The sequence below is a fragment of the Psychromonas ingrahamii 37 genome, from assembly GCF_000015285.1.
Classification (GTDB): Bacteria; Pseudomonadota; Gammaproteobacteria; order Enterobacterales; family Psychromonadaceae; genus Psychromonas; species Psychromonas ingrahamii.
In genome coordinates this window covers 3,114,260-3,344,945 of sequence record NC_008709.1, presented here as the reverse complement: position 1 = coordinate 3,344,945, position 230,686 = coordinate 3,114,260, and the positions used below count along the sequence as shown (strand labels likewise).

The 230,686-nt window shown below is 38.4% G+C and carries 185 protein-coding genes, 7 tRNA genes and 5 pseudogenes (2 of these 197 cut by a window edge); 113 read left to right on the top strand and 84 right to left on the bottom strand.

Annotated elements, in window-relative coordinates; all coding sequences use genetic code 11:
• On the top strand, positions 1-818 hold the 3' portion of the coding sequence (gcvT, locus tag PING_RS14070; protein ID WP_011770991.1) for a glycine cleavage system aminomethyltransferase GcvT. The gene continues 313 nt to the left of window position 1, outside the view; only the last 818 of its 1,131 coding nucleotides appear in the window; its start codon lies off the left edge, out of view; the stop codon is at positions 816-818.
• Positions 819-1,316: 498 nt separating this feature from the next.
• Here gcvT and ptsG read toward each other — a convergent pair whose 3' ends face one another.
• From ptsG to PING_RS14055, 3 genes are all read right to left on the bottom strand, one after another.
• Positions 1,317-2,723 (bottom strand): PTS glucose transporter subunit IIBC, encoded by a 1,407-nt coding sequence (gene ptsG / locus PING_RS14065; protein ID WP_011770990.1) that lies wholly within the window; start codon positions 2,721-2,723, stop codon positions 1,317-1,319.
• A gap of 318 nt (positions 2,724-3,041) precedes the next feature.
• Positions 3,042-4,430, bottom strand: a complete 1,389-nt coding sequence (gene dbpA / locus PING_RS14060; RefSeq protein ID WP_011770989.1) for an ATP-dependent RNA helicase DbpA — start codon at positions 4,428-4,430, stop codon at positions 3,042-3,044.
• A gap of 86 nt (positions 4,431-4,516) precedes the next feature.
• The gene (locus PING_RS14055) at positions 4,517-6,175 is read right to left on the bottom strand and encodes a trypsin-like serine protease (protein WP_011770988.1); all 1,659 of its coding nucleotides are present in this window, start codon (positions 6,173-6,175) and stop codon (positions 4,517-4,519) included.
• A gap of 922 nt (positions 6,176-7,097) precedes the next feature.
• Between PING_RS14055 and PING_RS21635 the strand changes: the two genes are divergently transcribed.
• Entirely contained in the window at positions 7,098-7,223 is a 126-nt protein-coding gene (locus PING_RS21635) for a hypothetical protein (RefSeq protein WP_269571515.1), read from the top strand.
• On the opposite strand, the gene PING_RS14050 is transcribed toward PING_RS21635, so the two are convergent.
• The 5 genes from PING_RS14050 to PING_RS14030 form a co-directional block, all read right to left on the bottom strand.
• Positions 7,206-8,006 carry a 4'-phosphopantetheinyl transferase family protein gene (locus PING_RS14050; RefSeq protein ID WP_011770987.1) on the bottom strand — a complete coding sequence of 267 codons (801 nt, stop codon included), beginning with the start codon at positions 8,004-8,006 and terminating at the stop codon, positions 7,206-7,208. The two genes, PING_RS21635 and PING_RS14050, sit on opposite strands and share 18 nt — an antisense overlap.
• 94 nt (positions 8,007-8,100) lie before the next feature.
• Positions 8,101-8,403, bottom strand: a complete 303-nt coding sequence (locus PING_RS14045) for a DUF496 family protein (RefSeq protein WP_011770986.1) — start codon at positions 8,401-8,403, stop codon at positions 8,101-8,103.
• Positions 8,404-8,560: 157 nt separating this feature from the next.
• Positions 8,561-9,220, bottom strand: coding sequence for a DsbA family oxidoreductase (locus tag PING_RS14040; RefSeq protein WP_011770985.1), 660 nt, complete (start codon positions 9,218-9,220; stop codon positions 8,561-8,563).
• A gap of 123 nt (positions 9,221-9,343) precedes the next feature.
• Complete coding sequence (locus tag PING_RS14035; RefSeq protein ID WP_011770984.1) at positions 9,344-9,871, bottom strand: RNA methyltransferase; 528 nt, start codon at positions 9,869-9,871, stop codon at positions 9,344-9,346.
• 245 nt (positions 9,872-10,116) lie between these two features.
• On the bottom strand, positions 10,117-10,476 hold the full coding sequence (locus PING_RS14030; RefSeq protein ID WP_041766519.1) for a DUF2750 domain-containing protein: 360 nt from the start codon (positions 10,474-10,476) through the stop codon (positions 10,117-10,119).
• A 501-nt stretch (positions 10,477-10,977) separates the two neighbouring features.
• Here PING_RS14030 and coxB point away from each other — a divergent pair.
• From coxB to PING_RS13975, 11 genes are all read left to right on the top strand, one after another.
• Positions 10,978-12,549 (top strand): cytochrome c oxidase subunit II, encoded by a 1,572-nt coding sequence (coxB, locus tag PING_RS14025; protein WP_011770982.1) that lies wholly within the window; start codon positions 10,978-10,980, stop codon positions 12,547-12,549.
• Positions 12,549-14,153: a cytochrome c oxidase subunit I gene (ctaD, locus tag PING_RS14020; protein ID WP_011770981.1), complete on the top strand. Its 1,605-nt coding sequence runs from the start codon at positions 12,549-12,551 to the stop codon at positions 14,151-14,153. Before coxB ends, ctaD begins: the two co-directional genes overlap by 1 nt.
• A 10-nt stretch (positions 14,154-14,163) precedes the next feature.
• Entirely contained in the window at positions 14,164-14,682 is a 519-nt protein-coding gene (locus PING_RS14015; protein ID WP_011770980.1) for a cytochrome c oxidase assembly protein, read from the top strand.
• A 17-nt stretch (positions 14,683-14,699) separates the two neighbouring features.
• Positions 14,700-15,587, top strand: coding sequence for a cytochrome c oxidase subunit 3 (locus tag PING_RS14010; RefSeq protein ID WP_011770979.1), 888 nt, complete (start codon positions 14,700-14,702; stop codon positions 15,585-15,587).
• On the top strand, positions 15,588-16,337 hold the full coding sequence (locus PING_RS14005) for an SURF1 family protein (protein ID WP_011770978.1): 750 nt from the start codon (positions 15,588-15,590) through the stop codon (positions 16,335-16,337).
• Positions 16,338-16,357: 20 nt separating this feature from the next.
• The gene (locus tag PING_RS14000; protein WP_011770977.1) at positions 16,358-16,858 is read left to right on the top strand and encodes a hypothetical protein; all 501 of its coding nucleotides are present in this window, start codon (positions 16,358-16,360) and stop codon (positions 16,856-16,858) included.
• Positions 16,859-16,955: 97 nt separating this feature from the next.
• The gene (locus tag PING_RS13995) at positions 16,956-18,083 is read left to right on the top strand and encodes a COX15/CtaA family protein (RefSeq protein ID WP_011770976.1); all 1,128 of its coding nucleotides are present in this window, start codon (positions 16,956-16,958) and stop codon (positions 18,081-18,083) included.
• An 11-nt stretch (positions 18,084-18,094) separates the two neighbouring features.
• A complete protein-coding gene (gene cyoE, locus PING_RS13990; RefSeq protein ID WP_011770975.1) occupies positions 18,095-19,030 on the top strand; it encodes a heme o synthase in 936 nt (311 codons plus the stop codon).
• 98 nt (positions 19,031-19,128) lie between these two features.
• Positions 19,129-20,493 carry an MATE family efflux transporter gene (locus tag PING_RS13985; RefSeq protein ID WP_011770974.1) on the top strand — a complete coding sequence of 455 codons (1,365 nt, stop codon included), beginning with the start codon at positions 19,129-19,131 and terminating at the stop codon, positions 20,491-20,493.
• A 346-nt stretch (positions 20,494-20,839) separates the two neighbouring features.
• Positions 20,840-21,217 carry an AAA family ATPase gene (locus PING_RS13980; protein ID WP_041766517.1) on the top strand — a complete coding sequence of 126 codons (378 nt, stop codon included), beginning with the start codon at positions 20,840-20,842 and terminating at the stop codon, positions 21,215-21,217.
• Between the two features lie 99 nt (positions 21,218-21,316).
• On the top strand, positions 21,317-22,555 hold the full coding sequence (locus tag PING_RS13975; RefSeq protein ID WP_011770972.1) for a metallophosphoesterase family protein: 1,239 nt from the start codon (positions 21,317-21,319) through the stop codon (positions 22,553-22,555).
• 273 nt (positions 22,556-22,828) lie between these two features.
• Here PING_RS13975 and PING_RS13970 read toward each other — a convergent pair whose 3' ends face one another.
• From PING_RS13970 to PING_RS13955, 4 genes are all read right to left on the bottom strand, one after another.
• A complete protein-coding gene (locus PING_RS13970; protein WP_011770971.1) occupies positions 22,829-24,352 on the bottom strand; it encodes a SpoVR family protein in 1,524 nt (507 codons plus the stop codon).
• Positions 24,349-25,623: a YeaH/YhbH family protein gene (locus PING_RS13965; protein WP_011770970.1), complete on the bottom strand. Its 1,275-nt coding sequence runs from the start codon at positions 25,621-25,623 to the stop codon at positions 24,349-24,351. Before PING_RS13965 ends, PING_RS13970 begins: the two co-directional genes overlap by 4 nt.
• Before the next feature lie 90 nt (positions 25,624-25,713).
• Entirely contained in the window at positions 25,714-27,636 is a 1,923-nt protein-coding gene (locus PING_RS13960; RefSeq protein ID WP_011770969.1) for a PrkA family serine protein kinase, read from the bottom strand.
• A 373-nt stretch (positions 27,637-28,009) separates the two neighbouring features.
• Entirely contained in the window at positions 28,010-28,603 is a 594-nt protein-coding gene (locus PING_RS13955; protein WP_011770968.1) for an HAD family hydrolase, read from the bottom strand.
• 448 nt (positions 28,604-29,051) lie between these two features.
• Here PING_RS13955 and PING_RS13950 point away from each other — a divergent pair, with 448 nt between their 5' ends.
• Both PING_RS13950 and PING_RS13945 read left to right on the top strand, forming a co-directional pair.
• Positions 29,052-31,436 (top strand): diguanylate cyclase, encoded by a 2,385-nt coding sequence (locus PING_RS13950; protein ID WP_011770967.1) that lies wholly within the window; start codon positions 29,052-29,054, stop codon positions 31,434-31,436.
• 82 nt (positions 31,437-31,518) lie between these two features.
• The gene (locus PING_RS13945) at positions 31,519-32,088 is read left to right on the top strand and encodes an HPF/RaiA family ribosome-associated protein (RefSeq protein WP_011770966.1); all 570 of its coding nucleotides are present in this window, start codon (positions 31,519-31,521) and stop codon (positions 32,086-32,088) included.
• 522 nt (positions 32,089-32,610) lie between these two features.
• On the opposite strand, the gene PING_RS20155 is transcribed toward PING_RS13945, so the two are convergent.
• The 3 genes from PING_RS20155 to PING_RS13925 form a co-directional block, all read right to left on the bottom strand.
• Positions 32,611-33,643 (bottom strand): IS630 family transposase gene (locus PING_RS20155; protein ID WP_232279367.1). Its coding sequence is split into 2 segments (ribosomal slippage): positions 32,611-33,181 and positions 33,180-33,643, totalling 1,035 coding nucleotides; the frame shifts between segments, so codons are not numbered across the junction.
• A gap of 511 nt (positions 33,644-34,154) precedes the next feature.
• Positions 34,155-34,367 (bottom strand): cold-shock protein, encoded by a 213-nt coding sequence (locus PING_RS13930; RefSeq protein WP_011770965.1) that lies wholly within the window; start codon positions 34,365-34,367, stop codon positions 34,155-34,157.
• 771 nt (positions 34,368-35,138) lie between these two features.
• Entirely contained in the window at positions 35,139-36,062 is a 924-nt protein-coding gene (locus PING_RS13925; RefSeq protein WP_011770964.1) for a histone deacetylase family protein, read from the bottom strand.
• Positions 36,063-36,539: 477 nt separating this feature from the next.
• Here PING_RS13925 and PING_RS13920 point away from each other — a divergent pair, with 477 nt between their 5' ends.
• On the top strand, positions 36,540-37,451 hold the full coding sequence (locus PING_RS13920; protein ID WP_011770963.1) for an AEC family transporter: 912 nt from the start codon (positions 36,540-36,542) through the stop codon (positions 37,449-37,451).
• A gap of 463 nt (positions 37,452-37,914) precedes the next feature.
• On the opposite strand, the gene ushA is transcribed toward PING_RS13920, so the two are convergent.
• On the bottom strand, positions 37,915-39,648 hold the full coding sequence (ushA, locus tag PING_RS13915) for a bifunctional UDP-sugar hydrolase/5'-nucleotidase UshA (protein ID WP_011770962.1): 1,734 nt from the start codon (positions 39,646-39,648) through the stop codon (positions 37,915-37,917).
• Between the two features lie 353 nt (positions 39,649-40,001).
• Between ushA and PING_RS13910 the strand changes: the two genes are divergently transcribed.
• From PING_RS13910 to PING_RS13860, 12 genes are all read left to right on the top strand, one after another.
• Complete coding sequence (locus PING_RS13910) at positions 40,002-43,034, top strand: ExeM/NucH family extracellular endonuclease (RefSeq protein WP_011770961.1); 3,033 nt, start codon at positions 40,002-40,004, stop codon at positions 43,032-43,034.
• A gap of 789 nt (positions 43,035-43,823) precedes the next feature.
• On the top strand, positions 43,824-44,078 hold the full coding sequence (locus PING_RS13905) for a hypothetical protein (RefSeq protein WP_041766514.1): 255 nt from the start codon (positions 43,824-43,826) through the stop codon (positions 44,076-44,078).
• 115 nt (positions 44,079-44,193) lie between these two features.
• Complete coding sequence (locus PING_RS21630; protein WP_269571512.1) at positions 44,194-44,325, top strand: hypothetical protein; 132 nt, start codon at positions 44,194-44,196, stop codon at positions 44,323-44,325.
• Between the two features lie 335 nt (positions 44,326-44,660).
• Complete coding sequence (locus PING_RS13900) at positions 44,661-47,078, top strand: Hsp70 family protein (protein WP_011770960.1); 2,418 nt, start codon at positions 44,661-44,663, stop codon at positions 47,076-47,078.
• A gap of 1 nt (position 47,079) precedes the next feature.
• Positions 47,080-48,228 carry a 3'-5' exonuclease gene (locus PING_RS13895; protein ID WP_011770959.1) on the top strand — a complete coding sequence of 383 codons (1,149 nt, stop codon included), beginning with the start codon at positions 47,080-47,082 and terminating at the stop codon, positions 48,226-48,228.
• 10 nt (positions 48,229-48,238) lie between these two features.
• Entirely contained in the window at positions 48,239-50,062 is a 1,824-nt protein-coding gene (locus PING_RS13890; RefSeq protein ID WP_011770958.1) for a peptidase, read from the top strand.
• 124 nt (positions 50,063-50,186) lie between these two features.
• Positions 50,187-50,435 (top strand): hypothetical protein, encoded by a 249-nt coding sequence (locus PING_RS13885; RefSeq protein ID WP_011770957.1) that lies wholly within the window; start codon positions 50,187-50,189, stop codon positions 50,433-50,435.
• Entirely contained in the window at positions 50,432-51,400 is a 969-nt protein-coding gene (locus tag PING_RS19600; RefSeq protein WP_011770956.1) for a hypothetical protein, read from the top strand. Before PING_RS13885 ends, PING_RS19600 begins: the two co-directional genes overlap by 4 nt.
• A gap of 6 nt (positions 51,401-51,406) precedes the next feature.
• Entirely contained in the window at positions 51,407-52,360 is a 954-nt protein-coding gene (locus PING_RS13875; protein WP_011770955.1) for a hypothetical protein, read from the top strand.
• Positions 52,361-53,053: 693 nt separating this feature from the next.
• Positions 53,054-53,821 carry a nuclease-related domain-containing protein gene (locus PING_RS13870; protein ID WP_011770954.1) on the top strand — a complete coding sequence of 256 codons (768 nt, stop codon included), beginning with the start codon at positions 53,054-53,056 and terminating at the stop codon, positions 53,819-53,821.
• A 248-nt stretch (positions 53,822-54,069) separates the two neighbouring features.
• A complete protein-coding gene (locus PING_RS13865; RefSeq protein ID WP_011770953.1) occupies positions 54,070-54,474 on the top strand; it encodes a (deoxy)nucleoside triphosphate pyrophosphohydrolase in 405 nt (134 codons plus the stop codon).
• 6 nt (positions 54,475-54,480) lie between these two features.
• Positions 54,481-57,930 carry a DUF3427 domain-containing protein gene (locus PING_RS13860; RefSeq protein WP_011770952.1) on the top strand — a complete coding sequence of 1,150 codons (3,450 nt, stop codon included), beginning with the start codon at positions 54,481-54,483 and terminating at the stop codon, positions 57,928-57,930.
• A gap of 439 nt (positions 57,931-58,369) precedes the next feature.
• Here PING_RS13860 and PING_RS13855 read toward each other — a convergent pair whose 3' ends face one another.
• Complete coding sequence (locus tag PING_RS13855) at positions 58,370-59,269, bottom strand: fructose bisphosphate aldolase (RefSeq protein WP_011770951.1); 900 nt, start codon at positions 59,267-59,269, stop codon at positions 58,370-58,372.
• A gap of 549 nt (positions 59,270-59,818) precedes the next feature.
• Between PING_RS13855 and PING_RS13850 the strand changes: the two genes are divergently transcribed.
• A complete protein-coding gene (locus PING_RS13850) occupies positions 59,819-60,088 on the top strand; it encodes a hypothetical protein (RefSeq protein ID WP_011770950.1) in 270 nt (89 codons plus the stop codon).
• A gap of 183 nt (positions 60,089-60,271) precedes the next feature.
• On the opposite strand, the gene PING_RS13845 is transcribed toward PING_RS13850, so the two are convergent.
• Positions 60,272-60,499 carry an alternative ribosome-rescue factor A gene (locus PING_RS13845; RefSeq protein ID WP_011770949.1) on the bottom strand — a complete coding sequence of 76 codons (228 nt, stop codon included), beginning with the start codon at positions 60,497-60,499 and terminating at the stop codon, positions 60,272-60,274.
• 451 nt (positions 60,500-60,950) lie between these two features.
• Between PING_RS13845 and PING_RS13840 the strand changes: the two genes are divergently transcribed.
• The 3 genes from PING_RS13840 to PING_RS13835 all read left to right on the top strand — a co-directional run bounded on the left by PING_RS13840 (position 60,951) and on the right by PING_RS13835 (position 63,184).
• Positions 60,951-61,370 carry a hypothetical protein gene (locus tag PING_RS13840; RefSeq protein ID WP_011770948.1) on the top strand — a complete coding sequence of 140 codons (420 nt, stop codon included), beginning with the start codon at positions 60,951-60,953 and terminating at the stop codon, positions 61,368-61,370.
• 153 nt (positions 61,371-61,523) lie between these two features.
• Positions 61,524-61,619, top strand: coding sequence for a hypothetical protein (locus tag PING_RS21900; RefSeq protein ID WP_408635128.1), 96 nt, complete (start codon positions 61,524-61,526; stop codon positions 61,617-61,619).
• Between the two features lie 218 nt (positions 61,620-61,837).
• Positions 61,838-63,184, top strand: coding sequence for a DUF2254 domain-containing protein (locus PING_RS13835; protein WP_011770947.1), 1,347 nt, complete (start codon positions 61,838-61,840; stop codon positions 63,182-63,184).
• A gap of 131 nt (positions 63,185-63,315) precedes the next feature.
• Here PING_RS13835 and PING_RS13830 read toward each other — a convergent pair whose 3' ends face one another.
• The gene (locus tag PING_RS13830) at positions 63,316-63,801 is read right to left on the bottom strand and encodes a GNAT family N-acetyltransferase (protein WP_011770946.1); all 486 of its coding nucleotides are present in this window, start codon (positions 63,799-63,801) and stop codon (positions 63,316-63,318) included.
• 199 nt (positions 63,802-64,000) lie between these two features.
• Complete coding sequence (nhaD, locus tag PING_RS13825; RefSeq protein WP_011770945.1) at positions 64,001-65,353, bottom strand: sodium:proton antiporter NhaD; 1,353 nt, start codon at positions 65,351-65,353, stop codon at positions 64,001-64,003.
• 687 nt (positions 65,354-66,040) lie between these two features.
• Here nhaD and PING_RS21625 point away from each other — a divergent pair.
• Positions 66,041-66,172, top strand: coding sequence for a hypothetical protein (locus tag PING_RS21625; protein WP_269571510.1), 132 nt, complete (start codon positions 66,041-66,043; stop codon positions 66,170-66,172).
• Between the two features lie 161 nt (positions 66,173-66,333).
• Here PING_RS21625 and PING_RS13815 read toward each other — a convergent pair whose 3' ends face one another.
• Complete coding sequence (locus PING_RS13815; protein ID WP_011770944.1) at positions 66,334-66,969, bottom strand: SDR family oxidoreductase; 636 nt, start codon at positions 66,967-66,969, stop codon at positions 66,334-66,336.
• Between the two features lie 309 nt (positions 66,970-67,278).
• Complete coding sequence (locus tag PING_RS13810; protein ID WP_011770943.1) at positions 67,279-67,767, bottom strand: nuclear transport factor 2 family protein; 489 nt, start codon at positions 67,765-67,767, stop codon at positions 67,279-67,281.
• Positions 67,768-68,092: 325 nt separating this feature from the next.
• On the opposite strand from PING_RS13810, the gene PING_RS13805 reads away from it, so the two are divergent.
• Both PING_RS13805 and PING_RS13800 read left to right on the top strand, forming a co-directional pair.
• Positions 68,093-69,091, top strand: coding sequence for an amidoligase family protein (locus tag PING_RS13805; protein WP_011770942.1), 999 nt, complete (start codon positions 68,093-68,095; stop codon positions 69,089-69,091).
• Positions 69,073-69,762 carry a gamma-glutamyl-gamma-aminobutyrate hydrolase family protein gene (locus tag PING_RS13800; RefSeq protein WP_011770941.1) on the top strand — a complete coding sequence of 230 codons (690 nt, stop codon included), beginning with the start codon at positions 69,073-69,075 and terminating at the stop codon, positions 69,760-69,762. Before PING_RS13805 ends, PING_RS13800 begins: the two co-directional genes overlap by 19 nt.
• Before the next feature lie 32 nt (positions 69,763-69,794).
• On the opposite strand, the gene PING_RS13795 is transcribed toward PING_RS13800, so the two are convergent.
• Together PING_RS13795 and PING_RS13790 are read right to left on the bottom strand one after the other, a co-directional pair.
• Positions 69,795-72,494: a cation-translocating P-type ATPase gene (locus PING_RS13795; RefSeq protein ID WP_011770940.1), complete on the bottom strand. Its 2,700-nt coding sequence runs from the start codon at positions 72,492-72,494 to the stop codon at positions 69,795-69,797.
• Positions 72,495-72,887: 393 nt separating this feature from the next.
• Positions 72,888-73,769 (bottom strand): LysR family transcriptional regulator, encoded by an 882-nt coding sequence (locus tag PING_RS13790; RefSeq protein ID WP_011770939.1) that lies wholly within the window; start codon positions 73,767-73,769, stop codon positions 72,888-72,890.
• A gap of 181 nt (positions 73,770-73,950) precedes the next feature.
• On the opposite strand from PING_RS13790, the gene PING_RS13785 reads away from it, so the two are divergent.
• From PING_RS13785 to tnpA, 4 genes and pseudogenes are all read left to right on the top strand, one after another.
• Complete coding sequence (locus PING_RS13785) at positions 73,951-74,931, top strand: aldo/keto reductase (RefSeq protein ID WP_011770938.1); 981 nt, start codon at positions 73,951-73,953, stop codon at positions 74,929-74,931.
• Positions 74,932-75,063: 132 nt separating this feature from the next.
• Positions 75,064-75,999, top strand: a complete 936-nt coding sequence (locus PING_RS13780; RefSeq protein WP_011770937.1) for an aldo/keto reductase — start codon at positions 75,064-75,066, stop codon at positions 75,997-75,999.
• Between the two features lie 17 nt (positions 76,000-76,016).
• The gene (locus tag PING_RS13775) at positions 76,017-77,000 is read left to right on the top strand and encodes a Gfo/Idh/MocA family protein (RefSeq protein WP_011770936.1); all 984 of its coding nucleotides are present in this window, start codon (positions 76,017-76,019) and stop codon (positions 76,998-77,000) included.
• Positions 77,001-77,293: 293 nt separating this feature from the next.
• Positions 77,294-77,636: pseudogene (gene tnpA, locus PING_RS20145) on the top strand (IS200/IS605 family transposase).
• A 36-nt stretch (positions 77,637-77,672) separates the two neighbouring features.
• On the opposite strand, the pseudogene PING_RS22000 reads toward tnpA, so the two are convergent.
• Positions 77,673-78,259 (bottom strand): annotated as a pseudogene (locus PING_RS22000) (transposase); the annotation flags it as partial.
• A 182-nt stretch (positions 78,260-78,441) separates the two neighbouring features.
• Here PING_RS22000 and PING_RS21895 point away from each other — a divergent pair.
• Genes PING_RS21895 through PING_RS20675 form a run of 8 tightly spaced genes read left to right on the top strand, consistent with a single transcriptional unit; the run spans position 78,442 to position 85,839 of the window.
• The gene (locus PING_RS21895; protein ID WP_011770934.1) at positions 78,442-78,918 is read left to right on the top strand and encodes a lasso peptide biosynthesis B2 protein; all 477 of its coding nucleotides are present in this window, start codon (positions 78,442-78,444) and stop codon (positions 78,916-78,918) included.
• Position 78,919: 1 nt separating this feature from the next.
• Positions 78,920-80,614 (top strand): ABC transporter ATP-binding protein, encoded by a 1,695-nt coding sequence (locus PING_RS13755; protein ID WP_011770933.1) that lies wholly within the window; start codon positions 78,920-78,922, stop codon positions 80,612-80,614.
• Between the two features lie 14 nt (positions 80,615-80,628).
• Positions 80,629-81,519: a hypothetical protein gene (locus PING_RS13750; RefSeq protein ID WP_011770932.1), complete on the top strand. Its 891-nt coding sequence runs from the start codon at positions 80,629-80,631 to the stop codon at positions 81,517-81,519.
• A 35-nt stretch (positions 81,520-81,554) separates the two neighbouring features.
• Positions 81,555-81,842, top strand: coding sequence for a PqqD family peptide modification chaperone (locus PING_RS13745; protein ID WP_011770931.1), 288 nt, complete (start codon positions 81,555-81,557; stop codon positions 81,840-81,842).
• Positions 81,843-81,859: 17 nt separating this feature from the next.
• On the top strand, positions 81,860-82,759 hold the full coding sequence (locus tag PING_RS13740; RefSeq protein ID WP_011770930.1) for a 2OG-Fe(II) oxygenase: 900 nt from the start codon (positions 81,860-81,862) through the stop codon (positions 82,757-82,759).
• 9 nt (positions 82,760-82,768) lie between these two features.
• Entirely contained in the window at positions 82,769-83,728 is a 960-nt protein-coding gene (locus tag PING_RS13735; protein ID WP_011770929.1) for a sulfotransferase family protein, read from the top strand.
• Positions 83,729-85,648: an asparagine synthase-related protein gene (locus PING_RS13730; RefSeq protein WP_011770928.1), complete on the top strand. Its 1,920-nt coding sequence runs from the start codon at positions 83,729-83,731 to the stop codon at positions 85,646-85,648.
• Positions 85,649-85,674: 26 nt separating this feature from the next.
• Complete coding sequence (locus PING_RS20675) at positions 85,675-85,839, top strand: hypothetical protein (RefSeq protein ID WP_157035376.1); 165 nt, start codon at positions 85,675-85,677, stop codon at positions 85,837-85,839.
• 310 nt (positions 85,840-86,149) lie between these two features.
• Here PING_RS20675 and PING_RS13725 read toward each other — a convergent pair whose 3' ends face one another.
• From PING_RS13725 to PING_RS20670, 6 genes are all read right to left on the bottom strand, one after another.
• Positions 86,150-87,010, bottom strand: coding sequence for a sugar-transfer associated ATP-grasp domain-containing protein (locus tag PING_RS13725; RefSeq protein WP_011770927.1), 861 nt, complete (start codon positions 87,008-87,010; stop codon positions 86,150-86,152).
• A 168-nt stretch (positions 87,011-87,178) separates the two neighbouring features.
• Positions 87,179-88,012 carry a hypothetical protein gene (locus PING_RS13720; protein WP_198134696.1) on the bottom strand — a complete coding sequence of 278 codons (834 nt, stop codon included), beginning with the start codon at positions 88,010-88,012 and terminating at the stop codon, positions 87,179-87,181.
• A 51-nt stretch (positions 88,013-88,063) separates the two neighbouring features.
• The gene (locus PING_RS13715) at positions 88,064-89,206 is read right to left on the bottom strand and encodes a nucleotidyltransferase domain-containing protein (protein WP_011770925.1); all 1,143 of its coding nucleotides are present in this window, start codon (positions 89,204-89,206) and stop codon (positions 88,064-88,066) included.
• Between the two features lie 492 nt (positions 89,207-89,698).
• Positions 89,699-89,932 (bottom strand): hypothetical protein, encoded by a 234-nt coding sequence (locus PING_RS13710; RefSeq protein WP_041766506.1) that lies wholly within the window; start codon positions 89,930-89,932, stop codon positions 89,699-89,701.
• A gap of 331 nt (positions 89,933-90,263) precedes the next feature.
• Positions 90,264-91,235 carry an IS30 family transposase gene (locus PING_RS13705; protein ID WP_041766505.1) on the bottom strand — a complete coding sequence of 324 codons (972 nt, stop codon included), beginning with the start codon at positions 91,233-91,235 and terminating at the stop codon, positions 90,264-90,266.
• 70 nt (positions 91,236-91,305) lie between these two features.
• Entirely contained in the window at positions 91,306-91,497 is a 192-nt protein-coding gene (locus PING_RS20670) for a hypothetical protein (RefSeq protein WP_157035375.1), read from the bottom strand.
• Between the two features lie 369 nt (positions 91,498-91,866).
• Here PING_RS20670 and amt point away from each other — a divergent pair, with 369 nt between their 5' ends.
• Both amt and PING_RS13695 read left to right on the top strand, forming a co-directional pair.
• A complete protein-coding gene (amt, locus tag PING_RS13700) occupies positions 91,867-94,917 on the top strand; it encodes an ammonium transporter (protein WP_011770923.1) in 3,051 nt (1,016 codons plus the stop codon).
• 121 nt (positions 94,918-95,038) lie between these two features.
• Positions 95,039-96,208 (top strand): YbfB/YjiJ family MFS transporter, encoded by a 1,170-nt coding sequence (locus PING_RS13695; RefSeq protein ID WP_011770922.1) that lies wholly within the window; start codon positions 95,039-95,041, stop codon positions 96,206-96,208.
• A gap of 106 nt (positions 96,209-96,314) precedes the next feature.
• On the opposite strand, the gene PING_RS13690 is transcribed toward PING_RS13695, so the two are convergent.
• The 4 genes from PING_RS13690 to PING_RS13675 form a co-directional block, all read right to left on the bottom strand.
• The gene (locus tag PING_RS13690) at positions 96,315-96,767 is read right to left on the bottom strand and encodes a GNAT family N-acetyltransferase (protein WP_011770921.1); all 453 of its coding nucleotides are present in this window, start codon (positions 96,765-96,767) and stop codon (positions 96,315-96,317) included.
• 451 nt (positions 96,768-97,218) lie between these two features.
• Positions 97,219-98,115: an EamA family transporter gene (locus PING_RS13685; RefSeq protein ID WP_011770920.1), complete on the bottom strand. Its 897-nt coding sequence runs from the start codon at positions 98,113-98,115 to the stop codon at positions 97,219-97,221.
• Between the two features lie 196 nt (positions 98,116-98,311).
• Entirely contained in the window at positions 98,312-98,662 is a 351-nt protein-coding gene (locus tag PING_RS13680) for a RidA family protein (RefSeq protein ID WP_011770919.1), read from the bottom strand.
• 288 nt (positions 98,663-98,950) lie between these two features.
• Positions 98,951-100,660, bottom strand: a complete 1,710-nt coding sequence (locus PING_RS13675) for a GNAT family N-acyltransferase (RefSeq protein ID WP_011770918.1) — start codon at positions 100,658-100,660, stop codon at positions 98,951-98,953.
• A 197-nt stretch (positions 100,661-100,857) separates the two neighbouring features.
• On the opposite strand from PING_RS13675, the gene PING_RS13670 reads away from it, so the two are divergent.
• The 8 genes from PING_RS13670 to PING_RS13635 all read left to right on the top strand — a co-directional run bounded on the left by PING_RS13670 (position 100,858) and on the right by PING_RS13635 (position 108,859).
• Positions 100,858-101,340 carry a transcription elongation factor gene (locus tag PING_RS13670; protein ID WP_011770917.1) on the top strand — a complete coding sequence of 161 codons (483 nt, stop codon included), beginning with the start codon at positions 100,858-100,860 and terminating at the stop codon, positions 101,338-101,340.
• Positions 101,341-101,670: 330 nt separating this feature from the next.
• On the top strand, positions 101,671-102,036 hold the full coding sequence (locus PING_RS20135) for a PhoD-like phosphatase N-terminal domain-containing protein (RefSeq protein ID WP_041766504.1): 366 nt from the start codon (positions 101,671-101,673) through the stop codon (positions 102,034-102,036).
• A 64-nt stretch (positions 102,037-102,100) separates the two neighbouring features.
• Positions 102,101-103,264: an alkaline phosphatase D family protein gene (locus tag PING_RS13660; RefSeq protein ID WP_269571636.1), complete on the top strand. Its 1,164-nt coding sequence runs from the start codon at positions 102,101-102,103 to the stop codon at positions 103,262-103,264.
• Positions 103,265-103,882: 618 nt separating this feature from the next.
• Positions 103,883-104,554: a PEP-CTERM sorting domain-containing protein gene (locus PING_RS13655; protein ID WP_011770916.1), complete on the top strand. Its 672-nt coding sequence runs from the start codon at positions 103,883-103,885 to the stop codon at positions 104,552-104,554.
• A gap of 68 nt (positions 104,555-104,622) precedes the next feature.
• Positions 104,623-105,210 (top strand): phage tail protein, encoded by a 588-nt coding sequence (locus tag PING_RS13650; RefSeq protein WP_011770915.1) that lies wholly within the window; start codon positions 104,623-104,625, stop codon positions 105,208-105,210.
• Between the two features lie 13 nt (positions 105,211-105,223).
• Positions 105,224-105,823, top strand: coding sequence for a phage tail protein (locus tag PING_RS13645; protein WP_011770914.1), 600 nt, complete (start codon positions 105,224-105,226; stop codon positions 105,821-105,823).
• 915 nt (positions 105,824-106,738) lie between these two features.
• Positions 106,739-107,329, top strand: coding sequence for an AAA family ATPase (locus PING_RS13640; protein ID WP_011770913.1), 591 nt, complete (start codon positions 106,739-106,741; stop codon positions 107,327-107,329).
• 351 nt (positions 107,330-107,680) lie between these two features.
• Complete coding sequence (locus PING_RS13635) at positions 107,681-108,859, top strand: hypothetical protein (protein ID WP_011770912.1); 1,179 nt, start codon at positions 107,681-107,683, stop codon at positions 108,857-108,859.
• 193 nt (positions 108,860-109,052) lie between these two features.
• Here the strand turns inward: PING_RS13635 and PING_RS13630 are convergent, their stop codons facing one another.
• Complete coding sequence (locus tag PING_RS13630) at positions 109,053-109,805, bottom strand: class I SAM-dependent DNA methyltransferase (RefSeq protein ID WP_011770911.1); 753 nt, start codon at positions 109,803-109,805, stop codon at positions 109,053-109,055.
• A gap of 327 nt (positions 109,806-110,132) precedes the next feature.
• Between PING_RS13630 and PING_RS21460 the strand changes: the two are divergent.
• From PING_RS21460 to PING_RS13595, 7 genes and pseudogenes are all read left to right on the top strand, one after another.
• Positions 110,133-110,729: pseudogene (locus PING_RS21460) on the top strand (DJ-1 family glyoxalase III).
• Between the two features lie 583 nt (positions 110,730-111,312).
• Positions 111,313-112,191, top strand: coding sequence for a glutamate 5-kinase (gene proB, locus PING_RS13620; RefSeq protein WP_011770910.1), 879 nt, complete (start codon positions 111,313-111,315; stop codon positions 112,189-112,191).
• A gap of 663 nt (positions 112,192-112,854) precedes the next feature.
• The gene (locus tag PING_RS13615) at positions 112,855-113,874 is read left to right on the top strand and encodes a pirin family protein (RefSeq protein ID WP_011770909.1); all 1,020 of its coding nucleotides are present in this window, start codon (positions 112,855-112,857) and stop codon (positions 113,872-113,874) included.
• 613 nt (positions 113,875-114,487) lie between these two features.
• Entirely contained in the window at positions 114,488-114,679 is a 192-nt protein-coding gene (locus tag PING_RS13610; RefSeq protein WP_041766502.1) for a hypothetical protein, read from the top strand.
• Positions 114,680-115,245: 566 nt separating this feature from the next.
• Positions 115,246-115,680: a thioredoxin TrxC gene (trxC, locus tag PING_RS13605; RefSeq protein ID WP_011770908.1), complete on the top strand. Its 435-nt coding sequence runs from the start codon at positions 115,246-115,248 to the stop codon at positions 115,678-115,680.
• Positions 115,681-116,166: 486 nt separating this feature from the next.
• Positions 116,167-116,928 (top strand): nucleotidyltransferase family protein, encoded by a 762-nt coding sequence (locus PING_RS13600; protein WP_011770907.1) that lies wholly within the window; start codon positions 116,167-116,169, stop codon positions 116,926-116,928.
• A 121-nt stretch (positions 116,929-117,049) separates the two neighbouring features.
• A complete protein-coding gene (locus PING_RS13595) occupies positions 117,050-117,328 on the top strand; it encodes a DUF4389 domain-containing protein (protein ID WP_011770906.1) in 279 nt (92 codons plus the stop codon).
• A 151-nt stretch (positions 117,329-117,479) separates the two neighbouring features.
• Here PING_RS13595 and PING_RS13590 read toward each other — a convergent pair.
• The 3 genes from PING_RS13590 to PING_RS13580 form a co-directional block, all read right to left on the bottom strand.
• A tRNA-Leu gene (locus PING_RS13590) sits at positions 117,480-117,566 on the bottom strand.
• Positions 117,567-117,719: 153 nt separating this feature from the next.
• The gene (gene radA / locus PING_RS13585) at positions 117,720-119,132 is read right to left on the bottom strand and encodes a DNA repair protein RadA (protein ID WP_011770905.1); all 1,413 of its coding nucleotides are present in this window, start codon (positions 119,130-119,132) and stop codon (positions 117,720-117,722) included.
• A 133-nt stretch (positions 119,133-119,265) separates the two neighbouring features.
• Positions 119,266-119,928, bottom strand: coding sequence for a regulatory protein RecX (locus tag PING_RS13580; protein WP_011770904.1), 663 nt, complete (start codon positions 119,926-119,928; stop codon positions 119,266-119,268).
• A 268-nt stretch (positions 119,929-120,196) separates the two neighbouring features.
• Here PING_RS13580 and PING_RS13575 point away from each other — a divergent pair, with 268 nt between their 5' ends.
• Together PING_RS13575 and PING_RS13570 are read left to right on the top strand one after the other, a co-directional pair.
• Complete coding sequence (locus PING_RS13575) at positions 120,197-120,856, top strand: 7-cyano-7-deazaguanine/7-aminomethyl-7-deazaguanine transporter (RefSeq protein WP_011770903.1); 660 nt, start codon at positions 120,197-120,199, stop codon at positions 120,854-120,856.
• Positions 120,857-121,123: 267 nt separating this feature from the next.
• On the top strand, positions 121,124-122,716 hold the full coding sequence (locus PING_RS13570) for an alkaline phosphatase (RefSeq protein ID WP_011770902.1): 1,593 nt from the start codon (positions 121,124-121,126) through the stop codon (positions 122,714-122,716).
• Positions 122,717-122,833: 117 nt separating this feature from the next.
• On the opposite strand, the gene PING_RS13565 is transcribed toward PING_RS13570, so the two are convergent.
• Positions 122,834-124,432, bottom strand: a complete 1,599-nt coding sequence (locus PING_RS13565; protein WP_011770901.1) for a cation:proton antiporter domain-containing protein — start codon at positions 124,430-124,432, stop codon at positions 122,834-122,836.
• Between the two features lie 447 nt (positions 124,433-124,879).
• Here PING_RS13565 and PING_RS21455 point away from each other — a divergent pair.
• A pseudogene (locus PING_RS21455) lies at positions 124,880-125,227 on the top strand (MYG1 family protein).
• Positions 125,228-125,932: 705 nt separating this feature from the next.
• Here the strand turns inward: PING_RS21455 and PING_RS13550 are convergent.
• A complete protein-coding gene (locus PING_RS13550) occupies positions 125,933-126,631 on the bottom strand; it encodes a metal-dependent hydrolase (RefSeq protein ID WP_011770900.1) in 699 nt (232 codons plus the stop codon).
• A 996-nt stretch (positions 126,632-127,627) separates the two neighbouring features.
• Between PING_RS13550 and PING_RS13545 the strand changes: the two genes are divergently transcribed.
• A complete protein-coding gene (locus PING_RS13545; protein ID WP_011770899.1) occupies positions 127,628-127,873 on the top strand; it encodes an Lpp/OprI family alanine-zipper lipoprotein in 246 nt (81 codons plus the stop codon).
• A gap of 46 nt (positions 127,874-127,919) precedes the next feature.
• Here PING_RS13545 and PING_RS13540 read toward each other — a convergent pair whose 3' ends face one another.
• Complete coding sequence (locus PING_RS13540) at positions 127,920-128,792, bottom strand: L,D-transpeptidase family protein (RefSeq protein ID WP_157035373.1); 873 nt, start codon at positions 128,790-128,792, stop codon at positions 127,920-127,922.
• A gap of 771 nt (positions 128,793-129,563) precedes the next feature.
• Here PING_RS13540 and PING_RS13535 point away from each other — a divergent pair.
• From PING_RS13535 to PING_RS13505, 6 genes are all read left to right on the top strand, one after another.
• Complete coding sequence (locus PING_RS13535) at positions 129,564-130,415, top strand: DnaJ C-terminal domain-containing protein (protein ID WP_011770897.1); 852 nt, start codon at positions 129,564-129,566, stop codon at positions 130,413-130,415.
• Between the two features lie 447 nt (positions 130,416-130,862).
• Complete coding sequence (amrB, locus tag PING_RS13530) at positions 130,863-131,645, top strand: AmmeMemoRadiSam system protein B (RefSeq protein WP_041766500.1); 783 nt, start codon at positions 130,863-130,865, stop codon at positions 131,643-131,645.
• Positions 131,623-132,219, top strand: a complete 597-nt coding sequence (amrA, locus tag PING_RS13525; RefSeq protein WP_011770895.1) for an AmmeMemoRadiSam system protein A — start codon at positions 131,623-131,625, stop codon at positions 132,217-132,219. The genes amrB and amrA overlap by 23 nt, the downstream gene beginning before the upstream one ends.
• Positions 132,220-132,623: 404 nt before the next feature.
• A complete protein-coding gene (locus tag PING_RS13515; RefSeq protein WP_011770894.1) occupies positions 132,624-134,078 on the top strand; it encodes an MDR family MFS transporter in 1,455 nt (484 codons plus the stop codon).
• A gap of 182 nt (positions 134,079-134,260) precedes the next feature.
• Positions 134,261-135,571: a citrate synthase gene (locus PING_RS13510; RefSeq protein ID WP_011770893.1), complete on the top strand. Its 1,311-nt coding sequence runs from the start codon at positions 134,261-134,263 to the stop codon at positions 135,569-135,571.
• Between the two features lie 161 nt (positions 135,572-135,732).
• Positions 135,733-137,508, top strand: coding sequence for an ABCB family ABC transporter ATP-binding protein/permease (locus PING_RS13505; protein WP_011770892.1), 1,776 nt, complete (start codon positions 135,733-135,735; stop codon positions 137,506-137,508).
• A gap of 79 nt (positions 137,509-137,587) precedes the next feature.
• Here the strand turns inward: PING_RS13505 and rplQ are convergent, their stop codons facing one another.
• The 9 genes from rplQ to nfsA all read right to left on the bottom strand — a co-directional run bounded on the left by rplQ (position 137,588) and on the right by nfsA (position 142,973).
• On the bottom strand, positions 137,588-137,968 hold the full coding sequence (gene rplQ / locus PING_RS13500) for a 50S ribosomal protein L17 (RefSeq protein ID WP_011770891.1): 381 nt from the start codon (positions 137,966-137,968) through the stop codon (positions 137,588-137,590).
• Between the two features lie 37 nt (positions 137,969-138,005).
• On the bottom strand, positions 138,006-138,992 hold the full coding sequence (locus PING_RS13495; protein ID WP_011770890.1) for a DNA-directed RNA polymerase subunit alpha: 987 nt from the start codon (positions 138,990-138,992) through the stop codon (positions 138,006-138,008).
• A 25-nt stretch (positions 138,993-139,017) separates the two neighbouring features.
• The gene (gene rpsD / locus PING_RS13490) at positions 139,018-139,638 is read right to left on the bottom strand and encodes a 30S ribosomal protein S4 (RefSeq protein ID WP_011770889.1); all 621 of its coding nucleotides are present in this window, start codon (positions 139,636-139,638) and stop codon (positions 139,018-139,020) included.
• Between the two features lie 33 nt (positions 139,639-139,671).
• The gene (gene rpsK / locus PING_RS13485) at positions 139,672-140,061 is read right to left on the bottom strand and encodes a 30S ribosomal protein S11 (protein WP_011770888.1); all 390 of its coding nucleotides are present in this window, start codon (positions 140,059-140,061) and stop codon (positions 139,672-139,674) included.
• An 11-nt stretch (positions 140,062-140,072) separates the two neighbouring features.
• Complete coding sequence (rpsM, locus tag PING_RS13480) at positions 140,073-140,429, bottom strand: 30S ribosomal protein S13 (protein WP_011770887.1); 357 nt, start codon at positions 140,427-140,429, stop codon at positions 140,073-140,075.
• Positions 140,430-140,552: 123 nt separating this feature from the next.
• Positions 140,553-140,666, bottom strand: a complete 114-nt coding sequence (gene rpmJ / locus PING_RS13475) for a 50S ribosomal protein L36 (protein ID WP_011770886.1) — start codon at positions 140,664-140,666, stop codon at positions 140,553-140,555.
• Positions 140,667-141,042: 376 nt separating this feature from the next.
• Positions 141,043-141,297, bottom strand: coding sequence for a DUF2960 domain-containing protein (locus PING_RS13470; protein ID WP_011770885.1), 255 nt, complete (start codon positions 141,295-141,297; stop codon positions 141,043-141,045).
• 34 nt (positions 141,298-141,331) lie between these two features.
• Positions 141,332-141,997 (bottom strand): alpha/beta hydrolase, encoded by a 666-nt coding sequence (locus tag PING_RS13465; RefSeq protein WP_011770884.1) that lies wholly within the window; start codon positions 141,995-141,997, stop codon positions 141,332-141,334.
• Between the two features lie 214 nt (positions 141,998-142,211).
• Positions 142,212-142,973, bottom strand: a complete 762-nt coding sequence (gene nfsA / locus PING_RS13460; protein WP_011770883.1) for an oxygen-insensitive NADPH nitroreductase — start codon at positions 142,971-142,973, stop codon at positions 142,212-142,214.
• A gap of 406 nt (positions 142,974-143,379) precedes the next feature.
• Between nfsA and PING_RS13455 the strand changes: the two genes are divergently transcribed.
• From PING_RS13455 to PING_RS13425, 7 genes are all read left to right on the top strand, one after another.
• Positions 143,380-145,158: an AMP-dependent synthetase/ligase gene (locus PING_RS13455; protein WP_011770882.1), complete on the top strand. Its 1,779-nt coding sequence runs from the start codon at positions 143,380-143,382 to the stop codon at positions 145,156-145,158.
• A 58-nt stretch (positions 145,159-145,216) separates the two neighbouring features.
• A complete protein-coding gene (locus tag PING_RS13450; RefSeq protein ID WP_041766498.1) occupies positions 145,217-146,506 on the top strand; it encodes a thiolase family protein in 1,290 nt (429 codons plus the stop codon).
• Entirely contained in the window at positions 146,506-148,680 is a 2,175-nt protein-coding gene (locus PING_RS13445) for a 3-hydroxyacyl-CoA dehydrogenase NAD-binding domain-containing protein (RefSeq protein WP_011770880.1), read from the top strand. The genes PING_RS13450 and PING_RS13445 overlap by 1 nt, the downstream gene beginning before the upstream one ends.
• 43 nt (positions 148,681-148,723) lie before the next feature.
• Positions 148,724-150,628: an acyl-CoA dehydrogenase family protein gene (locus tag PING_RS13440; protein ID WP_232279366.1), complete on the top strand. Its 1,905-nt coding sequence runs from the start codon at positions 148,724-148,726 to the stop codon at positions 150,626-150,628.
• Between the two features lie 480 nt (positions 150,629-151,108).
• A complete protein-coding gene (locus PING_RS13435) occupies positions 151,109-151,924 on the top strand; it encodes an HAD-IIB family hydrolase (RefSeq protein ID WP_011770878.1) in 816 nt (271 codons plus the stop codon).
• Between the two features lie 22 nt (positions 151,925-151,946).
• Complete coding sequence (locus PING_RS13430) at positions 151,947-153,173, top strand: glycosyltransferase family protein (RefSeq protein ID WP_011770877.1); 1,227 nt, start codon at positions 151,947-151,949, stop codon at positions 153,171-153,173.
• 16 nt (positions 153,174-153,189) lie between these two features.
• Entirely contained in the window at positions 153,190-154,965 is a 1,776-nt protein-coding gene (locus PING_RS13425; protein ID WP_011770876.1) for a sugar phosphorylase, read from the top strand.
• Between the two features lie 74 nt (positions 154,966-155,039).
• On the opposite strand, the gene PING_RS13420 is transcribed toward PING_RS13425, so the two are convergent.
• Positions 155,040-156,011 (bottom strand): IS30 family transposase, encoded by a 972-nt coding sequence (locus tag PING_RS13420; protein WP_041766180.1) that lies wholly within the window; start codon positions 156,009-156,011, stop codon positions 155,040-155,042.
• Positions 156,012-156,195: 184 nt separating this feature from the next.
• On the opposite strand from PING_RS13420, the gene PING_RS20130 reads away from it, so the two are divergent.
• The gene (locus tag PING_RS20130; protein ID WP_083761772.1) at positions 156,196-156,531 is read left to right on the top strand and encodes a protein-L-isoaspartate O-methyltransferase family protein; all 336 of its coding nucleotides are present in this window, start codon (positions 156,196-156,198) and stop codon (positions 156,529-156,531) included.
• Here the strand turns inward: PING_RS20130 and PING_RS13415 are convergent.
• Positions 156,478-157,089 (bottom strand): MarC family protein, encoded by a 612-nt coding sequence (locus PING_RS13415; protein ID WP_011770875.1) that lies wholly within the window; start codon positions 157,087-157,089, stop codon positions 156,478-156,480. The two genes, PING_RS20130 and PING_RS13415, sit on opposite strands and share 54 nt — an antisense overlap.
• Before the next feature lie 258 nt (positions 157,090-157,347).
• Between PING_RS13415 and PING_RS13410 the strand changes: the two genes are divergently transcribed.
• Positions 157,348-158,436 (top strand): branched-chain amino acid aminotransferase, encoded by a 1,089-nt coding sequence (locus PING_RS13410; protein ID WP_011770874.1) that lies wholly within the window; start codon positions 157,348-157,350, stop codon positions 158,434-158,436.
• Positions 158,437-158,531: 95 nt separating this feature from the next.
• On the opposite strand, the gene PING_RS13405 is transcribed toward PING_RS13410, so the two are convergent.
• Positions 158,532-160,436 carry a TRAP transporter permease gene (locus PING_RS13405; RefSeq protein ID WP_011770873.1) on the bottom strand — a complete coding sequence of 635 codons (1,905 nt, stop codon included), beginning with the start codon at positions 160,434-160,436 and terminating at the stop codon, positions 158,532-158,534.
• Between the two features lie 22 nt (positions 160,437-160,458).
• Entirely contained in the window at positions 160,459-161,391 is a 933-nt protein-coding gene (locus tag PING_RS13400) for a TAXI family TRAP transporter solute-binding subunit (RefSeq protein ID WP_011770872.1), read from the bottom strand.
• A gap of 757 nt (positions 161,392-162,148) precedes the next feature.
• Here PING_RS13400 and PING_RS13395 point away from each other — a divergent pair.
• Together PING_RS13395 and ovoA are read left to right on the top strand one after the other, a co-directional pair.
• On the top strand, positions 162,149-163,309 hold the full coding sequence (locus tag PING_RS13395; protein WP_011770871.1) for a hypothetical protein: 1,161 nt from the start codon (positions 162,149-162,151) through the stop codon (positions 163,307-163,309).
• Between the two features lie 18 nt (positions 163,310-163,327).
• Complete coding sequence (gene ovoA / locus PING_RS13390) at positions 163,328-165,439, top strand: 5-histidylcysteine sulfoxide synthase (RefSeq protein WP_011770870.1); 2,112 nt, start codon at positions 163,328-163,330, stop codon at positions 165,437-165,439.
• A gap of 223 nt (positions 165,440-165,662) precedes the next feature.
• Here ovoA and pstB read toward each other — a convergent pair whose 3' ends face one another.
• The 5 genes from pstB to PING_RS13365 form a co-directional block, all read right to left on the bottom strand.
• On the bottom strand, positions 165,663-166,412 hold the full coding sequence (pstB, locus tag PING_RS13385) for a phosphate ABC transporter ATP-binding protein PstB (RefSeq protein ID WP_011770869.1): 750 nt from the start codon (positions 166,410-166,412) through the stop codon (positions 165,663-165,665).
• A 12-nt stretch (positions 166,413-166,424) separates the two neighbouring features.
• The gene (gene pstA, locus PING_RS13380) at positions 166,425-167,270 is read right to left on the bottom strand and encodes a phosphate ABC transporter permease PstA (RefSeq protein WP_011770868.1); all 846 of its coding nucleotides are present in this window, start codon (positions 167,268-167,270) and stop codon (positions 166,425-166,427) included.
• Positions 167,270-168,175, bottom strand: coding sequence for a phosphate ABC transporter permease subunit PstC (gene pstC / locus PING_RS13375; protein ID WP_011770867.1), 906 nt, complete (start codon positions 168,173-168,175; stop codon positions 167,270-167,272). Before pstC ends, pstA begins: the two co-directional genes overlap by 1 nt.
• A gap of 75 nt (positions 168,176-168,250) precedes the next feature.
• Positions 168,251-169,078, bottom strand: a complete 828-nt coding sequence (locus PING_RS13370) for a phosphate ABC transporter substrate-binding protein (RefSeq protein WP_041766497.1) — start codon at positions 169,076-169,078, stop codon at positions 168,251-168,253.
• A gap of 127 nt (positions 169,079-169,205) precedes the next feature.
• Entirely contained in the window at positions 169,206-170,018 is an 813-nt protein-coding gene (locus PING_RS13365) for a phosphate ABC transporter substrate-binding protein (protein ID WP_011770865.1), read from the bottom strand.
• A gap of 615 nt (positions 170,019-170,633) precedes the next feature.
• Here PING_RS13365 and PING_RS13360 point away from each other — a divergent pair.
• Positions 170,634-170,710: transfer RNA gene (locus tag PING_RS13360), tRNA-Pro, on the top strand.
• 573 nt (positions 170,711-171,283) lie between these two features.
• On the opposite strand, the gene PING_RS13355 is transcribed toward PING_RS13360, so the two are convergent.
• Positions 171,284-172,681 (bottom strand): MBL fold metallo-hydrolase RNA specificity domain-containing protein, encoded by a 1,398-nt coding sequence (locus tag PING_RS13355; protein WP_011770864.1) that lies wholly within the window; start codon positions 172,679-172,681, stop codon positions 171,284-171,286.
• Positions 172,682-173,546: 865 nt separating this feature from the next.
• Here PING_RS13355 and PING_RS13350 point away from each other — a divergent pair.
• The 5 genes from PING_RS13350 to PING_RS13330 all read left to right on the top strand — a co-directional run bounded on the left by PING_RS13350 (position 173,547) and on the right by PING_RS13330 (position 179,732).
• Positions 173,547-173,623: transfer RNA gene (locus tag PING_RS13350), tRNA-Pro, on the top strand.
• Positions 173,624-174,187: 564 nt separating this feature from the next.
• Positions 174,188-174,264, top strand: a tRNA-Arg gene (locus PING_RS13345).
• A 152-nt stretch (positions 174,265-174,416) separates the two neighbouring features.
• A complete protein-coding gene (locus PING_RS13340) occupies positions 174,417-175,829 on the top strand; it encodes a tyrosine-type recombinase/integrase (RefSeq protein ID WP_011770863.1) in 1,413 nt (470 codons plus the stop codon).
• On the top strand, positions 175,819-179,118 hold the full coding sequence (locus PING_RS13335) for a hypothetical protein (protein ID WP_011770862.1): 3,300 nt from the start codon (positions 175,819-175,821) through the stop codon (positions 179,116-179,118). The genes PING_RS13340 and PING_RS13335 overlap by 11 nt, the downstream gene beginning before the upstream one ends.
• An 11-nt stretch (positions 179,119-179,129) precedes the next feature.
• Complete coding sequence (locus tag PING_RS13330; protein ID WP_011770861.1) at positions 179,130-179,732, top strand: hypothetical protein; 603 nt, start codon at positions 179,130-179,132, stop codon at positions 179,730-179,732.
• 122 nt (positions 179,733-179,854) lie between these two features.
• Here the strand turns inward: PING_RS13330 and PING_RS21450 are convergent.
• The 4 genes and pseudogenes from PING_RS21450 to PING_RS13315 form a co-directional block, all read right to left on the bottom strand.
• Positions 179,855-180,336, bottom strand: a pseudogene (locus PING_RS21450) (IS66 family transposase); the annotation flags it as partial.
• 60 nt (positions 180,337-180,396) lie between these two features.
• Positions 180,397-180,810: a DUF5334 family protein gene (locus PING_RS13320; protein ID WP_011770860.1), complete on the bottom strand. Its 414-nt coding sequence runs from the start codon at positions 180,808-180,810 to the stop codon at positions 180,397-180,399.
• A gap of 312 nt (positions 180,811-181,122) precedes the next feature.
• The gene (locus PING_RS20660) at positions 181,123-181,251 is read right to left on the bottom strand and encodes a YHYH domain-containing protein (RefSeq protein WP_157035372.1); all 129 of its coding nucleotides are present in this window, start codon (positions 181,249-181,251) and stop codon (positions 181,123-181,125) included.
• An 873-nt stretch (positions 181,252-182,124) separates the two neighbouring features.
• A complete protein-coding gene (locus PING_RS13315) occupies positions 182,125-182,895 on the bottom strand; it encodes an endonuclease (protein ID WP_011770859.1) in 771 nt (256 codons plus the stop codon).
• Positions 182,896-183,279: 384 nt separating this feature from the next.
• Here PING_RS13315 and PING_RS13310 point away from each other — a divergent pair, with 384 nt between their 5' ends.
• From PING_RS13310 to PING_RS13275, 8 genes are all read left to right on the top strand, one after another.
• A complete protein-coding gene (locus tag PING_RS13310) occupies positions 183,280-184,248 on the top strand; it encodes a viperin family antiviral radical SAM protein (protein ID WP_011770858.1) in 969 nt (322 codons plus the stop codon).
• Between the two features lie 5 nt (positions 184,249-184,253).
• Complete coding sequence (locus PING_RS20655; protein WP_157035371.1) at positions 184,254-184,412, top strand: hypothetical protein; 159 nt, start codon at positions 184,254-184,256, stop codon at positions 184,410-184,412.
• Between the two features lie 604 nt (positions 184,413-185,016).
• Entirely contained in the window at positions 185,017-185,280 is a 264-nt protein-coding gene (locus tag PING_RS13300) for a hypothetical protein (protein ID WP_011770856.1), read from the top strand.
• Between the two features lie 421 nt (positions 185,281-185,701).
• Positions 185,702-186,142 carry a PH domain-containing protein gene (locus tag PING_RS13295; RefSeq protein ID WP_011770855.1) on the top strand — a complete coding sequence of 147 codons (441 nt, stop codon included), beginning with the start codon at positions 185,702-185,704 and terminating at the stop codon, positions 186,140-186,142.
• A gap of 275 nt (positions 186,143-186,417) precedes the next feature.
• Complete coding sequence (locus PING_RS13290; protein ID WP_011770854.1) at positions 186,418-186,993, top strand: TerD family protein; 576 nt, start codon at positions 186,418-186,420, stop codon at positions 186,991-186,993.
• An 86-nt stretch (positions 186,994-187,079) separates the two neighbouring features.
• Positions 187,080-187,325, top strand: a complete 246-nt coding sequence (locus PING_RS13285; protein ID WP_011770853.1) for a TerD family protein — start codon at positions 187,080-187,082, stop codon at positions 187,323-187,325.
• Positions 187,326-187,366: 41 nt separating this feature from the next.
• Positions 187,367-188,527, top strand: coding sequence for a DUF4236 domain-containing protein (locus PING_RS13280; protein ID WP_011770852.1), 1,161 nt, complete (start codon positions 187,367-187,369; stop codon positions 188,525-188,527).
• Between the two features lie 619 nt (positions 188,528-189,146).
• Positions 189,147-190,343, top strand: a complete 1,197-nt coding sequence (locus tag PING_RS13275; protein WP_011770851.1) for a TerD family protein — start codon at positions 189,147-189,149, stop codon at positions 190,341-190,343.
• 375 nt (positions 190,344-190,718) lie between these two features.
• On the opposite strand, the gene PING_RS13270 is transcribed toward PING_RS13275, so the two are convergent.
• The 3 genes from PING_RS13270 to PING_RS13255 form a co-directional block, all read right to left on the bottom strand.
• Positions 190,719-191,921, bottom strand: a complete 1,203-nt coding sequence (locus PING_RS13270) for a hypothetical protein (RefSeq protein ID WP_011770850.1) — start codon at positions 191,919-191,921, stop codon at positions 190,719-190,721.
• Between the two features lie 48 nt (positions 191,922-191,969).
• Complete coding sequence (locus PING_RS13265; RefSeq protein WP_041766494.1) at positions 191,970-192,296, bottom strand: hypothetical protein; 327 nt, start codon at positions 192,294-192,296, stop codon at positions 191,970-191,972.
• A gap of 748 nt (positions 192,297-193,044) precedes the next feature.
• Complete coding sequence (locus tag PING_RS13255) at positions 193,045-194,769, bottom strand: alpha/beta hydrolase family protein (RefSeq protein WP_011770849.1); 1,725 nt, start codon at positions 194,767-194,769, stop codon at positions 193,045-193,047.
• 667 nt (positions 194,770-195,436) lie between these two features.
• Here PING_RS13255 and PING_RS21060 point away from each other — a divergent pair.
• Positions 195,437-195,604, top strand: coding sequence for a hypothetical protein (locus PING_RS21060; RefSeq protein ID WP_198134693.1), 168 nt, complete (start codon positions 195,437-195,439; stop codon positions 195,602-195,604).
• Positions 195,605-195,703: 99 nt separating this feature from the next.
• On the opposite strand, the gene PING_RS13250 is transcribed toward PING_RS21060, so the two are convergent.
• Complete coding sequence (locus PING_RS13250; protein WP_011770848.1) at positions 195,704-196,300, bottom strand: tyrosine-type recombinase/integrase; 597 nt, start codon at positions 196,298-196,300, stop codon at positions 195,704-195,706.
• Between the two features lie 292 nt (positions 196,301-196,592).
• On the opposite strand from PING_RS13250, the gene PING_RS13245 reads away from it, so the two are divergent.
• Positions 196,593-197,321 (top strand): HNH endonuclease family protein, encoded by a 729-nt coding sequence (locus PING_RS13245; RefSeq protein ID WP_011770847.1) that lies wholly within the window; start codon positions 196,593-196,595, stop codon positions 197,319-197,321.
• Positions 197,322-197,381: 60 nt separating this feature from the next.
• Positions 197,382-197,912: a thermonuclease family protein gene (locus PING_RS13240; RefSeq protein ID WP_232279365.1), complete on the top strand. Its 531-nt coding sequence runs from the start codon at positions 197,382-197,384 to the stop codon at positions 197,910-197,912.
• Positions 197,913-198,313: 401 nt separating this feature from the next.
• Here PING_RS13240 and PING_RS13235 read toward each other — a convergent pair whose 3' ends face one another.
• From PING_RS13235 to PING_RS13210, 5 genes are all read right to left on the bottom strand, one after another.
• Positions 198,314-199,405 (bottom strand): hypothetical protein, encoded by a 1,092-nt coding sequence (locus PING_RS13235; RefSeq protein ID WP_041766492.1) that lies wholly within the window; start codon positions 199,403-199,405, stop codon positions 198,314-198,316.
• Positions 199,406-199,499: 94 nt separating this feature from the next.
• Positions 199,500-200,279: a hypothetical protein gene (locus PING_RS13230; RefSeq protein ID WP_011770844.1), complete on the bottom strand. Its 780-nt coding sequence runs from the start codon at positions 200,277-200,279 to the stop codon at positions 199,500-199,502.
• Positions 200,280-201,054: 775 nt separating this feature from the next.
• The gene (locus PING_RS19590) at positions 201,055-204,378 is read right to left on the bottom strand and encodes a PKD domain-containing protein (protein WP_011770843.1); all 3,324 of its coding nucleotides are present in this window, start codon (positions 204,376-204,378) and stop codon (positions 201,055-201,057) included.
• 1,203 nt (positions 204,379-205,581) lie between these two features.
• Positions 205,582-206,739 carry a UvrD-helicase domain-containing protein gene (locus PING_RS13215; protein WP_011770842.1) on the bottom strand — a complete coding sequence of 386 codons (1,158 nt, stop codon included), beginning with the start codon at positions 206,737-206,739 and terminating at the stop codon, positions 205,582-205,584.
• The gene (locus tag PING_RS13210; protein ID WP_011770841.1) at positions 206,732-208,357 is read right to left on the bottom strand and encodes an ATP-dependent nuclease; all 1,626 of its coding nucleotides are present in this window, start codon (positions 208,355-208,357) and stop codon (positions 206,732-206,734) included. Before PING_RS13210 ends, PING_RS13215 begins: the two co-directional genes overlap by 8 nt.
• Before the next feature lie 213 nt (positions 208,358-208,570).
• Here PING_RS13210 and PING_RS13205 point away from each other — a divergent pair, with 213 nt between their 5' ends.
• From PING_RS13205 to PING_RS13200, 3 genes are all read left to right on the top strand, one after another.
• Positions 208,571-209,614 carry a hypothetical protein gene (locus tag PING_RS13205; protein ID WP_157035370.1) on the top strand — a complete coding sequence of 348 codons (1,044 nt, stop codon included), beginning with the start codon at positions 208,571-208,573 and terminating at the stop codon, positions 209,612-209,614.
• 693 nt (positions 209,615-210,307) lie between these two features.
• The gene (locus tag PING_RS21890; RefSeq protein WP_408635127.1) at positions 210,308-210,424 is read left to right on the top strand and encodes a helix-turn-helix domain-containing protein; all 117 of its coding nucleotides are present in this window, start codon (positions 210,308-210,310) and stop codon (positions 210,422-210,424) included.
• A 729-nt stretch (positions 210,425-211,153) separates the two neighbouring features.
• A complete protein-coding gene (locus tag PING_RS13200; RefSeq protein WP_011770839.1) occupies positions 211,154-212,377 on the top strand; it encodes a hypothetical protein in 1,224 nt (407 codons plus the stop codon).
• 797 nt (positions 212,378-213,174) lie between these two features.
• Here the strand turns inward: PING_RS13200 and PING_RS13195 are convergent.
• Together PING_RS13195 and PING_RS13190 are read right to left on the bottom strand one after the other, a co-directional pair.
• Complete coding sequence (locus tag PING_RS13195) at positions 213,175-213,492, bottom strand: hypothetical protein (protein ID WP_041766490.1); 318 nt, start codon at positions 213,490-213,492, stop codon at positions 213,175-213,177.
• Complete coding sequence (locus PING_RS13190) at positions 213,485-213,886, bottom strand: hypothetical protein (protein ID WP_049752987.1); 402 nt, start codon at positions 213,884-213,886, stop codon at positions 213,485-213,487. Before PING_RS13190 ends, PING_RS13195 begins: the two co-directional genes overlap by 8 nt.
• 817 nt (positions 213,887-214,703) lie before the next feature.
• On the opposite strand from PING_RS13190, the gene PING_RS13185 reads away from it, so the two are divergent.
• Positions 214,704-215,645 carry a hypothetical protein gene (locus tag PING_RS13185; protein WP_011768828.1) on the top strand — a complete coding sequence of 314 codons (942 nt, stop codon included), beginning with the start codon at positions 214,704-214,706 and terminating at the stop codon, positions 215,643-215,645.
• A gap of 81 nt (positions 215,646-215,726) precedes the next feature.
• Here PING_RS13185 and PING_RS13180 read toward each other — a convergent pair whose 3' ends face one another.
• On the bottom strand, positions 215,727-216,239 hold the full coding sequence (locus PING_RS13180) for a hypothetical protein (RefSeq protein WP_011768827.1): 513 nt from the start codon (positions 216,237-216,239) through the stop codon (positions 215,727-215,729).
• Positions 216,240-217,132: 893 nt separating this feature from the next.
• Between PING_RS13180 and PING_RS13175 the strand changes: the two genes are divergently transcribed.
• On the top strand, positions 217,133-217,387 hold the full coding sequence (locus tag PING_RS13175; protein ID WP_011770837.1) for a hypothetical protein: 255 nt from the start codon (positions 217,133-217,135) through the stop codon (positions 217,385-217,387).
• A gap of 106 nt (positions 217,388-217,493) precedes the next feature.
• Here the strand turns inward: PING_RS13175 and PING_RS21885 are convergent, their stop codons facing one another.
• The 3 genes from PING_RS21885 to PING_RS13165 form a co-directional block, all read right to left on the bottom strand.
• Positions 217,494-217,598 carry a DUF4113 domain-containing protein gene (locus PING_RS21885; RefSeq protein WP_083761768.1) on the bottom strand — a complete coding sequence of 35 codons (105 nt, stop codon included), beginning with the start codon at positions 217,596-217,598 and terminating at the stop codon, positions 217,494-217,496.
• Between the two features lie 89 nt (positions 217,599-217,687).
• Positions 217,688-219,085 carry a DEAD/DEAH box helicase gene (locus PING_RS13170; RefSeq protein ID WP_011770836.1) on the bottom strand — a complete coding sequence of 466 codons (1,398 nt, stop codon included), beginning with the start codon at positions 219,083-219,085 and terminating at the stop codon, positions 217,688-217,690.
• On the bottom strand, positions 219,079-219,648 hold the full coding sequence (locus tag PING_RS13165) for a hypothetical protein (RefSeq protein ID WP_011770835.1): 570 nt from the start codon (positions 219,646-219,648) through the stop codon (positions 219,079-219,081). The genes PING_RS13170 and PING_RS13165 overlap by 7 nt, the downstream gene beginning before the upstream one ends.
• Before the next feature lie 156 nt (positions 219,649-219,804).
• On the opposite strand from PING_RS13165, the gene PING_RS13160 reads away from it, so the two are divergent.
• Positions 219,805-220,068: a helix-turn-helix domain-containing protein gene (locus tag PING_RS13160; RefSeq protein ID WP_011770834.1), complete on the top strand. Its 264-nt coding sequence runs from the start codon at positions 219,805-219,807 to the stop codon at positions 220,066-220,068.
• A 229-nt stretch (positions 220,069-220,297) separates the two neighbouring features.
• Here the strand turns inward: PING_RS13160 and PING_RS13155 are convergent, their stop codons facing one another.
• Positions 220,298-221,260 carry a coiled-coil domain-containing protein gene (locus tag PING_RS13155; RefSeq protein WP_041766488.1) on the bottom strand — a complete coding sequence of 321 codons (963 nt, stop codon included), beginning with the start codon at positions 221,258-221,260 and terminating at the stop codon, positions 220,298-220,300.
• A gap of 1,188 nt (positions 221,261-222,448) precedes the next feature.
• On the opposite strand from PING_RS13155, the gene PING_RS13145 reads away from it, so the two are divergent.
• The 3 genes from PING_RS13145 to PING_RS13135 all read left to right on the top strand — a co-directional run bounded on the left by PING_RS13145 (position 222,449) and on the right by PING_RS13135 (position 222,876).
• Positions 222,449-222,524, top strand: a tRNA-His gene (locus tag PING_RS13145).
• A 30-nt stretch (positions 222,525-222,554) separates the two neighbouring features.
• Positions 222,555-222,639, top strand: a tRNA-Leu gene (locus PING_RS13140).
• Between the two features lie 160 nt (positions 222,640-222,799).
• A tRNA-Pro gene (locus tag PING_RS13135) sits at positions 222,800-222,876 on the top strand.
• A 460-nt stretch (positions 222,877-223,336) separates the two neighbouring features.
• Here the strand turns inward: PING_RS13135 and PING_RS13130 are convergent.
• Together PING_RS13130 and PING_RS13125 are read right to left on the bottom strand one after the other, a co-directional pair.
• Positions 223,337-224,575 (bottom strand): GGDEF domain-containing protein, encoded by a 1,239-nt coding sequence (locus PING_RS13130; RefSeq protein WP_011770831.1) that lies wholly within the window; start codon positions 224,573-224,575, stop codon positions 223,337-223,339.
• The gene (locus PING_RS13125; protein ID WP_011770830.1) at positions 224,572-227,592 is read right to left on the bottom strand and encodes a chemotaxis protein CheB; all 3,021 of its coding nucleotides are present in this window, start codon (positions 227,590-227,592) and stop codon (positions 224,572-224,574) included. The genes PING_RS13130 and PING_RS13125 overlap by 4 nt, the downstream gene beginning before the upstream one ends.
• 511 nt (positions 227,593-228,103) lie before the next feature.
• Here PING_RS13125 and PING_RS13120 point away from each other — a divergent pair.
• On the top strand, positions 228,104-228,388 hold the full coding sequence (locus tag PING_RS13120; RefSeq protein WP_011770829.1) for a hypothetical protein: 285 nt from the start codon (positions 228,104-228,106) through the stop codon (positions 228,386-228,388).
• 108 nt (positions 228,389-228,496) lie between these two features.
• On the opposite strand, the gene PING_RS13115 is transcribed toward PING_RS13120, so the two are convergent.
• Positions 228,497-229,705 (bottom strand): sugar efflux transporter, encoded by a 1,209-nt coding sequence (locus PING_RS13115; RefSeq protein WP_011770828.1) that lies wholly within the window; start codon positions 229,703-229,705, stop codon positions 228,497-228,499.
• 659 nt (positions 229,706-230,364) lie between these two features.
• Between PING_RS13115 and PING_RS13110 the strand changes: the two genes are divergently transcribed.
• A protein-coding gene (locus tag PING_RS13110) for a helix-turn-helix transcriptional regulator (protein WP_011770827.1) crosses the window boundary here: on the top strand, positions 230,365-230,686 show its beginning. 533 nt of this gene lie beyond the right edge of the window; only the first 322 of its 855 coding nucleotides appear in the window; the start codon lies at positions 230,365-230,367; its stop codon lies off the right edge, out of view.

The window sequence follows — 230,686 nt, the reverse complement described above, 5'->3', positions numbered from 1 at the left end:
ATTTAATGGTGGGTAACCTTGGCGATTTTTTATTGGTTGTGGTCAATGCGGCGTGTAAACAACAAGATATTGCGCATCTGCGGGCTAATCTTCCCAGTGATGTCAGGTTAGAAGTGATCGAAGATCGTGCTTTACTGGCATTACAAGGTCCGCAAGCGGTAGAGGTTCTGGCGAAGATTAATCCGGCGGTCAACAATATGCGCTTTATGGATGCTATGAAAATACAGCTGGCGGGTGTCGAATGTTATGTTAGCCGCTCCGGTTATACGGGTGAAGACGGCTTTGAAATTTCTGTCCCTGCCGCACAAGCTGAGGCTCTGGCACGTGAACTGCTGGCTTTTGCTGAAGTTGAGTGGATTGGTCTTGGCGCACGAGACTCATTACGTCTGGAAGCGGGTTTATGTTTATATGGCCATGATCTTGATGAAACCACAACACCGGTCGAAGCAAGTTTATTATGGGGTATTAGCAAAGCTCGTCGTGCAGAGGGTAGTCGTCCAGGTGGTTTTCCGGGTGCTGACATTATTCTTGAACAGATCAAAAGCAAAAATATTACCCGTAAGCGTGTCGGTTTATTGGGCACATCAAAAGCGCCGGTGCGTGAAGGTTGTGAATTGTTTGATGCGGCTGATAATAAAATTGGTATTGTTACCAGCGGTACCTTCGGCCCTTCAAAAGGGATGCCTGTTGCAATGGCCTATGTTGATGTGAATTGCAGCCAAATCGGGTCGGAAGTCTTTGCTGAAGTGCGTGCTAAAAAACTGCCCATGACAGTAGTAAAAATGCCTTTTGTTGAAGCGAATTACTTTAGAGGTTAAAGCTTCCGTGGTTAAAAATTTACGCGGTTAAAAAACAGTCTTTAAAAAAGGAGCGTATTACGCTTCTTTTTTTTATTAGCCGCTGCCACATTACCCCCCTCTAAGTCTTGCGATCTAAATAAGAGATAGTTTTTTAAGCGGGTTGCAAAGTATCAAAACAGCCAATTCAGTCGCACACAACGCCTGCTCATCCCCCGCGACCATCAGCTTTTGATAGCTAATATTATTGATTAATTGCATTATTTTTTACGTTTTTCTATAGGAGAGCGATGGGAGATTTATTAAATTATAAATTTAATGGAATGGGTCTAATCTGGTTGTATCTGCGATAAGTAAAATAAGGCTTGTTGGGATAGGTGATGTAGCGATAAGGTTTTAAAAGGAAACATTAACAAAGGGTTAGAGTAATAAGTCGAAGCTTAACAAATAAACAGTGTTATAAATTGTTAAGCTTCTACTTTAAAGCGCGGGCAGGTGAAACAGCTGCCCGACAACTTACTATTTAGACATGTAATTTTCCATATCTGTTTTTAAGTTATCAGATTTAGTACCGAAGATAGCTTGAACTCCGTTACCTGATACGACCACACCGGCAGCACCTAATCTCTTAAGTTCAGCTTTATCTACTAGTGATATATCTTTAACACTGATACGTAAACGTGTAATACAAGCATCCAAGCTATCAATATTCACTTTACCACCGAATGCCGCAACAAGAAGAATAGACATTTCAGTGCTATCAAGTGCAAGTTCTTGCTCAAGTTCTTCATCTTCACGGCCAGGTGTTTTAAGGTCCAACTTCGCAATAAGAACACGGAATACAGTGTAGTAGATTGCTGCGTAAATAAGGCCTATTGCTGGGAACCACAGGAATTTTTGTGAATTAGCAGAGAGTACCAAGAAATCAATCAGACCATGTGAGAATGAAGTACCGTGTACCATACCTAACATATTAGTAACAACAAATGCAGAACCCGCTAATAGCGCATGGATTGCATATAAAACTGGCGCTACGAATAGGAATGCAAATTCGATTGGTTCAGTAATACCGGTTAAGAATGAAGTTAACGCAGCAGAAACCATGATACCCATGACTTTAGCGCGGTTTTCAGGCTTAGCTGAATGTGCAATCGCGATAGCAGCAGCAGGTAGACCGTACATTTTAAACATGTAACCACCCGCTAATTGACCAAAACCATTACCTGCAGCACGCGTTGCATCATTGGCAGACAGGTAACATGTTAATACACCGTTTAGTTGCTCACCGGCATTGTTTACACAACTACCTGCTTCAAAGAAGAAGGGTACATTCCAGATATGGTGAAGACCAAAGGGGATTAATGAACGTTCAACAACACCGTAAATACCAAATGCGAGTGTCGGATTTTGTTCTGCAGCCCAATGTGAGAAAGCAGCAATACCATTACCAACGGGAGGCCAAACAACAGAAAGAATTGCACCTATAATGATAGCAACAAAACCAGTCATAATAGGGACGGCACGTTTACCGGCAAAGAAACCTAAGTAATCAGGTAACTTAATATTGTAGAAGCGGTTGAACATGGCAGCAGCAATACCACCGGCGACGATACCACCCAGTACACCTGTATTTGCGCCAGGAGCAAGTACTTCAATTGTTTTCATCATGATCACATAACCAACAACAGCAGCAAGACCCGCTACACCATCATTTTTTGTAAATCCTAATGCAACACCAATTGCAAAAATAAGTGCCATATTACCAAATACTGCACCGCCAGCCTGTTCCATCAGTTGCGAAATAACATCAGGTAATATCGAGAACTTTGCAGCACCCACACCGAGTAAAATACCCGCTATAGGCAGTACAGAGACAGGAAGCATTAATGACTTCCCTACTTTTTGTAAATTTCCGAAAATGTTCATACACAATTCTCCTAGAGGTTAAATTTGACTTAAAATAAACAATAAGCCTAAAAGATTTCAATTCTATTTAGGCGGAGTATATAGAAGATGTTAGTGATGATTCTGATACCTAGATCACACTTTTTTTTAAGTTACAATTGCTTACACAAGCAGAAAGATTGTTACATTCTGTTACGGGATTTTTATTGAATAAGGAGGATAATAGGATTAAGAAGTGTTGGACGAGAAGTTGTGCGTTTTTTGGGAGGCGTATTTGCACAAGGAAAAGAAAAAAAGTTCAGATAGGTGACCATCTGAACCATAAAAATTATTTTAATACTAACCGCGAACAACCATTACACGAAAGGTACGGCCTTTAAGTTTGCCTTCGCTTAATTTTTTAAAGGCAACTTTAATAACGTCGCGCTGTACTGCAATATATGACCAGTTATCCGATACGTGGATTTTGCCCACTTGATCGCCGCTAATACCATTTTCTCCGGTTAATGCGCCAACGATATCACCCGGTCTGATTTTTTGACGTTTACCACCATCAATTCGAATCGTTATCATGTTTGATTGCTGAGGTTCTTTATCAAGTAAATTTAAAAGAGGCAGTTGTTCTGGTGAAATAGAACGATCTAAATAGTCCTCCAATACAGAGACTTTGTGATGCTCTTTATCACTGTAAAAAGAGAATGCTAAGCCTTTGTTTCCTGCCCGCCCTGTACGGCCAATACGATGAACATGCAGTTCTTGATCATGTGCGATATGATAATTAAAAACAGCACTGAGATTATCAATATCCAAACCACGCGCTGCCACATCGGTTGCAACAAGAATAGAGGCACTTTTATTGGCAAAACGGATTAATGCCTGGTCGCGATCTTTTTGCTCTAAATCACCGTGCAGGGCAAGCGCGCTAAACCCCCGGTTTGCAAGTTCATCAGCCACTTCCTGTACTTCTTTTTTAGTATTGCAGAAAACCACCGATGATTCTGGTTGATACTTTTGCAATAATAAGCGCAGGGCTATCATACGATCCTGGCTATTCTCTACTTTATAAAAATGCTGGGCAATAACTGAGTCATCATGTTTAGATTCTGCTTTAACCATGATCGGATCAGTCATAATTCGTTTGGCGATATTATTAATTTTTTCCGGGAAAGTGGCACTAAATAATAATGTTTGGCGCTTTTTAGGGGCTTGATCTATGATTGCATCGATCGATGCTTGAAAGCCCATATCTAACATGCGGTCGGCTTCATCCAAGACTAATACTTCTAAATCATCCAAACGCAGTGTACCTTTGCGCAGATGATCTTCGATACGTCCCGGTGTACCAACAATAATATGTGCACCATGCTCCAGTGATCCGATTTGTGGTCCAAAGGGCACTCCGCCACATAAGGTTAATACTTTAATATTATGAATGGTGCGGGCAAGCCTGCGTAGCTCTTTACCAACCTGATCGGCAAGTTCGCGTGTCGGGCATAAAATTAAACTTTGGATACGAAAACGCTTAACACTCAGTTTTTCTAACAAACCTAAACCAAACGCGGCTGTTTTGCCGGAGCCGGTTTTACCCTGTGCGATAACATCTTTACCTGCGAGTACATGCGGTAAACTTTGCGCTTGAATGGGGGTCATTACGTGATAGCCTAAAGACTCTAGGTTATGTAAAAGATCGGTATGTAATGGTAGTGTTGAGAAAGGGGATTGGCTCAATGTTTAGATCCTATAGAATGTCTGTTTTGTAAGTTTAAAAGTGACGCACCATAACATTTTGTTAACCGCTTAACAAAGTATCTGCGCTAATATTCTCTGAATTTGTAAAAGTGGCGACCAAACAGGAGGGGTAATAATAAAAAACTTAACCAGCCCATTGCACCCCCACCTGAGTTACTCATTGTCACTTCGTTTCGCTCTGCCCATAGATCAAACTCATCCTTAGTCATCTCCTCAAAAGTCACATTAGCGACATAAGCTCGATCGGCTAAGGTTGAGACAGTTGTCTTTTTTTCGTAACGCCAGATAACCTCATTCACCTTTTTATTCAAATAAACATTATATGTATTAAAGTATTCAGCGCCGTCGATCATGCTATAAATCACGCCATTAACTGTGAGAAATAATTTATTGAATCCGCTTTCAGATTGAGTTGCCCAGTCAAAGCTCAATTTTCCTGAGCCTGTCACTTGCGCCTTTAATAAGCTTTTTTCATTATTTGCAATATCACCAGATTGTAAAGTATTATCAGCCGGAGTTAATTGCCAGGGGGCATAACCGCCGGTAAACCAGGCAATATTTTCTATTTGAAAAGCCGCTGCCGTTGCTATTCCGGTCGCATCTCTAAGCGGCAAACCAAGTAAAGATAATTGCAGGGCTGTTGAATCTCGTCGCTCACTGTTGATGGTGATGCTCTTGTGACTTATATTTGTATTCGACGGGCTGTAGGTGATGATTAAACCGCAGCTCTTATTAGTTTCAATAAAAGCGCAATCTGAAGCATTGTAGGAGAAATAATTACTCCCCTCTGCAGTAAAAATTAAGCTTGCGTTATACTCGGAATTATTTTCTATAATGATGGTTTCTGAATGGCTTTCACCAATAAAAGTATTATTGAATTCAAAATCAGGAGGTAAATAAATTCTTCGGCTGATGCTGTTTACCCATTCGCTGTATAAGGCTAATCGTGTATAAACGCCGGGATGGCCGGGAGTTGCACAACCAAATCCCCAGCTAACAATGCCAATCTGTTTCCAGCCATTTTCCTGAATCACTAATGGGCCACCACTATCACCCTGGCAGCTGTCTTTTCCACCCTCAGGTAAACCTGCACAAATCATTTCTGCCGTATAAGTACTGCCTAATGTTTTGGTGCACATTGCATCAGTCATTAGCGGAATTTCGACATCATGCAAAATATTAGGAAAATTATAGGTGATCGGTCCATAAGAGCTGTAGGGGATCGTTGACCCCCAACCGAGTACCGTCACATATTCGGTTGCAGCAAGGGCTTTTTTTGTCACTTCATTGTCTGCGGGAGAAATGAAGATTGGATTATTAACACTTGAGGCCAATTTTAACAGTGCAATATCATTAACGCTTGTTGAGCTGTTGTAATCCGGGTGGATGTAGATCTGCTGAATCCTTCTCGCAGGCGTAACCATGGCTGAGCTTAAGTCATATTCACCAACAGTTGCAGTGAGTTGCGATGCCAATTTCAGGTTCCCACTTTTAAATAAGCAGTGAGCCGCAGTTAATACCCACCGATCGCCTATTAATGATCCGCCACAAAAATGATTTTGGGTGACATTATTTTTTAGGCTAACTACCCAGAGCCAGTCGTTAACTTGACTTTCCTGGCCGCCAACAATACGAAAAGAAATTTCACGGGCAGATGCTGAAGAATAATGAACGCATATAACCAGTAAGAATACTCTCAATAAATTTATTACGAAGTACTTCATAAATAAACCTTCATTAATGGCCCTGTTTCAGATGTTCATTTTTAAGTATAGACACTAATCATTCGGAACATAACTTCACTTTTAACGGGCATAAATGGATATAAAATAAGCGTGTTAGAGCTTAATAATATAAATTTTATTAAATACAACAGGGGATTTTATCCAATCGCAGCTGCCATTATTAATGCCAGCTGAGTAAAGCTAGCCGGTCAAAAAGTGGGACGTTTAAAACCGCTTTATTAGGAAGTGGCTTATTAATATTATTGCCTTATGTACATAAAGCAATGCACTGCTGTTGAACTAGATAGACTAAACAGTTGTACCAATTCTGATTATAACAAAAGAAGTTAAATTGTGATCTGATTAAAAGGTGGAAATGTCCATTTAAATGAATAGTTGAAGGATTTATATTTTTTTGCAATATGATTATTTAATTATTTAATTATTTAATTATTTCTTTTGCTATTAATAGATGTAGTCGAGTGTGAAATATTTTTATCAGTGATCTAGAGAGAGTGCAAATACTCTGTTCAAGAGATTGAATCAATATGGGAAGTTAATTAACATAATAAGTGTATGTTATCGGTAGGGTCCATTCTATGCACAGCAAACAGGCAATCGGTGTGCGGTCTACGAGCATGGGCAGTTAATTAATGGAATGGGTATATATTATCAGTAGGGTGCATTTTATGCACCGCAAGCAGGCAATCTGTGTGCGGTCTACGAGCATGGGCAGTTAATTAATGGAATGGGTATATATTATCAGTAGGGTGCATTTTATGCACCGCAAGCAGGCAATTGGTGTGTGGCCTACGAGCATGGAAAGTTAATTAATGTAATGGGTATATATTATCGGTAGGGTGCATTTATGCACCGCAAGCAGGAAATCGGTGTGCGGTCTACGAGCATGGGAAGTTAATTAATGGAATGGGTATATATTATCGGTAGTGTGCATTTTATACCGCAAGCAGCGGCAATAGGTGCGCACCCTACGAGCTGCTCAATGCAGGAGGGAGAGAATATAATCTGGTTAATAGCAGCTGAGTAAATCTAGCCCGTCAAAAAGTTGGACGTTTAAAACCGCTTTATTAGGCAGTGGCTTATTAATATTATTTGCCTTTACACATAAAGCAATACAGTGCTGTTGATCAGGATAAACTAAATAGCTGACCCAATCCTGGCTATCCTGCTCGGAGCAGGATAGAGAGAAGTTGAGCTGGATATTATCGTTAAATTGATCTTTTTTTGCCTTGCCTATTGTAAAGTTAAATGATTCCAGGCCTTGACTGATGCCCATTCCAGTGGCTTTTACAAATGCTTCTTTTAGTGTCCAATACTCAAAAAAACGCCGCCTTTGTTGTGCGGGGGGAAGTGCCATTAATGCGTCAAATTCTATTGCCGAAAAGTAACGTTGTGCAATTGCTTTAATACTGATTTTTCGGGATAAACTTTCGATATCGCAGCCAATATTTTTGTCCAGACAGACCGCACAAATGATCAAATCATCATTGTGGCTAAGGTTAAAAGAGAGCGGAAGAGGGGGGCTGTCTATCTCGGGTTTTCCATGAGCACCAATATTAAATAACCATTTTTGAGCGGGTACGTCAGCATATTGCGATAAAACGGTTCGGGCAAAGGCTCTTGTGATGAGGGCGGTGTGTTTGGCTTTTGCCAGACGGTAACGCTGTGTTTTTTCAATTTCAGTCTGGCTGAGTAAGCTTTTTAAGGCATTAAGCAGTTTGCTGTCGCTTACTTTAGCGGGCTCAATTAACCAGACATGCAGATCATTATTATTGAGTGTTAATTTTGAAGCAGTATGGTGGACAAACACGATTCACCCGATAATTCAGAAAAAAGACAACTATCAACAAAACAATAAAAAGGGATAGCTCAGCTATCCCTTTTTATTCATTTAACTCAAATAATTATTTAGCTATTTCTTTAAGTTTAAATGAACTGATTTTTTTATTCATTTCACGACGTTCTTTTGAAAGCTCTGCACCTTTAATAATGTGCTCATCAACACGATCTTCATAATCGTCGCGCATATTTTCAATAATGCATTTTATATCTTCAGGTGACATATTAGGTTTAATATATTCTAATAAATTAGAAAGCAGATCTACACGTTTAGTGTTATCGCGAACTTTTTTCTCATTATCAAGGATTTCACGTTTGAGTTTGTTCTTACGGCGAGTATTTCTTACCAATTCAAGCAAATTATCCATTATTTTACCTTTTCTTTAAATATTAAAAATTGAAATTGTTAAGTCAGCTCAGATCATTATACCGATTGTGGTTAAAAACGGGATAGTTATTTTTAATAACATGCTGCAAGAGATTCACCATAGCCTTTTTTTTAATATGGGTAACTGGCAGAGGGTATTATTGAGTCTGTTCTTTAATAATCGTTTCAATAACATCTTGTAATGTTTGTGGTTCTTGCGCGCCAGAAAGTAAATACTGTTTATTAAAAATAAACGCAGGTACTGCTCGCACATCATTTTCAGCCCAAAAAAACTGATCGTCTCTGACCGCTTGTGCGTAACGCTGAGTCTCTAATATCTCTTTAGCTGCATTACGATCCAAGCCAACTTTTTCTGCAACATCAAGCAGTAATAATAGCTCACTTGGATTTTGCTGTTGAGTGAAGTAAAGATCGAATAATGCCAATTTTAAAGCAGTTTGTTTATTATATGATTTAGCCCAGTGTAATAATTGATGAGCAAGAAAGGAATTAAAAATGCGTGAATTGTCGTTAAAACGAAATTCAAAGCCTAGTGCTTTTCCTGTTTCAATAATCTGCTGGCGACTTTTAATACTCTGCTCTTTAGTTGAGCCATATTTGTCCCGTAAATGCTCTCCTAAGTGTTCACCTTCAAAGGGCATGTCGGGATTTAATTCAAAGGGTTGCCATATTATTTCAAATTCAGCAGCCTCTCTCATTTTCGACATGGCATGCTCAAGTTTTTTATAACCGATAATACACCAGGGGCACATTATGTCCGAGACGATGTCAATGCGAACAGTTGGAAGTTCAGGCATATAATTCTCTTTGTTCTAATAGGTTGATGACTATATTTTAGCACTAATTAGATTGTTGTTTTACAACAGTCTTCGGGCTGTTTGCTTATATAAAAATGCTGGTCCAGAATTTCAATATTTTTATCAAATAGATTTCACTTTCACTCTATTATTATTGTCTCTGCTTTTTTTAATTAATTCATTATCGGTAATATGTTTTGTCGATTTTGCCAGGCGATCATAAAGTACAACATTAACCGTCGCTGCGAGATTCAGACAGCCAATAGTAGGGATATAAACAACCGCATCAGCCTGGTTTACTACCGACTGTTTAATGGTGCCGTCTTCAGGGCCAAAAATATATAATGCTTTTTCAGGATGTATAAAATTAGGCAGGGGCGTTGCTCCCTCAATCAGGTCAACACAAACCACTTTAATATCATTATTCGAATAATTTTCAGATAAATTATTAAGTAAATCTGGTTCGTTCCTTAAAGGGATCGTCGCGCTGATATTTTTGGTATCTGTCTTAAGTTTCATTGTGAGAGCATAACGATTGCCGGTATATAGAACGCCATCAACCGCATAACATCCGGCCGCGCGCATCACAGCACCCACATTTGTCGGGCTTTTAGGGTTAATTAAAGCAATTAAAACTTTATTTTTTGCCATCTAATTTCTCGTACAAATAATAACTGGCATCCAAAGCATAATCCAATAGCACTTTAAAAAGTGCTTAGCCCAAGCAGCAGGACTATTCTTCATTAAGGGGCTGCAGGGTAAGATTTTATTAAAAACGTCTTATTGGCAAGGGACGATTGACCAACCTGTACAATGCCGCTTTTTGAAGCGCTTCGAGCATACTATTATATTATTATTTTATAAAATGATTATTCATTCGATATTTAAACTGGGATTTATAATGTTTCAATACCGGCTAATGCCTCGGTAAATTCCGATAAATCTATTTCTAAATCATTGTCCTGGCCAAGCCAGTTAACACCAACAACGATGTTATCCGCAAGCAGATCTTCAACCCAAAACTCCAGCCAATCAGCTACTGAAATGGCTGCCGGCACATAATCTTGCCATTCTTCAGTACAATGCGGTAAAGCCAGTTCAGCACTTGACCATAACGGCATTACTTCTGTCTGTTCATAATAAAGGGAGTCAACGACAACCCAATCCTCACTTTCTTTATCCTGCAGTGCCCATAATATTTGAGTTGGTTTAACGTTAGCAATAAATGCCATTAACGCTTGATTATTGTCAGCCATGATTTTTCTCATATAAATTTATTTAAAGGCAACAGTATACTATTATATGAGTGAATTAAAAGCATGGGACAGTACATTTACTGTGACGTATTAATTAAAAACAAGTTGTTAAATAAATGTAAAAACTCCATGTGTTATAACGTTTTTTTTAAAACAAAAAACAAGTTTTGATATAAAAAAAAGTACAAGGATCTAAGTATGAGGATCTTTTTATGGACTATGTTAACTAAAGCTTGCAATCATGGTAAATGTCATATATTCATTGTAAGGCTATTTATAAATAAAAAATTAAAATTAAAATATAAGAACAATAACTCTAACTAAATTAAGCGGTTATTTGAATGTGATAACAGATAAAAGAGCAATGACTGGAGCTGATGCCGATTGTTCAGAATATAAGATCGGCTGAATATTTAGCTGTTTTTATAGTACTTTTTATCTAAATGTGTACCAGAGATTACTATCATTTATCATTACGTTCCGCCTAAAAGGAAATGTTGCATGATTGTTACACGAGTTGCTTTTTTATCCACTTTGCTTATTCCTCAATTAAGTTTTGCAAACAGCGCTTTTAATATGCGGGGGGGTGTTACTGATATCAGTGAAGATGTCTATCAATTGCATATGACTATTTTTCTTATCTGTTGTGCGATTGCCGTCGTCGTCTTTGGTATTATGTTCTGGTCTATTTTTCATCATCGTAAATCCAAAGGTTTTAAACCCGCCCAATTCCATGAAAGTACTAAAATTGAAGTGTTATGGACAGCTATTCCATTTGTTATCCTGATAGCCATGGCAGTCCCTGCCACCAAGACCCTGATTGCGATGGAGGATAACAGTAAAGCAGATATTACTATTAAGGTAACAGGCTCACAATGGAAGTGGCATTATCAATACCTTAGTTATAATAATGAAATCCTCGATATAGATTTTTATTCGGTTACTTCTACCCCGCAGGCACAAATAAACAATCAGGAAGAAAAAACATCCACCTATCTCCTTGAAGTTGATAACCCTTTGGTTGTCCCAATCAATAAAAAAGTACGTTTTGTAATAACCTCCGACGATGTTATTCACTCCTGGTGGGTCCCCGATTTTGCAATAAAACAAGATGCGGTTCCTGGCTTTATTAATGAAGCTTGGGCACGTGTTAACGAGGTTGGTATCTATCGTGGTCAATGTGCCGAGTTATGCGGCAAAAACCACGGTTTTATGCCGATCGTTGTTGATGCGATGGCAGAAAATGATTTTGATAACTGGTTGGCCCAGGCAAAAATAGCGAAACAAAAAGAAGCGCAGGAAGCCCTGGCGTCACAGTCTACCAGCTTCTCTAAAACGGATCTTATGACCCAGGGTGAACAAGTCTATGTGGGGCATTGTTCTGTTTGCCATCAGCCAACGGGGACCGGATTGCCGGGGGTTTTCCCCGCATTAAAAGGCAGTGCGATAGCAACGGGTGATTTAAATGCGCATATTAATATTGTCTTAAATGGCAAGTCAGGCACGGCGATGCAGTCTTTTTCAAAGCAGTTATCACTTAAAGAATTAGCCGCTGTTATCACCTATGAACGTAATGCCTGGGACAATAATACGGGAGATTTGGTGCAGCCGATTCAAATTAGTAATGCCATGAATCCACAGGAAAGCGATGCAGCGCAGGCAGCAATAAAAAACGTTGAAGCCAAGGAGGCTATTGATGAAGCTGTTCCGGTTGCAGCAGATAAAACCATGCAGGAGCTACCCTTGTCCAAGTTAACAAAAGAGCAGCTTATGACCTCCGGTGAACAGGATTATTTGACTTTCTGTGCTGCTTGCCATCAACCAACTGGTCTGGGTATTCCAGGTGCCTTTCCGGCATTAAAAGGTAGCCCACTGGTCAAAGGGGCTGTCTCTGAACACCTAAATATTGTATTAAAAGGAAAAGCAGGCACCGCAATGCAACCTTTCGCAGAACAACTAAGCGCTGAACAGTTAGCGGCTATTATCACCTATGAGCGTAATGCCTGGGGTAATGATACGGGTGACCTGGTGCAACCCAACGATATTGAGCAGGCAATTAAGGGAGAACGGTAATGACAGGTGCAGCCGATAACACTCAAGACTCTTATCCTCAAACTACCGAGCATAATGAACATCACGCGCCGACAGGCTTTAAACGCTGGTTCTTTAGTACCAACCATAAAGATATTGGTACGCTCTATTTAGGTTTTTCATTACTTATGTTCTTAATTGGTGGTGCCATGGCGATGCTGATTAGGGCTGAATTATTTCAACCCGGTCTGCAGCTTATGGAGCCCCATTTTTATAACCAAATGGTCACGGTTCATGGTTTGATTATGGTCTTTGGTGCAGTTATGCCAGCTTTTGTCGGTCTGGCCAATTGGATGATTCCGTTGATGATCGGTGCGCCTGATATGGCGTTACCGCGCATGAATAACTGGAGCTTTTGGATTTTGCCCTTTGCTTTTGCCATGTTGTTAGGGTCGTTATTTATGGAAGGCGGTGGTCCAGCCTTTGGATGGACTTTTTATGCTCCATTATCAACAACTTATAGCAATGACAATACGGCCATGTTTGTTTTTGCCGTACATATAATGGGGATTAGTTCAATAATGGGGGCGATTAACGTTATTGTCACAATTGTGAATTTACGCGCCCCCGGTATGACCTGGATGAAGACGCCAATGTTCGTTTGGACATGGCTTATTACTGCTTTTTTATTAATTGCGGTGATGCCCGTATTGGCCGGTGCCGTGACTATGGTATTAACCGATAAATACTTTGGCACTGACTTCTTTAATGCCATGGGCGGTGGGGATCCGGTGATGTTCCAGCATATATTCTGGTTCTTTGGTCACCCTGAAGTTTATATTATGATCTTGCCCGCATTCGGTATTATTTCTACCATAGTACCGACCTTCTCACGTAAAAAGCTCTTTGGTTACCATTCGATGGTCTATGCCACGGGTTCAATCGCAATATTATCTTTTGTGGTCTGGATGCATCATATGTTTACTACCGGTATGCCGTTAGCTGCCGAATTATTTTTTATGTATAGCACTATGCTTATCTCGGTGCCCACCGGGGTGAAAATCTTTAACTGGGTGGCTACTATGTGGCGAGGTGCGATCTCCTTTGAAGTGCCGATGTTATTTGCGATTGCCTTTATTGTTTTGTTTACCATAGGCGGATTTTCCGGCCTGATGTTAGCCATTACCCCAGCCGATTTCCAGTACCATGATACCTACTTTGTAGTGGCACATTTTCATTATGTCTTAGTGACCGGTGCCGTCTTTTCAATTATGGCAGGCGTTTATTACTGGCTGCCGAAATGGTCCGGCCACATGTTTGATATCAGGCTTGCAAAAACACATTTTTGGTTATCATTAATCAGCGTAAATATCCTTTTTTTCCCGATGCATTTTGTTGGATTAGCGGGGATGCCCCGTCGTATTCCTGATTATGCGCTGCAGTTTGCTGATTTCAACGCCATTATCAGTATCGGTGGTTTTGCCTTTGGTTTATCCCAATTATTATTTGTCTGGGTGGTTTTAAAATGTGTTAGAGGGGGAGAAAAAGTACCGGCAAACGTCTGGCAAGCCGCAGAAGGTTTAGAATGGGATGTGCCTTCTCCCGCGCCGCATCATACCTTTGTCACTCCACCCGTGATTAAATAATGCTTAGTCAATGAGTAAACATACTAAGTTATTTAAGAAATTGGTTTTAGCAAGCGTAGGCATGTTCGCTTTTGCCTTTGCGTTAGTCCCGCTATATGACGTTTTTTGTGATATCACCGGCCTTAACGGTAAACCCTCATTAGAGCGGGCAAAAGTGAGTGATGAGGTTGATCTTAACCGACAAGTTGATGTCGGTTTTTTAACCGATGTTGCACAGGGGGCTCCCTTTAAAGTGACCGTTGATCAAGCGCTTGTAACAGTTAAACCTGGTGAAATGAATCAAGTTATATTCAGCGCTCATAACCTCAGTAATGAAAGTCGGACAATGCAGGCCGTGCCATCGGTTAGCCCCGGCCTTGCGGCGCAATATATGCATAAAGTTGAATGTTTTTGCTTTACCCAACAAATATTGCAACCGGGTGAGAAAGTCTCTCTTACCCTGCTGTTTTATATAGATACCGAAATAACACCGGATATAAAAGAATTAACCTTGTCTTACACCGTGTATGACATCGTTACTGCTAAATAAGTTTAAGGGGTTAATAGATGAAATCTGCAGCTGCGACTAGTTATGATAAGTACTATGTACCAACGCAAAGCCACTGGCCAATAGTCGGCGCTGTTGCCCTGTTTTGTATTGCATCGGGTGCAGGTTTAACCGTGATGCAAATCGGAAAACAGGGGGCATCGGGATCCTATCTATTGATGCTCGGATTTGCTGTGCTGTTCTTTATGCTTTTTGGCTGGATTAAAAATGTCATTCATGAATCTATGTCTGGGCTTTACTCTGTGCAGATGGATCTTTCATTTCGCCAGTCGATGTGGTGGTTTATTTTTTCTGAAGTGATGTTTTTTCTGGTTTTTTTCGGGGTGTTATTTTATGCGCGTATGTTTTCTGTTCCCTGGTTAGGTGGTGAGGGTAACAATGCGATGACTAATGAGCTGTTATGGCCGGAATTTCAATCTATCTGGCCATTAACAAAAACCCCTTCAGGGGAGACGACTCAGGCAATGGGTTGGTTTGGCCTGCCCTTGTTAAATACTTTTATCCTATTAACCTCTTCTGTCACTGTGCATTTTGCGCATCACGCTTTACTCGCAGGAAAACGTACGCAATTAAAAGCGTTAATGATCATTAGCGTATTACTGGGGGGAAGTTTTTTATACTTTCAAGTGACAGAATATATCCATGCATACCATGAGTTAGGGTTAACCCTTACATCCGGTATTTACGGGAATATCTTTTATATGTTGACCGGTTTTCATGGCATGCACGTGACCTTAGGGACGATATTATTGTTGATTGTTACGCTGCGAATATTTAAGGGGCATTTTAGTAAAACGAATCATTTTGCTTTTGAGGCCGCTGTCTGGTATTGGCATTTTGTCGATATCGTATGGCTGTGTTTATTCTTTTTTGTCTATGTGCTTTAAGTGTTGAAACTGCCGGTTATTTCATCTTCGATCGTAGTAATTGTAGTGGTGGTATGCATCGGATTAGCCAATTGGCAATGGCAGAGGGCAGATCAGAAACAACAGAGATTAGATAACATTGATAGGATGCAGCAAAAAGGGTTATTGAGTTGGTCCGGTTTAACTCTATTATCTGAAACGCTGGATAAAACTGGATTACGCCTGCAATTGCAGGGTAGGGTGGAAAGTAGACAATACTGGTTATTGGATAATCGCACCCTAAATGGGCGCCCGGGATACGACGTTCTTGCCACCTTTTATCCAACGGGCAGTACGTCAGGTTTATTAGTTAACTTTGGCTGGGTAGCGCAAGGACTCAGTCGTAACAAACTACCTCAGGTTCAATTACCCGAACAACAAATAAGTATCACTGCGCAGTTAAAACAGGGTGATTTAGCCGGGTTTTATTTGCCCGGGGCAGAGCTTGCCGGCAGGGGATGGCCGAAACTAATTCAATTTATTGATATACCCCAACAAGCACAGCAAAGTCAGACGCAACTTGTCGATTTTATGGCTTATGCAGTTGATAAGGACAGTTTTGCGCAACCTCACTATCAGCCCGTTATTATGCCGCCCGAAAAACACCTGGCTTATGCTTTGCAATGGTTACTGATCGCTTTATCTGCCGTGGTGGTGTTTGTTTTTGCAATGCGCAATCAGTACCAGCAAGACAAGTTTTCGGATACTGAAAAAAAAGAGCCAAGCAATTAATTCTAATATTTGGAAAATTAATGAATAATAAAAAATTAATGTCTTTATTTGTGATCAGTTTTATTCTGCCCTTAGCATTGGCGCTGCTGGCCTTAAAATTGGACTGGTTCCCAGGCAACACGGTTAATAATGGCAAATTTTTAACCCCTGAAGTTAAGTTAAGCGAGTGGGCTAGTATTGATCCTAAACCTTGGTCTATTGGTTTAGTTGCCGGACAAAACTGTACTGAAATCTGTTTAGGGCATCGGGATGAACTAAAAAATTTATATGTCGCATTAGGAAAAAACCAAAGTAAAGTCGACCTGGTGCTATTAGGTGAAAAAAGTCCGGCTGCTGAGGGGTTTAAAAATTACGCAGTGACCAATGATAATCTTAAACCTGATGTTTTATATTTAATCGATCATATGGGGCTTATTGTGTTTTATTACCCTCTTGTCTCTGATCTGCACAGTAATCAATTAACCGGTAAAGGTTTAATCAAAGATCTTAAAAAATTACTAAATTATGCCCGCAGCGCTTAGCCCAAAGCTCGAAGTTCAAAGGCTCGTAACTCGAAGCTCGAAGGCTCGAAGCTCGAAGCCTGCAGCCCCTTTTAACAATTGATAAGGTTAGATGAAAATGCAAAAAACAGGTGTAAATATCATCAATAATCGCTATAAAACATTAGTCCTATTGAGTTGTCTATTATCTGTTTTAGTGGTCGGTTTAGGCGCTTATACGCGCTTAAGCGATGCCGGTTTAGGTTGCCCGGATTGGCCCGGGTGTTATGGCTCTTTAACTGTACCGGCAGAGTTAGATGCAAGCGCTACAGCAAAACACAGTCAACCGGGCACTATGGATTTAGTCTTTGAATCCGCAAAAGCCTGGAAAGAGATGATTCACCGATACTTTGCCGGAACGCTCGGTTTAATGCTTTTGGCTATTTTATTATGGCCACTGTTTAACAATCTAAAAGTCTTAAGACATCAATCATCAATCAATAAAAAAAAGCACTCGCCGAATGTTTTAATGCCGTTTAAATTACCTGCACTGCTGGTTTTATTGGTGCTATTTCAGGCCTTCCTAGGCATGTTAACCGTGACTATGCAGCTCCAGCCTCTGATTGTAATGGGGCATCTGCTCGGTGGTTTTGCCATCTTGAGTTTATCAACTCTATTCTACCTGCGCCTTATCAGTAACCCCTCAGACACTAATGATTTCGCTGTTCAGCACGCTTATCTATGGTGTCTAAGTGCATTGTTTGTCCTGCTGATACAAATCGCTTTGGGAGGGTGGTTGGCGGCTAATTATGCTGCGCCCTATTGTGCTGGTTTGCCATTATGCAGTGGCGGATGGAACGCAGGTGACTGGCAGCAAAATTTTTCAATTTTAGACATTTTCCAGTTACCTGCGACGTCCAATAACTATGAATATGGGGTGTTATCGCCGCAGGCGCGCATGTCTATCCATTTAGCACACCGATTCTGGGCAATTATCACTGCCATTACTATTTTGGTTGTGGCAATAAAAGTTTATTGGTTAAGCCAATCTAATAAAGTGAAAAACAGTGCGCTGCTTGTGATCTTGATGGTTATCTGCCAGGTTTCATTGGGTGTTTTTTTAGTTTATTGGGCTTTTCCGATAAGCATCGCATTGGCTCATAATTTAATGGCGGCAATGTTACTGCTGAGTTTAATAAGATTAACCTATTACGTGAAATTATTAGCATTGCCGCATAAGTCGATTGCCGGTTTTAATACTTTTTAAGGAGAAAAATAATGGCGAATAGTATCACTCACAATACAGCAACGGTCAGCGCCTCATTAAATGAGGACTCCTTAACTGAGAGTCGCTTGCCTACAATAAATGACTACTTAGAGTTGTGCAAAATCAAAGTGGTGGCGTTACTGGTCTTAACCGCATTGGTTGGATTAGCGCTGGCGCCCGATATGGGGCGAGGTTATTTCGTGCAGCTGTTAAGTTTGTTCGGAATCGGTTTATTATCGAGCAGTGCCGCTGTGATTAATCATATCGTAGACAGCAAAATTGACGCAAAAATGGTGCGCACAAAAAACCGACCGTTAGTGAGAAAAGCCGTGTCTCGCAGGCAAGCCTTGATCTTTTCAGCTGTAATAGGGACATTAGGTTTTAGCTTGCTGGTCTTTGCCGCAAATTGGTTAACGGCGCAAATGACGCTGTTTGCGCTGGTGGGTTATGCATTTGTCTACACGATGTTTTTAAAACGAGCGACACCACAAAATATTGTGATCGGCGGATTAGCGGGTGCGATGCCTCCTCTTCTGGGTTGGATTTCTGAAACCGGACAATTAGCCGCACAGCCGTGGATCTTAGTGATGATCATATTCACCTGGACGCCTCCCCATTTTTGGGCGCTGGCGATTCACCGTAAAGCCGATTATGCAAAAGCTAAAATACCCATGTTGCCGGTCACGCACGGCACTGATTTCACCAAAACCTGTATATTGTTATATAGCTTATTATTGACCGTGGTGTGTTTTTTACCTTTCTTAATCCATATGTCGGGTTATTTGTATTTATTCGTCGCCATGCTGATCAATATTATTTTTATCTATAAAGCCGTCGCATTAAAATTATCGGAAACATCCTATGGTGCGTTGAATCTTTTTAAATATTCGATTCTCCATTTAACTCTGTTATTCATAGCCTTATTTGCAGATAAATTTCTGATGTAATAATAAACCGACCTTTGCGCGTTTTTTCCCCGATCCCTGCTTGATAATGCTATTATCTCCGGCTTGTCATTATTATTTTAAGCAGCTTGAAGGTCAATATGAACAGAACGGAAATAATCGCCCTCGGAAGAGATATTTTTAAGCAAACTTGGCCAATGGTTTTTGGTATTTTGTCTTTAATGAGTTTTCAACTCGCAGACAGTGCTTTTATAAGTCAACTTGGTGTTTTGCCATTAGCTGTACAGGGTTTTACCATGCCATTACAGATGCTGTTTATTGGCCTGCAGGTGGGATTAGGTATTGCGACAACGGCGGTTATTTCAAGAATGTTAGGCCAAAAAAAAGAAAATAGAGCCAGACAGATTGGCGGATTAGTCCTTATAATGGGCGCCGTTGGGGTCTTTGTCATCGCACTTCTTATGTGGTTTATGCGCCAGCAAATATTAACCCTGTTGGGTGCCTCGGCGGAAGTGAATCCCTATATAAATGAATACTGGCCTGTCTGGTTATGCAGTGCATGGTTAGGTGCCATGCTGTATTTTACTTATAGTATTTGCCGCTCTCATGGTAACAATTTTTTCCCAGGTATATTAATGATGGCAACCAGTATTATTAATATTGCCCTGGATCCTATTTTTATCTTTTATTTTGATTTAGGTTTGCAGGGGGCAGCGATCGCAAGTATCTGTTCATTCAGTATTGGCCTGTTTATTATTCTCCCCAAATTAGTGAGCAACAACTGGATCTCCTTTGATTGGGCTTCTCTGCCTGTCTGGACGTCAATTAAAGAGGTTAACGCAATAATGACGCCCGCTATGATGGGGCAATTATTACCGCCGCTTGCATCGGTTTTTGTGACTAAAATAGTGGCCGTTTTTGGGGTTGCTGCGGTTGCCGGATGGGCAATGGCATCGCGCATTGAGTTTTTTACTTTAGTTGTTGTGCTGGCGTTAACCATGTCACTGCCACCTATGGTTGGGCGATTATATGGCGCCAAAGATTGCACAACAATTATTAGCTTAGTCAAAATAGTGGTTCTCTTCAGTCTTCTTTTGCAGGCGGTATTAGCCGCTATTCTGTTTGTTTTTGCCGCGCCTTTGGCTGCATTTTTCAGCGCAGACAGTCAAGTTCAAAGCGTTATTTATCAGTATTTGCTTCTGGTTCCCATTAGTTTAGGTTCATTGGGCATCTGCATGTTAATGGTTTCTGTCTGTAATTCATTGGAAATGCCGATGCGCGCATTACTTATTTCAGCCTTACGTCTGTTCCTTTGCTACTTGCCTTTAGTCTGGATAGCCAGCCAGTTGTGGTTGTTAGAAGGGGTTATTATTGGTGCCATGCTCGGCAATACTCTGGCCGGTTTAATGGCCTGGAGCCTTTATTATAATGCTATTAAAAAGATCAAACCCGCTGTTCCGAAAATAGAACCTGTTTTGGAGTCTAGCCTCGACTTTAAAACCTAATCGCTATATACCCGTGATACTTCAAGATGCAAAGTCAGCAAGGAAAATTGTGCTGAGATGCTAGGCATAAAATTGAAGTACAATTATTCTACATAGCGATTTTATAACAACGCAGATTGGCACAATTTACCTTGCCCTACGGGGCGCAAGGTCGAAAACCAGCGCTGCGTTGCACCCATCGAAAAGGGAATAACCATTTAAGATGTAAATGCTTGCATTTACATCTACCGCTAGAGGATTAACGCAGTTAATCGCTCGAAAAGTCATGTTGCGTCTTGCTCTGATCGAAGATCTTGCACCTGACAAAGCATTTTGACGTAACATGTGTATAACAGGGGGAGATAATTTGAACAGACCTAAGCTCACCTTGATTCGCGGGTTGCCGGGCAGTGGTAAATCGACCTTAGCAAAAACATTAAATGCCGTTCATTTAGAAGCGGATATGTATTTTATAAACAAACAGGGTGAATACCAATTTGATTCTCGGCGATTAAAAGAAGCGCATTTATGGTGTCAAAATCAATGTGAATATTATTTAAATAGAGGTGAGAATGTGGTCATCGCGAACACTTTTGTGCAGCATTGGGAAATAGCACCTTACCGTAAGCTGGCTAAATTATTTAATGCCATATTAACCATTAAAGTCTGTACCGGTAACTATCAGAACAGTCATGATGTTGATCTGTTATCCATCAATAAAATGAAGAAAAACTGGCAGCGCTAATCAATTGTCAACATTATCATCAAAATCAGCCACTCAATTGATACATTTAAACTAAGCTTTCAATTACACACTATAAACTTAGCGTTATTGGATTCTAATATGTTAAATGATGTTCATATAAAGTGGCTGTATTTCATCGGTGATATTCACGCCCAATATAAAAAACTGCTTAGGCTGCTTGATCTTCTGTCTTTTGATCTCGATAATCTTGAATCGAATGTTGGTAATACCCAGCTGGTATTCATGGGTAATCTTATTGATAACGCACCTGGTTTGGAGGGGGACCCGTTAGGTTTACTCCAGCTGGTAGAGTCTCTTGTTGCTCAAAATCATGCCTGCTGTTTACTGGGTGAAAATGAGTTTAATGCAATAGGTTGGGCCACCCAATTAAGGCAGGGTGAGTGGGCAATAACACACTCAGCCAGTAATTTTATGCAGCATCAACGCTTTTTAGAGATGTTAGGTGAAGGTTCAGATCAACACTTATACTGGATAAATTGGTTTAAAAAACGGCCACTTTTTATCGATTTTGAATCTGTGTCTGCGATCCACGCCTGTTGGGATGATCCTGCCCTTAACGCCATTGAACCCTACCTGAATAATGATAATAGTTTAAAAGAAGAGCATTGGGGAAATGCATTTGATCCAAACCATGAATTATTTGCATTATGTGCAACCTTATTAAAGGGCGCTGAATACCCCCCGAAGGGAGAATCACTTGTTGATATTACGGGCATTATACCTGAGTGGTGGCGGGCTTATGAGCAGCAGGGACATGTTAAACCCGTTGTCGTGGGACATTACAGCTTATCGGGACTACCTGAAGTGCAATCAAAAAATGTTATATGTGTAGATTATAACGCTGCGAAAGCTGATAACCCTTTGGTTTCCTATAAAGTATCCCTGTCAGCAAGTGAACCGCCATACGAATTTGTTAATGAAAATAATTTTAGATATGTTGGGCAACCTGACTTGGAGGACTTAACTGATCAGGGATTAATGTCTCTGTTAGACCGGCAGAAAAAGCAATTTGAAACCTTGCAGGATCAAAATCACAGTGAAAAAGAGGTTCTTTTTATCGCCTTGTTAAGTCAAATCTTATGCAAAGATTGGAATCCGCTTGCTCTGACTGATTTAAATGCATGTCGCGATGCCTATTCTGATTACGAAGAAGGTGCTTTCCTTTTTGCAAAATACGCTGACGTGGGGTTATTAGGTGGATACCTGTACTTATGCCAAAGTATTGGGATCGGATTAGAGATAAACAATGGCAAACAAAAATGTGCCCGTGTTGCTTGGAAATTAATCAATAAAGCAAAAGAGTCTGGTATCAAATAACATACTGATAAATAAGGGATTTCAGACTTAAATATAAACATTCATTTTCTGATTTTTTGTAACAAGCTTAAAATACTACCACCGATAGCACCGCTACACAGAAAAAGACGAGTGTCTTCAGCACAGGGCCTGAAGGCTGGAAAGCTCGCAGCTTGAAGGCTCGAAGTAGGGTGCGCTCCGCACACCGATTTCTGCTGCTTGCGGTGCATGGAATGCACCCTACTGATAACAATTGAGCTCGAAACTCGAAGCATAAACTGATAACCACAAGCATCACCTTGCTTTAGCCGGGTGAGCTTCAGCAACACCGACAGGCGGACAGTGATAGCTTTTAGTCACCTCTTTATTTTCTATTGAATGTAAATGGATATCAAACCCCCATAAACGATGAATATGCTTTAACACCTCTGTCGTTGAATCTGCCAATGGTTTACGGTCATACTGGTTGTGGTTCAGGGTTAGTGAGCGGTCACCTTCAAGATCAACACTGTAAACTTGTATATCAGGCTCCTGATCACCCAAATTATAGAGACCCGCAAGTGATTCCCGAATACGGTGATAGCCATCATCATCATGAATTGCGCTGACTTCAATGTAGGGGTTTTTGTCATCATCAACAATACAAAACAGTTTTAAATCACGGATTACTTTGGGTGATAAATACTGCAGAATAAAACTTTCATCCTTAAAATTTCGCATTGCTTGATCCAAACTTTTTTTCCAGTCACTGCCGGCAAGATCGGGAAACCATCGTTTATCTTCATCACTGGGATGTTCACAGATACGGCGGATATCTGTCATCATACTAAAGCCAAGGGTATAAGGATTAATCCCATTATAATATTGGCTATCAAAAGGAGGCTGATAAATGACGCTGGTATGTGATTGTAAAAATTCCAATATAAAACCTTCAGTCACCAATCCCCGATTGTACATTTCATTGACTAGCGTGTAGTGCCAAAAACACGCCCAACCTTCATTCATGACTTGCGTTTGACGTTGCGGGTGAAAATATTGAGATATTTTTCGCACTATACGCACCACTTCTCTCTGCCATGATTTTAATAAAGGCGCATTTTTTTCGATAAAATAAAGTAAGTTTTCTTCTGGCTCTTCGGGAAAGTGCTTGCTGCTTTTGATATTTTTTGTTTTTCCCTGGGGTATGGTTCGCCATAAATCATTGACCAGATTTTGCCGGTTCTCTTCCCGCTTTTGCTGACGATTATGCTCCTTTTCAGCCGATATCGGGTGAGGGCGTTTATAACGATCAACGCCATAATTCATAATCGCGTGGCAAGAATCAATAATACTTTCTACTGCACTAATACCATGCTTTTCTTCACATTTAGTAATGTATTTTTTAGCAAAAAGAAGATAGTCGATAATAGAGTCTGCATCTGTCCAAGTTTTAAATAAATAATTACCTTTGAAAAAAGAGTTGTGTCCGTAACAGGCATGGGCAATCACCAGTGCCTGCATGGTCATGGTATTTTCTTCCATCAGGTAGGCAATACAAGGATTTGAATTAATGACTATTTCATAAGCCAGCCCCATATGTCCGCGTTGGTATGAACGTTCTGTACTGATGAACTGCTTCCCGTAGGACCAATGGTGGTAACCTAAGGGCATCCCTGTTGAAGCGTAGGCATCCATCATTTGTTCAGAGCTGATAACCTCAATTTGATTCGGGTAAGTATCCAGACCAAACTCAGCTGCTATTTTACCTATTTCACTGTCATAGGCTTCAATCAGTTCGAAGGTCCATTCGGATGTGGTCGAAATCGGTTTCTGTTTCATATTACCTGCTTGTGAAATATTTCGCGAAATACAGTATAGATTTCAGCCGCATCAACCACCTGTTCCATGGCAAAGGTATCAGGAAAATTAGCTTTCACTTGCTGATAGGAATGCCAGAGCAATTGGTGAGCATTAGGGGTGATTTCAATATAGGAAAAATATTGTAATTTAGGCAGCAGTGCCTTGCACAATATCTCTTTACAAACCGCTGAGTCATTATTCCAATTATCGCCATCGGATGCTTGTGCTGCATAGATATTCCAGTCGCCAAGCGGATAACGCTGTTCAATAATCTGCTGCATCAATTTTAAGGCACTGGATACAATAGTGCCGCCCGTTTCTCGTGAATAAAAGAATTCCTGCTCATCAACCTCCATAGCGACGGTATGGTGACGTATAAAAACAATCTCAGTACGCTGATAATTTCGCTGTATAAACAGATACAATAAAATAAAAAATCGTTTAGCAATTTCTTTGGTGGCCTGATTCATTGAGCCCGAAACATCCATAATACAAAACATCACCGCTTTAGCCTGCGGGGCGGGTTCCTTAGCACGCAAGTGATATTTTAAATCAAAATCATCCAACCAGGGGACGCGCTTAACGCGTGATTTTAGCGTTGATATTTTTTCACGTAATTGTTCAATCTCAACCTGATTTTTTAAAACGGGCTCCTTTGCCACTAATAAATGCAGCTGTTTTTCAAGCGCCTTTAATTTTTTACGTTTACTTAGGGTGAGTGCGATGCGCCGTGCATGTGCTGATTTTAATGATCGAACAACATCAACTTGACCGGGGGAGCCCTGATTACTAAAACCTGCCTGATGGAGTTTAAATTCATCGCTGCCAAGTAATTGGCGCTTAATCATATTAGGCAAGGCGAGTTCATCAAACATAAAATCAAGAAACTCTGCCTGGGTTATTTGAAAAACAAATTCATCTTCCCCTTTCCCGCTATCACTCGCACCCGAGCCACTGCCCCCAGCACCGCCGGAAGGAGGACGTTCAATACGGTCACCACCAATAAAATCTTGATTACCCGGTAATACGCGTTTGGCATGCCCCCCCTGACCATGGTGGAAAAAAGACTCTTTCATATCTTCGGCGGGAATATGTATCTCCTCGCCATGTTCGAGATCAGTTATTGAGCGCCGGCTTATGGCATCAGTCACCGCTTTTTTGATATGTTTACGATAACGTTTCAAAAAGCGCTGTCTGTTAACCGTGCTCTTTTTTTTGGCATTTAACCTGCGATCAATAATATAACTCATAAGCAATCACCATCAGTAAAGTTGACAGCAGGGAATGGATTTTTATCAACATAAAAAAACATGACATTCCCCTAATTTAATCCAGATAAATCATTGTGATTTTCTAACCCGTAAATACCACTCGGACAGTAAGCGAACCTGCTTTTCGGTATAACCCCGGTCCTTCATCCGATCGACAAATTCTTTGTGTTTATGCTGGTCATCTGCCGACGCTTTTGCATTAAATGAAATAACCGGCAATAAATCTTCTGTATTGGAGAACATTTTTTTCTCAATAACGGTACGTAGTTTCTGGTAACTATTCCAATTTGGATTTTTACCCTCGTTATTTGCGCGTGCGCGCAGCACAAAATTAACCACTTCATTACGAAAATCTTTTGGATTACTTATCCCCGCCGGTTTTTCTATTTTTTCGAGCTCTTCATTAAGGGAGTTTCGATCCAATATCTCCCCGGTTTCTGGTGCCCTAAAATCTTGATCTTGAATCCAAAAATCAGCATAGGTGACATAACGATCGAATATGTTTTGACCGTATTCCGCATAGGATTCTAAATAGGCGGTTTGAATCTCTTTGCCGATAAAGTCTATATAGCGCGGGGCAATAAATTCTTTAATAAACCCTAAATATTTTTCCTGTAACTCTTTTTTAAACTGTTGTTGTTCAATCTGCTGTTCTAATACATACAATAAATGTACCGGATTAGCAGCAATTTCAGTGGGATCAAAATTAAATACTTTAGAGAGTATTTTAAAAGCAAAGCGGGTTGATAAACCATCCATCGCTTCATCAACACCCGCTGTATCTTTGTATTCCTGCATCGATTTAGCTTTAGGATCCGTATCCTTTAAGTTCTCACCGTCATAGACCTTCATTTTTGAATAGGTACTGGAATTTTCAGGCTCTTTCAGGCGTGACAAAATAACAAACTTGGCCAGCATGCTAAGCGTATCCGGGGCGCAATGTGCAGCATACAACGAACTGTTTTCTAATAATTTTTCATAAATTTTAATTTCTTCAGATACGCGCAGGCAGTAGGGGATTTTTACAATATAGACGCGATCAATAAACGCCTCATTATTTTTATTATTTTTGAAGGTTTGCCATTCTGATTCATTAGAATGGGCAAGAATAATACCGTCAAAGGGAATGGCACTTAAGCCCTCGGTACTATTATAATTGCTCTCTTGTGTGGCGGTTAATAACGGGTGAAGCACCTTGATCGGGGCTTTAAACATCTCCACAAATTCCATCAAACCTTGGTTTGAACGGCATAAAGCGCCCGAGAAACTGTAAGCATCGGGATCATTTTGCGAAAAATCTTCAAGTTGGCGAATATCAACCTTACCGACCAGAGATGAAATATCCTGATTATTTTCATCACCCGGCTCGGTTTTTGAAATCGCTATTTGATTAAGAATAGAAGGGAAGAGCTTAACCACCCGAAATTTACTGATATCACCATTATATTCCTGTAACCGTTTACCTGCCCAGGGCGACATTATGGTGCTGATATAACGTTTTGGGATGCCGTAATCTTCGCTGAGTATTTGTCCATCTTCTTCCGGATCAAACAAACCCAGTGGTGATTCAAATACTGGAGAGCCTTTAATGCAGTAGATAGGCTGTTTTTCCATCAGTGATTTGAGTTTTTCTGCTAATGATGATTTACCGCCGCCAACGGGGCCAAGCAAATAAATAATTTGTTTTCTTTCTTCCAAGCCCTGAGCTGCATGTTTAAAATAGGAAACAATATTTTCAATGCACTCTTCCATACCGTAAAAATCATCAAATGTGGCATAGCGTTTGATTACTTTATTGGAAAAAATGCGACTTAAACGGGGATCGCGAGAAGTATCGATCAGTTCAGGCTCACCAATCGCCAGTAACATTCTTTCTGCTGCAGAGGCATAGGCACCGGGATCCTTCTTACATAGCGCCAGATATTCCTGAATGGACATTTCTTCTTCTTTGACATTGTCGTAACGTTGACGATAGTGCTCTAAAAGATTCATAATTCCCCCTGATCATAGGCAAAGGTGCAAACAACCAAGACTTAGTTGTTCATCCGTGATATTTATCAAAACTCATTAGCCGATAACTAATAAACATAAGTAATTTAATCTCATTACCTTTTGCTTAAGGGTAGTCAAAAATCTAAATTTGTTACCTTTGTTTTTAAAAAAACATCTAAAAGAGAGAGCTTCAGCTCACTCTTTTATCAATAGAGAAAATAATTTTATACTTTTATATTTAGTCACTTACGTTGAAGACCTATTGAGCAACCTTGTTATGGATTCTGTGTATGGCAGCTTTAATTGAGGGAGGAAGCGCTGCTTATAGATCCCTTTTTTTTAAATGATAAGTGCGTACACTTTCTATTATAAATTAGCTTTTTTTCAGTGCATCTTCCAATTCATGCAATTCATTAAAAACCAAATGGGCGCTGTATTTAAACGACAGGTCAATATTATGGGTAATAAGACAAGAAATCATTCCAGCATTATTTGCCGCTTGTACATCATAAAAATGATCACCCACATACATTATATTTTGGCACTCTATTCCCCATAATTGCGCGATTGCAAATAATGCTTCTGGATTGGGTTTAGCCGGATAGTCTTCACGCGTTATTAAAATATCCACGCTAATTGCATTATTTTTTAATTTTGTGTTAGCCGCCTGCCGGCAGTTTCGAGTGACTATCCCGACAGGGTATTTCTGGATGGCCATAAATGCCAATAAACTTTTTGAGCCAGGTAAAAACGAGGCTGTCAGTGCATCTGACATCTCATGAGAAACAATTAAATCCTCTGCCTGTTTCATAAGAGAGGCTGATTTGATTTCATTAATAAAATCTAAAATATCAACCTTGCCTGGGCAACTTATAATCTCCCTTAACAACTTAAAATCAAGCTGCGAGCTTACTAGGGTGTTATCTAAATCGAATATCAGTGCTTGTATCGTGCTTAAATCTTTCATGTGGTTCCTTATTCATTAGGGAGACAGTATCAATCTGCACGCTGTTAATTGTGCTAACGTCAGGTTATTTTTAATAAGAGGCTGAGTTTTAGGCTTTAATATTATCCAACTAACTGATTTAAATTGGTATTTTTTTTGAATGTATTAGTATTATGGTATAGTATAAAAAATAGACAATAAATGCTAAAGTAAAATGCTTTTATATGCCCAGATAGATGCTGCAGTGGTATAGCAGAAAAATTATTCCATCTGACTATTAATGCTTATTTTGCAGTACAAAGCTCACTTAAAAATGATTTAATGGCGTTATGAAAATAATAAATAATAAATAATAGATGTTACGATGAGGTGTTTATAATGGTTGATTTTTCTTTAACTCATTTTACCTCGCAAAATAAACCGATTTGTCTATTCCTGCCAGCGCCTTAATATTTAAAAAGGGTTTTTTTTGCCTAATATTATAAGAGTTTTTGTTTGTTTATGTACCTTGCTGAGTCAGCAATTATTCGCTGACGAGCTAAAAAAGGTAACACTGCAACCCTCCTGGTTCGAACAATTCCAATCTGCCGGTTATTATATTGCTCAAGAAAAGGGTTTTTATAATGACGTCGGATTAGACGTTACTATCAAAGATTATCAGTTTGGGAGCGATGCTGTACAAAAAATCAATGATGGTGAAATTGATTTTGCCGTCGGTTACGAGAGCATAATACTTGGTAAGGCCAACCATAAAAAAATTGTCATTTTATATGCCCTTTTTCAATCAAGTCCGCTTGTCCTGCTCAGTACCAAAGCATCAAAAATCAATAGCATCAGTCAGTTTGTTGGTAAAAAAATAATGACCACAAACAATGATTTTGCTCAAGCCTCATTAAAAGCAATGCTCAATTCAAATTATGTAGATTTGGAGAATGTAAATCTACTGCCCCATTCGCACAATATAAATGATTTGGTCAATAAAAAAACAGATCTGATCAGCGCTTATATATCAAAAGCACCCTACGAGTTAGATAAAATGGGGGTTACATATAATATTTTTGACCCTAAAGATTATGGTTTTGATATGTACAGTGATTTTTTATATACCAGTGAAGCATTGATTGCAAAAGATATCACCACGGTTAAGGCATTTAAAGCGGCTTCATTAAAAGGTTGGCAATACGCATTTACCCATATAACTGAAACGGCCGATTTAATCTTTGCTAAATATAATGAGCAAAATTTAACCAAAGAAGAGCTTGTGTTCGAAGGAAAAAAGCTTAAAAAGTTAGCATTTTTTAACACCGATCAGATAGGTGAAATAGATAACAATAAATTAAAAAGAATTTTAGAACTATACAAAGTATTAGGCGTGACAAAAGGAAATGTTGATTTTACACAGCTTGTTTTTGACGAAAAAAATCCCAGATTAATTTTAACCGCAGAAGAACGTACTTATTTGAATCAGAAAAAACAGATTACTATGTGTATTGACCCCAATTGGCTGCCCTATGAAGGTTTTGATCAACAAGGCAAGCATATTGGTTTAAATAGAGAATTTATTGATATTTTTAGAAAGCAGCTACCGATTCCTATTGAAATAGTCCAAACCAGCTCCTGGAGTGAGTCTCTGCAATTTGCAGAAGAGAGAAAATGTGACCTGCTATCTTTAGCTGCAAAAACTGAAGAGAGAACAAAATATCTCAATTTCACCTCTCCTTATTTAGTCACCCCGCGTGTTTTAGTCACTAAAACTCATATCCCATTTATAGATAATTTTACGAATCTGTCCAATAAAAAAATAGGCGTGCCAAAAGGTTATGAACAGGAAGAAATCATTCGACAAGATTATCCAAATATCATCATAGTAGAAGTTAATACGATAAAAGACGGGCTTGAAAAAGTGGAAAATGGCGAACTTTATGGACTGATAGGCGGGCTCGACACTGTTGGTCACCTATTACAGGGTCGTTTTATTGGGCAACTCAAAGTCAGTGGAAAACTTGATGAAAAAATGGAAGTTGGCATTGGGGTCAGAAATGATGACCTATTACTTTTGCAAGTCTCTGAAAAACTAGTCAATAATTTATCAGAAGAAATAAAACAAAGTATCATTAATAACAGCAGTGCGATTAAATATAAAGAAGAGTTTAATTATAAATTATTATGGCGGGTGCTGTTTGTTGTCTTGCTGTTGATTGCTTTTTTCTCATATCGGCAATGGCTGCTAACAAAGTTAAATAAGACGCTAAATAAAAAAATAAATCAGAAAACTGCAGCATTACAGGAGCTAAATGAAAGCCTTGAAAGAAGAATAAAGGAGAGGACCCAAAAGATAGAACATTCAAAAATGCTGTTGCAAGATGTCGCTTTTAAAGATAATTTAACCAGTATTTTTAACCGGCATTACCTTTTTGAAATATCACCGATGCTTTTAACTGTATCTGAAGAGACGCAGACACCTTTATCACTGTTGTTAATTGATGTTGATCACTTCAAAAAAATCAATGATACCTATGGCCATTTGACTGGCGATAATATATTGAAATTTATTGTGAAAAATATTCAGGCAATATTAAGAGCAGATGATATTTTTGTGCGCTTTGGCGGGGAAGAGTTTATTATTTTACTGCCTAAAGCAAACCTTGAAGAAAGTGTGATGGTTGCAGAAAAACTACGACTCAGTGTGGAGCAAAATAATTACCACAAAAACGGTATGGATATTTCTATCACCGTTAGTATTGGGGCCAGCCAGTACCAGCATACTGAGACCTTAGAAAAATTAATCAGTCGGGCTGATTTGGCATTATATAGCGCAAAAGAAAAGGGGCGAAATCAAGTTAAAAAAAATTAACTTAAATACAACGAATTAAAATTTTTCTGTTTCGCAATGTACTATATTTAAAATACGGGTTAAACAGAAAAGGATTTGATTTATGAAACAGCCACTACAAATAACTTTTCGCGATATGCCGCACTCAGATGCAGTTGAAACTCATATCCGGGAGAAGGTCGCCAAACTCGACGAATTTTATGATCATATTATGGCTTGCCATGTTGTGATTGAACAACCCCATGCGCATCATCAGCAGGGTAAATTGTTCCGTGTATCTATCGATTTGACTCTGCCAGATGGTGAACTTTTAGTGAATCGTTCAGCACCGGAACATCACGCTCACGAAGATGCCTATGTCGCTATACGTGATGCTTTTAAATCGATACGCAGACAGATGCAGGACTTTGTCAGAAAGCAGCGCGGCAAAGTAAAAACACATGAGACCCCTGACCATGGCAAAATCTCTGTAGTTCGAGGTGACAAGGATTTCGGCCGGATACTGACGGCAGATGGAAGAGATATTTACTTTCACCGAAACAGTCTGGTCGATAGCGGGTTCGATGCCCTGGAAATAGGCAATGAGGTTCGATTTGTCGAAGAAGCCGGTGACCAAGGTCCCCAGGCCAGCAGCGTACGTCTGATTGGCAAACACCATATTGTTGGTGAGTAATAAGCAAGCTTTGAGCTTCGGGTCTCGATCTTCGAGTTTTCTAGCTTTGAGCGGAATAGTTATCGGTAGGGTGCATTCTATACACCGCAAGCAGCGGCAATCGGTGCGCACCCTACGAGCTTTCCAGCTTTCCAGCTTTCCAGCTTTCCAGCTTTCCAGCTTTCCAGCTTTCCCGTTTTTTCGCTTACCGTTTACGCCTTCCCGCTTTGCTGAGTTTAAATGCAGACAACAAGTTGATTATCTGTTTGAAGCTTTATTACTGTAAAGAGGGCGCTTAGTAGGGTGCGCTCCGCGCACCGATTACGGCTGTTCGCGGTGCATAGAATGCACCCTACTGCTTTATGAGTGCCAATTTTGTGATCATAAACTTAATGTCTTTGGTATTAATGCTTTAATTACTGAAAAGAGGGCGCTTAAAAGAGATGCCGCATGACTGGTTGATTTATTAAGTTTGAGCAGTTTCTTGGCGGAATGTTTTATAGAAAAAGGCTGGTTAGAAAGGTTTAATACCAATCCGCTTATTTAACTGATCAATGACATCCAATCCCTCGTACACATTTTTATCACTCTTTTGCTGTCACTTACAAAATCATTCCAAGCATCACAGACAGTTTCAACTATTGAATCATAACCACTGAAACATCTGTTTGCTAAGTGATGTTGTCGAAGCCAACTCCATACCTGTTCAATCGGATTTAGTTCGGGTGAATAGGGTGGCAGCTTTATGATTGTTAAATTCTTGAAGTCAGCGTCAATATCATCGCTATGCCAACCAGCACCACCCATGATGATAACGGCATGTCTATCAATTGGGGTTCTATCTGATATTTGTTGAAGATGCGTCATCATAATGTCTTTGTTTACATAAGGTACGACTAGTGCTTCTGAAGCGCCATTGGTAATACAGACAGATCCAAATAAATAGGCGTATTCGAATTGCTGTTGTTTTACTGCTCTTGGACGGCTACCTTTTTCAGCCCATAATTTGGTTGTTGTATTTTGCTGGCCAAATCGTGCTTCATCTTGTAGCCATATATCCACACGATCTAATGCAATATGACCAGGGATCTTAAAGATCGTTTTGAATTGGAATTTTTTTAAAATCCTCTTGCGCTTCAATTGATTGCTTAGGGTGCTTAGAACGGGATGTTATCCAAGAAAAACCTAACTTATGCAGTAACTTATAAACACTTGATAAATGGTAATGCACTGCAAAATTTTCTTCTATATAAAGTTGTATGTCTGAGCCATTTAATCGTCCACCAAGCTCACTTTTAGATGACTCAGTTACATAATGAATGAGTTGCTTATGTTGCTCGTTCGATAATCGAAAAGGCCTGCCAGTTGTTTTTTTATCGATTAAGCCATCCATTCCAAATTGGTGATACTGAGAGATCCATTTATTTATACTGGTTCGGCTGACCTTTAAAAATTTAGCGATAGCAGTGCGTGAATTACCTTCTTGGAAGTGTGCAAGTGCTAAAAAACGGAGCCTCATTCGAACGCTTTGATGCGTTTTAGCTAATGCAGTAAAGTCATGTTTTTTTGTAGTCATCAATAGCGTTTCATTATTTAATAATTGGAATACTATTAGATCACATAATTAGTAGAATTGGTATAAGAGTCCGGTTTTTTCACTGACTGATTTTGATAGGGTTTAATATTATCAATGTGTTATTCGCCTGTAGGGGGGACGAAAAGTATTCCCGCTCGGTTATTTTAAGAGGATAGAGGCTCCTCAAAAATAACATCGCTTAGGGTCTTACTGAGTTAATTATTGTGATTTTTTATTGTGATTGTTTAATGGTGTTTTTTGTTTCTGATATTTGATCGCGATTTTGATGATACCAAAATCTTTTTCTTCCCGTAGCACGAGCCATAACAAATTCCTTATTTGGATTTAAAAGTACAGTTTTAAATTTTAGCGCTAACAATAAAAAGATAAATCGACATGACACAAACTGAAGTGGGTGTTATTGGGGTCAATCTTTGTAGCGGATAATTTAATGCTGTTATGATTTACTAAATTAAAGGTGATCTATAATCACCTTTTTGATTGCACTACATTATAGTGCGATTACATTTCCAGCCTGCAGACCTTTTTGGCCTTGCTCAACTTCAAATGAAACTTTTTGGCCTTCAGCCAATGTTTTAAAGCCTTCAGAAGCAATTGCACGGAAATGACAAAATACATCAGCTCCGCCGTTATCTTGAGTAAGAAAACCGAAACCTTTTGCTTCGTCAAACCATTTTACTAAACCGGTAGTTGAATTAGACATGTTGTGTCCCTTATATAAATTCATTAGAAATATCGCCAAAATGCGAAGTACTGAGAACTGAATTATTGAATGTGATGATGAAGCTAAGGGATAAACTAAGGACAACTACGATAACGTGGGAGCAACTGAGATAACAACTTGGACTTTATTCTTTCATTAATAACTCTTATTTTTCAGAGCAAACGTATGATAGTCTAAAAAAACTACAATAGCTAACTTTATTTTCAATTGTAATCGAGCACCCAAGCTTATTGGTGATCCAATCTTTTTAAGGCCTAGTCTACCATTGTTTAACTGCTTGTGGCTTTTGATGAACAGCCATACCTTTATGCTCGCTTGTTACCCCGCACTCAGCCCTCTGTCATTCCTGCAGTATTTTAGCGAGAATCTCAGTCCGTACTGCAAAAAACAGCAGTATAAGCGCTTAATTTACTCCTACTCTGAAATAAACAAAAAAGATCACAGACCTAAATCTGTAATCCAATGATGCCATTCGGTTAACTCATTCCCTTTTCCACTAAAAAAGGGAAAGCATTAAAAGCACATTTCAGTGACTACTTATAAAGCAGGCATTGCTTGAGCCAGTTTCCATGTGATATTCATCGTCTGGCTGCCCTCAAACTTTACAAAATCCACTGGTTATAACGCTCAGCTGAAGTCCGTTACTATCAGAAAGCATGTAATCCTTATCTGATTTGACAAGCCAACCTCATAACGAGACACGGGCTAGGGGAATATCATTATATTTAGCTTTAATTTAGTTCGACAGTATTAACTACCAATCAAACCTTTTACATGTTCAACGACACTTCGCCCTAGGGCATTTAAGGCATAGCCCCCCTCTAGCATGGAAACAATCCGGCCTTCGGCGTATTGATCGGCAATAATCTTTATTTCGTCAGTTACCCAACGATAATCGCTTTCAGTTAAACTTATTTGCGACATTTCATCTTCTATATGAGCATCAAAGCCTGCTGAAATTAAAATTAATTGTGGTTTAAATTTATGCAAGGCAGGTAACCAGTTTTCAGTAATGGCTTGACGAAATTCAGGACCTTTTGTGGTTGCTGGCAATGGGGTGTTAATGATGGGAGGGGTATTACTCTCCTGCATTTCAAAAGGGAAAAATGGGTATTGGTAGGTTGAGCAAAATAAATAACCAGTTTTATTTTTAACGATATTTTCTGTGCCATTACCGTGATGCACATCAAAGTCTAGAATGGCCACTCGTTCTAGTTGATACTTTTTTTTGGCGTATGCGGCAGCAATTGCAATATTATTGAAGAAACAAAATCCCATTCCTTTATCATATTCTGCATGATGCCCGGGGGGGCGAGTGGCACAAAATACGGCGCTAAGTGTTTTATCCATCACTAAATCAACAGCATTAATTGCGGCTCCGGCAGAAAGTAAAGCTGCGGGGAGCGATTCAGGGTTCATTGATGTATCATCATCAACGCGAAACATCCCTTCTTTTGGGGCATTGTCGAAAATGTAGTCTATATATTTCTTGTCATGAGCAAGTTCAATAATTTCACGGGCAATCGGTGTTGCATCATATTGGTGAATAACGTATTCAAGGCCACTTCTAATTAACTGATCTTGTATTGCCCCCATCCTTTGAGGGCTTTCCGGGTGGTGATCCCCCATATTATGGCGACTACAACGGTGATGACTAATAATACCAACAGTCATATCATATCCTCCTTTCCTAGTGCTTCAACACCAGGGGGCGTTAAAGGTAATGCTAAACTAAGTTCATCATAGTCTCGCTATAGGTCCGAATAAACCATAAAAATTTCTTTATCACCACAACGGTAGATTGCTCACCATTATGGTGTTCCATTTTTCAAATCAAAAGCTTATTCTAACCCACCGCCAACTTTGCGATGTCACGCCACAACTAAGCAGGCATTGCTTGAGCCTGTCTCGCTCATAAGCCTGAACTGGCGTAAATGACTTCAGCGTCCTGCCCTATGCCTTTCAGGTCGTTGTCGTAAATTCCAACGTTCAAATTTTTTCCTGACAAATTTGTCGCTCAATTTAACCTGTCTATTATTAAAAATAGAATAATCCATTGAATATCAAGCAAATATAAATTATTGTGGTTTTCATTTCATTTTCAAACTATTAAAACCAGCCAGTTAACTGCAAAATTCCAGTGAGTTCAAAATGATGACTTTTATTACAGCGCTTATCCCCATTATGATTCTTATTATTTTGGGATTTATTTTAAGGCGCATTAAATTTTTGCCAGAAGAAACTTGGCCAGGCATAGAAAAACTGACCTATTTTGTGCTTTTACCGGCTTTGCTCATTAGAACTCTTGGAAAACAATCTCTTATTGGCGCGCCTTGGCCATCAATGTTATTGATTGTCGTTGGAACAATAATGACATCCGCGCTATTACTTATTATTTTACGTAAAGCACTGTCAAAGAATAATGCGACTTTCACTTCAATTTTCCAAGGTGGTATACGCTTCAACACTTACATTACACTGGCTGTTGCACAAAGTTTATATGGTGCAACGGGACTCGCAATGGGCTCTGTTGCTGCTGGTTTTATGATTGTATTGATCAATTTGTGGTGCATATCCGTTTTTGTGATTTGGGGGAAAGCTTCATTTCAAGGGGTATTACCCTTTATAAAACAGATTGTTGGCAATCCATTAATCATAGCTTGTGTTATTGGTTGGTTTTTAAGTATAAGCGGTATTGGATTACCCTTTGTTGGAGATGTTCTAGAAATAGTGGGGCAAGCGGCATTACCCTTTGGACTTTTAGCCGTTGGAGCGGCGCTTCAGCTACAAGAAATCAAAGGCCATTTTAGGGCTATTGCTTTATCGTCAATAGCGCAGTTTGGACTAAAGCCATTGATTACTATATTTTTAGTTTCCTATACGGGACTTACTGGTGTCGCAGCAGCCGTATTGATTATTGCCTTTATGACGCCAACAGCGCCTTCTGCATACATACTTGCACGCCAATTAGGTGGCGATAAAGAGACAATGGCCTCTATTATTACAGTGCAAACTTTATTAGCATTTCTTATTATGCCTGTATTAGGAATACTGTTGCTTTAATTAGAGTCCGAATCGTCAGCCATGAGTGTGAGGAATAGGGTTGCGTCTTTCCTTTTGCTTAAAACGTAGTTAATACCTTTTAAAAACCATCAGGATCTTTGGTTTTGATCATTAACCTGAATTCATAAAAACAGGAAAGATCTCACCCATATCAAACTAAAATGCTTTTACTGTATTTATACTGAGGGAATTTTTCTGCTCTCATTTTGGCCTGAGGAAAGGTTTGGGTGCCCCGCCTTTCGTTTCGTTACTCTGACCCCAATTTTCTGACCCCAATTTTAAGCCGCGTAAATTGGTGTGCGGCGCGTACCCTAGGAACTGTCATTCCCGCAGTGTGTTAGCGGGAATCTCAGTCCGTGCTGCAGAAAACAGCAGTAATAAGCTCTTAATAAAATCACCGGAAGAGGCCAGGGGGATAAGAGAAAGGTTTGGGCGTCCAGCCTTTCTCAATATGACTTAAGTATTATCCAGCTGCTATCTGACAACCATCACTACTCAACGAGTTTTCATATATGACATCACTTGCTGAAGGTGCAAAATCACCAGCGGCAATAGAGACCCGTGCTTTCAGATAGCTGTACAGTACTTCAGCATCAACATAACCAGTCATAACAGGTGTAAGGATGGGGTATCCGTCGCCGCCTGCGGCATTAAAGCTGGGCACAGTAAAGCTGTAAGATCCAGCCGCATCGTAACCTTTACCATTAATATCTGTGATAGCCACCGTCTTAGCCGTACAGTTAACTGTCATTTGCACACCGGTTAACTGTGCATAAGCGCCGGAGTCAATCTGTAAAGAAGCAACCTCACCCAGGTATGTCGAGATCTGTGCACCTGTCATGGTGCTCTTGGTAACAGTGTTTGCAAAGGGCTGCACAGTCAATACATCTTTATAGGTGATATCTCCAAATTCAATATCAGCACGCACACCACCTGAGTTCATTATTCCGATATCAGCAGCAACTTTATCTCTTTGTGCTTCTGCCAGTAAATGACCTAGATTAGTCTGCTTGAAACGAACAATTGAACGATCCCCATCAAGTTTTACTGCTGTGCTTGCAATCACTTCGCCAAGTGATTCCTGACCTTTGTCCTGATAATATTTGAGTACTTCATAGGTATTTATATCAGCTTTAATCGCATCCTCGATCAAGACACGTTCACCCTCTGTATTTTTCTCTTTCAAGTTAACAGGAATTAACTTGTAACTTGCCAGTTGTAATTTCCCGTTGAAATATTCAAAATCAGCGCGACCGACATACTTGCCCCATTCATGTGCCTGCAGAATATAGGTCCCGTTTTGCTGATCTGGAGCACAATCCGCGCCCGCTTTAAATTCGGCGGCATAACTATTTTCCCCGGGCTCCATACAAACGGGATTCTGTGAATGTCCGCCGATAATCGCCAGCAGGTCACCTTCGCTAACAGCGCGCGCCAATGCAACATCACCCGGCGCATTGCTGCCGTTTTGGCCATCAGCATAATGCCCCATATGCGTTGTTGCAAAGATAAGATCGGCTGAATTGGCTGCTTTGATTTCTTTGATCACTTTTTGAATTTCTTCTTGCGGATTCCTGAACTCTAAACTGCTAATAAATTCCGGATTGCCTATCTTAACCGTATCTTCAGTCGTTAAGCCTATTACAGCAATGCGCAGTCCGTTTACAGTGAATATTTTATAAGCATCAAAATAACGTTTACCTGTTGCTTTATCATATATATTGGCAGCCAGCATTGGAAAATTAGCCAAATTACGCTGCATTTCTACCACAGATAAGGGGTTATCAAATTCATGATTACCGACCGCCATAGCATCATATTCGATTAGGTTCATACCGATAAAATCTGGAATCGCATCCTGCAAATCAGATTCAGGCACCCCCGTATTGATATCGCCGCCGGAGAGCAGAATACTTTCTCCACCATCAGCTTCAACTTCCGCACGAATATTATCGATCAAGGTCTTACGTGCCGCCATGCCGTATTCCCCGTATTTATTTTCCCAGAAACGGCCATGGTTATCATTAGTATGAAGCAGAGTAAAAGTAGTACAGTCCTCTGCAGCCTCAACACAGGTTTGAGGAACAACAAGCTTTGGATCACTAACAAGCTGTGGATCACTGTTATTGTCATTACAAGCCGTTAAAGCTGTAATCACAGCTGTTGCGACTAAACCTTTCATTAATATTTTTTTCATTGCAATCAACCCTTAAATTATCTTAATCAGTAATCTGTCTCCGTGTAGCAATGAAACATTGGCTCTTCCATTTGCAAGTTCAAGAATACATTATAATTGTGTCATTTTTTTGACAAAAATTAAGTCAGGCAGATATTTAACATATATGACTCTGCTGCTTAAATAAAATAAATAGCGCTACCTGAATACAGGCTGTCTAGTCATGTATATGTCACATTCTTATGAAATTATTAATAAATAAAAAACCACCCGATAAAATTATATTTATTTTTGACCGTATGATTTTGCTGAAAAATAACCGAACCGAAGCCCTTGTAATTTATTGATTAGGCTTTCTAAACTAAGGATATAAAATGAAAAAGAATGTTCTGGCGCTATCAATTGCCACCGCTCTGTCATTCAGTGCTCAAGCAGAAATTATTATCTCTGAGTACATTGAAGGAGGCTCGTACAATAAAGCGATCGAAATAGCCAACACAGGATCAAGCGCGCTAACATTAGGTGGCTATGCACTTGCTAAATCGCAAAATGGCAGCGGTGAATGGGAAATTAGCCTGCCGCTTGATGACGTCACTATTGCTGCGAACAGTGTTTATGTTGTTATCCACAAAACCGCTAATGATGCAATTAAAGCGGCAGCAGGTGCGGTTATAGATAGTAGCGGAGTTGTCAACCATAACGGTAATGATCCCATCGCACTACTAAAAAACGGTAGTGTCCATGATATGGTCGGTGTAATGGGGGGGGAGGACTTCGCAAAAGATATAACCTTAGTCCGCCGCGTTTACTCTCCTTCTGCTGTCTATAATCCACGGCAATGGGAAACGTTTGCAAAAGACAGTTCAAGCGACCTTGGCCAGCTCGGGGCAGAAGGCCAGGAGCTGGCTGAACTTGTCGTCAACGAATCAACCATTATGGCACTTCAGGGATCCTCATGGAGCTCCCCCTACACAGATCCGGATAATAACAAGTACGTCTCTGATGAAACCTTTATCGTGGCCGGTGTGGTTACTGCGATTCAAACTGAAAAGTTAGGTAATGATCTGGGTGTTGGCTTTTTTATCCAAGATGGAAATGGCGATAATGACCCGCTGACTTCTGACGGAATCTTTGTAATAGGTAACATTAGCGGTCTGACTGTTGGTGATAAAGTCGCGGTGACCGGTAAAGTTAAAGAAGACTACGGCTGGACTAAAATTGACTCAACCTTGGTTGAGGGGCTCAGCAGGGGGAGCACACTTGCGGCAACGGCGCTACGTATCCTGCCAACAGATGAAAATTTTGACTTTACCTTAGAGCGCCATGAAGGCATGTTCGTTGCCTTTGATAAACAATCTGATATGCATGTCACACGGTCATTTTCTTTTGATTATGGTCCCTACCGTAACAACCTGATGGTTGCTAACAAACGAGTGAATCAGCACCCTAACCAGTCTAATGCGCCTGCCGTTCACCAGGGTGAACTTGATAGTGCAGCGGAAAAACAAACAGACGATAATCAGGACAGACGTGTGGTCATCGAATCATTTATAAAAGCGGGCGATGGCATTATTCCCTGGTATCCTGATTTTGCTAAAGAGGGAGCCGCGCAAAAAGGCAGTTCCGATGATTATATCCGTATTGGTGATGTTATTGATGGACTTGAAGGAGTGATCAGCTATTCCTATAATGATTACCGTTTTTACGTGACCAATCAGGCGACAAAAGAAACATTTTTGCACCAAGCAAGCGACCGGAGCAAAGCACCTGTTATGCAGGATGGCGATCTCACTATTGCCACATTTAATGTACTTAACTACTTCAACTCTCAACTCGGTGGTGAACCCAACCCGCTAGATCAAAACCGTGGTGCAGAAAGCGCAGAGGAATTCGATAGGCAGGCAAGCAAAATTGTTACTGCAATAGTGGCAATCAACGCCGATATTTTAGGGCTAATGGAGATTGAAAATAATGGATTTGGGGAAAGTTCAGCGATTATTGATCTGCTTAACCGCCTAAACGCAAATCTTGATGATACTAACCAATATTCAATAGCTCAACCGCAGACTGAAGATCTTACTAACGGCTTTGTCGGCAGCGATGCGATCACCTCGCAAATAATCTTTAAAGCATCAAAAGTAAGCCTTGAGACAGTGCGTATTATCAAAATGCCCGAGCAGCATGCAACGCCCGTGACTGTCTATATCGATGGCCAATCAGAAACAGAAAGCGGTGATAACTATATGCGTGATGCTATTACCCCGACTTTCTCAATTGCCGGTTCAGATGAAAAGTTAACTATTTCAGTTAATCACCTGAAATCTAAGGGTTCACCTTGCTGGGAAGATTACAAACTGCAGGAGGGGAAGGATCCAGATAAACAGGGTAGTTGCGAAAACCTGCGTGTTTCAGCTGCTTACCAATTGGGTGAAACCATGAAAAATATCGAAGGTAATAAGCTTATCATGGGAGATTTGAATTCTTATGCCAACGAAGATGCAATTATGGTGCTCACTAATCGTGATAACGCACCGGCTGATTATCAGCTGAAAGCCGCACGTAATACTTATATTGGCGGACCTGATGGGGAAGGCGTCGAGCTGCATGGGGATGCAGGGGCGATAATGACTGAATCTTACGGTTACGCAAATGTTATTCGAGATAGACACCCTGAATCTCACAGCTATTCTTACAATGATGAAGTGGGTACGCTGGATTACATTTTAGCCTCTGCATCACTTAAGGATAAAATTGTTGATAGCATGTATTGGAATATCAATTCATCGGAATCAAGCTTATTTGAATATTCAACAAAGTACACTGGCTATCTGCCTAAATATGATAATGCTTACAGATCATCTGATCACGATCCGGCAATTGTTGTCCTGAATTTTGCTGATAAGTCAGTCACTCCCATTGTACCTGTAGTTATAACGCCTGCGTTGCCGGCTAAAGTAGATCTGCCAGTGGACGCACCGCAAGAGCCTGCCGGAGCGATATCGGGTGTCGCGTTCAATATTTCTTTAAATCTGCTTGATGCCGCTAAAACTGCAAATGCCGATCTCATCATTGGTGATATAGCCTCCGTGCTTGTCAATGACGGCGTTAACACTCGCGCGGTCAGGGTTTCAAATACAACACAAAAAGTGCTGACAGGCGCTGATTTCGAGGCAGGTTATATTGTCTTTGAAATTGAAGGGTTAGCTGGGGGGGATTACACAATACAAAATATCATCACGAATAGTAAAGGTGAGCAAAAATTTTCAGCAATGCCTGTCTACTTTTCTGTGCAGGAGAGAGCAGCTCCCATCGCCACTGAAAGCAGTATTAATGGTGGTTCAACGGGAATATTGAGTTTATTTGCGCTACTCGGGCTTGGATTCTTGCGCCGTAAAGCAATAAAATAATCATTCTGTTAGTTAATAAAAAAAGGCTCATTGAGCCTTTTTTTTTATAGAAAAAATCAGCTGCTGGAGAGATCCAATAATTCACCTAAGACAACCAGGCACATGCTAAATTAAGTCATTTTTACCGCTAATAACGCATTCATCATTTTATACTAACGCTTTGCAAGGTTTTGGTGCTGACTTTCCCAATAGCTAAATCCCTGACTAAAGAACATAAACAACAACAAAGACTGGACACCCACGCCTTTTTAAAAAATGACTAAAAAAAATAGGAATAGGGTCGCGTCCTGTCTTTTGCTTAAAACGCAGTTAATACCTTTTAAAAACCATCAGGATCTTTGGTTTTGATCATTAACCTGAATTCATAAAAACAGGAAAGATCTCACCCATATCAAACTAAAATGCTTTTACTGTATTTATACTGAGGGAATTTTTCTGCTCTCATTTTGGCCTGAGGAAAGGTTTGGCTGTCCAGCCTTTCGTTCCTGTCACTTCCCGAGTTGTTTTATCGGGAATCTCAGTCCGTCCTGCAGAAAATAGCAGTATAAGCTTTCAATAAAATCACCGGAAGATGGCGGGAGTAAATAAAACCATGGCGATCCCGGTTTTTTCAGCTTAAGCGCATATGATTTGTGACTGCCTCTATTTTAGCTTTTTTAAATACGATGTTTTTATAAAAAATATCTGTAATTTTGATCTATGCAATGACATTATACTAATGGTTTCTATATTATCTCTGATATATCAGATTGTTAGGGTCTGTTGCCTCTCAATATTTTAAGGTTAATTTTGTCATCAACATTTTATAATAAAAACGCAGCTAATGAAGTGCGTCGATGCTTTGAAATCATTAAGAAAACCGGTCAACATAATTGTGTGCGGACGAATAAATCACTGCAAAAAGATTACGCCATTGATCACTGCATGTCTTTTGCCCGCTGGCCGAATAATGATCTGTGGAATTTATTACCTTCTGACGTTAAAGCCAAAGGTCAAAAAAGCGATCGTCTGCCCACTGAAAGTAAAATGAAAAATGCCGAATAACTGACTGGTGGTCGAATGTCTAGCTCGAACTGATAGCGGAGAGCTTGGAAAGGAGTGGGGGCTGTCCTGAAGCAAAAAGGTAAATGATAGCCAGCGTTTTTTTACCGAAGCCAATATGGCGCTGCCCGGATTAAATGCAGATAACAGCTCCGTTGATGATCTGTTTGAAGCCTTATTACCGCAAAGAGGGCTTAAAAGAGACGGAGCAGTTAAGGGAGTGGTGAATGGCGAATATAAAATCCAATAATCGACGTAATTGCTATTGATTTAAAAGAATATAAGGTACGAATACCTTACTTTTTGATAGCCTAATATTTTTATCCCTGTTGAGTAGATACAAAATCAGATTATTTACTTTTGCATGAAATTAATATCAAAAATACAAGGTGAACATGATCTAACCTGTTGTTTTAAATTTTAAATTTAAAATTTTGTTATAAAAACATATTGATCAGACAGTTTTTTTTGCGTATTAGCGATCATCCAGTCTAATTCTCTGTTAGCTTATATTATCGGTTTCTTGTGTCCACAATTTAGATTAGCGTAAATTTGATAATTCAAAAAATGTTTTAGGAAAATATAATGAATGAGTTAACAATTACTAAATTATTCCCTTCTTGTAAGCAAAAGGAATTTTCAGAAAGCTTAAAAGAAAGAACTTATGTAGGCATTGATTTTGGAACATCGACAACCGTTGTTAGTATCGCTTATTTAAGCAAAGAGCTAGGTATTATAGAGTCACAAGCGATAGATTTAAATCAGAAGTTATTTGATGGTGCAATTCATCGATCTTATAAAATCCCTACTATGTTGGCCTATGTTAATAATCAATTGCTCGTCGGAGAGGGGGCAAATAAGTTAAAGCTAAAGTTAAAAAAAGACAAAAATTTTTGGCATTCATTTAAAATGGAGTTGGGGGAGGACATCGGTTGTAAGTACCCTCAGTCAGAGTTAAATAATGAAAAATTTAAGTTGCTTAACCCCAAGGATGCTTCAAAGCTTTTTTTCCGTTATTTAAAAGTTCAAATTGAAAAATATGTCAATTTGAATCATTTGTCTCGTGAAATCGAATATACAGTGAGTATTCCTGCATCTTTTGAAGCTAATCAGCGAAAAGATCTTATTGAAAGTCTCCATGAAAATGGAATGATGTTAGATAAGCCGTCATTGATAGATGAGCCGAATGCCGCTTTTCTAAGTTATATTAGTGACAATACTCTTAAGAGCAATATTCATATATCAGAAGATATTCCAACTAACATTCTTATTTTTGATTTCGGTGCCGGTACTTGTGATATCTCAATTTTAGAAATTGGGTATAACTTTAAGGGCTTCTATTCAAAAAACTTATCGATTTCTAGGTTTGATGAGCTTGGTGGCCGCAATATTGACAAATTAATCGCGATAGATATTTTATTTCCTCAGTTTATCAAACAAAATAATGTTGAAGAGTCCTTCTTCAAAATGAAAGTGATCAATAAAATTATTATTCCTAGGTTAGAAACGGTTGCTGAACTACTGAAAATTCAAGCTTGTAAAGAGCTTTCTTTGATGAATTGGTCGAGCAAGAATAATGAGGTGATGAATTTAACAGATACAGTACAAGTTCACCATGAAGTATCTTTTAAAACCAAACACGGGACGTTTTCTTTAAGCATTCCTACCTTAACTTTTGCCGAGTTTATTAAGATAACAGATTCATTTACTTCAAAAAATAAACTCGCTGAAAAACGGTTAAATGATGAAGAAAAGTTTACCAGTATTTATACGCCAGTTAATTCATCACTATTGAAAGCGGATCTTGACGCTGAAGATATTGACTATTTGTTGTTTGTAGGTGGGAGCTGTAAAAATCCTATTATTAGAGATTCTTTACAGCATTATTTTCCTGAAACTGAAATGTTATTACCACATGATTTACAGGCACATGTATCTTCAGGTGCCGCTATTCAATCACTAATTTATAACGGTTATGGACGTAATATTGTAGAGCCTATCACTAGCGAGCCCATCATTACGATTATTAAAGACGGCAGTGAAGAGGTTGGAGAAGTACTAATTCCTTCTGGTGCAGAGATACCAACAGCTGAAATAACTATTTCAGGATTATTCCCATCGAATAAAGTACAAGAACAGATAGAGATTCCCATTTGTGTTGGTAATAAAAATAAATTAGTGCATAACATCATGATTAAGAATGTCGATAATAAACCGTTCTCGTTAGACTCCGAAGTGACATTAACGATAAAAATTAATGAAGATAAATTAATAATGGTGAGAGCAGAGGTTGATGGTTTAACAATTGACGCGGAACCTTTAAACCCTTTTAGTAATAGTGATATGTCTTTTAAGGACAAGCAACGATTTAAAGCGGAAAGTGAATACAACAAAGAGTGTGCTAGAAACTTTGGTGTTGAAACTAAAGATGCACTTGTTAAATTATATAAGCGTTATGATGAACTTGGATTGTCGTTAAAGGCTGCAGAATCTTTAGAGCAATTGTATGATAAATTTGGCTACTCTAGCTTGAATCGAGTCGCTTTACACTATTCGGATGCTGGGTTGCGAGATAAAGCCATCTATCTGTACCAGAAAGCATATGAGGAAAATAAAGCTCCTCATTTAGCATTTAATTTAGCCTGCCAATATCATTACAATGATAATAAAAAATATGAACATTGGATTGAACAATGCTTGGAGTGTGATTCTAATTATTCTCTGGGTATCTTTTCAAAAGGAAAAGTTTTAATTAGTAATGGAGAAATAGAAAAAGGAAAATTACTGATTAAAAGAGCATTTGATAAATGGAAAGATGAATATGAAAACAATTATTTATCAGTTCATATTAGTTGGTTAAGTTCTGCCGCCGCTAAGCTAGGTGAATATGATTTTGTTGAAGAGATTAAAGGAAGAGAAGATGAGGATTTAAATTTAGAACAGTTTTTTGATGCAAATAATTTGCTAACAACTCATTCAATCAATACGGTAAAAGGTTACTAATATGTCGTGGATGGTACCTGCGCATCGATTAGATGCAGAGCAATCACATTTTCTTCTAAATGAATTAGGAAAGCCTGGGAATAAATGGATAAAAGGGGTTGCTGGTTCAGGGAAATCGGTTCTTCTTCTGCAATCCTTAAATGATATTTTACATAAAGAGCCTAATGCCAAAATATTAATGACTTATTACACTCATTCATTGAAACAAATGTATTTAGCAGGAATTGAAGAGTTAAATATAGATCAAACGAATATTCATTACGGTACATATTTTGCTTTTCGTAAGATGAAAAATAAAGCATTTGATTATATTTTTTGCGATGAAGTACAAGACTTTCCCGAAGATGCATTAACTGAAATGACAAATCATTGTAAGCAGTTGTTTATCTGTGGAGATGTGAATCAGTCACTTTATGATAATGTCATCGATCCTACTTGTATTTCAAGTGTTACTAAATCAAAAGGTTATACCCTAACGACCATACATCGTTTAACTCAATCAATCGTAAAGCTAATTACAAAATTAATGCCGAGTTTGGGTGATATTAGAGCATCTAAAGTGGCAAAAAAAGCAGATGATGTAACAGTGCGACTCGGAAAGGCACAAGATGAAGCTGAAGAATTAAAATACATTATTGAAAATGCAGCAGAAGAAATTAAACCTGATAAAAGCGCAGCTGTTTTATTACCTTCACATAATGAGGTTAGAAGATTTATAGATCTTTACTGTGACCATTTTAATATTAACAAATGGTCACTAGCAAATAACCAATATGGTAAGCCTAATTACGGACTTATGAATAATTATTTTACTAATTTCCCTTTGCACTACATTGGAAATAGTTATGGAAATTTAGTCGAGGCGAGTAAAAAAGGAAAATTGACTTTGATGACTTACCACAGTGCTAAAGGACTCGATTTTGATACTGTATATTTACCATTTTTGAACAAGAATACGGATATAAAAAATGAAACTTTATTTATGGTTGCACTTTCAAGAAGTAAAAATACGCTTGTGTTAACACACACAGGAAGCATGCATATGTATTTAAATACTATTTCCGACTCTGAGTCTTGTCATAAAATTGATTTGGGTAATTCAAATTATAGTAATGTTAGTGAAACATTAGACGACGATTTTGATTTTTAAGGAGGCTAGAGTGGAAAATTATAATAAAAAAGAAACCCCTGCGTATATTATTTGTTCTACAGCTGAGTTCATAACTTTAACTGTAAATTCTAGTATAGAAATCCCTTTTACAAGAGTAGTTATAGATAACTATCAATCATCTGAAGATTTGAAAGGTGCGATTGAAGCAAGGTTGAATCTATCTTTTTCTTTAATTGATTCGAAAGATTGTATCTTACTCTTCTGTAATGACTTAGATGTTAAATCAATTACCAAAATTAATATCTTTAATGTAGATAAAGCATATTGTTTAGATGAAGACTCAAAACATTTTTATCAAACTGTAATAAACCCGCAGCTACACAGCCAAGTTTTTTTACCTTTAATTAATTGTGAGCTTATTGCTCAGGAAAAAAGTATAAGTAACTTGAAGACTAATATATTAAAAGAATTTCATTTTTCTCCATGCAATATTGATGAAATCAAAGAATTAAATGTTAAAAACAATATTAAGCTGAGAAATGTAATTGATTTTAAACGAGAGTGTCGGATATTCGGTGATAGTGATTTTTCTTTTCTAGCTGATATATTTACTATTGCCGTATTAATAAAAATTAGTACTGAGTCTAACCAGAACAACAAAGATGAATCGAAGGCCCCGAATTACAAAAAATATAAAGGAGGGTATAATTTTTTACCTAAAGAACATCTATTAATGATTTATCAAGAGTCTGTTGAAGCCTCTTTTTTGGCTGAATTTAGAAAAAATGAGTTATTGAGTAAACTCAATGAGGGGCTTAGGTTTTCAAATCAAGATAATTTTTCATTCGTATCTTTTGCTTATATATATTTAAAGGCGAAGAGCTATTTTATGAAATCAAACCAAGCATTAAAAGATATAAAAAACTTTCATCATAGTTTAAAAGAAAATGCTATTTGTGATAATGAAGCTGATCAAGCTATTTACCTTCTGCTTTGTGAGGTCGGTTATCAAAGCTTATGTGATGACCTTTATATCGAGACTCCTCCACCTATATATGTAGGAAATGATATTGAAAGTCCATCATTAAAAATAAAAAAATTGAGTAAGCAGTTAGATCAAGCTCAAAGCGATAAAGCTGGAGTTGAAAGCCAATTAGAGCAAGCTAAAAATGATAAAACTGTAGTTGAAAGCCAGTTAAAGCAAGCTCAAAGTGATAAAGCTAGAGTTGAAAGCCAATTAGAGCAAGCTAAAAATGATAAAACTGTAGTTGAAAGGCAGTTAGAGCAAGCTCAAAATGATAAAGCTATAGTTGAAAGGCAGTTAGAGCAAGCTCAAAGTGATAAAGCTATAGTTGAAAGGCAGTTAGAGCAATCTCAAAGTGATAACGATGGAGTTGAAAGGCAGTTAGAGCAAGCTAAAAATGATAAAACTGTAGTTGAAAGGCAGTTAGAGCAAGCTCAAAGTGATAAAACTGTAGTTGAAAGCCAGTTAGAGCAAGCTCAAAGTGATAAAAATGAAGCTGCAAGCCAATTAGAGCAAGCTCAAAGTTATAAAGCTAGATTTGAAAGGCAGTTAGAGCAAGTTCAAAGTGATAAAGCTGGAGTTGAAAGCCAGTTAGAGCAAGCTATAAAGGATGAAAATGAATTTAAACGTATAGATCCTGTTATTAAGAGTGCTAATGACGATAAATCAAAGCATAAATGGAGTGAAGATGAATTTAGAAAAGATTATATTTGCATCAGTAAAAAAGACTTAATAAACGCTTATCCCGTAACCACATTGAATGGCATTGCAAAAAAAGAAACAACAAATATTACACAGAGAAATTTTCTGGATAAATTAATAGAAAATAAAAAACAATTAAAAGCGTAGAAAGAATAAGAATAGTTCTACATGATCAGTAATCGGTATTGTGGTTCTGTTTGAATTAATGCTTTCATTAAGTTGTTGTAACTGGATCTTCATTATAATTTATATCATATACAAAGGATAAGTAATGGATCAACAAACCAAAGACCAAATAGATGAATATCATTTAATGATTGAAGAGGTATTAGGTGGCATGGACATTATGTTATCTGGTATGAATAAAAGAGTTTCTATTCTTGAAAAAAAAATAGATTCAATCATAGATAAGGCATCTAACACTTCTGAAATCAAGGATCTACATGCTCAGGTTTATGAAATGAAAGAGGAACTCTCGAGTGGTTTAAATTTGGCTTTTCGGAAAATAAATGAAAAATGAATTTAACGTTACTTCGAGAAAAATACAGTATTGACTCCGAAATAGACTCTCTTTTTGCTTTTAGGGATGCATTTAAAAGGACTATTGTTTGTAAAAAGCAATCCTTAATAGATCTATCAGTTGTAGCCGCAAATTTAAGCCCGCAAATTTTTTGGAATGATGACGTTATAGATCCTCTTGTATTGAAAGCTATTAATGATACAAACCCTAATTTTTCTCCTGATTTACTTTCTAATTATTCCGATGAACAGATGATGGGTATTCTTAATTCTACAAAAGGAAAGTACTTTGAGTATCTAGTTGAAGATAAATTAAATGCTGGGGCAACTGTTGGAGATGTTGCTCTACCTAAAGGTTATAGTGCAGAAGTCGCTTCAAATATTACGCAACCAGGTTGGGATCTACAAATTTTAGATCAAAATGGTAATGTTGCTGATTATTTACAGTTAAAAGCCACAAATAGTATTTCATATATACATGATACTTTAGAACGTTATCCTGATATTACGATATTGGGAACATCAGAAATCGCAAACCAAACTAATGGATTGATACTCGACTCAAATATCAATGAGCAGGAATTAACAGAGCAGTTATCTAATGTTATTAATGATATGGATTCCAGTATTACAGATGATTTTTTAGAGGCATTTAATCCATTATTGCCATTAGTTTTTATTCTTTCAACTGAAGGTTACCGGGTTTATGTAGGTAAGGGAAGTACTGAAAATTTATATGAAAGTGCTAAATATAGAGTAGAAAGGGCACTAATTTCTAGTGGTGTTGGCGCTATTGTATACTCATTAGGGGGAGGATGGCTGAGTTTAGCATCAACTATTATTGCTGGTGGAGTTTATGATAGTTTTATAGAAAACTCGCTCACAAACTATAACTTTGATAAAACAACTTATCGGCTTAAATGCTATAGAAGTTATCAACAACAATTAATTTTAAACAATAGGTAGTCAGTTATGGGATTCTTTTCAAGTTTATTCGGTGCAGTATTAACTGTTGCTGCTACAGTCGTAAATGTAGCGGTTAAAGCTACAAGTGAAATAATAAATGCTGCAGCCGACTTTCTAGATGAATTTACTAAGAAAAAAGAGAAAGATAAGTTACCGGAGGCTGAAGAAACAAAATATAAAGCAGATGATGAATTAAAAAATATTAATGATGAGTTATTGGCTATTTTAGATAAGTACCAACGTAATGGGAGAGTCTCTTTGCCTGAAAAACGCAGGGCTGAGTATTTACGAGATAGGCGAAATGAATTAAAAGGAGCAATTAAAAGCTCTGATGAAATTATCAGTACAACAGAAATAGTTACGGATTCAGAAGCATTTAAGAAAATATCTGTTGGAGATAAAGAAGCCCATATAATACAAGGACAAGTAGGAGTATCTTCTTTCGGTAAAAGCTGCTCTCAATGTGGGAGAGAGATGCAAATACAATGGCCTAGAACAGTCAAAACTGCGAGCGTCGGTGATTTTTTTTGGGGGTGTACAGGTTGGTTCTTTTTTGATAATCAGGGGCATCGCCGTTGTCAACACACTGAAAAAATGAGTTCGGGAGATTTAAGCATTTTCACAAGAAGTGATAATCCAGAAGCTGAGGTTAGTAATGACGAATTGACAACGTTAGTTACGATGCCCGAACCCTCAAAAATAATAACAGAAAGAATGGACGATGTTATTTCAGATCAAAAAAGTCAAAGAAGAGGAACGAATGATTACCGTTGCCCTGTTCATGGAGAGCTACTTGTTTTAAGAAGGAAAAAAAATGCAGTAGGGTTATTGGACCAATATTTTCTAGGGTGCTCTCATTGGAAACCAAATAATACTGGGTGCTCTTACATTGTAAAATTAAAATCAGTTATGCAATTATCAAACTTACTAGCTAAAGAGTCGGGTACTGGCGTTCTGTAAGAGGTTCGTTCGCAGAGTAAAAGTAAGAGGGGAGTAGTGCCACGTCTTGCTTAAACTATAAAAATTCCTCTATCCCCATAACGGCAGACTACTCACCGTTATGGGGTTCAACTCTTCAAATCAAAGACTCATTATTAACCTACCGCCAATTTCGCAGTGTCATGCCATAAATAAGCTGGCATTGCTTGCGCTAATTTCCAGATGATATTCATCGGCTAGGGCTTCCCTCATACTTTACAAACTTCACTGGTCCAAAATTCACAAAACCCATAGTGCGACCATTTTCATCTTTGGCTTTTTCTCGTATAAATAACAATATTGTTTTAGCCGTTTCTTTTTGCTTGATATAAGCAAGGCCTTTGCCGGAAGTTGGCCTTACAGTATTTTGTGATTTAAGGGGATAAAGTAATTCACTTTGATGTGATTAAGTATTTTTATTTTTTTTATGAAAATGCTGTAAGATGATGTTTGTTATTGTAAAAAAGCACACTCACAGATATCAATAGGTACTTAAGACAAAGTTGAGCAGCCTATTCAGTCGAAAGTCTAGGAGAGCCATTTATAGAATGGTTAAAATTCAATTTATTAACCTAAAAAAGGTTTGGGTGTCCCATCTTTTTGTGTCTGCTCTTTAATTTTGAGAACGAGCGAGAGACAGATTTTGCTTAAACAGTAAAAAAGCAGGTATAAGTAATGACAAAAGAAAAAAAGTCACCATTAACCGCAAAACCATTAAGAAATCCTGGTCAATCATTGGATGAAGAAATTAATAAACTGATTGATGATAAAGGAACTTTATATGCTGTCATAGTTATTTTTCCTATCGTATTAGCCGCCCTCGAATGGTGGCGATGGTATAAAGAATTACCTTATTCGCCTTGGATATATACGATAATTGCGTTTGCATGCTCCTCTTTTGGTTTTTATAAGCTTTTTAAACTAAGAAACCAAGTTAAAAATTTAAAGCTTGGTCGAGATGGTGAAAAAGCTGTTGGTCAATATTTGGAGTTACTCAGAGAAAGAGGAGCTAAAGTATTTCATGATATTGTAGGTAATGGCTTTAATATTGATCATGTGGTCATATCGACAAATGGTATTTTTACGGTGGAGACTAAAACATATTCGAAGCCTGCTACAGGTAAATCATCTATCCAGTATTTTGATAAAAAACTGGTAATTGATGGTTTTGAAAGTAAGACAGATATTTTAGTTCAAGCAAAAGCGGAAGCTAATTGGTTAAATTCTCTTCTAAAAGAAATGACTGGTAAGTCATGCAAAATAAAACCAGTTGTTGTTTTTCCCGGCTGGTATATTCAGTGTCATGCTGATAATCCTGATGTATGGGTTTTAAATCCTAAGGCTCTCCCTAAATACATTGAAAATAATCCAATTCAATTAACACGGGAAGAAGTTAATTTTTTTGCTTATGGTTTATCTCGACATATAAGAAACACTCAATGAATAGAAGGGCGTCTTAAAGTTAATAGGTTTTATTTAAGGGGCGTAGGGTCGCGTCTTGCCTTTTGCATAAATCGTAAAAAATCTTTTAAAAAAAGGATTGGCTGTCTAGCTTTTTACTTCCAGCCTTTTAACTATGAGAATGATTTAAAGAAGGTAAAAGAAAAGGTTCGGCTGTCCTGCCTTTCTTGCCATTTAAATCTTTGGCTAACCTATTTATTTGCCTGCTAAATAACAACGAAGGAATCTCCTTGAAAAAAATAAATGTAGTTGCTGCAATCATACAGTGTGGCGAAGAAATTCTTTGTGTTCGTCGTGGGCCATCAAAATTTAATTATATTTCAGAACGTTATGAATTTCCGGGCGGTAAAATAGAAGTTGATGAGACAAAAGATAATGCAATAATTAGAGAAATTAAAGAAGAGTTACATTTAGATATACATGGCCCAACATATTTTAATACCGTTGATCACCAATATCCAGACTTTCAAATTACGATGCATTCTTTCATCTGTTTAATTGATCATAAAAATATAACACTGACTGAACATATTGATCAACAGTGGTTAAAAATAGATGAATTAAATAACCTTGATTGGGCTGCTGCAGATATTCCAATAGTTCAAAAACTTCAAGCAGAATATATAAAAGGATAAAGCTACATGGTATTAGATGGTCTGAGTAAAAGTTTAAAAACTGGCTTTATTGATAAAGATTCAATTTCTGAAATGTTATATCAACCGACGTTATTGGTTAACAAAAAGACCCCACCACAAAAAGTCCTGTCTACCATATTAGATGAATTACACTATTGTGATGAATTCTATATTTCAGTCGCGTTCGTGACAACAAGTGGCGTGGCTACTTTAATGAATATCCTCCAAGACCTTGAAGAAAAAGGTGTTAAAGGGAAAGTTGTTGTTTCACAGTACTTAAACTTTACGCAACCTGAAGCTCTTAGAAAACTTTTAAAATTCACTAATATTGAACTACGTATAGCAACTAATGAAAACTCTCATTCAAAAGGGTATTTATTTAAGAAAGCTGAATATTATAATTTCATTATAGGCAGTAGTAACCTCACAGGATCAGCGTTAGCAACAAATAAAGAATGGAACCTTAAGGTTTCAGCGCTTCATTCAAGCAGTATTGTTGAAAAAATAATGGGGGAATTTGATGTTGATTTTGATAGGGGGACGCCTGTTACTGCATCGTTTATTGATGCCTATGAAAATATTTATAATAAACAAAAGATTCTATTTAAAGAACATGAATCAGTATTGATTGAACCTGAAATATCACCTAATTCTATGCAAGTAGAGGCATTAGATAATATTAATGTGTTGAGACAAAGTGGCGCTAGAAAAGCGCTTCTTATATCTGCAACAGGTACAGGTAAAACTTATTTATCTGCCTTTGATGCACAGGCTTTAAAACCAAAACGATTATTGTTTGTAGTGCATCGTTTAACTATCGCACTAAAATCATTAGAAACATTTCAAAATGTTTTTGGAACAGGTAAAACGATGGGAGTCTACTCTGGTTCTAAACAAGAACTGGATAAAGACTTTCTATTTGCTACCGTACAAACTATTTCAAAACAAAACCATTTAGATCAATTTAATAAAGATTATTTCGATTATATCATCATTGATGAATCTCACCGTTCAGGTGCCAATTCATATAAACGGCTTATTGAACATTTTGAACCAACGTTTTTATTAGGAATGACAGCGACACCTGAAAGAACTGATGGTGAAGATATATTTAGTCTTTTTGATCACAATATTGCTTATGAGATCCGCTTAAATAGAGCGATGGAAGAAGGTATGTTAAGTAACTTTCATTATTATGGCGTTACTGACCTAATCATTGATAATGTTATACAAGAAAATATGGGAGACTTTGCGTTTCTTTCATCACATGAAAGAGTTGATAATATTATTAAACATGCTTGCTTTTATGGTTCTGATAACGGTATTACACGAGGTCTCGTTTTTTGTTCACGAAATGAAGAAGCGAAGAAGTTAGCAGAAATGTTTAATCAGAGTGGTTTTCGTTCTTTAGCCCTTTCTGGAGAAAATTCGGAAGATGAAAGAGCTCGAGCGATTGAGCGGTTGGAGACTGACAACTTAGCAGAAAAATTGGATTATATTTTCACCGTTGACATTTTCAATGAAGGAATTGATATTCCAAAAGTTAATCAGATTATAATGATTCGACCTACAGATTCTGCAATTGTGTTTGTACAGCAGTTGGGACGGGGGCTACGAAAAGTAGACGGTAAGGACTACCTAACTGTAATTGATTTTATTGGAAATTATAATAATAATTACCTGATACCCATCGCACTTTATGGTGACACCTCGTATAACAAAGATGCTTTACGTAGATCAATATCAGGTGGCAGTAGGCTGATCCCAGGAAGTTCAACGGTCAATTTTGATGCTATTACTAAAGAACGAATTTTTGCATCAATTGATTCTGCAAATATGAAAATGCTGACAGATTTGAAAAAGGATTATTTCCTTTTAAAGTATAAGCTTGGTCGTATCCCTTTGATGATGGATTTTATCGAGCATGGTTCACGAGATCCATATCTATATGTTGAATATTCTAAGTCTTATTATAACTTTATCTGTAGAGTTGAGAATACAGCCGAGTATAACTTAAGCAGCGAAAAAGTAGCATTACTAACTAACTTTTCATTAAACATCAATAACGCGAAGAGAGTAGAAGAATGCATTATAATTAAAGAACTTATAATACACTCTTTCTTAGAATTAAGTGATTTCAAAAATATCATTAGTAGTAAATATGGCTACGTAGTATCAGATGAAACTATCGAATCTTGTATTATTAACCTCAACTTCAAGTTTATAAAAAAAGAATCTTCGGTTGTCGAATATGATAGTAAATTAAAACTGTCACCAACGTTTAATCTGCACTTGAAAAACTCTCTATTTAAAAGCTTTCTTATTGATAATATTGAATACTCCATATACACCTACAACAAGCGGTTTGAACTTAAAAACCATATAAATGGTTTTCAACTATATGGGAAATATACGCGTAGAGATGTATGCCGAATACTTAATTGGGAGAAAAATTATGATAGTACCGTTTACGGTTACAAAATCCATCGTAATGAAGCTCCTCTTTTTGTTACATACAGAAAAGAATATGATATTTCTCTAACTACTCAATATAACGATCATTTTATTAACCAAGAAGAATTTGCGTGGGAATCTAAAGCAGGAAGAAGACTTGATAGTAAAGACGTCATGGCAATTCGTGATGCGAACAGCTCTGGTCTGAAAATATCATTATTCATTCAAAAAAGTAATGACGAAGGTGCTGATTTTTATTTCATGGGTAATGTTGATATTGTTAGAGGATCATTAATTCAAGAATATAAATTCAATGACAAGAATAAAGAAGTACCAGTAGTTCATATGAAATTCAAATTACAAAATACTGTCCAGGAATCACTTTATAGGTATCTAATAGGTGAAAAACAAGACGAGATTTTAGAAAGAGTAAATAGCTCTTTAGATATTACTAATAATTTCACTTCAAAGGGCTTAGTCGAAGCAGAGACCACTCCAATTATTAAAGAGGTAGCACCTACTATTTTTGAAAAAGTTACAAACGATAAAGAAGGGAACCTTATACCATTTTATGACTTTTATGCTGCGGCAGGCTCTTTTAGTGAGATGCAAGAAAACAAAGATTTTACAGATCTTGAGGTGCCTTTACAGTACTCTGCAGATAAAAAATATTTCGCTTGTAGGGTTGTTGGTGAGTCTATGAACCGTAGAATTAAAAATAACTCTATTTGTATATTCAAGGAATCCCTCGGTGGTTCACGAAATGGTAAAATTGTTCTCGTTGAAAATTATGGTAAAAATGACGATGACTATAATTCATCATTTACGATTAAAACATATGCTAGTGAAAAAAGAGCTACTGATGATGGTGAGTGGGAACATTCGGTTATTTTACTGAAGCCGAATTCCACAGAGTCACGATTTAAGGATATTGTCCTTCATGAAGATGATTGTGAGAATATGCGAATTGTTGGAGAATTTGTTACCGTACTAGAAAAATAATCACAGAACAGGGTCCTAGGTTCAAGGCTTTCCTTTTGTCTAAATCGTAACAAAGCTTTTAAAAAAGGATTGGCTGTCCAGCCTTTTTTAATCAGTGACCGTAGGCATGGGCCAAGTTTTTCCTTTTGCATAAATCGTAAAAAAAGCTTTTAAAAAAGGATTGGCTCTTCAGCCTTTTGTTACTTTGGCTATTAATAATTGTATTTTTTATAGTGCCACTCCACCCGTCATTCCCGATAAAACACTTCGGGAATGACGGGTGGAGGCGAGTTTCCCTTCCAGCGCTAAAGCCTTTAGCCTTTAGCCTTTAGCCTTTAGCCTTCCAGCCTTTTCTCCGGATCTGGGAAATGGGGGCTATAAAGCAGCATTGTCTTGAACGATGCAACAACCCCTGCTCATAAATTGGAGTTGTTGTATTCGGCTATTTTACGTTAACTATTTACTTACTTTCTTTCTTAATTGATGCGGCGTAAATATTCTGAATCGACTTTTGAATGGTTTGATTAAAATTGGCGTCACTTTGATTGGCACTCAACCCTTGAGATAAAGCACGAGAAAAACTGGCTATCATGTTGTGGTTTTTTGCCAATAATTTGTTGGCCTCGTCTTGGGCATAACCACCTGAAAGCGCTAAGACTCTAATGACACAATTATATTTTGTAAGGTCTAAATATAAATCAGCCTTGTTGGGAATGGTCAGCTTTAGCATAATAAACTCATCTTTAGACAGTTTTTCTATCTGTGCTTTCAATGCGTCGTGCAATATCTTTTCACATTTTTCTTTTTCGTTAGCATTGATGTCAACTTCTGGCTCAAGGATGGGCACTAATCCCCTGGCAATGATTTTTTTAGCGATTTCAAATTGCTGTTTTACAACCTCAACTATTCCAGTTTCATTGGCTTCTAGTATAAGCGAACGCATTTTTGTTCCAAAAATATGCCTATCCACTGCTTTATCTAATAGAGAAGGAAGGTTGTCGATATTTTTCATTAACTGAACACCATTCTCTTTTTCCAATAGGCCTTTATCTACTTTTAATAGTGGGATAATTCCCTTTTTCTCCCATAAATAATCTCCGCTATAAAGCCCATCAATTTTACTATCCATAGTGACTTCAAATAAGATTGACGCGAGAATATTTTCACTATTAAAAGCGGGCGCTTTAATTATTCTGACTCGCATCTCATGGACTAATTTAAACATCTCTTGTGAATCTTTATAGGCATCTTCACCTAACCCATATTTTGCTAACGCTTTGGGTGTACTGCCTCCGCTTTGATCAAGTGCTGCAACAAAGCCTTTTCCACTGTGCATTTTTTCAAATTGTTCTTTGTTCATCGTCTTCACCTTTTTTTAGGATAATTGCCATTAAGCTTAGCTTGCTTTGCAACTTCATTATCTTTTCATTTTACGAATTTTTCATTGCCCAAATAATATTTGGAGATGAAATTTAAATTTTCGTCAAATTCATATTGCAAAGGGAATCCTGTCGGTAAAGTCTGCAGAGATCTGGGAACAAGTCTTTTCATTTACATAAATCGTAAAAAGCTTTTAGAAGAAGAGTTGGCGGCCCTGTATTTTTTTATATTTCAGGCGCTTTAATGCCGCCAGTCACTGAATTTTTTAGCAGTTGTGTTACATTATTTTTGTCGGTAGCTAAATCCAAAATATTGCTTAACGGATATATGTGCAAGGGATAACGATCAAAAGGGTAATAATACCAAATCCATTAATTTTCTGCTCATTTATGCTGGTTAAAACACATGCTAGCTTCGTTATTAATCTTATAATTAGAACAACTAGTTACTTCAATTAATGCCTTGCTTTCATGCATTTTTACAGCGCCTAAATAGATCACCTAATTAGTGGAATTGGTATAAAACGTTTATGTCAGAAAAGAAACAAATATTTTTATTAAAGTTATCCATTTCTCTTGGCTTAGTATTGTTGCTAACAGGTATATATCTTCACAACTACAGTGAATTTATTGATTCTTTGGGAGCAAATGGAATTATCATTAGTGCCAGTTTTATTGCATTCGGTTTTGTTTTTTCTTTGCCAACAAAAATGTATTTAACTTTTTTGTTGGTAAAACGTGAAGCTAACAGCCAACAAAAAAAACAGGAAAAAACCTCAAAAAAGACTAGTTCAAAGTAACAGTTAAATGCCGGACAGCCACACACTTTCTATTTTGATTGTGAATCTCAAGTTGTTTAACCGCTGGTGGGGGCGGGTTTTCCTTCTAGCCTTCTAGCCTTTCGCCTTCTAGCCTTTAATCCACCTTTTGCTTCTGCACTCAAAAATCATTTAAAAAAGAGCTATCAAATAATAACTGGGAGATTAAGCCGCTATTTGATAACACTCTTTTCCTGAGTGCTTTGCTTTACGATCAAATGATCCTTTTCCTTTTTTCGCTTTTACGACTCTCATGCAAAAAACTTTGCTTGTGACCAGTGCACCCAATGCTGAGTGGTTGATCGTACCTCTTGCAAGGTCTGCCTGTTTTTGTATTGTTACTGCTTTTGGGCTCAGCGCTGCTGCTTTTACCACTTTTTTATTTTTAGCCATTTGTTGTATTCTCCTTTGAAGTACAATCAGATTACACCAAATTTGATAAATAACTAATCAATTTTGTGGGTTAAAATAAGTTATTTTAGTGTTTAAATTTTTGTAATGGAGCAACCCTTTTCTACGCAATATTTGCTCATTTAATTGATGGAATTGGTATTAGTCTCTGTCCTTTTAATGGAAGAGAAGAAAAGAAAGGTGGCAAGATAATAATGATATATTTAAACCAGTATCTGAAGGTTACAAAATATTCAGCAGTAAAAAAAGATGACCTAAATGAGGAAACAAGGTAAAAAGAAATCAATTCGCTACTGACTAACTGACTTATTAATAAAGGTAATTAATGCTGATAGAGTGTAAATTCTAGTCGAAAGTTATTGCACTCTAAGTCATTACACCCTAAGTAATTACATCTTAAGTAACTACATCCTAAGTAATTAAGGAATTTTAAATGTTATTAGATTTATCAATTTGGGAAAGATGGTTGCCATTTGTCGCTCTAATTGTTGCAATTTTTGTTGTTAAAATTGCCTATGTTCAAGTGCATGTTGGGCGAGAAGAGGCCCGAAGGGCTGCTGCTAACAACATTTATCAGCAATATTTAACGCTTTGTTTTGAAAACTCAAAATTTGCGAAAGGGCTTGTTCAACCGAGTGGTACAAATAATTTAGATTATTCAAAGTACTGCTGGTTTGTTTCTATGATGCTCTTTTCTTTCGAACAAATTATTGAAATTAATGTCAGTGAGGAAAAATGGCATAGGGCTATTAAATTACAACTTTTAAGGCATAAAGATTTTTTAAATAAATCAAGTACAGTGAGAGAAGAACAATGGGATGATCGACTTATAGGCATCATTAATGAACTTTAGTTGATCAAGCATCAGTTGGTATTTCTAAGCGATTGGATCGCGTCTTGCCTTTTCCCCAAACCACAGGGAAAGAGGTAAGTTTTTCCTTTTGCCTCAATCGTAAAAAATCTTTTAAAAAAAGGATTGGCTGTTCAGGCTTTTGTCCCGCCTTTTGTGATTATAGGCTCTATAATTACAGCAACCGTCGGCGCTATTATTTTGTTATTTATAATTATTCTAGTTAAGAAAGTGTCGCTCAATAGCATCTAGCAATAGAGTCAACCTGAAAAATATTTAAGCGAGTAAAATCTTCCCGCTTAAAAATAATTAAAAATAATTAAAAAGGTCGGTGATGTCATCGACTGGGTGTCGAATCTGGTGCATCACCTTATGCTAAAAGTTGTTGCATGACAGGCTGCTCGACAATAAGGCCTATATCGAAAAATACGGTGGAGTCATACTGGAGATTCTAAACCGGGGGTGGAAACATGAATAAGTTAATACGGTTTTGGGGTGATCTGCGATCGAGTTTCTGGTTTTTGCCTTTTCTGATCGTTCTGAGCAGCATTATTTACGCGATAGCGTTGATCAGAATAGACCGCGCCGGGAGCGACCGATGGCTGGGCCAGTGGCCGCAGATATTTGGAGTCGGGGCGGAAGGCGCACGCGAAATGTTGTCCACGCTCGCTGGTTCGATGATGACGGTTATGGGCATCACGTTCTCCATGACCCTGCTGGCACTGACGCTGGCTTCTAGCCAGTACTCCTCACGCGTCTTGCGCAACTTTATGCGCAGCCGTGTCACGCAGGTTACGTTGGGAACCTTTGCCGGAATTTTCGTCTATTGTTTGATCGTGATGCACACTATTCGCACTGTCGATGCGCCATTCGTGCCCAGTGTGGCGGTGTTTTTCGCCTTTCTTCTGGCACTTGGCGGCATTGCCGTCCTCATTTTTTTTATTCATCACATTGCCTCGTCGATCCAGGCATCCAACATCATCGCCTCCGTCGCTCAGGATACCTACGTTTCTATCGATCGGCTGCTGCCAAAAAAACTGGATCATGAGCCCGATGAATACGAAAGCCGGAATCAGGTGCTCGAGTCACTGGATGAGAGGGTCTGGTATCCAGTGCCGGTAGCCGTGAGTGGTTACATTCAAAGTGTGGATTATGATGCGCTGCTGCAACTGGCGGAGGACAGCAGGACCATAGTGCGTATGGAGCACGGCATCGGCGCGTTCGTTGTGCAAGATACGGCGCTAGTATCACTCGCCCTGACCTACCCGCCAGACCAGAAGATAATTGATGCACTTAATGGTGCTTACAGTATTGGCCGAAATCGCCTCGTTGAGCAGGATCCAGCTTTCGGTATCAGGCAAATTGTGGATATAGCCATCAAGGCACTTTCTCCCGGAATCAATGACACCTCAACGGCGGTTATGTGCGTGGACTATCTGGCTGCGATTCTGGCTCGGCTGGCCGGTAGACAATTCCCGCCCGTGCAACGTTACGAGGGAGAAACGCTGCGTGTGATAGCGATCGTTCCGAGCTTTGAGGGGCTATTGGCCGAGTCCTTCGATCAGATTCGAGCTAACGCTGAAGTGAATGTTGCCATACTGGCGCGTATCCTTAGCGCTTTTGATAGCATCGGCAGCCTGACGTTCAGAGACAGTCACTTACGAGCACTCAACGAACAGCTGCAGTGCATTGCCGAACTGGCCAATCGCTGCATCAAATCCAGCCATGATAGCGCGCGGCTCAAAAAGCGTTTGTCGGAGGTGCGTGAAACGCTGAAAGCTCAGTCAGCATTGTGCGCAGCGGAAGATAAGGGCTAGCAAGAGCTCTGGGTTCAAGTCTTGCCTTTTGCCTAAATTGTAAAAAATCTTTTAAAAAAAGGATTGGCTGTTCAGCCTTTTACTCTAAAGTCAGCCCACTGTTATTAAAGGTGAGTTGGGAATAACGCGACTTATGACTGTTTAGCAAAGTCAGAAAGAGCTTCTCCGCTTAAGCGATAACCAACCCATTCTGATTGGGCTACCGCGCCAACCATTTCATAAAAGTCACGGGAAGGTTTGTTCCAATCCAAACAACTCCATTCAAAACGGCCACAATGATTATCAATGGCGATTTTTGCTAAATGCTGTAATAATTTTTTACCTGCCCCTTGTCCACGAAACGCCTGAGATATGTAGAGATCTTCTAAGTAAAGGCCTGACTTGGCAAGCCAAGTCGAGTAGTTATAAAAGTAGATAGCAATACCGATCGGCACGCCTTGGTGTTCACAAATCAGTGCGTTGACATGACTTTTTTCAGAAAAGATACTCTGTTTAATGCTTTGCTCTGTGGCTAATACTTCATGTTCAGCATTTTCGTAAATAGCCAGTTCGGTGATGAAATGCAAAATTGTTTGGCAATCATTAATTATTGCGGGACGTATGGATATATTACTCATTGTTATCTCCTTTAAAGTAGGCTGTGATAATAACCCTGTTTCGAGCTGCGGGCTTTGAGTTTCGCGTTTTGAGCTTCAAGTTTAGAGCTTTGAGATTCCCGATAAGACAACTCGTGAATGACAGGGTGGTTGGGCGGGTTTGCCTTAGAGCTTCCGGCGTTGAGCTTCGAGCCTTCAAGCCTTTTCACTTTCCAGCCTTTTACTGTCCAGTAACTGCTTGAACTGCGGGTTTAATATAAAAGCCTAAAACTTCATATTGAGTATACCAAACAGCAACGGCTGCAAAGTAGCCGATAACTATCGTCCATGAGTATTTTAAGTGCGCACCAAAAGTATATACACCTTTAAGTTTACCCATCACACCAACACCTGCAGCAGAGCCAAAAGAAATCATGCTACCACCAACACCGGCAGTTAAAGTAACCAGCATCCACTGCGCTAAAGGAATATCTGGAGATGCTTTTAAAACGGCAGACATAACCGGCACATTATCAACAATTGCCGATAAGAAACCGACACCCATATTGACATACATTGGATCAAACATGGTATATAACTTAACGGCATGACCTAAGAAACCTGCAAAGTGCAGTGCCCCTACGGCGGCTAATATACCGAAGAAAAACAGCAGTGTGTCATTTTCAACTTTTGAAACAGATTTATAAATCTGAATATCATTGTCATGATATTTTTTAAGTGTGTATGCATAAAGCTGTAAAAGCGAAAGACCAAATAACATGCCCCACATAGGCGGTAAGTGCATAAGTTGCTTCCCTAAAACGGCTGAAGCAATGGTAAATATACCTAAGCCTATAATAACTTTACCTCCCTTGTGGATACGAACGGGCTCTGCCTTTTCAATTTGTCGAGGAGATCCTTTCGGCACAAAACGAGAAAGTAGAAAAGCGGTAACACCCCAACCAGTGACAGCCGCAGGAAATAAAAATAAGAAATCAATAAATCCTCCCTTACCTGCAGACCATGCCATCAGTGTTGTAATATCACCAAATGGCGACCAGGCACCCCCCGCATTTGCCGCGACGACTATATTGATTGCAGCAGGAATTAAGAAAGCTTTGTTGTCTTTTTCTATTGTAATAAGGACGGTCGAAAGAATAAGCGCGGTGGTTAAATTATCTGCAACGGGAGAGATAAAAAAGGCTAAAAATCCGGTGACCCAGAAGAGTTTTTTATAGTTATATCCCGCTTTGAGTAACTTTTCTTTTAAAGCATCAAAAACATTTCTCTCAATAAGCGCTTCAATAAAGGTCATTGCGACAAATAAGAAGAAGAAAATCTCTGCAATTTCCAGTATCAAGTGTGCTATTTCGGTGTCAAAGGCTGAAAAATCAAGTCCATTAACGGCGTAATAACCACCTAGCAACATAAACATAAATGTACCGGTAAACAATGCCGGCTTAGCTTTGTTTATATGGTACTTTTCTTCTGCAGCGATAAAGTAATAGCCTACGATAAATACTGTTAATAATAACCAACCAAATGGTTTAACCGCTAAATCAACGGCTTGAATGCCACTCCCGGCTGTTGTCATATTACCTCCTATAAAATTGTGTGGACACTCATAGATCGCTATCTATCTCGTTAATGCTGATCGGAAAATCTATTTCAGCGTCAATAGTGACTGAATAAATAATTTTATTGCCAACGGGTAACTGTTTTCACCCTGATCTTTAAGGTGTTTTATTGAGGAACTTAATGCTTTTTTGCTGTTTCAATAAATGGATATCCTGTCTTTTACTCTGCCTTTTATTTAGTTTTCATTTAAGTATGGCCAGAATAAACTCTATCCAGAGCTATGCAACAGACCTAGATCAAGAAAACAGTGGCTTTTTATATATGCGAGTGCGTTTCGAGCTTTAAGCTTCGAGTTTCGAGATTCCCGACAAAACAATTCGGGAACGACGGGGTGGGGGGCGGGTTTGCCTTCCAGCCTCCAGCTTCCAGCTTTGAACCTTCGAGCCTTCCAACCGCCTTTTTCCTAAATCGTAAAAAAGCTTTTAAAAAAGGATTGGCTGTTGAGCCTTTTGTTATTTCACTAATAAGCCCAGAGGATCAAGCAAAATGGCGACTCGTTACTAAGCAAAAATAGTGGACGCAAAAGATTTTCAAATACACTAAAAAGTTTCAAAATCCTGTTGCACGCGATCTTAAAGAGCATGTCGCAACAATTACACCTTTAACGGGGCTTACGCAAAGTGAGCTGTTTACGGGGGCAAATATGGGGCTTTCCTTAGAAAGTGAAATTAAATGGGAAATATTATCTGCTGAACAGGAGGAATTGAGAAAATATCTGCAACTTGCACGAGGTTTAGCTCAAACGGTAGAGTCTAGGTTGTTTTTTGATATCTAACCTAACGTAAATCAAAAAGGGATTCTTGAGCACTTAACGGTCGAACGTGATGCTTTTTTAAAGCCGATATAATCTCAAATAAAAAAAGCCAGTACTATACTGGCCTTGATGTTTTTTTGTTTCTTGGACTCGTTAAGGAAAATGTCTACCCATTTAATGGATTAATTTAATATATCAGCGAGGGTTTTTTCGCCGTTAAATAATTCAAATATTTTCCCACCTAGCTCAGATTTACCTACTGTATAGGTCAGTACGCTGGCGACATCTTCTCGATTAATGGTCATATCTTCTTTGTTGCTGGGCCTGATGGTTTTCACTTTACCTGTGGCGTTATTATCGGTTAATAAGCCAGGTCTAAATATGGTGTAATTTAGCCCACTGCCTATCAAGTGTTCATCGGCCATATGTTTGGCAACCATGTAAGGCTTCATGATTTCTGTACCTTGGGAAGGGTCGTCAGCGCCAATAGAGCTGACCATAACAAAATGTGAAACATTAGCCAATTTTGCGTAATCTACGGCTTTACATGCGGCCCATAAATCAATAAGCATGGTTTTATCATCGCCTGTTTTGCCACCGGAGCCGGCACTGAATATGACCTGATCGCAATCTGCAAATGCCTGGCTGAAGTCATTCTCCAAATCCCCCTCAACTATGTGCAGTTTATCGCAGCTAATATCAGCCAATTTACTTTTATCACGCACTAAGGCTATTACTGTTTTACCATCGGCTAACAGTTGCTTTGTCGTCATTTTACCGATTTGTCCGCTTGCGCCTATAATTAGTGTTTTTTTCATTTATCTTCTCCTTAGTAAAGTGGTACTCGCAGAACAGGCTGCTAACGATCTTATAAAATCGAAAAACAGCTATCTGGAGCGCCATCTAGGATGGATGGTGTAGATTATTGGCTGATTCAACGTCTCACCAACAAACAAGAAGGTGCACACACAAGTAAATAGCGCATGCTTTACTCCTTTTGAGACAATAATATTATTGATTACACACTGTATTGGGGGCATTGGGGCATGAGTTCAAGTCTTGCCTTTTTCCTACATCGTAAAAAAGGGATGCAGATAAAACTATCTGCATTCGCTATTTTGTTTTGATTACAAACCCAATTCTGTTAATCCGGGATGATTATCAGGTCGTCTTCCGGCAGGCCAACGAAATTTGCGTTCCACTTCACTGATAGCCTGATCGTTAATACTGGCATGGCGCTCAGTCATCAAACCTTGGTCGTTGAATTGCCAGTTTTCGTTACCATGGGAGCGAAACCAGTTTCCCTTATCATCATGCCATTCGTATACAAAGCGTACAGCAATCCGGTTTCCTTCATAAGCCCATAACTCCTTGATCAATCGGTAATCCTGTTCCTTTTTCCATTTGGCGGTAAGAAAGACTACAATTTCAGCCCTGCCGACTAAAAAGCTGTCGCGATTTCGCCAACGACTATCAAGGCTGTAGGCTGTGGCAATTTTTGTGGGGTCTTGATTGTTCCAGGCATCTTCCGCCAGGCGTGCTTTGAGAATGGCTTCTTCTTTGCTAAAAATCGGTAAAGGTTTGCGAATATCCTCAATATTAATGTCAAAATTCATGATGTTTCCTTATGCTGTTTAATTTAATAATAACTCAAAAGTTGGAACACCCATCTCTTTTTTATTAAAGTAAAAAAATGTGGGTGTTCTATCTTTTTGTTTACCAGAAAATCAATGATACTTATCCCAGGCTAAGTTTTTAATCTCTTCAAAACTCTATATCTCAACTCAACTCAATTACAATAAAAAATTTGTTCTACTGTAATCGTACAAACACTTACGCATATTGGGCAATAATGTGAGTTTTTTATGAACAGAGAATTTCAAAAAAGAATTGGCTGTCCTATATTTTTATAGGAATCTTTAATGAGTTTGGGGGACTGCTATGAATAATTTTATTATGCCCTTAAAAATAAAAAATGAGAAAAATGAGACAAGAAAGGTGGGTTTTGAATTAGAATTTTCAAATATAGAGATTGAAAATATACTTCAAATATTACAACAAGGCTTTGATTTTGAAATCAAAAAGAAAAACAAATTTTTATATAAATTAAACTCAAAATATGGGGAATTCACCTTAGAGCTTGATTTTGAGCTGTTAACAAAGCAAAAATTGAAAAATAGTTTAAAGGACTTTTTTAAACAGGTCAGTATAGATATTGATGAAAATAGCATTAATAAAGTAGAAGATATTATCGGCTCCTTATCACAAGATATAGTGCCCTATGAGATAAGCACTCCCCCTTTGCCTTTAGATGACATGGAAATAATTAACAGTATTGTGAAAAAACTCTATCAAAATAAAGCGTTTGGAACAAAAGAAAGATTTTATAATGCGTTTGGATTGCATATAAATATTGAAGCAGTCTCTTTGGAAGTTGAAAGTTTATTATCATACATACAGGCTTATATGATTTTACAGGATTATATAACGCAAGATGCTGATATTGATTTAGCGAGAAAAATAACCCCTTATATCGATAATTTTAAAACGGATTATATCATTCATATTTTGGATGAAACCTATAAACCAAACATCAATGAACTTATTGAGGATTACATTCAATACAACCCCACAAGAAACCGTTCATTGGATTTACTTCCTATGTTTGCATTTATAGATAAAAAAAGAGTAATGGAGAAGCTACCCGATGAAAAGATAAAACCACGTCCAGCATTTCATTATAGGTTATCAAATTCTATGGTAGGAGATAGTGCTTGGAAAGTCTCAGATGAATGGAATAGATGGGTATGGGTTGAGAAGCTGGCAAATGATAAAAACGCTTTAAAAGATTTATCCAAAGAGTATTTGAACTATTTAAATAATTTTTTAAATTTTAAAAATTGGCAGAGCAGGATGGAAAAATGGATAAAAAGCCATTAGTTGGAATATGTCTTCCTGATAAGGGTAATATTTTTGCTTATATTTTTATCAGGTTGAATTTATACATGCAAAAAGCGAAATGGATTAGCCTAAGACCTTCTTTGGATAATATAGATTTTGACGAACTTGATGCATTACTTTTAAGTGGGGGAAATGACATAGATCCTATACTGTATGGTGGCGAAAAAGATGCCCATAATACTTCGCTAGATAAGAAAAGAGATTGTTTTGAACTTGAAATGATAGATAAAGCTTACAAAAAAAAGATACCTATTTTAGGTATTTGTAGAGGAGCTCAACTTATAAATATTTATTTTAAGGGAAGTTTGTATCCTACGATATTAGATATTGATGAGTATATAATACATAAAAATTCTATTTTTCCCATAAAAAAGGTAGTTGTAAAAATATTTTCAAAACTTTTTACAATAGTTCAACACAAGGAAATTGTTGCAAACAGCATACATAATCAAGCTATAAAAGAGGTCGGTGAAAATTTAAAGGTTTCTGCAACAGATGACACAATAATAGAAGCGATAGAAAAAAAAGATTATCCCTTTTTGTTAGGCGTTCAGTGGCATCCTGAATATCTTCTTTATTTAAAGGAGCATAGAAATATCTTTAGAAGCTTTGTCAAAAGTAGTCTTTCTTCTCGATGTGTGGATTCGTAACTGAATTTAAGTATTTTCTGCCTCATCAAAAGTCATTTTTTTCTTGGTTTGGAGGAATAAAAACGTATCCCGGGCACAATGGCCCCAAGTGCGACAGGCACAAGACTTAATCCCAGAATAAGACTCCATCCTTTGACTCCCGGTGAAGCTGTTTGCAGGAGGGCTGAAAGCGGTGTCCAGTAGACGGCTAGCAGTAGAAGAGCGATACAAATAGCCCAGGATAGCCAAATCCATTGGTTGGTAGTGACATCGTTGACCAGAACCGGTGTGCCGCGATCACGAAGATTGAGGACAAACCAGAGTTTAGCAAAGGCAAGTGTCAGAAAAGAGATGGTCACAGCCCGCTTTTCGTCAAAACCAAAAAAGAAGAGCGCAATGGTCAGTGCTGTAAGGACAGTGGCACCGATAATTAGACTCCAAAGACCGATTGAACGCCAGTGATGAGAAGTCAGGACCGCCTCATTGGGTTCCCGTGGTAACCGTTTCATAACATCACTGCTCCCTAGGCCCAAACCAAGGGCAAGCGCAGGAAAAACATCTGTTAAAACATTAAGATAAAGAATCTGTAAAGGATTCAGAGGGATTGGCAACTGTGCCAAAGATGCCAGCGCTACAGCCAGCACTTCGGCAATATTGGTGCAGAGCATGAAAATAACCGATTTACGGATATTGGCAAAAATGATCCGGCCTTCCCGAACTGCCGCAACAATAGTTGAAAATTTGTCGTCACGCAGTACCATATCGGCAACCTGTTTTGCCGCATCTGTACCCCGTTTTCCCATGGCAATACCGATATCGGCTTGTTTCAGCGCCGGGGCATCATTGACTCCATCCCCTGTCATGGCAATTATCTGGCCGCTCTCCTGATATAATTTGACCAAATTAAATTTCTGTTCTGGTGTCACCCTTGCAAATACGCTGGCATCCTGAATCTTTTTGCGTTTTTTTTCTGAAAAATTTTCGAGGTCGCCCAGTTCCTTACCATGAAACGCCATCCCGTCAATGTTTAGTCCGACCTTCTGGCCGATGGCGCTTCCTGTGTCGGCTCTGTCCCCGGTCACCATCACTACTCGAATACCAGCGGCCTGACATTGCTCTATCGCCTCCCGGACATCGGTACGTGGGGGATCTTCCATGGCAGCCAGTCCAACGAAGCACAAATTTTTATAGGGATTTTCAGAAATTTCTGCGACCTCTTTGTCGGCAAACGCCAATAGACGCAGACCTTTGGCCGCAAGGTCGTCGACCCGTTTTTTCCACTCTCTGTGCTGCTCATCCGACAGAGGGGCAGAGCCGTTTTCGGTCAAAATATGGCTGCATGCCTGCAGCACTTGTTCCGGAGCACCTTTTACCGCAACATAATAAGGTGTTTCATCGTTTTCTTTATCTTCAGTTTGATGAAAGGTTGCCATCATCATTGTTTCGGAATCAAAGGAGACTTTGTGTACTTCTTCCCGTTCTTCGACCAACTGCACACCTTGTTGTACCGCCGCGTCCAGAAGCGCTATCTCTGTCGGATCACCGCTATAACCTCCCTCTTCATCCGGACGGGCATTAGAGCACAGAGCGCCTATCTTTAGCAGCCGCAGGATTGAAAGTTTTTTATTTTTTTTATGTTGATCGACTGGTTTTTTAGATTGTTCATCCAGACTCATCGATTCGAGCGGGGTAACCAGCTCCGTGACAGCCATCTTATTCTCGGTAAGCGTTCCGGTTTTGTCGGTTAAAATAACCGAAGTAGCGCCAAGGGTTTCCACTGCTGCTAATCGGTTAACCAAGGCATTATGTTTGGCCATCAACCACATGCCGCGAGCCAGGGCGATGGTCGCAACTATCGGCAGGCCCTCGGGAATGGCAGCAATACCCAGAGCAATAGCCGTCTCAATCATGAGCACCGCATCACGACCAACTGCCAGCCCTGCTGCACCAATAATTACGGCAATAGCAAGGGTTATCCAGGCTAGACGCTTGCCCAGTTGATCGAGCCGTTTCTGCAGCGGGGGAGCCTTTTTTTTCGCCGCCGCCGTCAGTTGGGAAATACGACCTATTTCAGTTGATATCCCTATTGCGGTAACGACTCCTTCCACCTCCTCTCCCTCAATTATGCTCGTTCCCTTGTAGAGCATGCAGCTTCGTTCATGTAGGACTGCTTTAGCATCAATGCTGTCCGGCGATTTATTGACCGGCATCGATTCACCGGTTAAAGCCGATTCATTAACTCGGGCTCCTTTCTTGTTCAACAGCCGCAGATCTGCCGGAACCAGATTTTCATTACCGAGAAGAACGATATCCCCGGGAACAAGTTCAGATGCTGCTATTTCTTGTTTCTCACCTTGTCGACGGACGGACACTCTATGCTGTCCGAAATGCCTTAGTGCCTCCATTGATCGAACAGCTTTATATTCTGAGAAAAAGCCGATCGCGGTATTGATCAGCGTTACGGCGACCAGTGCCATTGCTTCCGGCCAGCGGGCCGTGATGAAAGCTACCGCTGCTGCCGTTATCAGGATTAGAATGACAATACTTTTGAACTGATTGAGCAGAATATGGTATGGACTGGGTGTTGTTTCTTCTTGAAGTTCATTTGGGCCATATTGTTGCTGTCTTTTCTGAACTTCCTCCTGACAAAGTCCCTGTGTGGAATTGACGTCCAACTGCTCCAGCACATCTTCTGCCGCCGTGCTGTAAAACGTTGCCCCGCCCGATTCCTGTTGTTGCGCATGCTTGTCCAAATTCTCTTCCCTTACCGTTAATAATTTAGCGAAATTGGCTATCTACCGACCTTGTCGTTTATTACTGCCGGATTCGGCAGGGGCTTTGTACCTGTTTCCAAAGGGGGAACGATTTATGTTGTTCTACTAAATAATAGTAGCTGCTTTTTGTGCCTTTTCTTGTACATTCTCCATACAAGTCGAGGGCATCCATAAATTCTTTTAAGCCTTTTCACCTTCTAGCCTTTTGCTATTTAATCTTTTGTCACTTCCCGATAAAACAACTCAGAAATGATGGGCGGGTTTTCCTTCCAGCTTCGGGTGTTGAGCTTCGAGTTTTCTAGTTTCGAGCATCGAGCCTTCAAGCCTTTTCGCCTGAGATCATGTTTGGACTGTATTCCGTTGCTATTATCCTTATTTATTCTCAAACCAATCGATCAGAAAATCGACAAATACTTGGATGCGTTTGGTTTTATAACGCACCTTGGGGTAAATAAGCGAGACCGGAACCGCCGGGATATGCCATTGTTCAAAGACGGGTATTAATTGGCCGGTTTGCAGATATTGGTGAGTGTAAAGTTCGTTTAAACGCACTATTCCTAACCCTTCAATAGCTGCCATCGATAAGATATGACCGTTGGCCGAGGAGAGTGAGCCTGTTACTGTGACATCCTGCGCTTTTTCTAAACCTTTATGCTGGAAGTGCCATTTTCGTATGCTGCCGCATAAACAATTGAACTGGGATAATTGTTGCGGGTGATTGGGTTTTCCCTGTTTTTTGATAAACGCAGGGCTGGCCACGACATCGGTTTTTATCTCCATTAACTTACGCGCAATAAGCGATGAATTATTTAATTGTCCCATCCGTACTACTAAGTCAACGCTTTCAGCAATAACATCAACTTGTGCACTGCTAAAATCGAGTTGTATTTCAACTTGTGGGTATTGTTTCATAAAAGCAATAACAGCAGGCGCAAGCATCTTTTCTGAGAATAAACCGCCGACTGAATTGAGCCGAATCAGCCCGGCTACCTGGTCTTGCCGCTCATTAAGGTTTTTTCTGGCTTGTTCTAAAATAGCGGCGGCTCGGGAGCATTCGCTGTAATAAGCGTCACCCGCATCTGTTAGTCGTATTTTACGGGTTGATCTATGTAACAGAGTGATCCCGAGGGTTTTCTCTAAGCTCGATACTTGTTGTGATACGCGGGATTTTGATGTTTTTGTCTGCTCTGCTGCACGGGTAAAACTGCCCGTTTTGACCACCGCTAAAAATGCCAATATCTCAGGTTTTAACATAAATTATCTTCTATTCTTAGTTTTAATTGTTAAATAAAATTAAACAGTGAGTTGATTGTATAGCTGATGATAAACATTGCGCGATTTATTACAATAGTGATTAGCATCGAATGCGATTAGATTAGTGTTAATGTTTTGAAGTTATTTCTTGGTCGTCAATAATTGATAATAGGTGGCAATAATGGAACAACGTAAATTAGGTAAAAGCGGACTGTCTGGATCGGTCATTGGTTTAGGCTGTTGGCAGTTAGGGGGGGATTTTGGTCCTGCCGGTGTTGAGAATAGCGAGCAAATTTTAAGTGCGGCCGATAGTGCAGGGATCACATTTTGGGATACTGCTGATGTCTATGGCGGTGGAGAAAGTGAAAAGAAAATAGGGGCTTGGCAACATGCACATCCCAAGCCACGCACTATTGTCACTAAGCTTGGTCGTGATGGATCCCTTTACCCGGATAAATATACTGCTGAAAATATGCAGCGCAGTATTGAAGAGTCACTCGCACGTTTACAGGTAAATTGTCTAGATTTAGTACAGCTGCATTGCATTCCCCCTGCCGTGTTACAAGGTGATGCCGTATGGCAAGCGCTGGAAGACTTTCGCTCGCAGGGGTTAATTAGGCATTACGGCGCGAGTGTTGAAAATATTAAAGAAGGGTTAATGTGTCTGGATAAGCCGGGGTTAACTTCATTACAGATAATCTTTAACATATTCCGCCAGGATGCCGTTGAAAAATTATTACCACAAGCGGCAGCGGCTGATGTGGGGATTATTGCGCGCTTACCACTGGCCAGTGGTTTATTAAGCGGAAAATTTACTTTGGACACTGAATTTAGTAAAAGCGATCACCGTAACTTCAATAAAGACGGCGCGTTCTTTAATGTTGGTGAAACCTTCTCCGGTTTACCCTATCCTAAAGCCATTGAATTAGTTAATAAGCTTAAAGGCTTGCTGCCTGCTGATATTCCATTAGCACAATTAGCGTTACGTTGGCTGGTCGACCAACCTCAAGTCACCAGCGTTATTAGCGGCGCAAGCAGCGCGCAGCAAGTTCAGCTGAATGCCAGCGTTGCCGGCATGGCACCTTTATCAAAATCCTTACACGAGTCATTATCCGACTTCTATTACTCGCAGGTCAGAGAACATGTTCGTGGTGATATTTAACCGCTACTTTTATTAGCTAAACGCTCAAATCAGCGTAAAACGCTTGTAAAACAGGCAATTAAGGTAAATTATAAAGGATGTTTAATCGTTCTAAAATCGATTGACTGGATAAAGTAACTAAGTGGATAAGATATGAAACAAAGAAAATATGGAAAAACTGGAAAAAGGGTCTCGGAGCTGGGGTTTGGCGCATGGCAGTTAGGTAATGCTAATAAAAATGAATGGGGAGATTTAAACCAGGATCCTATTCGCCTTGTTCATGCTGCCATCGATCAGGGCATTAACTTTTTTGATACTGCGCCTAACTATGGCCTGGGCGCCTCGATGGAATATTTAGGCAAAGCACTGGTGGGTAAACGCGCTGATGTTGTCATAAACACTAAGTTCGGGCACAACCCTGAGGGTCAAAATTTTGATCATAAAACCCTGAAAAAAACCGTCGAAAACACATTGACTACTTTAAAAACCGATTATATTGATTCAGTGCTGCTGCACAGTCCTGTTATTGAATTCTGTGATGGTGAACATCCCGTTTATAAGGTGTTTCAGGAATTAGTACAGGAAGGTAAAATACTTAGCTTTGGTGCCTCGCTGGATGATTATCAAAGTATCCATAAACTGGTGACAACAACCCCCAGTAATATCGTTATGCCGCTTTATAATATCAACTTTCAAGACACGGGTGATGCGTTTAAAGAAGCCGCTGAAAAAGACTATGGCATAGTCGTAAAAGTGCCGCTCGACTCGGGCTGGTTAACGGGTAAGTTTACAGATAAAAGTCGCTTTAATGATATACGCTCGCGCTGGTCTAATGATGATATTGAGCGCCGTTTTGCGCTGCAGCAGGAGCTGCTTAACATAATCGGCTCTGAGATGAGACTTCATGAGGCTGCGCTGTCATTTATTCTTGCACAATCTGAAGTTTCTACAGTGATCCCCGGGATAAAAAATGAGCAGCAGTTGGCTGATAATATCGCCGCGTCTCAAAAAACAATCTCTCCGGAACTGCAGGAAAAACTGAAAGAGTATTATAAAATCCAGGTTAAATCAGCGCCTTTAGGCTGGTAAATTTTAGGCAGCAATAAATGAACTCACTGAAAAATAGGAATATTCGCTGGGGAATTATCGGCTTAGGTAATATAGCCGATACATTCGCGCGTGATTTATTAACGGTTAAGGGCGCAGAGTTATATGCCGTCGCCTCAAGAACCGAGCAAAAAGCGCGAGCCTTTGCGCAAAAGCATCAGGCAACTAAAGCCTATGGAAGCTACGAAGCTTTAGTCAATGACGCAAATATTGATGCTGTTTATATAGCAACCCCCCATTCAGAGCATAAAAAACATGCACTCTTATGTTTAGATAAGGGGATCGCGGTGTTATGCGAAAAACCTTTGGCTATGAATGCTGAACAAGTGAACAGCATGATTGCCGTTGCACAAAAAAATAATGTGTTGTTGATGGAAGCGCTTTGGACCTATTTTCTGCCGCATTATCAGTTTGTATTAACCGCGTTAAATAACCAAACCTATGGCAAGCTCCTTAAAATAGAAGCAGATTTTGGTTTTATAAAAGAATTCGACGGTCAATCCCGGCTGTTTAACAAATCACTGGGCGGAGGCAGTCTTTTAGATATCGGTATCTACCCAATATTTGCGGCACTTTCGACACTTGGCGTGCCGGATAGCATAACAGCTGATGCGACCTTTTTTGATAACGGGGCAGATTCCTCCTGCGCCATGACATTTAACTATAACAATGGCTCGACCGCATTATTAAAATCGACATTGTTGGAAGCGACACCCGGTGAAGCGCTGTTCCATTGCGAGCAGGGCACTATTAAAATTAACCGCGATTTTCATAGCCCGTCAACGGTCACTCTAATTAATGGTACAACCCAGGAAAACAGAAATTTTGACTGCAAAACACAGGGCTATAACCATGAAATAACTCATTTTAATGGGCTGTTACGTCAACAAAAAACTGAAAGTGATATTATGACCTTTAATTTTAGCCGAAACCTGATAGAAACGTTAGACCGCGTTAGAGAGGTTATTGGTTTGAAATATTAATCCTTTTACCTTCCAGCTTTTGTTCTCCCGCCTTTTGTTATTCTCAAGTTCAAGCAACCTTATTGTGCAGTTTAGGCCTTTTTAGTGGTAAGGTTCTAGAAAGCAATGCTTGATATGATCATTAATTCACTGGATGGGGTGCTGGGTACGGACCTTTTTTTGTTGGTGAACAGCAATTGGCCTACCAAATCAGCTTCTTTTTATTCGTCACCTGAAAAGGTTAAAACCATCGGCTTTAGTCGGTCAGCTTTAGCTATAATATTTTAATAGGTATTCGGTTAAGGGAGATGGGAATGGATTATCGATATGGTAGCCATACGGTTTTTAAGATTCAGTATTATTTTTTTTGTTACTAAATATAGGTATCAAGTTTTACAAGGAGTCATTAGCAAAGATCATGTTCATTTTTTGGTTTCAGCCCCTCCTAATATGGCACCAAGTGAAATAATGAGAAGGGTGAAGGGGAGATCATCATGAAAGTTCCCCCGACTTAAAAAGCGATACTGGGGACGTCATTTTTGGTCTAGAGGATATTTTTGTGTCATATCTGGAGATGTTACTGAAGAAATGATTAAAGAGTATTTAGCCCATCATTTTGAGCCAAAAGTCGATGATAATTTTAGAACTGAGCAGTAAAAAAACGGGTCTTTGACTCGTATCCGGACCTCAGTCCATAAACGCTAACCCACCCACTTTGGTAGGTGGTTGTTGATTTTTAACTAATTCCCAAACCGGCTCTCTTTAATTCCCAGATGCTTCTGGTTAGTGTGAAACTCGCAATATTGCCAGCATCATCAACAAGTAAATGCCCTTTAAATCCATATAAGTTTCTGATTTACTTGCGTAGAACCCATAACCAGCCTCACCTTTAAAGTTATTATTTTTATTTTCTACTTTAAAATGAGCTGTGCTCATAGGAAAAGCATCGACAATAAAACATTGAGTATTCATGCTACTTGCTCATTTAATTTGCCCTGAAGCAACTGTTGTACATGCCAAATATTTGACGCTTGCTTAGTAAAACTTGAACGGGAAGTAAGCTTCGGAAATAATGATAATTAGTGTGTTTTAAAATACGTCCAAATAGCCTTGTCCGTATCATGTGAAAGAAATTCTCCCTCAATTTTCATCGTAATAACTTCAATATCACTTAAGGCAGGCTTAAAACCTCTACTTCTTAATTTTTCATTTCCGAGAAATTTGGCAACATTTTCATATATCCAACAATAAACCCAAATGATAAACTCTTTTAATGGCATGATCTTATTCGCTTTATTTGTTGTTTGGCGATAACAAAATAAGGTTAGATCATGCCTTTTCAATATTTTTCTCATTTTAAAAGTTGCGCATGGCGTTAATATATTAAAAATAACTAGACGCACTATTCAATTATCATGATAATCATCTTGGTCACTAAGTTAATCTTATTCAGAGTCTTTTTATGTTTTCCATTAAAAATAAATTTTCAACATTTTGTACTTTATCTTCACGACAAAAGTGTTGGTTTTTAATTTTACTTCTTTATAGTGGTTTACTTCGGTTTTGCCTTTTATTTCTCCCATTTCATTTATTATCTTCCATTTTAGGTAAGCAATTTTCGAATTTACAATGCTGTAGTGTAATTAAGGACAATCAATTACACTACTTACCTGAAATAGGTCAAATCACCCGATTAGTTGAAAGGTATTCCCCATGGGAATCTAAGTGCTTAATTCAAGCTATGTTGGCCGCATCGTTATATCGTTATTATCAGATACCATATGTTATTTATTTGGGGGTTTTAAAGCAAAATGATTCCAAAGAGCTATTAAAAGCACATGCATGGAGCCTTGTTGGTGATAAAATAATAACCGGAGCCAAAGGCCATAAAAAATTTACTATTATCAATACTTATATTTCCCCATTAATTAACCATTAACATGACTCAATTTTCCATCCTTTTATCCCTTTTTAAACAATATTGGTTTTTCGCGCCTAAACTACAATGCATTGCTTTAGTTTTAATGGTTGTACAAGGTATTTCTAGTGGAATAGGAATCTTATTGATCATTCCATTATTGGAGGTATTGGGGATTTATGGTGAGGCATCATCAACTAATGCAATTATTTTATATCTTGAGCAGGCTTTTAATACATTAACGATTGAACTAAATCTGATTAATGTTTTGGTGAGCTATGTTGTGATAGTCAGTATTATTGCAACAATAAAATTTCAATTATCACGCCTAACGGTACGATTACAGCATGGTTATATTAGACATTTAAGAAGTGGTTTATACCATTCGTTATTGAATGCTAAATGGGAATTTATTATTCAGCACAAAATGACTGACTTTATTCATACATTGACAATGCAAGTGCAAGCTATGGGGCAATCGGCAAGTTTGATTATGAACTTATTAAGTCAATTTATTTTAGTGGGTATACTTTTTTTCTTTGCACTCTTTGTTTCTTGGGAGTTAACTATTTCGGTATTCCTATTTACGACGATTATCTACCTTGCTTTATTACCTTTTAATAAAAAGCTTTTTAACTCAGGAAAGCTTGAGTTAGTGAATTACAAACAAATATTTCAAATGGTTAACGAGCAGTTAGCAAGCTTGAAAATGATCAAGAGCTATGGCGTAGAATCTAATTATAGTGACAAATTATCTTTCACAAGCAGTCAATTAGAACAACAACAAATAGAAGTTGCTACGGTAAATGCATTAACTCAATGGCTGTATTTAATTATTACCGTGATTTCTTTTAGTGTGTTTTTTTATTTTGGTTCTCAACTAATAGAAGTAAGTGCTTTATTTGCGTTGTTATTACTTTACAGTAGATTGCTACCGCAGGTTATTGCTATTCAAAGTAATTATCAAAGACTCATACATAAAGTGCCAGCCTTTAATGATATTGAACAAATGTTTAATGCATGTATTAAAGCGCAAGAGAGTACTGCTATTTCGTTGGTGAGCGATATGGCATTTGAAAATAAAATTCAACTAAAAAAAGTTAGTTTTCATTACCCTGATAAAATCGAAAATATTATTGTAAATCTGGACCTTATTATTAATAAAAATGAAACTTGGGCTTTTGTTGCTCAGTCAGGCCGAGGTAAAACCACGTTAGCTGATATTATTACGGGTTTATTACTACCACAAAAAGGTAGTATTCAAATTGATGAACAAACATTAAGTGGGGATAACTGTAAAGCTTGGCGCAAAAATATAGCCTATATAACTCAAGATGTTTATTTATTTAATGATACCATTCGAGCTAATTTATCTTGGGTAAGTAGTGGTGTTTTTTCTGATACTGAAATATGGAAAAAGCTTGAACTTGCTGCAGCAAAAGATTTTGTTGAAAATTTGCCGCTGGGTTTAGATAGTATTATTGGCGATCGTGGTGTTCGATTATCTGGCGGTGAAAGGCAAAGATTAGCACTAGCGAGAGCATTGTTGACAAATCCAAAACTGTTAATATTAGATGAAGCAACAAGTGCATTAGATCTTGAGAATGAGAAAAAAATTCAACAAGCCTTAAGGGCACTAAAAGGGCAAACTACCATGATTATTATTGCTCATCGAGAGTCAACACAAGCCTGTGCTGACCATACATTGCATTTATAAGCTGGTTTTCAATTATGATTCATTATTACCGTATTTTTGATCTTGTTATTTCTACACCTTTTGTCTGTAGTGAATTAATTGAAGCGATACCTCAGCAAGCAGATGTTGTTATTGATTATGGCCATATAGCAAATGATTTATCGATTATCGAAAAACAAAAATTAAAATGGCAAGTTAATAAAAATCAAGTTTTACTGAAAATACCCGATGCTGGAAAATATTTAATAGAGAATGGCGAAACCATAACAATAGAGCCAGAAGAAAACACCTCCTTAGATATTATTAAGCTATTTTTATTAGGAAGTGCTTTAGGTGCTATCCAGCATCAGCGTCAACGTTTAACATTACATGCAAGTGCTTTTACAAAGTGTGACCATACTATTTTATTATGTGGTCAATCAGGCGCAGGAAAATCAACAACGGCGAATGCATTAATTCAGCAAGGCTTTCAATTACTCAGTGATGATTTAGCGGTAATAGACTTTCTTGATGGGGATGCTTTTGTTACACCAGCTTACCCACAAAGTAAGTTATGGCAAGATGCGGCTGAAAAGCTTTCTATTGAATACAAAAATTTTCACCGTGTTCGTGATGAGCTTGATAAGTACCGTATTCCAATTAATAACAATTTTTGTAATAGGCCAAAAAAAATAACACATATTATTAACCTCCAGCTAAGTGATATTGAATTGGCAAAAATTAATTCATTAACGGTATTTGAGCAGCTGGGTGTATTAAAAATACATAGTTACCGAAAAAAATATTTTACTTTAGAACAAGCACAGGGTAACTTTCAAGCATGCGCAGCTTTAGTTGATTTAGTACCTGTTACGCAAATAACGAGGCCTCAATTAACTAACAGCTTAAAACAAGTAGCGGAATTAATTATTCAGCAACTTACTTAGCTAATAATAAATTAATAACTGAATAGTGGTAATAAATGAATAATAATATTTTAACGTTAAACTCTGTTATATCTCGTGCTGAAAATGTACTTGACTGTACTGTTGATAATGAAATGGTACTAATGTCAATTACCAGTGGTGACTATATTAATTTAAATGCTCAAGCTTCAGCTATTTGGTCAGTAATTAGTGAAGCTCAACCGGTTTTTATTATTGTTGAAAAATTGTTAGCACAATTTGAAGTTGAGTTAGAAGATTGTCAGCAACAAACGTTGGCATTTTTAAACACATTAAAGCAAGAAAGCTTGATAAAAATAACTTAGTGGTTGTATAGCAAGTAATGGAAGAAGCAACTAAAAATACCTATCAAAAGCTATCACAGTTAAGTAGTTCTCAACTCAACTTAGGGTTATTAGCTGGATTAGAAGTAAAGCTCAGTAAAGTGCCTAACGATCTTGATTTGTTAAGATTACAATTAGAACTTTTAAAAAAAGCAGGATTGCTTAATGAAGCGTTTGCTACTCAGCAAAAGCTTGCTAGCTTATCTGGTCACTTTATTAGTGATGACATGATTAAAGCAGCTCAAAAACTATCTTCCGTTACTAAATACTTTAATGTAGATGAAATTAAACCGAATAACTTCTCAAATACTCCTCTCGTAGTGATTGATGATTTTCTATCACCCGCTTTCTTATCTGATTTATTATCTCATACGCTTGAGAATGAAAATAAATTTCGCATGGCGAATGTAGGTTCAGATAATCCGTATTACGTTCCGGATAAACGTTTAACTCATGTTTCTTTTGAGCTTGGGGAATTTAAAGCACACTTTCTTGACTTTGTAGGGAATAATCTTAATCACTTCAAAACATTATTAAATATTCCTGATTTTAATTACGCTAAAAGTGAAATTAAATTAACGAATCATTTAAATGGGGGGTTTTTTCAGCCACATGCTGATAATAAAGCAATGTTTGGCGATACTAAACGCGTGATTTCTTGGCTTTATTATTATCATCAAGTGCCTAAAGCATTTAAAGGTGGTGAACTACTGGCTTTTGATAGCAACATTCAACAACAAGAGTATTACACGCATAAGTTTACAAAAATAGAACCTATCAATAATCGTTTTGTAGCATTTCCAAGCTGTTTTTATCATGCGGTAACACCAACGTTGTTAGCGGATAATCAATTTTCTAATGGGCGTATGGCTGTTGCTGGCCATATTCGTTTTGAGTAGGTATTTATAGTGAGTTTTTTCGTTCCTTTTAAGTTTGTGCAAGCAGGCCCGTTTATTTTAGTGCATTTCATTGATGCAAATAAATTAGATTTAAGCTATGGATTTTTTCGTGACACCATTAATGATATAAATGGTGGTCAGCCGGATAAAATTTTAGAATTAAACGCTTGGTTAGCAACGTTAAAAAGTAATACTTATCAATTAACGTCTATTGGTAGTATTTTTCATGTGTCTCGTTGTGGCTCTACTTTATTATGTCAAAATTTAAAAGCCAGCAAACAATTTTTGGTGTTAGGTGAACCTGGTTTTTTAGGCGCTATCTATAAAGAACACAGCATTATTCCTGAGCAGCTGGGAAGTTTAGTGGCGAAAGAGTCATTAAAGTTATGGAATCATTGGGCCTGTCATCAAAGTAAACAACTTATTATCAAGTTTACTAGTGGCACTATTTTTTATTTACAAAGAATTAAGCACGATTTCCCTCAACTTAAGGTATTGTTTTTATATAGAGAGCCAAGTGCGGTAATTGAATCGCTAACACGAAAGCCAACGTCATATATTAAAAACCCGATTTGGCGTAAAAAGCTGGCAACTCTCCCTAAAGAATTAGTTGAGCATCACCACGAATACACTACTGAAGCCAGCCGTATTTATTTATCGTCATTAGCTGTAATGCAAACACATTTTTGTCAGCAAAGCTTTTTATGCGAGTATAGCGATTTAGCTAATAATTTTAGTGATATCATTAATTTTTTTAAACCCTCAGAGGTACAAGAAGATTTAAATAGTCAATGGCAGCAAACTTGGTCATCAAAAAAAGGGCAATGGAAAAGTCAAAAATATATTCAAGTTAAAAGTGAAACTGTTGATGTTTTTTTGCAAAATAACTATAAATTAATCAATTACCTATTCATAAAATATCAAGAGTTTAATAAAGCTATGTTAACCACACGCACAGAGATTGATTAAATGAGTACGTTATTAGGTGTAATTGCTAAACATAATGATGTAACTATTCAGCCGGAATGGTTGGGCTTAATGCAACAAGCCAGTAAACCTTTTCCTTATGATGTTAGTGGTAGCATTGAGTTCGCCCAAGCTATATTTTCCTGTCAACAACGGCTTAATACCCCCGAAGCGCAATATGCGAAACCCATTAACCAATTGGATAAATTTTATTTGTTATTTGATGGCCGATTAGATAATAGAGAGGCATTAGCCAATAAATTGGGCGTGAAAATATCACCCGAATTAAGCGATGAAATGCTCGTTTTATCAGCTTATAAGCAATATCAAGATAAACTTTGCCAGCATTTGCTAGGGGATTTCGTCTTTGTTATTTATCAACCTGAAAAATATCAATTATTGATTGCCCGTGATCATTTAGGTGTCCGCCCACTTTTTATTACTGAAACCAATGACTTTATTGCTTTTGCTTCCAATAAGCCGGCATTAGTAGCGTTACCTTATATAGATAAAACCATCAACGAACAGTGGTTAGCTGATTATATTACTATTACAAAAGTAGAACATCATAGTAGTTTTTATCAGGAGATTAACTCATTTCCGCCAGCATCTTGTTTACAGTTAATAGATCAAAAAGTTCATTATCAACAATACTGGCGTTTGGATATTACACACACGTTAACTGAAAAAACGGACGATGAATATATTGCTGAATTTAAGTGTTTATTGTTTGAAGCGGTGAAGTGTCGTTTACGTTGCTATGGCGAAATAGCGTCAGAATTAAGTGGTGGTTTAGATTCAACCTCTATAGCATCAATTGCTGCAATACTATTAAATGACCATTTACCACCAAACTCAAATAAGAAAAATATTCATGCATACTCACATCGCTTAGCGAAACAGTATCAAGGTAACGTTTTTCCTTTTAAAGATGAAGGAGAGTATATTGATTTACTGCTTAGTCTTTATCCTAATATACAGGGCCATGCTATTCATAGTGAAGAAGTTGGTATCATAGATGAATTAATATATTCAGATTGTGTTCATGCAGGACCATGTCGTAGTGATTTATCACAGTTTGGTAAAGAGTTATTTGGCGCTATGCAAGGGCAAGGTTACCGTAGCTTATTATCTGGTTTTGGTGGCGATCAATTAGTGACATCACAAGGTAATGGTTGGGATATTGAATTAGTACAAAAAAAGCAATGGCAAACGTTATGGCGACAAGCTAAGTATTTTACGTGTAATCCTCTTAAAAGATTAAAGTTTTGTTTAGGAGCAATACAACGCACATATTTTTCATATCGAAAGTTTAATTTTTTTATTTCTGACTGGAAAATACTTCAAAAATCCTGTGGCATTAATGATATGTTTGCAAAAAAAAAGGGCTATCCAGATAGATATTTTGAACACCCAACACGCGATACCTCTGGTACGGTAAAACAGCAAGAGCTAAAAGTAATAGAGTCAGCGCATGTATTATATCGCCTTGAAGATTCAGCTGTTGGTGCCGCAAGTTACGGTGTTGATTACCGGTATCCGTTATTAGATGTTCGTTTGTTGCAGTTTTGTCTAGCTTTACCCGCACATATAAAAGTACACAATGGTATTAAACGTAATATGATCAGGAAAGCTACTCAAGATATATTACCTGATGATATTCGCTTACGACATGATAAATCAGGTGCAACTGTGCCTACATCAAGGTTGCGTATTATGTATGATCAAGACATTATTATTCGTCGTTTAATGACAACGGCAAATAATAAATTACTTTGTCAATATATTGATAGCGATATTATTGAGCAATTGATATTATCATTGCAGGAAAATTTGGCAAAGCGCGATGATATTAAAAATAAAACATTATTTAGATTAGTTGCTTTGCAGCTTAATAAATTATCACGAGATAATGAAAGTTAATTAAAAAAACCTAAAAGGAAATAATTATGTCAGATAAGATAGAAAAAACAGTGAGTAATTCTAAAAATAATACTTTGGTAGAAAATAAAGCTGAATGGCAAGTGCCTAGCCTAAGCAAGTTAGATGTAAGTCAGACCCAAGGAGGAAGCGTTAGCAGTGATGAACTTGCTTCTTCTAAAGTCGGTTCGTAACGTTTGAAAATATATTTGTAAGTTTTTGCTGAGTTATTTGATGACCAGCGATATCAAATACTAAATTAATTTCTAATAAAAATACTTGGTACGCTGTTATGGCTAAATCGAATGCTAGTAATTTTTTTGAATAGTGTTCATGACAACTTGTGGCAAGTTGTTTAGCTTCATTAAATATAGGTACAATATTATTTATTACTCTTTAATGGGTTTTGGATAATACTCAACAACTTGTTGTAAAGGCTTATGGTTGAAAAGTAAGCCTATCTCCCCCGTTTTTATATTAACATTAGCGATAAAAGCATTATTCTTATTGAGTTTTTGCTGCTTTGGAATAAATAAAATTCCTGCAATACATGTTTTTTTTATCATCTTGTTTGACACTAATCAGCTTTAAAGTAATTAATTGCTTTGCATCAACAAACTTAAAACTAGAATGATTAACTAATTTCTCTTGAAAAATATTATTATTTTCTTGATTTTTTATATGCTGTAATAATTTAACATTACTTAGTTGTGTTATTACGGTTTCATTGTGTTTTATATGCTCTTCTAAGCGCCAAGTGTTATCGACTTTTGTGCAGACTTGAAATCCCTCACCGCCACTACCTTGTTTTCTTTTAATTACGAATGCTGGCCAACTTAATAGATTAACTAACTCTGTTGAATAGAGTGTTTTGGGGGTTGATAGGCCTTGCTCTTGGAAAAATACGTTAAATTTAGCTTTGTTAGCGATCCGCTCATCACCGATGTGTTTGTTTATATAAGGTAATAAGGCAAATATCTGATGATCTAAAAGCCAATTTTTGGCTGGGTATTTATGTGAAAACATTTGATAGCGATAATATTGTCTCGGTGGCATCGCTAACCATAAACCATAGAAAATAGACTCAATAAATATTCCCCACGGCTGTCTTGACGAAAACTCTCTTGCCTTCCTACCAAATCTTTTAAAACAAAAAACGGCTTGGAATAATAATCGTAAGGGCCAAATAAGGGTTAAAAATATTTGTAATGAAAAACTAATCACAAAAGTGTAATGAGGGAAATAACGAAAACAGCAGGCTTTATGATGCCAAGCTGCATTTGGAAAAAGCACACATAAAGGTAAAGGGGAAAAAATATACTTACGTTTAAGCCGACTGGAGATCTTTTTGATTAGTCTTACCATTATTTTTTCTATTTACCTAAGTTATTGGTTCGGGTTAATCCAAGCGTATAATGTTAAATTGGTGACAAATAGATTGATTTATCAAAACTTGTTTTACGTTGTTATCAATTGTAGTAATGGTAATTAAATTGATTTTAGTCTTTTAAGATAGTTTATTTTTTAATGATTTTAAGGCGTTTCTGTTGCCTCAAGTGATAATGGAAACTGTATTTCAGATTTTTTGTTTGATTCTTTACCTAAAAGTATAAATAAAAACACGCAAAATACAGAAAGTAGAAACACTAAAGCAATTAAAATAGGACTGAACTTAAATATAGGCTCTTCTGCTATGTAGGCAGGTGATAATACTTTAAATTGTCGAGACAAAGAACTATACATTGATGTCAGCTTCGCCTCGTACTGTGTAATTAACTCTTGTTGTATATATATATAACGGTTATCAATAATCAATCGTTGCAAATTATACAGTTCATCTAGCTGTATACGCTTTAACTCATCGGCAATATAGCTATTAGCAAAGTAAATATAATCATTTACTATCTGTGCTGCAATAACTGGATCTTTCCAAACTAGTTTAATATTAATTAAATTATTTTTTTTTGTGTACTTTATTTTAAAACGTTTATTAAGATTTTTAGCTGCCTTTGCCAAAGATGGCTCACCTTTATTCTTAGAATTACGCCAACGTTGATTTTCGGTATCCCACTTATCTTCAAATAATAACTTTTTCAGGTCGTATTTTATAATAAACTGTTTGGTTAGTTGTATGCTTTTTAGCCGAGCGAACTTTTCATGAACAGCGATTATGCTATTGCTTTTTTTTTGTCGATACATTGATTTCATTAAACGTCGAGCGTTCCTTTCCATTTTTTTTAAAGCAGATTTATTTAAATCACCGACACTGTCGACTACAGGATAGATAGTGGCCATAGCTTCGTATTTAGGATAGAAATTTGTTATAAAAACAGCTAAAACACTCAAAAGTAGAGGTATCAATAGCAACTTAAGCCAATCCATCCGTATTAGTTTAAAACTTAGCGTTATTTTCATAATTTATAAAAATTTACGTTTAAAGGCTAAAAATGGACGTAGAGGATAGATTAGGAACAACCATCTAGGCGATAAAGAATTAACACTTGAATAATCTAAAATAGAGGGGTGCAACTTACATAACAGCATGGCCAATTTGTATTTAGAGCTTTTAAAGGCGAAAATTTCGAATAGATGGCGCTTAATGGCAAAAGTTCCTGAATTAACATAAGCAGGATTGTCTAGTCCCTGTAAACAGGTTTTAATCATCATTCGGCAAAGCCAGTCTTTTTTATAAAAAAGACTGGCTTTATCTGGCAGAGGCTTTTTATAGATCGTTGCCAGTAGGTACAAACTGCAAACAATAATGCGACAACTGTTATCAGAGAAGTAGCTGCTATCATCAATATTATTTTCAAGCTGTTCACTATAAATCTTAATGTCGACTAACCATTTTAAACGATGGAATAGAGTATGTGAACCGTGCCAGCAGAGATAAAACAACTCATCAACAGATAAATCTGTTTGGAATAGCTTATCTCGATATTGGAGTTTGTTTTGATAAATACTTATTTCATCGATGATAGGGATGGATAGTTCGAGATGAAGTTCTATTAATAGCCCTTCTTGATTGGTATAACCTATATCTTTATGTACTTTGAAATATTCATTTCGCCATTCATCATCTAAAGCCTCAAACTCATGAGCGTAGAACCCCATACTATTTAGTATGCTATTGGCTTGGCCTAGGTCAGATTTTGAAATTAGGACGTCGATATCATTATTATTTCTAAGTGCAATATCACAGTAGATTAGTTTAGAAAGGGATAAACCTTTAAAAAAATGTATTGGAATATTTTCTTCATGAAATAAATAGTTTAACTCAGCGTAAATTCCTAGTTGTGTAGTGTTTCTTTTTTTGTTTTTAACATACTGATTTTTTAAATAAAATAATAATTTAGAAGGCACTTGTTCAATAAAATGTTGACGGATATTATTGTATATACAGGGATGAGTGCGATGCTGAATTATTAATGTTTGTAAGCGATCAAAATTTACTTTTTTTAATAAGGAAGCCGTAGCATACACTTCATCAATAGATAATTGAGGCAGGCTAAGCCAAGCTACTGTCTGTAATTCAATGCTGATATTCTTGTTATAATTCACTTCACTGCCTTTACAACCTTATCTGATATTGAACAAAATAAAACTGAATGTGATTTAAGGGTACCCTTAATTTAACTAGTAAAGGGGTTAACGTCTCTAGTCACTTTAGTAGTATCGCTTACTTGTATTTTGATCTGGTACTACTAGCAGTACTATCAAAAAGTGTAGTTTTCAAATATTGCTACAAAATAGCCTTAGGCATAAAAAACCGAACATATTATTAATAAAGGCTTTTCGGGTTCTTTTAGGGGGTTTAATATGGTGCCGCTGTGGGACTTGAACCTTGTGAGACCTTAATGTCATGCAAGTATTCTAACCAACTGAACTAAGCGAGCACAATTGAATTTATACTTATAATTCTTTGAATTATTCAACTGAGCTATGTTAGCTTTCAACTGTCTTGCTTGCAAGTGCTTTTGCTTAAACTGGCATAAATTAAGTTCAGTTACTTTTTTTAAAGCAAGAAGCTAATAAAATATTCTATTATGCTGCTTATATATATTTATTCGCCACACGTTTTTGAATTATATTTAACCACCAATCAAGTAAAATTGCCGCTGTAGTTAAGCCTGTGATAAATCTTACCCAAAACCCATAAGCGCCAATTATTGGAATAATCCAGTCAGTGATTCCTAAAACTAAACCAACGGTTAGGCTTACTAACCAATAGGAAAAAAGGCGACTATAAAATAAATTTAGTGTCTTTATCATAGTAATTGTGGACATATATGGACGCTCCACATCTGTCAAATAATTGAATTAAATAAATCGTTAAAATACTCTGTCTCGTAATCCTTACGGTAATGCCGTGAAATAAACTGCTATCTACATATATCCGGCTTCTTTCATGATCCTCCTTGGCCGAGCCTTAATGAGATTCAAGCGCTCCAATGTCCTTTGCACCCAATTGGCCTGTAACGGCCGATGTCCATGAACAGGTTTCACCAGAGCTAAACCATTTTAATTCATATTTGCTATTACGCCACTTGGGCCGGCTCCTTTTTTTAAAAATCAATCGGTTTAAATAAGGCAGATTCAACTTTGAAGTGCATAACCACTAAGCGGCTATAGCCACTCTATGTTCAGCCATTAATTTGGCTGGCGTTTTGTAATTTATTTTTTTTCTTGGTCTATCATTGAGTTTGACTATTACATCTTGAACTTCTGATTGCGATACTTTTTTGAAGTCTGTTGATTTCTGCCAATATTGTCGTAATAGACCATTGGTGTTTTCATTCAATCCTCGTTGCCACGAACAATAAGGATCTGCAAAATACACATCACATTTCAAACTCTCAGTCATTTCTTCATGATAAGCAAATTCTTTACCATTATCCGCAGTGATCGTTATTACGGAATCTTCAAACGGTTTTAACAAAGCAATGGTCGCTGCTGTGACTGTTTTCGCTGATTTGTCATCTACACGTGTCGACACCGTAAAGCTAGTTTTCCGCTCTACAATAGTGACCAACGCGCCACTGTGTCCTTTGCCAATAACCAGGTCGATTTCCCAATCACCCATTCTGCTTTTATCATCAACAACTTGTGGGCGCTCATCAATACTTATGCGGTTCTTTATAAACCCTCTACCTGCTTGCTTATCTTTATTGCGTGTTTGGTAAATTTTTCCTTTCCTACGTAATTTTTTGAATAAGTTACCGCCACTTTTTTTATCTGACCAAACATGCTGATAAATGGTTTCATGGCTAATATTGATGCTTTGTTGCTCTCTAAGCCTGCCTGATATCTGCTCTGGACTCCATTTTTCTTTAATTCTGGAGTCAATTAACTCAATGAGACTTGTTGTCATTTTAATGGCTTTACAAGCGGCTAATCGACGCTTATCTGATGATATTTGAGCTTGCTGAATACGATAACCACGCTTACCTGTATTACGGGACAACTCCCTGCTAATCGTTGATTGGCTAACACTTAGTTGCTTTGCTATTTTATTTTGACTCAAACCTGTTTTCTTTAAGGCATAAATCTGGCATCGTTGTTCGTAGGTCAGTTGGTTATATGTTTTCATTGTTGCATCTCTTGCCGGAGAAAAAGCGATTAGCATATAGTCAGCTGACCGTTTTTTCTACCTATTCAAGTTATGCACTTATTATTTGAATCGAAGTAACATAACCGGGCATTTTAAAATCTTTATTTTCTGCCAATACTGCCCACGTCATTCGGGCTAATTTATTGGCTAATGCGACAATCACTTTTGAAGCGGGTTTGGTCTCCATTAATGATTGGATCCACAGGTTAAACCGGTCGTTATATTTGTGGCACCAGTTCATTAATGATCTTGCCCCATGAATAAACAAGGTTCTTAATTGACAGTTTTCTCGTTTGGTAATACCGCCATGATAATCGATTACTTTGTTTAAGCTTTGTCACCTTCGAGCGTCGGGCTTCAAGCCTTTTACTTTTTGTTTTCAAGCCTTCAAGCCTTTCCTTTTGTTTTCCCGCCTTTTGTTATTCTTAAGTTCAAGCAACCTTATTGTGCAGTTTAGGCCTTTTTAGTGGTAAGGTTCTAGAAAGCAATGCTTGATATGATCATTCATTCACTTACTATCAGGTAGCTATTGATGCGCATAAGTATAATAGCAAGCACATACAACCCTCTGATAAATATCATCCAGGATGACTGATACCAAGGAAAAATAATGGACTACTCATGGCTTCTTATTGCATCCATTTTAGTGTTTTTTATGCAAGCGGGATTTTTGTGTCTCGAAAGTGGTCAAATCCGCAGCAAAAATAGCATCAACGTGGCGGCAAAAAACATTTCTGATTTTATTATTGCAGTGCTTATTTATTGGGTATTTGGCTTTGCTTTAATGTTTGGTGATTCACTGGGTGGGGTACTGGGTACGGACCTTTTTTTTGTTGGTGAACAGCAATCGGCCTACCAAATCAGCTTCTTTTTATTTCAAATGATGTTTTGCGGCACCGCTGCAACGTTGGTATCGGGTGCGGTTGCAGAGCGTATGTCCTTTATGGGCTACCTGTCTATTGCTGCCATACTGAGCGCATTTATCTATCCGGTAGCGGGGCATTGGGCCTGGGCGTCTAACTATCAAGCTGCTAATCAAGGATGGTTAGAGCAATTAGGTTTTATCGATTTTGCGGGATCCACCGTTGTCCATTCGGTTGGCGGTTGGGTTGCACTAGCGGCGATAATAGTGATTGGGCCCAGAATTGGACGTTTTGATTCCCAGCACGCCTTACCGAGTGGCAGTAATTTACCGATGTCGTTGCTTGGCACTCTTTTAATCTGGTTAGGCTGGTTCGGATTTAATGGTGGCAGCACCTTAGTGATGAATAATCAGGTGCCTCTGATCCTGCTTAATACCTGTTTAGCGGCTGTGGGAGGTGGTTTTGTCGCATCGTTATGTCACTATTGGCACAAACGCTATGTCGATGTCGGCACTATTCTGAACGGTATTATCGCGGGGCTAGTTGCAATTACTGCGGGCTGTCACGCGGTGACACCTAAAGCGGCTATGTTGATTGGCATGATTGCAGGTATCATTTTATATTTTGGCAGGTTATGGATTGCTAAACTTAAAATAGATGATGCCCTGGGGGTTGTTCCTGTCCATCTATTTGCCGGCATTTGGGGAACCTTAGCCGTCGCACTGTTTGCCGATTTAAGTGTGTTAGGGACGGATCTGACCCGAAGCGAGCAGCTATTTGTGCAACTTATCGGGGTTTTGGTTATTTCTGCATACAGTTTCGGGCTCAGTTTTTTACTATTATTGCTGGTTAACCGCTTTTTTCCACTCAGAGTCAGTGCTGAGAATGAACTGCTGGGCATGAATATCTCCGAACATCGCGCGTCAACAGAATTAATCGACCTGCTTGGTGCAATGAATAAACAGGAGTCAGAGGGCAAATTTTCACAACCGGTAACCGTTGAACCTTTTACTGAAGTGGGACAAATTGCCAGTCAATACAATAAAGTTATCAAGCGGGTAGATAGCGAAATTTCAAATCGTGATAGCGCGATTAATAAATATAAGTCCAGTGAAAAGAGAAAAAGCGCCATTCTAGATTCGTCAATGGACAGCATTGTCAGCATTGATTTAGAGGGCGCGATTATCGAATTTAATCCGGCCGCCGAACGTACCTTTGGCTATTCAAAAAGTATGGTTATTAATAAGAATTTTATCGACTTGTTTATATTAGAATCCGATCAAGCCGCCGTGTGGAAAAACTTAGCCTATAAATTTTTATCTGCGCAAGGTTTAGTGCGTGATCACCGCAATTCACTTACCTTGAATCGCCACTTACAGTCTGAATTCCCTGCCGAAATCACTATTACCGGGGCAAGTTTTGGTAGTGAGATACAAAATGAATTTACCCTGCATATACGTGATGTAACGCGGCAATTAAAACTGCAGGGAAAACTAAAACTATTGGCCTATAGCGACCCCTTAACCGGTTTATATAACCGTACCTACCTGATGGATTCGTTAACAACAGCGATTAATCGCAGTGCCGATAGCGATCGAGATGTGGTTATGTTTTTTCTGGATTTGGATAGATTTAAAAAGATTAATGACACATTAGGGCATAAGGCCGGTGATGAGCTGCTCTGTGAAGTAGCAACACGGCTAATTAGCGTTACCCGCAACACTGATATTATCGCAAGATGGGGGGGCGACGAGTTTGTTATTTTGTTCACTGAAGCGGTTAACCAAGCGTTTGTAGACAGTAAAGCGACTGAAATATTGAAGGTTATGCGTCAGCCCTTAGCGTTAGAAGGGCGGGTGATCAGCATACCGACCAGTATTGGTATCGCCACCGTCCAACCGGGTATTACCACCGCCGAACAATTAGTGCAGCAGGCTGATCTTGCCATGTACTCAGCAAAACAGGGCGGCCGGGATAACTACCAAATATTTAAAGCGGAGATGGGCCATCAGGCTGCCCGTGATTTTGATCATGAGCAGGATATGCGCAAAGGTATTGCGGCGAAAGATCAGTTCTTTATGGTCTATCAGCCTAAAGTGACGGCTGATAATCAACTGGTCGGTCTGGAAGCTTTAATGCGCTGGCAGCATCCGCAAGAAGGGTTGATATCACCGGCTGATTTTATCCCACTGGCGGAAGAGTCTAACTTGATTATTGAGCTGAGTGAATTTGCCATATTAACGGTGCTTGAGCAGATCCGCCGTTGGCTGGATAGTGGATATGAAGACGTTACCGTAGCGATAAATATTACGGGCAAACATCTTGTTTCCGGTACGCTTGTTCCCTACATCTCTGAACTATTGACCCGTTTTGATATAGAGGGTACTGCGATTGAAATTGAAATAACAGAAGGGGTACTGTTAACCGATGTCGATCGCTGTATCGAGGTAATGTCTGATCTCAAATCATTAGGCATTAAAATATCGATAGATGATTTTGGAACGGGTTACTCTTCTCTAAGCTATCTAAAACGTCTGCCTATTGATGTGCTTAAAATTGATAAATCATTTGTTGATGACTGTGCAATCTCATTAGAAGACGGGGAAATATGCGCAACGATCATTAATCTGGCTATCAATCTGGAGCTAACAACGGTTGCTGAGGGGGTCGAAACACAGGAGCAACTTGATTTTCTGGTGGCGCATGGTTGTGATACCTACCAGGGTTACTTCTTCCATAAACCAAATTCCGCGCAGGTTATTGAAAAACTACTGCAGCGAGTAAGCACGCTGGTGTAAAAGGCAAGTTTCGGCTATCGGCTGACGGCTTCGAGCTTTCTAGCTTCCAGCCTTTTACTTTCGGGCTTTGAGTGTCGAGCGGAAATAAGAATTTTTTAGAGATGATAAGGTTGATAAATAATTGAGAAAAACGCTTCTAGATAGAAATAATAATATCGCCATTCTTTTTGCTGGAATATTAACCATTGTTGTTGGGCTAGGTGTTGCCAGATTTGCATTTACATCTCTGTTACCTTTTATGTTGGATGATTTTTTAACCCTTACCTATGCGGGTATCTTGGCCTCCTTAAACTTTGCAGGTTATCTCGCGGGCGCTGTTTTTTCTGTTTTTATAAAGGATATTAATACAAAAGTAAAATACTTTAGAATTGGCATGGTGCTGAGTGTGTTGACTACTTTCGTTTTAGCGACAACGGTAAATGAAACCTTGTGGCTAATATCAAGAGTGATTGCAGGATTTGGTTCGGCCATGCTTATTATAGTCGGCACAGCCATTGTAATGGTAAAGCTAAATTTTGAAGATAAAACCAAAGCAATGGGGATTCATTTCAGCGGTATCGGCGTTGCAATAGTTGTAAATGATTTAATAAGCCGTTATGTGCTGCAGAACGGAACCTGGAGTGATGCCTGGCTGGTGCTTAGCCTATTCGCTTTTATTATCTCTTTTTACTCTATGTATATTCTCTCTTTTGACAAAGAACTTAAGCAAGAGGCTGTAAAACATAAACTTTCGATGTCAATTTTTTCTCCTTATGTCGTACTGCTTCTTTTTGCTTATTTTACCGAGGGTGTCGGTTTTGTTATTCAGGGAACATTTTTGCCTGATATTATAAACTCCCTTGAAGGGCTTGATGGTTATGGCAGTTTGGGATGGCTCTTAGTCGGCATTGCAGGCATTCCCTCTTCTATAATATGGATGAGGTTAGCGCATAATTATGGCAGTATAAATATTATCATTGTTGCGATGTCTATTCAGCTGGTCGGTATTCTTATTCCGGCATTGAGTAATAATATGTATTTAAACTTGCTCAGTGGTGTTTTATACGGGGGGACTTTTATAGGGCTTGTTGCTCTATTTATGAATCTTGGCGGTCAGCTAGCGGGCAAAAATCCGGTTGTGCTAATGGGCGCGATGACGGCAACTTATGGTGTAGGGCAGGTAACTGGCCCTCTTTATAGCGTCACCCTGATTGAATATTTTGGAAATTATGACACGACTTTGTATTTAACCGCATTAATAGTTTTTACAGGAATAGTGCTTTTAGTTTATGCAAAAAAGAGAGAGGTTTAGACCTGAGGGCTTCGAGTAGCGAGCTGTGGGTCTTAGAGCTTTCAGGCTTTAAGGCGCCCTTTGCCTTCCAGCCCTTTAGCATCTAGCCTTTGGGCTTTTCCCTTCCCTATTTAGTTAAACGCATATCAATATGCGGGATGCCGTCTTCTAAATACATTGCAGAGATAGGTTTAAAGCCATGACCTTGATAAAAAAGCTGCAGGTGTTGCTGTGCTCCGATATCAATGGTTTGTCCCGGCCAGAGGTTTTCACTCTGCTTTAATGCTTTGTCAAGCAATTGATGACCGAGGCCATTGCCGCGCGCGGTTTCTTTAGTCGCAATACGGCCTATGCTGACATTCTCATAAGTTACTCCAGCAGGAAGCAATCGGGCACAGGCAACAATTTCACCTTTACTGATTCCAAGCAGATGACGCACCTCATCAAGGTTATCTTTGCCGTCCAGTTCAGGGTATGGGCAGTTCTGTTCAACGACAAAAACATCCACTCTTAACTTGATCAGTCCATAAAGCTGCGTGGTCGAAAGTTTATTAAAAGGAAGTAGTAACCAAGAGATCATTTATCTGTCCTAAGCGTTCAATATAGCAAAGGAATGTAGCAACTATGAAACCAAGAAGCATTAACTTATGTTAATTTTTTACGCGTAATTTGATACGGCTTAGGCTGATAGGGAATTTTGAGAGCCAGTATATAATAGTAAATCTACTGATTTTCTGTTTATTTATGCGGGTTAAAATAAATGCTAGCGAGGCATAAAACGACGTTTTAGTCTTTGCTATTTTTTGATTCTAACGTCCTGTTATTCAACACTTTGTGGCCCGCTGAATTGTGGCCAGCTGAAGCTGTTCAAAATAGTTTTCTACTATTTTGTGTCATTAGAATCACTTATCTAGTTACAGTCATCAGTGTCTTGCTTTTATGCATTTTTCCGACGCCTAAATAGATCACCTAATGAGGGGAAGGGGTATAAAAGGCAAAACGCAAGACTTGCTCTTTGTTGTGATAGTTTTTTATCTGCGTAAGACATTAACTTGAAGGCGAAGGGTTGACCATACTTCAGGGCGGATTAAGCCGACCATTAAGCCTGAAATAATCAGTAAACAGGCGATGATTTTAGTGCTCTCAACTTGTTCTTGATAGAACAGAAACGCGCCCAATAAGCCAAATATAGGTACTAATAGAGTAAGGGGGGCGACCGTTGATAACGGGTGTGTAGACAAAATTCTATTCCAAATCCAATAGCCCAATAAAGTCACTGGATAAGCTTGAAACAAAACAGAAAATGCCAGCGAACTATTCCAAGTTTGTAGGGTGTGTTGAAATTGTTCTGCACCACTGTGATAAAAAGCAAGTATATACAGCGGCAAAAGCGCATAAAGCATTGCCCAAACAGTAAATGCAAAAACCTCTTTTGTCGCAGCCTTTTTGATGATGATACTGGCAATACTCCAACATAATGCAGCGAGTAAAATAAGTAACACACCCGCTAAGCTTACGGTCCCATCTGTTACCGATAAACTGAGTGCTAAGCCACAAATGGCCAGTACACCGCCACTCATTTTTGCTCGCGACAGGGGTTCGTTAAGGAACAGATAACCGAGAATAACAGCAATGAATACATTCAACTGCAATAGCACAGAAGCCATACCTGCAGACAGACCAGCATCCATTGACCATGTCGCCATGCCCCAAACGCCAATCGTAAAAACCAAACCGTAACTGAGTAAATAAGTCCATTTTACATTGGGACGTTTAACAAAAAATATTGCAGGGATAGTGGCAAATGTAAAACGCAGCGCAGTAACAAGTACCGGATCGGCTTCGCCAACACCAAGCTTAATAACAGAAAAATTTAATCCCCAAATAGCCATCACTGATAACGCTATAAGCAAGTCACGTTGACTCATATATCTCTTTCCTTAAAATAATCGAGCCAAGTGGTCGTTTTGTATTCCAGTGTCGAGCGTCGGGCTTCGAGCATCGAGTGTTGGGCTTCGAGTCTCGAGCTTTGAGCGTCGGTCTTCTAGCCTTCTAGCCATCTAGCTCTCTAGCCTTCCTGCTTCCCTGCCTTCAGCTTTCAGCCTAAATGTCTAAATGTCTAAATTATTTTTCTGCGGCTATCACCGAAATTTCAACTAGTAGTGCTTCACGGGCCATGCTAGCTTGTACGCAGGCTCTTGCCGGTGCACATCCCTCTGGAAGCCATGCATCCCAGACAGCATTCATAGGGGCGAAATGTTCAGCCATATCCTTAACATAAATGGTGGCTGTTAGCATATGTTCACGGTCACTGCCTGCATCCAAAAGTAGTGCATCTACTTTGTCTAACATTGTTTGGGTTTGCTCGGTAATGTCTTTAGTTGCATCTGCACCGACTTGGCCGCACAGGTAAATTGTGCCGTTGTTTTTTACTATTCTGCTCATACGCTGTTTTGTTTCTTTACGCTCTATCATGCTAATCCTTGATTGTGGGTGTCTATAGTGGCAGGCATTATAAACAACTTGGAGCATAAGCCAATAAACTAATAAACTAATAAACTAATAAGCTAAGTACTCACTCGACAGTTTTCTGATTTTAAAGAGCGCCTTGATTGAGTAAACAGCTCAAGAGCGCCAGGAAATTTATGCAGAGTACTTGGCTATCTGTTTTGCAGATCCTTACCGCGAGGGCGGCCTGATATTATTTTGCACTAAAGGGGCAGAATAATTGTTGCCTATATCAAAGAAAACCGATATTGCTGTTTATTGAGATAAGTCAGGCATATAACGTTTACGTTTATGCGCTTTGATCATTCTGCTGTCTATTAATACCAGACCATCAACGCAAGAATGAAAGTCTGGATCTACGCCAAAGTCTAAAAAGTGTACACCCCCGGGATCGGTTAATTCAGAGTATTGTTTGTACAAAGTGGGCACTGAGCAGCCTATATTGCTGAGCAGATCTTTAAGGGTTCGAAAATCACCTTCGTAACACTCTCCCTTAAATGCACTGACTAATGGCGCTAAATCTGAAAATTGATATGGATGATGAGATGTCGCTAAGGTTTTTTTATGAAAATGCATTTGATAAAAATAGATCATCAGATCTTTAGCCAATTGAGGCATCTCATTGCTGATTGAGACCGGGCCAAACAAGTAACGGCAATGTGGATAGCGCGTCAGATAGGCGCCAATCCCATGCCATAAATAGTCCAAAGAGCGTTTTCCCCAGTATTTAGGTTGCACAAAGGCACGCCCTAACTCTAAACCGTGCTCAAGATACTCATTCATACTGTCATTAAAAATAAACAAGCTGCTGCAATAAAGCCCTGATAATCCATGCTTATCAATAATATGTTTAGTATCGGCAAGGCGATATGCACCTGCTATTTCCAAATCTTCACTATCCCATAGGATCAGGTGTTGGTAATGGCTATCGTAGGGATCAATATCGCGTTTATAACCCGAACCTTCGCCTACCGCTCTAAAAGTATATTCTCGAAGTCTCCCAATCTCACGCATAATGGGCGAATCTAATGGGCCTTCAAACAACATAATTTTTTTGTTATCAGGTGTTGTGCCTAACAATTCACAGGACTTTAACGCCTTGGCTAATATTTGCCGATCGACGGGATGAGCAATGGCGGTTTCTGTTTTAAAAATACCTGTTTTGTTTTTAGGCAAACTGTACAAATGCCGGTTAAATAATTTAACTTTGCAGGGCAGTGACAGCTTCATATCAGAGTAATTTGAATAGGGTATGGCTTCTCCTATTCGAATTTTGATTGAGCTGCACTTTTGTTTAAACATTTCACTAACCAGCAGTAAAGTTGATAAAGGTTTATAGATCATCGATGCACCATAAAATAGCGCTGAATTTTTTCCGTCAATATGAATCGGAATAATGGGAGATTTGGTATTGAGCGCTAACTTTAAAAAACCGCTATGCCATTGCGGATCTTGTATGCCATTTACTTTCATTCTGGACACCTCTCCAGAAGGAAAAACAATAATAGCGCCTTCGGCTTTAAGGTATTGAGTTAACGCTTTTAGCTGATGTCTATCGGTGTTTCCTGACATGTTATTGACGGGCAGTAACAGGGATTGTATGGGTTTTACGTTATAAAGCAGCTGGTTCGCCATCACTTTAACGTCAGGTCTGATTTTACCCACCATATTTAATAAAGCCAATCCATCAAGTGAACCGATAGGGTGGTTAGCGATAATAACAACACGGCCCGTTTTAGGGATCCGCTCGATCTCGTTAGACTGTAATGAGTAAGTAAATTTAAAACTCTCTAAGCTTTGCTCGACAAAATCAAAACCTTTAAGGTGGGGGTAATCTTCAGAAAACTGCAAAAATGCGCGTTCATGTAATAGACGTCTTAAAAGGGCCTTAATAGTATTACTTAGCCAGGATTTAGGTTTTAACCTTGGGTAATTTTCATCAACCAATTTATCTACAGATAACATATAAGCACTTCATTCGATTAATTTGTTATCAATTTACCCACTCTATATGACAGTGATATTGCATTGAAAAAAACATCGATGACTTATCGCCTGATTTTACTAAAATAAGGCATTATTTTCTGCTGACTTTACTTTAACGAGATTGCTCTTTAAGCTCCTACCCTTAAGACATTCACGGCAGATAAACGATATTAAATATGAATAAAAAACAGGTACATAACCAACTGATTCTTGCATTAGAAGCCACCTATCAAGGGGCTGTTAAGGCGGCAGAACGTGCTTATAATACGGCCACTAATAATGAGAATGTCGCAGAAAATAAATACGATACGTTAGCATTAGAGGCATCATATTTAGCCCAAGGTCAAGCGCAGCGAGTGGCCGAGTGTGCACAGGATCTGATCGCTTTTCAACAGTTGAATATTAGCGCCGCATCCTTGAAATTATCGGTCTGTTTAGGGGCGTTGGTATTGCTGCATGATCTGGATGATAACGAAAAATATGTTTTTTATGGCCCATCAGCGGGTGGTTTAAAAGTGCAGTTTGCAGAAAAAGACATTGTTGTGGTCACCCCCGGCTCTCCACTTGGAGCGGCAATCAAGGACCGGAGCGTCGGTGATGAAATCAGTCTATTTATCGGCAATAAAGTGATCGAGTATGAGATAGCTGAGATTTATTGACAGCATAAAAAACAGACCGAAACGGAACAGGGGAGCAGCGTGAAATTAATTTGTTAACACGACTCCTGTTTTTCTTGTAACGCCAGTTAACCGCTGTTAGTTGAGTGTTATTTGAGTGTTATTTGAGCGTTATTTGAGCGTTATTTGATGATCCGCAAACTTTTTATGACTAAAATAATTGTCTGTTATTTTGTGCCTTTAACAGGATTTTGCCCGATCCTGCTTTCCTAATACCCTTCCGGTTATTATAAATACTTCACTTAAACTTCATTAACATGTCATAAATAAGGGGTTAACTAATGGACTTATTCAAGCACTCAGGAGTCAACTATGTTTACTGGAAAAAAATACTTAAGATATTTACTGCCCGTGTCTGCCATTTCTCTGGCGCTTAATGTTGCCAATGCCGCACCCGTTATGGAACAGGGCATTCAGATTGGTGATGTGACCGATGGTCGCGCGGTCATATGGAGCCGTGCTGATCAACCTTCTCGAATGATGGTTGAATACTCTCTGGAGAGTGATTTCAGTAATGCGATTAAAATCAGAGGTCCTTATGCCACACCGGAATCCGATTATACTGCAAAACAGGATTTAATAAATTTACCGGAGGGTAAGGACATTTATGTCAGAGTCTGGTTTGAAGACTTGACTAACGATAACAACAAAAGTGAAGCGTCTGGTTTGAAGACTTGACTAACGATAACAACAAAAGTGAAGCGGTTACCGGGCATTTTATACGGTTGGCAAGCAGGATGATATTCATTTTGTTTGGGGTGGTGATACTGCCGGTCAGGGATGGGGAATTAACGAAGATTTTGGCGGCATGAAAATATTTGAAACAATGCGTCAGGTTGAGCCACAATTTTATATTCAAAGTGGTGACAGCATTTATGCAGATGGCCCGATCAAGGAAAGTGTGGTTGCTGAAAATGGTCAAGTATGGACCAACATCGTAACCCCGGAAGTCAGCAAAGTCGCTGAAACATTGAACGAATTCCGTGGTCGTTACAAGTACAATCTGCTTGATGATAATCTGCGCCGTTTTAATTCTGAAGTGCCGCAAATCTGGCAATGGGATGATCATGAAGTTGCTAATAACTGGTCAGATTCAAAAGACCTGAGTGCTGATGATCGTTATACGGTAAAAGATATTCCGCTGCTGGTCGCTCGTTCAACCCAGGCATTTCATGAATATGCGCCATTACGTCCTCATGATGCATCGGAGCCGGAACGTATTTATCGCAAACTGTCATTTGGTGATTTATTAGATGTGTTTGTGCTGGATATGCGCAGCTATCGCGGACCCAATACGAATAACCTGCAGACTGCAGAAGGTTTGGAAACTGCCTTTTTAGGCGAAAAGCAATTAGCCTGGTTGCAGCAGGCATTAAAAAATTCAGATGCTGTCTGGAAAGTTATTTCCTCTGATATGCCGCTGGGTTTAAATATCAGTGATGATTACGCACACAACCCGCCACAGCGTTGGGAAGCCGTCGCTAATGGTAATGATGGTCCTGCCGCCGGACGTGAATTGGAAATTGCCCGCCTGCTCAGTTTTATCAAGCATAAGCAGGTTGACAATATCGTCTGGTTAACGGCCGACGTGCATTACGCCGCAGCTCATTATTACGATCCGGAAAATGCTGCCAGTGATGACTTTACACCCTTTTGGGAATTCATTGCCGGTCCGTTAAATGCGGGTTCATTTGGTCCGAACAGCACGGATGGTACCTTTGGACCGGAGGTTGTTTTCAGCAAAGCGCCATCGGCAGGGCAGGCGAACTTGTCTCCCTATGCAGGCTTACAGTTTTTCGGTGAAGCATTTATCGATAAACAGACTAACAAAATGACCGTTCAGCTAAAAGATATGGAAGGTGATGTGGTATTTAGTAAAGTATTGTCCGCAGAGGAAAATAAATAATTAGGGTGAAATTACCACTGAATTATCTGCATAACAGTTAATTCAGTTCGTATATAATTTTTATAAATAAAATAAAATCTTGTTACAAGCCCGGTCAGTAGACCGGGCTTTTTTATGCCTTAGACAATAATGAGATAATCATCAACAAGTTGACACTCCTACGCGCTTTCCCCCCGACGACTGCCTTGTGCTATGAGCTATTCAATTGAACCCATTGCACTTATTCGATTATGTCCAATCCCTGCCGCTAAAATAAAAGCATCTTGTTATATATAAAAATGAACGTGTCGGTTTATTTTACACCCCTACATTATGAACTTCGGTAAACGCCAGTAAGTATTTTATTTTTATGGTTAAGCATAAAAATATTGGATGTTCCCCGCATTCTTTCTGACTATCCATTTTTTTTAAGCATTATCGACGGTGTTACATACCAGCGTTTTTACTAAGTTAATACAATGAGAAAGCTGCTACTGACTGTCGATATATTTTACATTTATACATTATAACCCCAGCTAAATATCATTAAGTATATGATTTTATGGTGCGGCATAGATTATGCATCATGTGATTTATGCTCAACCTACATCTTTCAACATTATCTAGCGGGGTTTATTTATGAAAATACTTTTTAACAGCTTGGTTTTACTCATCTCTTTAGTTTCATTTCAAATTCAGGCAACTTTAATCAAGTATGACAATGAAGCGGATTTCAATACAGACATCGCCAGTCTCTCTTCAAATACCGTTGATTTTGATTCGCTGGCGGCGGGCACTCTGATCACTGACGGCAGTGCCATTGACGGCATCACTTTTAACTATTCAATTTTTGGAATGAATCTTTTTGCAGATGATTTATTTGATACTACATCGCCAGCTAATTATTTAGGTGTCGACAGTGGTGACGGCTCCTTTATTGGAGGAGACAGTTTTACGATGAGCTTTGCCGCTGCGCAGACTGCGATTGGGCTATTTATTCATAGTGCAGATTTTATTTTTGATGGTGATGTAACTTTAACAACCAATAATGGCCTGATTGTTGAGCTGAGCGGAAATATTGATACCTACCTGACAGACGGAGAAGCATATTTTATTGGCTTATCCACGAATAACCCTTTAGATGCCTTTACCAGTGTCGTGTTAAGCAGCATAAATGAGTCATTTGCTTTCAATGTGGATGATATCACCATAGCAAATTCGACGGCGGTACCTGAGCCCGGCACGGGGCTGTTAATGTTGATGGCTGTTGCTGGCTTTTATTTTAAGAAACAGATTTTTAAAACTAAATAAACATTATTACTAACCCCTTGCCGGACTTGCTCGGCGAGATAATTCTAACCGTGTTACAGGAGATAATAATGAAGCCATTGATTAGAAAACTCACATTAGGCTTAGCTGTTGCTACAAGCCTTTTAAGCACCTCACCGTCTTTTGCAGAACCGTTTTTAGGCGAAATTGCTTGGGTGCCTTATAACTTTGCACCACGAGGCTGGGCTTCCTGTGATGGACAGCTTTTACCTATTACTCAACATAACGCACTTTTTTCATTACTAGGTACTGTCTATGGTGGTGACGGCAGAACTACTTTTGCATTGCCGGACGCACGCGGCAGGGTCATGATACACGAAGGTCAGGGACCGGGTTTAACAAATAGAAGGCTTGGCGACAAATGGGGAGAAGAACAAGTCACATTACAGACATCCCAAATTCCAAGTCATACTCACAGACAACAAGCCAGCAGCGGTTCACCTTCGAGTACAAGCCCTGAGGAGAATGTACTAGCCAGCCCTTCAAGAACACAACTTTATGCTGATGATGCTGATATTGATATGTCAGCAGATAATATCAGTTATACGGGTGGAAACTTAGCACATAATAATATGCAGCCGTACACAACATTGCATTGCATCATTGCGTTAGTCGGCATATATCCGTCGAGAAATTAGAGGGGGCTTATTTATGAATTATTTATTTATCCGTTATTTAGCCGTACTTATGGGGGTATGTTCTTATCCGCTGGTATCTTATGCAACAACAGATGCCATCCAACCTTTATTGGGCGAAATCAAATGGGTTGGTTTTAATTTTGCGCCTCGAGACTGGGCTTTTTGTGATGGACAGCTTCTACCTATTGCTCATAATACAGCACTTTTTGCATTGATAGGTACCATATATGGTGGTGACGGCATAACTACTTTTGCACTGCCTGAACTTCGCTCTCGCGTTATGATACATAAAGGCCGGGGAGCGGGTTTATCAAATAGAGCGATTGGACAAAAAGCAGGGGAGGAAAGAGTGGTATTGAGTCCGGCTGAGTTAGCAAGCCATAACCATCTTTTAAAGGGAAGTTCAAGTAGTGCTAATAGCACTCTGCCACAGGACGGTACACCGGCAACACTTAGGCGTAGTCGCATTTATAATGCCATGCTGCCCGATGTCGATATGGATATAACAGCATTGGCAAACGCTGGTGGGAGACAATCACATGACAATGTTGCCCCCAGCTTAACTTTAAACTGCATAATCGCACTGGAAGGGATCTTCCCATCAAGAAACTGAGCCAAATTAAGGTACTTGAGCCCTAATGTTGTCGCTAAAAAACCAAGATCACTTTATGCCTTCTGTTGTGAGACAGTTGGCATACGCATAAATAGTCAGGCGGCTGTTAAAAACGTTACCCATTAATTACTGATTATTAACCTTGATTTGGCAAATTTTGATCATCTATAAACGCTTGTAACTATCGAGATATCTTGCGTATTTTATTAATAATCCGTATTAAATTCAATCAGTCTCTGAAGAAACATTATTCTTTTGAATAACCCCAGTACAGCGGGTTATTAGTGCTGAGTATCTGTGTGTAGAAAAAAATCACTAAAAGTATTTTTTATTTCTATTGTCGTCAATGGAGAATTCATCAGTACAGTGATATTTTCGCGATTAATATTTGTACTTCTTCGATTATGTCCATCCCAGTTGCTAAAATAAAAGGCATTTTTTTATACCAATTCGATTAATTAAGTGATCTGTTTAGGCGCCGGAAAACGCATAAAAGCGAGGTGTTTATTGCAGTAACTATTTGTTTTAATTATAAAATAAATCATGAAACTAGCATGTGTTTTAACCCGTATAAATGTACAGAAAATTAATGTATTTGGTATTACAAACCAATCAAGCTGCAGTTAGATTTCTCATCGTATCCCGTTGAATAAAAGGAGCTGAGCTGCACTGTTGAAATTAATATGGCAGTGTATAAAAAAACGGTCGCTCAAATTGCAAACGTGGTGAGCGCAATTAAAATGAAAACTGCTAGGATTTAGAAATCACTTTGGACTACCAAATAATAGTTGAAGTTTAGCCAATTTATACAACTCTATTTTACATACACAGTATAAATAGCAGAGCAGGGTCAACGTTATAACTGGCCTGATTTTAAGAAGATATTAAACCGTGATTGTTAAATAAGGAATAATAATGAAAAGACTGATTCTTGTCACATCACCCCCTGCGAGTGGTAAAACCTATATTTCGAAACAGTTGGCTAAAGGGCTTAAGCATGTTGTTTATCTGGATAAAGATACCCTTATTGTGTTATCCCATCAGATTTTTAAGGTTGCTAACGAGCAAGAAAATCGGAGCTCCGATTTTTTTGAAGAGCATATTCGCAACTACGAATATGCTGCAGTTTTAGCGCTGGCTATGGAAGCTTTGGAATATGATGACATAGTGTTAATTAACGCGCCTTTCACTCGAGAAATAAGAGATACAGTTTATATCGATAACTTGAAAAGTAAGCTGGTGGAAAAAAATGTGCGCCTGACCGTGGTATGGGTTATGACAGATATCGATGTTATTAAAAACCGTATGATTAAGAGAAATTCATCTAGAGATACCTGGAAATTGGAACATTGGGATGAGTATATTAAAGGTGTTGATTTTTCTATTCCACAGAGCATTGATAACCCGGAGGTTATCGATGATTTACTGCTATTTCGCAATTCCAATGAAGACCAGTACCGCCAGTCTATGCAAGAGGTACTGGGGGTTTTAGAGGCAAGTCATTAGAACGTTATATGTATTATTTAAGGTGCACTATTTGAGGAAAACCAATCCTTTTATTAATAAACTGATTTTTTGATATTAGGTTTTGATATTAGGTTTTGGTATTTATTTTGTTTGTTGTTTTAAGGCCTACAAAGCGCGCTACTTGTCTTGCTCAGGACGCTGTTAAATTGAACATGAGTTGAATGCAAAAGGTCAACATATTCTGGGAGCTTGACCAAGAACGGTGCTCGTCACAAGATTAAACTTTTTGAATATTTAGCAAAAAGGGGGGCAATGAATGTTTTCTAAGCGAGTGATTATCGGTATTATCATGTTATTAAGTTATCCTTTTCAATTTAAGAGAAAACCCTTATGTTAAAAAAAATAAAGCAACCCGCAAAACAATATTCACCAGAAAAGACTAAATTTAGTGAAAAATGGGCTGAAATTGAAAAAAAACAGAAGCGTAATACCGCTTTTCAGAAAAAAATAGCAATATTATACAGCAGTTTTCAATCTGAAATTTTGCCTGCAGAAGAGCAAATGTGTGAGCTGCTTGCAGAGGAAGCAAGGCACCTTATCTCATTTATGGCGAGAAAGTCATTTACTCAATGGCAACGGGAAGAGTTATTGGCTTGGATAGAATCGAATATTGAGACCTTAAAAAATCACCCTTTTTGCCCAGAAGGCTTAAGTGCTGTCTTAGATGAAGAATACCATGAAGCGCTATTTGGTGTTGAGAAAGAAATAGATGAAGATGATCAGTTTGATGCTGAGAAGATACAGGAAATGCGCGCTTTAATTGATGAAATGTTCGCTTGTGGTGATGATTTTAGTGACGCGGAATTAATCGATTTTTTGCGTGATCCAGCGTTGTTTCATCAGCATTTTTCTTCTTTTTTAAAAGAAGATAAAAAGGAATCAGAGGCGGATTCCTTTCAAGAGGAGTTTGATCACAGTGAGCACTTTCAGGGGTACACTGATTCACAGGACAAGCAGCATAAAAAATTAACCGATCTGTTTAATGCCAGTCAGCTAAAAAAATGTTACAAAATGCTCGCCAGCCGTCTGCATCCCGATAAAGAACAAGATCCCCTATTAAAGGCACAAAAAAGTGAGTTAATGGGACAGCTTGTCCAGGCTAAAAAAGATCAAGATGCGTTTACTATTATCACCATGTTTCAAGAATATGTGCCAAATAATGATCTTAATTTAGATGATGACGTCACTGCTGAACTCTTAATCCTTTTATCTGAAAAGTCAGCCCGGATTGATCGAGAGTATCGCGAGCTGCAGTACCCGGATTCAATCGAGTCCATGATTTGGCAAAAGTTAGGCGGGCGGAGTAAAAAAATAATCGAAACCAAGAAGGAAGAGCACCTGAAGGCATTATTAGCCAGCCAGTCATCCTTGAAAAATACAATCACCACAACCAGAACAATGAAGCCGCTAAATAAAATTTTGTCCGATCGTTATGATATGCGTCATGCATCTCCCTTTGCGAATTGCGGATCCTTAGAAGCGCTGCTGAATGGCCATTTCGATATTTGACTCTGGTTAAATATCGAAATGGTAATAAAAAGTTTGGATAGCCATTTTTTTTTGACAGTAAAAAATGTTGTCTGCCCGTCATTCTGATTCTTTGGTGGTGAATCCATCAATTTTTATTCAAGCAGTGATCTTCTTGGAATCAGCAGTATCTCGTAGTGGTGCTTTAATTAGTGGCGCTTTAAATAGTGACGCTTTAAATTTTCACACAGGTAAATATAGCGTTGCCAGAGACATTATCCCAAAGCATGATTTTTTCATAATCATGCTCAAAAATATGCACTTCAAAATAGGGCTGCAGCAATTTTTCTAATTCATGAAAACTTAACGCGACCATAGGATGTTCGTCCTGCCATAATTGTGTCTCATCTTGTGTGGTTTTTTCAATGTTCAGTTTCAGTGATTGTTTCTCGCCGGAGCCGGCGTAATACCAACCAGAGCTGAAAACAAAGTGACTATTGTCATATTCAGCCGTATGTCTGACCAATGAATTATTCTCTATTTTATTTTTATCGACAACATTAAAGCAAAAAACACCCTTTGTATTTAGTGCGTTATACACACTGTTAATACATTCTTTCAGTTTTTCAATGCCATCACTGTAATGGATGGAATATAAAAAGCAGGTGATCAGATCCAGCGGTTGCTCAACGCTAAATCTGCACATGTCTTTTAATGTAAATTGTGCTTCAGGGCAGCGTTCTTTTGCCTGTAGCAACATCGGCTGATTAATATCCAGGCCGCTACTTTGGTAGCCAAAATCCAAAAAATGACGAACATGCGGCCCTGTTCCACAGGCTAAATCAAGGTGATTTTGTCCTTTATTACCAAAAATTTGGTGGAGTCTACGAACATGGTCGCTTTGAGCCTGGTAGTTAATTTCAGCGCACATTAAATCGTAATAGCCAGACAGGTCGGTGTATAAAGCATTGGTGGACGGAGATGACATAATTACCCAGTAGTTTAAGGTGAAATATTTTGGTGGCAGATGTTATAACAATTACTGTTATTTGCGAAGTATAATTCCCAGTAAAAGCAACCTGATTGCAGATTTTACTGTTGAGTATGTGGCAAAAATTTTACTCGTATATAAATGATGCAATGGGTCTTATTTAGTGGTAAAACATAAAATATTATTTCGTGGTTAAACATGGCGCACATACAAGACATAGACACAGGTCTCTGCTGCTAAGGTTAAATGTATTAGAACGTTTATTCCTGTCAATTTTATAGTAATGCGATGGAGTGCCAAAATATTGCTAAGGCCTAATATTAAATGTCAGCCGATATTGGATTTCCCTTTTTATTTTACAGCGGAGCGAATATGAAAAAAGTAGCTGTATTATTAGCCGATGGATTTGAAGAAGTGGAAGCTATCACGCCTGTTGATTTTCTTAGAAGGGCGGGAATAGAGGTTGTCCTCACAAGTCTTGGTGAGTTAAGTGTTACTGGTAGCCATAATGTTGTTATTCTGGCGGATACTACCCTTGATGCGCTGGGTGATGATTTAGACGGGATTATTTTACCGGGAGGAATGCCCGGTTCATGAAACCTTGCTCAATCGGAAGCACTTATCGCATTAATTCGTAAAATGAATAAAAGCAATAAATTGCTGGCGGCTATCTGCGCTGCACCTGCTCTCGTGTTGGGGAAGACCGGCCTGCTCGATGGGCGACAATTTACCTGTTATCCTGGTTTTGAAAATAAAATTACGGGGGGGGATTTCAGTACTGAATCCGTTGTTCTGGACGGCAATATACTCACCAGTCGCGGACCGGGAACAGCGGCCGAGTTTGCCATTGCAATTATTGAATATTTGCTTTGCATCGATGCCGCCAACACAGTCAAACAGGGCACTCTGCAAAATGGGTAAGCAGTGTGTTAAGCGCTTAAAAAGAGCGCTCCAAATATGGGTTTATTGTGCTGTAAAAAACCATTTTTGAGATTGGGATATTGTATTTTTTTATTGGCTGAATAACATCCTATAGCTAATTCACTGGAATGTAAGGCAGTTTTACGCAGGTATTTGTGTTAAGCTAGTTGCCATGGTCAGGTTTTATCATAAGGTTTTGTGGTTAACTATGGTACGATTTTCCTGACCTTTACCTCCGTTAACCACGACTGCTTTATACCATTCTGAACTCTGGTGCACTTGCTCTCGTTGCCCATGTTTGGGTTAGTTTCGGGCTAACATCCACCTTCGTTTTACAAACGAAGCGTTTGCGGAAGTGCTCACAGGCTTATTTAGATAATCACCCGAATGCGACGGGAAATAAGGCTGTTTAATGAACTGCACAACAGATTAGAAGATAAGCGATTAGAAAATAACTTTAGAGGGAAATAACCGATTAGAACGTAACCGATTAGAACGTAACCGATTAGCATATAACCGATTAGAACGTAACCGATTAGCACATAACCGATTAGCAAATAACTTCAAAGGAAAACAGACGAACATGAATACAAATACTAATACTAATACAAAGCCAAAGACAAAAAATAATACAAAACGTGTAGTGATTAAAGTCGGCAGTGCAGTATTGACAGATAATAATAACATTGCCAAGGAGCGCATGCTTAACTTGGTATCTATGATCTCTGGACTAAGAAAAACCTACGACGTCATTCTTGTGACTTCCGGTGCGGTCGCGGCAGGGTACTCGACTCTAAAGCTTGACAAAAGTAAACAGATTGGCAAGAAGGCACTTGCAGCGGCAGGTCAGCCTATTTTAATGACGGCCTATAAAAAGAAATTTGATATCTATGATATCGACACTGCGCAGATCCTGCTTACAGAAGATGATTTTGACTCAAGAAAACGGACTAAGATGTTTCAGGAAATAATCGATGCTCATCTGACACACGATATCCTGCCAATCGTCAATGAAAACGATATTACCTCAACACCAGAACAGCAGTTTGGCGACAATGACCAGCTATCCGCTGTTGTGGCTCATGCAACCAATGCTGAAATTCTGGTTATTTTGAGCGATATTGACGGATATTTTGATAAAAATCCGCACGAATATCAAGATGCAAAAATCTTTAAAACCATGAGCAAGATACCTGAGCAAGCGCTACTTGATGAGTCGACTCCTAATAACAGTTTTGCCACCGGAGGCATTGTTACAAAACTTAAGGCAGCTAACTTTCTTATAAGACATGGAAGAAAAATGCTTCTGTGTAACGGTTTTGATCTAAGCGCCGCAGAGTCATTTTTGTTGGAAAATAAACACACTTTGGGTACTCTCTTTCTGCCTGAAGAGGAGGCTAAAAAGTCGTCTGAAAGCGCGAGCAAAAAGTCAGCTGAAAACGCAATCAAAAAAGAGAGCTAATAGCTTTTGACTTAAGTCTGTTACGGAAAAATAACCACTGCTAACCGGTTTTTTTCGTAACCAACTTATAAATTGATCAGATCTTAATTTAAAGGTGCTGAAAATAATTTTTCAGCACCTTTAAATTATCTAAAGATGACACTTATGTGCGCTTAGTGCAATCAAACGACTGCCTATTTTATTTAAAATAGAACCACACTACTTAAAATAGAACGATGTTATCCCCTAAGAAAAACACCATCACATTGCTTTATAATATTATCCGCAGGTAGACAGTTAATAAAGTGATATTGATCTAAAAAGTTAATCTATTTGCATGCCCGACACTTTCATTTGACCACCATTATTCAGTGCAAAAAACAGATCTGCGTTTAATACCGGTACCAGCCTAATTTCTCTTATGTGTTAAAACGGTATATATATTGCGCTTTGACAAAAAACCTTAAGCTCGTAGGGTGCGTCCACACACCGATTGTTGCTGCCTGTGGTGTGTGGAGCGCACCCTACCGAGAACATAGTAAAATTCTATTAATTAACTTGTCATGTCGATTTAATCTCTTTTGGTATTATCCCTTTTGAAAATGGACTTATTTCATTAATAATTCTTTGCCCTCTGTTTTCATCCTGTTACATTTAGTATTCTTTTCGTGGATTGAGGTATTTATGGCATCAACAGCAATTATTAAAACACTTAAGTTAACCACACCGTGGCAAACCTTAGATCCCTTCTTATTTTGTGTTCATCATCTTGATAATTACCCCAAAGGAGATGGAAAAATGGGGCCATCTTTACCATTGCAGGGACGTGAACTGGGCAATGATTTTAGCGGAAAATCAGGCTTTAGCATGTATCACGGATCCACTGTACCAGGTTTTCCTGTCCATCCTCATCGAGGATTTGAAACGGTAACCGTGGGGCGTCGTGGTTTTATTGATCATTTTGATTCATTAGGCGGATACGGACGTTTTGGCAACGGTGATACACAATGGATGACAGCTGGAAAGGGCGTGCAACATTCTGAAATGTTTCCGCTTGTCCACACCGAAAAAGAAAACCCAACTGAATTATTTCAAGTTTGGTTAAATTTACCCCGAAAAAATAAGTTTGTTGATCCTGAATATAAAATGCTTTGGCATGAAGATATTCCCATTATTTCTTATTTTGATGATGATCAACGTCTGACTCAAATAGATCTGATTGCCGGACAGTATGGGAAGATAAAAGCATTACCTCCAACTAACGCTTCATGGGCTGCAGATCCTGATAATGAAGTTTCTATTTGGACCATAAAAATGGCGGCTAATGCAATCTGGGCGCTACCGGCTGGATCAAGTGATTTAAATCGTTGCTTGTATTTTTATGCTGGAGCGGGGCTGAAAATTGATGGCGAGCTTATCCCTGTTAATCACCGTGTTGATTTAATTTCGGATAAAAAAGTGACATTGTCAAACAGCAGTAACACTGTAGTTGAAATTTTGTTATTACAGGGGCGTCCAATTAATGAGCCCGTTGTCCAACATGGGCCTTTTGTGATGAATACTACAGATGAGATATACAAAACCTTTGCAGACTACCGTAAAACAAATTTTGGCGGCTGGCCATGGCCGAGTTCTGCACCTGTCAATCCTCAAAAAACTGGTCGTTTTTCGAATGATGGACAGGGTAATAAAGAGGTAAGATAATATATAAAATTTTTGCTTTAAATTCGTGATAATAGCGATCAGCTTAATATTCTGTTCCATTGCTCGAACTATTTTACGCTTATCCACACCAATCAAATGTGGTTAAACTATATGTATCAAGAATATGTCGCGCACAACGAATATGAGCTGAAACGAGCTCTTTCCTTTGGATATTTATCGTTCTAAAACATGTCATAAGATATTTTTTTTGTAGCAAATAGATTGAGCCTTAGCCCATCTTATGGGAAATGATACCAAACGATTAATTAAATGATCATACTTAGGATTTAAAATTATTCTGACTGCTTTGCAAGTGTAAATTTTGACTTTAAGGCCATTGATCATAAATTTAACGCGTTTGGTATGACTTATATAGAATCGGCTTTTTTTGTTATTCATCAACAAGCTTATTTTCTCTGCGTCATACCTAATCACTGCACTAATTCGTTTGCTATTAATATTAAACAGATTAATATTATCGTAAGAGCCGCGTGGATTAGTTAAAGTTAAACATCTGCCTGATCTTGGCTGTCGGGATCCTGACTAAAACACGCCAATATTTCTGACCTAAGCCAGCATTAATAGCAGGGGGTCATAAAGGGAGGGAGTTGTTATGTATGACTTTATAGAAAGCCTACAATTAAGGGATCAAGCATTAGAGGAACTTTATTTTGATGCGGTAATCTCGAAGTTAAGGGCGTCGACTGTGATTCAACCACAGCAAGAAAATCAGGATGATCAGGTGGATATTTATATTGATGATAAAGACCATAAATTTTACCTTAAACACCACTCACTGAGTTAAGTCAGCACTTAACCGGCGTTGGTTTTTTGCTTTATTTTGAATTAAAAGCGGACGTTGTATTTGCTGTCAATTAACTATTATTGAACGCCTCTTAAACAATGTATTTGCAGCAAGATATTTGCCTGCTTGGTAGTACTTGATTTCTGTTCATTGAGGCAAGTTAAAATAAATGCCCTGCAAAGATAAAATTAAGTTTGCAGTGGTTTAATAAATTTGTAAGATTTGATTTATAAGATCCTGTTATGCACCACTTTGTATGCAGCTAAAGCGGCTTAAGATTACTCTATATATTTCCCCATATAATTTTGTGCAATTAGAACAGTAAGTACTGCCATCAATGCTCTGCTTTTCTGTGCCTAAATAAGGCATCTGCTTAAGTAGGGTTGTTATAAGACATTTCCGATAGCCTGAGCGCCCTGTAAATCGCGGATCAAAGCTTGTATATGATATTGATCTGCTAGCAATTATTCTGTGTGATATTTTAGATAATTAATTAGCGCTATCAACTGTTAATCGTACTTTTTTGTTATTAGAATAGGTAGTTTTAAAACTAAAGGAACGTATCAATGAATTCAATTGTCAGCCGATGCCCATTTTGTCAAGCGATGAACCGTTTACCCATTGAGAAAATCGAAGTTTCTCCTACCTGCGGTAGCTGCAAGCAACCATTATTGGAAGGAAAACCAATAGAGGGAAGCAGCAATAATTTAGCCGAATTAATCAATAGTGAAAAGCCTGTTGTTATTGATTTTTGGGCTCCCTGGTGCAGCCCCTGTATTAATTTTGCACCTGTTTTTGAACAAGTTGCCATGGAAGAAAAAGATAAATTACGCTTTGTTAAAGTAGATACAGAAGCGCAGCAAGAGATTGCTGCACAGTACAAAATTCGTAGTATTCCAACCTTAATGATGTTCAGAAAAGGGCGCTTAATTGACAGTTTAAATGGCGCATTACCAAAGTCACAATTTAAAGAATGGGTAGCGGAAACATTAAATAAATAAACTGCGAACAACAGATCTATAAAGTTCATTGATCTGTTGTTCTATTTTTTAAGTGTGTACCACTGCGCCTGAAGTCGCACTTCCTGAAATAGATTACAAATTATATTGATGTAACGTTTCATAAATAAACCTTTTTTTAGGAGCGCTGAGTCAATTTATCGGCTGCCTCTTTACCTTAAACTATTCCTCTTTGCTTTTTTCTCCATACTATTTTTAAAATGAACTTTATAGCAATCTGCAAACCTAATTAATGCGGTATAGGCCGCACTTCCAAAAACGGCTTTCAATATTAAGCGTCTTATCATGGTGATGACTTCTGATTAACCATCACTATGCCCTAATGTGAAGTGCCACACACTTTTATACTTAGCGTTGAAAAATAAGCAATTTTTTAGGCTTCTGCACTTGAAGCTGATATTTTCAGTGACCATCTCTAATATTGAAGCCGGAATAATCTGCCTTCAAGGTTTTTAATCGGGAGTATTAATGAATAAATTATTCCAGACCCTTTTTGTCTTATTGGTGATGTCTTCTCCGGTGGATGTGGCACCGGAAAAACAGCATCAGGGTATTAATGCCAGTAAACTCTTATCGTTTTCTCAACCCAATCGTAAAAGTACACAACCTCGCAACCTTGCCGGTCTTTTTGGTATCACAGAATATCAGGCAATTAATATTAAACAGCCGCACAATGATTTTAACCAACTCTACCAAAAAGCAATCTCAGGCCAAACCGAATTAGAAACCGTTACTCAGAAAATTGCGCAGCAAAGTAATACCTATATCTACTCATCAGGTGTGAAATCTAAACAACGTGCTCGGGATAAAGTTGCCGCAAAATATACGGGTCATAGTGAAAAAATAACAGATCTGGCACGTACCTCAATGGTTGCACAAGATATCCCCGGACTGATAAACGCGTTTGAATTATTAGAGAAAAATACGCAAATTTTGCGTATCAAAAATCGCTTTGTAACCCCAAATCCGTCAGGTTACAGAGATCTGAGTTTGCTGGTGCGCTTACCCGAGAGCGGAATTGTTGCGGAAGTCCAATTACACCTGGAAGCCTTTTCTGTTATTAAAAATGGAAAAGAGCATGATAATTATGAACTTATTCAAAAAATGCAACGCTTACAACTTAGCGAAAACCGAGGGCTAAATGAAATAGAGCAAGCTTCTATTTACAAGCTTAGGAATGAATCACAACAAATGTATCAGCAAGCCTGGGATCAGTATCTGAGTGCATAATTTTGGGTTAACTTATTTGTCAATTGTGTGTTAACTTGTTAAGCAGTAGCTGCTATTTTTAGGTTTTAACTAAAAAATTTCAAACTGAAATGGTGATCGTATTGCGTAAAAGGAATTGATTATGAACGATGAAAATGAACAACAACACTATAAAAATCGCAGCGTATGGTTACGTGGTTTATTTATGCTTATTTTTATATTTTTTATGGGGGTGACTAAATTCGTCACTGTAGTGGTAGTGGGATTTCAGTTTTTAGTTATACTGTTTACCGCTGAAAAGAATAACAACCTGCTGAATTTTGGCAAAAGCCTGAGTGTTTATGAGTATCAGGTAATGTTATACCTAACCTATAACAGTGAATTTAAGCCCTTTCCGATGGGCGATTGGCCTAAAGAATAAGGCTGGAAAGCCGTCAGCCGTCAGTTGTCAGCCATCGTCCGATAACCGAAAGCTGATAGCCATCACTCGAAGCTAGAAAGCTAGAAAGCTGGAATGCCTTAAAGCCTTTTAGCTTCTAGCCTTAAAGCGTTAATTTAAGGCTTTTTATAACTGGTGCAGATGAGGAGACTTGAACTCCCACGACCTTTAGGCCACTAGCACCTGAAGCTAGCGTGTCTACCAATTCCACCACATCTGCAAACGAATATAATCATGCTCTTTTATTATAGTTAATTAAAGAAGATTATATCCAAATTTTGACATATATACGGTTAAAAAAGCTTTTAGCTTCGAGTCTTTTAGCTTCGAGCCTTATAGCTTTACAGCCTTCACGCCTTTTGTCCTTAACGCTTTAACTTAATGCTTCAATTAATTCTTTAATATTTTTAAGTGGATGAATGGATTGTCCTTTTTTGACAAACTGTTGCATCGATTTATGATAAGCCACTGCGGGAATATAGATCTGTTTTTTACCGTGGCTCAAGGCTTCGCGTACACGCGGCACAATTTGCGGTATTTGACGTATTTCACCGGTCAGGGCTATCTCCCCAATAAATACCGAATCTTGAGGGACAGGTTTGGAATTAATTGAGCTTAATAATGCGGCCATCACCGCCATATCCGTTGAGGTTTCTGAATCGGACATTTTAAGACCGCCAACTAAACTAATATTAATATCATAATAGGTACGAATACCGCCGTGTTTTTTTAATACTGCGGTGATTAAGGATAAACGACTGTAGGAAATACCAATACAGTTACGAATAGATTTTTCGCCTTCAACTTCGGTGGCCAGAGCTTGTATTTCAATCAGTAAATTGCGGGCGCCATCTTTAATCACCGAGATAGCTGATCCTTCGAAATGTTCTTCGCTGCCTGAGAGGAAAAGACGACTTGGGTTATCAACCGAAAACATGCCCTTTTCTGTCATCTGAAAAATACCGACCTGTTCAGTATCTCCAAAACGGTTTTTATCGGCGCGTAATATACGCACCGATGCATCATTGACTTCGATGTGGATAGCAGTATCAATAATGTGTTTTAAGGTTTGTGGTCCGGCCATTTGCGAGTTTTTATTTACCTGACCGACAAGAATTAACGTAATACCATGTTGTTTACATAATCGGTTTAAAATTTTGGCACAAATTTTTACCTGAGTGACCCCACCTGCGGTGCCTTCCGCCTGATTTGATTCAAAAGCTTGAATTGAATCGGCAATCAAAAAACGAACATTATTTTCCAGACACTGATCGACGATATCTTCAATGCAGTCGGTGTCCGATAATAAAAAATTATCTTCGTTAAAATTGAGTTTTAAGCGTTCAATACCGCGTTTAGCCCATTGGCTAAGGCTTTCTTCTGCGGTGACATAGAGTGTTGACATGCTCTGTGACATGACTTCTGCTACCTTGGTAAGTAAGGTTGTTTTACCTGAACCCGGATCGCCACTGATAAGGACCACTGAGCCGAGGGTAATGCCCCCGCCCAAAACGCGATCCAATTCTGAAAGTCCGGTTGAGACCCGTGTTGCATTTTCAATCTGCACGCCCGAAATTCGTTGTACACCATTGCTTAACGCGCCCGTGTAACCCGCATTTTTATTCCGAGTGACAGCCGCATTCACAGATTTTGTTGTACTCGATGCTTCTCTGAATTCTGTAATGGTATTCCATGCTTTACATTCGCCGCATTGGCCTTGCCATTTTTGGTAATTCGCACCACAGTCACTGCAGACATATGCGATTTTTGTTTTTGCTTTCGCCATTATTTATAATCCATTGAAAAATTCGTTAATACTGAAAGGGTTTAAAGCTGTAAGGCTCCAAGCCGATAGCCGTCAGCTGATAGCCGTCAGCCGTCAGCCGTTACTCGCCGCTCGAAGGCTCAAAGCTGAATATTTATTCTTCTTTATCCATATCATCATTAAAGGCTTTGATTGCATCGAGCGCATTGTTAAACGAATTTCCTCTTGAGATTAACAAGCGCATTGCCTTATCATGCAGCTTGCGTTCGATAATGGCTGTTTTAAATTTACGTGATAACAGTACCACTGCCTCACTCAAATAATCACAATCATCAACAGGATATGCTTCATTATGTTGATCGATTGCCTTGAATATATCATCGAAATGATGGCCCTTGCTTTGCAGGAAAAGCATCGCCTTTTGTTTTAAGTATTGGTTGGCAATACGCTGCTTATATTTTAGTGACAGCAGGGTGAGGGCATCGGGGATATAATCATGGGGATCATCTTCAAACACCTGATCAAGGTGACTTACGTCGATGCCTTTACGCTGTAAATCACGTTTAATGCGCGTGCTTCCAAAGCCTTTATTTTGTGAGGAGCGAATAAAATTATCTACAAAGCGCGCATCATCTAAATAACCATACTCAAAACATTCGCTTATCACCGTATCAATCCATTGCTGATTGTCAGTTTTACGCGCAATTTTTTCACGCAGCTCTTTTTCACTGTGGTCACGCCGCCCTAAATGCCAAAAGGCAGATCTGCGTACTCCGTCAATATCTTTTGCCGGTTTTATCGGGTTATTAAATGACATGTTTTCCTGTTTGCAGATGAATGAGCATTGTCTATGATAGCGGGAAAGTCGGAGTTCTCAAGTTCTCTTTTCAGAAAAGACACCGAGGAATATTTATGTGAATGTGGGTTTATCCTTGCTCTAAGTTAAAACATCTTTATAATATGCCGCCCGATTAGGGTTCCATCGGTGTGAATAAACATCGCTTTATTCACTAACAAAATTAAAACAATTTAATAGCGGGTTCCCTCACCCCGCAAGTTCATTTAAACAATAAAAAGGTAAAACCATGTTATCACTAACTGCTGTTCAAATTCGCCGTGCGCTTGTCGTACTGGTTAGCTTCCATATTTTAATTATTAGTGCCAGTAATTACCTCGTGCAGTTGCCATTTACAATCTTTGGTTTGCATACTACCTGGGGTGCATTCAGTTTCCCGTTTGTGTATCTTGCTACCGACTTAACGGTCAGAATTTTTGGTCAGGAAGCAGCGCGGAAAATAATTCTTAAAGCGATGCTACCCGCGTTAATTATTTCCTATGTCATCGGCGTTATCTTTCACCAGGGTGGATTCAAAGGTTTTGGTGCGTTGGCCGAATTAAATACTTTTGTATTGCGTATTGCATTTGCTAGTTTTGCAGCCTATTTTGTTGGCCAGTTAATGGATATAACCATCTTTGCACAATTACGTAGAACACGCTCTTGGTGGGTTGCACCTGCCTGTTCAACGGTTATTGGTAATTTACTTGATACTGCTGTCTTTTTTGGATTAGCATTTTATGCCTCAAATGATCTGTTTATGGCAAATAACTGGCCAGAGATAGCTACTGTCGATTATGCGTTTAAATTGCTGGTGAGTTTAGGGCTGTTTTTACCCGCTTACGGTGTTTTGTTAAAAGTACTTGAACACAAACTGGTTACCTTACCTGGGCAACAACGTTTCGCTTAATAGCTGTTTACCGTGCGTATCATTATCTGTTGATAGTGATACGCTAATATTCATTACAGCGGTGCATACCTCTGTTTGATTAAAGAAAATCATTTAATTAAGCTCTCTTTCAGACCCGCTGTGTGATGCTTTTTTGTTGACTTTTCTTTAGCATTTTCCTTTAACCCGCTAATATGATTATGATTTTATTTAAATCGTGATTGTCATAAAAATGTCATACATCTCCTTTATAGTCGCCGCCAATAAATAATACAAAGGACAATATTGATGACAAACTTAAACACAGTTAAAAAAACGTTTTTAGCGCTTTCTATTACTCTTGCGAGTTGTTCAAGCTTTGCAGAAACACCCGTTAAAAATGTTATTTTAATGATTGGTGATGGTATGGGCCCCGGACAAATGGGACTTTTAGAAGAATATGCCCGTAAAGCCCCGCATTCTATTTATAATGGCCGTGATACTGCACTTAAAACGATGATAGATAATGGTGTCTTAGGTATGTCACTACACAGCCCAGCGGATGCTTTAGTAGTGGATTCAGCTTGTTCGGCTTCGCAGTTGGCATCGGGTGTGAGTGCACCTTCTGAAGCCTTAGGCATTGATGTTGATGGTAATCCTGTTGAAAGCGTATTAGAAATCGCTAAAAGTTTAGGTAAAGCGACGGGACTTGTTTCCGATACTCGTTTAACTCATGCAACTCCCGCTGCATTTGCATCCCATCAACCACACCGTTCATTGGAAAATCAGATAGCTGAAGAGATGTTGGCAACCCGTGTTGATGTGATGTTGTCGGGTGGGCTGCGTTACTGGATACCGATGTCCGCGAATGAGGGCGGCGCTGTATATCAAAAACTGCTTAAAAAAACGGGTGGTGATATTAAAATTAAATCTAAACGTATCGATGAAAAAAACCTATTAACAGAAGCTGAAGGTGCAGGTTACGCCGTCGTCCATACGCGTGATGCACTTGCAAACGCGCCGGGCGATCAGATTCTTGGTTTATTTGCATACTCCGGTATGCAGGATGGTATTACCTATAGCAATACTAAAAACTCGCCAGAGCGTTCCATGCCTAGCCTGAAAGAAATGACCATAAAAGCGCTGGATGTGTTATCCCAAGATCCCGATGGTTTCTTTTTAATGGTTGAAGGGGGGCAGATTGATTGGGCCGGACATAATAACGATGCGGCAACCATGTTACATGAAATGCTTAAATTTGATGAAACAGTCGAATATGTTTATGAATGGGTAAAAAACCGGAAAGATACCTTAGTCGTTGTTACGGCTGACCATGAAACGGGTGGATTTGGTTTTAGTTATTCACGTGCTAATACACCAAAAGCTGAAAAACGAACCGGTATCGCTTTTAAAGATCGTGACTACAAGCCGAATTTCAACTTTGGTAACCTCGCTATTTTAGACAAGTTATATGAGCAGAAAAAAAGTTTTGGCAATATGCTGGCTGAATTTGATCAAACAGATAAATCGCCTGAATCATTGCTGGCAATAGTGAATGCCAATAGTGAATTTAAGATAAGTCTGGCGCAGGCAAAAGAGATATTAGTGACCGAAGAAAATGAATTTTACGATCCTGAGAACAAATACTTAAAACTTAAAACCTTTCCTAAAGTTAATGATTTTAAAGCCTTTTATGTTTATGGTGAAGAAGTCCGCAATGATTTAATTGGCCGAGCGATGGGCGAAGAGCAGAATATAGTTTGGGGTACTGGCACGCATACGGATACACCCGTTGCAGTGATTGCTTATGGACCCGATCAGGCTACCGCGCCATTTTCGTCTCTTACCCACCATACGGAAATTGGGAAGTTACTTATTAAGACGGTACGGTCTGGACACTAACGGATTCCATTTTCTTTTTTAATCTGAACAGAGATAAAAAACCAGGGTGAATAATTCACTCTGGTTTTTTAGTCTCTAACGCATTAATGGAGAGGTAAAAATACTTTATTTAGTGTATTAACGGAGACTTTTTTGAACCAGCAGGAGTGCGGTTTCATGCTGAGCATGAACAAAATAGTGAACATTCAGATTCGCCAAGGTCTTTTTTTCCTCGAGACTGTTAATTCTGACCACTAAGTTTGCTTGAGGATAATAATCGAGTACCGCTTCGCAGATAATTTTTTTGGTTCTGGCGGTATTGACGGTAATAATAATACTGGAAGACTGCTCTATTTTTAGTGATTCTAATACCGGGTGTTTCTCTAAATGACCAAAATAAGCCATATATCCACGTTTTCTTGCCTCCAATACATGTTGTAAATTATCTGAGATAATTAAAAACTGCCGTCCTTCTTTTTCTAACTCTTTTGCTACCAGTCGCCCGAGGATCGCAAAGCCACAAATAACGGTATGATTAGTCTCCTTGATCGGGGTAATTTTATCGGATTCAAAAAACTCCACTACAAATAAAGAGGCTATTTTATAAATATTATTGACCATAAAGGGCGTAACAATCATAGAGGAAACCGCCACTAAAATTAAGAAACTGCCCAGTTCAGGCGTGATGATTTCTTGGCTAATGGCAATCGAGAAAATAGCAAAAGAAAACTCACCGACTTGGCAAAGTGCAATGGCCGATTTAAGTGAATCACTTTTATTAGATTTTTTACGAATTAAAAAATAAATAATCAGCGCTTTTATTAACATGGTAAAAGCTAATACCGCAAACACTAAATGTAAATGGCTTGCGAAATAAAAGATGTCAATTTTGGTGCCGATAGAAAAGAAAAATGCGCCTAATAAAAGGTCTTTATAAGAGGCGATATCTGACTCCACTTTTACATGATAAGTGGTTCCGGCAATAATCATACCTGCAATAAAGGAGCCTAACGAGTAGGTAAATCCCATTTCGTGTGCTAAAAGCGAGGCGCCCACCACAATGGTTAATACTGAGGCTAAAAATAATTCATCCAACCTGGCGGTGCTGGAAAAATGCAGCAGCCATTCGATTATTTTTTTACCTAAGGTAAACATGAAAACAATGACTAAAGTCGCTGATATTGCGGTTTTGAATAACACATCGGTTATTGATAAAGTATCATTGGCTAAAAAACTAATCAGCAATAAAATAGGAATAACAGCCAAATCCTGAAAGACTAAGATAGCAACGGATTTGGTGCCATAAGGGGTGATAATATCTTTTGATTTTTTTAAATAAGTTAAGACTATTGCCGTGGAGGACAAGCTAAAAGCCAGTGCAATAATAATAGAGGAAGTGCTGTCAATATTAAACAGGTAGTATGAAAGCATAAAAATAATCACTGAGCTTAAAGCGACTTGTATAAAACCATTAAAGAAAATGATCTCTTTCATTTTATTTAATTTAGAAAAGGACAACTCTAAGCCAATGGTGAACATTAAAAAGACGATGCCAAATTCACCAATAAGCTCTAATGAGTTAAGGTCTTCACTGCCATTAAAGTCAAAAATATTACTGATAATAGTACCGGTGATAATGTAACCAATAATGTGTGATACGGAGAATTTTTTTAGCACAATATTTAATATGCTAGCAATTGCTAATGAAATGAAGATGATAATAAGAATAGAGTCCATTTTTTTCTCTCTTAGCTTCAAATAATAAGTTGTGGTGGCTCTTTAGGAATAAGCAAAAACCATACCGGAAAATGTAGGTGTTAATATAAATTTAATTTTTTAACTGCAATACCCCTTAAAAAGGTATGACTGATTGTATTATGTATGTCACAAAAAAGTGAAGTTAAATAAATAAGTCGTGTTTTTCACTGAATTATAATCATTTTTCTCTGTTCCATTTTACTGTGGTCGACCTTGTAATCCTATCAATTACAAGCTGTTATAAAAATCTCTAAATAACTGTAATCTTAATATTTACAAAGAGTTAAGCATAGATAAAAATGCTGACAACTTTATTATGGAACAAAGCTAATCATTTAGAGCTTATTATTGCAGGAAGTAATATTCGATACAGCACCGCGACTCGCAGTGGTATTTAATTTATTAATCGATAAAAGGGGGGCGATTATGATCCAAAAAAGTCAATTAGTGACTCATAATGGTTCGTTTCATGCTGACGAAGTGACTGCGGTAGCCTTATTAGTGCTTTATAAAATAGTTAGCGCTTTATAAAGTATTAACTACGATCAACTTGAAATAATCCGTACGCGCAATATGAAACTTATTAATCAGGCTGATATTTTTTTAGATATGGGCGGAATTTACGATATTAAAAATTGTCGATTTGATCATCATCAAATCAAAGATGGACAGGTTTCAAGTGCCGGAATGGTATGGCAGTGGATTAAACAGACAACAGGAGAAAAGAGCCCTGAAATAAATTTTTTTGTACAGACAGTTGATAAACATGATTGAGGTATAGAGAAAATGTCTGATTTTTCATTTGCGGCGATGATTGCGACTTATAACTATGTTGATGTATTTAATGAAAAAAAACAGCTAAGTACTCACCCGAAAGTTTTCTGATATTAAAGAGCACTTTTATTGAGTAAACTGCTCAAAAATGCCGGAAAATTTATGTAAGAGTACCCACATTTTATGATGCGCTTAAAATGGCATTGAAATTTCTCTCTCATTTGCAAAAAAACAGATCTAACTTAAACGGGCTGCAAAAATAATTGCAGCTTCACAAGTTGATACAATTGAAAAAAATAAGGTATTAATCTTAGCAGAATATACTCCCAGTTGGCCTGACCTGATCCATGGTGAAAGTGAATATGCAAAGATCACCCATGCGCTTTGGTTTGTAAAAGAAAAAATCAATGGTGTATTCAAATTCTTTCCGACAAAAAACAGTTTTGTTATAGGACATCCTAAGTTAAGTGACGATGATAACGCTATTTTTATTCATCAAAATGGTTTTTTGGGCGTGTATAAAAATAAAAAAGCTATTTTTAATATGTTAGGTCAATAATGGCCGTGGTTTATATAAGCGGAAGGCGCAGGCTTATTTAACTTAAGCTCAGACCGGAATAGGGAGCAGGTTGCTCCCTTTTTGTAACCTAATCCAATTTTACAAGATCAGATTTTTTAGCTGTATTCTTGGCTTCTGTGTTGCTATCACCAAACTTTAAAGCTTGACCAGTCTGTTAGTGTATTAATCGTAGAGTCGCTTTCAGGAGCGATATAACTTAGTGCAATAATTGCAGCTAGCATCATTAGCGTTGCACTTTTATTTCTAAAGTCCGCTATTTTTAAGGCTGTACCAAAGGAACGTTTTACCCTGAGATTAGATAACTCAACACTGTACATTTCATCTAAAAGTAAGTGGATAAGCCCGCCAAAGAGAATAAATCCTCCCGACAGCCAGGCATGAAAGCTCGATGCAGTTAAATAATTGTCATTAAATACCCAAGTGATCTGAATTGTTAAGAGTGCGCACAAGAATAAAAATAACAGTGAATGACAACTGCCACGATGCACCGTTATTTTTTCAAAAATTGGTCTTATTAGCCATTTTAATATTCCATAAACACCGAAAGGTATTGCCAGTAACTCAATAAATTGAATCTCTCTAAAGTGCTCCCCAGTAATGTAGTGCAGCACCATTAATAGGGCAACAGCAGCAAAAATATTAAAAACAATATCAAGTGATGTTGAGTTGTCAGCATCGATGTCGGGTAATAATCCCCCGATAGTGCCTAAACACCAAAGCCACAATGCAGTATTAATGTTTATATGTTCTGCTGATAGTAGTACTGCAGAGGCGAGACCTGTTGATATAGCGGCTACGTTGAAGTGAGTATTGAAATTTGCCATTACTTCTCTTAGATAAAATATTCAACCCGCATTCTACCTGTATTTTGTATTATAAGTGACATGGGTTTGTATATTGTTACTCTTTTTATTGTTATTTTTTTCTCCATAGCGCAGATGTTTGAGATTCAAAGATTAGAAAAGTTATCGGCTATTACTTTTAACTCGATTGCGCCGCTTTTAATTTTAAAGATAGGATGATATTTCTTTGCCTTTATAGCAAATGTATCAAAGATGTACTCTGCATTGCGTAGGAAAAATTAACACCAGTAAGGCATGAGTTGCAGGCAGTAGTTATTCTCCTTTCACAAAATAGTATGAAAGGATTTTGAACAGCTTTCGCTGACCACTACCAGCAAGGCTGATTAATTATTGGATGCGTTTGGTACTAATAGCAAGAAGATATATTCATTGGAAAAAACGATAAAGAAAGAGACTCTTTTTAGGCTGTAAAAATCATGTAAATTTTTACATTCCTGTAAGTTAAAATTCACGGTAAGCCGTAATAACAAAACTGTGCAATCGAGTTTAAGGCATTACCTTGAATATAGGGGGGTTCTGGCTAGTATTGATCGATGCTGTTTAAAATAAAGACTAGTCCGAGAGAGCACTCTATTTAGTCTTGGTGATTGATTTGATCCATTTTCCGTGCATCCCAATAGATCACCTAATGAGTGGGATTAGTGTTAAAGTACAAATGAGATTTAATATTCTCTTTATATTTTGTGATAAAAAATTGTTTAGATACTGCGTGTATTTAATTATATCAAACAGGATAAATATCAGATTTATTAGTCACATAATCGCAAATAATGCTTTAATATGTCTAGATATATCAGATTAATTAAGGCATCATTTGCCACTCACTTAATGTGGGTTAATAAAACAATTTAAAAAAACGGACACTTAACTGGCGAAATTGTAAACATATTACATACTTAGTCAGAGTACATAAAAATGTACACTGGTGTTACCCTAACTCAATAAAAGAGGTTTTCTATGAACAAAAAATTACTAATTACTGGTGCTGTAGCATCAATTGTTTTACTTGCTGGTTGTTCAAATCACGATGACATGAACGAAAGTATGTCTAACCTTACTAATCAAGTAAGTGAATTATCAGCAAAAGTTGATATGGTAGCAGACGATCAAGCATCCATGAAAGCAGATCTAGCAACTGTTGCTGGTGAAGCAGAACGTGCAAATTCACGTATTGATAATATTGCTACTTCTTATAAAAAATAATGCGTTAAAAAACAATAAAAAAAGTGGGTGTTAACCCACTTTTTTATTATTCGGACTCTATAACGACCGGTATTCCCTGATGTAATAACAAGGCTTCTGTCATCTCATCATTATCAACTACCTCTTGATTGTTAAATTTAATCACTTCTTTTGTCCAATATAAACTAAATTCAGTGTCATCGTCACTTCTTGATATTGGAGAATGAACTTCAAGCATCTTTTGACCATTTGGCTCCGATGCGATCTTAATCGGTTGATTGATTATACGAACAGATTCGTTGGTCGACACTTGCTGAAATAACCAACTAATGTCATCGGGATTCAAGCGAATGCAACCCGCACTGACCCGCATGCCAATGCCAAAATCTTTATTGGTGCCGTGGATCAAATATTCATAGTTTCCATATGCGAGCTGCAGTGCATAATCACCAAGCGGGTTATCTTTTCCTGCTTTTACCACCGAGGGTAAATGTTTACCTGTTGCTTGGAAATGCTCTGCTCTGCTCTGTGTCGTTGGCGTCCAACTTGGATGTTTTATTTTCATCCTGACAGTGGTTTCCATAGTAGGCGTTGAGCGGCCAATGCGGCCAATACCAATGGGGAAAATATGAACTTCCTGTTTCCCTTTCGGGAAATAATATAATCTTAGTTCGGGCAGATTAATAACGATGCCTTTATGGGAAACGTCTGGTAATAACATCCGGTTTGGAATTTGCAGTATTTTTCCTGGGGTGGGCAAAAAAGGATCTACCCCGGGATTAGCTTCCATTAGTGCAATTAGACCGACATTATAAAGCTTAGTAATAGCATTCAGGGTATCTCCCTGCTGAACTTTATATTCTTGCTGTATACCAATTAACCGTGATCCATCCTGTGGCAAAGGGTAGCCCTCTGCCTGCACAGCAACAGGATTTAGCATAAAGCAAAGCATCATTAAGCTGAGTATGATGCTGTGCTTTTTGAAATAATGATAATTTATTATTTCATTTGATAATAAATTAGAGTACACAAACATAGTGAAACCTTATACTGGTTGGGATTAGACCTAAATTACTTGAAATACAAAAATTGAGAACAGCTTCTATTTTATACTTATACCCATTTTACTCATTAGGTGATTTGGTATTGAACTATATCGAATGATTCGTAAGTCAAAAACGAGCGAATTGTTCAGTATTTTCACTTGGTAGTGAATATTCAACTCACTGTACAAACCATTATGAATTATGACCGAAAAAAGCAGCAGATGCATTTTAAATTATGCTTAGATTAATTTAGCCTTTTTCTTATGGTAATGAAAAACACTGCACCAGATTCACTGCAACTAAGTTATAATTGCGTTTTCTAGCAGGTATATATACCCAAACTACTTGAAGATGCAGCGTGTCCTGAATGCCAGAACAAGGAGTAACATGACCTTTCGAGCGATTAACTATGTTAATCCTCTATCGTTAGATGTAAATGTAACATCTTAAAGGGGGATTTCCTTTCCAAGTGTTGCAACACTGGGCTCGCCTTTGAGCGAAACTCCCGAAGGGCAAGTCGATAAACGATGCTTTTCGTTGTTAGAAGGCTTTGATCTAGCATAATGGGATCATTAGCCTTCTGCTTAGAATATTATCATTTCTCGTCTTGCTGATGCCTGCATCTTCAAGTGATTTGGGTATAATAATAATTTTGAGAAATAAACATGTCAAAACGTGATTGTTATGAAGTGCTTGGTGTTGATAAAAGCGCAACAGATGTAGAAATAAAAAAAGCGTATAAAAAATTAGCGATGAAATTCCACCCGGATCGTAATCCTGGTAATCCTGTTGCACAGGATAGTTTTAGAGAAGTAAAATCTTCCTATGAGATTCTTTCTGATCCTGAAAAAAGACAGGAATATGATGATTTTGGTCATCAGGCATTTGATCCCAGCCACCGGGCAAATTCTGGTTTTAATCGCCAGGGTGGATTTGGGCAATCTTCAGGTGATTATAATGATATTTTTGGTGATATGTTCAGACAACGTCATCAACCAAGACCTGAAAAGGGATCTGATTTACGTTATCGTATAAAACTAACCCTGGAAGAGGCCGTTAATGGTTGCCAGAAAGAGGTTAAACTCCCCAATACAGAGCAATTTCTAAAGGTGACTATTCCCGCCGGTATTGATGAGGGACAAAGTGTTCGTCTTGCAAATAAAGGTAACCCAGGAACCTTAGGTGCCGAAAATGGTGATTTGCTCGTAGAAATCAACCTTATTAAGCATGCGTTATTTGACCGTCAAGGAATGGACTTACATTGTTTAATACCCGTCTCTTTTCCAACGGCGGCATTAGGAGGAACAATAGAAGCGCCTACCTTCGATGGACATATCAGCTTTAAGATACCCAAGGGAACACAAGCTGGGCGAAAATTTCGCATTAAAGGCAAGGGTATTAAGGCAATAAAAAATGATGTTAAAGGTGACTTGATTTATGAAGTTGTCATTAACACGCCAACCAGTCTCACTGAAGAACAGGAAAATTTACTCACAGAATTAGCTAAGACGTTGTAAATTAATTATATTTAATGATACTTGCATTGATACCGATGACGCTAAAAAATATCAACCAGAGGCCAGAAATTTGGGATATGAATACATTTTTTATTACTGAGATAACAAAGTGATTAATGACTAACTTGATGGTTAGAAAATGTTGCGTGAAGGGATTATCCTTTCCGCAACATTTTATTTATCAACTATATTTCTAAGCCAAATCATTTTATTCGCCCTCAAAGTGATTCTGTAACAAACAATACCCAATATAATGAGCGAATCCTTTCCTCTCCGCTAATTTTAAAGTATAAAATATTTTTTATCCGTTTCCATTTGCGCTCTTGTTGCAATTTTAGGTTTGAAAAATAATTTTGCTTTGATTTTTTATCTGTTCATTTCGTGTTTGACTATACTTATCAGATAATCTCAATCAGCTTTGTAGTTATCCGTGAGATGGAGGTGTGTATGAAATACAGAACTGCGGCAGTCGCAGGCAGTTTTTATCCTGCGACTGCGGATCAAATTGATCAGGAGCTCAGTGTTTTTTTAAACGCACCGAGCGAGTCTACTACCCAAGCAAAGGCGTTAATTGTACCGCATGCGGGTTATTGTTATTCTGGTGCGGTTGCGGGTTACGCCTATTCTTACCTTAAAAATATTGCGCATAATATTAACCGCGTTATTTTACTCGGGCCCAGCCATCGAGTTGCCTTGCAAGGTTGTGCTATTTCCAGCTGTGATTTCTTTACTACACCCATTGGGCCGATACCCGTAGATAAAAGCGCTTATACTCAACTGCTGGATGAAAAACTGGTAACCATCAACGATCAAGCGCATTTGTTAGAACACTCATTAGAAGTACAACTGCCATTTTTACAACGTTCTTTACAAAATTTCGTGCTTGTTCCAATAGTGGTGGGGCAGTGTTCAGTGCAACATGTCAGTCAAATTTTAGAAATATTAAAGGTTAATGAACCTGGCACGCTGGTCGTGGTAAGTTCAGATCTTAGCCATTATCATCCTTACCAAGAAGCTCAGCTTTTAGATAATAGGACCATCCAGCATATCTTAAACTATGAGGATCATTTAAGCGGTCAAGGTGCTTGTGGTTGTTATGCCGTTAATGGTTTGCTGAGTTATGCCAAAAAACAACACTGGCCTATTAAGTTGCTTAAAAAAGCCAACTCTGGAGATACTTTTGGCAGTAAAAAAGAGGTGGTGGGTTATGCCAGTTTCATCTTATATTAGTTTAAGCCGTGAAGCGCAGGCAGAACTTAAACAATTGGTTTGGCAGGTGCTTGATAAGGCTGTTGAAGATCGAACCATGCTACAACCTGCTCCCCCAACATCACCGGCATTGCTAATCCCCAGAGCTTGTTTTGTTACCTTATATGCAGATAAACAGTTGCGTGGTTGTATTGGTACTTATGCGGCAGAAAAATCACTGTGGCAAAATGTCTGCGATTATAGTTATTACAGTGCTTGTGAAGATTGCCGCTTTGAACCTTTGCAGAAAAGGGAACTGCCGAATCTGAGTTTTGAGATATCAGTTCTATCGGCACTGCAGCCTTTAGCAAATAAGGGTGAGCGGGCATTACTTGATCAATTACAGATTGGTATTGATGGCTTATTACTAAAAGATTCATATTATAGTGCAATATTTTTACCCTCGGTATGGCATTCTTTAAAAACGGCTGAAGAGTTTGTAAATGCATTGAAAATAAAAGCAGGGTGGCCCGAGGACTATTGGCGTGAGGATATCAAAATATTTCGCTTCGAGACTTTTGTGATTGAAGGTTCACAGAAGACCTTTGTCCCGTAGTTGCTGTGGATTGGGTCTTATACCCATGATACTTCAAAATGCAAAGTCAGCAAGGAAAATGGTGCCGAGATGCGAGGCATAAAATTGAAGTATAGTTATTTCACATAGAGATCTTATAACAAAGCAGATTGGTACAATTTTCCTTGCCCTACGGGGCGCTAGCTCGAAAACCAGCGCTGCGTTGCACCAATCGGAAAGGGAATAACCATTTACATCTACCGCTAGAGGATTAACGCAGTTAATCGCTCGAAAGGTCATGTTGCGTCTTGCTCTGGTCTCCGATCTTGCGCCTGACAAAGCATCTTGAAGTAACATAGGTATATATAAACAGTTGAGTATCTCTTTATTGAGCATTCATTTAAACTTATCTCTATTTTGTTGTTAACTTGGTTGTCCATTTTTCTATGATTAATTCTTCATCCAGCACGGCCTCACTATTAGTTTCAAAAAAGAACTTTCTGCATATTTTTTCGATTGTTTTTTTACCCATGTTCTTGGCTGCCGTTGATCAAACATTATTAGCCACGGCAACACCCACTATTGTCAATGAATTAGGGGGGATGCATTTGGCATCTTGGATTATTATTGGTTATTTATTGGCCACGGCAGCTTCAGTGCCGATTTATGGTTGGTTAGGGGACCGTTTTAATCGTCGTAATATGCTGATTGTCGCTTTAGTTATTTTCACGCTTGGTTCAATTGTTTCTGCATTGGCACCATCAATGCCTATATTGGTTGTCGGGCGAGTAATACAAGGTCTCGGTGGTGGGGGATTGATGAGTTTATCTCAGGCATTAATTGGTGAATTTGTACCTCCTCGCCAACGCGCCAGATTTCAGGGGTATTTTGCTTCATTATTTGCTATTGCAAGTATTGGTGGTCCCGTGATCGGCGGTTTCGTTGTTACTTACCTTTCGTGGCAGTGGCTATTTTGGGTAAACATTCCGATTATCATTTTTGCTATTTCTCGTTTAATGTCTTTAACCACAACAAAATCAACACTGCATAAAGGAAAAATTGATTGGACTGGTTTGATCTTATTTCCCATTATAATGACCACCCTTATTTATTGGTTAACCTCTGGTGGTCATGGATTTGGATGGCTATCTTTAGAAAGTGTCATGATTATTGGCGCTTGTGTATTGCTGACTATCGTCTTTATAATCCAACAAAAAAAAGCGCTGCATTCTTTTTTACCGTTAACATTGTTATATAAAAAAGAAATCTATATTCCATTAACCTCCACTTTTTTATTTGCAGCCTGTTTATTTGCATTAATATTCTTTTTACCCATTTATCTGCAAATTGGCTTTGGTGCAAATGCATCAACGTCTGGTTTATTATTATTACCTTTAACCATAGGCACGATTACAGGCGCTTATACTACAGGTAAAATAATTTCCCAAACGGGGGTGCCAAAGTGGATTCCTGTGGTGGGTATGAGCATTACTACGATAGCATTTTTGCTATTAGGCTTATTACCTCCGGTTCCCGAGTTAATCGCCGGATTAGGGTTTTTCTGCGGTATCGGACTGGGAACGGTCATGCCTTCTACCCAGCTATTAATTCAATCGCTCGCAGGTAAGGAAAATTTAGGGCGAATAATTTCTATGGCCTCATTGTCCCGATCGCTTGGTGCGTCAATGGGTACTGCTCTATTTGGTGCGTTGATTTATGCGTTAATTCCAAATTTCAATCGTAATTCGGGCATAGAATTTTTATTAAATAGCCCACGGGAAAATATTATTAATGCTTTTCAAACAGGATTTCTTGTTGCTGCAATAATTGCTTTTTGCTGTGCTGTTAATGCCGCTCGAGCACCCAGAATCTCTTTGGATGATTTAGGAGATGAGTGGTAGTCTTTATGGTATGTATTAATATCGCGGTGCACTGTGTCCAATAGGTTATAGCCTCTGTAAAAGACCTTCGCCTTTTTCTTTGTTAGTTAGCTGCCGCTGGTTGAAAAGTAACCAGAAGAAGCTAAACTTTAATCTGTGTAGCAAATGGGTTCCTTAGTCATTAAATTAGGGGGAGTGATATTATGAAGGTACACAGTCTCACCATTACCGATAACCGTACCGGTAAAAGTTACGAAATTCCTATTCGATATGGCACCTACCCTAACTATGGCGCATCCATTAATGCGCTTGAACTCCGCAACATAAAAGTATCTGAACAAGACTTTGGCCTGTTAACCTATGATCCTGGTTATACAAATACCGCTTCCTGTAAGAGCAGTGTGACATTTCTTGATGGCGAAAAGGGCATTCTTCGTTATCGGGGTTACCCTATTGAGCAATTAGCAGAAAAAAGTACTTATTTAGAAACCGCCTATCTAATCTTAAACGGTGAGCTGCCTAACCAAACTCAGTTGAATGGGTGGCATAAAGATATTATGGCGCATACTTTTATACATGAAAACATCAAAAAATTGATAGACAGTTTTCATTATGATGCACACCCTATGGGTACTTTAGTCGGTACTGTGGCGGCGTTATCTACGTTTTACCCGGATGCCAAAAATATTCATGATCAAGCCTGTCGGGATAGGCAAATTTGGCGCTTAATTGCCAAGATGCCGACCCTTGCGGCCTTTTCTTATCGGCATAGTATTGGACTGCCTTATGTTTACCCGGATCAAAGTCTCTCTTACATTGGCAATTTCATGAGTATGTTATGGAAAAAAAGTGAACTGCAATATCAGCCAAATCCGATTTTAGAAAAAGCCATCAATGTACTTTTTATTCTGCATGCGGATCATGAACAGAATTGTGGTACTAGCGTTATGCGCGCCGTGGCCAGCGCTTACAGCGATCCTTTCTCGGCGACCTCCTCGGCAATAGCTGCATTGTACGGGCCTTTGCATGGTGGTGCGAATGAGGCGGTATTGCATATGTTAGCGGAGATCGGTTCCGTCGATCGTGTACCTGAGTTTATTAAGACTGTAAAATCCGGCGAAGTGAGTCGTTTGATGGGGTTTGGTCATCGTGTCTATAAAGAGTATGATCCTCGCGCAAAAATTTGTAAGACATTAGCAAATGAAGTTTTTTCTGTAACGGGTGTCAATCCACTACTGGCTATTGCCCTGGAACTTGAGAGAGTGGCACTACAGGATGACTATTTTATCTCCCGTCATCTCTACCCTAACGTTGATTTTTATTCCGGCTTGATTTATCAGGCAATGGGATTCCCCGTCGGAATGTTCCCCGTCCTGTTTGCTATTGCGCGTAATACGGGCTGGCTGGCGCAATGGCAGGAATTTCTTGTCGATCCTGACCATAAAATAGCCCGCCCCAGACAAATCTATTGTGGCAGTGAAGTGCGCGATTATATTGCAGTCGATAAGCGTTGAAAGCAGATCAGGAAAGAGGATCTTCTGTGCAACTAGGGCTTGTTTAAATAAAAGTTAAATAAGCCCGCAGAGCATTTTATTTGCTAATACCTTATTATTTTACTGATAATTTTCTCGCTAGCCACTATGATTGGGCATTACTTTTTAATGGATGATCTTCAATGCGCGGCGGAAAATTTACTAATGTACCTGATTCAATAAACTGGTCAGTTTTTAAAACACTTCTCCCTTATCTGGCCGAATACAAACTGCGCGTTTTTTTAGCTTTATTGTGTTTGATCTTTGCCAAAGTTGCCACGATCGGTTTACCTTTTATTTTAAAGCACATTGTTGATGATCTTGATGGCAATAAGTTACAGGTGATCGCGGCACCGATTATGTTAGTTGTCGCCTACGGAGTATTAAGACTGGCATTAGTCTTATTTGGCGAATTGCGCGATACATTATTTGGCCGAGTGACCGAGCGCACTATGAGGCGGGTGGGATTAAATGTTTTTAAACATTTACATCATTTAGATTTAGACTTTCATTTAAACCGGCAAACGGGCGGGTTATCACGGGACATGGAACGTGGCGTTTCCGGTATTAGTTTTGTGATGCGTTTTATGATTTTTAATATTATTCCCACTTTATTAGAATTCGCTTTCGTTGTGGTTATTTTACTGGTTAATTACGGGCTTAGTTTTGCGCTGGTTATTTTGCTCGCGGTCATTAGTTATGTCGCTTATTCGGTAAAAGCAACACAATGGCGGACCGAATTTATTCGTGAGGCAAATATTGCTGACTCGGCAAGTAACAGTCGGGCGATTGATAGTTTGCTGAATTATGAAACCGTTAAGTATTTTGGTAATGAGACCTATGAAGCCAACCGTTATGATGTGGAACTTGCTAAATGGGAGCAGGCAAAGCGTAAAAACCGCCTATCGTTATTCACCCTAAATGGTGGGCAGGCTTTAATTATTGCCGCGGCAATGACGGCCATGATGACGCTTGCCGCGCTCCAAGTTAGCGCTGGCAGCATGACACTGGGGGATTTTGTCTTAATTAATGCCTTCACCATGCAAATTTTTATGCCCCTTAATTTTCTTGGTTTTGTCTATCGGGAAATCCGCGGTTCACTGGCTAATATTGAACAAATGTTTAGTTTATTAACGAAAAAACCTCAGGTTGAAGATTTACCCAATGCCCGGCAACTAATAATCACAAAGGGTGAAATTAGTTTTGAACAAGTTGGCTTTTTTTATCAGCAACAGCGTGACATTCTCAAGCAGATATCATTTAAGGTAAAATCAGGCCAAAAAATTGCGGTTGTAGGTGGAAGTGGTGGCGGTAAATCTACTTTAGTTAAATTACTGTTTCGTTTTTATGATGTCACGGCAGGGCGAATTTTAATTGATGAGCAAGATATCCGCCAGGTGAGTCAACAATCCCTGCGTAGGGCTATTGGTATCGTGCCGCAGGACACAGTTTTATTTAATGATACTATTCTTGAGAATATCCGCTACGGACGGCCGGAGGCCAGTCAAGCTGAAATAGAGCATGCTATCGACTTGGCGCATTTGCGCGGTTTTATTAATAGTCTGCCCGATGGTGGGCAAACAGTGGTGGGTGAGCGCGGCTTAAAGTTGTCTGGGGGAGAAAAACAACGCGTTGCCATTGCGCGCACTATTTTAAAAAAGCCGGCCATTTTAGTCTTCGATGAAGCAACTTCGTCGCTCGACAGTTACAGTGAACAACAAATTATGAGCGCCATCAAGGAGGTATCTAAAGGTATTACTAGTTTAGTGATAGCGCATCGATTATCAACTATTGTTGATGCAGATAATATTTTAGTGATTAAAGAAGGGCAAATAGTCGAGCAGGGGAATCATCGACAATTGCTAGCACTGCTGGGTGAGTATGCGGCATTATGGCAGTTGCAGCAAAAGGAAAATTAATCACAGTTAATGGCTGAATTTTACAGACAAAAAAGCCGAACAATTGTTCGGCTTTTTTAATGTCGCTTTAAACTAGGATTTACTCTTCGTCTTCAGCAACTACTGGGCGGTCTACCAGAGTGATGTAAGCCATAGGAGCTTTATCACCAGTACGGAAACCACATTTAATGATGCTAGTGTAACCGCCTGGGCGTGTCGCGTAACGCGGACCCAATTCATTAAATAATTTTGCAACTGTTGCATCATCACGAAGACGAGCAAATGCTAAACGACGATTAGCAACGCTATCGGTTTTAGCAAGTGTAATTAATGGCTCAATTACACGGCGCAATTCTTTTGCTTTAGGCACGGTAGTTTTAATAACTTCGTGCATTGCAATAGATATTGCCATGTTACGAAACATAGCCTGACGGTGGCTACTGTTTCGGTTAAGTTGACGTCCACTTTGACGATGGCGCATAACCTAATCCTTATAATTCGTTATTAGTGTGATTGGATTAATCTTCAATAAGACTTGCTGGTGGCCAGTTTTCCAGGCGCATACCCAGATACAGTCCACGTGAGACAAGGTCATCTTTGATTTCAGTTAATGACTTACGGCCTAAATTAGGCATTTTCAGCAGTTCAACTTCAGTGCGTTGTACCAAGTCACCAATATAGTAAATTGATTCTGCTTTCAAACAGTTAGCAGAACGAACAGTTAACTCTAAATCATTCACCGGGCGTAAGAGAATAGGATCAAACTCAGGTTTTTCTTCTACTTCAACAGGTGCACTTATAATGCGTTCATCAACAAATTCGTCTAGTTGTCCAGCTAAAATCATAGCTGCCTGACGAATTGCTTCTTCTGGCTCAAGTGTACCATCGGTTTCCATATCGATGACAAGTTTGTCTAAATTGGTGCGCTGTTCAACACGAGCAGATTCAACACTGTAAGCGATACGCTCAACAGGGCTGAAAGTGGCATCGACGAACAGACGACCATTGGCAGACTTATCTTCTTCACTATGAATACGAGATGAAGCTGGGACGTAGCCGCGACCTAATTCAATTTTAATGCGCATACTGATTTCAGTATTGCCCGTTAAATGACAGATCACGTGTTCTGGATTGACTATCTCGAGATCACTATCATGAGTGATATCGGCTGCAATAACAGGACCGGCCCCAGATTTAGTTAAACTAACTAAAACTTCGTTTTTACCTTCAAGTTTAACCGCTAGACCTTTAAGGTTTAGAAGTATCTCAAGGATCTCTTCCTGCACGCCTTCTTTGATGCTGTACTCATTTTGTACGCCATCAATTTCGACTTCTGTTATTGCTGCACCCGGCATAGATGATAACAAGATTCGACGCAGCGCATTACCTAAAGTATGACCAAAACCGCGTTCTAACGGTTCTAGAGTCACTTTGGCTCTGGTTGCATTTATTTGTTCGATACCAACTAAGTTCGGTTTTAGAAAATCTTTTACAAAACCCTGCATTTTTGTCCTCTCATAGTAATTAACTTTACTTAGAGTAAAGCTCGATGATCAACTGTTCGTTAATCTCAGCCGATAAATCTGAACGTTCAGGTTGACGAGTAAATACGCCTTCCATCTTCGTTGCATCAACAGAAACCCAAGTTGGGACTTCACGTTGACCGGCGATTTCAAGTGCTGCGCCAATGCGTGATTGCTTTTTAGCTTTTTCACGAATTGCGATAACATCACTTGCTTTAACGTTAAAAGAAGGAATATTTACAACTTTACCGTTGACCAGTACAGCTTTATGGCTAACTAGTTGACGAGATTCAGCGCGTGTTGCACCAAAACCCATACGGTAAACAACATTATCTAAACGACCTTCAAGTAATTGAAGCAGGTTTTCACCCGTGTTGCCTTGTAAACGTGCAGATTCTTTGTAGTAGTTACGAAATTGCTTTTCAAGCACACCGTACATACGACGTACTTTTTGTTTTTCGCGTAATTGCAAACCGTAATCCGACAAACGCGGTTTACGTGCACCGTGAACACCGGGTGCATTATCGATTTTACACTTAGATTCAATCGCACGGACGCCAGATTTTAAGAAAAGATCTGTTCCTTCGCGACGGCTAAGCTTTAGCTTAGGACCTAAATATCTTGCCATTGTTCTTTCTCCAGTTACCTTTAAACGTCGTAATTATACGCGGCGTTTTTTAGGCGGACGACAACCATTGTGTGGGATTGGTGTAACATCAGTAATGTTAGTTACACGGAAACCCGCCGCATTTAGTGCGCGAATCGAAGATTCACGACCAGGTCCCGGTCCATTTACAAAAACTTCTACGTTTTTAAGACCATACTCTTTAGCCGCTTCAGCAGCACGTTCAGCAGCAATCTGTGCAGCGAACGGAGTAGATTTACGAGAACCACGGAAACCAGAACCACCGGCAGTTGCCCAAGAAAGCGCATTACCTTGACGGTCTGTAATAGTTACGATTGTGTTGTTGAAAGAAGCATGGATATGAGCCATACCATCAGCAACTTGCTTTTTAACGCGCTTGCGAGCACGAGTTGGAGTTTTAGCCATTATCTCTTACCCTATTTCTTGATTGCTTTGCGCGGACCTTTACGAGTACGAGCATTCGTTTTAGAACGCTGTCCACGTACAGGCAAGCTGCGACGATGACGAAGTCCACGGTAACAGCCAAGGTCCATAAGACGCTTGATGTTCATAGATACTTCACGACGTAAATCACCTTCAACGGTGAACGTAGCTACTTCTGTACGAAGAGCTTCGATTTGTGTCTCATCCAGATCTTTAAGCTTTGTTGATTCAGCAATACCAGACGCTGCACAGATTATCTGTGAGCGAGTTTTACCGATACCAAAAATTGCAGTTAATGCAATTACAGCATGCTTATGATCAGGAACGTTAATGCCAGCGATACGGGCCACTATGCACTCCTTAAAAGTTAATGATTCATTTGCGAAAAGCCCGGTAGGATACTCGACAAATGAAAAAAGAGAAAAATATAGTTTAACTATTATTGATTAAACTATTGGAATCCAAAATCGATCTTAGCCTTGGCGTTGTTTATGCTTTGGCTCTACACAGATAACACGCACCACACCGTGGCGCTTGATAACTTTACAGTTACGACAGATTTTTTTAACGGATGCACGAACTTTCATTGCAACACTCCGAAATCAAAATTAAAATATTAATGGTTATATTAAGTCGCCACAAATACAAATTATTAAAATAACCAGGAAACTAAATTACTGACTTTGTTTTTAAATAAAAAAAAAGTGTAACTAGTGAACATGGGCGCAATAATATAGCAAATATTAAACAGTTATACGAGTAATAATTGATTCAAGATGATTAATATCGTTGCGATTGGTTGAAATAACTCAGCAGCAGTTAGTTTTCTGCTCAATAATCACGATATTGTTTGTTGATAACCAGTTGAGAAATTTAAAAATAATTTTAAATCCCCTTTCAATTAAATTATTTTTAATCTATATCAGGGATAATTATTATAAAAAAGCGGCTAGAGATCGCTAATTATTTGACTGGTTCATCATCACGGACAAATTTTATTTTATCAAAGCCCATTCTTAAAAATTCAGTTAGGCGGAAATTTTTTTCAATTCCTTGACCGCGACAACTCATTGCAAGCTGTTTTTCCATTGCTAAAAAGCTTTTTAAATCGATACCTTCAGCGTCTGCAACTGCTTCATACATATCATGAAATTGATTGTATGAAAATTGAATAGTCTTACGCTTGCCTTTAAACTCATATGTTACTTGTCTTGCCATCTTTAAACCTTAATGTTTTATGTTTAGCTGGTTTTTATTTAGGGGTTAATAACCCAACTAACCAAGCAGAAATATCTGTAATTTGTGCAGCACAAACAGAGTGCTCCATTGTATAACTTTTATAACTTGGTTGAAATCCCATTTTGGTTAGCGAGTCTAATGCCTGTTTTCCCAAGCTAGGATCCACCACAGGATCCCGGCTGCCATGCATGATCTCAATATTAAGGTTTTTATTTTTTTCGCTAAGTTTAATACTGTCTTTAGTTGCAAAATAAGTAGACATTGTCAATAGTCCAGCCAAGGGTTGCGCATAGGTTAGTGCTGCCTGATAGGCCACTGCGCCCCCTTGGGAAAAGCCCGCGATAACTATTCTGCTGGCTGGGATCCCACGTTCAATTTCTCGATCTATTAATGCTTGAATCAATTTGGCTGAACTGTTTAAGCCATTTAAATCAACTTGGCGTTCGATGCTCATCTCTAAAATATCGTACCAGGCTGGCATTTTTAAACCACTATTAATAGTAACCGGTATCGATGGTGCGTGAGGAAATATAAAACGAATAGCTAAGTCTTCGGGTAAATTTAATTCTGGGACAATGGCTTCAAAATCATGTCCGTCTGCGCCTAAACCGTGTAACCAGATAACGGCGGCATTGGCTGTTAATTTGGGTTGTACTTCTGCACAAGGTAAATAATTCATAACGTTTATTCTTTAAAATAATGGATTGATAATATAACAATGTTATGGCTATAAAAATACTTTTTGGCTATCTTAGGCCCTATTTATCTTTTGCAATTTTTTTTCAGCCATGTGTTTTGATGTATTATATAATTTTAATGCAACGATGAATACAGACTAAAAAAGGCAGGTAAATTAACTGTCAGGTAGGCCTGACAGGTTTTATTTTGAACCTTTATCTCTTCATAAATCCTTTGCCTTGAAGAAAGTCCATCATGTGTGGCCTAGCTTCTTTTTGCAGCATTCCTGATATTTGCTCAGTCCAACTCATCTCCTTTTGAGCACTTGTTCTGCTTTTATAATACTCCCTAATCTGTTGGTCATAGGCTTCAAGCGCGGCTATATCGTCTTTATCAGCTTCATTTAATGTTTTATGTTGCGAATAACTATTTTGTTTTAGGGTTAACGATAATGGCAAGCGAGGTTTTACTTCAGGATTCTGATCCGGGTAACCCAGACATAAACCAAATACGGGGAAAGCCAAGTCAGGTAAGTCCAGCAGTGATGATACGGCTGCAATATCATTTCTTATTCCGCCAATATAACAAATCCCTAATCCTAATGCTTCTGCGGCAATAACGACATTTTGAGCAAATAAAGCACAATCGATCGATGCGGTTAATAATTGTTCGGTATAACCACTTTTCATGGGCACTTTATGCATCTCACAAGCGAGTTGATGGCGGTGCATATCTGCACAAAAAACCAGAAATACGGGTGCCTTTTTAACATAATTCTGGTTACCCGCAAGCTCTGCTATTTTCTCACGTTTAGCGCCTTTTGATACCTGAATCACGGTACAAGCCTGAATAAAACTGGAGGTCGCCGCCGCTTGCCCGGAACAGATTAATTCTTCCACGATGGATTGTTCTATCGGAATATCTTTAAAAGTACGAATCGAACGGTGAGATTGTAATAAATGAGTGACATCCTGCATATCATATCCTTAAAGTGGGGTAATTTTAGCCTGCTCGACTTTACCACATTCTATGAATAATTTAACGCAGCAGAAGGGAGATTGAAAATTTAGCGCTATTTTTCAAATGCTAATGGCAGTTATAGGTATTGTTTATTGTACAAAATAAACTATATTTTTTGGAAGTGTGTGAAGAAACATCGATTAATCAAAATCGCAACGTTAATAATGTGAAGTGGTCGAGTGTTTCGATAATATTGATTGTTTTATAGTTAACGGATAGTCGATGTTATGAACCTTGGATTAATTAAAATTAATCTCGTTGATATCTGTTATTAGAACGCGGACATACAAACCTCTTTAATAAAACGTAAAATTATTGTTCTTCGTAATATTGGTTGTAACAAAAAAACAGGGAAAAAAAGAGATGGAAAATTATGCGACTATCCCACAAATGATTCAATATGTTGTTAATACGTATAGTAATTATTCTGCCCTAAATTTTAAAAATAAGGGTTCTTGGGAAACGATTTCCACAGAAAAATTTTCTGAAACCATTCGTCGTCTTGCCTTAGGTTTGCACTCACTTGGCATTAAAGAGGGTGAAGGTATTGGCCTTATTGCTAATCCCTCTCCCCAATGGGTGATGATTGATATTGCTATTATGGTTAATAGAGCAATTTCAGTGCCGATGTTTGCAAATATATCTTCAACCCATTTTCAGTTTCAAAGCAAAGACAGTAATGTTAAATATCTTTTTGTGGATGATGAGGAATTATTAGCGGATGCAATAAAACCCCTGTTACACTCATTTACAAAAATTATCTCCTATCACCCTAAACGTAGCGCTAAAAATGCCATTAGTTTTGAGGAATTGTTAACCTTAGGCGACCAGTTATCTGCCAAACAGCCAAATCTTTATTCTCTAATGAGGCAGGCTGTTCGTCCAAAGGATATAGCAACTGTTATTTATACCAGTGGTACAACCGGAATGCCCAAAGGAGTTGAAATAACGCATGCTAATCTGATTTCACAAATTAGAGCGACAACACAACTGTTTCCGCTGCATTCTGCAAAAGACAAGGCATTGACTTGTTTACCCTTAGCCCATGTTTTTGAAAGAATGGTTATTTATTTTTATATATCGACTGGTACTCCCATCTTTTTTGCTGATGATATTAAAAAAGTAGGTGAACTACTCAGGCAAGTCCAGCCCTCTGTTATTACCCTAGTCCCTCGCCTATTAGAAAAGGTTTATGCGAAAATGCATGCTCGAATAGAGGAACAATCCACTATCAAAAAAAAGCTTATGTCGAGTGCATTTGAAAGGGCGATTAGCAAGGAGCCTGGCGCTCATAATCTGCTTGATAAAATTTATGACAAACTGATTTATTCAAAATTGAGAGAGGCTTTAGGAGGAAATTTACAAATGGTAATCAGTGGTGGGGCGGCGCTGAGTGTCAGTATGGAAAACTTTTTCAAAAATATTGGACTCAATCTATATCAAGGTTATGGTTTAACCGAAACGTCACCGGTTTTAGCGGCTAACTACCCGGGTAATACGCGTTATCGAAGCGTGGGTAAGATTTGGCCGGGTGTTGAAATAAAAATATCAGATCAGCAGGAGATTCTGGCTAAAGGCCCTAATATTATGAAGGGTTATCACAATGACCCGCAAACGACTCGAGAAACTATCGATCCGCAGGGTTGGTTACATACGGGTGACTTAGGCTTTGTTGATCAAGATGGGTATTTATTTATTAACGGCAGAAAGAAAGAAATTTTTAAAACATCAAACGGCAAGTATGTCAGTCCCATCCCTATCGAACAAATGTTATGTGTTTCCGAACTTATCGATATGGCCGCAATCATGGGGGAAAATAAAAATTTTGTCTCCTGCCTGCTTTTTCCTGATTTTGAAAACCTGGGCGCGATTAAAAAAAACCGTGGCTATAGTGATATGAGTAAGGGCGATTTCCTTAATTCGAGTGAAGTCACACAGGAAATTGCCGCGCTTGTTGAGCGTGTTAACAGTCAATTAAATGAATGGGAAAAAATTCGTAAATTTAAATTTATAAAACAGTCAATCGGCATAGAAACAGGTGAGCTTACCCCAACCATGAAGATTAGACGTCAGGTCATTGAACAGGAATTCAGTGAAATTATTAATAATTTTTATAGGGATCAGGATCAAGAAGGCGAGTAATTGGTTATTTCATTATCGATAATAGTTTGCAGTAATGGTGATTCAGCAGGGGAATGATATGAAAGAGAGATTAGCAATTGTAGACGGTATTCGCAGTCCATTTTGTAAATCTGGTACCAGTATGGCAAATATTCTAGCCGATGATTTAGGGGCTGTTATTGTCAAAGAATTAATTGCAAGAACCGAAATCGATCTGAAGTTGATTGATGAACTAATATTTGGCAATGTTGGTCAACCTGCAAATGCGCCCAATATTGCCAGAGTTATCGCCCTAAAAGCGGGGTTGCCGTTAGAGGTTATTGCACATACCGTGCACCGAAATTGTGCTTCAGGCATGGAGTCTGTCACCACCGGATACGATAAATTATTAGCGGGAAACGCCAATATATTGATCGCAGGAGGGACAGAAAGTATGAGTAATTTACCTTTCAATTTTAGCAAAAAAATGACTCAGGTTTTTGAAAATGTAATGAAGGCTAAATCCATTGGACAAAAGTTATCAGCTATTTCAACATTGAGGCCCGCCGATTTAAAGCCCGTTATATCCATTGTAGAAGGGTTAACCGATCCGGTTTGTGGCTTAAGTATGGGGCAAACGGCCGAAGTATTAGCCCGTGAATTTGCTATCACAAGAGCCGAGCAGGATCAGTTTGCCCTGCAATCGCACTTGAAGGCTGCCAAAGCAAATGAAGCTGGTTTTTTTACCCAAGAAATCCATCCGATCATGTTACCGCCAGATTACAGTCACGTGCAATTTAATGATAATGCTATTCGGCATGATCAAAGTCTAGAAAAATTAGCTAAATTAAAACCCTTTTTTGATCGTGTTGCCGGCACTGTCACAGCCGCTAATGCCTGTCCTATTACTGATGGTGCGGGTGCGGTGTTAATTATGTTGGAAAGTAAAGCAAAGGAATTGGGTTATTCGCCCTTAGGTTATTTAAAAGCCTATAGCTATGCGGGATTGCAACCGGAAAGAATGGGGTTGGGCCCGGTTTACGCAACCTCTAAACTTTTAGATAAAACCGGGATGGCGATCTCAGATTTTGATCTGGTGGAGTTAAACGAAGCCTTTGCCGCTCAAGTTATTGCTAATCAAAAAGCGTTTGCATCGGCTGTTTTTGCGCAACGATATTTACACAAAGATAAAGCGCTTGGTGTGCTGAACAGTGATTTATTAAACGTTAATGGCGGTGCTATTGCATTAGGACACCCCGTGGGAGCGACCGGTACCAGATTGATCATTACCATGTTAAATGCCCTGCGCCGACGTAATAAAAACAGTGGATTGGTGACCTTGTGTATAGGTGGCGGTCAAGGTGCTGCTATCGCATTGGAGGTAGAATAATGAATTTTACATTAGATATTTCACAATCAGGCCCAACTTCGGGGGTTGCAACATTGACCTTTGATTTTCCGGGGGCACGAGTTAATAAATTAGATTCAGTCGCATTATTAGAGCTCAAAGGGCAGATTGATTCTCTGGCAAAAAATAATGTCGTTAAACTGTTGGTCTTTCGCAGTGCCAAAAAGGATACCTTTATTGCCGGCGCTGATATCAATGAAATTAAAGATCTGCTTAATGAGGCACAAGCTTATAAAGAAATAAGAACCGGGCAGTTAATTATTGATAATATTTCTAAATTACCTTTTCCAACCTTAGCGGTTATAAACGGGGTCTGTCTGGGTGGCGGTTGTGAGTTAGCGTTAGCTTGTACTTATCGCATCGCCACGGATAATCTTAACGCTATTATAGGCTTACCCGAGGTCAGTTTGGGTATTATTCCCGGTTTTGGCGGTTGTGTGCGTTTACCAAAACTGATTGGCTTACAAGCTGCTCTGCAGTTAATACTGTCCGCTAAACCTGTCGCCCCTAAAAAAGCGCTGCGACTCAAATTAGTCGATCATCTCTATAATAATGAGCTTGAAGAAAGTTCAGTCGCTGATTTTATCGAACGTTTAGTGAATGATAAAAGCTTTGTGAAAGGGTTAATAAAGCGCCGTTCAAAGTCTGCTAAGAAATTTAACCAGAGAATTTTAGAAGATAATATTTTAGGGCAAAAACTGATTTTTAAAAAAGCCAAAGACAGTTTGCTTAAAAAAAACAAAGGTCAATATCCCGCGCCGCTTAAAGCTTTAGAAACCATAGAAAAATCATTCAATTTAAAAATAGCGGAAGCGTTAGAGGTAGAAGCGAGAGCCATTTCTGAGCTTGCTGTTAGCGTAATAAGTAAAAATTTAATTCAACTTTTTTTTACCTCTGAGGCATTAAAAAAAGAAACCGGTATTGTCGAATCCAATCTTGAGCCACAAATAATTAATCAGGCCGCGGTACTCGGCGCAGGGGTTATGGGCGGGGGGATCGCCTGGTTATTTTCAAAAAATGAGATACCGGTCAGGCTTAAAGATATTGAATGGGATGCGGTCAGTAAAGGTTATCAAACCGCGGCGCTCTATTATGGACAATTAAAAAAAGTCCATAAAATTAACGAAAATAAGATCCGCGTTAAAATGAATTATATTGCAGGGACGGTCAATTATAACGGTTTTAAAAGAATTGATCTGGTTGTTGAAGCGGTGTCTGAAAATCTAGAGGTTAAGAAAACAGTCCTGGAAGAGGTTGAAGCACAGCTGTCTAAGCAGGCGATATTAGCGTCGAACACCTCGAGTTTATCCATTACTGAGATGGCTGTAAATCTGCAAAGGCCGGAAAATTTTATCGGTATGCATTTTTTTAATCCGGTTAACAGAATGCCGCTTGTTGAAATTATACCGGGGGAGAAAACCAGCCAACAGACCATTGTCACATTGGTTAAACTCGCTAAAAAAGCCGGTAAAACACCCATTGTTGTTGCTAACTGTGCAGGTTTTTTAGTCAATAGAATTTTAATTTCATTTTTGAATGAAGCCGCTCTGATGCTTCAGGAGGGAGGCGTTGTTACCGAAATGGACCATGCTCTTGAAGCATTCGGGTTGCCGATGGGACCTTTTGTTTTAGCCGATGAGGTCGGTATCGATATTGGTTATCATGTTGCAAAAGTATTAGAGCAAGCCTATGGCGAAAGAATGAAAGTGGCGGGTTTATTTACCCAAATTTTTATCGATGAGAAGTTATTAGGTAAAAAATCGGGTGTGGGTTTTTACCGCCACAAAGGCCACGACAAATCCTACAATGAGGCGCTGGATAAGATTATCTATACTTATCGTTTTAGCAATGGAATAACAGCCAAAGCATTTAACCAGGAGGAAATCGTAGACAGGTGCATTCTTATTATGGTCAATGAAGCGGTCAAATGTTTACAGGAAAATATTGTTAAGAATCCGGCTTATCTGGATATGGCAATGATCCTCGGTACAGGTTTTCCTGCATTTACAGGCGGTCTTTTAAAATATGCCGATAATCGTGGCATCGGCAATATTTGCGATACATTAAATCAATTAGCGGCTTTATATGGTGAGCGTTTTCTGCCCGCTGAGCAATTAATAGATAAAGCAAAAAACGGCGGGAAATTTTATAATTAGCACCCGACAGCAAGCGTGGTTTGGATATCCGTAGAAGGAGTTAATGATGCATAAAGTAAATAATGAACCCGAAGAAGAGTCTGTGATAGATACCTCTAAAATGAATGCCGAGAAGGCCTCAACAATGAGGATAACCGAAGCTGCGCGAGAAGCGGCCGCGGATCAAAAAAGTTTCGCAGGGCAGCTTTTTATGGGCAGTTTCCAACCGGACTTATTATTCCCTTTTCCGGTCCAGAGTCTTGAAGATAAAATAATAGGTGATCATTTAGTTGAGAAAGTCTGCCATTTTCTTAAACAAAACCTGGATCCGGAAAAGGTAGATGCGACCCAAACTATTCCTACCGATGTGATTGAAGGGATGGCAGAACTAGGGCTTTTTGCCATGAAAGTACCTAAAGAATATAATGGATTAGGCCTTTCTCAAGTTAATTATAACCGTGTCATGATAGCCATCTCCTCTTATTGCGGCAGTACCGCAGTATTGCTCAGTGCTCATCAATCTATTGGTGTGCCGCAACCGTTAAAAATGTTTGGTACTAAAGCGCAAAAAGAAAAATACCTGCCTTTATTTAGAGAAGGAAAAATATCAGCTTTTGCCCTTACCGAACCCGAAGTAGGGTCTGATCCCGGTAAAATGGAAACCACTGCAACCCTTAGCGATGATGGTGAACATTATCTTATAAATGGTGTAAAACTCTGGTGTACCAACGGCTTGATTGCAGATGTATTGGTGGTGATGGCCCGGACCGAGGATAAAATAGCTAACAATGGCGAGCAAATAAAACAAATTACTGCTTTTATTGTTGAAAAGGAGATGCCAGGTATTGAAATAAAACATCGCTGCGACTTTATGGGGATAAGAGGGATTCAAAACGGTGTAATAAAATTTACTAATGTAAAAGTACCGCTAGAAAATATTATTTTAGGTAAAGGCAAAGGATTAAAGCTTGCATTGGCGACACTCAACACCGGGCGTTTAACCCTGCCTGCAGCCGCTACCGGTATGTCTAAGTATTGCTTAGCTGTCGCCCGGGAGTGGGGTAACGAAAGGGTGCAGTGGGGACTGCCGATTGGTAAACATGAGGCGGGATCTAAAAAAATAGCTTTTATTGCTGCCAGCACTTTTGCGATGGAGGCGGTTACTTATTTAACCTCGCATATGGCCGATGATCCTAAATTAGATATTAGAATTGAAGCTGCCATGGCTAAACTATTTTGCTCAGAACTTTCCTGGAAAGTGATCGATGAGACGATGCAGTTTAGAGGCGGACGAGGTTATGAGAAAGCTTCATCACTTAAGGCCAGAGGAGAAAAAGGCTATCCTATCGAAAGAATGATGCGCGATACACGTATTAACCGAATTATCGAAGGTACAACGGATATTATGAAGCTGTTTTTAGCGCGTGAAGCGATGGATCCGCATTTAAAAGTCGCCGCTGAAATATTAAAAAAGAATGTTTCCATGGAAAATAAACTCCATGCAGGCGTTAAACTTGCGGCTTTCTATGGCAAATGGTACCCCACTCAGTGGCTGAATTCTTCGCTTTGGGCTAGCCATACTGATCTAGGAGAATTGTCCAAACATTTCTCCTACGTAGAAACGACATCCCACAAACTTGCGCGCACGATTTTTCATTATATGGGGCTTTATCAGGACAGGTTAGAGCGTAAACAAAATATTCTCGGCATTTTAATGGAAATTGGTACTGAGCTGTTTGCTATGGCCACCACTTGCTCCTATGCAAAATTTAAAATGGATGACGATCCTAGCGACACGACACCTAAGTATTTAGCGGATGTTTTCTGCTTAAATGCAAAAAGAAAAATATCCCGCTTATTTGATGATTTAACTGATAATGATGATGAAAAAGAAAATAAATTAGCGAAAAGTGTCTTAAAAGGCGATCTAAAGTGGCTGGAAAAAGGCATTATTTGGTCTGAAGATTAATTATCTTTTATTAAAAACTCAAATATTAAAAACTCAAAATAAGTACTGTGTTTTGAGTTTTTTTATACTGAGTACTTTTAAATTATTACTCTATAGGATTTTTTTAACTTGCTGCCAGCGTGCAATACTTGTCATTTTTTCTGCACCAGCATGATGCTTTATTGGTCGTGAACCTGTTATTCCTGAGCTTGAAAACCCCAAAAAACACTAACACCTTGAATGCAAAATTATTTACATTCAAGGTGTTAGTGTTTTTTTTGTGTTCTTCTTTTAGGTTTTTTGATATTTGGCTCAATTATTGCTCATGTTAATTATGCTTATATTAATTATGCTTATATTAATTATGATTATGTTAATTATCATAATGCTGTTGAACGCTGCTGTTCATGTTTTTTATGTAGAAAAACTAATCAGCCCGGATGTCTATCCTGTGGAGTTGTATGACAGGTAGATAATAGTCGCTTTAAAAAGTGGGGACCTATGAATAAAAAAATGCTCATATTTACAGATTTAGATGGCACATTACTTGACCATTACACTTATCAGACCCGAGCTGCAGATTGTACTATTAAAAATCTTAAAGAAAAGAATATCCCCATTATACCCAACACCAGCAAAACCCTTGCTGAAGTGCTACTAATTCGAGCAGATTTAAAACTTGAGACACCTTTTATTATTGAAAATGGTGCAGCTGTTTACATACCGGTTAACTATTTTAGCATACAACCCGATGGCACCCAGTTGGAAAATGGATTTTGGGTTAAATCATTTTGTCAAAAAAAGGATTTTTGGCTGTCTTTATTAAGCGCGGAAGCAAGGCAATTTAAGACTCATTTTCGTGGCTTTTCACAAATGAGAGCGCAGCAACTGGCTGATTTAACCGGGCTCAGTATAACGGATGCAGGATTAGCTAAACGGCGTCAATTTGGTGAGCCTGTTGACTGGTTAGGCAGTCAACAATCTCAAGATGATTTTATTAAACACATGCATCTGTTAGGTGCCAATGTGCTTGAAGGAGGACGATTTTTACATATCAGCGGAAATTGTGACAAAGGACAGGCACAATCCTGGTTGGCGCAGCAGTATAAAATTAATCAACCTGAACGGGGATTGACTGTTATTGCATTGGGCGATAGTGATAATGATACGGCAATGCTAGAAGCCGCTGATATTGCTGTTGTAGTGCGTTCTCCTGTACATGCTTTTCCAATCTTACAAAGAGAAAATGAACTTTATTTTAGTCGTGAATATGGGCCTGCCGGATGGGCGGAATGTTTACAAAAAATAATTTTTTAAACTGCAATTAAGGAGCTCTATTATGGCTGATTTTTATCAAAACGGTATTGTTACTACCCTGCATAGTTTGTCGCAGCGAAGTAATGAGGATCTTGAAGCAGAATTATTGAAATTTTCAGCTATACGACCGATGGGGCTGATCTTACCCTCTTTATATTCCGAGTTAGAGGGAAAGGCGTTACCCGCTATCATTAAACATTTAAGTAAAACAAAATATTTATCAGAAATTGTGATCGGTTTAGACCAAGCTGATGAAGCACAATATCGCCAGGCTTTGAAGTTTTTCAGCAAATTACCCCAGCAGCACAGCGTATTATGGAATGACGGCCCGAGATTACAGGCATTAGATGCAAAACTGCAGAAATTGGGCGTTGCGCCAAAAGAGTTAGGAAAAGGGCGTAATGTTTGGTATTGCATGGGGTATACATTAGCGACAGGTAGAAGTGAATCCGTGGCATTACATGATTGTGATATTTTAACCTATGACAGAAAACTTCTGGCGCGATTACTTTATCCTGTTGCCAATCCGCAATTTAATTATGAATTCTGTAAAGGTTTTTATGCGCGTGTCGCGGGTGGCAAAATTAACGGACGAGTTTCGCGGTTACTGGTCACTCCTTTGGTTAAAGCCCTCAAAAAAACGGTCGGGCACCACGATTATTTAGAGTTTATTGATAGTTTTCTTTATCCGCTTGCCGGTGAGTTTTCATTCCGTCGTGATGTATTAAATGATTTGCGTATTCCAAGTGATTGGGGATTAGAAATTGGCGTACTATCAGAAATGCATCGTAATTACGCCAGCAACCGAATCTGTCAGGTAGATATTGCAACGACCTATGATCACAAGCATCAAGATCTGTCTCTTGAAAATAGTGAAGCCGGATTATCAAAAATGTCCGTTGATATTACTAAAGCATTTTTTCGCAAACTGGCAACCCAAGGGGAAATTTTTAGTACTGAGAATATCCGTACTCTTAAAGCCACCTATTATCGGATCGCACTCGATTATGTGGAGATGTATCATAATGATGCTCTGATGAATGGTTTGACCGTGGATATACATAATGAAGAGAAAGCGGTGGAAATGTTTTCTGAAAATATTATGACAGCAGGACAGCAATTTTTAGATAAGCCAATGGATACACCTTTTATCCCTTCATGGAACAGAGTCGTCAGTGCAATGCCCGATGTGTTAGAGCAACTTAAAGAGGCGGTGGAGTTAGATAAAATTGAATTTAGTAATAATTAATCATCAAAGGAAATTTATGTCTGATTTTAAGCGCAAAGCAAAATCATTAAAAAATTGTCAAAAGAAATTAAATCAACAGCTGGAAAGTATCTATCAGGATATTGATTTAGATGTTACTTTTGAGGAATTAAGTGAAAAATTAATATTTTTAATGCGTTTAGATAAGACCTGCCATGCACCTGTTGCAGCTCAAAATAAGTGGTCAGAGCAGGATGTTATTCTGATCACCTATGCAGACAGTCTGCTAGAAGCGGATAAAAAACCCTTGGTGACACTGCATCACTTTATTGATAAATACTTAGGTAAAAGTATCAACAGTGTGCATATCTTACCTTTTTTTCCCTATAGCTCTGATGATGGTTTTTCAGTCATTGATTATTCAAGTGTGAATGAATCATTTGGTGACTGGAAAGATATTCAAGCAATCGCCAAAGATAGGCGCTTGATGTCAGACCTGGTGATTAACCATTGCTCTAGCCGCAGTGCCTGGTTTCAAAATTTTATTAAAGGGGAGGGTGTCGGGCATGACTTTTTCTACACAGCAAGCCCTGATGATGATCTTTCCAAGGTGGTACGTCCCAGAACGTCAGCGTTATTAAACGAAATTCAAACGGGGAAAGGTCTGCAGCATGTTTGGTGTACTTTTAGTCATGATCAGGTTGATTTTGATTTTAGGAATCCCGTGGTGCTGGAAAACTTTGTGACTATTATTCGCCAGTATCTGGATATGGGCGTCAGAATTTTCCGTTTAGATGCTGTGGCATTTTTGTGGAAAAAAGCCGCAAGCGAGTGCATTAATTTACCTGAAACTCATACTATTATCCGCTTGCTTCGAACCTTAATTGAGCATGCACAACCCGATGCGATTATTATTACTGAAACTAATATCCCTAATGTACAAAATTTAACCTATTTTGGTAATGCCAATGAAGCGCATGCCATTTATAATTTTGCATTACCGCCTTTATTAGTTCATACCCTAGTCAGTGGTGATTGTAAGCATCTTAAGCGCTGGTTGATGAGTATGCCTCCCGCACAAAATGGCACCTGCTATTTCAATTTTATCGCTTCCCATGACGGCATCGGTTTGCGTCCTGTGGAGGGGTTATTAAGTGATCAGGAACTAAACAGACTAGCGGTGACATTGGAAGGCTTTGGCGGGAAAACCTCCTGGCGTACTACGGATCAAGGCCAGCAAAAACCCTATGAAATTAATATCGCCTTATACGATGCACTGCAAGGCACCACTGAAGGTGAAGACAAACTGGGCTTTTACCGGTTTATTTGTGCTCATAGCATCATGCTTGGTCTGGAAGGTATACCCGGGATATACATACATAGCCTGTTAGGCACCCGAAACGACTATGAGAAATTAGAAAATACACAGCATAATAGAGCCATTAATCGTCATCGTTGGGACTATAATACCTTAAAAGAAAAGTTATCTGGACATCCTGATCACCACAAAAATGTTTTATCTGAGTTGAAGCACTTAATTAATATTCGTATAAAACAAAAGGCATTTCATCCTAACGCAACACAATTTACACTGCATTTAAGAGAGCAATTATTTGGTTTTTGGCGACAAAGCCAAGATAGAGCACAGAGTATTTTTTGTATTAGCAATGTCAGTAAAAATACGCTGGATCTATCTCTCAGTGAATTGAACTTAATTATTACTGAAAGCTGGTATGAGTTAATCACGGGGGCTAAAATTGCACCTGGGCAAGAAACGGTTAGTTTATTGCCTTATCAAACGCTATGGATAAGCAACCTTGATATGGATATTTGATTGGTAGTAACTTATTAGAGATAAATCTACTTTAATTAAATAGGCGGCAGATTCAACTTTGAAGTGCATAACCACTAAGCGGCTATAGCCACTCTATGTTCAGCCATTAATTTGGCTGGCGTTTTGTAATTTATTTTTTTTCTTGGTCTATCATTGAGTTTGACTATTACATCTTGAACTTCTGATTGCGATACTTTTTTGAAGTCTGTTGATTTCGGCCAATATTGTCGTAATAGACCATTGGTGTTTTCATTCAATCCTCGTTGCCACGAACAATAAGGATCTGCAAAATACACATCACATTTCAAACTCTCAGTCATTTCTTCATGATAAGCAAATTCTTTACCATTATCCGCAGTGATCGTTATTACGGAATCTTCAAACGGTTTTAACAAAGCAATGGTCGCTGCTGTGACTGTTTTCGCTGATTTGTCATCTACACGTGTCGACACCGTAAAGCTAGTTTTCCGCTCTACAATAGTGACCAACGCGCCACTGTGTCCTTTGCCAATAACCAGGTCGATTTCCCAATCACCCATTCTGCTTTTATCATCAACAACTTGTGGGCGCTCATCAATACTTATGCGGTTCTTTATAAACCCTCTACCTGCTTGCTTATCTTTATTGCGTGTTTGGTAAATTTTTCCTTTCCTACGTAATTTTTTGAATAAGTTACCGCCACTTTTTTTATCTGACCAAACATGCTGATAAATGGTTTCATGGCTAATATTGATGCTTTGTTGCTCTCTAAGCCTGCCTGATATCTGCTCTGGACTCCATTTTTCTTTAATTCTGGAGTCAATTAACTCAATGAGACTTGTTGTCATTTTAATGGCTTTACAAGCGGCTAATCGACGCTTATCTGATGATATTTGAGCTTGCTGAATACGATAACCACGCTTACCTGTATTACGGGACAACTCCCTGCTAATCGTTGAGTGGCTAACACTTAGTTGCTTTGCTATTTTATTTTGACTCAAACCTGTTTTCTTTAAGGCATAAATCTGGCATCGTTGTTCGTAGGTCAGTTGGTTATATGTTTTCATTGTTGCATCTCTTGCCGGAGAAAAAGCGATTAGCATATAGTCAGCTGACCGTTTTTTCTACCTATTCAAGTTATGCACTTATTATTTGAATCGAAGGGCTATTATTTTAATATTTGTTATTCACTATTAAGCTAATTAAAACGTGCCAACGGAAAATCTGGATTTTTTACACATCAGAAAATTAATGGTTAGAGATCAGATTAAAAGACGTGGTATTAGCAGTATTAACGTCTTAAATGCAATGAGATCTGTCCCGCGGCATCTGTATGTGCCGCAAAAATTTTTAAATGAAGCCTACTCTGACTATCCGCTGCCAATTGGATTAAATCAAACTATTTCCCAGCTCTATATCGTCGCTGGTCAGATTTGTTGCCATAACGGGAAAAGTTGCAAAGAGCAACGGTTTGATCCGACCCTAAGAACATTCCCTCCACCGATTAAGCTGATTTTGAATCATCCCGGCTGGTTAATAAAAAGTCGGAATAAGCCCGCGAATGCCATCAATAAACATCTGCACTGACATAATAAGCAGTAACATTCCCATCAATTTTTCTAATGCTGATAACCCTTTTGTTCTTAATAACTTATATAAATAGGGCGAAAACAATAATACAACTGCTGTTAATATCCAGGCAATAATAAGTGATAGGAATAATTCACCTGTATGTTCGCTATTGGTTTTGGCCAGAACTAACAAGGTGGCAAGCGCTGCGGGGCCTGCAATCATAGGCATGGCAATGGGCACAATTAAAGGTTCATCGGAGTCTTTTGTGGTAAAGAGACTTTCTCCATTAGGAGAGGGGAAAATCATCTTTAATGAGATAACAAAGAATATAATGCCGCCTGAAATAGTAATAGCCTCGGTTTCCAAATGAAACAGGCTTAAAAATTGTTTACCAAAAAACAGAAAAGTCACCAAAATAAACAAACCAATTAGCATTTCTCTGATAATTATTTTGGTATGTCTTTGTTTATCTACATTTTTTAGAATGCTTAATAATAACGGGATATTGCCAATGGGATCTAAAATAAAAAACAGTAAGATCGCAGTTGAGAGAATTGGGAATGGGCTTTCCATATGAATTTTTCCTTAAATTCCGTTGTGCTTAGATTTGTAAATGACTAGAAAAATTTATTATATCCCATTAATTTTACAAATCGTAGACTTTGCAGATGAAACTCTTTATCCAAATTAAGGGCTTAAAATAAGTTTTTTGAAAATAATTAATGATTTGTATTTAATCGTGCTTAACGATAACTTATTATATGTCATAGTTGCTGCTCTTTATGCTCTAGATATTGCATTAAGAAAATAATAAAAATACAGGGAATTGATATGATAATTGATATTAAACCGCTTGAGCTTTCCAAGCGGGGGGCTTGTCCAGAAACTTACAGTTTTGGAGCTGATTTTTCTGACCATATGTTTAGCCAAAATTTTGAACAAGGCAGCGGTTGGGAGAAAGCTGAAATTACCCCTTATCATGCATTAACACTTGATCCTTCAGCGGCTGTATTTCATTACGGACAAGAAATATTTGAAGGTTTAAAGGCTTACCGTTCATTCGATGGAACGATTAATTTGTTTCGTCCTTCTGAAAATTTCAAACGTTTTAACCGTTCAGCTAAAAGAATGGCGATGCCCGAAATAGATGGAAAATTTCACCTGAAAGCACTTAAAGCGCTTATCTCGCTTGATCATAATTGGATTCCGGAGCAAGTGGGATCGTCTTTATATATCCGCCCGACAATGATTGCGACGGGTAAAAAGTTGGGTTTAGGGGCGAGTGATTCCTATATTCACTTTATTATCACGGGGCCAGCCGGATCTTACTTCAAGGGTGGTTTTGAGCCGGTATCGGTTTATATTGCCGATAAGTATCGCCGCGCAGTAGTGGGGGGAGTGGGTGAAGCTAAGACGGGCGGTAATTATGCCGCCAGCCTGTATGTCTCAGAAGAAGTTGAAAAACTGGGTTATTCTCAAGTACTTTGGTTAGATGCTGTACACGGCAAGTATATTGAAGAAGTGGGTGCAATGAATATCTGTTTTGTTTATGAAAATAAGCACATTGTAACACCAGCCTTAAGTGGCAGTATATTACCCGGTATTACTCGTGATTCTATTCTTAAACTGGCGCCGGCATTGGGATTTGAAGTCAGCGAAGAACGCTTAGATATTGAGCAGATATTAGCCGATATAAAAAGTGGTAAAATAACGGAAGCATTTGGCTGTGGTACTGCCGCTGTTATCTCTCCGGTTGGTAAACTATGCTGGAAAGGCACTGATTATATTATCAATAACAATAAATCGGGCGAGATTTCCAAGCAGTTATATGATGAGCTGACCGGTATTCAATACGGGACACGCAAAGACCGTTTTGGCTGGATAGAGAAGGTTGATCCAGCGGTTACGGTAGACGTTTAATTATTCATTTTTACTGTTAAGCACACTAAGAAAAAACCCATTAAGTGATTGATATTTAAATCGCTTAATGGGTTTTTTAATATCTGCTACTGGCGTTAGCTCTTTTGAACTTGTTGGTCACCACTGGCTTTAGAATGCTTATAATTCACAAAAGTAATCATTAGAATAATTATTAGGCCTGCAATATTTATAAAATGATTAGGGGCTAATAAAGAAAATGCAGATAACAATAGCAAAACTCTGCTGTATAAAGGTAATACGGTCAGTAATCGTCCTTCGATACTGCCCGCAACAGCAATAATTAAACCGATAGTTAACACGATTGAAATGACAAATTCAGTATTTTCTCCCTCCATCCAAATAAGCCCGGAAAATGCCATCATAATAGGAATAATCAAAAATCCCTGAGCTAATTTAAAGGCTTGCACAGCGGCTTTCATGGGTGAACAATTGGCTATACCCGCTGCAGCAAACGCTGCTAAGGCGATTGGAGGTGTTACATTGGATGTTTGAGATAACCAGAATACAATCATATGAGCTGCTAATAAACCCACACCGAGTTCAGTCAAACTTGGCACTGCCATAATAGATAAAACGATATAAGCCGCTGTTACCGGCAAGCCCATCCCTAAAATCATAGCTGCAACTGCAATAAGCCCCAATACGGACCATAAATAACCACCGGAAAGGGCCATTAAAAATTGGGTGAATTGTAAACCTATGCCCGTTTGACCTACTACGCCGACGACAATACCCGCAGTGCCACAAGCAACTGAAATAGGAAGCGCAAGCAATGCGCCTTCTTTAAGGCCTTGGATAAAGACGGGAATACTGATGCGGCTGTGTTTTCTGCACATAGCAGCGACTAAAATCGCCACACAACCCGCAATACCTACTAAGATAGGCGAATAACTCATTAAAAGAAGGCTGGTAATTAACAATAATGGCAGTAAAAAATGCCATCCGTTTTTCAACACTACTGATATTTTTTCAGTTATTTCCATGCCTTTTAGCCCTAACTTACAGGCCATTAAATGCACATACAGCAGGGTACAACCAAAATACAAGATAGCCGGGGCAATAGAAACTAATAATATTTCACTGTAGGGAATACCGGTAAATTGTGCCATAACAAAGGCACCAGCACCCATCACAGGGGGCATTATTTGTCCGCCCGTTGACGCTGCGGCTTCAATGCCGGCTGCTTGTTCCGGTTTATAACCCAGCTTTTTCATCATTGGAATAGTTAATGCGCCCGTTGTGACCGTATTAGCTATGGCTGAGCCTGAAATAGATCCTAGTGCCGCGGAGGCTATCACGCTGGCTTTGGCAGGACCGCCTCGATACTTACCTGCAATTGAAAATGACGCATCGATAAAAAATTTACCCGCGCCGCTTACCTGCAAGAATGCGCCAAATAATACAAAGATAAATACCACACCAGCGGCAATGGCTAAAGGTGCACCATAGATACCATTGGTTGAATAAATATGGAATCTGACTATTTCCTCAATAGAAAATCCTTTACTGGCGACATTAGAAGGTAGTATGTCGCCGAATATGGCATACAGCAGAAACATTACGGCAATAACAACCATCACCAGGCCAACGGTTCGGCGTGTCGCTTCAAGCAATAACACCACAATAATTAGACCAGATAACTGGTCAAGTGTTGTCAAACCGTCCATTAAGAAACTGATATCACCATAATCGAATGAAACAATATGATATGAAGCCCAAGTGATCGCAATAATGCACAGTAGATCCAGACTGCGTCCAAACAGGTATTGAAATGAAGATTGCTGGGATTTTATAAGGGGTAAGGTAAAAAATACTAAAATCAGTATCCAGCTTAAATGTATGGGCCTAAATACGGGTGCGGATAAATCCGCGGTAATGCCCTGCCAAATTTGAAATACAGATAATGAAATAGCCGCAAATGCGGCTATTAATAATACTTTATCCGTTATCAATCTGCACATGTTGTTCTTTGTGTTCATGATTTTCTCCACGGAAAATGGTTTATCTGTTTTCTTTTAAATATTTTAATGCACCAGGATGTAACTCGACTCCTTTTAATCTGTCCATATTTTCAATGGTTGTAAATTTGGTGACACTAATTACTTGATTAATTTCTTTCATATGTTCAAAAGCAATTTTAGTCATTTTATAGGCAAGCTCGGTATCCAGATTTTTGTTAACCACTAAAACATTCCAAACGGCTGGCGCGACAAATGCATTAACCTTGTCATAACTATTAACCGGTACATCGATAGCTTGATAAGATGGATTGCTAGCAGAAACTGTTTTTAGCTCTTCAGGTGTGAAGGATAAAATACGAATATTATGCGTAAAAGCCAATTCAGTAATTGCACCAACGCCAATGCTGCCGACAATCACACCTGCATCGATTTGACCTGCTTTGATTGCATTTGTAGTGGCAGTATAATTTAAAGATTGCGCATCGATATCCGACTCATTAATCCCTAAGGCTGCAAGAATATTGGTTGAACTAACACGTGTACCTGAACCCGGCGCGCCTAAGGAAATTCGCTTGCCTTTGAGATCCTGAATCGACTTAATATCAGAGTCTGCTGGCACAATAAATTGAACAACATTGGGATATAATGCAAATAAGACCGAAACATCCATTTTACGTGGGAAAGGGTCGACTCCTTGATAGCCCTGTAATACAACATTACCCATTGCAAGACCGGCAAGCTGTTTATTTGCGGATACTTTAATGGTGTTTTCAACCGATGCTGCTGTTACTTCTGCGCGCGCATCAAAATTATCAATGTTTTCACTCCAAATTTTAGCGAGCATGCCGCCTAATGGGTAATAGGTACCACTTTGACTGCCTGTGCCTATAGTGTAATTTTCAGCGATGGCATTGAATGAAAATAAACAAGCTAAGCTTATTCCCAGTATTCCTTTTTTGATTACATTTTGCATTAGTCAGAACTCCATTATTATAAATGTTAGTAAATTGCTAAACGATTGTTGCGCATAGCACCATAGCATTGAACCTGATATTTAATCAGACAGATTAGTTGAGCTAGGTCACAAAATCATCTGCTAATTCACCATCTAGGTTGCATTTTTATTTTTTGTAGAGCTCATTTTGATTTTTTTGTAGCGTAACTAATCGGCATTATATTTATGAAAAAATTTAATCCAATCCTGCTATTCCTTTTGACTTAGTGCGCTGTATGAGGTGGCTTAAACACAATTTTATTATGAGTATCAGAGAATTAACGCATCTTAAATCCCACGATTCAATTGTTAAAGATGTCACGTTAGCCTTTAACCTGCTATTTCATCTAACAGATTAGTCGACTTATGTCGCAAAATAATCCGCGGAGGCATCCAAGTAGAGTCCATTTTGAGCTGGAGGGCATCAAGACCGGGAGCAACACTTCTGATTTAAGGCCAAATAATAAACAGTCAAATTGGCAGAAGATCACTTTAATTGAAGATAGGTTGGGCATATTAAGTGTTTTTATAATACCTTTTACAATGTAATTCGTGCGTTATTGAACTTAATTGATGCTTTTTACGTATATAGAATGCGGTACTGTATTAAGACATCAAAATGGGCGATTAACAAAAAATTATCACAGTCTATTTTGACTTTTTATCCGATACCATAAATAATCGCTATTATATTTATGAACAAATTTAATCCAACCCGGCTATAGGTATTATTAACGTGATAAAAAAAATACCAACTAAATCATCAGGGCAAGATTTAGTTGCTAAAAACATTATTCTAATGTTACAGGAATATATAGGTTGGCTGGGTTTCAAGCCCGCTATCCATTTTGAGTTAGAGGGCTGTATAACAAGACCTCAACCCAGTTTCACTATTGACTACCAGAGAATCAACGCACGCCTTAAAGCCAATAATATTGAGGGGGAATTAGTTTCTGAATTTTGGCAGAATCAGTGGGAATACGTGTCTAATTTTTCCCAACAATCACCTTTGAAAGAAGCGCAAAATTTAAGCGCTGTGATGAAATATTTGCCTTGCTGGTTTCGCGAACAGGGGATTAAGCAAACTTATATAAAACCGGTCGTGTGGGCGGGTGATCAGGGTAGATTCGCCACAGGGAGTGGAACAATATTCAGTGCACAATCGGGAGCTGTCCATATTCCTAATGCAATACAGATAAATATCAGCGCATTGAATACACAGGGTGACAATATAATAACGGATGCGGGTTTTGGCGAATATCTGCAGCAGTGTTTTTTAGAAACCAGCTTAAACTGCGCGCTATTATATTTACCGGAACCTGAAGCCTATCAGAGATTATTATTAAAAACAGATTTTGGGTTAGCACAGGAATTGTGCTCCCCCACTGACATTTCCGGGGGACATCAAGGCAGTATCGCGCTGTATAAAAAGTTCGGTAAACATAATCAGGATATGGGGGTAACGCCTCTGATATACAGTGCAAATAATGAAGTCTTAGTGACACAGCAAAATTGGCAAGAGAGCGCCAGAATTGAGCATAGATTGGGTGCCTCAAGTCTTTTTTATAATCCCTTTTACAATGTAATTTTTGCATTATTGAACTTAATTGATGCTTTGCACGTATACAAGCGCGGATCATGTATTAAGTTATTAAAACCTGAAATAAGCAAAAAACAACTACCACAGTCCATTTTTCCCTCCAATAATGAGCAGGGATCACTGTGTTTATTTCGTCAAGAGACTTGGTTTGCCGATTCAATTGATAACATTTACAAATTTTCAACTTTTAACAACATTAATCTTCCCGATATGTTGCATGATGGTTCTGGTAAGGCATTAAAAGCCGAAATTATTAAAAACTATCAGCAGGATATATTTTCTGGTAATTCATTGTAGATATTAAGCGACTGACAGATGACTATAAAACAATTAAAAACACCCTTACTGACTGGCACATCAGTTGCGCAGAAACGAGCTGAATTAAAGCAGTATTATGCTAATACAGTTCATACTTATGAGTCACTGTTCAGCTTAATCAATAATGATGATGCTTATTATTTAAGACCCGAACCGTTACGCCACCCGTTAATTTTTTACTTTGGGCACACAGCGACTTTTTACGTCAATAAGTTAATGTTAGGTAAATTTATAGATAAACGCATCAATCAAAAGCTTGAAGCTATTTGCGCAGTAGGTGTTGATGAAATGAGTTGGGATGATCTTAATGGTACGCATTATGATTGGCCTAAGGTTGATGAGATTATTGAATATCGGCGCCAAGTTTTTGCACTGGTTAATGACCTAATCGATAATATGGAGATTAGTTTACCCATTTGTAAAGGCTCTTTAGCCTGGGTTATGTTAATGGGTTGCGAGCATGAGCGCATTCATTTAGAAACTTCCTCGGTTATCATGAGAATGTTACCTGTTAAGGATTTGACATCCAATCAAGACTGGTTGGCTTGTACTTCAGCTGGCGCTGCCCCTGAAAACACATTACTTGCTGTTGAGGGCAAAGCACTTACCTTGGGCAGAGCAGATGACCATCAAACTTATGGTTGGGATAACGAATACGGGCAGACAAAAGTGCAGGTTGAACCTTTTAAAGCCTCAAAGTTTGTAGTCTCAAATGGAGAGTTTATTGAATTTATAGAAGCGGGTGGTTATCAAAACAAAAGCTATTGGAGTGAGGAAGGGCAACAATGGCTGGCATTTAAACAGGCTAAGATGCCAAGATTCTGGTCGGAAATAAATAATCAATATTGGCAGCGTAATTTATTAAATGAAATTCCATTACCTTTGAATTGGCCGGTTGAAGTAAATTATTTAGAAGCCAAAGCCTTTTGCAACTGGAAAAATAGCAGCAGTGAACATTACATTCGTATGCCAACTGAAGCAGAATGGTACTGTTTACGAGATATGGTAGACAGCGACCTTACTAATTGGCGGCAAGCGCCAGGTAATATTAATTTAGAATACTTTGCATCGTCATCACCCGTTGATCAATTTTCAGAAAATGATTTTTTTGATTTATTGGGTAATGTCTGGCAGTGGACAGAATCTGCAATCGACGGTTTTGAAGGATTTCAGGTTGATCCGCTTTATGATGATTTTTCAACACCTACCTTTGACGGTCAGCATAATCTTATTAAGGGGGGATCATGGATCTCAACGGGTAATGAAGCAATTAAACACGCCCGTTATGCTTTTCGTCGTCATTTCTTTCAACATGCAGGATTTCGTTATATTGAATCAGTCTCAGAAACCATTCCAACCATACCGGTAAACCAATATGTAACAGATAAAAAAATCTGTACTGAATTGGAGGCGCATTTTGGTGATAATTATCTAGGATTGGGCAATTATTCCGTCACTCTGGCGAGGTATGTCCTTAAGCAGTTAAACAATTTTTCAATAGCGAAAGGAAAGTTGCTTGATTTGGGATGCAGCGTAGGACGTTGTAGTTTTGAGTTATCTCCTTATTTTGAAGCGGTTGACAGTGTTGATTTCTCTGCTCAGTCTATACCTTACTCAGTGCAGTTACAGCAGGGGAAAACCGTTCGTTATGAGCTTGAAAAAGAAGGTGAGCTGGTTGACTTTAAAGAGATTAATTTGAATTCTGCTGGGTTAAATGCAAACTACCGGAACATTCACTTTAAACAAGGCGATCCGAGCAACTTAAAAGCGTCATTTGATGACTATGATGTAATTATTGCCCAGCAGGTGCTTGAGCAAAATTATGATCCTCTGCAGTTTTTACGTACTATTTCAGGCTCTTTAAAGGAAGGGGGGATTTTAATACTGGCATCTGCCTATGATTTTAACCCGGAAATTAAACCTGAAAAAAGATTTTCTGGTAAGAAAGTAAATGGTGAAAACTTTACTGGTTTTGATGCCGTTCAACAGGCCTTGTCTGCTCAGTTTTCGTTAGTTGCCAGTGAGAACATAGCAAAGCCATCACGTCATTGCGCACGTAAATTTACGGTCACCAATCAACATATTACCCTATGGAAAAAGTTAGTTTAATCTAGGATCTGTTGAGATAAGAAGAGCTTACCTGCTAAAAAATATTAACCCCAGCCAAGTAAACTTGCCTGGGGTTAATATAACAACAGCAGAAAGAGGGCGCTGCTAATAACTTTTGGTTAATGATTTATTCTTATTAACCAAACTCACCACTGACATAACCCTGAGTTCGTTTACCAAAAGAGGGCTTTACTAATCTCTTTTGGTTAATGACTTATGGTTATTAACCGAACTCACCACTGACATAACCCTGAGTTCGTTTATCAATCGGGTTATTAAATAGTTCGGCGGTATCTCCGTATTCAACTAATTCACCCATCCAGAAGAAAGCCGTTTTATCTGATATACGCTTAGCTTGGTTCATCGAATGTGTCACTATGACGATAGTAAACTTTTTACGCAGTTCATCCATTAACTCTTCAATTTTATGGGTCGCTATAGGATCCAAAGCACTGGTGGGTTCATCCATTAGGATAACTTCCGGCTTCATCGCAATGGCACGAGCAATACATAAACGCTGCTGCTGTCCACCGGACAGACCTGTCGCCAGCATATTAAGTCGATCTGATACTTCATCCCACAGTGCGGCACTGCGCAGAGACTCTTCTACAATTTTAGAAAGTTCTTTTTTATCTTTCATACCCTGCGCTTTAAGACCAAAGGCAACATTTTCATAAATGCTCATTGGAAATGGATTGGCTTTCTGAAAAACCATACCTACACGCATTCTTAAATCCTGAACATCAATATCCGCATAAATATCTTCATTTTTAAATTTCACTTCACCTGTGATGGTGACACCTGCAATCAGATCATTCATGCGATTTAATGTACGCAGTAGAGTTGATTTTCCACATCCAGAAGGACCAATCAACGCTGTTACCTTGCGCTCGGGAATGATAAATGAAATATCTTTTAATGCATGGTTTTTGCCATAGAAAAGATTCAGGTTGTTTATTTCAAGCTTGTTCATTTTATATGGCCTTTAGTAAGATTTTTTAGCGTAGCGGGTAGCAATGAGTTTCGTGATTAAATTTAAGAAAAGCACTAACACAATCAGAACGGTTGCCGTTGCATAAGCCTGATCCCATTCATTTTGGCTAAAGAGCTCTTGGGTTAATTTGTACAAGTGTACTGTTAATGTTCTGCCTGAGTCCAATACCGATTCAGGAATTTTAGTGACCATACCTGCGGTTAAGAATACCGGTGCAGATTCACCAATAACACGGCCGATACTTAGGATAATCGCAGTGATAATACCTGGCATGGCACTGGGTAAAATTAAACGCCAAATAGTATATATTTTAGAGCTGCCTAAAGCATAACCACCTTCACGATAACTCATCGGTACCGCCATTAGCGCCTCTTCGGTGGTACGGATAATAACCGGTAAGATAAGTATCGATAAGGTTAAGGAACCGGCTAAAATGGAGAATCCCAGCCCTAATGTGGTAACAAAAAAGGTCATACCAAATAGACCGTAAACGATTGAGGGAATACCTGCTAGCGATTCGATACAAAAACGTATTACTTGTACTATTTTACTGCCCGGTTTGGCATATTCAGTTAAGTAAATAGCCGTCATTATACCAATAGGGGTCGCAATAGACAGCGTCAGAACAACCATATAAACGGTTGATACGATCATTGGCCAGATGCCTGATGCTTCGCCAATTCGCGTGTAAGAACTTGTGATAAATTCCCAGGTTACAAAGCTTAAACCATTACTTAAAACGTGCCAAACAACCCATAGCAGAAACAGGATCGTAACAGTGGCGGCAGCCCAAGTTGCTGCTAATAAAAACTTATCTTGAGTTTTTCGCGTTAACATTAGTAGGCTCTCTTTTTGTTAATGTATAAAATAACTGCATTCAATATGACGATAAATACCAATAAAACAATACCGGTCGCATAAAGTGCGCTGGCATGTATTCCCGTTGCATAGGACATTTCCATGGCAATATTCGCGGTCAGGGTTCTTGCCGGATCAAGTAATGAACCGGGCATGGCAGGGGCGTTACCCATTACCATAATAATGGCCATTGTTTCACCAAGCGCACGCGCAACACCCAGTGCAATAGCTGTTAAAATTCCACTTTTAGCTGCTGGAATAAGGACTTTAAATATGCTGTAGATATTTGAAGCCCCCAATGCAAGCGCGCCTTCTTTATAGACCGGGGGTAATGCGCGCAAAGAGGTTTCTGAGATGGTAATAACGGTTGGTAAAATCATAATCGCCAGAACGATAATTCCCGCTAAAATGGTATTACCTGCTGGAATATTAAAAATCACTTCAATAGCCGGGACAATAATTACCAAGCCGAAAAACCCGTAAACAACCGAGGGGATACCCGCCAGTAGTTCAACGGCTGGTCTGACAATATTGGCTAACCATTGTGGCGCAAGCTCTGCCAGAAAAACAGCAGTGAATAGTGCAACCGGCACGCCAACAATAACAGCGCCGATAGTAGAGGCTAATGACGCCACTATCATTGGAAAAATACCAAACAGCGCGGGTGGTAACCATAGATCACCAAATACTAAATCTAAAACGCCTGCTTGACGGAATGCGGGTAAACCTTCAGAGAAGAGAAACCAAACAATAGTGGCTAAAGAGAACACACCAACTAACGCCGAACAAATAAACAAGATGTGGAAAAAGATCCCTATCCAATCCCGTTTTTTTGTTGGAATGCTCTGCGCTGTCTGTGGAAGACTTTTATTTCCAATATTCATTATACTGCCTTAGGGTAATACTACTTATTTAACGTTAATTATTATGACAGAAGGCACGCTTGCGCCTCCCTTATTTTAATTATGAGATTGTTCAATGCTGATATAACCTTGATCGTCGATGATTTTTTGACCTTCATCGGACATAATATAGTTAACAAAATCGAGTGCCGGTTGAGCAACATTCTTTTTATATAGTACTATAAAGGATCTGGCAAGTTTATATTCACCAGAAAAAACATTTTCATTGGTGGCTTTTATACCATCTACACTGAGCGCTTTTACCAATAATTCATGATCGACAGAGCCTAAAGAAATATAAGCAAGCGCATAAATATTGTTAGCAACCATTGTCTTAACCATACCGTTACCATTGCCAACCAAGGTACGCGGGGAAATATCTGATACTTCGATATTATTGACATTACGTTTTAGACCCAATATTTTTTCGAATTCTTCCCGCGTCCCCGATGATACATCACGTGTAACGGCAATAATGGGTTTATCTTCGCCACCTACCTCTTTCCAATTAGTTATTTCTTGGCGATATATTTTCTTTATCTCTTCTTTGGTTAAATTTTCTACTGGGTTTGACTTATTGATAACGATAGCGATCCCATCATGGGCAATCACCATTGTGTCCACATCAGTTAATTCGTCAATGGTCAGTTCGCGAGAAGACATGCCCAGCATAGTAGTGCCATTTCTTGCGGCAACAATACCTGCTGATGACCCCATGCCTTGTACCTCTACATCAATGCCCGTTTTTTTCTGATAAGTCTCGCCCAAGACCTCCATTACGTTGGAAACAGAAGTAGAACCTGCGATTGTAACGGTTGTTTCTGAAGATGCAAATGCGATGGGCGACAAAACTATTGCGACCAATAAACCAATAACCTTTTTCATAATAAATTCCATGTGAATCATAACGGTAAAAATATTCATCTGATTATGCACTAGAACCAGTTGCTCTTACAAAATTTTCAAAGCAAAAAGAGGAGCATAAGCTCCCCTTTGATTAATTTTTAAAAAATTAGTTAACTCGAATGTAACCTTCTGTTGCAACGATTTTTTGACCTGCATCAGACAAGATGTAGTTAATAAAATCACGCGTTTCTTTAGCAGGGTCTTTTTTAACTAATAATACGAATGGACGGGCAATCTTATATTTATTAGCAACAATGTTTGGATCTGTAGCGGCAACACCATCGACGGCTAATGCAGTTAATGAGCTATCGACAGAACCAAGAGAGATAAAACCAATTGCGAAATCATTGTTAGCAACGATAGTTTTAACCATACCGTTACCATTAGCGACTTGTGCAGTCTGTGAGATAGTTGATACTTTCATACCATTAATTTTACGTGTAAGTTTTAAGATATCTTCAAATGCGGCACGTGTACCAGATGCTGTATCACGTGTAACCACTACGATTGGTTTGTCTTCGCCGCCAACTTCTTTCCAATTTTTGGTTTCACCGCGGTAAATTTTAGCGATTTCATCTTTAGTTAAGCTCTTAACTGTATTTGAATTATTGACCGTTACAGCAATACCATCACGTGCCATTACAATCAGGTCTGTATCTGCAGTTACTTCTTTACGTGCAACTTCACGAGATGCCATACCGATCATGCTAGTGCCATCATTCGCTGCACGTACACCTGCAGATGATCCTGTACCTTGTACTTCAACATCAATACCCGTTTCTTTACTGTATGTTTCTGCTATCACTTCCATCACATTAGTAACAGAAGTTGAACCTGATACAGTAATAGTGGTATTTGCATAGGTAAGTGAAGATGCCATCAAACCGATTGCTGCTGCTAGACCAATAACTTTTTTCATAATTAATTCCATTCTATGTAAATAAAAAATTGCAAATTGTGTGAAATCTAATTTAATTAGTGACTCCCTCTCTGGAAGTGGGTGCATTGAAACATTTGAATGTGACAGTTTCATTACAGTGGCACTATAAGAACCAATTTATTTAATATCTATTTTTAAATATAAGCATTCATTTCTTTCAATATGAAAGTGTACCATCTGTCGTGCTTAACAGATGTCGCAGGATAATATAGGTTGTGAGCAGTATAAAAAACATTTTTTTTGGTTTTCTGAAATTGTTATCGTAATTTGACTCCATTTTGCAGGAAATTCTTGTGGCCATTAAATGCTGTGTTGGAAACTTAAAAAGACAAAGGTGTAGTAATTGTTTAATAATAACGGTATTAGGGAAAATCCGCTCGCATATTACATGGCAGCTGAATTATTCTTATCGAGTGATGCAAAGTCGCTTAACTTTGCTTTACCTATATTGGTCAGAAGATAAAACACACAAAGCGTTCAATAAATAATCATTCAAGACTTTTGTAGTCGATAATATTTGACGGCAGGCAAACAACGCCGTAACCTTTGCCTTCGTTGTTAAAGCATTAGAGCTCAACAATAAAAGTAAGTCTTCGGTGATTAGCGCAGCTTGGTAGCGCACCTGGTTTGGGACCAGGGGGTCAAAGGTTCGAATCCTTTATCACCGACCACATTTTAAGAAACCGCACTTGTTGCGGTTTTTTTTCGTCTATTATTTTTGGCAACGGGTCAGAATAATTAGTTTGCCCATACACTGAGCTGTCGCTCAATGGGCTCCGTTTATCACCGACCACATTTAGAAAAGCCCGTAACATTTAAAAGTGTTACGGGCTTTTTGCTTTCTACGGACCTCTGAGGTAGTTAGCGCAGCTTAGTCGCGCTTATAAAGAGTTGGGTCAAAATAATTAGTTTGCTCGTACACTGAGCTGTCGCTCAATGGGCTCCGTTTATCACCGACCACATTTAGAAAAGCCCGTAACATTTAAAAGTGCTACGGGCTTTTTGCTTTCTACGGACCTCTGAGGTGGTTATCGCAGCTTAGTCGCGCTTATAAAGAGTTGGGTCAAAATAATTAGTTTGCTCGTACACTGAGCTGTCGCTCAACTCGCTCCGTTTATCACCGACCACATTTAGAAAAGCCCGTAACATTTAAAGGTGTTACGGGCTTTTTGCTTTCTAGGAACCTTCGAGGTAGTTAGCGTCGCTTAGTCGCGTTTATTAAAGAGATTAGTTTGCCCGCACTGTTAAATATAAATTTGTTCCGCATATTTAACAATATGTGTGGGTTTATGTAACTGCTCTTCAATGATTTGTTTAAAAATCGCCTGTTTGTCAGGTTCTCCATGTATTAAAAATACTTTATCGAGTTTTTCAAATTCGCTTATCCAAGCTAAAAGATCGCTTTGATCAGCATGGGCAGAAAATCCGTTAATCATATGTATCTGCGCATTTACTTTAATATTTTCGTGATAAAGCTGGATTGTTTCTGCTCCATCAATCATTTTTCGTCCTAAGGTATCCTGCACTTGATAACCAACAAAGATGACACTGTTACGCGCATCCCATAGACGATGTTTAAAGTGCTGCAAAATCCGCCCACCGGTGCACATACCACTCCCGGCAATGATAATGCAGCCGCTTTCTATGTTATTAATCAGCATTGAATCTTGGTTTTTGAGTGCATATTGCAGATAGGGAAAGTCAAAAATAGTGCCGTCACGCTCAAGCAATTTTTTGGCAGGCTCATTTAATTCAGAATGATAACGGGTATAAATTTGCGTGGCACGCATAGCCATTGGCGAATCTAAAAATACTTGGCATTTGGGCAACTCTTTGTCGTAATACATTTGCTTTAGCAGCAGCAAAATTTCTTGCGTGCGTTCAATCGCAAAGGAGGGGATCAATACATTACCCTTATTATTTAAGGTCTTGATAATGATTTCTTTAAATTCATCAACCGTTTCCTTTAAACCGCGATGATCACGATCTCCGTAGGTTGATTCAATATAAAGAGCATCGGCTTGTTTAGCAAAAGAGGGGGCGGGCATAATTAAGTCTCGCCGACCGCCTAAGTCCCCACTAAATACAACTGATTTGGAGAGACCTGCTTCAGTAAACTCGATTTGCACGGTTGCCGAGCCAAGGATATGTCCTGCATTACGAAAAGTAACTTTTACCTCAGGCGTAAGTTGAATGCTTTTATTGTACTGTGCATATTGGATAGTTAAATCAAAGACGGCTTTTGCATCATCAATGCTGTAAATAGGCGGTCTAACCTGTTTTTCATTACCGGATCGTTTGGCTTTTTTAAGTGCTATTTTATAGTCCTCCTCAGCAATTTTAGCGCTATCCATTAAGATAACTTCGGCCAGATCCATGCTCGCTCTTGAGGCGATAACTTTGCCGTTAAAGCCCTCCTTGATAAGTTTAGGAATGCGTCCGACATGATCTAAATGCGCATGGGTAATCAGTAAAATATCCACTTTTTTAGGATCAAAACCAAAAGGTTCAAATGTTTGCTCTTCTTTGCTCCCCTGAAAATAACCGCAATCAATTAAAATGTTAGATCCATTTTTAAGCTGTAAAAGATGGCATGATCCGGTAACTGTCTCAGCAGCCCCAAATGATTGGATAAAAGCCATAAAGCACCTCCATTGTTGATACACTTTTAACTGTAGCATGCCTGTATTTATTCGCTTAAAATTCATCAGGTATTGATGATATTAAACTGATATTTAACTGAATTTATAATTTACCGACCTAAAGCAGGGGAGGCCGAGACCGGCACTGTAATAATATTCTAAAGAGTGTATCAACAGAAACTCAAATTGCGTTTTTAAAACAGTCAACTATCTATACTCATGATACTTCAAGATGCCTTTCCCTACGGGGCGCGAGCTCGAAAACCAGTGCTGCGTTGCACCAATCGCAAAGGGAATAACCATTTAAGATATAAATACTTGCATTTACATCTACCGCTAGAGGATTAACGCAGTTAATCGCTCGAAAGGTCATGTTGCGTCTTGCGCTGGTCTCCGAGCTTGCGCCTGACAAAGCATCTTGTGAAGTAACATGGGTATATATTCAGTGACATTAATAACTGCCAAGGGAATGGTTTAATTAGTTTATCAAAATAAACCCATTAAACGCTTTATGGAGCAGATTAAACCGGCGTATTTTCTGCGTATCCGCTACTCTGAATCGTTCGCTCTTAAGACAATTGACCTAATCTAGTTACTAATTAGTGCTTATCGGACAATTTAATCCGGACTTCAGCTCTAAAATCAGGCAATGCGATTAATTTATCATCACTCAACACTTAATAGTTAAAATAACAATTGACGATTTAAAAACAACTCAGTAATATCTGCGTCGTTGTTAAGGCATTAATGATTAACAGTAAAATTTCGGTGATTAGCGCAGATTGATAGCGCACCTCCTTGGGTTTATAGAGAGTTGGACCAGAAAGTCTAAATCGTAATTTATAGACACTAAAAGCAAAAATTTCGGTGATTAGCGCAGCTTGGTAGCGCACCTGGTTTGGGACCAGGGGGTCAAAGGTTCGAATCCTTTATCACCGACCATATTTAACAGCATGTTTTAAACCTGCTGATATTTAAGAATCAGTCCTTAGCTCAGCGAGATAGAGCAACGGCATATAAGCCGCAGGCAACCGGTTCTTATTTGGTATTAAATTTCAAAGCACAGGTAGTATATGATAAATATGTAGCCTGTAGTTATGAAAATTTAGTTCTGTTAGCTCAGTTGGATAGAGCATCCGCCTTCTAATGCCGAAGTGTGAAATCATTTCATAATTGGGCCTCATTTGGGAAACCTTTTGAGTGTAAGATGTCAAATTCGGGGAAACCTTACCATTTTGGTTGGCAATCCCGAGCCAAGCCCAATGTATTTTGGGAAGGTGTAGAGAGTAGACGGCATCTACCTAAAGTATAAAATCTTATGATTTCCTTATGGGTTACTATGGTAAAGGGGTATTCCAGCGCACAAAGTCCTCTGGGATGGTAGCGAAAGTTATAGTGTGACGAAGCGGAGGGTCGCAGGTTCTTATATTAGACTTGATAAAACTCACAATAAAATATTGCAGACTGGTTTGAAAAATCAAACGAAATGGTCATGTAAACTCTTGCGTCCTGTTAGCTCAATTGGATAGAGCAACGCCCTTCTAAGGCGTAGGTTTTGGGTTCAAATCCCGAACGGGACACCACATATATATTTAAAATCAATAACTTACATCAAATATAGCACCCTCCATCTCTGGAGAGGTGCTTTTTTTTTGCCTGTTTTAAAATCTGTTGATTAACATTTTATTATAAACTATAGTACACTTAAATATCGAAATTTAAGGGTTGAGAAAAAGTGTACAATAAAATCTCCTTCAATAAAATCCGCTATTCATCAAGAACTGGCAAGTATTCCTATGCTCTTTTGAGTAGCGCAGCAGGAAAAATAAAAGAATATAGTGACTTCTTAGAAATGGAAATCAATAAGGGAAGTAGCCAATCAACAATTAACGCTTATGCCCAAGATCTAAAGAGGCTCTTTGAGTATTTGTCCGCGTTTGATGATTTAGAAGATATAAATCGACTACTTACAGAAATAAGATTAACCACGCCACTAAAAGAGATAATAATTCAGTATCCAGATTACTTACTTAACGGTGTTGATAGTGATTATGTTTTAGCAAAATATGCAGCCAACAAACTAAATTCTAGAGCTATTAAACCTGCCAGTGTAACCCGCCATTTGTCCAGTGTGACTACTTTCATAACACATTCTGCAAGTCTTCAAAATGAACTATTGAACTTTAAGGAACAAGGCTTAGTTAATCTAGACCTATCACTAGAAGAAGTCGTTCTATTTAATAATGTATTGAAAAGAAGAAAGCTTACTGATAATGAAATCCAAGGCATTAGCAGAAACAGCGTAATTTCGAACGTCATCAAAGGTGGAGCAAAGTATACTAACGACAAGATTTTCTTCTCAAAGAAGTTGAGAAACAACTCTGATACAGATGGATCTCTTGTACATAAAGCTTTCCCCTTTGAACACATTTTAGATCTTATTGAGAACGCCAAGACCTATAGAGACAAATGCTTCTGGTCATTACTCGCTGGGACGGGAATAAGGGGGTCTGAAGGTTCCCAAGTATTGTTGCAAGATGTTGATATAGAAAATGAAACGGTTAGAATTATAGATCCAACACACAGAAAGTCCCATTTTTCGGTGTTTTCACAGGAACAAAGAAACAAACTTGAGTTTAAAGGCCGAGATACGTCAGAAGTCTATTTTATCGAACCATTCCGAAGTATTTTTTTTGATAATTTATGTAATTACTTATCCTTAGAACGCATTAATGTAACGCATGAGGTCTTATTCGTATCCAATTCAAATAATAACCATGGGGATCCTATCTTCAAGCCCTCGCAGAGTGTAGCAAGCAGCTTTAAAGCCCTCCAAAAAGAACTCAAACTAAAAAAAATATACACATTACACTCACTCAGACACTTTTATGGTGTGTGGTGCCTTAATTTTATCCCAGTTGGAAATTCTTTCGGTCTTTCGATCGGCACAGTAAATACAATGATGGGTCATGCAAGTGAAAAAACAACCAGAAAATATGCGGTTAAAAGTAGCTTTATAATTAGAGCCGCAATGGAAGTCGCTAATGGGATTTTGGAATGCAATAACAATAATTTAAAGGGACTCGTTCACCGAAACATTGATCAACAAGTTAAACGAATAAAGGGAGAATTGAATTATGGACGCTAGTACCTATATTGCTCTGAGCAATTCTTTTAGAGAGGATTTAAAAGTAGTTGTAGATAAAAAAGGGAAATGCAGCAAGAACGATTTAATTGCTTATTTCGCTTATGAGCTTTTTTCTATCCAGGAGTTTGATAAAGAATTTTTCGATACAACGCTACAATTATTGTCCGGGAAATATAACACCAATGCATTGGAGGAAAATGACGTTCGAGAAATATTTCCATTTGATATACCTAGAAATTCAAAGGGAGCATATACTAAATTATGCAATGTAATTTTTTGCTTATACGCAAATGCAGCAAAGAAAAAGATTATAGAGCTTCCCATTCATGCTCGATTAGGCGATGTATTCACCAACAACCCCCATCAAATATATACAACCCTTTTTAGTTTTTGCCTACCTAAAATAGCTATGGACATAATTAATATATCCACAAAAGCTAGATATGAAAAAAGCAAAGAGCTAATTGATTTAGTTGACCCTATCCATGACAACCGAAAATATAAAACGTTTAATAAAACATGTCTTAATTTTGCTGCGTATTTAATTCGATTTGGCATAGATGATATTAAAGATATTAACGTAAAGCACTTAAATGCGCATCGTATTGAAATAATTAAATCGTCGCAAGGCAACCTGTCACTTAAGCCGATTTTGGGGTACTTCGATGAGTATTATAATACAGATTTGCAGGATGAATATATCAAAGAATCATATGAAAATATGGGTATTGGTGTAGGTGTGAAGCATGTCAAGGATGAACTCCATTTAAATTACAGAATGGAGCAATTTCAATCCGCAAAGAATATCGCAGGCCTTTTAATTAATGACCAAGCCAAGGTACTTATATTTACTGTTAAACCAACGAATGTAGATTTTTCAGGCATTAAGATTGATGTAACTTCACTAAATAATTTCACTCCAGAAGATCAAAACAATAAGTGGCTTTTGAGTCAAAATGATTTTTTACACCAAAAGAAATTTGAGGCAAATACAAAAAAGTCATTGAAGAGTAAATTAGCTTACTTTAATGCATATTTATTTGGTTATCTCCCCGCCTTCTTTTATAAGCATCCCGAAACATGTTTTAAATTCCCATCCACCCCAGAAGAATTTCATAAGTATGTGTTTGTAGAGTTCTCTACTGTAGTTGACAGCAGCATTAATGCTAAGGAATTAGAAAAAATCTACCCAATGAGTATTCATGATTTTATTGCTAAAGTCAGCAATTATAAAAAAAACGATGTAACAGAAAACAATAATTTACACAGAGATATCATCGGTACTATTCACAGATATTTTGACTACATCACTGCAAGTTTCAGTTCGTTAAAAGGCTTCAATATAAAAGCAAACCCCATCGAGAAAAACTCTAACATTGGAACAGCCTTGAAAGGTTCAGTAAAACAAAGGTTCGATGTGAACTATTGGATTAGATACAGACTTTTCACAAAAGAAGTCTGTAAAATTATGCTACTTGATACATGCAATAAAATAGAGTTTTTTTTTAGAGATGCTAGTGAACCATACCTATTAAGCCAAGCAGTGGCTGTACGGAAAGAGGTAGAAGAATTTACGGGCATTAAGGTTTCAGAGGTAGAATATAACGAGAAAGAAAAATGTATTTACGTGGATCGGGAAATAGATCTATTTGATGGAAACATACTTAAAATTAAAAAGTTAGACTATGGCTCCTTTACACAAAGAAGCTCTTGGCTTGGCAATCGTAAGTTCCCCATCAAGCATTTGGATTATCAAAGACAGTTCAATGTACTCTTGGCTTGTTACGCAGGGCAAAGAGCATCTAACGGAATGTGGCTCGATACAGATTCATTTGACGCGATTTACGACGGAAAAACCACAGAAGGACTCGTGCCTCTTTATATAAATACTGATAAAGTAAATAGTGGTGGAATGGAGAGCAATGTACCATATGAAGTCTTTAATTTGCTTAGGCTTGTAAGAAAAATCCGAAACTTTAACACCCACACTTCATTCACTGAGGGGGTATTCTATCAAAACAACCCCAATAGTGAGTTTGGCATAATAAAGCCATTGTTACAAACAACAGAAACAAACTCAGATATAGTCTACAACCTTAGTATGCCTTTACAGCAGTTTGAAGCCTGTTTAACTGATTCCGATCTGGAGTTTGAGAGCACAAACTTTTACGCACCTCTGAAAACACCTGGTATTGATTTTCTTTATTACAAGAGGCTTAATCGCACACCAAGGCATGCGACATATAAAATAATTAACGCCCCCGGCGAAGAAGCTGTTAGCTTTACCCCTATAGCCATTAAGTCAGCACATACTATTCATGCGCTAAGAACCGAACTGGTAAGCATATTCAGTGTGCTAACCGATGACAAAGCAATTACTAAAATGTTCACTGGTCAATCTGACGAAACTCAAGCTTATTACACAACGAACACTCCAGAGCAAGAACTTGCAATAAGAGAAATAACAGACAAACAACGGGCTGATCTTGGTGTTAATGTAATCTCAGTAAAAGACACATCAATTAGCTTTGATGAAATTGCTAAATCAGTCGTTGAAAAAACATTTAGTAAACAATTTGGCGGTATATCCAACTTTGCACCAAGCGGGCAAACGTCTGGCATAGAGGAGATTGAGAATATTTCCGTGAATGAGATAGCATTGAACCCTACTCATATATGCCCATACAATAACATCTGTCCCTCAGCAATTGTAAGGGAAATTGGAGAAAAGAACTGTCACGTATGCTACAAGGCCATCGTAGTAAAAAAACACAGACCAGCTATTGCTGCAACAATCAGAATGATAGTTGATGAAATAAAAGAGCTCTATATAAAAATCAAACGAGATGGTATTTTAAGCAGTGATTTAGTTTTTATACAGCATGAAATCCTCCAGAAAGCGAAGCGGGCAAGTGCATGGAAAGTTAGGACGGATTTTTTAAGAAATATGGATATTACAGGAGATCCTAATCATCAATTTAAAGAGGTTATACCAAATTCCATTAAGGCTCGGCTGCTAGCTAGATTGAAAGAAGTTGATGGTTCTCCCATGCTACAAAGCAACCTACTCATACAAATGGCTTCTCGCCTTTCCAGACGGCTCATGACAAATATGTCAAAGATGGACATATCCATTGACGACCTTGAGCATGGACTGGAACTAAATCCCATAAAATACACACTAAAAAACCTAGAAATGCTAGCTGAACTTGAAGGAAAAACTGTTTTGGAATTAATGGAAAATACCAGAATAACAGAAGACAAAATCGGACTAGAACTTTTTGAGTAGGAGGGTAAATCATGAAAATAGAAAAACGAGGTGATTATCTTAAAATGTCAAAAGCACAACTCGTGGACGACAGGGTTGAAATTATCAAAAAGGCCCTAAAGACTATTAAAAAACATCGAGGTGAAAGAATAACCCCATTTTCAGAGCGGCTATCTGAGCATATAAAATCAGAGTTTAATGAAAATATCGTGTCAACCACGTTAAGAACAAACAAGGATTACAGGAGACTGGTTGATGGATTTCTCGATAAAGGAGCTGTTGTAAAAGATTCATCTGTTAGGCAAGAGCTAATGATAGAACGCTCATCAGTAAGGCTATTAAAAAAGCAAGTGGCAACACTAGAACAAGAACTTTCAAAGCAACTATCTGAGGTAAGCCTACTGGAAGATAAAAACATACGCATTAGAACACAAAAAGAGCCTGTGATAGATGATAGTAGTGCATTCTCAATTATTATGAAGCTATTAAATACTCTTGGTATGGACTCAATCAAAATAACAGAAGATGTTGTTATTGATACAGCATCTATAATTCCAAAAACATTATTTACAAAAGAAGATTGTCCTGAATTCTTCGAGTGGTACCTTAAAAACACAAAGGCACATCTGATATAGCCTAATGCGCCTCCTTGGTGAACTAAAGTCTTGCACATGAAAAAGTTCATGGACTTAATGTTTTTTATTGGCTTAAGTCCATAGCAAAGTAAGCGCGCAGTTAAGCAGTGTACTCAGCTAAATCAAGGCTTGAACTGAGCATGCCACGGTAATAAATCGCTTAAATCGGCACCTTCTACACGATTAGGTAATTCTTCGAACAGCTTCTGGAAATAAAAATAAGGGTTAATATCATTGGCTCGGCAGGTCATCACAATACTGTAAAGCACCGCACTGGCTTGGGCCCCTTTTACTGATTGTGCAAACATCCAGTTTTTCTCCCCGTCGTAAAGGGCCGGATATCCCGGTCAGTAACATTATTATCAATGCTCAATTCACCGTTTTCAACATAGCGTGTTAACGCTTGCCAATAATTCAACATGTACGATACTGCGGTACCCAAGTAGCTTTTGGGTAGTAGGGTTTGTGAGGTTTTATCTAGCCATATTTTGAATTTATCTAAAATAGGGACAGACTCGATTTTCCTTATTCTCTGGCGTTCCTTGGCGGGTCATAACTTGGTGCGCTTTTCTATCGCATAAAGTTTTTGAATCGTGCTGATAGCAAACAGCTTGCAGTAGGGCCGCGACGTCAGGAGCCTTCCTTGCCTGCACTTGTTATATGTTTAATCCATTTCGAATGTGCGGTATTCGCCAGAGTCATAATCATATATCTCGACTTCTGCGCCACTTCCTGAACTTTGAACATCTTGAACTTCACCGTAACGATATTCGCCACTGCCGTAATCGTAGTACTCAATTTCTTCACCTTCTCTGACCAAGTTGCCCTTGTCAATTTCTACATAGTTTCCAGACTCATAGTCGTAACCATCCCAAGCAAATGAAACAGCAGGAATAGCAAATAAGGCAATAAGAATTAGTTTTCTAAATTTCATGATGCGATCTCCTTTTTTACACATAAAGCCCGTCTCACCGATAAAATTTTTGATGGCGGCTTTTTTGCGTGCTTTTATGCAAAAAAGGTGAGAGTGGAAATTTTTCCGGTGCAGCCGTTTGTTAGGCAATTTTCCTATTACCACGAACCTTCATTAACCCCTGGATTTGAGTAATCATCGGATCCTGATCCGATCGACCCCTCATTTACTCCTGATGTAGAGTAATCATCATAGCCCGAGCCAATGGCACCTTCATTGATTCCAGACGTTGAGTAATCATCGTAATCACCAGCAATGGTGTGCCCCGTGAAAAATAAGGATGCAATAACAATAATATTTAAAAGTGAGGAGTAGTTAATTTCATAATCATAATTCCTAATCTATGTTGTCTGCCTAACGTATTAGTCCAACCGATCTTGTACCGCATAGGGAGGTACAGGATCGGCTGGTTCTGTTTTAGTGGCAGTGATAACCACCCGTTTTATGATTTGTATGGCAGCCATAAGCATCTGTTCCGCCTGAGTGGGCAAGTGCAGCACCAGATACAAATAAGCTCAATGCTATTGCAGCAATTACTTTTTTCATCTTTTTCCCTTTTATTAAAGTGAGGCGTGGATAATCCTTTAACAATCCTCTCTTCATATATGAACGCAACATTCTGTTGGCGATAATTCACCTATTACTGAAACATAACGAAGCTGTAGAATTTATCCATTTTCAGAAAAGAACTCTTTTACGAAATGTTCTAGGCTTTAAAAACAATAGATTAAAAAGTAAAAAACATACAGGAATTTATAAAAAGAGAGTAATTCTACAATCTCAACAACCAAGCTGTGCGGTGCAAATGAATCGCAGGCTCGCTAATGGGAGAAAGCGAGCGTAATTGGGATAACATCAACAGGAAAATAGTGCAAAAGTGTCAAGTCGGTTTGTGCCTAAAGCGGCCACCGCAACGTTTCAACTTTCCCTTAGACAAGGTCTGCCCAATTGCGATATGTTTATTACCACAACGGCATAAACATAAATACGCAATATATCACTTAATACGATTAACAGTTTTCCCCCTGATTTAACGTTTTACATAATACTGTTTGATAACCATATTGATTGCCGATAAGAGAATTGTGATCTTTTCTATGGCAACCGCAACTGCGAATCGGCTGGTTTATGTGATTAATAAATTGCTTATTTTCAACTAAAAGATGATCACCACATTTGCATATACATAACCAACAATTAAAATTATCTGGTACTAAATGGCGATGAGTATTGGGCGTTCAATAACTAATATAGATCCAAACATCTTGCCCTGGAAGTCGATATTCTCGTATTGTTTTTCCATTGAACCCACCATTACCCCTTGTAAACTAATAAATATTTTCCTCAAGATTTGTACACACCGAATAAGAATTAATAATCACTTTTTAATTATTCGAGTTCTTTGGCGCTGAGCGGTAATTACCATAACCCTTTATCCGTACATCTTAATTTTACAACGTTATTATCTCCACCTTGCAAACTCGTTATTTTCTTAGCTCTTTTACACTCCCATTCATTTACAGGATACATTTTATCCCAAGCGTTCATTAACTGCTTCTGAGATTTGCTCATGCTATATCTGGAATAAGTCTCATCCATATAAAGATACGTCCTAGCAATGCGGCCACGAGCTTCTACAGGTGGCTCTGCTTTCCTATTGTCTATTTTCATTTTACAACTGCCAAAATCACTGGCCTCCTCAGGTAGCATAGTGAAATTGTAATTACTTCTGAGTGCTTTAACAGCGCCAATGGCCGGGTACAAGTTGAACATATCCGCTTGCATATGCCGGTACTCAACATTAACTTTCTCAGCACATCTGCGGTCTTTGAATGACTTACCTTTATTGTTACTACATTGTGGAGAACCTTCTGGCCACTCTTTAAATGTACGTCCAAAGTTTTCAGCCGGAACGACATGCTCCCACTCCAATTTCTTAGCACGTTTCACGTATTTTGATGTATGAAAACCATTGGGTGCTGTTATCTGTTTTTTGGAGTCAAAAGAAGCTGCGCAGTAGATAGTTTCACGGTGGTCAAAATAAACCGATTTTTCTAACATCTTTTTGGCTTTTGAAAACGAGTCCTTGGTGGTGTTGCCAGCTGCGTAACTGATAGCGCTAAATGCTAGTAATAAAATTAATGTCGTTATTCGGATAGGTGAGAAGAACGATATTCTTGTTGTAGCCATGATGTTTCCTACTTGTTATTAATTACAATCACATGTTTTGCGAGTAATGGATTACAAAGTGGTGGCCAATCTTACTCAACCTCTTCATATTGATACTATCTATGAAGGCTATAATGAAAAAAAATCCAATGTTAATAATGCGTTACCATCCATTTTAGGTCTAGTGGCTCTTCGTAGCTCTCAATTTTAGAAATTAATATTCAAAAACCAAATAATGCATTGAATGTAAAAAAAATATCAAATAAAGTATTTTAAATACAAACAATATGGGTTGGAATGGGTGTTTCTATTGGCTCGTCAGGCTTGTTAAAATAAAGGATTTAATATGTCAGTCTTCCTAAACATAAATTCAAAACCTTCTTGTACTTGTATTAGGAGGTTCACATGAGTAATTCCTATGATGAATTGGTAATTAACTATCATGTTACAGAGATCTGTAATTATTCATGTAAATTTTGTTATGCCAAATGGGGTCGCCCTAATGAAATACATACGCAGGGGAACAATGCGGAATTAATGCTTGAAAAACTCGCCAGTTATTTTTTTAATGATGAAGGTAATAAAGTTAAAGATGAGTTTCCGTATAAAAGTGTTCGTATTAATTTTGCAGGGGGAGAACCTTTAATTCTTAAAAAACGTTTTTCACAGCTAATAGTGAAAACTAAAGAATTAGGTTTTAATTTATCTATTATTACTAATGGTCATTATTTAACAAATGCTTTTATTGATAATTATGGCTCTCTATTTTCGATGATCGGCATTAGTTTTGATAGCCAGTATTCCGATGCAAGGAAAAACATAGGCCGAATAGACCGCAAAGGTAATTCTTTTGATGAAGCTGACTTAATTAATACAGTTGCAAGGCTTCGGGCCGTCAATTCATCTATTACAGTAAAAGTGAATACTGTTGTAAATACATTAAATTATAAAGAATCATTTACTACATTAATGACAGAATTAAATCTGGATAAATGGAAAGTTTTTCAGGTTCTACCTGTGTTAAATAGCCATTTATTAGTGACTGATGAGGAGTTTTCGGAGTTTGTTCTTCACCATGCAAAATTACAGGATTTTATGGTTGTCGAAGATAACGATGCAATGACTAATTCCTATTTAATGATCAACCCTCAAGGCCGTTTTTATCAAAATAGTCAAACAGAAGAAGGCTACAAGTATGGCGAACTTATTTTAGATGTCAGGGTTGACCTGGCATTAAGCGTTTGTGCCATTAATTGGGAAACATTTACGAGTCGTTATAAAAAAGATGCAATAAATGACGCTGTTGACCTTATTGATAACAATGAATATCAGTTTAAGCAAAAAGAACAGTCCTCCGTTGTGAGTGAAGGATAATTAGTATGAATATGATCACTGATGATGAGCAGTTTGCTGCACTTTTTAAAGAGTCTATCGCTTCTGATTATAAAGATGCACTTTTGTTTACGAATGTTAATCCAGATATTAGTTTGCTGAAGTTTCGCAAAATACTTGAGTCGTTATGTTTGTTATATGCATAACATTATAACTATGAATTTGAGAATAATAAATTGTATCAGCGAATAAATGAGCATTTTATTTGTGGTGTTAACAAGGAGTCATTTCATGATGTTAGAATTTTAACAAATGAAGGTGTTCATATTGAAAAGAAGGGCTCATATAAAATCGATGAAATAGTATCTAAAGATGCGTTAATTAACAATGCAGTTGAATCCAGAAAGGGCATTTTGAATTTATTGGAGCATGCATTTTTAGAATTGAATATTAGTAAAGAAGTGCCCAATAGTTTGTTTTGTGTGTAATGTTGTATTGGATTTAAGGTAAACAAACGACCGTTTTATTTACATTATTTTTGTTTGCAATTTACTATCAATAAAATTGGATATGCGCGGGTGAGCACTGAAGAGCACTGAAGAGCAAAGTGAAGATACGCAACTTAATACCTTAAATTCGCATAGTTGTGAAAGAATGTTCATTGAGAAAGCTAGTTAAAAATCAAAAATAACACATTAATTAGCTCGTGTGATGGATGTATTACGCAAAGAGTATGTAGTTGTCGTGCAACGGCTAGATAGAAGCTCAAAAGACCTTATAGAGCTGCTCGATGGGTTTTAGACAAATTGTGTGCAATTCATTTCTCTAAGTGAAAGTATTGATACAACTAGTGCAGTAGGGGAATTAGATTCGGCCAGAGTCCTTGGGCTACTGGGTGCATTTCCGGGGCGTCAAATATCTATGGAAATTAGTGATTCAATCGCGCTTGCTGAATCAAATCAGGAGGATGAAAATAAAAATCCTCTCACTCAATCCCATGAAAAAATGATGGATATTTTTGGTCGTTTTAAAGAAGAAAAAATCGAGTTGAATTTGTTTACAACTGGCAACTGATAATATCTAAGCGATAAGATTTAATAATCCTAATAATATGTAAGGGAAATAAAACGGCTGATTATTCATCTCGCCACTTATTTGAATTATCGTAATTGTTGTCATTCTGCTAGGGCATTTAAAAATGAAGACTTCATTTATTTCTCCGCTGTTATTTTTACATTGTTTTATATACAGCACAGGCGTTATTCCGTTTTTCTGCTGTTAATACGGACTTTTTCCATCTATTCACTTGATAACTATTTTATTAACCATTTTAATTGTTTGATTTTATGGTTAATAAATGTATTGTTATATCAATTTTATCAAATTGATATATTCCGGATTTCCACCGTAAATATGGAATTTTTTGGTTTAATTCGCTGTTAGGCCAAAATTTAAACTTTGCTGTTTTAGCCAAGTTAACTACCAAGGATAAGTAATGAGCTATGTAAATAATAATTTAATGAGTAATGAAGATGTAATATATGAAGCTAAGATACATTGGTTTATTTTCGTACCAAGTGCAGTGCTCTTTCTGTTAGGGATTATTTATTCTACTGACGGTGCTGGAGGAATATTGTTCTTAATTGCAATTATCTTATTTGTTAGGGCTATTATTGCTAAAGCTACTACTGAACTTGCTATCACCTCAAAAAGAGTAATAGCTAAAACCGGCTTAATAAGCCGAAGTACAATAGAACTAAATCATAGTAAAGTTGAAAGCTTTAATATTGACCAAAGTATATTTGGCCGTTTGTTTGGCTACGGTACTCTCGTTATAAATGGTACTGGTGGCGGTAAAACCCCTATTTCAAATATAGATGCACCGTTAGAATTCAGGAAGAATGCAATGTCTACTATCGATGCAACTCAATCGTAGTATTGGCCTAACAAATCGTTTAAACGGACGTGTAACAGTTGGCTCGCGCTCGTTCCTCGCACAGTTTAGCCAGCTATTTCACACCTCTTAACGCGGCGTTATACGCTTTGCCACTACACAAGGACAGGTAGGAGTCTATAATGATATCTTTATTCTGGCAGATATGATCCCGGGTAATTGGCTTAGTGCATATTGATTTTTATATTTGGAGTTTTAAGCTCTGTTTCATATTAAACTCAATGTTTATTTTCAATAACTAAAAAGGTGGTATAAGAATGGCAGTTTCTCTACAAAAAGGTGGAAATGTTTCACTGGATAAAGTTGCGCCAGGTATGACTAAATGTTTGCTTGGTTTAGGTTGGGATGCAAGAAGTACTGACGGAATTGATTTTGACTTAGATGCATCAGGCTTTATGGTTAATACAGAAGGTAAAGTACTTTCAGACAAAGGTTTTATTTTTTACGGTAACGTACTTTCTGAATGTGGTTCTGTTGAGCATACGGGGGATAACTTAACTGGCGAGGGTGATGGCGATGACGAAGTGATTAAAGTTGATTTAAGCAAAGTCCCTGCTGATGTTGAAAAAATTGTTGTTGGTGTGACTATTCACGAAGCTGAATCACGTAAGCAAAATTTTGGCCAAGTTTCTAATGCTTTCATCCGCGTTGTAAATGATGCAAACAAAGAAGAAGTTGCCCGTTACGATTTATCCGAAGACTATTCTATTGAAACTGCACTACTTTTTGGTGAATTGTATCGCCATAATGGTACGTGGAAGTTTAAAGCAATTGGTCAAGGTTTTGCGGGTGGCTTAAAAGCGATGGCGCAACAATTTAACGTTAATGTTTAATTTTAAATAAAGTTAGTCGAACCATATTTATCCGGGGGAACATCTGTTCCCTCTTTTTTTTGCATATTTAGATTAATGGTATCGATATGGCAATTTCGTTACAGAAAGAGCAAAAAATTAGCCTTGAAAAAAGTAATGGTTGGAACCTGAAACAAATTTTTGTTGGTGTGAACTGGGCCGCTATTGAAAAAAAGGTTATTTGGCGGCATAAAAAAGTAGCCATTGATCTGGATGCGAGTTGTATTATTTTTGATGCTAATAATGAAGTCATAGACACTATCTATTTTAGAAAATTAACAACCCAAGGTATCAAGCACTCTGGTGATGATTAATAAGAGACTTTTATTTGTATAAAATCTTAAAGGAATAAACGATGGGATTTAGATTTAGGAGAAGTATTAGTGTATGCCCTGGTGTGCGAATAAATATAGGTAAATCAGGGGTTTCCAGCATGAGTATTGGTCCAAGAGGGGCATCTGTAACGGTTGGAAAACGTGGGACCCACGCTAATATTGGTTTACCTGGTACTGGTTTAAGCTATAGAAAAAAAATGTCTGATAACTCTTCGGATAAAAATATCCCTGCGCAAGTTGATAATAGTGAATTAATTAAATACTTGGAAACAATAGAATCAGAAATGGATTGTATTATTAATATTCATTTGCTTACTCCTAATATCAACAATGGTATTTCCTTTCAAACATTAAAGCTGCAGTATCAACAAAGCTTATCTGTTCCTTTCAATATCCATCAGCCGCTGAAACCGACAAAACCGATTCCAAATGAGAAGCCTATTTTATCTAATGGTATTTTCGCAGGTTTTTTTGATACTGAAAAAAGTAAACAACAACATCAGATTCAGTTACAAGCAGATTTAAAGCATTGGGAAGAAAATAATATAAAAAACAATGCAAATTACATCAAAAAACGCATTGCTTGGGCTAATGAATATGCGCTATGGCATAGCGATAAAACAGAACATGACCATACTCGACTACAAAACCAATCCCAAATAAATGAATTATTTTCCACGGATAGGAATTTTTTTGAAAATAAATTGAATGAGGCGTTAGCTTTAACAGAGTGGCCTAGAGAAACGAATATTTCTTTTGAAGTTATTTTAGATCAATCTTTAATGATTATTGACGTCGATTTACCTGAATTTGAAGATATTCCTGAGGTTAATTTCAGGCTAAATAAAAAAGGCGATGGATTGCTTGAAAAACAGAAATCTGGCAAACAAATTCGTTTAGAGTATGCGCAATTAGTTCATGGGATTCTAATGAGAATAGCGGGGATAGGGTTCTATTGCCTCCCATTAAATAGTGTCAAAGTGAGTGGCTACACTCAGCGTATAAATAATGCAACTGGTTACGTAGAAGATGAGTATATCCTTGCCGTTGAGATCCAGAGAGAAGCATTTTCAAGCCTTAACTTTGATGCATTAGATAATGTGAATCCAGTTCACGCTTTAGAACAATACAATCTAAGCAGGGAAATGAGTGTGACTGGTTTATTTAAAAAATTAAATTAAGTAAATGGATTGAAGGTCAAAGAATTGAACAGAAAAACATATAACTCTTTTGAAATTAAGATGTTAAAAGCAGTCGTTAGAAAAGCTCATGTTCACCTTTTAGTTTCAACTTCCCAGATTTAAAATTTTGTGCTGTTGCGGCAATCTCTGTCAATAATGGTTTTGTTAATGTAGGACAATTAAATAGATTATTTTTGGGCACAAAGACTGTGATGAACCCTTTGGATGGGGGGTAATTGGAAATTTGGCAGTAAATAACCTTGTCATTTATGATTATTTTACCGATCAACTTTATTTTAAGCTAAAAAATGGACGATATTATTTGAATATAAGTACTTAATAGGCAATGATTTTGCAAATTCTGATTACTTAATTAATGCGTTTGGTATAATTTACAAGTATAGACAACAATCATTTGGAACAGAGCCTTTAAAAGATACTTTTACATATAGCGGTCATGATTTTTGTTCTTTTATTGTGATATATTTTAGATGTCCATTTTATGTGTTGCTCTACAAATAAAATGGACATGGAAAGTATTGGACAGATTGCGACTGTCTCTTTTTTAATAAAAAATCAGCAACCTACATAAAAAATATTATATAAAAGAGGTGAAAAAATGACAACTGAATTACAAAAAGGTGGTAATTGCGCTTTAGCATGTTCTATAGGCACTATTTTTATTAAACACCCAACTTCAGCAGCAATAGATATAAATTTAACTGCATTTTTGCTTGATGATTCAGGAAAAGTAAAAAATGATAATGGTATGGTTTTTTTTAATCAACCGAGTGACATAGCCAAAACCGCACAATTCAAACCTCCCATAAATGAGCGGGATATAACCATACATCAAATTGATTTTTCTCTTAATACTGCTTTAACGGATATTACTAAAATAGCAATTACCTTAACTGAAGATAATGGTATTGGTTTTTCTGATTTAAACTTAACAGCTGAAATTCATTGTAACGGCACGGTTACTTTACTAACACCTCAAGCGTTTAGCACTGAAAAAGGCATTATCGTTGCAGAAATATACAGTCGTAATAAGCAGATCAAAGTTCGCTCTATTTGGCAGGGCTTTGCTACTGGGTTAACAGGTTTGTGTGAACATTATGGTATTGAAGTCGATAACAAAGAAGAGCCACAAACCCAACAAGTTAAAAAGGTTAATTCTAGTGTTAATTTGGAAAAAGTCAGCGGAAAAATAGATTTATCTAAAGGTAAAAAAGCCATACTTATTGAAAAAACAGCAGAGATCACTGCATCTATTTCCTGGGACAGCAGTACCGATTATGATGTATATGCTTTGGTTTATCTCAGTAATGGCGAGCAAATTGATGTTGCCATGTTTGGCGCTAATGGCGTTCCAAAGCTTCAAAACTATAATAAAGGGGCAGTGCATCATTTAGGTGATGTTGGCTGCGCTAAAAAAGGTTTATTCCAGAAAAAAAATCAGAGCAGCAAAGAAGAAATAAAAATCCGCCTAAATGATACAATTAAAGCTGTCGTACCAGTTGCTTACTCAGCTCAATCTAATGGTACTGGCTCATTCCATAAATATAAAGTGTCAATGTTGATTGATAATCACAATGGTACAGAAATTAATATTCCAGCTGAAAATGCGAATAAAGATAATAAGATATATACCTGCGTTCCAGGCATCATTGTCAATACGCCAGATGGAGTGTTAATTAAAGCGTTAGAATACTACAGCAAACCCGGTTCCGAAAATCGTCCTAGTTTAGAAATGGACCGAAACGGTATTGTAAATGTACTTATGGATTGTGGGCCTGTGAATGATTATAAGTAAGGCCAATTGGTAAAATTCAAGAAATTCTTTGGCAGATTTAACCCTGAAGTACATCGCCATTAATCAGCCATAGCTACCATATGTTCAGCCATTAATTTGGCTGGCGTTTTGTAATTTTAAGTAACTGGACACCCATCTAATTGACTAAATATTAGTCTATTTTTTATTTTATTTGGTTAGAAAGATTTGTGGTATGATTCGCTTGTTAAGTCGCCCAAAGCCTTTGATTATGACTCCGGCGCAGATCTGTACGTGCGCTACTGACGCATATGGCTTCGACATCGGGAGTTATGGAAAATAAATACATAACGGTGTGTTAGGTGTTTATAAGGCTGGCTCACACGACCTATCCTTATTAGTTACATTTTTTTAACCTTAATCTCCAACTTTCAGTTTGCCAGCTTCAGCTTGCAAATTTCTTGATGACAATTCATAAAATATTGCACTCACTGGTGGGCGATAATTGGTACTACCAGCTTTAAGCATGTATTTGTATGCGGAGCAATTTGTTCCTGAAACAGAACCATTTTTGCATTTCTCCAGATACCGGTAATAAGCAGATGTGACCTTTTGTGCATAATTTAGATCAATAACCGAATTTATTGGGCCCGAGTAAATTCCCAAGGATTTAAGTATTTTTTTATTGGTGGAGATATTCTTTGGCCCCCATCTCTTTAGTGCTTTTGCCACGTATTGGTCAACCGATTCATATTTAAAATTTAGATTTTCATTGCACAACGTCAACCCATCACTAATTAATTTTGATAATCCTTTAAAGTTATTTGAATGCTCCCTTCCAATTTTAGTTAAACCTCCATCAATTCCTATGAAGTTATTTTTTTTCATCCAGTTCATTGCTTGACCATTTAATGCATAAGTTGAATGTATTCCATTTAACCATACTGCTTTTCGTCTACTATCAATGTTTTTACAAAATAAGGTTCCTCCACTATCTAAAGGAAAAGGCCAAATACCTTTATACTCATCGGCTTTAATTTTAAGCTTAAATCCAGTAGTTATAGATTTACTAACAGACTCTATATCCTTTTTAATTTTATGTTTACTATAACCACCAATGTCGATTATTTTACCATTCTGAGTTCTTAATAGTGTTGACCATGGCATAGGTTTTTGATTAGTACTGGACACAGGTTCTTCAACACCTGCAAGCTCTAACCATAATAATTTCCCATCACTAGATTTAACTTGTACTAATTCTCTATTTTTATAAAAAATACGGTTTAAAAAACTATAAACAATATTCCCCTCTCTAAGATAAAAACAATTTTTATTAAAGTCTTTCATATCATAAGTTTCACTTTTATCGATGAATGCTTCCCAATATTTTTTCTCAGGGCATGCGGAGCCACCATACTTAAAAGATATATATTTAAGTTGTTCAGATGATTTTTGATTTGAAACTTTATTCGAATTAATTACTACTTGCTCTTCATATTCACAGATTTGATCTGTAAATGTTGTTTTTCCATTTACTTCACAAGTGTATACTTGTGCATAGATTGGTAGGGCAATAGTAAAAAAAAGCGTTGTAGTTAACATTTTAAAATATATGGGCATATCTGATTCCTATAAATCACAAGTACATACCAACGCCTTAATAGCTGACTAAATTTTCAAGTCACACTTAAAATGTTCGTAACTCGCTTTTGCCACTTCTTTTGAGTACTTCTTCTCGTTTAAGCCATTTATGTATTTATTTCTATCAGCTATAACATCTGTTCGATACCCTTCTGGCAAACTAGCATCGATACGGTCAGCTTCCTTTATTAATTTATGAGACTTTTTTTGATCGTATAATCTACCACTATCGATGTACTCCAATAATGCAGAACAATAAGTAGCATCAAATGATGCATTGATTTTGTCTTCAGGCACTTTTGCTAAAGCGGTTTGACTGACACCTAGTATCAATATTATTATTAGTTTTTTCATCGAATATCCATATTTAAGTTAATAGCTAGAATTAGTACTTAACTGCTTGTTAGGTGGCAAATGACGTAAAATCCGGCACTACCTATCTTGATCAACAGAATATCTGTTATTTACCACGCAATCAATAAGTCACAATAATATCATGCAAAAGTAAACGCTAGGTTGTTCATATGCCCTTGATTAATTTTATATTTCTGGTGGAGACACGGGACTTTCAGTAGGGTTATAAATTTTTTATTTTTTAACTGGTTACAAAAAAGTGGACGCACAAAATACCTATTATGGTAAGTAGCGACTTTTTCTTACATAAATAACGGTTTCATTATCAGATTTGAAAAAAGCACTTAAAACCAAGAGTCAATTAAGCTATATAACCTTAAAAATAGCAGGTTAAAAATTTGTTTTAATGACTGTTTTTCGAGCATAAAAATGCTTTTTCCACTTGGTGTTTTTTTCAAGCTCAAATAGCCAAATGAACCAGTTTCTTTTTTGTAGTGGGTAAGTGATACTGATCCAAATTTTATAAGTTTCTAACTCGCTTGGGGGCACGAAGCGATTTAGAGTATTTGCTCTATTCATCTGTTTATACTACCCCATTTACGCTAGCTTTCTCCCAAGACCGAGTGTAAAAGTCTTTCTATCCTTATGTTTAGATTTTGTAAGAGGCCGCATTAACACGACCGCTCACAGGTAAAATTGCAAGCGTTAGCGAGCAATTTTGTCCTTGTGTAGCGAATTGTTAGGCGAACTATATGATGTCAAGAACGACATATGCTACTAATATTGCGAAACAACTTATTCCGACACGTTTGAGTGCTTTTGACCGACCAGCCTTGAACATCCACCACAACAACCCCAAAACCATTGCCCAAACTAGATACTGTGTCGCATTGGTGACTATCCGCATCCATCCCACTTCGCTTTTTAAGTCTAAGCCAGAATCAAAATGTGCCCCCGTCTGTACAAACTCTAAAAGATGCTCCCTGTTATTCGGATGTAGCGCGATACTATGCCCCCCATCGAACCAGCCCACTTTTTCTAATTTTGACCGAGCCATTTTGTCGCTGTTGCCTTTAAACAGGGTAACGCCTGATGGCCCCACCTCTGACGAACCTAGTGCATTTAAAGCGGCACATAGTATCCCGACGGGCCAATCCTCTGTCGCAACATCATATCTTAATGACTTGATTTGCCCTCTCTTGAAAATATTTGCCCAATCATATTCATCAGATATAACTGGAGCCACTAAAGATACATTATTGAACTTCATGCTTGGTGTTGACTTCAAACTATTTGCAAGTATATAGGTGCCATTGCTATGACCAATAAAATCAAATTCTGCCAAAGGATTTGCCGCAACCAATTCGGAGTATAAGTCGCGAAATTTTGGAATGTTTTTTTCTCTTAATGGAGAGAAAGCGAAATGAGCAGCAGTAAAATATCCATAATCGGGAGCTTCTACCGACTTTTCACCATAGACTTTTGTTGCTTGATTTTTTAAATCTATTACCCATTCAGAATTAGTAGAATCACGAATTCCATTAAGAATTATCAATATTCTTGATGACCCATGATAGGTATGATTTGATAACTCTTCTGGCTTGTCAGAAAATAACTCCTTCTCAAACAATTTCCATCTCTGTTTAGGCACACTGGTATATTCTGGTTCGAATCTAATTAAATCCGCATGCTTGGCATCTGCCACTCGCTCTAGCACATTTCCGCTAAACGCTTCAAGGTCTGCATTATCTTTCTCGTTGACTACAGAGTCTTGATCACCCCAAAACTGGACAACTCTTGGTGTTGGTTTTTTATCACGTGCAAGCTTGGCAAAATATCGCACCCAGGAAATACGCGTATCGACGACGAAATCAGAACCGTAAGCCATATCTTCTAATATAAATCTTGGGTGAGGCACACTTCTAAGAAACCAGTTTGCTAATCGCGCCCACCAATGCATACCATTTGGTATCCCTCGATTGACAGAGGCAAACAATAAAATACGGTCGACTTTGCTTGCCCACTCAGTGTGAGCCTTTGAATAGTCAGAAAACTGACCAGCAGCTTCAAGGTATGCTCGTCTTGCGATCATACCTCCGATACTATGCCCTATCAGTGAAACGTACTCATACTTACCAGTCGATACAACTTGATTAATGCAGACACTAATTGACTGAGCAATATCCCTCACGTTACCTAGAGATGTGAACCCAATATCGTGATTTATAAATAACCATGCGTATTCTTTTGATTTTGGGTGTTCTTTAAACTTAATATAAAAAGATTCCCACTCCTCTCTTGTATGAGATGTTGCAGGGATCACTACCATCAGTTTACTCGGTTCGAATCCTGCGGCACTCTTTATTGGATCTGAGCATAAACCTGCATGAGAAATAGAGGGGGATAAAGCAGTGAGGAATAGAAGCAAAGCAAACAAATTTAAGGTTTTTTTGTTTTGAAATAGTGCACTCATTATTTTTCTCTCCGGATGACTTTTATATCCCTAACGTTGTATTAGTTTGCATTCTTACTAATACACATTTAAAATTTTTTATTCTTAAAGATTAGACCAAAACAAGCATCAAAACAGTTAGACGGCATATAATAGTGATTTGTAAATTGAATCTTTATCTTGGGGAAATGAAGCATTTGCATTTATAGAGATCTCTATAAATACAAGCTATAATAAAAATAATTTTTTATTTCAACACGTTAAAGAATTGAGGATGTGGAGCTTGTGCATGACTAAGGACACATCACTAGTGCTATCGGACCTAAGTTTGTTACAAAAAATCACCACGCACACTTCATCATAAAAATGAATGATCGTATTTAAGTCCGAAGGCACTAGGGCCTACACCCTGAAAAGACCTGGTTAACCTCAACTCATAATAATTAAAGTGTAATATTCGTTAAAAAATTGATGCTATCACCAGGCTCGCTTTTCCCGAGTTGGGCGTCGTAATGCCCAAGTAAATTTAGTCGCTAGTTTTATAACGCAATGGGGGCGTTAATGCCTCCATCGTTCCATCTCGTAATTGAGCACGTTATTAATCGACTCTCAGTTCGAGACCCCTCTACTATACTTTCACTGACTTTTTACTATCCTTATTATGATTAGGCAAAAAAAGGGGATTATTATGAGCAAAGGTAGTGGAAACGGTTCCAAAGAGGGCCTTAAAAGTGGTGGTTCTAAAGGCAGTGGCAGAGGTCCATCGAGTCATCCTGGGCCCGGGGGGAATTGGCCAAGTACAACTCCAAATCCATCCGGCGGAGATCGAGGAAATGCAACACCAAAGGGCAAATAAGTAATACTTAAGTGATACAGATAATTAGTCTAAAGTTTGATCAAATTGAGGCGAAAGTGATGTATGCAACAATCTTTCGCCTAACTAAATCATTAATAATTACGTTTCTGTTGCTTCTGAAATAGTTAATGCGTCTTCGATTTCAACTCCCAAGTATTCAATCGTGCTTTCCAATTTTGAATGCCCCAGTAATAATTGTATTGCCCGAAGGTTTTTCGTCTTTGCATAAATTAATGATGCTTTCGTTCTCCTGAGCGAATGAGTGTTATATTGGGTTAAATCTAACCCCAATTTTTTTACCCATTGCTTAACTATTCCTGAATAATAGTGATAACTTATATGACTACCTTCCTTTCGTGGGCTCGGAAATAAATAATCCGAGGGAGTTAAGTTCTGGTTATGTATCCAGAGAGTTAGACATTGTTGAGTTTTAGGTGTTATTTCAAATTGGACTTCACGATGAGTTTTCTTTTGTTCAATTATGGCCCGGGATTGAATTAATGAACTAGAAGATATATCACGTACTTTGAGTTGAATTAAATCGCTAGAGCGGAGCTTACTGTCAATTGCCAAGTTAAATATGACTAATTGTTCGAGGTTATGTTCTAATTCTAAACGAATTCTAATCCTCCAAATATCTTCTAGTTTAAACGCTTTTTTCTGACCAACCCGTTTACCTTTATTCCAAGCTTTCATAACATTCTCCTTTTATATAAATGTCGTAGTAAGCTTTAAGCGCTGCCATTTATAATACAATTTTTAAATGCTCAAATTATCTGTGTAAAGTCATTTCTATCTTGTTGGTGCAGTCCAATATATTTATACGTATTGTGATACTGAATAGGTAATTATGAATGGTGTTCTGCAATTACAAAAAGCTATTTATGCTAAGGTATCATTTATTGCTACCAAGCAGTTTGGGGATGAGCTACAAGCTTTATTACTGAGGTAATGTGAGCACAAATCACGATAAAAAGGAGTTTACACCGTGCATAGGTATGTAATTAAACAGTGCAAAATAATTGTAAGTATTATTGCTATTCTTTACTCATCTGCCGGCATAACTGCTGAAATTGTCAAAATGAGTAAGAGCGGGATTTGTCATGATAGTAGTAGCTCTTATTATTCGCGTACAAAGAGTTTTACAGCTTTTGATAGCTTGCAACAGTGCTTAGATTCAGGCGGCCGATTAACAAAAGAAAAACAACAAAGTAAAGCAACTCAAGTTGCAGATAATAGTTATGATAGAGATAAGTTTAATCATTGGATTGATAGTGACCATGATTGCTTAAACACGCGGCATGAATTGCTGCTGAAGTTATCCACTGGCACTATCGACTATGGGGAGAATAAATGTTTAGTAGAGAGCGGTAAATGGCTAGATCCTTATACAGGAAAAACCTTTTATAACTCCCGTGATCTTGATGTTGACCACCTCATACCCCTTAAATGGGCATGGCTTCATGGCGCTGATAGTTGGACTGCTGAGAAAAGGAAGACATTCGCAAATGATGACTCCAATCTTTTCGCTGTAGAACTAAGTGTAAATCGTCAGAAAGGAGCTAAAGGACCTTTGGAATGGTTGCCGCCTAATGAAGCCTTTCAGTGCCAGTATATCGTTCGTTTTAAACGTATCGCTTTAAACTATGGATTGGAATTTACCAAACATGAGACTGTAGAGCTAAGTCAACTTCAAAAGACTAAGTGTGGAAAATAATAAGCTAAAAAAAGTAGCTGCTTAGTATTAATAAGTGACTTCTTTGGTGTAGGAATAGCATTGACTATAAATTATGTATGGCAGTTATTAAGTGCTGCTATTTGTTTTATTACAACATTTTCCTGGGTGTTTATTGGGGCTATATTGAAAAAATTACTTTTATTCGTTTTGTTAATAACACCACTTTCACTTTTTGCTAAGCCTAAAAATTACGGTTCAGTCTTAGTTGTAGAGGTCACCAGTATTTACGATGCAGATACGTTCAGAGTAAATATTAATGACTGGCCTTCCCTCATTGGTGAGAATGTTCGTATCCGAGTGAATGGTGTTGATGCACCAGAAATTCGGGGGAAATGTGATTCTGAAAAAAAAGGCGCTCGATTAGCTAAACAATTCACGGTCGGCAAGCTCAGGAACGCCAAAACAATTGAGTTGCGCAATATGCAGCGTGGAAAATACTTTAGAATTCTTGCTGATGTCTATGTCGATGGGAAAAATCTGACCGAACTGCTTATTACAGCCAAACTTGCGCGGCCTTATGATGGTGGCAAAAGAAAGGGGTGGTGTGATAACTCATCCCCAGTTAATTAAATAATCATTCCATAGCAGTGATTTGAGGTGTGCTATCAAATAGAAAGTCAATCATAAGGGGAACTTCTTAAAACTTTCCTTAGTTTGATTATTAAAGCCAATTTCGAGTGAATAATGGACTATTTACCATAAACGGTATTTCGTGCATGACGTCTTGTAGGTTTCTAAGTCGGAAAGGGGCACATAGCGCCTCAGAACTTTTACTCTATTTATCTTTTGAGGCTACCCCATTTACGATCACTTTCTCTCAATACCTAGCGTAAAGACCTATCTATCCTTATAACTAGCTTTTGTAAGAGACTGCATTAAAACGCCAGCATCAACTGCGTACCAATCTGCCGCCTTTTGTGCGGGTTTTGCACAAAAGCTGACAGGTTATGGAGTCAGATTGCAGGCGCTTGTTATGTACTATCTGACGTACTTAATTCAATCAAATCCATTGAGTTAGATATAAATTCACCATTCTCGTCGAATAAAAAGCTGTAGCAACCTTTTGACACATTATCTTCTGTAAAATATGTGTCTGGGCATGGCATTTTTGTTACATATTCTGAAACATTTGCATAAAGAATTTCACCAAGCTCTTCTCTAGTGTGGTCTTCAAGTTCAAGTGTTTCAGGTATATTTGCGGAAATATAAAAATCACTTGTTTTTGGATCGAACTTAGTTTGATAACTTGGTCGATACTTAAGTTTGTAATTTAAAAGTGTTAGATGAGAGAGAACCTCTCGAAGTTGTAATGGAGATAGAGGCGCAGATAGACGATTAAAGTGGCCAGAAAAAAAGTTTAGTGCAGCGCAAGAGTCATCTAAAACAGCCAAAAAAGCTATATCATTAATTCTTAATAAAATTGTATTTGCAGCATATATATCTCGATAATCATATGAATCTAGATGCTCAGCAGTTTTAGCAGGAAGTACCAAAAGTGATCCTAGACATTCATTCTCAATCGAAATTCCATTTTGAAGAGCACGCACCATGCAGTGAATATGATGTAATAGACCCCAATCATAATCGCTAGAAATTGACTCATCTCCTTTTCGCCTATCAAGATGCTTCCTCGTATAGCTATCTTTTAGATGCGTTTTAAAGAAAATAAGAGATAACCATAAGAATATTTTCCATGGCCCATTTTCTTGGATATAAGAATTAACAGACTCTAAGCCGCCATCAATAACAGCTCTAATTTCTTCCTCAACATTAGTGCCTAAAAAGGAGTTACAATTCTTACAGCATGGAACTGTATATTGGTCATATCGGACTGAAGCTTGATTTGGAAGAATAATTTTTAACTTATATATATCAAGCATACGAAGAACCCATTTTGGGATTACATGCTCTTCATTAAATTCTTTCTCTTTAGGGGATGCGCCACACATGAAGCAACAGCCACCTTCACAGATGTCATTCACAAATCGATCGAAACTAAAGAAAATAACGTTACCTTTTTCATCTTTCAAAGATCCATCGCTGTGCTTTAGAAATACTTTCAATTCTCTCTACCTTCCAGATAAATAACGAGGCTGTAGAATTACTCTTTCAGCCAAATCCCATTAAACGACTTGTTAGCCGTATGGTGCACATACATCACATAATTAGCCATTCTGGGTAGAAAAGAAATGGAAAAACGCTCGCAAATAACCAATATATAACAAGAACACTTAACACTACATTATAGGGAAATAACCACCACCTTGGATTTAAATCTTTCTTCTGGAGGAAAAATTGGCTAGTAATGACTAATAAAAATAGCAAAAACTCCAGAGAAAATGCTGCTATAGATAAATACCAAGTTTGTGATGTGGGTTTAGTCGGGTAATCATCTTCTTCTATAAAACCTTCAGGAATTCCTTTGATTCTCCCTTTTACCATCCAGCCTACCTCTTGATTACTTGAGTATAAAATATGAAAAACGGATCCATCTAAATGCTCTAGAACCTCATCGTTTTTGATGTTTATTAAAATAGCCTTTTTAGTGCCAATGTCTTCAATAATTTTTCCATTTAATTCTAATTTAGGGCCGCTAACTTTCATACGTTTTACGTTTAAAATATTAACTTTATTTGTAGGCATGATTTTTATAGGGCTAGATTTTACAACATTTTCAAAATCTATATAGTCGTTGCCTTTATTCCAAATAGCTACTTCAACGGAATAAACGTTTTCAACTGGAATATCATCCCAAGTTACTTTTAACCTATTTGAACCCGTTTGATTTTGAACTAACAGAATAGGAGGTTTAATAGCGAAAACAGGCTCCTTTACAACAATAGATAACTTGTAAACAACAATTGTTAGAGATATTGATACAACTATTGCTGTTATAGGGTGCTTTAATAAATTCAAGATAAAATTTAAGATGTTCAATTAAGAGCCTCTAAGTATGAATAATGCTGTTAAATACGCATAACAGTGTATTAGTCCGCATTCTCACTAATATATATTTAAAATTTTATTTATTTATAAGAATTATATAATAAAAGACTTATAAAACAGTTAGATAGACCCAACTCCTGATTGTAAATTGATATTTAATTTTGGAAAAATGACGCATTTTCATTTATAGAGATCTCTATAAATGAAAACCATAAAAATTAACTGATTATTTTCAATAAGTTAATTTATTAAGAATGTGAGGATTGTGCGTTAAGTATTCATATGATGTGCAATAAGTGTGCAGAAGAGATTCAAAAGAATTATACCTGCATATAAATACAGTTGCTTGTGGGGCTGTTGATATGTCAATCTCCCATTTTATTGACAAATTCGCACAGAACTAGGAACACATCACTAGATGTCTTCGCACTGAAGAGACCTAGTTAACCTCAATTCTGGATAATATAAGCGTAATACTTATTAAAAAACTGATGCTATCAACACGTTCGCTTTTTCCCGAAAGCGAGTTAGTTTTCTAAGGCACATACCGACTTACAAAACGAAAAAAGTGGCCAAATTCACTTGGGCACTACGACGCTCGCTTCGGGAATTAGCAAGCATCACTGAATTGGGTATGACATTTTATTACTCTGCCATTGGTGATGATAAAAAGGCTACTAAAAGTAGCCTTTTGAATATCGTATATAAAAACAAGTGTTATGGGAAATACAGAAATAACCCCGCCTTGACTTTTATATTGATTAATTTAAGGGCTTAACTCATCACTAACGGAAGAGCTATCTCCGCCGCTATCGCGGCCCCCCCAAGTCACCACGCTGCCGTCATCTTTTAAGGCTGCAAAGGCACCAGAATATACATTAGTTCTAACAGGATCCGTACTAGTAGAATAAATCGTTTGTACATTCTCGAGTGTTACGGTGGAGCTATCTCCGCCGCTATTACTATCCCCCCAAGTCACCACGCTGCCGTCATCTTTTAAAGCTGCAAATGCATAATCAGTTGAATAAATTTTTTGTACATTCTCGAGTGTTACGGTGGAGCTATCTCCGCCTCCACCACCTTCACCCCAAGTCACCACGCTGCCGTCATCTTTTAAGGCTGCAAATGCTCTTTTAGTAGAATTAATCGTTTGTACATGATCGAGTGTTACGGTGGAGCTATCTCCGCCTCCACCACCTTCACCCCAAGTCACCACGCTACCGTCATCTTTTAAGGCTGCAAAAGCATAATAATTAGAATAAATCGTTTCTATATGGTCGAGTGTTACGGAAGAGCTATATCCGCCGCTATTACTCCTTCCCCAAGTCACTACACTACCGTCATCTTTTAAGGCTGCAAAAGCATTACGATTAGAATAAATCGTTTGTACATGGTTGAGTGTTACGGTGGAGCTATCACCGCCTTCAGCCCTATACCCCCAAGTCACTACACTACCGTCATTTTTTAAGGCTGCAAAAGCAGAACTAGTAGAATAAATCGTTTGTACATGGTCGAGTGTTACATAAGAGCTATCTCCGCCATAAACGCTATATCCCCAAGTCACCACACTGCCATCATCTTTTAAGGCTGCAAATGCTCTCTCATTAGAATAAATCGTCTGTATATTCTCGAGTGTCACATTAGAGCTGTCTCCACCCCAATCGGGACTCCCCCAAGTCACCACGCTACCGTCATCTTTTAAGGCTGCAAAAACATTACGATTAGAATAAATCGTTTGTACATTTTCGAGTGTCACATAAGAGCTATCTCCGCCTATAGAACTCCACCCCCACCCCCAAGTCACCACGCTACCGTCATCTTTTAAGGCTGCAAAACCAGCACGATTAGAATAAATCGTTTGTATATGGTCGAGTGTTACATAAGAGCTATCACCGCCTTCAGCCCTATCCCCCCAAGTCACCACGCTGCCGTCATCCTTTAAGACTGCAAAAGCCCTAACAGAAGAATAAACAGCCTTAACAGAATTAACAGGATTAACCGTAACACTTATACTGTCATTAGCACTGCCCCCCTCATTATCAATAGCCTTTAAGCTAAAGGTTAAGGTTTCAGCTGCGGTTAATATCGGCGCTGTAAAGCTTGCCGATGCACTACTAGCATCCGTTAAGCTAACGGTAGTGCCGCCTGTTTGTACCCAGCTATAAGTAGCTATAGTGCCATCTGAGTCGGTTGCGGAACCAGAAAGAGTAACCGTTTTTTGCTCATCAACTGTTTGGTCGCTGCCTACATTAACTGTTGGCGCTGAATTAACCGATTCTACCGTAACACTTATACTGTCATTAGCACTGGCCCCCTCATTATCAATAGCCTTTAAGCTAAAGGTTAAGGTTTCAGCTGCGGTTAATATCGGCGCTGTAAAGCTTGCCGATGCACTACTAGCATCCGTTAAGCTAACGGTAGTGCCGCCTGTTTGTACCCAGCTATAAGTAGCTATAGTGCCATCTGAGTCGGTTGCGGAACCAGAAAGAGTAACAGTTTTTTGCTCATCAGCTGTTTGGTCGCTGCCTACATTAACTGTTGGCGCTGAATTAACCGAGTCTACCGTAACAATTATACTGTCATTAGCACTGGCCCCCTCATTATCAATAGCCTTTAAGCTAAAGGTTAAGGTTTCTGATACGGTTAATATCGGCGCTGTAAATCTTGCCGATGCACTGCTAGCATCCGTTAAGCTAACGGTAGTACCGCCTGTTTGTACCCAGCTATAAGTAGCTATAGTGCCATCTGAGTCGGTTGCGGAACCAGAAAGAGTAACAGTTTTTTGCTCATCAACTGTTTGGTCGCTGCCTACATTAACTGTTGGCGCTGAATTAACCGGGTCTACCGTAACACTTATACTGTCATTAGCACTGGCCACCTCATTATCAATAGCCTTTAAGCTAAAGGTTAAGGTTTCTGATACGGTTAATGTTGGAGAAATAAAATTTGCGTTTACACTATTCGCATTATTTAAAAGAACCGTTGTACCACTGATTTGCACCCAGCTATAAATGGCAATCGTACCATCTGTATCAGTTGCGGAACCAGAAAGAGTAACCGCTGTTTGCTCATCAACTGTTTGGTTATTCCCCGCATTTGCGACTGGAATGACGTTTGCAGGGATTACCGTATTGTCGTTATCCGTATCTGAATTATTACCAATACCGTCGGTGCCTGTATCGGTCGTATCTTCTACGGTTAATGGGTATGTATCATCAACATCAGGTATTCCATCGTTGTCATCGTCAGTATCAATATTATTCGCAATAGCATCGTTATCCGAATCAACAACACAAATCACACCATCCTGAACAAATCCTGTTCTACATTCTTTATCCTGCTCTACTGGATTATATACCGGCAGATGTTCCTCAAAAGACATACCGTCATTTGATTTAACATGCTCAATTGACTGTTTGATATTCTCATTAACAGATCTCATGTCATCAGAGAATTGTGAACTATCTGTAATTTCATTTGAAATATTGTCTAGCAAACTTGGTTCATCTGGTAACACGCCTGACGCAACAATATTCTCTGCTGCATACAACACATCATTGTGACGCCCTTCAATATAGTCACCAAGAACATCATCCTTGTTAAGACCTAACGAAGAGGCCACAGCATCTTTTGCTTCTGATAGTTTTGAACTAAATCCATCAGGGGTTTCTACACCATTAGTATTTTGTTCTAAATATAAATGAACCAAAGTCGATAGCGGAGTAATCGACACCTCACCTTTCGGAGCTGAAATAACATAATTATGTGTAACAAAATCCCCCGTAGATTCATCGATTGTTTCGTCTTTTACTGCTTGAGCTACGATAGGATAAGAACTTGGATTATCAATACCAGTAACATCAAGAACAACCTTACCTCGCGCTCCAGAAACAGCAAAGGGTTCGTTCACATCAAATTCAAAGTTCTCATTAATATCAAGCCAGACTTTCGCGTCTTTTAAATAGCCATCAATAACAGTGGCATTGATTTCTATTTTAGGAGTTGATTGAATAGTTGGCTCATCACCGCCACCACAACCGAACAGTATTAAAGAAAGCAAAAAAAAAAGAAGGTTTTTTTTATATGTCATTACGTTATTAACTCCATTTAACAATACACCGGGCAGTTATCCAAATTACCTAATAAAAATAATGAGTTACGAGATTTCATTAGATTGTATAACTTGTTTAAATATGAGGTTATTATAAATATCCGGAGTGTTACATTTAAAATAATATTAATTGTAACTTACAGTTGCACCCAAGATATTAATAACATGCCATGGTAAATGGTAACAAAAACACACAAAAACATCAAAAAATCACATTCAAAGGCAGGAAAATAAATATTACCGAGTGCCGCTTAACAAATAATAAGCACAAAATACCGCTTATGGTAAGTAGCGACTTTTTCTTTCATAAATAACGGTTTCATTATCAGATTTAAAGAAAGCACTTAAAACCAAGAGTCAGTTAATCTATATAACCTTAAAAAAAGCAGGTTAAAATTTTTTTTAATGACCGTTTGTTGAGCATGAAGATGCTTTTCCCATTTGTTTTTTTCAAGCTCAAATAGCTAAAGGAACCAATTTCGTTTTGTAGTGGATAAGTGATACTGGTCCAAATTTTATAAGTTTCTAAGTCGCTTTGGGGGCGTTAGCGACCTAGCTTTCTAAGGTGATAATGCTAATTAAAAGTAGGTCCGTTGTCACTAGGAGCTGATGGCTCATAAACATCATTTAGGAGGGGCTCTTGTAATGCGAACCTAATGTACTCCATTGTCTTTACTACACTTGTATGCCCTAACATTTGGTTTAAAACTAGATGTTCTAAGTTAAGTGTGTTGCCTTTTTTTATTATTATCATCTATATCCCCTTAAGTAAATTTCGATATTCTCTTTACAATAGTTTACTGCCTACAATAAAGCGATTTCCAGATTTATTTTAATAAAAATATTGATATTTTTTATTCTTCGAACATTTTAATGAAGTACATCAGAGATCAGGTTTTCTAAGGCTAATAGGGACGTTTACGAGTTAACCTTCTAAGTCTCTTTGGGGCAAAGCGCCATAGAGCTTTTGCTCTATTTATCTGTTGAACGACTCCATTTACGCCCACTTTCTCCCAATACCTAGCAAAATGGGTATTTCTATACAAATTGCTAGACTGCATAATTATGCGGAAAATCTTTAGCAGGCAACTTGGGAATGGGCATAAACGTGATAACGAATGAAGTAACTTAACGCAATTCGCACTAGTGTTAGTTATCCAAAATACATGGATGTCCTCCTCACTATTTATATACCACAGCTCCTTCCAATACTTCATTTTCCTCAGGGTCTAACACTATAGCTACACTGTGGCGCGCACGAGTCAGCGCCACGTACAGTCTCGCACGAGTAGGGTTCTTTAGTAATTCAGGTTGGCTAGGATTACGAATCCAACTCACCATATCCTTGGTTGGGTAAATAAGTACTCTATCTATAGTAAGGCCTTTAGACTCACCAAAGTTCATTACTTCATACGATGAATCTACTTTAGATTTAGCATTCCAGCGAAGCTGCATTGGCTGATATGTCTGTAAGTATTCCGAACAAAGGCGCTTAGGGACGATGAAAACCCCTTGGTGCAGTATATTTTCTTTTCGGCAGTCATCACACTGACATGCATCAACAGCTGGAAATTTAGGGTAGAGTCTAGAAGAGTAGTCACAAATATCCTGAGAACAGCGATGTGACTTATTAAGTGTTGTTTCATCAACTTCGCAAGATATCCGTTTACCCAACGTTTTTTCAGATGTAACAAATCCTTTGATATTTCCGTTTCCATAGTCAGAATACTTAGTTGTATGGTGAGTCTTGTAGGTAACTTGTCTTGGATCTCCAACTAACATGACCTCTGATTTTGACCTAAATAGAAGCTTGATCAACTCTAAATCAAACCCAGCAAGATCTTGCACTTCATCTATAAATATCATGCCATATAGCGCTGATATTCGGTTAACGACTGCCTGCTTGCTTGCCTTATTTGCCTCAAAGCAAAACTTGGATATCTTATCGGAGTAGACCTTGAAGTCTTTAGTGAAGTAATAATTCTTGAAGTTATCTTTTTCTGACCAGTATACTCCTTGACCATCCTTATTTTTATACTTAAGGCCAGAGCGCCAGTTGACCAGAATAAACCCAATTCTTTCATCCGCAATAGAGTCATTTAGTCTGCACTGATATGGCCTAACCCAATGCTTAAGAAGGAATGAAAACCATGTGATAATCGTGACATTAGCTAGTACAGTTCTTACTTTTTTAACAAACTTATCTCTTATTTCCTGCTCATTTGATTCAGTGTAAGTTGTAATCAAAATTGGCCTATTAGGATTTTCTATCGCGGTTTTAACTAAAAGCGTTGTTTTACCAGATCCCGCAGCAGCAATTACAAGACTATTGTTATTCATTACACCACTCCACTGTTTTAGTGATGTATTCTGGATAGCTAAAATTATATTTTGATTCAAAAACCTTTAGAGACCAACTGGTTTTTTGTGTTTGTAGTTTTTCTGATAATTTTTCAACGGTATCAAAGTTCTTCACATTCAATTCAAGGGCTTTGCATAAAATGGGTAATGCATCTTTGTTTGCATCAGCAAACTGTGGCTCAAGTGTGTTTAAGTTATTACGATTGTCTGCAAAGATGGAGATGTGAGCATGTTTATGGTAATCCTTATATTTTTTGGTGATCGTATTGGCGTATTCTCCATCATTATCGGTGATTACCGCCACTTTTTTATCAATTTTGTCAGCTATTTCTAAAAAACGTTTAAATGTAAGTTTTACAGATATCACATCAAAACCATGTTCGATGGGCAATACTCCGTTATTCGCATCCATATAAGCTCTTTGAAATATTAATTCATCGGAATCACCTTCAACGAGCACTGCTTTTTTACAAAGAATCAGGCGTAAGGTTTGATAGCCCGGCAGCTTCTTAAAGAAATCGAAAGTGTCTTTTGATAAATCTTTAAATCTTGTTACTTTATGGTCATTTAGGAGAAGAAGATTTTCAAGACCAAGTTTATTAGCTACGAAGCTGCTATGTGTTGAAATAATAACTTGCTTATCACTCACACCATTTATGATTTCTTTTAATAAGTAATTTAACTTAGAGTGTGATAAATGATTTTCTGGTTCTTCTATCAATAGTAAACTTGCTTCTTTAGTCTTTTGATGACCCAATGCAAGATTTGTTTTTATCACGCACTGGGAGCCTTTACCTACTTGATGGAACGGAATGTCTCCAAGGTAGGTCATCAAACTAGACTCCCAAGAATTTTGAGTCGAAAGGTCAACAGATATATTAAGGTGTTCCCCTTGAACTTTTGATTTATTATCAATCTGTTCGTTAATTCTCTTTACTGCTTCCTCTTCAGTGAAGCTATCTTTCATTTTTCTGTATGCCTGAGATAATTTGACCTTCTCTTTGTTCTCCAGTTCATTTCTGATGATTCTTGAAATGTATACATCAGAACCATTTTGGTACTTGTTCGAAGATGAGTCGATTAGAACAGACTTGATTGGGATGCTTCTGGATGTAACTGAATCTCTATCGAAAGATGTCCATGAAACCTTATAATACTCAATAGGTAGTGTTTTAAGCTTACCTCCACTCTTTATAAGTTCAGAGTACTCTTCTGTATAGCTATCATCGAATTCGACTTTGAATGACACTCCACACGCATCATTCCTCCCCTTGTTTCCTGTTCCCTGAAATTTAGGGAAGCTATCTTTGTTGAAAATAACCTCGATGCATATTTCGGGTAAAGTCGTACTGCCACCATCGTTCACTTGGGTTAGGTACTCAGATACAGCTTTGCAATTGAATAAGTACTGGCTTAGTTCATTCTTTAAGTATTTGCCGTGTAGTATTCCACTAAGAACCAAATTAGCTGCTTCAAGAATAGTTGATTTACCTGAACCATTATCTCCAACAAGAATATTCACACCTTTGTTAAACTCAATAGAGAACTTCCCGTAGTAACATTTATAGTTGTAAATATTAACTCTTTCGATATACATCGCTACGTTTCCCTTAATATGCATATATAAGAAGATCACAAAATATTACAGATTATCCCATATGAACATGGGTGACCATAAAAAGAACTAAATTATTAAAATATTGTCAATATTTAAATAATTTAAACTGATTTTTTTATTTTTAGATTGTTAACTTATTGAAAATAATATGTATAATCAAGAAATAATTAAATGATATGGAATAGTTTAGGTATGACTGGAGAACTTGAAAAACTCAAAATGTATATCGAGTCATCTATCATTGATGAGCGAAACCATATCTTCAAGTACACCTCCCCTTTGACACATCCTCAATCTTCTCAAGCTAAGGCTGTTTTTCTTGAATACGATAGAGCCACTAGCAATGACAGATACCATAATTACAACCTCAAGTCGTTACCATATGGTAATTTCCAAGTAGAAGAGAAAGATATACCTAGTTTCTATGTGTTTCTAGCGAAGAAGCTCAGATATCACTTCACCCAAGATAGGAAATCATATGCGAGTGATAGGATATTAAATCCTTTCAAAGTCTACGGTGAAGAGGGGTCTGTTGAAGAGATAGGAATCCCAGACTATGAGTTTAGTGGTGAAACTGACCATGGGGTTTTTAGCTCGTGGTTGTTATTTGACCATCTATTTGAAGTTGGAGAGCAGATCGCAAGAAGAATCGAAGCTAAGAATTTTATCGGTATCCAAAGTCATTTGAATCTTATTGACGATAACTTTGGCTTTCTTATGGGTCGTAAAAATTCATACTTTCAGCTAAAAATGGACGAAGATGAGCTATACAGTTGGCTCTTGGTTGAGATTGAATCTTTCAAGCATCAGGTTGAAGAAAAAGGACTTTGGAAGAGTTTGAACAAAGAGCCAGAGAAGCACTTTCAAAAAGTATTCGCTGCTGTTCTTGGTCGAGTCAGTGAACTATTTGGCGTTGATATGTCAGCAGAGACATGCGTTGGTAGCGGAACGGTTGATTTTAAGTTCTCTCAAGGCAGCAATTCGAAAGTCTGCGTCGAGCTTAAACGATCTAACAGCTCAAAGGCACTTGAAGGCTACACAAAGCAGCTTCAGCAGTACCTAATGAGTGAAAAAATAGACAAAGGTATATATGTCGTTATTGACTCTGGTGATTCGAAAAGCTCATACCGTCAGTTGCTTCATTTCATTGAAAACGGTAAGAAACAAGGTGAAAATTATCCTGATATTATACTGATGGATGCGAGTCCAAAAATTAGTGCTAGTAAACAGATATAGCTTGCATGTATACAGAGGCATTGCTTGGTGCTTTTCCATTTTTTTGGTAAGGAAAACGCCAAGCAGGATGCTTTTGCTGTAACACTTTTGGGGTAAAACCCATTTAACTGTAATAGGTTGGATGAATATTTAAGGCGCTGTTGTAGTTAACTGTTGTCACAGTTATATTTCTTTAAATTACAACGCATTATAAAAAACAAAATTTATAATGAGTTAGGTGAATACAATAAAGCTGACAACAGTTAACTACAACAGCGCCATATTTAAGTACATCAAATGAATTTTATATTATTTATACTCAAACAAGATGACGCCCGGATATTCCCGGAAGTGAGCATAATAGTGAACACAGATTTTTAGCTTTGTAAGTCGCAATGGGGGCGTTTGCGACTTAACTTTCTAGCTCGGTTTGGGGCACAAAGCGCCTTAGCCTTTTATTCTTTTATTCTTTTATATCAATTTGAACAACTGATATTAACTTATATATCCGTTTTTTGTTGCGGGTATGCGCTGCAATATTAATTTTTAATTGATTAGAGTATGATAATTATTTTAATCTCATTCTTGAAAAGAATATAAGGTATGGGTGTCCAGCCTTTTTTCTGAGCGTTCAATGATGTTGGAACGTCAACGTCAACGTGAAGGTATTGTATTGTATTGGCAAAACAAAAAGGCAAGTACAATGGCAGGCCGGTGAATCAAGATTTACACGAAAAAATTAAAAATTTATCATCACAGGGCATCAATAAGATGCAAATAGCTAATACGTTGGATTGTTCCCGTACTACTGTCTATAACGCTTTAGCATAGAATCATTCTAATAATACCTATTTTATATCAATGCCCTAGAGAATGAATGGTAGAAGCCTCACCAAATATAGACCACTCGCTGCGCTGCACATTCTCCGGTGAGCAAGGTGTTATCGATACAAAACTTAATTCGAATTTAATGCTAGTCAGTTGATTATAATGTCTCTAGTGCGCTTCGCGGGGGCTAGCAACTTATTATTCCTAAGGTCTGCTTCAAGCTCGCGAATACCAGGCGGTCAACATCATTGCTGACATGCCATCAAACGCTTCCCTTTATCTGCATTATTTAAACCACGGCCAATCAAGTAATGACTGAGCACGGAGATGGCGCACATATTTGACCTGCTTATTACATCTACTTTTAGCCAAAATAAGACATGTCAGGTTTTTTACACATTTTGACGGGTTTTAAAGGGTAAAATCCGCCTACAGCTCGGTATTTACCGGTTTTTATCCCATTGTATGTGTCCAGTTATTTTATTTATTCACCCATATTAAATGTGAAAAATCAACTGATACATTTTTTAAATCTGGTATTTATTATTGGTATAAAGTATGTTAAGCAATGTGGTATGAAATATAGTATGAGGATATAACAAGTCGCCTCTTCAGAAAATCATATTATCAGTCACTTCACGTAATGAGTGTTGATTAATTGGAGGTCCTTACCTCACAAATACAGTCACCTCATGATGGGGTATCTCACATTATATTAAATGGAAGTAAATAATGAAAAATATATTATTAAAAACCTGCTTAACCGCTTTGGCTTTGTCCGTTGCTGGTTTAGCAAATGCAGGTGGCACAATTACTGATGCTCAATTGCGCTCGTATTCTGCAATATCGAAAGCTGCGGTGAATATAGCCGCCCAACCCGAATTGTCGACTGCTCCCAATGTTGGCGGTCATCTCGCTGCACAAGCGGCCGTTGTTATCGGTGCCAATACTACTGTAAATGATATTTATGCTGGCGCTGCGGTTACCACCGGTGCTGGGTCAAAAGTTAACCAAATCAAAGCTGGCGCAGCCGCGGGCATTGGGGCGAATGCCACCGCTGGGGACGTCAATGCAGGTGCTGCCGTGGTAGTTGGCGCTGTTGCTAATGTCGGCGATATCATAGCTGGCGCTGCCATCACGTTGGGCGCCAATGCGACGGCGTACTCTACCAATGACACGGTAGTCACCTATGGTGCGGGTTCTACGGATAACGCTACGGGGAATGATTACATCGATCAAGGATTTATCAAAGGTCCCGCTGAGATGACAGCTGCGATGATGGCCATTACCAATAAGTTCCATGCTAATCCAGTTGATGTCAACAAGGTCGAAACATATACGGGCCTGTCGGGTCTCACTATTGGCGTTGAGGGCGGGGAGACGACGGAATATTACAGTGCGATCAACCTGCAGGCTAATACCACACTGACCATAGAAGGGAACGTGACGGTCATTACCAGTGGGGCGATAACCCTGGGCGCCGGGGCAGAAATATTGCTGGGAAATGGTGCGAATGTTACCTGGATATTGGGCGGTGCGCTCAATCTTGGGGCCGGGTCTAAGTTTAGGGGCGAAACGTATGTGAATGGCGCGGTAAATGGCGCCACGAGCGATGTCGTATGTGGGAATTTATACGCTACGGGGGCGATAAGTGTCTCTACCATTGGTGATGCCTGTTTAATACCAGTTGCTCCGGCGACATGCCCGTTTTGGAGTGTGGCGGATTTAATTAACGTATCCCCAAATTTCAACTCTCGCAATTTTACGGATTATGTAATGATTGTTGATTTGGATGCTGACACTAGGTTTGAGATAATTTACGACTCAGGCGGTAACCGCGGTGTTGTACGTTCCTCCCCCGCCGGCATTCGTATTGAACGCTTTAGTATGGATTCGGTGGAATATGACGTATGTGAAAGTACATTAAGAGATGAAATAAATAGCCGGTTACCCTGATTTTAGGTATTAACATCAACCCGCAATTTGACCATGCAGGATGGTACGTCCCATGTTTTTGTGGGGTAACCCATGCTGCAATGCCAGCCTTGACTTATCGCTGCCAACGTTTTACATACTGACCTAAGGCTAAAGCCATCTCATCTGAGGTGGCTTTTTTCTTTCTTAGTTGCTCATAAAGCTGCCGGTAATGCACAACGTGTTTTTCTACCGTCTTTGCTGCGACGGTTAATTGTTTGCCATCAAAATGATAACCGAGAAATTCACAAAATTGCCGGGAGTCATTTTGAACAGCTTTAGCTGGCCCGCAGGGTGAAAGGCAGGATGCCTGGAATAACCCCCGACTGATTTTACCAATAAATGTCTTTATCCGGCGCTTGCGCGATTTTTAATTCATTAAAGTGCTGATTGACTATTCTCAAGGCCTTGCGTAAGTGCCAGCGAGTTTTGGCTAATATAATGACGTCATCCATTTACCTGCGATAAAAATAATGGCTGTCACCTGCCATCTGCTCATCCAAGCCCTTTAAGTAATAGGTAGCGACAACCGAATGGGCTGGGGGTCAAGTTTTTCATTTTGCAGTTTTTTAATAATTAGCATCTACTCTAAGCCGCAATGGGGGCGTTTGCGCCTTAGCTTTCTGAGTCGCAAAGGGGCACAAAGTGAGTTAGAAATTTTGCTCAATTATCTGTTGAGATGATCCCATTTATGCTCGCTTTCTCCCAATATCGAGCGTTTCGGTAACTTCATTGCTAGTGAATCTTTCACCACGTTTTTTCTCTAATTAGCTATTAATTTATGCAGAGGTAGTACTTTTTAGTAAAATGTTCATATCATCCAAGCTGAACGATTTAGATAAATGCTCACCTAAATACTCTTTTTGGTTTGTATAAGGCTTATGACCTCTACTATGAAAAATTTCTGTTTTAACTCCACCCCATAAATCACCTAAATTTTTACTAACCTCATAATTCGGAGACTTACCTGTTCCGCATTCACCGAAGCGAACGTTGGGTTTTAAAATGGGCGATCCCATGTTCACAATTACGGAAGATAAAAAATCAGCTCCCATGCATTTAAGTCTTTCTGGTGTCCATTTGTAATTGTTAATCATTATTTTCAATCCTTTTTACGTATACTGCTGATGTTTTAAATAAGCTAGGTTGACTCTCTGTACCAGCTTTCAGCCTATGGCGTCGTTCTTCATCAATATCGTAGCCACGTGCTTCCATAATATATCTAACATAAGATCCTATGAGTTGCTTTAATCGATCTGTACGTTGCTTGTTGCAACCTTTTGAAAAAGTGTCTAAACGAAGCAGTTCGGGGGTGAGAGCTTCAACAGGAGCTTTGTTGAGATAAACGGCGGTTTCAGCCCTAATTACGTTATCTCTCTCTTTAAGAAGAGCCCAAATTTTTTGTGCATCTGCCTCTTGGAATAATGATTTGAATGAAGGGTGAGGGATGAATTCTAACGAGTGCATGTCGTCTAAGGATCGAATAGTCATGTAAACACCTTTGGTTGATTTGTGTACGCTTAGATTAGCACAAATCACCACAGTGTAAAATACAAGGTGTGTGTTATTTACACACTGTAAGTTTAATTATTCCTACAGCATAATTGAGAGTAGTTAGTGCGCCGAAAGCAGTTTGACCAATCTCAAAATATTCACGATCGCTTCATCCCGGAGGTAAGCTAAATATTGATAAATAAATTTGGTCACTATTTTTTAATTTGTAAGGCGCTTGGGGGCACATAGCGCCTTAGAGTTTTTGCTCTATTAATCTGTTTATACTACCCCATTTACGATCGTTTTCTTCCAAAAGCAAAATCAAAGTCCCTTGCCTGCAAAGTCGATTTGAATGTTCATGTACTGCTTGAACGATTTCGCTAAGGTGCTTTCGTCTCCATAACGGCTTACAAACCTACAAATTTGTAGCCAACTAAAAAGCAAGACGCGATCCTATTCACACTTAGGGAATTTGACCATTTTTATTGCATATTAAATGAACACTTGATGCAGATGCTTAATAGTTTAGCTTATTGAAAATAAAACATTAATTTTTTTCAGTTTGCATTTATAGAGATCTTTATAAATAAAAATGCATCATTTCCCTAATATAGAAAGTCAATTTACGATCAATTATATATGCAATCTAGCTGTTTTTATGCTTGTTAAGGTCTAATCTTTGATAATCAATAAAATTTTAAATAGGTATTAGTTAGAATGCACACTAATACACTAATACGCTGCTAGCGTGTCAACACTGGACGATACTAGAGCGTCAACAGTATATTGTATCTCTATAAAAGGAAGTGAATGAATGATATATACAAATTCTCAGGCTACGACAGTCGCTATTTCAACAGGTGATCACAAGAAAGCTGCGCTTTATTTCGACAAGTTAGTACCGACACATTCGAGTGGTGACGTTCCCAATATCCTTAGAGAGCCCGTTCACTTCGCAGACTACAAACTATCTGAATTGTTTAGTGCAACGTCAGCAGTAGATATTGAGGAGGATCGCTCAAGTGAGGTTCAAACTGCTACCATTAGGCACGTTTGGAGGGAGGCGCCAATGAGCGTTCGATATTCTAAAGATTACCTGGAGAATGTCTTTGCAAATGTTGTAAAATCTAGTCAAGAAGCGTGGGCAGATAGTAAATTTGTTACGTCGCTAGTGCTGAGGAACGGGATGGTTGATAAGGGCCACTTTCTCATTCCTACCTTTGATGATGACACGAGAGAACAGTCTTTCGCAAGGCTCGGTAATGATGAAGTCGTACAACTGACTCTCAGCAACCTAGACTTAATCGATACGAGTAAATTGGAATGGCCGCAAATACTAGAACTAAAAAGTGATAGTGACTCAGACAAAAAATTGCGAAATCTTCTCCTTTTCCTGTACAAGAACTATAGCAATAAGTCGGTAGATTTCATCAGAGACGACTTGCTGCGACAGATTGATGAATACCAACAGGTCTGCAAGAAGCACGGTTTTAAACTTGTCACGAGTACTTTATCCACTTTATTGAGCTCTAAGTCACTGCTCGCAACGACTGGTCTAAGTACTTTAGCTTTACTGTCCGGCTTGCCACTACAGGCATTAACTCCTGTTGCGATCTCCGCAGCTGGCTTGGAGATTGGTAAGATTGCAATTAACTATGTCGAGAAGAAACGTGATCTCATAGACTACAAAGAAACTCACCCTCTGTCGTATATCTTGCAATTGCCGCTACGCGACACCTTGGTATCGGCAAGATGATCATAATCGAGGTCTTGTCTTTTTCCTAAAATAGCAAAACGCAAGCCAGATCCTAAGGGCAGCACATAATATCTAATAGATTCAACCATTGAAATCATTAATTATTATTGTTAACTCGTCATTTTTTTCACAAAGATACTTCGTACATGCTTTTATAACATTGGTTTCATCACTAATACTCTTCCCTAATTTTTCCATGCCTAAAGGGAACTCGGTATGAAAATGCCAGAGTTTATTCGCGTATTTTATAGCACGTATTCTCCTTTCGTAAGGCTGTACGGTTGAATATATACTAGTAAGTATTGTCATTACCGCACTTAGGTAAAATACAACATTAATGATTTCACTTTCCTTAGTGAAATCACTTTCTAAATTCCCGCTTGAAAGGACTGTAACAAAAGCAGATAAAATAGGCACACCCCATGCCAATATCCTGTGAAGCCAATGATAAATAGCTGACCTTCGACGTGTTAGCATTATATGATATGCAACCCGATTATTGATCTCTAGGCTTTGCGTGAATAAAACCGGATTATTTTTTATTATTGGTGGCAGATTAATGCGTGTGTATTTATTATCTATTTTGTTATTCATTTATTTATTCCTTTTCGCCTAACGTCCCAATATCCTAATGCGTCTGGTGATTTTTCTTGTTCGAGTTATTATGTTTGATTGCCTGAGAAGGTCTAGAAATGAACTTGCTCCGCAACCAATATTATCAATTTATGAGATTATAGTTTCGACTTCTGAATTTTTCCATTTAGTATTATGTAAAGTTTTGTTAGCTTTGTTTGGTAACTGACGATTTTTTATTCATTAATATCTGCTATTGGTTGAACATGAATTGGGGTGTTTCTTTTGCCAATTAGATCAGAAAAATGACTAAGAAAATTCTCTTATTTTTGTTTACTCACAATGAATTTTAGGGTCAGGTCTGGTCTAAATAGCACTGTATTAAGCTATATTTAGGTGATTATTGGGCAGGAATTTTGTGAAAATTTGGAAAGAGCAGCCAGACAAAAAAATTGTATAATGGACTCACCACAAACCTATACAGCAGATCTTCGCTGCATAAGTTTTTTTTAGCACCGAATCCCGACGTTCGCTTTTTCCCGAAATCGAACATAGTCATGGCTAAGTGAATTGGGGCATTTATTTTTAGTTTTATAAGTCGCTAAGGGGGCGAAAGCGCCTTAGCTTTCTGAGGCGCTAAGGGGGCGAAAGCGCCTCAGCGAAATAGTTTAAGCAGCACATGAACATTCACAATGATTTTGCTGGTAAGAGACTTTAATTTTGCTCGCCTCGGAGAGGAAGCTATCGCACAGTTGGTGACAAAAAGAATGGAACTCTCCAAATTTAACCGAAGCCTCTGGTGTTTCTGACAACTTTAGGTCGGTCATTTGAGAAACTGGAAAAAGAAGGGAATTATAAAAGCGCAGTTTTCAATTAATAACGGCGATCCAAGTTGCGTATGCTAAATAAATATATTGTCTTTTTCTCAAATCAAACTAAATACAGATATGACAAAACATTTTTTAGATAATTCTAACGTAATCGAGTTCTTATGCGAAACTGCCAACAAATTTGTGGAAGAGAGATTTGGTGATGACGCTTACCTTGATGATGAAAATGGATCGGATTACTCCGAAGCAGCGCAAGAATATTTCGACGATACATATGATAAAATTGAGGGTTACCTGAACGATATTTTGGGGGTTTATAGAATTGAGGACGATGAGTGAAGTATGTTTTATCTCATAATACTCCTAAATTGAGAGAATGTTGCTTGGTGTTAACTGAGTATTGAAAACAAGACTCTTAACGTCACATAAATAACACTTCAAAAGGCTACCTAGACGGTAGTTTTTTGTATTTACCCATACTGATCAAATATATCTCAGCTATCTCATGCCACTTAGTTGTGTATTGCGGTGTTAAAAATTGTCGCCGCATAATCCGCTATTAGTACAGTATCTTTGATTAATATTATCACTTTTCTATTCGCTAGCAGCCAGTGGCATAGAGGATTTAATAATTATCAACTATATCGAGCTAAACGCTTCAATCAGTTTTTCTCTAAAGCCACCAAAAGACTTTAGGTAAGCCGGAGTATCGTTTTTTTTATTTTCTGATGGTGCATCGTTTAAATTGTCCGAGAAAGATCCGTCATCGAATAATGACATTATTAATGGTGGTTTCAAGTCAGTTGAAGATGAAGCTGATTTTTTATTAGCAGTAGTTATATCAAATTGCTTAGCAATGGCATTACTGCGCACTAAGACACCTGCATCAGGTAATTCTTGATCTATTCGGTGGGCAAATATACTTAACTTTTCTTCAGCAAAAGTGAACAACCAAGCTTCCTGATTTACAGCGTCATTTACTCTTAAAATTCGACCTAAAACTTGCCTGAAATACAGTTCAGTTTTAACCCGGCTTAAATGACAGCAAACCTGTAATCGAGGTATGTCAGTACCTTCCGCAACCATGCCAACGCTGACAATCCACTCGGTATTATAGAAACGAAAATTCTTGATTCGTTCAGCTGCATCGGTCTCTTTATAAGTCACAATAACGGCGGTTTGCTGGAACTGTTCAGTGAGCATTTTCAATATCTGCTGTGCATGTTCCACCGATGAAGCAACAATTAGTCCGCCTGCATTTGAATTTGACTGCCTAATCTCAGCGAGTTTGTTACAGCCTTTTTCTAAGATATATTGAATAACTACCTCATGACAGATTAAATCCTGATAAGAAATTAAAGGTGCTTTTAATAAATCACGCAGTGAGTTAAAGACTTTGGTTTCTTGCTCTTTAGTCGTCACTGATATTTCTTCGTTATCAATTAAAACGATCTTAGGGTTTCTGCAAACGCTATCATCGACGGCTTGTTGCAATGAATAGGTGTAATCACATTGAATTTTATTATCAGGGTCGCTGTAATTAGCAAGCGCAATTGGGATGAGATCTGAACGCCAAGGAGTCCCGGTCAGCGCCAAAGTGAATGTGGCTTGTTCTTGAATGTGTTGCACTATATCCTGCCCCCAGGCGTTCGCATCATCGAAAGATGTGCCTGAGCAGTGATGGATTTCATCAAACACCACTAACACTCTATTATTCTTAATAATCTTCCAATTATCCTCGTTAAAAAATCGCATGTTCTGATAAGTATATGAGCAACCAATAGCGCCAATAACACCATCGAAATTACAATTGAGTCGACGTGCAAAGGCATTCTTAATACCTTCAGCCACAGTAATCGACGGTGAGAAACATAAAACAAAATCTATTTGCTTTGTATCAAACAAATACCCTGCAACTTCAGCGGCTAATACGGTTTTCCCAGAAGCGGGTGTTGCTAAACATAAAAAGTGTTTACTGATTTCTAAATAATGTTTTTGTGCTGTGGTTAAACATTCTTGTTGCCAAGCTCTTAGCATGGTTGATATCCCGTGACCGTATAACCCAGTAATTTTTGTAACGCATGCACCTTGCCAAGAAGTTGGACGGATTGATTTTTAGTTTGCAGTTGGTGCTGCTGAAGTTTTTCTTTTAATTCCGGAAAGCGACTAGAAAGGCGCTTGTATTCATTTGCTTCTTCAATGCTTGCGTTTAAATCAATTTCATAAGTCATCAGCTCTTTTTCCAGCAAGGCTTTGTAATTGATGGTTTTAGGCGCTTGCTTAATGATTTTTGGAGAAGAACTTTTCTTTTGTTTATCACCCCGTTTCATCGGAACAATCGTAGAGGCAAAGAACTTCTCTGTTTTTGAATATAAAACATTTTTTATTCCGTCATCAACAAGGTCTGTTCGCTTTAATAGTCCTTTATCTACACCACGTAATAATTGACGGTAGATAAATTTTCTAGCCTCTGTTGAATCCGTAAATTCAGCATGTTCACGCAATAGAGCGTCTTTAGCTTCTATCACAGAGAAGTCATCCATTTGCTTTATCACCAAAATAGCATGCAAAAAAACATTCATATTAACTTTCTGACTCATTGCCATACCTCATAAACAAACTTAAACTTAGGATTCCTAAGTATACAGGTCATTATAAAAACTAGACAATCAATTTTATGTGAGAGTTATTGAGATGAAATACCAGTGCAGGTTAAATCCTTTTTTACAGAGCGTCTTAAAGAGGCTCGAAACAGAATGAAAATAAGTCAGAAAGATCTAGGCATTAAAATAGGGATAGATCCCAGCTCTGCGAGTGGTCGCATGAATCATTATGAGACTGGCCGCCATATGCCCGATCTTGATACTTTAAAAAAGTTAGCAAAAGAGCTAGATGTGCCGGTGAATTATTTTTTTTGTGAAACAGAAGAAAATGCAACCTTGGCATGTTTGATTGATAAACTTGATGACGAGACTAAACGTAAACTGATTCAATTATTAGAGAACAAAACAGAATTCTGATACCCGGTAATCAAAGACAGGCTGAAGTATCAGATAAGGTCGGTATTAACAGTATTTTATTTCCTATCCAATAGACCAGCACGATTTTGAGTCTCTTAAAATAATTATTTGGAGGCATTAAAGTTTCAAGCTTTAATACCTCCAAATTCCAAGGGAAAGTAGAATACAACTAAACATTTTCAATCTTTAATGTACTGACTCAGACTTGGGGTTAGTTGGAAGTTTGAGTTTATTGGGTGATTTCAAGATTAACACCTGCCTTTACAGAAAGAATTAATAACTTTTGGAATTGCTCATCTTTCTCGGTTATTTTTTGAGTAACTTGTTCCAGTTGTTGTTGCGCTTTGTCACGTTGTTTTCGTCCGTCCTCAATGCTTGCAGTGGCATCAATTAGGCTTTGAGACTTACTTTCTAACTCTGCCGTCATACGCATGTTGTTATTTGTTAATGTGCGGTTGTTTTTACGTTCGGTTTCCAGATTTTCGGTCAACTCTTCATATTTCTTCGCCTTAACGTTAGCCTCGGCACATTCGGCCGTTTTCCCCGTTAGCTGGTCAGTAAGGTCATCTCGTTTTTCGGATAGCTTGGTGATAGCTTCTTTGTGCTCATCTTTAAGCTGGCTTATTGTATTATCAAATCTTGTTTGCTGCTGCTCTAAATCATCCTTGCTATCACTGATAGCAACATCTAGTTGCCCCTGAAGATTTTCCATAGCTTCAGTGCTTTTCTTCTCGCTCAATTCTTTATCTTTGGTCGCTTGATATGCCGCTGTATTTGCCGTAGTAGCCTCTTCACTTTTCTCCTCCAAGCGTTGTTTGGTGGTAGCTAGCTCTGATTCCAGTTTGGAATTGATTTCTAGCATGTCATCAAGTTCTATTTGCAGCATTTTCATCTGCTCGTCATCGATCTGACGGCGTTTAGTCACACGACCTTCAACTTCTTGATTCAATGCCTTAACGAATACATGGGACATCTGTGTTTGGCGAATTGCCTCCCGATCTTTGTCAACTCGTTGTTCATGCCATGCGTTAACCAAAGGGGTGACTGTAGTGTGTGACCATTTCACATCATCGTGACTGGCAACTTTACGGCCCGTAATGCGAGAGGTTGGAATGTCTTCCATCAACATCTGGTTGCACACAGACCAGATAACGGTTTGTTTATCCAATTCTCTTTTGTCTTCGTTAGCCAATTTCATACCCCTTAAGTTTACAGTTTACAGTTTACAGTAAGTATTAACGTAAAGCGTAAAGTGTAAAATGTAAAGATAAGGGTGCTCGTTATGGGATGTGTGATCTTTATTTAAGTGTAAATTGGGCTTGATCTCATGTTTTTGAAGTGAAGTAGCCAAGTTAATTTAGCCACTTATTTAAAAGTTCTAAGAAGATAATAATGTATGTAAGAACGTATCGCGTAGAGAGCTTGCAGCTTCGCGCTCGATAGCTCGCTGGAGTAGGTAGCGTGGCCCAACCAGTTCAATCTCGACATCTGGCCTGTAACCATTCCACATTCGGCCTTGATTTGAGCCCGAGTGGAAGGGCCTTTCAAACATATTAACTCTGGTCTAATTTGCATGAAAAATCTGTCAATCGCGTGTAAAGAGCCTTTTCCGTATAGGTTCGCTTGATGATCAAGATCATATCTATCAATATTTGTAAAAGATGATACTTGTTTGTCTGGCTCACTCATTGACGGTATTGGGTTCTTAATCCAAGTATCTACAGCTTTTTTAGAAATAAATGGTGATACCATATTTTTTTATCATTTTATTAGCAATATATTTTATTTCTTTATGGCTTAATGATGAGTAGGATCGTCCGCAAAATTTCCTCTTTAAATGCAGCTAAATACCATGTATTCATTCCGATATCTAAATCTAAATAAAATCGGGTTTTACTTACATTTTGAGTTAGTTTTTTAGGAGAAAAAAGTGAGCGATCATCCCATCGAGATTTTGCATCTTGTTTCCTCAGTTATATTTTGATGGAAACAATTAGGCTAGGTTAAAAAAAGTAAGTTGAGCTAAGTTCTCGTAAGCTGACTTTTAACTTAAAATATAAGCTTTTTATATCACTTTCAACATCGATCTTATTATTTTGGTTATCAAGATTTGTCACATAACTTTATTGTGAACTATTGTGAACTATTCATTGAAATTTATTATACATTTAATTTACAAATACTATTGACGTCTAATAGCACCATGTTTATAATGCGCACACTTAATCAAAACGGCTTCAATGCCCTATGATTAGTGCATTTACATGTTGTTTTGTCATTTATTTCAGGGTCGTTACTCACTCACTGGGTGAAAAAAATAACTTTAACTGAATATAAAGGTTCAAGTCCTGCACAGAACACCATTTATAAAAGTTTAGTGGCGGATGTAGCTCAGTTGGTAGAGCCCCGGATTGTGATTCCGGTTGTCGCGGGTTCAATCCCCGTCATTCGCCCCATTTTTACTTTATTAAAATGTTTAAATAGTTGCGGAATTGGCGGAATTGGTAGACGCGCTAGATTTAGGTTCTAGTATCGAAGGGTGTGAGAGTTCAAGTCTCTCATTCCGCACCACTTAAACAGACACAAATAAGATAATACGGTGATTAATCCAATTTAAGTAAATCTCCCCGGTTTATAAAGTGTTGGATAATGGTTTGATTTAATATCACCGAAAAATTAAAATAGCCCGTGATATTAACCTGTTACAGGCTTTTTCTATAGAAAAGATTATCGGTGATTAGCGCAGCTTGGTAGCGCACTACTCTGGGGGAGTAGGGGTCAGAGGTTCAAATCCTCTATCACCGACCACATTAAAAGAAACCGCTCTCGTAGCGGTTTTTTTTCGCCTATTTTTTATGACAACGGGTCAGAATCATTAGTTTGCTATAAAATATTGCTCAGACACCAAGCTGCCGCTTTACAAGACTGCTCAGACACCAAGCTGCCGCTTTACAAGACTGCTCAGACACTAAGCTGCCGCTTATTCGCTGCTCCGTCTATCACCAACCACATTTAAAGAAACCGCACTTGTTGCGGTTTTTTTCATTCAAAATTTATATCTTTAGCAGTTAGAAAGCTGGTTGTGAATAATACAAAATATCAAATAAGTGATGTCGTCATTCTAAATAACTATTATTTCCAGAGCTGCTATTTTCAGTTTAGCGCAACCAGAAATAGCAGCTCTGGTCGCTATTACAGTCAAAGTAAGCGAGTAAATATTCTGGTGTTAATAGACTGAGCAAGGGATGATGCCAACGGATCAGGGTTTTTACCTCGCGTTATTTTTCTCTATTGAATCTGGTAATGCTGCACGAATTTTTTTATCTTCCTGAGCGTAATGCCGATCTTTTTCTATGTGAGAATGTGACTCTGTTATTGTCTGCATAGGGGCTTCAAAAAAACATATTTTATTACGTCCCGCCGCCTTTGCCTTATACATAGCCACATCGGCATTTTTGAGTAAGTTGTCTACATTTTCTGTTTTTTGCATAAATATTGTTATGCCTATGCTCGCCGTAATGTAGTGAGTGTAATCACAGAATATAAATGGGAGTGAAAATTCGTGCTGTATTTTCTTTGCTATATGCATAGCTTCGCTGTTCGCCTCTACTGTATTTTCGCTTAGCCCCTCCAGCAAGACCACAAATTCATCCCCCCCTAAACGGGCCAAGCTGTCATTTTTGCGCACACATTTCTGCAGCCGGATGGCTATCTGCTGCAATAACATATCGCCGTCGGCGTGCCCCTTTGTATCATTGAGCTGCTTGAAGTTGTCCAGATCAAGCATCATTACTGCCCCTAATTTTCCATTACGATCGGTTGATATAACGGCGTGGTTAAGTCTGTCCAACAATAAACGCCGATTGGGCAGGCCAGTGAGCGGATCAAAAAAGGCCAGCCGGCTAATTTCATCAACATGATTGTGTCGCTCAGTCGTATCATTTAAGACTAAAAAAAGGATCTGCTCACCGTGTTCGTCAACGGTTGAAGCCGCCACCAGATAGCCCCAAAATGAGGTGTTGTCGTGGCGATTAATTTTTAGTTCACAAACCTGCGGTTGCTGCGTGTTCATAATCTCTTTACAAAAAAGGTAAAACTTATCGGTGTCTTCGTGGTAGATAAATTTAGCAAAGGGTAATTGTAGCAGGATGGAGACAGTGCAAGCTAATAACTCGCTACCGGTGTTGTTAGCTTCGAGTATAATGCCATTTTTGGTCAGCGAAAAATATCCCACAGGCGCTAAATTGTAAAGCTGAATATAACGTTTACGTGAAACTTCCAGCTGTTCATAGGCGGTCAGCAAATTTTCATTTTGTATCTCCAGTTCTATCTGAAATACGCTCAACTCATGGAGCAGTCCCTCAATTTGCTCACTACTCAATCGGGTGATATCCACCGGCTGCGCCGCCATTTTTTTGCTCGCGATGAGTTCAGCCTTCTCACGCAGTAGTTTATTTTCCTTACTTAAAGAAAGCTTTTTGCTAGCAATGTGTTTTTTCTTGCTCATAATTTTTGACCTTCTAATGGACGTTCCATATTCACTACGGCATACATATTGTCGGATTCATTAACCAGTGCGGTGGCGGTGACAGAGACATCAAGGAGCGATCCGTTTTTATGTAAACGTTGGCTTTGATAAGATTGACTGACCTGATTAAGTTTGGCTATCATCAGTGACGCCTGCTCTTGCTGATCTGAGGGAATGTGCTGGCTAATATTCATGGTGAGCGCTTGTTGCTCTGTCCAGCCGTATAAGCGAACTGCACCGTTGTTCCAGGCTAAAATACGACCATCGAGATCTTGCATTATAAAAGCATCACGTGCATCGTGCATTAGGGAACCTAAGTGCACTAAATTTAGCTTTTCACGTATTAACTCGCGTTCGTGACGGATCTCGGTGATATCGCTAAAGGTGATGACACAGCCTTCAATGGCGTTGTCTATGGTGCGATAGGCTAACAGCTGCATCGTATACCAGTGACCGAGTTTGGTCTCGACTTCCCTCGATTTAGGGATCAAGGTATTGAGTACTTGCCGTACATCAGTGATTAGCTCAGTGTCATTGATCAAGTTGGAGTGTATGTCGGTGATAGGACGACCTATGTCGCTTGCAATAAAGTTAATGATTTTAGTGGCTGCGGGTGTAAAGCGCATAATTTTTAAGTTAAGGTCGACAAAAATAGTGGCGATACCTGTGCCTGACAGCAAATTATTCATATCATTATTGAGCCGGTATAAATCGAGTAATTTATCTTGCAGCTCACTATTAACTGTATTGAGCTCTTCGTTGGTTGATTGTAATTCTTCTTTGGACGTTTCCAGCTCTTCGTTGCTTGATTGCAATTCTTCATTTATTGACTGCATTTCTTCATTGGATGATTTGAGCTCCTGATTGGAGGCTTCAAGGGACTCATTGATGCTCTGAAGATATTCATCTTTAATGCGCAACTGTTGTTTTAGTCTGCGGATCTCGTTATTTTGCTCAGCATTATCAGCGCTGAGATCGGTAGTGGTGGTGATGCTTTCTGCTTTGTGATCCTGCGAAGCCGGCGTTGGTTGGCAGGGTTCAAACAGGACTAAAAAAACAGGCGTTGTGGACGGGATATCCGGCGTGGCAGTAACAGCCAACAGGGTCAGATCCACGCCTAAGTAGTGTTCATTATTTTTAACCTGCAACGCCGAGTGATGTACTGTGTCTGGTTTTTTTCGCACTTTGGACAGTGCCATGGTTAAGTCAAATTGCAGTCCTCTGCGGGCCATTTTTAATATATTATAAGCGCTAGCATCTCCTGATACAGGCTCTAGATATTGACCGGTGCGGCCATGCAAATAGAGAATATCGCCCAGATCATTGATCAGTGCGCCACTTAGGGGGAGGTGTTGCAAAATGGCCTGCTCAGTGATTTCTCGCAATGAACGTATCTTGCGTACAGGTGCTGGTGTATGTAACGGTGCTCGCATTGCTTTATATTCTTTATCCGTTAGCGCCAGTAATTTAGAGCAGCCAAAAGCTAACGGCTGTTGATAACGAAGATAATCTTTTTTTCGATAAAGTTTAGTTTTACTGTCTAAGACTGAAAATAACGTTGTATAGCCGGTCACGTTCTCAGAGCTACCCAGAAATAATATGCCATCACTTTTTAGCGCGTAATGAAACAAAGACAGGATTTTTTTTTGTAAACTAATGTCCATATAAATAAGGACATTGCGACAACTGATTAAATCGAGTTTGGAAAAGGGCGGATCTAAGATTACGTCGTGCTCAGAAAATACCACCATATCGCGGATTTCTTTATGAATACGAAACTGTTGGCTCTCTGTGTCAAAGTTAAAGAAATTTTTGACTCGTGTTTGAGAGAGATCTTCGTTGATACTGACTGGATAATGGCCATAACGTGCTGCGGCAATCGCCTTGGAGCTGATATCCGTCGCAAATATCTGCACATTAACGCGCTGTTTAAGTAACTTCATCTTTTCTTTCAATATGATAGCGATTGAATAGGCTTCCTCGCCAGAGGAGCAGCCTGGTACCCAGATACGAATAAAATCAGTGTCAGCTGCTTCCGCTAATAATTTAGGTATTATTTGTTCTTCCAGAATTTTAAAAGCGGGTAAATCTCGGAAAAAACGGGTTACTCCAATCAATAGATCGTTAAATAAGGCATTCGCTTCAGAGGGGATTGTCTGTAAACAAGACACATAATCGTTTAGTGAGGAGAGATTATGTACTGCCATGCGCCGCTCGATACGGCGTATTATAGAGCTTGATTTATACTCAGAAAAGTCATGACCTGATTTATCTAATAACAGCATAAATATTTGATCCAGGGCATTATCAGGCTCTTGTAGTTCGATATTTTCTGACAGAGCCTTGCTAAAATTATGGCAAACATAGTCGATAAGTTCGGCGGGCATGAGGCTGGGGGCCAGTTCATAATCGACCAGACCTGTGGCGATAGCGCTGCGCGGCATACCATCATATTCTGCCGTGTCTGGCTGCTGTACCATGACCATGCCATCTGAGTCTCTGATCGCTTTTATGCCTAACGTGCCGTCACTGCCGGTGCCGGAGAGTATAATGCCAATGGCGTGCTCGAGTTGATCCTTGGCAAGTGATTTGAAAAAGAAATCGATAGTAAAACGTTGCCCCCGAGGCTTTATTGGCTCAGATAAATGCAACTCTCCCTTTGCAAAAGCCATATCATACTTGGGCGGTATAATGTATGTGCAGTTAGGTTGCACTTTCATGCCATCTGTTACCTCGAAAACCTGCATGCTTGTATAACGTTGAATTATTTCAGTGAGCATGCTTTTGTGATCCGGGGCGAGATGCTGTACTAAAACAAAAGCGAAGCCTGTCTTTAACTCTTTTGGCATGCCTGAAAAAAAGTCTTCAAATGCAGCGAGTCCGCCAGCGGAAGCACCAATCCCGACCACTGCAAATTTTTCACTTTTTCCTTTTTTTGTTGTTGGCTTTGCTTGCTGACTTGATGTGGCGCTGGTGATATTGGTTTTTTTCTTCACACTGACCTTCCTATTTAATTTGCTAGATAATATATTCCGTCAATGCTAGTTACTATTTTGGTGTTTTTAGGTTAGACATTGTTTTTTCAAATAATTTTATTGTCAATTAAATGTATTTCTAGTGTAGGCATAGGTTAGAATTATCGCTAATATTTGTAGCAACAGAATGCTGGAAAGTGGGAAGGCTATCAGCCTTCAGCCTTCAGCCTTCAGCCTTCAGCCTTCAGCCGTTAGCTGTTAGCTCGAAGCCCGCAGCCTACAGCTCGAATCTCAAAGCCCGATTCTCAATGGCTGGTTATTGACGGTAGTAGAGGCTGAAGAAAAATGTTGATTCAAGCAATTTTGGAATACTACTATACTAAGGCTTGAAGGCTTGAAGGCTTGAAGGCTTGAAGGCTATAAGGCTGAAGGCGCTAAGGTTATAGGGCCGTTAGCCGTTAGCTGTCAGGCATCAGCTGCCATAAGGCGTTAAAGCACTAAGGCCTAAACAACCTAAAATAAGGATTAGATTATGACTGAAGCAGCAGCAACAAACCGTGTTGAGTTGAAGGAAAAAATCAGCAGCGCAACGCTTAATCGTATTACCGAAGCCATTGAGCATGATTTGATTATATTAACTGTGACTAAGGCGCTTTTAAAAGAGGAGGTGAAAGACGGCATTGATTTAGAAAATAACAAAGAAAACCCCCGTCTTGAGCAAGTTATTGAGTATATAAACGGGCGGGGATGGTCTAACTTATTTACGCCATCAGCCCGAAGAACTGCTGAGCTGATTAAAGCGATTAATGAGTCCTAAAGCATGAAAGCCCTAAGGCAAGAAGGTACTAAGGCTAGAAGGCGCGAAGGTTATAGGGCCGTTAGCTGTCAGCTGTCAGCTGCCATAAGGCGTTCCAGCGTTCCGGCTTTACATCGTTCCGGCTTTAAGGCCTTCAGGCGTTAAGCCTTCAGGCTTTACAGACAAGCATTGCCTTTCTGCTAACCGCATAAAAAACAGGGCAATTAAACAAAATAGGGCGGAGACAACAAATACCGCATAATAACTGAAATATTGTGCGATTCCCCCCACGAGAAGGCTGCTTAATAAAACGCTCAGTAGGAGGCTGTTATTAAACAATGTTGAGGCTAACCCTATCTGCTTTTTCATCATATCCTGTACAACCAGCATGCCTAAACTGGCATTGATACCAATAAAAACACCGTTAAACAGCTGCAGCAATATAAACTGCCAGAGCTGCTCTGCAACCAGCAAACCCGCAAAAAATAGCAGGCCGCTAATAATCGCAATATTGATCAGTCGCGTTGCACCGAACCTTGGCGCAAGATAGCCTGCGCCTAACATTATTGGAATTTCCACAAAGGCCGCCGTGCCCATCAGGTAACCCACCCATTTAGAATCAAAATCTAACGCTTGAGTGATATAAAGGCTGATTGATGTAATGTACATATTGTTGGCAGTAAAGATAAAAAAGATACAGATCAAAAAGAATAAAACGCCAGATATCTTTGACCAATTCACATTTTTTGGAGCAGACTTGACCTTTTCAATCTGCACATTAGATATCCCCACACAAACAATAATTAAGACGACCACAGCAAAAAATCCTGCCAGCAGAAAGGTTTGTTTAAACCCGAAAGCATCATTGATTAAAAAGGCTACGGGTGGCCCAATCACCCAAGACATCGACATGGTTGCACGCATCATGGTCATAAATACAGTCGCTTTATCAGCAAGCTGTTTATCTGCAAAATGACGTCCCATGCTGAAAATTTGTGGTAAACAAGCCGCACTGAAGGGCATAAAAAAAACAACCGCAAATAATAGCGTGTAATAGTGCTGACTCATTGCCAAAAAAATCGTAGTGATAATAAACCCGACTTGTCCTGCTAAAATAATATACTTGCGACTTAAGCCCTGATCTGATTTTTTTGCTATATATTGCGAGACCAATACGCCACTTAACACCATGCAGGTAATTAAAATACCCATGCTGATCGGGGTGGCATGAACTTCTTCAATCAGATAAAGACTTAATAGGGGATAAATAAACGCGGTACTTAGCCCGATAAAAAAACAGGTCAATAAATAGGTGATTGATTGTTTACTAAAGAACATAGTGTGCACCTTGGTCATTGAGTGGCTTCCGAGCGCAATTTGATAATTTAAAATACAATAAGTAATTGATTTTTTTGCTAAAGAACATAGTGTGCGCCTTGGTTATTGAGTGGTTTCTAAGCGTAATTTAACAGTCTCAAATATAATAGGTGATCGATTGTTTACTAAAGAACATAGTGTGCGCCTTGGTCATTGAGTGGCTTCCGAGCGCAATTTGATAATTTAAAATACAATAAGTAATTGATTTTTTTGCTAAAGAACATAGTGTGCGCCTTGGTTATTGAGTGGTTTCTAAGCGTAATTTAACAGTCTCAAATATAATAGGTGATCGATTGTTTACTAAAGAACATAGTGCACGCCTTGGTTATTCAGCGGTTTCCGAGCGCAATTTGACAATTTCAAATACAATAAATGATTGATTTTTTTGCTAAAGAACATAGTGTGCGCCTTGGTCATTGAGTGTTTTCTGAGGGTGATTTAACAGTCTCAAATATAATAGGTGATTGATTGTTTGCTAAAGAACATAGTGTGTACCTTGGTTATTGAGTGGTTTCTGAGCGTAATTTAGCAATTTCAAACAGAATAAGTGATTCTTTTTAGGCTTATTCTGATACTATCCGGCCATATGTGATGATTTACATGACAAAAAGGTACTTATATTGAAACCAACCATTGAAAACGTCAGTAATCAGCGAGATTTTAGCTGGCGAATCCAACGCTATGATTGTTGTGATGCACAGTTTGACTGGCATTATCATTTTGAATATGAAATTGTACTATACCGCCATTTAAACGGAAAGTTGTTTGCCGGTGACTATATTGGTGAAATAATCCATAATAACCTGTTTGTTTTTGGCCCTAAACTGCCCCACACAGCGATCCACCAAGGGAATACTGATAACCCAAATAACAGCACTTATATCCTATGGTTCAGCCAGCAATGGATAAACCAACTTATTAATCAGTTTCCTGAGCTTAATA

What these genes read in the sequence shown, in the direction of transcription:
- ptsG (WP_011770990.1), bottom strand. Translation starts at nt 2,723, where the DNA reads ATGAACATTTTCGGAAATTTACAAAAAGTAGGGAAGTCATTAATGCTT.
- PING_RS14055 (WP_011770988.1), bottom strand. Translation starts at nt 6,175, where the DNA reads ATGAAGTACTTCGTAATAAATTTATTGAGAGTATTCTTACTGGTTATA.
- PING_RS21635 (WP_269571515.1), top strand. Translation starts at nt 7,098, where the DNA reads ATGGAATGGGTATATATTATCGGTAGTGTGCATTTTATACCGCAAGCA.
- PING_RS14045 (WP_011770986.1), bottom strand. Translation starts at nt 8,403, where the DNA reads ATGGATAATTTGCTTGAATTGGTAAGAAATACTCGCCGTAAGAACAAA.
- PING_RS14040 (WP_011770985.1), bottom strand. Translation starts at nt 9,220, where the DNA reads ATGCCTGAACTTCCAACTGTTCGCATTGACATCGTCTCGGACATAATG.
- PING_RS14035 (WP_011770984.1), bottom strand. Translation starts at nt 9,871, where the DNA reads ATGGCAAAAAATAAAGTTTTAATTGCTTTAATTAACCCTAAAAGCCCG.
- PING_RS14030 (WP_041766519.1), bottom strand. Translation starts at nt 10,476, where the DNA reads ATGGCTGACAATAATCAAGCGTTAATGGCATTTATTGCTAACGTTAAA.
- coxB (WP_011770982.1), top strand. Translation starts at nt 10,978, where the DNA reads ATGATTGTTACACGAGTTGCTTTTTTATCCACTTTGCTTATTCCTCAA.
- ctaD (WP_011770981.1), top strand. Translation starts at nt 12,549, where the DNA reads ATGACAGGTGCAGCCGATAACACTCAAGACTCTTATCCTCAAACTACC.
- PING_RS14015 (WP_011770980.1), top strand. Translation starts at nt 14,164, where the DNA reads ATGAGTAAACATACTAAGTTATTTAAGAAATTGGTTTTAGCAAGCGTA.
- PING_RS14010 (WP_011770979.1), top strand. Translation starts at nt 14,700, where the DNA reads ATGAAATCTGCAGCTGCGACTAGTTATGATAAGTACTATGTACCAACG.
- PING_RS14000 (WP_011770977.1), top strand. Translation starts at nt 16,358, where the DNA reads ATGAATAATAAAAAATTAATGTCTTTATTTGTGATCAGTTTTATTCTG.
- PING_RS13995 (WP_011770976.1), top strand. Translation starts at nt 16,956, where the DNA reads ATGCAAAAAACAGGTGTAAATATCATCAATAATCGCTATAAAACATTA.
- cyoE (WP_011770975.1), top strand. Translation starts at nt 18,095, where the DNA reads ATGGCGAATAGTATCACTCACAATACAGCAACGGTCAGCGCCTCATTA.
- PING_RS13985 (WP_011770974.1), top strand. Translation starts at nt 19,129, where the DNA reads ATGAACAGAACGGAAATAATCGCCCTCGGAAGAGATATTTTTAAGCAA.
- PING_RS13975 (WP_011770972.1), top strand. Translation starts at nt 21,317, where the DNA reads ATGTTAAATGATGTTCATATAAAGTGGCTGTATTTCATCGGTGATATT.
- PING_RS13970 (WP_011770971.1), bottom strand. Translation starts at nt 24,352, where the DNA reads ATGAAACAGAAACCGATTTCGACCACATCCGAATGGACCTTCGAACTG.
- PING_RS13965 (WP_011770970.1), bottom strand. Translation starts at nt 25,623, where the DNA reads ATGAGTTATATTATTGATCGCAGGTTAAATGCCAAAAAAAAGAGCACG.
- PING_RS13960 (WP_011770969.1), bottom strand. Translation starts at nt 27,636, where the DNA reads ATGAATCTTTTAGAGCACTATCGTCAACGTTACGACAATGTCAAAGAA.
- PING_RS13955 (WP_011770968.1), bottom strand. Translation starts at nt 28,603, where the DNA reads ATGAAAGATTTAAGCACGATACAAGCACTGATATTCGATTTAGATAAC.
- PING_RS13945 (WP_011770966.1), top strand. Translation starts at nt 31,519, where the DNA reads ATGAAACAGCCACTACAAATAACTTTTCGCGATATGCCGCACTCAGAT.
- PING_RS13930 (WP_011770965.1), bottom strand. Translation starts at nt 34,367, where the DNA reads ATGTCTAATTCAACTACCGGTTTAGTAAAATGGTTTGACGAAGCAAAA.
- PING_RS13925 (WP_011770964.1), bottom strand. Translation starts at nt 36,062, where the DNA reads ATGACTGTTGGTATTATTAGTCATCACCGTTGTAGTCGCCATAATATG.
- PING_RS13920 (WP_011770963.1), top strand. Translation starts at nt 36,540, where the DNA reads ATGATGACTTTTATTACAGCGCTTATCCCCATTATGATTCTTATTATT.
- ushA (WP_011770962.1), bottom strand. Translation starts at nt 39,648, where the DNA reads ATGAAAAAAATATTAATGAAAGGTTTAGTCGCAACAGCTGTGATTACA.
- PING_RS13910 (WP_011770961.1), top strand. Translation starts at nt 40,002, where the DNA reads ATGAAAAAGAATGTTCTGGCGCTATCAATTGCCACCGCTCTGTCATTC.
- PING_RS21630 (WP_269571512.1), top strand. Translation starts at nt 44,194, where the DNA reads ATGGCGCTGCCCGGATTAAATGCAGATAACAGCTCCGTTGATGATCTG.
- PING_RS13900 (WP_011770960.1), top strand. Translation starts at nt 44,661, where the DNA reads ATGAATGAGTTAACAATTACTAAATTATTCCCTTCTTGTAAGCAAAAG.
- PING_RS13895 (WP_011770959.1), top strand. Translation starts at nt 47,080, where the DNA reads ATGTCGTGGATGGTACCTGCGCATCGATTAGATGCAGAGCAATCACAT.
- PING_RS13885 (WP_011770957.1), top strand. Translation starts at nt 50,187, where the DNA reads ATGGATCAACAAACCAAAGACCAAATAGATGAATATCATTTAATGATT.
- PING_RS19600 (WP_011770956.1), top strand. Translation starts at nt 50,432, where the DNA reads ATGAATTTAACGTTACTTCGAGAAAAATACAGTATTGACTCCGAAATA.
- PING_RS13875 (WP_011770955.1), top strand. Translation starts at nt 51,407, where the DNA reads ATGGGATTCTTTTCAAGTTTATTCGGTGCAGTATTAACTGTTGCTGCT.
- PING_RS13870 (WP_011770954.1), top strand. Translation starts at nt 53,054, where the DNA reads ATGACAAAAGAAAAAAAGTCACCATTAACCGCAAAACCATTAAGAAAT.
- PING_RS13860 (WP_011770952.1), top strand. Translation starts at nt 54,481, where the DNA reads ATGGTATTAGATGGTCTGAGTAAAAGTTTAAAAACTGGCTTTATTGAT.
- PING_RS13855 (WP_011770951.1), bottom strand. Translation starts at nt 59,269, where the DNA reads ATGAACAAAGAACAATTTGAAAAAATGCACAGTGGAAAAGGCTTTGTT.
- PING_RS13850 (WP_011770950.1), top strand. Translation starts at nt 59,819, where the DNA reads ATGTCAGAAAAGAAACAAATATTTTTATTAAAGTTATCCATTTCTCTT.
- PING_RS13845 (WP_011770949.1), bottom strand. Translation starts at nt 60,499, where the DNA reads ATGGCTAAAAATAAAAAAGTGGTAAAAGCAGCAGCGCTGAGCCCAAAA.
- PING_RS13840 (WP_011770948.1), top strand. Translation starts at nt 60,951, where the DNA reads ATGTTATTAGATTTATCAATTTGGGAAAGATGGTTGCCATTTGTCGCT.
- PING_RS13835 (WP_011770947.1), top strand. Translation starts at nt 61,838, where the DNA reads ATGAATAAGTTAATACGGTTTTGGGGTGATCTGCGATCGAGTTTCTGG.
- PING_RS13830 (WP_011770946.1), bottom strand. Translation starts at nt 63,801, where the DNA reads ATGAGTAATATATCCATACGTCCCGCAATAATTAATGATTGCCAAACA.
- nhaD (WP_011770945.1), bottom strand. Translation starts at nt 65,353, where the DNA reads ATGACAACAGCCGGGAGTGGCATTCAAGCCGTTGATTTAGCGGTTAAA.
- PING_RS21625 (WP_269571510.1), top strand. Translation starts at nt 66,041, where the DNA reads ATGGGGCTTTCCTTAGAAAGTGAAATTAAATGGGAAATATTATCTGCT.
- PING_RS13815 (WP_011770944.1), bottom strand. Translation starts at nt 66,969, where the DNA reads ATGAAAAAAACACTAATTATAGGCGCAAGCGGACAAATCGGTAAAATG.
- PING_RS13810 (WP_011770943.1), bottom strand. Translation starts at nt 67,767, where the DNA reads ATGAATTTTGACATTAATATTGAGGATATTCGCAAACCTTTACCGATT.
- PING_RS13805 (WP_011770942.1), top strand. Translation starts at nt 68,093, where the DNA reads ATGAATAATTTTATTATGCCCTTAAAAATAAAAAATGAGAAAAATGAG.
- PING_RS13800 (WP_011770941.1), top strand. Translation starts at nt 69,073, where the DNA reads ATGGATAAAAAGCCATTAGTTGGAATATGTCTTCCTGATAAGGGTAAT.
- PING_RS13790 (WP_011770939.1), bottom strand. Translation starts at nt 73,769, where the DNA reads ATGTTAAAACCTGAGATATTGGCATTTTTAGCGGTGGTCAAAACGGGC.
- PING_RS13785 (WP_011770938.1), top strand. Translation starts at nt 73,951, where the DNA reads ATGGAACAACGTAAATTAGGTAAAAGCGGACTGTCTGGATCGGTCATT.
- PING_RS13780 (WP_011770937.1), top strand. Translation starts at nt 75,064, where the DNA reads ATGAAACAAAGAAAATATGGAAAAACTGGAAAAAGGGTCTCGGAGCTG.
- PING_RS13775 (WP_011770936.1), top strand. Translation starts at nt 76,017, where the DNA reads ATGAACTCACTGAAAAATAGGAATATTCGCTGGGGAATTATCGGCTTA.
- PING_RS21895 (WP_011770934.1), top strand. Translation starts at nt 78,442, where the DNA reads ATGTTTTCCATTAAAAATAAATTTTCAACATTTTGTACTTTATCTTCA.
- PING_RS13755 (WP_011770933.1), top strand. Translation starts at nt 78,920, where the DNA reads ATGACTCAATTTTCCATCCTTTTATCCCTTTTTAAACAATATTGGTTT.
- PING_RS13750 (WP_011770932.1), top strand. Translation starts at nt 80,629, where the DNA reads ATGATTCATTATTACCGTATTTTTGATCTTGTTATTTCTACACCTTTT.
- PING_RS13745 (WP_011770931.1), top strand. Translation starts at nt 81,555, where the DNA reads ATGAATAATAATATTTTAACGTTAAACTCTGTTATATCTCGTGCTGAA.
- PING_RS13740 (WP_011770930.1), top strand. Translation starts at nt 81,860, where the DNA reads ATGGAAGAAGCAACTAAAAATACCTATCAAAAGCTATCACAGTTAAGT.
- PING_RS13730 (WP_011770928.1), top strand. Translation starts at nt 83,729, where the DNA reads ATGAGTACGTTATTAGGTGTAATTGCTAAACATAATGATGTAACTATT.
- PING_RS20675 (WP_157035376.1), top strand. Translation starts at nt 85,675, where the DNA reads ATGTCAGATAAGATAGAAAAAACAGTGAGTAATTCTAAAAATAATACT.
- PING_RS13725 (WP_011770927.1), bottom strand. Translation starts at nt 87,010, where the DNA reads ATGGTAAGACTAATCAAAAAGATCTCCAGTCGGCTTAAACGTAAGTAT.
- PING_RS13710 (WP_041766506.1), bottom strand. Translation starts at nt 89,932, where the DNA reads ATGTCCACAATTACTATGATAAAGACACTAAATTTATTTTATAGTCGC.
- PING_RS13705 (WP_041766505.1), bottom strand. Translation starts at nt 91,235, where the DNA reads ATGAAAACATATAACCAACTGACCTACGAACAACGATGCCAGATTTAT.
- PING_RS20670 (WP_157035375.1), bottom strand. Translation starts at nt 91,497, where the DNA reads ATGAACTGGTGCCACAAATATAACGACCGGTTTAACCTGTGGATCCAA.
- amt (WP_011770923.1), top strand. Translation starts at nt 91,867, where the DNA reads ATGGACTACTCATGGCTTCTTATTGCATCCATTTTAGTGTTTTTTATG.
- PING_RS13690 (WP_011770921.1), bottom strand. Translation starts at nt 96,767, where the DNA reads ATGATCTCTTGGTTACTACTTCCTTTTAATAAACTTTCGACCACGCAG.
- PING_RS13685 (WP_011770920.1), bottom strand. Translation starts at nt 98,115, where the DNA reads ATGAGTCAACGTGACTTGCTTATAGCGTTATCAGTGATGGCTATTTGG.
- PING_RS13680 (WP_011770919.1), bottom strand. Translation starts at nt 98,662, where the DNA reads ATGATAGAGCGTAAAGAAACAAAACAGCGTATGAGCAGAATAGTAAAA.
- PING_RS13675 (WP_011770918.1), bottom strand. Translation starts at nt 100,660, where the DNA reads ATGTTATCTGTAGATAAATTGGTTGATGAAAATTACCCAAGGTTAAAA.
- PING_RS13670 (WP_011770917.1), top strand. Translation starts at nt 100,858, where the DNA reads ATGAATAAAAAACAGGTACATAACCAACTGATTCTTGCATTAGAAGCC.
- PING_RS20135 (WP_041766504.1), top strand. Translation starts at nt 101,671, where the DNA reads ATGTTTACTGGAAAAAAATACTTAAGATATTTACTGCCCGTGTCTGCC.
- PING_RS13655 (WP_011770916.1), top strand. Translation starts at nt 103,883, where the DNA reads ATGAAAATACTTTTTAACAGCTTGGTTTTACTCATCTCTTTAGTTTCA.
- PING_RS13650 (WP_011770915.1), top strand. Translation starts at nt 104,623, where the DNA reads ATGAAGCCATTGATTAGAAAACTCACATTAGGCTTAGCTGTTGCTACA.
- PING_RS13645 (WP_011770914.1), top strand. Translation starts at nt 105,224, where the DNA reads ATGAATTATTTATTTATCCGTTATTTAGCCGTACTTATGGGGGTATGT.
- PING_RS13640 (WP_011770913.1), top strand. Translation starts at nt 106,739, where the DNA reads ATGAAAAGACTGATTCTTGTCACATCACCCCCTGCGAGTGGTAAAACC.
- PING_RS13635 (WP_011770912.1), top strand. Translation starts at nt 107,681, where the DNA reads ATGTTAAAAAAAATAAAGCAACCCGCAAAACAATATTCACCAGAAAAG.
- PING_RS13630 (WP_011770911.1), bottom strand. Translation starts at nt 109,805, where the DNA reads ATGTCATCTCCGTCCACCAATGCTTTATACACCGACCTGTCTGGCTAT.
- proB (WP_011770910.1), top strand. Translation starts at nt 111,313, where the DNA reads ATGAATACAAATACTAATACTAATACAAAGCCAAAGACAAAAAATAAT.
- PING_RS13615 (WP_011770909.1), top strand. Translation starts at nt 112,855, where the DNA reads ATGGCATCAACAGCAATTATTAAAACACTTAAGTTAACCACACCGTGG.
- PING_RS13610 (WP_041766502.1), top strand. Translation starts at nt 114,488, where the DNA reads ATGTATGACTTTATAGAAAGCCTACAATTAAGGGATCAAGCATTAGAG.
- trxC (WP_011770908.1), top strand. Translation starts at nt 115,246, where the DNA reads ATGAATTCAATTGTCAGCCGATGCCCATTTTGTCAAGCGATGAACCGT.
- PING_RS13600 (WP_011770907.1), top strand. Translation starts at nt 116,167, where the DNA reads ATGAATAAATTATTCCAGACCCTTTTTGTCTTATTGGTGATGTCTTCT.
- PING_RS13595 (WP_011770906.1), top strand. Translation starts at nt 117,050, where the DNA reads ATGAACGATGAAAATGAACAACAACACTATAAAAATCGCAGCGTATGG.
- radA (WP_011770905.1), bottom strand. Translation starts at nt 119,132, where the DNA reads ATGGCGAAAGCAAAAACAAAAATCGCATATGTCTGCAGTGACTGTGGT.
- PING_RS13580 (WP_011770904.1), bottom strand. Translation starts at nt 119,928, where the DNA reads ATGTCATTTAATAACCCGATAAAACCGGCAAAAGATATTGACGGAGTA.
- PING_RS13575 (WP_011770903.1), top strand. Translation starts at nt 120,197, where the DNA reads ATGTTATCACTAACTGCTGTTCAAATTCGCCGTGCGCTTGTCGTACTG.
- PING_RS13570 (WP_011770902.1), top strand. Translation starts at nt 121,124, where the DNA reads ATGACAAACTTAAACACAGTTAAAAAAACGTTTTTAGCGCTTTCTATT.
- PING_RS13565 (WP_011770901.1), bottom strand. Translation starts at nt 124,432, where the DNA reads ATGGACTCTATTCTTATTATCATCTTCATTTCATTAGCAATTGCTAGC.
- PING_RS13550 (WP_011770900.1), bottom strand. Translation starts at nt 126,631, where the DNA reads ATGGCAAATTTCAATACTCACTTCAACGTAGCCGCTATATCAACAGGT.
- PING_RS13545 (WP_011770899.1), top strand. Translation starts at nt 127,628, where the DNA reads ATGAACAAAAAATTACTAATTACTGGTGCTGTAGCATCAATTGTTTTA.
- PING_RS13540 (WP_157035373.1), bottom strand. Translation starts at nt 128,792, where the DNA reads ATGCTAAATCCTGTTGCTGTGCAGGCAGAGGGCTACCCTTTGCCACAG.
- PING_RS13535 (WP_011770897.1), top strand. Translation starts at nt 129,564, where the DNA reads ATGTCAAAACGTGATTGTTATGAAGTGCTTGGTGTTGATAAAAGCGCA.
- amrB (WP_041766500.1), top strand. Translation starts at nt 130,863, where the DNA reads ATGAAATACAGAACTGCGGCAGTCGCAGGCAGTTTTTATCCTGCGACT.
- amrA (WP_011770895.1), top strand. Translation starts at nt 131,623, where the DNA reads ATGCCAGTTTCATCTTATATTAGTTTAAGCCGTGAAGCGCAGGCAGAA.
- PING_RS13515 (WP_011770894.1), top strand. Translation starts at nt 132,624, where the DNA reads ATGATTAATTCTTCATCCAGCACGGCCTCACTATTAGTTTCAAAAAAG.
- PING_RS13510 (WP_011770893.1), top strand. Translation starts at nt 134,261, where the DNA reads ATGAAGGTACACAGTCTCACCATTACCGATAACCGTACCGGTAAAAGT.
- PING_RS13505 (WP_011770892.1), top strand. Translation starts at nt 135,733, where the DNA reads ATGCGCGGCGGAAAATTTACTAATGTACCTGATTCAATAAACTGGTCA.
- rplQ (WP_011770891.1), bottom strand. Translation starts at nt 137,968, where the DNA reads ATGCGCCATCGTCAAAGTGGACGTCAACTTAACCGAAACAGTAGCCAC.
- PING_RS13495 (WP_011770890.1), bottom strand. Translation starts at nt 138,992, where the DNA reads ATGCAGGGTTTTGTAAAAGATTTTCTAAAACCGAACTTAGTTGGTATC.
- rpsD (WP_011770889.1), bottom strand. Translation starts at nt 139,638, where the DNA reads ATGGCAAGATATTTAGGTCCTAAGCTAAAGCTTAGCCGTCGCGAAGGA.
- rpsK (WP_011770888.1), bottom strand. Translation starts at nt 140,061, where the DNA reads ATGGCTAAAACTCCAACTCGTGCTCGCAAGCGCGTTAAAAAGCAAGTT.
- rpmJ (WP_011770886.1), bottom strand. Translation starts at nt 140,666, where the DNA reads ATGAAAGTTCGTGCATCCGTTAAAAAAATCTGTCGTAACTGTAAAGTT.
- PING_RS13470 (WP_011770885.1), bottom strand. Translation starts at nt 141,297, where the DNA reads ATGGCAAGACAAGTAACATATGAGTTTAAAGGCAAGCGTAAGACTATT.
- PING_RS13465 (WP_011770884.1), bottom strand. Translation starts at nt 141,997, where the DNA reads ATGAATTATTTACCTTGTGCAGAAGTACAACCCAAATTAACAGCCAAT.
- nfsA (WP_011770883.1), bottom strand. Translation starts at nt 142,973, where the DNA reads ATGCAGGATGTCACTCATTTATTACAATCTCACCGTTCGATTCGTACT.
- PING_RS13455 (WP_011770882.1), top strand. Translation starts at nt 143,380, where the DNA reads ATGGAAAATTATGCGACTATCCCACAAATGATTCAATATGTTGTTAAT.
- PING_RS13450 (WP_041766498.1), top strand. Translation starts at nt 145,217, where the DNA reads ATGAAAGAGAGATTAGCAATTGTAGACGGTATTCGCAGTCCATTTTGT.
- PING_RS13445 (WP_011770880.1), top strand. Translation starts at nt 146,506, where the DNA reads ATGAATTTTACATTAGATATTTCACAATCAGGCCCAACTTCGGGGGTT.
- PING_RS13440 (WP_232279366.1), top strand. Translation starts at nt 148,724, where the DNA reads ATGATGCATAAAGTAAATAATGAACCCGAAGAAGAGTCTGTGATAGAT.
- PING_RS13435 (WP_011770878.1), top strand. Translation starts at nt 151,109, where the DNA reads ATGAATAAAAAAATGCTCATATTTACAGATTTAGATGGCACATTACTT.
- PING_RS13430 (WP_011770877.1), top strand. Translation starts at nt 151,947, where the DNA reads ATGGCTGATTTTTATCAAAACGGTATTGTTACTACCCTGCATAGTTTG.
- PING_RS13425 (WP_011770876.1), top strand. Translation starts at nt 153,190, where the DNA reads ATGTCTGATTTTAAGCGCAAAGCAAAATCATTAAAAAATTGTCAAAAG.
- PING_RS13420 (WP_041766180.1), bottom strand. Translation starts at nt 156,011, where the DNA reads ATGAAAACATATAACCAACTGACCTACGAACAACGATGCCAGATTTAT.
- PING_RS20130 (WP_083761772.1), top strand. Translation starts at nt 156,196, where the DNA reads ATGGTTAGAGATCAGATTAAAAGACGTGGTATTAGCAGTATTAACGTC.
- PING_RS13415 (WP_011770875.1), bottom strand. Translation starts at nt 157,089, where the DNA reads ATGGAAAGCCCATTCCCAATTCTCTCAACTGCGATCTTACTGTTTTTT.
- PING_RS13410 (WP_011770874.1), top strand. Translation starts at nt 157,348, where the DNA reads ATGATAATTGATATTAAACCGCTTGAGCTTTCCAAGCGGGGGGCTTGT.
- PING_RS13405 (WP_011770873.1), bottom strand. Translation starts at nt 160,436, where the DNA reads ATGAACACAAAGAACAACATGTGCAGATTGATAACGGATAAAGTATTA.
- PING_RS13400 (WP_011770872.1), bottom strand. Translation starts at nt 161,391, where the DNA reads ATGCAAAATGTAATCAAAAAAGGAATACTGGGAATAAGCTTAGCTTGT.
- ovoA (WP_011770870.1), top strand. Translation starts at nt 163,328, where the DNA reads ATGACTATAAAACAATTAAAAACACCCTTACTGACTGGCACATCAGTT.
- pstB (WP_011770869.1), bottom strand. Translation starts at nt 166,412, where the DNA reads ATGAACAAGCTTGAAATAAACAACCTGAATCTTTTCTATGGCAAAAAC.
- pstA (WP_011770868.1), bottom strand. Translation starts at nt 167,270, where the DNA reads ATGTTAACGCGAAAAACTCAAGATAAGTTTTTATTAGCAGCAACTTGG.
- pstC (WP_011770867.1), bottom strand. Translation starts at nt 168,175, where the DNA reads ATGAATATTGGAAATAAAAGTCTTCCACAGACAGCGCAGAGCATTCCA.
- PING_RS13370 (WP_041766497.1), bottom strand. Translation starts at nt 169,078, where the DNA reads ATGAAAAAGGTTATTGGTTTATTGGTCGCAATAGTTTTGTCGCCCATC.
- PING_RS13365 (WP_011770865.1), bottom strand. Translation starts at nt 170,018, where the DNA reads ATGAAAAAAGTTATTGGTCTAGCAGCAGCAATCGGTTTGATGGCATCT.
- PING_RS13355 (WP_011770864.1), bottom strand. Translation starts at nt 172,681, where the DNA reads ATGGCTTTTATCCAATCATTTGGGGCTGCTGAGACAGTTACCGGATCA.
- PING_RS13335 (WP_011770862.1), top strand. Translation starts at nt 175,819, where the DNA reads ATGGACGCTAGTACCTATATTGCTCTGAGCAATTCTTTTAGAGAGGAT.
- PING_RS13330 (WP_011770861.1), top strand. Translation starts at nt 179,130, where the DNA reads ATGAAAATAGAAAAACGAGGTGATTATCTTAAAATGTCAAAAGCACAA.
- PING_RS20660 (WP_157035372.1), bottom strand. Translation starts at nt 181,251, where the DNA reads ATGAAAAAAGTAATTGCTGCAATAGCATTGAGCTTATTTGTATCTGGT.
- PING_RS13315 (WP_011770859.1), bottom strand. Translation starts at nt 182,895, where the DNA reads ATGGCTACAACAAGAATATCGTTCTTCTCACCTATCCGAATAACGACA.
- PING_RS13310 (WP_011770858.1), top strand. Translation starts at nt 183,280, where the DNA reads ATGAGTAATTCCTATGATGAATTGGTAATTAACTATCATGTTACAGAG.
- PING_RS20655 (WP_157035371.1), top strand. Translation starts at nt 184,254, where the DNA reads ATGAATATGATCACTGATGATGAGCAGTTTGCTGCACTTTTTAAAGAG.
- PING_RS13295 (WP_011770855.1), top strand. Translation starts at nt 185,702, where the DNA reads ATGAGCTATGTAAATAATAATTTAATGAGTAATGAAGATGTAATATAT.
- PING_RS13290 (WP_011770854.1), top strand. Translation starts at nt 186,418, where the DNA reads ATGGCAGTTTCTCTACAAAAAGGTGGAAATGTTTCACTGGATAAAGTT.
- PING_RS13285 (WP_011770853.1), top strand. Translation starts at nt 187,080, where the DNA reads ATGGCAATTTCGTTACAGAAAGAGCAAAAAATTAGCCTTGAAAAAAGT.
- PING_RS13280 (WP_011770852.1), top strand. Translation starts at nt 187,367, where the DNA reads ATGGGATTTAGATTTAGGAGAAGTATTAGTGTATGCCCTGGTGTGCGA.
- PING_RS13275 (WP_011770851.1), top strand. Translation starts at nt 189,147, where the DNA reads ATGACAACTGAATTACAAAAAGGTGGTAATTGCGCTTTAGCATGTTCT.
- PING_RS13270 (WP_011770850.1), bottom strand. Translation starts at nt 191,921, where the DNA reads ATGCCCATATATTTTAAAATGTTAACTACAACGCTTTTTTTTACTATT.
- PING_RS13265 (WP_041766494.1), bottom strand. Translation starts at nt 192,296, where the DNA reads ATGAAAAAACTAATAATAATATTGATACTAGGTGTCAGTCAAACCGCT.
- PING_RS13255 (WP_011770849.1), bottom strand. Translation starts at nt 194,769, where the DNA reads ATGAGTGCACTATTTCAAAACAAAAAAACCTTAAATTTGTTTGCTTTG.
- PING_RS21060 (WP_198134693.1), top strand. Translation starts at nt 195,437, where the DNA reads ATGAGCAAAGGTAGTGGAAACGGTTCCAAAGAGGGCCTTAAAAGTGGT.
- PING_RS13250 (WP_011770848.1), bottom strand. Translation starts at nt 196,300, where the DNA reads ATGAAAGCTTGGAATAAAGGTAAACGGGTTGGTCAGAAAAAAGCGTTT.
- PING_RS19590 (WP_011770843.1), bottom strand. Translation starts at nt 204,378, where the DNA reads ATGACATATAAAAAAAACCTTCTTTTTTTTTTGCTTTCTTTAATACTG.
- PING_RS13215 (WP_011770842.1), bottom strand. Translation starts at nt 206,739, where the DNA reads ATGAATAACAATAGTCTTGTAATTGCTGCTGCGGGATCTGGTAAAACA.
- PING_RS13210 (WP_011770841.1), bottom strand. Translation starts at nt 208,357, where the DNA reads ATGTATATCGAAAGAGTTAATATTTACAACTATAAATGTTACTACGGG.
- PING_RS13205 (WP_157035370.1), top strand. Translation starts at nt 208,571, where the DNA reads ATGACTGGAGAACTTGAAAAACTCAAAATGTATATCGAGTCATCTATC.
- PING_RS13200 (WP_011770839.1), top strand. Translation starts at nt 211,154, where the DNA reads ATGAAAAATATATTATTAAAAACCTGCTTAACCGCTTTGGCTTTGTCC.
- PING_RS13195 (WP_041766490.1), bottom strand. Translation starts at nt 213,492, where the DNA reads ATGATTAACAATTACAAATGGACACCAGAAAGACTTAAATGCATGGGA.
- PING_RS13190 (WP_049752987.1), bottom strand. Translation starts at nt 213,886, where the DNA reads ATGACTATTCGATCCTTAGACGACATGCACTCGTTAGAATTCATCCCT.
- PING_RS13185 (WP_011768828.1), top strand. Translation starts at nt 214,704, where the DNA reads ATGATATATACAAATTCTCAGGCTACGACAGTCGCTATTTCAACAGGT.
- PING_RS13180 (WP_011768827.1), bottom strand. Translation starts at nt 216,239, where the DNA reads ATGAATAACAAAATAGATAATAAATACACACGCATTAATCTGCCACCA.
- PING_RS21885 (WP_083761768.1), bottom strand. Translation starts at nt 217,598, where the DNA reads ATGCGGCGACAATTTTTAACACCGCAATACACAACTAAGTGGCATGAG.
- PING_RS13170 (WP_011770836.1), bottom strand. Translation starts at nt 219,085, where the DNA reads ATGCTAAGAGCTTGGCAACAAGAATGTTTAACCACAGCACAAAAACAT.
- PING_RS13165 (WP_011770835.1), bottom strand. Translation starts at nt 219,648, where the DNA reads ATGAGTCAGAAAGTTAATATGAATGTTTTTTTGCATGCTATTTTGGTG.
- PING_RS13160 (WP_011770834.1), top strand. Translation starts at nt 219,805, where the DNA reads ATGAAAATAAGTCAGAAAGATCTAGGCATTAAAATAGGGATAGATCCC.
- PING_RS13130 (WP_011770831.1), bottom strand. Translation starts at nt 224,575, where the DNA reads ATGAGCAAGAAAAAACACATTGCTAGCAAAAAGCTTTCTTTAAGTAAG.
- PING_RS13120 (WP_011770829.1), top strand. Translation starts at nt 228,104, where the DNA reads ATGACTGAAGCAGCAGCAACAAACCGTGTTGAGTTGAAGGAAAAAATC.
- PING_RS13115 (WP_011770828.1), bottom strand. Translation starts at nt 229,705, where the DNA reads ATGTTCTTTAGTAAACAATCAATCACCTATTTATTGACCTGTTTTTTT.